187 protein-coding genes and 2 pseudogenes (1 of these 189 cut by a window edge) are annotated in these 230,686 nt (G+C 72.6%); 102 read left to right on the top strand and 87 right to left on the bottom strand.

Going from position 1 to position 230,686, the window contains the following annotated elements; genetic code table 11:
- Window positions 1-706: the 3' portion of a hypothetical protein gene (locus ACZ4Z4_RS11000; RefSeq protein ID WP_468325230.1), read on the top strand. Its footprint begins 71 nt before the window's first position; the window shows 706 of its 777 coding nt (coding positions 72-777); the start codon falls outside the window, past its left edge; it ends in the stop codon at window positions 704-706.
- A 439-nt stretch (window positions 707-1,145) separates the two neighbouring features.
- On the opposite strand, the gene ACZ4Z4_RS10995 is transcribed toward ACZ4Z4_RS11000, so the two are convergent.
- The gene (locus ACZ4Z4_RS10995) at window positions 1,146-1,874 is read right to left on the bottom strand and encodes a GntR family transcriptional regulator (RefSeq protein ID WP_468325227.1); all 729 of its coding nucleotides are present in this window, start codon (window positions 1,872-1,874) and stop codon (window positions 1,146-1,148) included.
- 139 nt (window positions 1,875-2,013) lie between these two features.
- Between ACZ4Z4_RS10995 and ACZ4Z4_RS10990 the strand changes: the two genes are divergently transcribed.
- Window positions 2,014-2,877, top strand: coding sequence for a (2Fe-2S)-binding protein (locus tag ACZ4Z4_RS10990; protein WP_468325224.1), 864 nt, complete (start codon window positions 2,014-2,016; stop codon window positions 2,875-2,877).
- A 205-nt stretch (window positions 2,878-3,082) separates the two neighbouring features.
- A complete protein-coding gene (locus ACZ4Z4_RS10985) occupies window positions 3,083-4,156 on the top strand; it encodes a DUF2637 domain-containing protein (RefSeq protein WP_468325221.1) in 1,074 nt (357 codons plus the stop codon).
- 80 nt (window positions 4,157-4,236) lie between these two features.
- On the opposite strand, the gene ACZ4Z4_RS10980 is transcribed toward ACZ4Z4_RS10985, so the two are convergent.
- Window positions 4,237-4,722, bottom strand: a complete 486-nt coding sequence (locus ACZ4Z4_RS10980) for an ATP-binding protein (RefSeq protein WP_468325218.1) — start codon at window positions 4,720-4,722, stop codon at window positions 4,237-4,239.
- A gap of 179 nt (window positions 4,723-4,901) precedes the next feature.
- On the opposite strand from ACZ4Z4_RS10980, the gene ACZ4Z4_RS10975 reads away from it, so the two are divergent.
- The gene (locus ACZ4Z4_RS10975; RefSeq protein ID WP_468325215.1) at window positions 4,902-7,946 is read left to right on the top strand and encodes an alpha-mannosidase; all 3,045 of its coding nucleotides are present in this window, start codon (window positions 4,902-4,904) and stop codon (window positions 7,944-7,946) included.
- A gap of 39 nt (window positions 7,947-7,985) precedes the next feature.
- Here ACZ4Z4_RS10975 and ACZ4Z4_RS10970 read toward each other — a convergent pair whose 3' ends face one another.
- The gene (locus ACZ4Z4_RS10970) at window positions 7,986-9,728 is read right to left on the bottom strand and encodes a pyruvate dehydrogenase (RefSeq protein ID WP_468325212.1); all 1,743 of its coding nucleotides are present in this window, start codon (window positions 9,726-9,728) and stop codon (window positions 7,986-7,988) included.
- Between the two features lie 87 nt (window positions 9,729-9,815).
- Window positions 9,816-11,048 (bottom strand): protein phosphatase 2C domain-containing protein, encoded by a 1,233-nt coding sequence (locus ACZ4Z4_RS10965; RefSeq protein ID WP_468325210.1) that lies wholly within the window; start codon window positions 11,046-11,048, stop codon window positions 9,816-9,818.
- Window positions 11,049-11,421: 373 nt separating this feature from the next.
- On the opposite strand from ACZ4Z4_RS10965, the gene ACZ4Z4_RS10960 reads away from it, so the two are divergent.
- Together ACZ4Z4_RS10960 and ACZ4Z4_RS10955 are read left to right on the top strand one after the other, a co-directional pair.
- Window positions 11,422-12,453 (top strand): helix-turn-helix domain-containing protein, encoded by a 1,032-nt coding sequence (locus ACZ4Z4_RS10960; protein WP_468325207.1) that lies wholly within the window; start codon window positions 11,422-11,424, stop codon window positions 12,451-12,453.
- A gap of 36 nt (window positions 12,454-12,489) precedes the next feature.
- Window positions 12,490-12,972: a DUF456 domain-containing protein gene (locus ACZ4Z4_RS10955; RefSeq protein WP_468325205.1), complete on the top strand. Its 483-nt coding sequence runs from the start codon at window positions 12,490-12,492 to the stop codon at window positions 12,970-12,972.
- A gap of 7 nt (window positions 12,973-12,979) precedes the next feature.
- Here ACZ4Z4_RS10955 and ACZ4Z4_RS10950 read toward each other — a convergent pair whose 3' ends face one another.
- The 4 genes from ACZ4Z4_RS10950 to ACZ4Z4_RS10935 form a co-directional block, all read right to left on the bottom strand.
- Complete coding sequence (locus ACZ4Z4_RS10950) at window positions 12,980-13,207, bottom strand: hypothetical protein (RefSeq protein ID WP_468325202.1); 228 nt, start codon at window positions 13,205-13,207, stop codon at window positions 12,980-12,982.
- Between the two features lie 62 nt (window positions 13,208-13,269).
- Window positions 13,270-14,682: a DNA-3-methyladenine glycosylase 2 family protein gene (locus tag ACZ4Z4_RS10945; protein WP_468325780.1), complete on the bottom strand. Its 1,413-nt coding sequence runs from the start codon at window positions 14,680-14,682 to the stop codon at window positions 13,270-13,272.
- Window positions 14,683-14,882: 200 nt separating this feature from the next.
- Window positions 14,883-16,004: a ribosome small subunit-dependent GTPase A gene (rsgA, locus tag ACZ4Z4_RS10940; protein ID WP_468325199.1), complete on the bottom strand. Its 1,122-nt coding sequence runs from the start codon at window positions 16,002-16,004 to the stop codon at window positions 14,883-14,885.
- A gap of 209 nt (window positions 16,005-16,213) precedes the next feature.
- Complete coding sequence (locus tag ACZ4Z4_RS10935) at window positions 16,214-17,452, bottom strand: MFS transporter (protein ID WP_468325196.1); 1,239 nt, start codon at window positions 17,450-17,452, stop codon at window positions 16,214-16,216.
- Window positions 17,453-17,563: 111 nt separating this feature from the next.
- Here ACZ4Z4_RS10935 and ACZ4Z4_RS10930 point away from each other — a divergent pair, with 111 nt between their 5' ends.
- The gene (locus tag ACZ4Z4_RS10930) at window positions 17,564-18,025 is read left to right on the top strand and encodes a winged helix-turn-helix transcriptional regulator (RefSeq protein ID WP_468325777.1); all 462 of its coding nucleotides are present in this window, start codon (window positions 17,564-17,566) and stop codon (window positions 18,023-18,025) included.
- Window positions 18,026-18,046: 21 nt separating this feature from the next.
- Here ACZ4Z4_RS10930 and ACZ4Z4_RS10925 read toward each other — a convergent pair whose 3' ends face one another.
- Window positions 18,047-18,838, bottom strand: coding sequence for a class I SAM-dependent methyltransferase (locus ACZ4Z4_RS10925; RefSeq protein ID WP_468325193.1), 792 nt, complete (start codon window positions 18,836-18,838; stop codon window positions 18,047-18,049).
- Between the two features lie 11 nt (window positions 18,839-18,849).
- Complete coding sequence (locus ACZ4Z4_RS10920; protein ID WP_468325191.1) at window positions 18,850-19,458, bottom strand: GNAT family N-acetyltransferase; 609 nt, start codon at window positions 19,456-19,458, stop codon at window positions 18,850-18,852.
- A gap of 356 nt (window positions 19,459-19,814) precedes the next feature.
- Between ACZ4Z4_RS10920 and ACZ4Z4_RS10915 the strand changes: the two genes are divergently transcribed.
- Window positions 19,815-21,032 (top strand): cytochrome P450, encoded by a 1,218-nt coding sequence (locus ACZ4Z4_RS10915; RefSeq protein ID WP_468325188.1) that lies wholly within the window; start codon window positions 19,815-19,817, stop codon window positions 21,030-21,032.
- 24 nt (window positions 21,033-21,056) lie between these two features.
- Window positions 21,057-21,251, top strand: a complete 195-nt coding sequence (locus ACZ4Z4_RS10910; protein ID WP_468325185.1) for a ferredoxin — start codon at window positions 21,057-21,059, stop codon at window positions 21,249-21,251.
- 33 nt (window positions 21,252-21,284) lie between these two features.
- On the opposite strand, the gene ACZ4Z4_RS10905 is transcribed toward ACZ4Z4_RS10910, so the two are convergent.
- From ACZ4Z4_RS10905 to ACZ4Z4_RS10895, 3 genes are all read right to left on the bottom strand, one after another.
- A complete protein-coding gene (locus ACZ4Z4_RS10905) occupies window positions 21,285-23,837 on the bottom strand; it encodes a polysaccharide lyase family 8 super-sandwich domain-containing protein (RefSeq protein WP_468325774.1) in 2,553 nt (850 codons plus the stop codon).
- Between the two features lie 207 nt (window positions 23,838-24,044).
- Window positions 24,045-24,692 carry a pyridoxamine 5'-phosphate oxidase family protein gene (locus ACZ4Z4_RS10900; protein WP_468325182.1) on the bottom strand — a complete coding sequence of 216 codons (648 nt, stop codon included), beginning with the start codon at window positions 24,690-24,692 and terminating at the stop codon, window positions 24,045-24,047.
- Window positions 24,693-24,802: 110 nt separating this feature from the next.
- Window positions 24,803-24,985: a hypothetical protein gene (locus ACZ4Z4_RS10895; RefSeq protein ID WP_468325179.1), complete on the bottom strand. Its 183-nt coding sequence runs from the start codon at window positions 24,983-24,985 to the stop codon at window positions 24,803-24,805.
- Between the two features lie 372 nt (window positions 24,986-25,357).
- On the opposite strand from ACZ4Z4_RS10895, the gene ACZ4Z4_RS10890 reads away from it, so the two are divergent.
- The 3 genes from ACZ4Z4_RS10890 to ACZ4Z4_RS10880 are packed head-to-tail and all read left to right on the top strand — an operon-like array spanning window position 25,358 to window position 30,478.
- Window positions 25,358-28,249: a glycoside hydrolase family 2 TIM barrel-domain containing protein gene (locus ACZ4Z4_RS10890; protein WP_468325177.1), complete on the top strand. Its 2,892-nt coding sequence runs from the start codon at window positions 25,358-25,360 to the stop codon at window positions 28,247-28,249.
- Between the two features lie 16 nt (window positions 28,250-28,265).
- Complete coding sequence (locus tag ACZ4Z4_RS10885) at window positions 28,266-29,708, top strand: hypothetical protein (protein ID WP_468325174.1); 1,443 nt, start codon at window positions 28,266-28,268, stop codon at window positions 29,706-29,708.
- Window positions 29,709-29,743: 35 nt separating this feature from the next.
- Window positions 29,744-30,478 carry a hypothetical protein gene (locus ACZ4Z4_RS10880; protein WP_468325171.1) on the top strand — a complete coding sequence of 245 codons (735 nt, stop codon included), beginning with the start codon at window positions 29,744-29,746 and terminating at the stop codon, window positions 30,476-30,478.
- A gap of 8 nt (window positions 30,479-30,486) precedes the next feature.
- Here the strand turns inward: ACZ4Z4_RS10880 and ACZ4Z4_RS10875 are convergent, their stop codons facing one another.
- Window positions 30,487-30,897 (bottom strand): NUDIX hydrolase, encoded by a 411-nt coding sequence (locus tag ACZ4Z4_RS10875; protein WP_468325168.1) that lies wholly within the window; start codon window positions 30,895-30,897, stop codon window positions 30,487-30,489.
- Between the two features lie 94 nt (window positions 30,898-30,991).
- Here ACZ4Z4_RS10875 and ACZ4Z4_RS10870 point away from each other — a divergent pair, with 94 nt between their 5' ends.
- The gene (locus tag ACZ4Z4_RS10870; RefSeq protein ID WP_468325772.1) at window positions 30,992-31,408 is read left to right on the top strand and encodes a VOC family protein; all 417 of its coding nucleotides are present in this window, start codon (window positions 30,992-30,994) and stop codon (window positions 31,406-31,408) included.
- Here the strand turns inward: ACZ4Z4_RS10870 and ACZ4Z4_RS10865 are convergent.
- Window positions 31,397-32,116 (bottom strand): annotated as a pseudogene (locus tag ACZ4Z4_RS10865) (DUF6597 domain-containing transcriptional factor); the annotation flags it as partial. The gene ACZ4Z4_RS10870 and the pseudogene ACZ4Z4_RS10865 overlap by 12 nt on opposite strands.
- A gap of 10 nt (window positions 32,117-32,126) precedes the next feature.
- A complete protein-coding gene (locus tag ACZ4Z4_RS10860) occupies window positions 32,127-33,065 on the bottom strand; it encodes an AraC family transcriptional regulator (RefSeq protein WP_468325165.1) in 939 nt (312 codons plus the stop codon).
- Between the two features lie 81 nt (window positions 33,066-33,146).
- Between ACZ4Z4_RS10860 and ACZ4Z4_RS10855 the strand changes: the two genes are divergently transcribed.
- Entirely contained in the window at window positions 33,147-34,001 is an 855-nt protein-coding gene (locus ACZ4Z4_RS10855) for an NAD(P)H-binding protein (RefSeq protein ID WP_468325163.1), read from the top strand.
- 37 nt (window positions 34,002-34,038) lie between these two features.
- Here ACZ4Z4_RS10855 and ACZ4Z4_RS10850 read toward each other — a convergent pair whose 3' ends face one another.
- A complete protein-coding gene (locus ACZ4Z4_RS10850) occupies window positions 34,039-35,202 on the bottom strand; it encodes a YihY/virulence factor BrkB family protein (RefSeq protein WP_468325161.1) in 1,164 nt (387 codons plus the stop codon).
- A gap of 17 nt (window positions 35,203-35,219) precedes the next feature.
- On the opposite strand from ACZ4Z4_RS10850, the gene ACZ4Z4_RS10845 reads away from it, so the two are divergent.
- The 16 genes from ACZ4Z4_RS10845 to ACZ4Z4_RS10770 all read left to right on the top strand — a co-directional run bounded on the left by ACZ4Z4_RS10845 (window position 35,220) and on the right by ACZ4Z4_RS10770 (window position 50,165).
- A complete protein-coding gene (locus ACZ4Z4_RS10845) occupies window positions 35,220-36,854 on the top strand; it encodes an acyl-CoA dehydrogenase family protein (protein WP_468325158.1) in 1,635 nt (544 codons plus the stop codon).
- 299 nt (window positions 36,855-37,153) lie between these two features.
- Entirely contained in the window at window positions 37,154-38,452 is a 1,299-nt protein-coding gene (locus tag ACZ4Z4_RS10840) for a GAF domain-containing protein (RefSeq protein WP_468325155.1), read from the top strand.
- A 37-nt stretch (window positions 38,453-38,489) separates the two neighbouring features.
- Window positions 38,490-39,077 (top strand): GNAT family N-acetyltransferase, encoded by a 588-nt coding sequence (locus ACZ4Z4_RS10835; RefSeq protein WP_468325153.1) that lies wholly within the window; start codon window positions 38,490-38,492, stop codon window positions 39,075-39,077.
- Between the two features lie 105 nt (window positions 39,078-39,182).
- Window positions 39,183-39,266 carry a putative leader peptide gene (locus ACZ4Z4_RS10830; protein WP_317850486.1) on the top strand — a complete coding sequence of 28 codons (84 nt, stop codon included), beginning with the start codon at window positions 39,183-39,185 and terminating at the stop codon, window positions 39,264-39,266.
- A gap of 138 nt (window positions 39,267-39,404) precedes the next feature.
- A complete protein-coding gene (locus ACZ4Z4_RS10825; protein WP_468325150.1) occupies window positions 39,405-41,102 on the top strand; it encodes a nitrite/sulfite reductase in 1,698 nt (565 codons plus the stop codon).
- Window positions 41,099-41,278: a hypothetical protein gene (locus ACZ4Z4_RS10820; protein ID WP_362999064.1), complete on the top strand. Its 180-nt coding sequence runs from the start codon at window positions 41,099-41,101 to the stop codon at window positions 41,276-41,278. Before ACZ4Z4_RS10825 ends, ACZ4Z4_RS10820 begins: the two co-directional genes overlap by 4 nt.
- On the top strand, window positions 41,275-41,988 hold the full coding sequence (locus ACZ4Z4_RS10815; RefSeq protein WP_468325147.1) for a phosphoadenylyl-sulfate reductase: 714 nt from the start codon (window positions 41,275-41,277) through the stop codon (window positions 41,986-41,988). The genes ACZ4Z4_RS10820 and ACZ4Z4_RS10815 overlap by 4 nt, the downstream gene beginning before the upstream one ends.
- Window positions 41,988-42,587 carry an adenylyl-sulfate kinase gene (gene cysC, locus ACZ4Z4_RS10810; protein WP_468325145.1) on the top strand — a complete coding sequence of 200 codons (600 nt, stop codon included), beginning with the start codon at window positions 41,988-41,990 and terminating at the stop codon, window positions 42,585-42,587. The genes ACZ4Z4_RS10815 and cysC overlap by 1 nt, the downstream gene beginning before the upstream one ends.
- Complete coding sequence (gene cysD, locus ACZ4Z4_RS10805) at window positions 42,584-43,522, top strand: sulfate adenylyltransferase subunit CysD (protein WP_468325142.1); 939 nt, start codon at window positions 42,584-42,586, stop codon at window positions 43,520-43,522. Before cysC ends, cysD begins: the two co-directional genes overlap by 4 nt.
- A 2-nt stretch (window positions 43,523-43,524) precedes the next feature.
- Window positions 43,525-44,898: a sulfate adenylyltransferase subunit 1 gene (locus tag ACZ4Z4_RS10800; protein WP_468325140.1), complete on the top strand. Its 1,374-nt coding sequence runs from the start codon at window positions 43,525-43,527 to the stop codon at window positions 44,896-44,898.
- A gap of 220 nt (window positions 44,899-45,118) precedes the next feature.
- The gene (locus ACZ4Z4_RS10795) at window positions 45,119-46,222 is read left to right on the top strand and encodes an aliphatic sulfonate ABC transporter substrate-binding protein (RefSeq protein WP_468325137.1); all 1,104 of its coding nucleotides are present in this window, start codon (window positions 45,119-45,121) and stop codon (window positions 46,220-46,222) included.
- A gap of 36 nt (window positions 46,223-46,258) precedes the next feature.
- A complete protein-coding gene (locus tag ACZ4Z4_RS10790) occupies window positions 46,259-47,050 on the top strand; it encodes an ABC transporter ATP-binding protein (RefSeq protein ID WP_468325134.1) in 792 nt (263 codons plus the stop codon).
- A complete protein-coding gene (locus tag ACZ4Z4_RS10785) occupies window positions 47,037-47,945 on the top strand; it encodes an ABC transporter permease (RefSeq protein WP_468325131.1) in 909 nt (302 codons plus the stop codon). Before ACZ4Z4_RS10790 ends, ACZ4Z4_RS10785 begins: the two co-directional genes overlap by 14 nt.
- Before the next feature lie 5 nt (window positions 47,946-47,950).
- Entirely contained in the window at window positions 47,951-48,724 is a 774-nt protein-coding gene (locus tag ACZ4Z4_RS10780) for a sirohydrochlorin chelatase (protein WP_468325128.1), read from the top strand.
- Window positions 48,725-48,735: 11 nt separating this feature from the next.
- On the top strand, window positions 48,736-49,593 hold the full coding sequence (locus tag ACZ4Z4_RS10775) for an SCO6745 family protein (RefSeq protein ID WP_468325125.1): 858 nt from the start codon (window positions 48,736-48,738) through the stop codon (window positions 49,591-49,593).
- 56 nt (window positions 49,594-49,649) lie between these two features.
- Window positions 49,650-50,165, top strand: coding sequence for a GNAT family N-acetyltransferase (locus ACZ4Z4_RS10770; RefSeq protein WP_468325122.1), 516 nt, complete (start codon window positions 49,650-49,652; stop codon window positions 50,163-50,165).
- A 16-nt stretch (window positions 50,166-50,181) separates the two neighbouring features.
- On the opposite strand, the gene ACZ4Z4_RS10765 is transcribed toward ACZ4Z4_RS10770, so the two are convergent.
- From ACZ4Z4_RS10765 to ACZ4Z4_RS10735, 7 genes are all read right to left on the bottom strand, one after another.
- Window positions 50,182-50,838, bottom strand: a complete 657-nt coding sequence (locus ACZ4Z4_RS10765) for a DsbA family protein (protein ID WP_468325119.1) — start codon at window positions 50,836-50,838, stop codon at window positions 50,182-50,184.
- Window positions 50,839-50,904: 66 nt separating this feature from the next.
- Window positions 50,905-51,273 carry a nuclear transport factor 2 family protein gene (locus tag ACZ4Z4_RS10760; protein WP_468325117.1) on the bottom strand — a complete coding sequence of 123 codons (369 nt, stop codon included), beginning with the start codon at window positions 51,271-51,273 and terminating at the stop codon, window positions 50,905-50,907.
- Window positions 51,266-51,817, bottom strand: coding sequence for a DUF1697 domain-containing protein (locus ACZ4Z4_RS10755; RefSeq protein WP_468325114.1), 552 nt, complete (start codon window positions 51,815-51,817; stop codon window positions 51,266-51,268). The genes ACZ4Z4_RS10760 and ACZ4Z4_RS10755 overlap by 8 nt, the downstream gene beginning before the upstream one ends.
- Window positions 51,818-51,890: 73 nt before the next feature.
- Window positions 51,891-53,099 carry a S8 family peptidase gene (locus ACZ4Z4_RS10750; RefSeq protein WP_468325112.1) on the bottom strand — a complete coding sequence of 403 codons (1,209 nt, stop codon included), beginning with the start codon at window positions 53,097-53,099 and terminating at the stop codon, window positions 51,891-51,893.
- A 365-nt stretch (window positions 53,100-53,464) separates the two neighbouring features.
- Window positions 53,465-54,454, bottom strand: coding sequence for a CDP-alcohol phosphatidyltransferase family protein (locus tag ACZ4Z4_RS10745; protein ID WP_468325110.1), 990 nt, complete (start codon window positions 54,452-54,454; stop codon window positions 53,465-53,467).
- 218 nt (window positions 54,455-54,672) lie between these two features.
- The gene (gene mgt / locus ACZ4Z4_RS10740) at window positions 54,673-55,881 is read right to left on the bottom strand and encodes a macrolide-inactivating glycosyltransferase (RefSeq protein ID WP_468325107.1); all 1,209 of its coding nucleotides are present in this window, start codon (window positions 55,879-55,881) and stop codon (window positions 54,673-54,675) included.
- Between the two features lie 59 nt (window positions 55,882-55,940).
- Window positions 55,941-56,342: a MarR family winged helix-turn-helix transcriptional regulator gene (locus ACZ4Z4_RS10735; RefSeq protein WP_468325769.1), complete on the bottom strand. Its 402-nt coding sequence runs from the start codon at window positions 56,340-56,342 to the stop codon at window positions 55,941-55,943.
- 177 nt (window positions 56,343-56,519) lie between these two features.
- On the opposite strand from ACZ4Z4_RS10735, the gene ACZ4Z4_RS10730 reads away from it, so the two are divergent.
- The gene (locus tag ACZ4Z4_RS10730; protein WP_468325105.1) at window positions 56,520-57,599 is read left to right on the top strand and encodes a hypothetical protein; all 1,080 of its coding nucleotides are present in this window, start codon (window positions 56,520-56,522) and stop codon (window positions 57,597-57,599) included.
- 135 nt (window positions 57,600-57,734) lie between these two features.
- Here ACZ4Z4_RS10730 and ACZ4Z4_RS10725 read toward each other — a convergent pair whose 3' ends face one another.
- Entirely contained in the window at window positions 57,735-59,987 is a 2,253-nt protein-coding gene (locus ACZ4Z4_RS10725) for an MMPL family transporter (RefSeq protein WP_468325102.1), read from the bottom strand.
- Between the two features lie 224 nt (window positions 59,988-60,211).
- Here ACZ4Z4_RS10725 and ACZ4Z4_RS10720 point away from each other — a divergent pair, with 224 nt between their 5' ends.
- Together ACZ4Z4_RS10720 and ACZ4Z4_RS10715 are read left to right on the top strand one after the other, a co-directional pair.
- Window positions 60,212-61,525: a sensor histidine kinase gene (locus tag ACZ4Z4_RS10720; RefSeq protein WP_468325100.1), complete on the top strand. Its 1,314-nt coding sequence runs from the start codon at window positions 60,212-60,214 to the stop codon at window positions 61,523-61,525.
- A complete protein-coding gene (locus tag ACZ4Z4_RS10715) occupies window positions 61,522-62,244 on the top strand; it encodes a response regulator (protein ID WP_468325097.1) in 723 nt (240 codons plus the stop codon). The genes ACZ4Z4_RS10720 and ACZ4Z4_RS10715 overlap by 4 nt, the downstream gene beginning before the upstream one ends.
- Window positions 62,245-62,261: 17 nt before the next feature.
- Here the strand turns inward: ACZ4Z4_RS10715 and ACZ4Z4_RS10710 are convergent, their stop codons facing one another.
- Genes ACZ4Z4_RS10710 through ACZ4Z4_RS10700 form a run of 3 tightly spaced genes read right to left on the bottom strand, consistent with a single transcriptional unit; the run spans window position 62,262 to window position 65,313 of the window.
- Window positions 62,262-63,557 carry an ABC transporter substrate-binding protein gene (locus ACZ4Z4_RS10710; RefSeq protein ID WP_468325094.1) on the bottom strand — a complete coding sequence of 432 codons (1,296 nt, stop codon included), beginning with the start codon at window positions 63,555-63,557 and terminating at the stop codon, window positions 62,262-62,264.
- A complete protein-coding gene (locus ACZ4Z4_RS10705; protein ID WP_468325092.1) occupies window positions 63,557-64,393 on the bottom strand; it encodes a carbohydrate ABC transporter permease in 837 nt (278 codons plus the stop codon). The genes ACZ4Z4_RS10710 and ACZ4Z4_RS10705 overlap by 1 nt, the downstream gene beginning before the upstream one ends.
- Complete coding sequence (locus tag ACZ4Z4_RS10700; protein WP_468325089.1) at window positions 64,390-65,313, bottom strand: carbohydrate ABC transporter permease; 924 nt, start codon at window positions 65,311-65,313, stop codon at window positions 64,390-64,392. Before ACZ4Z4_RS10700 ends, ACZ4Z4_RS10705 begins: the two co-directional genes overlap by 4 nt.
- 170 nt (window positions 65,314-65,483) lie before the next feature.
- Here ACZ4Z4_RS10700 and ACZ4Z4_RS10695 point away from each other — a divergent pair, with 170 nt between their 5' ends.
- Window positions 65,484-66,347: a phosphotransferase enzyme family protein gene (locus tag ACZ4Z4_RS10695; RefSeq protein WP_468325087.1), complete on the top strand. Its 864-nt coding sequence runs from the start codon at window positions 65,484-65,486 to the stop codon at window positions 66,345-66,347.
- A 10-nt stretch (window positions 66,348-66,357) separates the two neighbouring features.
- Here the strand turns inward: ACZ4Z4_RS10695 and ACZ4Z4_RS10690 are convergent, their stop codons facing one another.
- From ACZ4Z4_RS10690 to ACZ4Z4_RS10675, 4 genes are all read right to left on the bottom strand, one after another.
- Window positions 66,358-67,086, bottom strand: coding sequence for an exonuclease domain-containing protein (locus tag ACZ4Z4_RS10690; RefSeq protein WP_468325085.1), 729 nt, complete (start codon window positions 67,084-67,086; stop codon window positions 66,358-66,360).
- A gap of 112 nt (window positions 67,087-67,198) precedes the next feature.
- Window positions 67,199-68,440: an SAV2148 family HEPN domain-containing protein gene (locus ACZ4Z4_RS10685; RefSeq protein WP_468325082.1), complete on the bottom strand. Its 1,242-nt coding sequence runs from the start codon at window positions 68,438-68,440 to the stop codon at window positions 67,199-67,201.
- Between the two features lie 101 nt (window positions 68,441-68,541).
- Window positions 68,542-69,852, bottom strand: coding sequence for a copper amine oxidase (locus ACZ4Z4_RS10680; protein WP_468325080.1), 1,311 nt, complete (start codon window positions 69,850-69,852; stop codon window positions 68,542-68,544).
- Between the two features lie 64 nt (window positions 69,853-69,916).
- Window positions 69,917-70,705, bottom strand: a complete 789-nt coding sequence (locus tag ACZ4Z4_RS10675) for a Tat pathway signal sequence domain protein (protein WP_468325077.1) — start codon at window positions 70,703-70,705, stop codon at window positions 69,917-69,919.
- 157 nt (window positions 70,706-70,862) lie between these two features.
- On the opposite strand from ACZ4Z4_RS10675, the gene glgX reads away from it, so the two are divergent.
- On the top strand, window positions 70,863-72,971 hold the full coding sequence (gene glgX / locus ACZ4Z4_RS10670; protein WP_468325075.1) for a glycogen debranching protein GlgX: 2,109 nt from the start codon (window positions 70,863-70,865) through the stop codon (window positions 72,969-72,971).
- On the opposite strand, the gene ACZ4Z4_RS10665 is transcribed toward glgX, so the two are convergent.
- Window positions 72,946-74,235 (bottom strand): MFS transporter, encoded by a 1,290-nt coding sequence (locus ACZ4Z4_RS10665; RefSeq protein WP_468325072.1) that lies wholly within the window; start codon window positions 74,233-74,235, stop codon window positions 72,946-72,948. The two genes, glgX and ACZ4Z4_RS10665, sit on opposite strands and share 26 nt — an antisense overlap.
- 90 nt (window positions 74,236-74,325) lie before the next feature.
- On the opposite strand from ACZ4Z4_RS10665, the gene treY reads away from it, so the two are divergent.
- Window positions 74,326-76,887 carry a malto-oligosyltrehalose synthase gene (treY, locus tag ACZ4Z4_RS10660; protein ID WP_468325766.1) on the top strand — a complete coding sequence of 854 codons (2,562 nt, stop codon included), beginning with the start codon at window positions 74,326-74,328 and terminating at the stop codon, window positions 76,885-76,887.
- On the opposite strand, the gene ACZ4Z4_RS10655 is transcribed toward treY, so the two are convergent.
- Window positions 76,823-77,953, bottom strand: a complete 1,131-nt coding sequence (locus tag ACZ4Z4_RS10655) for a cytochrome P450 (protein ID WP_468325070.1) — start codon at window positions 77,951-77,953, stop codon at window positions 76,823-76,825. The genes treY and ACZ4Z4_RS10655 overlap by 65 nt on opposite strands.
- Window positions 77,954-78,106: 153 nt before the next feature.
- Window positions 78,107-78,667 (bottom strand): FHA domain-containing protein, encoded by a 561-nt coding sequence (locus ACZ4Z4_RS10650; protein WP_468325068.1) that lies wholly within the window; start codon window positions 78,665-78,667, stop codon window positions 78,107-78,109.
- Window positions 78,668-78,811: 144 nt separating this feature from the next.
- Between ACZ4Z4_RS10650 and treZ the strand changes: the two genes are divergently transcribed.
- Window positions 78,812-80,557, top strand: coding sequence for a malto-oligosyltrehalose trehalohydrolase (treZ, locus tag ACZ4Z4_RS10645; protein WP_468325065.1), 1,746 nt, complete (start codon window positions 78,812-78,814; stop codon window positions 80,555-80,557).
- A gap of 70 nt (window positions 80,558-80,627) precedes the next feature.
- Complete coding sequence (locus ACZ4Z4_RS10640) at window positions 80,628-81,641, top strand: aldo/keto reductase (protein ID WP_468325064.1); 1,014 nt, start codon at window positions 80,628-80,630, stop codon at window positions 81,639-81,641.
- A 20-nt stretch (window positions 81,642-81,661) separates the two neighbouring features.
- Here the strand turns inward: ACZ4Z4_RS10640 and ACZ4Z4_RS10635 are convergent, their stop codons facing one another.
- The 3 genes from ACZ4Z4_RS10635 to ACZ4Z4_RS10625 form a co-directional block, all read right to left on the bottom strand.
- Entirely contained in the window at window positions 81,662-82,786 is a 1,125-nt protein-coding gene (locus tag ACZ4Z4_RS10635) for a M24 family metallopeptidase (protein ID WP_468325062.1), read from the bottom strand.
- Window positions 82,787-82,903: 117 nt separating this feature from the next.
- Window positions 82,904-83,584 carry a PDZ domain-containing protein gene (locus tag ACZ4Z4_RS10630; protein ID WP_468325060.1) on the bottom strand — a complete coding sequence of 227 codons (681 nt, stop codon included), beginning with the start codon at window positions 83,582-83,584 and terminating at the stop codon, window positions 82,904-82,906.
- A 49-nt stretch (window positions 83,585-83,633) separates the two neighbouring features.
- Window positions 83,634-84,530: a LysR family transcriptional regulator gene (locus ACZ4Z4_RS10625; protein WP_468325058.1), complete on the bottom strand. Its 897-nt coding sequence runs from the start codon at window positions 84,528-84,530 to the stop codon at window positions 83,634-83,636.
- 109 nt (window positions 84,531-84,639) lie between these two features.
- On the opposite strand from ACZ4Z4_RS10625, the gene ACZ4Z4_RS10620 reads away from it, so the two are divergent.
- The gene (locus ACZ4Z4_RS10620) at window positions 84,640-85,389 is read left to right on the top strand and encodes a CTP synthase C-terminal region-related (seleno)protein (protein WP_468325056.1); all 750 of its coding nucleotides are present in this window, start codon (window positions 84,640-84,642) and stop codon (window positions 85,387-85,389) included.
- Here the strand turns inward: ACZ4Z4_RS10620 and phsA are convergent.
- Window positions 85,386-87,326: an O-aminophenol oxidase PhsA gene (gene phsA / locus ACZ4Z4_RS10615; RefSeq protein ID WP_468325053.1), complete on the bottom strand. Its 1,941-nt coding sequence runs from the start codon at window positions 87,324-87,326 to the stop codon at window positions 85,386-85,388. The genes ACZ4Z4_RS10620 and phsA overlap by 4 nt on opposite strands.
- A 58-nt stretch (window positions 87,327-87,384) precedes the next feature.
- Window positions 87,385-89,640 (bottom strand): germacradienol/geosmin synthase Cyc2, encoded by a 2,256-nt coding sequence (cyc2, locus tag ACZ4Z4_RS10610; protein WP_468325050.1) that lies wholly within the window; start codon window positions 89,638-89,640, stop codon window positions 87,385-87,387.
- A gap of 244 nt (window positions 89,641-89,884) precedes the next feature.
- Between cyc2 and ACZ4Z4_RS10605 the strand changes: the two genes are divergently transcribed.
- From ACZ4Z4_RS10605 to ACZ4Z4_RS10560, 10 genes are all read left to right on the top strand, one after another.
- A complete protein-coding gene (locus tag ACZ4Z4_RS10605) occupies window positions 89,885-90,382 on the top strand; it encodes a hypothetical protein (RefSeq protein ID WP_468325049.1) in 498 nt (165 codons plus the stop codon).
- 844 nt (window positions 90,383-91,226) lie between these two features.
- A complete protein-coding gene (locus tag ACZ4Z4_RS10600; protein WP_468325046.1) occupies window positions 91,227-93,293 on the top strand; it encodes a hypothetical protein in 2,067 nt (688 codons plus the stop codon).
- Window positions 93,290-99,202, top strand: a complete 5,913-nt coding sequence (locus tag ACZ4Z4_RS10595; RefSeq protein ID WP_468325044.1) for a CHAT domain-containing protein — start codon at window positions 93,290-93,292, stop codon at window positions 99,200-99,202. The genes ACZ4Z4_RS10600 and ACZ4Z4_RS10595 overlap by 4 nt, the downstream gene beginning before the upstream one ends.
- A complete protein-coding gene (locus ACZ4Z4_RS10590) occupies window positions 99,199-99,555 on the top strand; it encodes a hypothetical protein (RefSeq protein ID WP_468325042.1) in 357 nt (118 codons plus the stop codon). Before ACZ4Z4_RS10595 ends, ACZ4Z4_RS10590 begins: the two co-directional genes overlap by 4 nt.
- Entirely contained in the window at window positions 99,548-99,979 is a 432-nt protein-coding gene (locus tag ACZ4Z4_RS10585; protein WP_468325039.1) for a nucleotide exchange factor GrpE, read from the top strand. The genes ACZ4Z4_RS10590 and ACZ4Z4_RS10585 overlap by 8 nt, the downstream gene beginning before the upstream one ends.
- A complete protein-coding gene (locus ACZ4Z4_RS10580; RefSeq protein ID WP_468325035.1) occupies window positions 99,976-102,117 on the top strand; it encodes an Hsp70 family protein in 2,142 nt (713 codons plus the stop codon). Before ACZ4Z4_RS10585 ends, ACZ4Z4_RS10580 begins: the two co-directional genes overlap by 4 nt.
- Entirely contained in the window at window positions 102,114-104,237 is a 2,124-nt protein-coding gene (locus ACZ4Z4_RS10575) for an Hsp70 family protein (protein ID WP_468325033.1), read from the top strand. Before ACZ4Z4_RS10580 ends, ACZ4Z4_RS10575 begins: the two co-directional genes overlap by 4 nt.
- A gap of 61 nt (window positions 104,238-104,298) precedes the next feature.
- A complete protein-coding gene (locus ACZ4Z4_RS10570; protein WP_468325031.1) occupies window positions 104,299-105,699 on the top strand; it encodes a hypothetical protein in 1,401 nt (466 codons plus the stop codon).
- Complete coding sequence (locus ACZ4Z4_RS10565; protein WP_468325029.1) at window positions 105,696-106,190, top strand: hypothetical protein; 495 nt, start codon at window positions 105,696-105,698, stop codon at window positions 106,188-106,190. Before ACZ4Z4_RS10570 ends, ACZ4Z4_RS10565 begins: the two co-directional genes overlap by 4 nt.
- 3 nt (window positions 106,191-106,193) lie before the next feature.
- Window positions 106,194-108,320 carry a hypothetical protein gene (locus ACZ4Z4_RS10560; RefSeq protein WP_468325027.1) on the top strand — a complete coding sequence of 709 codons (2,127 nt, stop codon included), beginning with the start codon at window positions 106,194-106,196 and terminating at the stop codon, window positions 108,318-108,320.
- Between the two features lie 37 nt (window positions 108,321-108,357).
- On the opposite strand, the pseudogene ACZ4Z4_RS10555 reads toward ACZ4Z4_RS10560, so the two are convergent.
- Together ACZ4Z4_RS10555 and ACZ4Z4_RS10550 are read right to left on the bottom strand one after the other, a co-directional pair.
- A pseudogene (locus tag ACZ4Z4_RS10555) lies at window positions 108,358-109,553 on the bottom strand (macrolide family glycosyltransferase).
- Window positions 109,554-109,632: 79 nt separating this feature from the next.
- Entirely contained in the window at window positions 109,633-110,286 is a 654-nt protein-coding gene (locus tag ACZ4Z4_RS10550; RefSeq protein ID WP_468325025.1) for a CatB-related O-acetyltransferase, read from the bottom strand.
- A 99-nt stretch (window positions 110,287-110,385) separates the two neighbouring features.
- Here ACZ4Z4_RS10550 and ACZ4Z4_RS10545 point away from each other — a divergent pair, with 99 nt between their 5' ends.
- Complete coding sequence (locus ACZ4Z4_RS10545) at window positions 110,386-111,012, top strand: TetR/AcrR family transcriptional regulator (RefSeq protein ID WP_468325023.1); 627 nt, start codon at window positions 110,386-110,388, stop codon at window positions 111,010-111,012.
- Between the two features lie 110 nt (window positions 111,013-111,122).
- A complete protein-coding gene (locus tag ACZ4Z4_RS10540) occupies window positions 111,123-111,674 on the top strand; it encodes an AAA family ATPase (protein ID WP_468325763.1) in 552 nt (183 codons plus the stop codon).
- A gap of 29 nt (window positions 111,675-111,703) precedes the next feature.
- On the opposite strand, the gene ACZ4Z4_RS10535 is transcribed toward ACZ4Z4_RS10540, so the two are convergent.
- The 4 genes from ACZ4Z4_RS10535 to ACZ4Z4_RS10520 all read right to left on the bottom strand — a co-directional run bounded on the left by ACZ4Z4_RS10535 (window position 111,704) and on the right by ACZ4Z4_RS10520 (window position 117,257).
- Complete coding sequence (locus ACZ4Z4_RS10535; protein ID WP_468325020.1) at window positions 111,704-113,053, bottom strand: protein kinase domain-containing protein; 1,350 nt, start codon at window positions 113,051-113,053, stop codon at window positions 111,704-111,706.
- A gap of 38 nt (window positions 113,054-113,091) precedes the next feature.
- Window positions 113,092-114,021: a protein phosphatase 2C domain-containing protein gene (locus ACZ4Z4_RS10530; protein WP_468325018.1), complete on the bottom strand. Its 930-nt coding sequence runs from the start codon at window positions 114,019-114,021 to the stop codon at window positions 113,092-113,094.
- The gene (locus ACZ4Z4_RS10525; RefSeq protein ID WP_468325760.1) at window positions 114,018-114,677 is read right to left on the bottom strand and encodes a vWA domain-containing protein; all 660 of its coding nucleotides are present in this window, start codon (window positions 114,675-114,677) and stop codon (window positions 114,018-114,020) included. The genes ACZ4Z4_RS10530 and ACZ4Z4_RS10525 overlap by 4 nt, the downstream gene beginning before the upstream one ends.
- A 129-nt stretch (window positions 114,678-114,806) precedes the next feature.
- The gene (locus ACZ4Z4_RS10520; protein ID WP_468325015.1) at window positions 114,807-117,257 is read right to left on the bottom strand and encodes a GTPase-associated protein 1-related protein; all 2,451 of its coding nucleotides are present in this window, start codon (window positions 117,255-117,257) and stop codon (window positions 114,807-114,809) included.
- 201 nt (window positions 117,258-117,458) lie between these two features.
- On the opposite strand from ACZ4Z4_RS10520, the gene ACZ4Z4_RS10515 reads away from it, so the two are divergent.
- From ACZ4Z4_RS10515 to ACZ4Z4_RS10505, 3 genes are read left to right on the top strand one after another with little or no spacing between them, the layout of a single operon-like run.
- Window positions 117,459-118,328, top strand: a complete 870-nt coding sequence (locus ACZ4Z4_RS10515; protein ID WP_468325013.1) for an alpha/beta fold hydrolase — start codon at window positions 117,459-117,461, stop codon at window positions 118,326-118,328.
- Window positions 118,325-119,626 carry a cytochrome P450 gene (locus ACZ4Z4_RS10510; RefSeq protein ID WP_468325011.1) on the top strand — a complete coding sequence of 434 codons (1,302 nt, stop codon included), beginning with the start codon at window positions 118,325-118,327 and terminating at the stop codon, window positions 119,624-119,626. Before ACZ4Z4_RS10515 ends, ACZ4Z4_RS10510 begins: the two co-directional genes overlap by 4 nt.
- Window positions 119,627-119,674: 48 nt before the next feature.
- Window positions 119,675-120,937 carry a DUF1266 domain-containing protein gene (locus ACZ4Z4_RS10505; protein ID WP_468325009.1) on the top strand — a complete coding sequence of 421 codons (1,263 nt, stop codon included), beginning with the start codon at window positions 119,675-119,677 and terminating at the stop codon, window positions 120,935-120,937.
- A gap of 40 nt (window positions 120,938-120,977) precedes the next feature.
- Here ACZ4Z4_RS10505 and ACZ4Z4_RS10500 read toward each other — a convergent pair whose 3' ends face one another.
- Complete coding sequence (locus tag ACZ4Z4_RS10500; RefSeq protein ID WP_468325006.1) at window positions 120,978-121,364, bottom strand: SH3 domain-containing protein; 387 nt, start codon at window positions 121,362-121,364, stop codon at window positions 120,978-120,980.
- 269 nt (window positions 121,365-121,633) lie between these two features.
- Here ACZ4Z4_RS10500 and ACZ4Z4_RS10495 point away from each other — a divergent pair, with 269 nt between their 5' ends.
- From ACZ4Z4_RS10495 to ACZ4Z4_RS10465, 7 genes are all read left to right on the top strand, one after another.
- Window positions 121,634-122,704, top strand: a complete 1,071-nt coding sequence (locus ACZ4Z4_RS10495; protein ID WP_468325004.1) for a LacI family DNA-binding transcriptional regulator — start codon at window positions 121,634-121,636, stop codon at window positions 122,702-122,704.
- Complete coding sequence (locus tag ACZ4Z4_RS10490) at window positions 122,701-124,233, top strand: sugar ABC transporter ATP-binding protein (protein ID WP_468325001.1); 1,533 nt, start codon at window positions 122,701-122,703, stop codon at window positions 124,231-124,233. The genes ACZ4Z4_RS10495 and ACZ4Z4_RS10490 overlap by 4 nt, the downstream gene beginning before the upstream one ends.
- Complete coding sequence (locus ACZ4Z4_RS10485) at window positions 124,223-126,169, top strand: ABC transporter permease/substrate-binding protein (RefSeq protein WP_468324999.1); 1,947 nt, start codon at window positions 124,223-124,225, stop codon at window positions 126,167-126,169. Before ACZ4Z4_RS10490 ends, ACZ4Z4_RS10485 begins: the two co-directional genes overlap by 11 nt.
- An 85-nt stretch (window positions 126,170-126,254) precedes the next feature.
- Window positions 126,255-127,190, top strand: coding sequence for a ribokinase (locus ACZ4Z4_RS10480; protein ID WP_468324996.1), 936 nt, complete (start codon window positions 126,255-126,257; stop codon window positions 127,188-127,190).
- Window positions 127,187-127,576: a D-ribose pyranase gene (rbsD, locus tag ACZ4Z4_RS10475; RefSeq protein WP_468324993.1), complete on the top strand. Its 390-nt coding sequence runs from the start codon at window positions 127,187-127,189 to the stop codon at window positions 127,574-127,576. The genes ACZ4Z4_RS10480 and rbsD overlap by 4 nt, the downstream gene beginning before the upstream one ends.
- Before the next feature lie 198 nt (window positions 127,577-127,774).
- Window positions 127,775-129,085, top strand: coding sequence for a M28 family metallopeptidase (locus ACZ4Z4_RS10470; protein ID WP_468324990.1), 1,311 nt, complete (start codon window positions 127,775-127,777; stop codon window positions 129,083-129,085).
- Between the two features lie 123 nt (window positions 129,086-129,208).
- Complete coding sequence (locus ACZ4Z4_RS10465) at window positions 129,209-130,465, top strand: hypothetical protein (protein ID WP_468324988.1); 1,257 nt, start codon at window positions 129,209-129,211, stop codon at window positions 130,463-130,465.
- A 366-nt stretch (window positions 130,466-130,831) separates the two neighbouring features.
- On the opposite strand, the gene ACZ4Z4_RS10460 is transcribed toward ACZ4Z4_RS10465, so the two are convergent.
- Window positions 130,832-133,363 (bottom strand): tetratricopeptide repeat protein, encoded by a 2,532-nt coding sequence (locus tag ACZ4Z4_RS10460; RefSeq protein ID WP_468324985.1) that lies wholly within the window; start codon window positions 133,361-133,363, stop codon window positions 130,832-130,834.
- A gap of 221 nt (window positions 133,364-133,584) precedes the next feature.
- On the opposite strand from ACZ4Z4_RS10460, the gene ACZ4Z4_RS10455 reads away from it, so the two are divergent.
- Window positions 133,585-136,623, top strand: coding sequence for an AfsR/SARP family transcriptional regulator (locus tag ACZ4Z4_RS10455; RefSeq protein WP_468324982.1), 3,039 nt, complete (start codon window positions 133,585-133,587; stop codon window positions 136,621-136,623).
- Between the two features lie 369 nt (window positions 136,624-136,992).
- Here ACZ4Z4_RS10455 and msrB read toward each other — a convergent pair whose 3' ends face one another.
- The 4 genes from msrB to ACZ4Z4_RS10435 all read right to left on the bottom strand — a co-directional run bounded on the left by msrB (window position 136,993) and on the right by ACZ4Z4_RS10435 (window position 140,339).
- Window positions 136,993-137,400 (bottom strand): peptide-methionine (R)-S-oxide reductase MsrB, encoded by a 408-nt coding sequence (gene msrB / locus ACZ4Z4_RS10450; RefSeq protein ID WP_468324979.1) that lies wholly within the window; start codon window positions 137,398-137,400, stop codon window positions 136,993-136,995.
- A gap of 13 nt (window positions 137,401-137,413) precedes the next feature.
- On the bottom strand, window positions 137,414-138,817 hold the full coding sequence (gene murC / locus ACZ4Z4_RS10445) for a UDP-N-acetylmuramate--L-alanine ligase (RefSeq protein WP_468324976.1): 1,404 nt from the start codon (window positions 138,815-138,817) through the stop codon (window positions 137,414-137,416).
- A 90-nt stretch (window positions 138,818-138,907) separates the two neighbouring features.
- A complete protein-coding gene (locus tag ACZ4Z4_RS10440; protein WP_468324974.1) occupies window positions 138,908-139,390 on the bottom strand; it encodes an indole-3-glycerol phosphate synthase in 483 nt (160 codons plus the stop codon).
- A 136-nt stretch (window positions 139,391-139,526) separates the two neighbouring features.
- Window positions 139,527-140,339, bottom strand: coding sequence for a pyrimidine reductase family protein (locus tag ACZ4Z4_RS10435; RefSeq protein WP_468324972.1), 813 nt, complete (start codon window positions 140,337-140,339; stop codon window positions 139,527-139,529).
- Window positions 140,340-140,375: 36 nt separating this feature from the next.
- On the opposite strand from ACZ4Z4_RS10435, the gene zapE reads away from it, so the two are divergent.
- Both zapE and ACZ4Z4_RS10425 read left to right on the top strand, forming a co-directional pair.
- The gene (gene zapE, locus ACZ4Z4_RS10430) at window positions 140,376-141,467 is read left to right on the top strand and encodes a cell division protein ZapE (protein WP_468324969.1); all 1,092 of its coding nucleotides are present in this window, start codon (window positions 140,376-140,378) and stop codon (window positions 141,465-141,467) included.
- Between the two features lie 148 nt (window positions 141,468-141,615).
- Entirely contained in the window at window positions 141,616-142,977 is a 1,362-nt protein-coding gene (locus ACZ4Z4_RS10425; RefSeq protein ID WP_468324966.1) for an alkaline phosphatase PhoX, read from the top strand.
- 33 nt (window positions 142,978-143,010) lie between these two features.
- On the opposite strand, the gene sph is transcribed toward ACZ4Z4_RS10425, so the two are convergent.
- The gene (gene sph / locus ACZ4Z4_RS10420) at window positions 143,011-143,997 is read right to left on the bottom strand and encodes a sphingomyelin phosphodiesterase (RefSeq protein WP_468324964.1); all 987 of its coding nucleotides are present in this window, start codon (window positions 143,995-143,997) and stop codon (window positions 143,011-143,013) included.
- A 333-nt stretch (window positions 143,998-144,330) separates the two neighbouring features.
- Between sph and ACZ4Z4_RS10415 the strand changes: the two genes are divergently transcribed.
- Entirely contained in the window at window positions 144,331-145,068 is a 738-nt protein-coding gene (locus ACZ4Z4_RS10415; protein WP_468324963.1) for a class I SAM-dependent methyltransferase, read from the top strand.
- Here ACZ4Z4_RS10415 and ACZ4Z4_RS10410 read toward each other — a convergent pair.
- The 7 genes from ACZ4Z4_RS10410 to ACZ4Z4_RS10380 all read right to left on the bottom strand — a co-directional run bounded on the left by ACZ4Z4_RS10410 (window position 145,065) and on the right by ACZ4Z4_RS10380 (window position 150,897).
- Window positions 145,065-146,123, bottom strand: coding sequence for a cytochrome P450 (locus ACZ4Z4_RS10410; protein WP_468324961.1), 1,059 nt, complete (start codon window positions 146,121-146,123; stop codon window positions 145,065-145,067). The two genes, ACZ4Z4_RS10415 and ACZ4Z4_RS10410, sit on opposite strands and share 4 nt — an antisense overlap.
- Window positions 146,124-146,260: 137 nt before the next feature.
- Window positions 146,261-146,341 (bottom strand): tryptorubin family RiPP precursor, encoded by an 81-nt coding sequence (locus tag ACZ4Z4_RS10405; RefSeq protein ID WP_223828759.1) that lies wholly within the window; start codon window positions 146,339-146,341, stop codon window positions 146,261-146,263.
- Window positions 146,342-146,524: 183 nt separating this feature from the next.
- Window positions 146,525-147,103 carry a TetR/AcrR family transcriptional regulator gene (locus ACZ4Z4_RS10400; protein WP_468324958.1) on the bottom strand — a complete coding sequence of 193 codons (579 nt, stop codon included), beginning with the start codon at window positions 147,101-147,103 and terminating at the stop codon, window positions 146,525-146,527.
- 48 nt (window positions 147,104-147,151) lie between these two features.
- Entirely contained in the window at window positions 147,152-147,589 is a 438-nt protein-coding gene (locus ACZ4Z4_RS10395; RefSeq protein WP_468324955.1) for a RidA family protein, read from the bottom strand.
- Window positions 147,586-148,821 (bottom strand): Cmx/CmrA family chloramphenicol efflux MFS transporter, encoded by a 1,236-nt coding sequence (locus ACZ4Z4_RS10390; protein WP_468324953.1) that lies wholly within the window; start codon window positions 148,819-148,821, stop codon window positions 147,586-147,588. Before ACZ4Z4_RS10390 ends, ACZ4Z4_RS10395 begins: the two co-directional genes overlap by 4 nt.
- A gap of 162 nt (window positions 148,822-148,983) precedes the next feature.
- The gene (locus ACZ4Z4_RS10385; RefSeq protein ID WP_468324951.1) at window positions 148,984-150,225 is read right to left on the bottom strand and encodes a methyltransferase; all 1,242 of its coding nucleotides are present in this window, start codon (window positions 150,223-150,225) and stop codon (window positions 148,984-148,986) included.
- Between the two features lie 201 nt (window positions 150,226-150,426).
- Window positions 150,427-150,897 carry a hypothetical protein gene (locus ACZ4Z4_RS10380; RefSeq protein WP_468324949.1) on the bottom strand — a complete coding sequence of 157 codons (471 nt, stop codon included), beginning with the start codon at window positions 150,895-150,897 and terminating at the stop codon, window positions 150,427-150,429.
- Between the two features lie 260 nt (window positions 150,898-151,157).
- Here ACZ4Z4_RS10380 and ACZ4Z4_RS10375 point away from each other — a divergent pair, with 260 nt between their 5' ends.
- The 3 genes from ACZ4Z4_RS10375 to ACZ4Z4_RS10365 all read left to right on the top strand — a co-directional run bounded on the left by ACZ4Z4_RS10375 (window position 151,158) and on the right by ACZ4Z4_RS10365 (window position 153,024).
- Window positions 151,158-151,850: an alpha/beta fold hydrolase gene (locus ACZ4Z4_RS10375; RefSeq protein WP_468324947.1), complete on the top strand. Its 693-nt coding sequence runs from the start codon at window positions 151,158-151,160 to the stop codon at window positions 151,848-151,850.
- A gap of 96 nt (window positions 151,851-151,946) precedes the next feature.
- Window positions 151,947-152,819 carry a polysaccharide deacetylase family protein gene (locus ACZ4Z4_RS10370; RefSeq protein ID WP_468324944.1) on the top strand — a complete coding sequence of 291 codons (873 nt, stop codon included), beginning with the start codon at window positions 151,947-151,949 and terminating at the stop codon, window positions 152,817-152,819.
- A 10-nt stretch (window positions 152,820-152,829) separates the two neighbouring features.
- Complete coding sequence (locus ACZ4Z4_RS10365; RefSeq protein ID WP_468324942.1) at window positions 152,830-153,024, top strand: hypothetical protein; 195 nt, start codon at window positions 152,830-152,832, stop codon at window positions 153,022-153,024.
- 48 nt (window positions 153,025-153,072) lie between these two features.
- Here ACZ4Z4_RS10365 and ACZ4Z4_RS10360 read toward each other — a convergent pair whose 3' ends face one another.
- Both ACZ4Z4_RS10360 and ACZ4Z4_RS10355 read right to left on the bottom strand, forming a co-directional pair.
- Complete coding sequence (locus ACZ4Z4_RS10360; protein WP_468324941.1) at window positions 153,073-153,777, bottom strand: ABC transporter; 705 nt, start codon at window positions 153,775-153,777, stop codon at window positions 153,073-153,075.
- Window positions 153,777-154,778, bottom strand: coding sequence for an ATP-binding cassette domain-containing protein (locus tag ACZ4Z4_RS10355; RefSeq protein ID WP_468324938.1), 1,002 nt, complete (start codon window positions 154,776-154,778; stop codon window positions 153,777-153,779). Before ACZ4Z4_RS10355 ends, ACZ4Z4_RS10360 begins: the two co-directional genes overlap by 1 nt.
- Here ACZ4Z4_RS10355 and ACZ4Z4_RS10350 point away from each other — a divergent pair.
- The 7 genes from ACZ4Z4_RS10350 to ACZ4Z4_RS10320 all read left to right on the top strand — a co-directional run bounded on the left by ACZ4Z4_RS10350 (window position 154,777) and on the right by ACZ4Z4_RS10320 (window position 162,419).
- Window positions 154,777-155,544, top strand: coding sequence for a peptidyl-tRNA hydrolase (locus ACZ4Z4_RS10350; protein WP_468324935.1), 768 nt, complete (start codon window positions 154,777-154,779; stop codon window positions 155,542-155,544). The two genes, ACZ4Z4_RS10355 and ACZ4Z4_RS10350, sit on opposite strands and share 2 nt — an antisense overlap.
- A 117-nt stretch (window positions 155,545-155,661) precedes the next feature.
- Window positions 155,662-156,429 carry a DUF4142 domain-containing protein gene (locus ACZ4Z4_RS10345; RefSeq protein ID WP_468324934.1) on the top strand — a complete coding sequence of 256 codons (768 nt, stop codon included), beginning with the start codon at window positions 155,662-155,664 and terminating at the stop codon, window positions 156,427-156,429.
- An 83-nt stretch (window positions 156,430-156,512) separates the two neighbouring features.
- A complete protein-coding gene (locus tag ACZ4Z4_RS10340; RefSeq protein WP_468324932.1) occupies window positions 156,513-157,847 on the top strand; it encodes an MbnB/TglH/ChrH family RiPP precursor modification enzyme in 1,335 nt (444 codons plus the stop codon).
- Window positions 157,848-157,851: 4 nt separating this feature from the next.
- Window positions 157,852-158,940: a TIGR04222 domain-containing membrane protein gene (locus ACZ4Z4_RS10335; RefSeq protein WP_468324929.1), complete on the top strand. Its 1,089-nt coding sequence runs from the start codon at window positions 157,852-157,854 to the stop codon at window positions 158,938-158,940.
- Window positions 158,941-159,122: 182 nt separating this feature from the next.
- Window positions 159,123-159,827, top strand: coding sequence for a DUF4142 domain-containing protein (locus ACZ4Z4_RS10330; protein WP_468324927.1), 705 nt, complete (start codon window positions 159,123-159,125; stop codon window positions 159,825-159,827).
- A 104-nt stretch (window positions 159,828-159,931) separates the two neighbouring features.
- Window positions 159,932-160,708 carry a TIGR04222 domain-containing membrane protein gene (locus ACZ4Z4_RS10325; RefSeq protein WP_468324926.1) on the top strand — a complete coding sequence of 259 codons (777 nt, stop codon included), beginning with the start codon at window positions 159,932-159,934 and terminating at the stop codon, window positions 160,706-160,708.
- A gap of 109 nt (window positions 160,709-160,817) precedes the next feature.
- On the top strand, window positions 160,818-162,419 hold the full coding sequence (locus ACZ4Z4_RS10320) for an alpha/beta hydrolase (RefSeq protein ID WP_468324924.1): 1,602 nt from the start codon (window positions 160,818-160,820) through the stop codon (window positions 162,417-162,419).
- On the opposite strand, the gene hemQ is transcribed toward ACZ4Z4_RS10320, so the two are convergent.
- Window positions 162,416-163,144 (bottom strand): hydrogen peroxide-dependent heme synthase, encoded by a 729-nt coding sequence (hemQ, locus tag ACZ4Z4_RS10315; protein WP_468324923.1) that lies wholly within the window; start codon window positions 163,142-163,144, stop codon window positions 162,416-162,418. The two genes, ACZ4Z4_RS10320 and hemQ, sit on opposite strands and share 4 nt — an antisense overlap.
- 4 nt (window positions 163,145-163,148) lie before the next feature.
- Window positions 163,149-164,615, bottom strand: a complete 1,467-nt coding sequence (gene hemG / locus ACZ4Z4_RS10310; protein ID WP_468324920.1) for a protoporphyrinogen oxidase — start codon at window positions 164,613-164,615, stop codon at window positions 163,149-163,151.
- Window positions 164,616-164,738: 123 nt separating this feature from the next.
- On the opposite strand from hemG, the gene ACZ4Z4_RS10305 reads away from it, so the two are divergent.
- The 9 genes from ACZ4Z4_RS10305 (at window position 164,739) to ACZ4Z4_RS10265 (ending at window position 176,345) form a co-directional block, all read left to right on the top strand.
- Window positions 164,739-165,710 carry a DUF4349 domain-containing protein gene (locus ACZ4Z4_RS10305; RefSeq protein WP_468324918.1) on the top strand — a complete coding sequence of 324 codons (972 nt, stop codon included), beginning with the start codon at window positions 164,739-164,741 and terminating at the stop codon, window positions 165,708-165,710.
- A 37-nt stretch (window positions 165,711-165,747) separates the two neighbouring features.
- Window positions 165,748-167,142 (top strand): FAD-dependent oxidoreductase, encoded by a 1,395-nt coding sequence (locus ACZ4Z4_RS10300; RefSeq protein WP_468324916.1) that lies wholly within the window; start codon window positions 165,748-165,750, stop codon window positions 167,140-167,142.
- Window positions 167,143-167,534: 392 nt separating this feature from the next.
- Entirely contained in the window at window positions 167,535-169,694 is a 2,160-nt protein-coding gene (locus ACZ4Z4_RS10295; protein WP_468324914.1) for a hypothetical protein, read from the top strand.
- 270 nt (window positions 169,695-169,964) lie between these two features.
- The gene (gene pelF, locus ACZ4Z4_RS10290; protein ID WP_468324911.1) at window positions 169,965-171,482 is read left to right on the top strand and encodes a GT4 family glycosyltransferase PelF; all 1,518 of its coding nucleotides are present in this window, start codon (window positions 169,965-169,967) and stop codon (window positions 171,480-171,482) included.
- Window positions 171,479-172,912: a hypothetical protein gene (locus ACZ4Z4_RS10285; RefSeq protein ID WP_468324908.1), complete on the top strand. Its 1,434-nt coding sequence runs from the start codon at window positions 171,479-171,481 to the stop codon at window positions 172,910-172,912. Before pelF ends, ACZ4Z4_RS10285 begins: the two co-directional genes overlap by 4 nt.
- Before the next feature lie 88 nt (window positions 172,913-173,000).
- Complete coding sequence (locus ACZ4Z4_RS10280; RefSeq protein WP_468324905.1) at window positions 173,001-174,002, top strand: SDR family NAD(P)-dependent oxidoreductase; 1,002 nt, start codon at window positions 173,001-173,003, stop codon at window positions 174,000-174,002.
- Between the two features lie 48 nt (window positions 174,003-174,050).
- Window positions 174,051-174,764 (top strand): nucleotidyltransferase family protein, encoded by a 714-nt coding sequence (locus ACZ4Z4_RS10275; protein ID WP_468324902.1) that lies wholly within the window; start codon window positions 174,051-174,053, stop codon window positions 174,762-174,764.
- Window positions 174,765-174,771: 7 nt separating this feature from the next.
- Window positions 174,772-175,698 (top strand): NAD-dependent epimerase/dehydratase family protein, encoded by a 927-nt coding sequence (locus tag ACZ4Z4_RS10270; RefSeq protein ID WP_468324899.1) that lies wholly within the window; start codon window positions 174,772-174,774, stop codon window positions 175,696-175,698.
- The gene (locus tag ACZ4Z4_RS10265; protein ID WP_468324897.1) at window positions 175,695-176,345 is read left to right on the top strand and encodes a spherulation-specific family 4 protein; all 651 of its coding nucleotides are present in this window, start codon (window positions 175,695-175,697) and stop codon (window positions 176,343-176,345) included. Before ACZ4Z4_RS10270 ends, ACZ4Z4_RS10265 begins: the two co-directional genes overlap by 4 nt.
- Before the next feature lie 43 nt (window positions 176,346-176,388).
- On the opposite strand, the gene hemE is transcribed toward ACZ4Z4_RS10265, so the two are convergent.
- A complete protein-coding gene (gene hemE / locus ACZ4Z4_RS10260; protein WP_468324896.1) occupies window positions 176,389-177,462 on the bottom strand; it encodes a uroporphyrinogen decarboxylase in 1,074 nt (357 codons plus the stop codon).
- A gap of 85 nt (window positions 177,463-177,547) precedes the next feature.
- Here hemE and ACZ4Z4_RS10255 point away from each other — a divergent pair, with 85 nt between their 5' ends.
- From ACZ4Z4_RS10255 to ACZ4Z4_RS10235, 5 genes are all read left to right on the top strand, one after another.
- Entirely contained in the window at window positions 177,548-178,207 is a 660-nt protein-coding gene (locus tag ACZ4Z4_RS10255; protein WP_468324894.1) for a DUF3000 domain-containing protein, read from the top strand.
- A 312-nt stretch (window positions 178,208-178,519) separates the two neighbouring features.
- Entirely contained in the window at window positions 178,520-179,182 is a 663-nt protein-coding gene (locus ACZ4Z4_RS10250) for a response regulator transcription factor (protein WP_016643199.1), read from the top strand.
- Between the two features lie 78 nt (window positions 179,183-179,260).
- Window positions 179,261-180,538, top strand: coding sequence for an HRDC domain-containing protein (locus ACZ4Z4_RS10245; RefSeq protein WP_468324892.1), 1,278 nt, complete (start codon window positions 179,261-179,263; stop codon window positions 180,536-180,538).
- Between the two features lie 1,161 nt (window positions 180,539-181,699).
- The gene (locus ACZ4Z4_RS10240) at window positions 181,700-182,926 is read left to right on the top strand and encodes a thiolase family protein (protein WP_468324890.1); all 1,227 of its coding nucleotides are present in this window, start codon (window positions 181,700-181,702) and stop codon (window positions 182,924-182,926) included.
- Window positions 182,923-185,052 carry a 3-hydroxyacyl-CoA dehydrogenase NAD-binding domain-containing protein gene (locus ACZ4Z4_RS10235; RefSeq protein ID WP_468324887.1) on the top strand — a complete coding sequence of 710 codons (2,130 nt, stop codon included), beginning with the start codon at window positions 182,923-182,925 and terminating at the stop codon, window positions 185,050-185,052. Before ACZ4Z4_RS10240 ends, ACZ4Z4_RS10235 begins: the two co-directional genes overlap by 4 nt.
- A gap of 68 nt (window positions 185,053-185,120) precedes the next feature.
- On the opposite strand, the gene ACZ4Z4_RS10230 is transcribed toward ACZ4Z4_RS10235, so the two are convergent.
- Window positions 185,121-186,191, bottom strand: coding sequence for a PLL family lectin (locus ACZ4Z4_RS10230; RefSeq protein WP_468324885.1), 1,071 nt, complete (start codon window positions 186,189-186,191; stop codon window positions 185,121-185,123).
- Window positions 186,192-186,257: 66 nt separating this feature from the next.
- Here ACZ4Z4_RS10230 and ACZ4Z4_RS10225 point away from each other — a divergent pair, with 66 nt between their 5' ends.
- Window positions 186,258-186,629: an NTP pyrophosphohydrolase gene (locus tag ACZ4Z4_RS10225; RefSeq protein WP_468324883.1), complete on the top strand. Its 372-nt coding sequence runs from the start codon at window positions 186,258-186,260 to the stop codon at window positions 186,627-186,629.
- 65 nt (window positions 186,630-186,694) lie between these two features.
- On the opposite strand, the gene ACZ4Z4_RS10220 is transcribed toward ACZ4Z4_RS10225, so the two are convergent.
- The 5 genes from ACZ4Z4_RS10220 to ACZ4Z4_RS10200 all read right to left on the bottom strand — a co-directional run bounded on the left by ACZ4Z4_RS10220 (window position 186,695) and on the right by ACZ4Z4_RS10200 (window position 193,461).
- A complete protein-coding gene (locus ACZ4Z4_RS10220; RefSeq protein WP_468324881.1) occupies window positions 186,695-187,768 on the bottom strand; it encodes a C40 family peptidase in 1,074 nt (357 codons plus the stop codon).
- A 15-nt stretch (window positions 187,769-187,783) separates the two neighbouring features.
- Complete coding sequence (locus ACZ4Z4_RS10215; protein ID WP_468324879.1) at window positions 187,784-188,266, bottom strand: poly-gamma-glutamate biosynthesis protein PgsC/CapC; 483 nt, start codon at window positions 188,264-188,266, stop codon at window positions 187,784-187,786.
- Window positions 188,263-189,798, bottom strand: coding sequence for a poly-gamma-glutamate synthase PgsB (gene pgsB, locus ACZ4Z4_RS10210; RefSeq protein WP_468324876.1), 1,536 nt, complete (start codon window positions 189,796-189,798; stop codon window positions 188,263-188,265). Before pgsB ends, ACZ4Z4_RS10215 begins: the two co-directional genes overlap by 4 nt.
- A gap of 6 nt (window positions 189,799-189,804) precedes the next feature.
- Entirely contained in the window at window positions 189,805-192,042 is a 2,238-nt protein-coding gene (locus ACZ4Z4_RS10205) for a HAMP domain-containing protein (protein WP_468325758.1), read from the bottom strand.
- A 216-nt stretch (window positions 192,043-192,258) separates the two neighbouring features.
- On the bottom strand, window positions 192,259-193,461 hold the full coding sequence (locus tag ACZ4Z4_RS10200) for a CapA family protein (protein ID WP_468324873.1): 1,203 nt from the start codon (window positions 193,459-193,461) through the stop codon (window positions 192,259-192,261).
- Window positions 193,462-193,544: 83 nt separating this feature from the next.
- Between ACZ4Z4_RS10200 and ACZ4Z4_RS10195 the strand changes: the two genes are divergently transcribed.
- Complete coding sequence (locus tag ACZ4Z4_RS10195) at window positions 193,545-194,471, top strand: hypothetical protein (protein WP_468324870.1); 927 nt, start codon at window positions 193,545-193,547, stop codon at window positions 194,469-194,471.
- Between the two features lie 9 nt (window positions 194,472-194,480).
- On the opposite strand, the gene ACZ4Z4_RS10190 is transcribed toward ACZ4Z4_RS10195, so the two are convergent.
- The 9 genes from ACZ4Z4_RS10190 to ACZ4Z4_RS10150 all read right to left on the bottom strand — a co-directional run bounded on the left by ACZ4Z4_RS10190 (window position 194,481) and on the right by ACZ4Z4_RS10150 (window position 206,468).
- The gene (locus ACZ4Z4_RS10190; protein ID WP_468324867.1) at window positions 194,481-195,974 is read right to left on the bottom strand and encodes an ArnT family glycosyltransferase; all 1,494 of its coding nucleotides are present in this window, start codon (window positions 195,972-195,974) and stop codon (window positions 194,481-194,483) included.
- A gap of 21 nt (window positions 195,975-195,995) precedes the next feature.
- On the bottom strand, window positions 195,996-197,525 hold the full coding sequence (locus ACZ4Z4_RS10185; RefSeq protein WP_468324864.1) for an amino acid permease: 1,530 nt from the start codon (window positions 197,523-197,525) through the stop codon (window positions 195,996-195,998).
- A gap of 129 nt (window positions 197,526-197,654) precedes the next feature.
- Entirely contained in the window at window positions 197,655-199,586 is a 1,932-nt protein-coding gene (gene dxs / locus ACZ4Z4_RS10180) for a 1-deoxy-D-xylulose-5-phosphate synthase (protein ID WP_468324861.1), read from the bottom strand.
- 244 nt (window positions 199,587-199,830) lie between these two features.
- Entirely contained in the window at window positions 199,831-201,150 is a 1,320-nt protein-coding gene (locus ACZ4Z4_RS10175) for a sugar ABC transporter permease (protein WP_468324858.1), read from the bottom strand.
- Window positions 201,147-201,947, bottom strand: coding sequence for an ATP-binding cassette domain-containing protein (locus tag ACZ4Z4_RS10170; protein WP_362991728.1), 801 nt, complete (start codon window positions 201,945-201,947; stop codon window positions 201,147-201,149). Before ACZ4Z4_RS10170 ends, ACZ4Z4_RS10175 begins: the two co-directional genes overlap by 4 nt.
- 219 nt (window positions 201,948-202,166) lie before the next feature.
- Complete coding sequence (locus ACZ4Z4_RS10165) at window positions 202,167-203,267, bottom strand: substrate-binding domain-containing protein (RefSeq protein ID WP_468324857.1); 1,101 nt, start codon at window positions 203,265-203,267, stop codon at window positions 202,167-202,169.
- Between the two features lie 122 nt (window positions 203,268-203,389).
- Complete coding sequence (locus ACZ4Z4_RS10160; protein ID WP_362991726.1) at window positions 203,390-204,589, bottom strand: ROK family transcriptional regulator; 1,200 nt, start codon at window positions 204,587-204,589, stop codon at window positions 203,390-203,392.
- Between the two features lie 140 nt (window positions 204,590-204,729).
- A complete protein-coding gene (locus ACZ4Z4_RS10155; RefSeq protein WP_468325755.1) occupies window positions 204,730-205,608 on the bottom strand; it encodes a DMT family transporter in 879 nt (292 codons plus the stop codon).
- A 143-nt stretch (window positions 205,609-205,751) separates the two neighbouring features.
- Complete coding sequence (locus tag ACZ4Z4_RS10150) at window positions 205,752-206,468, bottom strand: MmyB family transcriptional regulator (RefSeq protein ID WP_468324854.1); 717 nt, start codon at window positions 206,466-206,468, stop codon at window positions 205,752-205,754.
- Between the two features lie 578 nt (window positions 206,469-207,046).
- On the opposite strand from ACZ4Z4_RS10150, the gene ACZ4Z4_RS10145 reads away from it, so the two are divergent.
- The 8 genes from ACZ4Z4_RS10145 (at window position 207,047) to ACZ4Z4_RS10110 (ending at window position 216,574) form a co-directional block, all read left to right on the top strand.
- On the top strand, window positions 207,047-208,897 hold the full coding sequence (locus ACZ4Z4_RS10145) for a non-ribosomal peptide synthetase (RefSeq protein WP_468324852.1): 1,851 nt from the start codon (window positions 207,047-207,049) through the stop codon (window positions 208,895-208,897).
- Between the two features lie 30 nt (window positions 208,898-208,927).
- Window positions 208,928-211,936, top strand: a complete 3,009-nt coding sequence (locus ACZ4Z4_RS10140) for a beta-ketoacyl synthase N-terminal-like domain-containing protein (RefSeq protein WP_468324849.1) — start codon at window positions 208,928-208,930, stop codon at window positions 211,934-211,936.
- Window positions 211,929-213,095, top strand: coding sequence for a MupA/Atu3671 family FMN-dependent luciferase-like monooxygenase (locus ACZ4Z4_RS10135; protein WP_468324848.1), 1,167 nt, complete (start codon window positions 211,929-211,931; stop codon window positions 213,093-213,095). The genes ACZ4Z4_RS10140 and ACZ4Z4_RS10135 overlap by 8 nt, the downstream gene beginning before the upstream one ends.
- 3 nt (window positions 213,096-213,098) lie before the next feature.
- Window positions 213,099-213,653: a gamma carbonic anhydrase family protein gene (locus ACZ4Z4_RS10130; RefSeq protein ID WP_468324845.1), complete on the top strand. Its 555-nt coding sequence runs from the start codon at window positions 213,099-213,101 to the stop codon at window positions 213,651-213,653.
- Window positions 213,643-214,389, top strand: coding sequence for a transporter substrate-binding domain-containing protein (locus ACZ4Z4_RS10125; RefSeq protein WP_468324843.1), 747 nt, complete (start codon window positions 213,643-213,645; stop codon window positions 214,387-214,389). Before ACZ4Z4_RS10130 ends, ACZ4Z4_RS10125 begins: the two co-directional genes overlap by 11 nt.
- Complete coding sequence (locus ACZ4Z4_RS10120) at window positions 214,386-214,916, top strand: flavin reductase family protein (RefSeq protein WP_468324840.1); 531 nt, start codon at window positions 214,386-214,388, stop codon at window positions 214,914-214,916. The genes ACZ4Z4_RS10125 and ACZ4Z4_RS10120 overlap by 4 nt, the downstream gene beginning before the upstream one ends.
- Window positions 214,913-216,196 (top strand): homoserine dehydrogenase, encoded by a 1,284-nt coding sequence (locus tag ACZ4Z4_RS10115; RefSeq protein ID WP_468324837.1) that lies wholly within the window; start codon window positions 214,913-214,915, stop codon window positions 216,194-216,196. The genes ACZ4Z4_RS10120 and ACZ4Z4_RS10115 overlap by 4 nt, the downstream gene beginning before the upstream one ends.
- A gap of 75 nt (window positions 216,197-216,271) precedes the next feature.
- Complete coding sequence (locus ACZ4Z4_RS10110; protein ID WP_362991708.1) at window positions 216,272-216,574, top strand: putative quinol monooxygenase; 303 nt, start codon at window positions 216,272-216,274, stop codon at window positions 216,572-216,574.
- 66 nt (window positions 216,575-216,640) lie between these two features.
- On the opposite strand, the gene ACZ4Z4_RS10105 is transcribed toward ACZ4Z4_RS10110, so the two are convergent.
- From ACZ4Z4_RS10105 to ngcE, 6 genes are all read right to left on the bottom strand, one after another.
- Entirely contained in the window at window positions 216,641-217,522 is an 882-nt protein-coding gene (locus ACZ4Z4_RS10105) for a carbohydrate ABC transporter permease (RefSeq protein WP_468324835.1), read from the bottom strand.
- A complete protein-coding gene (locus ACZ4Z4_RS10100; protein WP_468306361.1) occupies window positions 217,522-218,469 on the bottom strand; it encodes a carbohydrate ABC transporter permease in 948 nt (315 codons plus the stop codon). Before ACZ4Z4_RS10100 ends, ACZ4Z4_RS10105 begins: the two co-directional genes overlap by 1 nt.
- A gap of 27 nt (window positions 218,470-218,496) precedes the next feature.
- A complete protein-coding gene (locus ACZ4Z4_RS10095; protein WP_468324833.1) occupies window positions 218,497-219,759 on the bottom strand; it encodes an extracellular solute-binding protein in 1,263 nt (420 codons plus the stop codon).
- 150 nt (window positions 219,760-219,909) lie between these two features.
- A complete protein-coding gene (locus tag ACZ4Z4_RS10090) occupies window positions 219,910-220,803 on the bottom strand; it encodes a carbohydrate ABC transporter permease (protein ID WP_468324830.1) in 894 nt (297 codons plus the stop codon).
- Between the two features lie 21 nt (window positions 220,804-220,824).
- Window positions 220,825-221,772 (bottom strand): carbohydrate ABC transporter permease, encoded by a 948-nt coding sequence (locus tag ACZ4Z4_RS10085; protein WP_468325752.1) that lies wholly within the window; start codon window positions 221,770-221,772, stop codon window positions 220,825-220,827.
- A gap of 119 nt (window positions 221,773-221,891) precedes the next feature.
- A complete protein-coding gene (ngcE, locus tag ACZ4Z4_RS10080) occupies window positions 221,892-223,325 on the bottom strand; it encodes an N-acetylglucosamine/diacetylchitobiose ABC transporter substrate-binding protein (protein ID WP_468324827.1) in 1,434 nt (477 codons plus the stop codon).
- 437 nt (window positions 223,326-223,762) lie between these two features.
- Here ngcE and ACZ4Z4_RS10075 point away from each other — a divergent pair, with 437 nt between their 5' ends.
- From ACZ4Z4_RS10075 to ACZ4Z4_RS10065, 3 genes are all read left to right on the top strand, one after another.
- The gene (locus ACZ4Z4_RS10075; protein WP_468324825.1) at window positions 223,763-227,656 is read left to right on the top strand and encodes a GH92 family glycosyl hydrolase; all 3,894 of its coding nucleotides are present in this window, start codon (window positions 223,763-223,765) and stop codon (window positions 227,654-227,656) included.
- 231 nt (window positions 227,657-227,887) lie between these two features.
- Window positions 227,888-228,307: an aspartate 1-decarboxylase gene (panD, locus tag ACZ4Z4_RS10070; protein WP_468324823.1), complete on the top strand. Its 420-nt coding sequence runs from the start codon at window positions 227,888-227,890 to the stop codon at window positions 228,305-228,307.
- Complete coding sequence (locus ACZ4Z4_RS10065; protein WP_468324821.1) at window positions 228,304-229,926, top strand: class I adenylate-forming enzyme family protein; 1,623 nt, start codon at window positions 228,304-228,306, stop codon at window positions 229,924-229,926. Before panD ends, ACZ4Z4_RS10065 begins: the two co-directional genes overlap by 4 nt.
- Here ACZ4Z4_RS10065 and ACZ4Z4_RS10060 read toward each other — a convergent pair.
- Window positions 229,902-230,642: a glycoside hydrolase family 26 protein gene (locus ACZ4Z4_RS10060; RefSeq protein ID WP_468324819.1), complete on the bottom strand. Its 741-nt coding sequence runs from the start codon at window positions 230,640-230,642 to the stop codon at window positions 229,902-229,904. The two genes, ACZ4Z4_RS10065 and ACZ4Z4_RS10060, sit on opposite strands and share 25 nt — an antisense overlap.
- Between the last annotated feature and the right edge of the window lie 44 nt (window positions 230,643-230,686).

Here is a 230,686-nt window from a genome sequence, read left to right as displayed (position 1 = left end):
GCTGCGCTCGCGCGGCTGCTGGACCGACGCCGCGGAGCTGCTCGCCGCACGGGCGGGGGCCGCGGCGGCACTTCAGAGGGCGGCCCTCCTCGTCGAGCGGTGCCTGTTCACGGGGGACGGCTGGGGTGAGGCGGAGGACGTCCTGCGGACCGCGGAGGCCCTCGCCGAGAACGACGACGACCGGGGCGCCGCGGCCTGCGAGCGGGGCCAACTCGCCTACGCCTCCACGGTCCTGGGTGTACGCGACCGGGCCGACGAGGCCCGCACGGCGCTCGGCAGGGCGGCCGCGCTGCTCGCCCCGAACGCCTCGGGGCGGCCACTCCTCGACTTCCGCCGCGGGCTGATCGCGGAGCACATCGCGGACTCGCCGCAGTCCGCGAAGGCGGCCTACCGCAGGGCGCACGCGGGCGCCACCGCCCGCTCCGACTCGCTGCTCCTCTCCTTCACCTGGCGCCACCTCGCCGGACTCGCCCTGCGCGACGGCGAGTTGGCGGAGGCGCGGCACGGTTTCGCGGAGTCGCTGCGCATCCGCGAGGAGCTCGGCTACCTCGTGGGCACGGCCCCCGCGCTCGCCGCGCTCGCCGAGGCGGAGCCAGAACCGGAAGCCACCCGCCTCCGCGCCGAGGCCACCCGCCTCTTCCGCCTCCTGGGCGGCGTCCCCTCCTGGCTGGCCCACCACCTACAGCCGCCCGCACCGGCGGTCTAGCACCCTCCGGGCGCCGGCTCCCACCCACGCCGGCGCCCACGGAACCTCACCCCTCCGGCCCCAGGAAGCACCCCGCCCCCGCCACACGCCGCGCGGCAACCGGACAGCATGCGACAGCCGGCACGCGGTGCCGGACCGCAGCGAGCAGCGGGTGGAGCGTCACCCGGTCACGCCCCGGCCCCGCTGGGCCGCCGGGGTCAGGCGGCAGGCGGCACAGCGGCACCCGGGTCACACAACCGGCGAGCCGCCGGGCCGGGCCCGCAGGCCGCCCAGCACCCACCATCCAGCACCCGGCACCCATCCCCCAAGGCCACCGACGACCCGGGCAACCGACGACAAGCGGCAGGCGGCACCGCGCGTGGGCCGGGCGCCCGGTACGGGTCCGGCGAGTCGGCGGCAAGTGGAGAAGCGCCGCATGCGGGGCGCGGGCGCGGATTTCTCAGGCCGCGCCCGCCCCCGTGAAGTGCTCCCGCACCAGGGACGAGACCACGTGGAAGTCCTGGGCGGTGAGGGCGTCGAGGAGGGCCATGTGTTCGGCGGCGTCGGCTATCAGGTCGGCGCGGCGGCCCGCGACGGGACCGCTCGCCAGGGGCCATTGCGAGCGGCGGTGCAGGTCGTCGGCGACCTGCACCAGCTGCTGGTTGCCGGAGAGGGCGAGTACGGCGCCGTGGAAGGAGCGGTCCGACTCGGCGTAGCGCGCGAGGTCGCCGACCGCCGCGGCCGTCACGGTCGCCTCGGCGAGGGGGCGCAGCTCCGCCCAGCGCGCCGCGGGCACCGTGCGGGCGAGCCGCAGCATCACCGGCACCTCGATCAGCGCCCGCACCTCGGCCAGCTCCGCCAGCTCGCGGGTGCTGCGCTCGGTGACCCGGAAGCCGCGGTTGGGGACGACCTCCACGGCGCCCTCGGTGGCGAGCTGCTGCATCGCCTCGCGGACGGGTGTCGCGGAGACGCCGAAGCGCTCGCCGAGGGCCGGCGCGGAGTACACCTCGCCGGGCGTGAGATCGCCGCCGACGAGGGCGGCCCGCAGCGCGGCGAGGACCTGCCCGCGCACGGAGCTGCGCCGGACCGTGCGGCGCGGCCCATGTGCCCCGGGGCCCGCCTGCTCCGGCACCCGGACGCGCGGCGCCCCGGCGAGGGGAACCCCCTCGCGTGCTCCGGTCTGCTCCACGACGTCCGCCCGCCCCGCTTCCCACTGTTCCGAAAGGTACGAGAGGCACCATAGGCGGACAGCACCCGAGTTGAAACCTCGATCACGTCGGGTAAGGTAAGGCTTACCTGCTATCGATCGCGATTCGGTGGTTCCCCGCATGTCCGTTCCCACCTTGGCCGCCCCCCTCCAGGGCGCCTCCAGCGCCGTAGCGGGCTCGTACGCCCGCCTCAACGAGGTGTACTCCGGACTGCGCATCACCGAGGTCGCCCCCGGCGACCAGCTCCCCCAGGGCGCAGGGTGGGTCACCGCCGCCCGGCTCGCGGCGGGCGGGCCCGACCTCGACGCGTTCCTCGCCTGGGACAACGCGCAGATCCTGAAGGACTACGGCACCCAGGCCCGCCCCGACGTGGTCGCCAGCTTCGGCCTGCACCGCTACGCCTGGCCCGCCACCCTCCTCATCACGGTCCCCTGGTTCCTGCACCGCCGCGTGCCCCGCTTCCCGGTCGCCGACGTCTCCTTCCAGCGCACCCTCGGCCACCTGGCCGTCCGCGCGGGCGCCTTCGCCTGCCTGCCCGACGACCCGGCCGCGGCTCTCCCCGGCGCCCGCGTCGTACCCGACGAGGAAGCGCTGCGCGCCGAGGTGCGGGACTCCGTCGCCGAGCACCTGGGCCCGCTCCTCGACGGCTTCGGCCCCCGGATGCGGCGCCGCTCCCGCGCCCTGTGGAGCCTCGCCACCGACGAGATCGTCGAAGGCCTCTGGTACGTCGCCCACCTCCTCGGCGAGGAGCAGCGCGCGATGGACGAGCTGGAGCGGCTGCTGCCCGGCGCCACCAAGCCGTACGTCGGCACGGCCGGCTTCCGGGAGCTGACGGGGCCGAACGGCGAGAAGCTGCCCACCCGTGACCGGGCGAGCTGCTGCATGTTCTACACGCTGCGCCCCGACGACGCCTGCGTCACCTGCCCGCGCACCTGCGACGCCGAGCGCATCGTGCGGCTGAGCGCGGACGCCGCGGCGAGCTGATCCCCCGCCGCCGCCCGAACCACCCTTTCGTACACGGTTAATCGAACTCAACCACCGGCCGTCCGCCGCGAGTTCGAGCAAAAGCAGGCCGTGCGCCCTCCCTTGCACCCCCATGGCGTCCTCTTGCCCCGAAACCCCTTGAGGCCCGGCCGGGTTGGGTCAATATGGCGCCCGTTACGCCCTACCGCGATGCAAGGGACCCCAGATGAGACTGACCGACATATCGCTGGACTGGCTGCTTCCCGGCGGCGTCCTGCTCCTGGGCATGCTGGTGGCGGTGGCGGTGCTCGCGCGCGGCAAGCGAGGCCACGACAGAGCGGCGAAGGGAACCGCGGGCGACGACTCGTGGGAGCGCAGCGAGGAACGCCGCAGGCGCAAGGAGGCCATCTACGGAACCGCCTCCTATGTGCTGCTGTTCTGCTGCGCCGCCGTCGCCGCCGCGCTCTCCTTCCACGGCCTGGTCGGCTTCGGCCGGCAGAACCTCAGCCTCACCGGCGGCTGGGAGTACCTGGTGCCGTTCGGCCTCGACGGCGCGGCGATGTTCTGTTCGGTGCTCGCCGTGCGCGAGGCCAGCCACGGCGACGCGGCGCTCGGCTCGCGTCTCCTCGTGTGGACGTTCGCGGGCGCGGCCGCCTGGTTCAACTGGGTGCACGCCCCACGGGGCCTGGGACACGCGGGCGCCCCGCAGTTCTTCGCCGGGATGTCGCTGTCGGCGGCGGTGCTCTTCGACCGCGCGCTGAAGCAGACCCGCAGGGCGGCGCTGCGCGAGCAGGGCCTGGTGCCGCGGCCGCTGCCGCAGATCCGCATCGTGCGGTGGCTGCGCGCGCCGCGGGAGACCTTCGGCGCCTGGTCGCTGATGCTCCTCGAAGGCGTCCGCACCCTGGACGAGGCCGTCGAGGAGGTCCGGGAGGACCGTCGCGAGAAGGAGCGCACCCGGCTGCACAGGCGCGACCGGGAGAAGCTGGAACGCGCCCGGCTCAAGGCGATCAGCCGGGGCAACCGGGGTTACGCCCGCGGCGGCGGCCGGCAGGTCGAGGTGCAGGCCGTCGCACCGGCCGCGGGGTCCGCGCAGGTCGGCGCGGACCCTGCCATAGCGGCGCAGGAACCGCTGCCGACACGCTCGCGCCCCTCCCTCCAGGCCGTCAGGAACGGCCCTGAGGACACCGGCCACGCCGCCCCCGTCACCGTCGACCTGACGGCGGAGGACGACACGCAGACCCTGCCCCGGCTCGACTCGCTGGAGCAGAAGCTGAAGGACCTGGAGCAGCAGTTCGGCTGAGCCGGCCGCCCCAAGCCCCGGAGCGTGTCGGTGAGTTGACGGCTCCCGGGGCGTCAGGCCCCGGGAGCGCGGCGGCAGGGTCAGGCCGTGCCGCCGCCGTCCAGCTCGAACCACACCGCCTTTCCGACCCCGTGCGGCCGCACGCCCCACGCGTCCGCGAGGGACTGCACGAGGACCAGGCCCCTGCCGCTCGTACCGTCACCGGGGCTCGGAACCCGCGGTTCGGGGCGGCGCCCCACAAAGTCCCGCACCTCGACGCGCAGGCCGCGCGGGCCCACGGTCGCGGTGACGACGGCGTCGTGATCGGTGTGCACCAGTGCGTTCGTGACCAGCTCGCTGGTGAGCAGTTCGGCGATGTCGGACCTGCCCGGCTTCCCCCAGTGCCGCAGGAACTCCCTCAGGGCCTTCCTGACCTCGGACACCGCGCGCAGATCCGCTCTCCCCAGCCTGCGCGTGAGCTGGCCCCGGTGGGGACCGCCCGGCGCTTCACCGGTCCTCTCGTCGCGTACGTTCGATGAAGAGGCCCCGATCGCCCCGGAGCCGCCCCCTCGTGATTGCCTCCTCATGACCCCCGCCCACAAAGCGATGTGTCAGCCTCCCTGCTCGAACAGCCTCACGGGATGCATGCCCCGGGCCCGTGGCAGCAAGCCTGTCGAATCGTCAACCAAACGCGGGGGGTGCGCCCCGGCATCGGGGGGAAGTGAAGCGGTGGACCCCACCGCCGAACGTTCCGAGGAGCCCCCGAGTGCACGACGACAGACTGCTGGTGGAAGGCCGCCTGGAGCGGGCGCTGCGCCAGTTCATCCGCCCCGCCCAGTACGCGCGACGCACCCCGCTGACCCTCTCCGTCTGGCACGCCCCGGGCGAGCCGGTGCCCGTCGCAACGGCGCTCGAAGCGGAGTACGTGCCCTTCGAGACCGGCACCGCGTGGGGAAACCCCTGGTCGACCAGTTGGTTCCGGCTCCAGGGACAGGTGCCCGAGGAGTGGCGGGGCAGCCGGGTGGAAGTGGTGATCGACCCCGGCTTCACCGGGGAGGGTCCCGGCTTCCAGGCGGAGGGTCTGGTCTACGACGCGGCGGGCGTCCCCCTCAAGGGTGTTCACCCGCGCAACCGGCATATTCCGGTGGCCTCCCCCGCCCGGGGCGGCGAACCGGTGCACCTACTCCTCGAAGCGGCGGCCAATCCCGCCGTTCTGCACGACTTCGTGCCGACACCCCTCGGCGACGTACTGACCGCAGGCACTGGTCCGATCTACCGATTCGCGTCTGCCGATCTCGCCGTACTGGACGAGGACGTCTGGCAGCTGACCCTGGACATCGAGGTCCTCTCCGAGCTGATGCGCGAACTGGACGCCGAACGTCCGCGTCGCCACGAGATTCTGCGGGCTCTTGAGGACATGCTCGACGCGCTCGATCTGCATGACGTGTCCGGCACCGCGGCGGCGGCCCGCGCCGAGCTCGCCGGCGTCCTGGCCCGGCCCGCGCACGCGAGCGCACACCGCGTATCGGCAACCGGACACGCGCATATCGACTCGGCGTGGCTGTGGCCGCTGCGCGAGACGGTGCGCAAGGCTTCGCGGACCTTTGCCAATGTGACGGCGCTCGCCGGGGAGTATCCGGAGCTGGTCTTCGCCTGCTCGCAGGCCCAGCAGTACGCCTGGGTCAAGGAGCACCAGCCGCACATCTGGGAGCGGATCAAGAAGGCGGTGGCGGACGGCAACTGGGCGCCGGTGGGCTCGATGTGGGTGGAGTCGGACGCCAACATGCCGGGCGGTGAGGCGCTGGCGCGGCAGATCACGCACGGCATGCGGTTCTTCCGCGAGGAGCTCGGGGTCGAGACGGAGGAGATCTGGCTGCCGGACTCCTTCGGATACACGGCGGCCTTCCCGCAGCTGGCGAAGCTCGCGGGCGTCCGCTGGTTCCTGACGCAGAAGCTGAGCTGGAACCAGTCCAACAAGATGCCGCACCACACCTTCTGGTGGGAGGGCATCGACGGCACCCGCGTCTTCACCCACTTCCCGCCCGTGGACACGTACAACTCGCAGTTCCACGGCGCCGAACTGGCGCACGCGGAGCGGAACTTCGCCGACAAGGGCCGGGCGAGCCGGTCCCTTGTGCCGTTCGGCTGGGGCGACGGCGGGGGCGGGCCCACCCGCGAGATGATGGAGCGGGCGCGCCGCCTGCGCTCCCTGGAGGGGTCGCCGCGCGTCGAGATCGAGAAGCCGTCGGTGTTCTTCGCGGCGGCCGAGGAGGAGTACGGCGCGCAGGCCCCGGTCTGGTCCGGGGAGCTGTATCTGGAGCTGCACCGCGCCACGTACACCACCCAGGCGGCCACCAAGCGCGGCAACCGCCGCAGTGAACACGCCCTGCGCGAGGCGGAGTTGTGGTGCGCCGCCGCCGCGGTGCGCGATCCGGCGTACGTCTATCCGTACGACACGCTCGACCGGCTGTGGAAGACGGTCCTGCTGCACCAGTTCCACGACATCCTGCCCGGCTCGTCGATCGCCTGGGTGCACCGGGAGGCGCGGGACACGTACGAGCGGGTCCTGGCGGAGCTCGACGAGCTCACGGCGTCGGCCGTGCGGTCGCTGGGCGCGGGCGGGCCCACGGTGCTGAACGCCTCGCCGTACGCCCGCAGTGAGGTCGTCGATCCCGGGGACGGCACGCTGGTGCGCGTCGACGTCCCCGCGCTCGGCGCGCGGAGCCTGGACGCGGCACGGGACGCCGGGGCCGGGGCGGTGGCGCACACGACCGGCGACACGATCCTGCTCACCAACGAGCACCTGAGCGTCACGGTCGACGCCGCCGGGCTGCTCGTCTCCGTGATGGACCTGGACGAGGGCCGCGAAGTCCTCGCCGCGCCGGGCAACCTCCTCCAGCTGCACCCCGACCACCCCACGCACTACGACGCCTGGGACCTCGACAAGCACTACCGGCGGCGGCACACCGACCTCACGGACGCCGAGTCCGTCGAGCTCGTCGAGGACGGGCCGCTGCGGGTCGCCGTGCGGGTGGTGCGGGCCTTCGGGGCGTCGCGGATCACGCAGGAGATCCGGCTCGCGGCGGGCAGCCGCCGCGTCGACGTCGTCACGGACGTCGAGTGGCGGGAGTCGGAGAAGGTCCTCAAGGCCGCTTTCCCGCTGGACGTGCACGCCGAACGGTCCGCCGCCGAGATCCAGTTCGGGCATGTGCACCGGCCGACACACGCCAACACCGGCTGGGACGCGGCGCGTTACGAGATCTGCGCGCACCGCTGGCTGCGGGTCGCCGAGGAGGGGTACGGCGTCGCGGTGCTCAACGACTCGACGTACGGCCACGACGTGACGCGCACCGAGTACGACGGCACGCTCGGCACCACCGTGCGCCTCACGCTGCTGCGGGCCCCGCACAGCCCGGACCCGGAGACCGACCAGGGTGCGCACCGGTTCACGTACGCTCTGCTGCCCGGCGCGAGCACCGGTGACGCGGTCGCGGAGGGGCTCGCGCTCAACCTGCCGCTGCGGGTCGCCGACGCGCCCGCCCTGCCGCCGCTGGTGAGCGTCGACCATCCGGCGGTGACCGTCGAGTCGGTGAAGCTCGCCGACGACCGCAGCGGCGACGTGATCGTGCGGCTCTACGAGTCGCGCGGCGGGCGGGCTGCGGCCACCCTCGGCACGTCGTTCCCGGTGGCGCGGGCCGAGGTGACGGATCTCCTGGAGCGGCCGCTGCACGAGGCCGCGACGGGCGAGGCCGGTCTGGCGCTCGCACTGCGGCCGTTCCAGATCGTCACGCTGCGGCTGCGTCCCGCCTGACGCGGCCGCGTGCCGGGGCCGGGGTCGGGGCACGGGCCCTCACGGCCTCGGCACGTTCCGCAGGTTCGAGCGGGCCATCTGGAGCATGCGGCCCACTCCCCCGTCCAGGACGATCTTGCCGGCGGAGAGGGCGAAGCCGGTCACCATGTCCGAGCTGATCTTGGGCGGCATGGAGAGGGCGTTCGGGTCGGTCACGATGTCGACGAGGGCGGGGCCCCGGTGCGCGAAGGCGTCCTTCAGGGCGCCCGCGAGTTCCTTGGGCTTCTCCACACGCACGCCGTAGGCCCCGGCGGCGCGGGCGACGGCGGCGAAGTCGGGGTTGTGGTTGGCCGTGCCGTAGTTGGGCAGGCCGGCCACCATCATCTCCAGCTCGACCATGCCCAGGGAGGAGTTGTTGAACAGGACGACCTTCACCGGCAGGTCGTGCTGGACGAGGCTGAGGAAGTCGCCCATCAGCATCGAGAAGCCGCCGTCGCCCGACATCGAGACGACCTGGCGGCGCCGGTCGACGAACTGGGCGCCGATCGCCTGCGGCAGGGCGTTCGCCATGGAGCCGTGGCTGAAGGACCCGATGATGCGGCGCCGGCCATTGGGGGTGAGATAGCGGGCCGCCCAGACGTTGCACATGCCGGTGTCGACGGTGAACACGGCGTCGTCGGCGGCGACCTCGTCGAGGACCGACGCGACGTACTCGGGGTGGATCGGGACGTGCTTGTCGACCTTGCGGGTGTACGCCTTCACGACGCCTTCGAGAGCGTCCGCGTGCTTCTTGAGCATCTTGTCGAGGAACTTGCGGTTCGTCTTCGGCGAGACGCGCGGGATCAGACAGCGCAGCGTCTCGCGCACGTCGCCCCAGACGGCGAGGTCCAGCTTGGAGCGGCGGCCGAGGTGCTCCGGGCGCACGTCGACCTGGGCGATCTGCACGTCGTCCGGCAGGAACGCGTTGTACGGGAAGTCCGTGCCGAGCAGGATCAGCAGGTCGCACTCGTGGGTGGCCTCGTACGCGGCGCCGTAGCCGAGCAGCCCGCTCATGCCCACGTCGTACGGGTTGTCGTACTGGATGAACTCCTTGCCGCGCAGGGCGTGCCCCACCGGAGCCTTGATCTTCTCGGCGAACTCCATCACCTCGGCGTGCGCGCCCGCCGTGCCGCTGCCGCAGAACAGGGTGACCTTGCCCGCCTTGTCGATCATTTTGGCGAGCTTGTCGATCTCCTCGTCACCTGGGCGCACGGTTGGCCGCGACGTCACCAGGGCGGTCTCCGCGGCCTTCTCCGGGGCGGCCTCGGAGGCGATGTCGCCGGGCAGCGAGACGACGCTGACACCGCTCTGGCCGACGGCGTGCTGGATGGCGGTCTGCAACAGCCGGGGCATCTGCTTGGGGCTGGAGATCAGCTCGCAGTAATGGCTGCACTCCTGGAACAGGCGGTCGGGGTGGGTCTCCTGGAAGAAGCCGAGGCCGATCTCGCTGGAGGGGATCTGGGAGGCGAGGGCGAGGACCGGCGCCATGGAGCGGTGCGCGTCGTACAGGCCGTTGATCAGGTGGAGGTTGCCCGGACCGCAGGAGCCCGCGCAGGCGGCCAGCCTGCCGGTGATCTGGGCCTCGGCGCCGGCCGCGAAGGCGGCGGTCTCCTCGTGCCGCACCTGGACCCAGTCGATCTCCTTCGTGCGGCGGATGGCGTCCACGACCGGGTTGAGGCTGTCGCCGACGACTCCGTACAGACGCTGCACTCCCGCGCGGACGAGGATGTCGACGAACTGCTCGGCGACGTTCTGCTTGGCCATGCTGTACGCACCTCTTTTGGACCGTATGGGCTGTCTTGGTGTCTCTTGCCCGATGTTTCTCGGTCCATGAATTCACAGGTGCGGCGGTCATGCCTCCCAGACCGCGGCGGCCGTCCGGTCGTCGGCGTACCCCTTGACCCTGACCTGGATGTCGGCCAGGAAGGCGGCGAGGCCCGGCGGACCCGCCTTCTCCCATCGGCGGGTGAGGCGTGCGGCCAGCTCGGGCTCGCCGCGCAGCGGCTCGGCGAGGCCGCCGCTGCACAGGACGAGCGTGTCACCCGGGCGGGCGACCGAGGCGCGGAACCGGAAGGGGTCGCGGGGCGGTTCGGGGGCCGGCTCGTACGGACTGGGGGGTGTGGTGATGCCCAGGTCCATGGTGAGCCGGTCCGCGTCCGGGGGCCGCGGGGGCGGCGAGCCGAAGCCCACCACGGGGTCGCCGGCGGCGTCGGCGACGCGGGGCTCGATGTCCTGCCACTCGCCGTCGCGCAGCCGGAAGAGGCCGCCTGTGCCGACGCCGAAGAAGACGCGCGTACGGCACCGCGGATCGGCCGGAAGGAGGAGGCAGCGCAGGGACGCCGCGTACTCCTCCGGCGCGAGGCCCAGGTCGGCGGCGTGCGCGCGGAGCCTGCCGAGGCTGCGGTCGGTGAGGCGGTGCAGGCCCGACTTGAGGTCGCCGCGCCGGGCGGCCCCGATGTCCTCGGCGAGCCGCCGGTGGCTGCGGCCCACGGCACGGCCGATCCACGCGCAGGCCTCCGCGGCGGCGCGGTGCGCTCCCGGCGTCGCGCGGGCGCCGGTGGCCATGGCGACGAGCACGAGGGCGTCCTCGCCGGCGCCGAAGCGGGCGGTGAGCAGGGCGTCGCGGCGCGGCTCGCCCCGGTACCTGGCGGAGTCGCCGCGCACGGAGGCGGCGCGCAGGGTGCTGCCGCCGTACCGCGCGCCTTCGAGCACGGTGTCGGGGACGAGGTCGGCGAGGTCGTCCGGGTCGGCGGCGGGCAGGACGGTGGGCTCGGCCTCATAGGTGGGCGGCCCGTCCCCCACGTAACCGATGCCCGCGTCGCCCGGTGGCCCCTCTTCGGCACCGTCCGCATCCGCAAAGATCCGGCTCGTCCGAGTGGGCGGGGCGGGCTCCGGGACACGCGACGCGGGCTGTGGGGCGCGTGGGGCGGGGAGGTCCGGCTTCAGGGTGCCCGCCGCCGAGGCGAACCGGTCGTCCAGGGTGTCCGGCGCGGGCGCGGGACCCGTGTCCGGCGCGGAGTCGTCGTACAGCTGCCCCCACCAGTCGTCGTCGCGGCCGGTGGGTGTGTCCCCCTGCTGGCTCATGCCCTTATTTTCCACCGCGGAGGCCGTACGAAAACGGTGCATCCGGAAATTCCGGCCATGACGCGGGGGGTTGGGGACCGCCGGGCGGGCCCACCCCCCACAGGAGGACCGCCCGGCGGAGCCGGTGTGGCCGGCGCGCCTCCTGGGCGCGGACCACGGTCTGTGCGACGGAGGCGCTATAGCCATCCGTCAGTTTCCTTCTGTGCCGGGCTGGTTGCCCGGGAGCACGCGGACGCCGGATTCGCTTCTGTGAGCGAACCGTGCTCGTGACCCGCGTTCCCAGCCGAGTTGAGTTCAATCGTCCTCGTCGACGACCGCGCCGTTCCGGAGCCGCGGAGTGCGGGGATGATGTCCCGGGGAGGGAGGTCAGTGCATGCTGGCAGCGATCGGTCTGGACGAGACGCACGAGTCGGCGTACCGGGCGCTGGTGTCGGTGGGCGCCGCCGACGTCGCGGATCTCGCGCGCAGGCTCACGCTCGGCGAGCCGGAGACCGAGCGGACGCTGCGCCGTCTGGAGCGGCACGGCCTGGCCGCGCAGGCGTCGGGCAGGACGGGCCGCTGGGTGGCGGCGCCGCCCGGCGTCGCGCTCGGCGCGCTCCTCACTCAGCGGCGGCACGAGCTGGAGCGGGCCGAGCTCGCGGCGACGCTGCTCGCCGAGGAGTACCGGGCGCAGGCCGCCGAACCGGCCGTCCACGACCTGGTCGAGGTGGTCACCGGGGCGGCCGCCGTCGCGCAGCGCTTCCTCCAGCTGCAACTGGGCGCGGGCGCCGAGGTGTGCGCGCTGGTCACCGGCAGGCCCGTCGCCGTCACCGGCATGCAGAACAGCGCCGAGGAGCAGGCCGCCGGGCGCGGTGTGCGCTACCGCGTGGTGGTCGAGCGCTCCGTCCTCGACCTGCCGACCGGCCTCGTCGAGCTGTCGACGGCGATCGGCCGCGACGAGCGGGTGCGGGTGGTGGACCGCGTCCCGACCAAGCTGGTGATCGCCGACGGCTCGCTCGCGATGGTCCCGCTGACCTCGCGCACGGCGGAGCCCGCCGCGCTCGTCGTGCACGCCAGCGGGCTGCTCGAATCGCTCACGGGCCTCTTCGAGGCGGTGTGGCGGGAGGCGCTGCCGCTGCGCCTCGGCGAGGACGGCAGCACGCTGACCGAGGACGGTCCCGAGGGCCCGGACGGCACCGACCTGGAGATCCTGTCGCTGCTCCTCGCCGGCCTGACGGACGCGAGCGTCGCCAAACAGCTCGATCTGGGGCTGCGCACGGTCCAGCGCCGGGTGAGGCGCCTGATGGGGCTGGCGGGCGTGACGACGCGGCTGCAACTGGGCTGGCACGCGTACGAGCGCGGCTGGGTGGCGCGGCGCCCGCGGCCGCCCCAGAACCGGGCTCCAGGCCCCCCGGGACAAACCTGACCTGCGGTTTCGCCGGATGTCGGGCACTCTGGGCAGATGGGAGCGTGGGAACTCCTGCTGGTCGGCGTGGTGATGCTGCTCGGCCTGTGCGGAGTGCTGGTGCCCGGCGTACCGGGGTCGTGGCTGGTGTGGGCCGCGGTCCTCTGGTGGACGTTGCAGGACCCGAACGCCCTCGCCTGGGGCATCCTCGTCGGCGCGACGGCCGTGCTGCTCGCGTCGCAGGCCGTGCGCTGGCAGCTGCCGCCCCGGCGACTGCGCGAGAGTGGCGCCACACGCCGCATGGGGGTCTTCGCCGGGGCCGGTGCGCTCATCGGGTTCTGCGTGCTGCCGGTGGTCGGGGCGATCCCCGGCTTCATCGGCGGGATCTACACCGGGGAGCGGCTGCGGCTCGGCGGGCACGGCGAGGCGGTGGCGGCGACACGGGCGGCCATGCGGGGCGGCGGCGGCAGCGTGCTGACCGAACTGTTCGCGTGCCTGCTGATCCTGGGGGCGTGGCTGGGTGCGCTCATCTGGGGCTGAGCCGCTCTCATTCCTGCCGGTAGCGCTCCTCCTCGGCCAGGTCGATGTCGATCTGGTCCCTGATGAGCTGGTGGGTACCGCCCTCTGGGTCGTGCGGCGCGGGAGCCTCTCGTACGACAGCGGGGGACTGCCGGTGCTCTCGGTGCTCCGTGGGAAAGGCCGCTCCTGTCGTACCGGCCAGCACGGCCGCGGCGGCCGCGGCGAGCACGGCTCGGCGGATACGCGTGGACGCCATGGGCACCTCCACCGGTCGGGTGACGATGTCCGCAGTCTTTCTCGCCGGGATGAGAGCCCTTCTTAAGAATCGGCGGGGGCCGACAGGGCCAGGTGGCGCAGGGCGTACGAGCGCCAGGGGCGCCAGGAGTCGAGGGGCGGTTCCGGTGCGCCGGGCAGAGCCACGTCGGGGTCGCCGAGCGCTCGCATCCGGATGACCGCGGCCGTCCTCGCGTCCATACCGGGCAGGGCGCGGAGCGCCGCCTCGGCGTCGTCGCGGTCCGCGCCCGCGTCCAGGCGCAGGGAGCCGTCGGCGAGCGCCGCGGCCAGCGCGCCGAGCGGGCCGGGCTCGGCGGCCAGCTCGGCGGGGGCCGGGAAGACGTGGGTGAGCCGCCCGCACGCCGCGTCCAGCACCTTGCCGTGCCGTGCCACGAGCCGCTCCGCGCCCGCCCGTCCCACCAGCGCGCGCACCGCGAACTCGTCGGGGTCGGCCGCGCCCGGCGACCGCAGGCCCGGCCGGGCGGCGACGAGCGGGGCGAGCCGGGGGTCGGCGGCGAGCCGCTCGTCCACGGCGTACGGGTCGGCGTCCAGGTCGAAGAGGCGGCGCAGGCGCTGGACGGCGGTGGTCAGGTCGCGCAGGTCGGTCAGGTGCAGCCGGGCGTCGAGCCAGCCGCCCCTGTGCAGGGCCTCGGTGCCCGACCCGCCACCGGTTCCTGCCGCGGGGCCGTCGCGCGGCTCCTCGACGGCCACGATGCCCGTGCCGTACGGCAACCGGAGCGTACGCCGGTAGGTGCGGGCGCCGGGCTCGCCGGTGACCTCCTCGATCCCGGTGACCGCCTCGTCGGCGAGCAGGTCGAAGACGGCGTCGGCGCGGTAGGGGCCCCGGTGGGCGAGGCGCAGCGGGATGCCGGCGGCGGGGGTGGCGCGGGCGGCGCCGCGGCGCGGGGCGGCGGCGCGCAGGGCGGTCGGTGTCAGCGCGTACACCGCCTTGACGGTGTCGTTGAACTGCCGGACGCTGGCGAATCCGGCGGCGAACGCGATCTCCGTGATCGGCAGGCCGGTGGTCTGGAGCAGCACGCGGGCGGTGTGCGCGCGCTGCGCCCGCGCCAGGGCGACGGGGCCCGCGCCCAGCTCGGCGGTGAGCTGGCGCTGCACCTGCCGGGCGCTGTAGCCGAGACGCACCGCGAGCCCGGGGACGCCCTCGCGGTCGACGACGCCGTCGCCGATCATGCGCATGGCGCGGCCCACCACGTCGGCGCGCACGTTCCAGTCGGCGGAGCCGGGCACGGCGTCCGGCCTGCAACGACGGCAGGCACGGAAGCCGGAGGTCTGGGCGGCGGCCGCGGTGGTGTAGTAGCGGACGTTCTGCCGCTTCGGGGTGACGGCGGGGCAGCTCGGCCGGCAGTAGATCCCGGTCGTCGCGACGGCGAAGAAGAACTCCCCATCAAACCGCGCATCCCGACTACGCACGGCTTCGTACCTGGTCTCTTCATCGATCACGGGTCCATTGTGGGGCGGGTGGGGTGGGGAGGGCTGGCGGATTTCGGACATGGGCTTGGTGCCGGTCCCGCAGTTGGGCGGAGCCCCAGCGGGTCCGGGGCGCAGCCCCAGGGGCGCGGGGAACTGCGCGCCCAGCCACAACGAACCCGCAGCTCCCCAACGACCCAACAGCCCCCCACACGCCACACCGCTCAAGCTCAGCGCAAGCGCCCCCGCTTGATGTCGACCGCCGCCCTCCCCTCCGCCCCCCGCAACCGCCACTGACGCCGCATCTCCGCGCGGGCCCGCGCGTCCGTCTTGGCGACGATGCGCTGGTTCTCGCGGATCAGCTTGCGGTAGCTGTCGAGGCGGCGTTCGGGAAGGGCACCGTCCTCGACGGCGGCGAGCACCGCGCAGCCGGGCTCGGCCGCGTGCGCACAGTCGTGGAACCGGCAGTCGGCCGCCAGTTCCTCGATCTCGGAGAAGACCTGCCCGACGCCGCTCTCGGCGTCCCACAGGCCCACGCCGCGCAGCCCCGGCGTGTCGATGAGGACCCCGCCGCCGGGCAGCAGGATGAGGTTGCGGGTCGTCGTGGTGTGACGGCCCTTGCCGTCGACGTCACGGATGGCCTGGACCGCCATGATGTCGGCCCCGGCCAGCGCGTTGGCCAACGTCGACTTGCCCGCGCCGGACTGCCCGAGCAGCACCGACGTACCGCCGGAGACGACGGCGGACAGGACGTCGATGCCCTCTCCGGTCTCGGAGCTGACCGGCAGCACCTGCACGCCGGGCGCCGAGGTCTGCACGTCCTCGACGAGATGGCCGAGCGTGACGGCGTCCGGCACGAGGTCGGCCTTGGTGAGCACGACCACCGGCTGCCCGCCCGACTCCCAGCCGAGGGCGAGGAAGCGTTCGATCCGCGCGAGGTCGAGCTCCGCGGCGAGCGGCACCGCGATGATCGAGTGGTCGACGTTGGCCGCGAGGACCTGTCCCTCGGACCGCTTGGAGGAAGTGGACCGTACGAAGGAGGTGCGCCGCGGCAGATACGCCTGTACGTAGCGGGGGTCGGTGCCGTCCGGGTCGACGGCGACCCAGTCGCCGGTGCACACGACCTTCATCGGGTCGCGCGGGGTGACGAACTCGGTGTCGGCCCGGACGGTTCCGTCGGCGGTGACGACGTCGCACTGTCCGCGGTCGACCCGGACGACGCGCCCGGCCACGAGGCCTCGCGCCGCGTACGGTGCGAACTCGGTTTCCCAGTGGGTGTCCCAGCCGTAGGCGGAGAGGGGGTTGAGAGCGGACGAACCCTCAGAAGAGGAAGGAAAGAACGAGGAAGACAAGGGGTGACCCTTCACAGGGTGGCCCCGGCACACACGCGCACGTCGGCGCGGAGAGATTCAGGTCAGCCGGAGGCCACGGAGGTGGACTTGATGAACTTCCGGATGCGGGCAGCGCCCATCGCAACGACAGCCATCGGTCTACACCTCCACTTCCTGCACAGCTTCGACGGACCAGCACGGCCGACCGGCCACCTGGCAACACGCAGAGCCTAGCCACATCCCCTCACGGACCACCACTCTTTTTTCCGCCCCCCGGGGTCCGAGGCGCCGTGCCGGGTGAACGCCCACAGTGCGAGGCCGAGAGCGCTGAACCCGGCGCCCAGAGCACATACGGCGGGCCAGCCGGCGGCCGCGTAGAGGGACGTCGCGGCGAGGGCGCCGGTGGCGCTGCCGAGGGAGTAGAAGACCATGTAGCCACCGATCAGGCGGCTGCCCGCCGCCGGGTGCAGCGCGTGGATCAGGGTCTGGTTGGTGACGTGCACCGCCTGCACGGCGAGGTCGAGGAGGACCACCCCGGCGGCCAGGGCCCAGAGCGAGCTGCGGGTGAAGGCCAGGGGCAGCCAGGAGAGGGTGAGCAGCGCCAGGGCGGTGCCGGTGGTGTGCCGGGACAGGCCGCGGTCGTTCAGGCGGCCCGCCACGCTCGCTGCCAGGGCGCCGGCGACACCGATCAGCCCGAACGCCCCGATCTCGCTGTGGGACAGGAAGTACGGCGCTTCACTGAGCGGCAGCGCGACGCTGCTCCACAGGGTGCTGAACGCGGCGAAGACCAGCAGGCCGAACAGGGCCCGCAGGCGCAGCAGTGGCTCCTGGGCGAACAAGGTGACCGTGGAGCGCAGGAGTTGACCGTAGCGCAGGGTCGTCGGCGGGGCGGCGCGGTGCGGAAGGACGCGGTACAGGACCAGCGCGAGCAGGGCGGTGAGCGACGCCGAGGCGGCGTAGACGGAGCGCCAGCCCGCGAGATCGGCCATGAGGCCGGACGCCGTGCGGGCGAGCAGGATGCCGATGACGACGCCGCTCGTGACGAGGCCGACGACCCGGCCGCGCCCGGCGGCGGGCGCCAGGGACGCCGCGAAGGCCACGAGTGTCTGGGTGACGACCGCGAGGAGCCCGGTCGCGGCCACGCCCACGAGCAGCGCCGCCGCCGTGGGGGCGGCGGCCACCACTGCCAACGCCACCACGAGCAGCAGGAGTTGAGCCACCACGAGCCGTCTGCGGTCGGCCATGTCGCCCAGCGGCACGAGGAGGAAAAGTCCGAAGCCGTAGCCGACGTGCGTGAGGGTGACCACGCTGCCGACGAGTGCCGGGCTCATGGCGAGGTCGTGCCCCATGGTGACCAGGAGCGGCTGGGAGAAGTAGACGTTGGCCACCGCGGCACCGCAGGCGACGGCGAACAGGGCGACGAGGCCACGGGACATGGCGTACGCCGAGTCCTCTTGGTTCTCGGGCATGGGGACTCCCTCTCCGCTCATTCGGTTGCAAGTTGCCACCAGTGGGGGACGGTGGCGACGGTAACCGTCCTGGTAGCATGTTGCAACCACGTCATGAGAGTGAGGGACGCCATGGTGAGCAGGACCCGCTTCGACGACAGCGAGTGCCCCGTCGCCCGGTCGGTGGACGCGATCGGCGACTGGTGGTCCCTGCTGATCGTGCGGGACGCCTTCGACGGGAGCCGGCGCTTCGGGGAGTTCCGGCGCAGCCTCGGCGTGGCGAAGAACATCCTCACCGCGCGCCTGCGGACGCTGGTCGCCGGCGGCATCCTGGAATCCGTCCCCGCCTCGGACGGCAGCGCCTACCGCGAGTACGTACTGACCTCGAAGGGCGAGGCGCTCTTTCCCGTCATCGTGGCCCTGCGGCAGTGGGGCGAGGAGAACTTCTTCGCCCCCGGCGAACCGCACTCGGAGCTGGTCGACCGCCGGCAGGGGCAGCCTCTGCGCACGCTCGACGTCCTGGCCGCGGACGGGCGGCGGCTGCGCCCCGCCGACACCGTCGTGCACAAGCTCGCCCCTGACGACGGGAGTTGAGCCCAGACGCCCGCCCGGCCCCTACGGCAGTCGTCGGTCGCGGTCCTCCCCCGGCCGGTGCGCCACGAACACCAGCTCCCGGCCCGGCCGGTCCGGCGCGTCGCGGACGGCGTCCAATACGTACCCGGCGGCGGCCAGTTGCGTCTCGACCTCCGCGCGGCCACGGAAGCGCAGCGTCGAGTCCGAGGTCAGCACCTCGCCGTCCGCGGCGAAGACGTAGGTCCAACGGAACGACACCAGCGGGCCGTCGACCTCCGTCACCTCCACCCAGCTCTCGACCGCGCCCACTCCGGGAACCTCCGTGACGCCGTACGAGGCCTCGCGGTGCCATTTCTCCCAGGCGCGGCGGGCCGGGTCGCGGGTCTCGAAGACGAGGTGCCCGCCCGGGCGCAGCGCCTCACGGGCGCCCCGCAGGGTCTCGTGCCACGCGTCCGGGTCGGTGATCTGCTGGGCGACGTTCGCGGTCATGGTCGCGAGGTCGACGCGCAGCGGTGGCAGCGCGGTCGCGTCGCCGTGCAGCCAGCGCACCCGTTCGCCGCCCGGCTTGGCGCGGGCCACGTCGAGGGAGGCTCCGGCCGGGTCGACGCCGACCACATCGATGCCGCGCGCGGCCAGCAGCAGCGCGAACACGCCGGTGCCGCAGCCGATGTCGAGGACTTCGCGCGCCTTGAACTCCTCGGCCATGCGGAGATACGGGTCGAGGTCGCCGCGGTCGGGGTCGAGCACGTCGTAGAGCGCCGCGAGACGGGGGTGCCCGTACTCCGTAGCGACGGTGCGGTCGTCGCCGTCGTTGCCGTTGCCGCCGTCAGCCATGTGGTGCCTCCTCAGTTCGTGCTCCTTCCGGAAGACCCACGGCCGGCGCGCGCCGCGCGCCACTCGGGTGCCAGTACCGACCAGATCTCGGTGTCCTGCCGTACGCCCCGATAGGGGTCGTTCTCGCGCTGGAGCCCCTCGCGGCTCATGCCGAGCCGCTTGGCCACGTTGACGCTCGGGGTGTTCTCGGGGGCCACCAGCCACTCCACGCGGTGGATGCCGCGCTCCTCGATCGCCCAGTCGATGACGGTGCGTACCGCGCGGGTGACGAGGCCGCGTCCGGCTGCGTCCGGTTCAAGCCAGCAGCCGGCTTCGCAGGTGCCCGCCGCCGCGTCGAAGGCCCGCAGGAGGACACCGCCGACGAGCCGTCCGTCGAGCCGGATGCCGTACAGGCGGCCGGTGTCGGCCGCGGCCTTGTCGGCGTACACCTGGAGCCAGGAGCGCGCGGAGTCCAGGTCGGCGGTGATGTCGGGGAGCCCGACGTACCGGCCGATGAAGTCGCGGCCACGGTCCATGTGCGCGAGGAACTCCTCGGCCTGCCAGGGCTCCAGCGGCCGCAGCTCGGCTCTCCCGGCGCCGTCGGCTCCGTCGGCTCCATCGCTCAGGGGTATCGCGAACATCCTCTTCCTCCACAGTGTCCGGGCGGTCGCTCCGGATCTTCGCACGAGGGTGCGCGCACTCGACCGGAATTTGTCCGTCGCCAGCGTCCGACGGCGTCCGACGGCGGCTGACGACGGTCCCGGGCGGTTGCGGGCGATGCCACGGCCGCGGCCCACCGCTCCGCACTCGCCGCCCCGGAGCCATGGACGACACGGACGACACGGACGACACGGACGCAGACAGGTTGAGCGGAGGGGGGTGTTCCGGACAGATCCGGTGCCCCGGCGATCTGGCCGGTCTTGTCGTGGACGAATTAGTTGCCCAAGCCATCCAATGGGGATGGATCAGGGACGAACTGCGCTTGCGAGGTACCGCCATGACGGAGACAACGAAGCCGACCGAATCCATCGTCTTCCCCCAGGACCGCACGTGTCCGTACCACCCTCCCGCCGCCTACGCACCGCTGCGCGAGGACCCGCCGTTCTCCCGCGTCAGCCTGTTCGACGGCCGCTCCGTCTGGCTGGTCAGCGGCCGGGCGGCGGCGCGTGAGCTGCTCGTCGACCCGCGGCTCTCCGCCGACCGCGGGAACACGGCCTTCCCCATCCCGACCGAACGCTTCGCCCGGCAGCGCGACCGCCGCATCGCGCTGCTCGGCGTCGACGACCCGGAGCACAACACGCAGCGCCGGATGCTGATCCCCAGCTTCTCCGTCAAACGCATCGCGGCCCTCCGCCCGCAGATCCAGGCGACGGTCGACCTGCTCCTCGACGACATGGTCGCGGCGGGGCCGCCCGCCGAGCTGGTGAGCGCGTTCGCGCTGCCCGTCCCCTCGATGGTCATCTGCGCCCTGCTGGGCGTGCCCTACGCCGACCACGAGTTCTTCGAGGAGCAGTCGCGGCGGCTGCTGCGCGGCCCCACCGCCGACGACACGCAGCGGGCGCGGGAGGAACTGGACGCCTACTTCTACGAGTTGATCGACCTCAAGCGCGCCGACCCGGGCGACGGACTGCTCGACGAGCTCATCCAGCAGCAGCTCGCGTCGGGCGCGGTGGACCGGGAGGAACTGGTCAGGCTCGCCACCATCCTGCTGATCGCCGGGCACGAGACCACGGCGAACATGATCTCCCTCGGCACGTTCACGCTGCTCCAGCACCCCGAGCGGTTCGCCGAACTGCGGGCCGGGCTGCGCGCGGACCCGCCGCTGATGCCGGCCGCGGTCGAGGAGCTGCTGCGCTTCCTGTCCATCGCGGACGGTCTGCTGCGGGTGGCGAAGGAGGACATCGAGACCCCCGCCGGCACCATCCGGGAGCACGACGGCGTCATCTTCGCCACGTCCCTCATCAACCGTGACGGCACGGTGTACGAGGGCCCGGAGGAGCTGGACTGGCACCGTACCGACCGGCACCACCTCGCCTTCGGGTTCGGCATCCACCAGTGCCTGGGACAGAACCTCGCCCGCGCCGAGATGGAGATCGCGCTGGGGACCCTCTTCGAACGGCTGCCGGGGCTGCGCCTCGCGGCACCTCCGGAGGACATCCCCTTCAAGCCCGGCGACACGATCCAGGGGATGCTCGAACTCCCCGTCACGTGGTAGGGGTTGGCCATGGAGCTGGAGCACATGACGATTCATGTCGAGAAGGACCGGTGCGTGGGCGCGGGCATGTGCGCGCTCACCGCGCCCGGCGTCTTCACCCAGGACGACGACGGCCTCAGCGAGGTGCTGCCCGGCCGCGAGGACGGTGGTGGGGACCCGCTGGTACGGGAGGCCGTGCGGGCGTGCCCGGTACAGGCCATCAGCGTCAAGCCGAGCTGATACGCCGTCACCACCTGCCGCACAGAGCCGCTTTCACCCTTCGAGTACGGCCGTGAAGCTCCTACCGTACGCGTGGTGAGTGTCCACCTCGACACGGGTGCCGCCAGGAGCCCCGCCCACCCGGACCTGCGGGTCCGCGGTCACCTCGCGCAGGGGGCGGCCGCGGAGCAGGAGCGTCACGGTGCTCCGGTCCGTCGTCGGATCGGACACCGCGACGGAGACGGTCTCGCGCCGCCCCTTCGCGGCTCGGCGGCGCACGATGACCGAGGCGGGGCCGTGCACGCGCAGCCCCGCGGTCTCGTGCCACCCGCGGGTGAAGGCGTTGGCGGCCGTGATGCCGAGCCCCGCGTGCGAGACGGCTTGCAGGTGACAGGAGTTGGCGAGGACCTTGAGCGGCCCATGGCGGTGGGCGCGCAGCCGGTCGTCGTCGGCGTTCGGCACCAACGCGTAGGCCAGGCACGCGGGCCGGGCGCCCGCCGCCCCGTCGACGGTGACGCCGAACACCGAACGCGTCACCTGCGTATCGGGGTTGGCGGTGCGCACCACCCTGCGGCTGCGGGTGACCCGGTCCAGGGAGACCCGCACCCGCGGGGTGTCGAGGAGGAGATAGCCGACCGAGGTGCCCTCCGTGACGTTGGCGTAGCGCAGCCAGCGCAGGTCGGCGGTGCCGGGGCCGGTCCAGGGGCGGCCGTCGCGGAGCGCGCCGGTGAGCGTGATCCGGTCGTCGGCGGTCGCGGTGCGGGCGTCGACGGTGGTGGTGACGGCCCTGCCCGCGGGGTCGCCGACGTCGGCGGCGAGCACCACGATCTCCTCGTCGAGCAGGAACCACGACTTCGTCGCCGTCGCGTTCCGGTGCACCACGAAGTCGTCGGGCAGCAGCGCCCGGTCGCGGTACGCCGCGTCGTCGGACTGCACCATCCCCGCCGCGCCGTACGCCCCGAGGACGGCGCCGCCCGAGTACCGGGCGGTGCCGCGCGGGAAGTAGACGTACTTGTTCTGCGACTCGGAGGAGGAGGTGAAGTGGAGGGGGTGGCCGGGGTTGTCGTAGAAGGGCTTGCCGTACAACTCCGGTACCGTGCGTCGCTGTTCGACCGGGGCGGTGACGCCCGCGAGGCCGTACGGCGGGACGGTGGTGTAGTGGTCGACGCCGTACGCCCGGGTCTGGTCCTGCCCGGAGAGGTAGAGGTAGTACGCGCCCTCGCCCTGGAACCACGGCATGAGGTTCTCGCCGTTCATGTACTCGTACTTGCTGATCCGGTCGGAGCTGCGCGCGAGCGCGAAGGCGTAACCCGGTCTGCGGTGCACGGTCTTGTCCATGGCGTTGAACGCGACGCTGCGCGCGGCGGGGTTGAGGTCGGCGGGCGGGACGGCGGTGTCGGCGAGGATGTCGGCGTAGCGGACGACGCTGACCGGTGAGACGAAGCGGGCCGGATCGAGGGGGGCGCGCGAGGTGGCCCTGACGTGCTTGACGTAGCTCTTGAGGGCGGTGGCAGCGGCGCCCGTCGCGAGTGAGGAGAGGTCGACGACGGCCTCGACGACCACCGCCACGTCGGTGTACCCGGAGTCGGGGCGCGACACCGCCCGGCCCTTGACGATCTCCATCATCCAGCCCTCGAAGATCAGCGGGGCGAAGCCGTCGCGGACCCAGCCGTGCACGGTCGGCACGAGCTCCTCGCCGTGCGCGAACCCGGTGCCGTCGAGGATCTTGAGGGTCTGTACGACACGGGTGAGCAGGCCCTTGCCGTACGAGCCGGTGTACGCGACGGACGCGTGCTGGATGAAGGAGCCGTCGGCGTAGTGGCCGTCCGTCACGCCGTGCCGCAGCCGGTAGGGGTCGACGGTGAGGAAGACCGTCAGCTGGTCGGTGAGGGCCTTGCGGATCCGCGCCTCGCCCGGCTCGCCCAGGAGCGCGCCCTGGAGTATCCGGTTGGTGGTGATGTCGGCGAGGTTGGCCCCGGTGTGGAAGCGCGAGTCGAGGTCCACGTCGCCGTCGGTGCCGTTGCGGAGGTAGGCGTCCATCGAGGCGACGTAGGCGGTCAGCAGCCCGGGGCGGTGTGCGGCCACGTCGTCGGCGAGCAGGACGAGTGTCCGGCTGACGTGCTGCGAGATGCCGATCTCCCAGTGGAACCAGTTGCCGTAGTAGCCCTTGGACTGGTCCCCGTAGTGGTGCTCGTGCAGCCAGGCCAGCCCGTCGATCACCCGGCGCCGCACGGCCCGGCTTTCGTACAGGTCGGCGGGGAGGCCGGGCGTGCGGGTGGCGAGTGCGGTCTCGTACAGCCGGCGGAAGGCGGTGTTCAGGTTGGCCTCGTCGGTGCCGAGGACCAGGCCCGCGAAGAGCTCGCCCTCGCCCGCGTCGTCCATCGCCTTCAGGTTGGCGCGCGCGGTCCGCTCGACGGCGGCGAGCTTCGCGGCCGTCTCGGGGCGCGCGTTCGACGCGGCGGTACCGGCGAAGACCGCCACGGTGTTGGCGAGGAGCCGAGCGCGGCCCGCCTCGCTCGCGGCGGCGGTCAGCCGGCCCACGGGGACCACCGCCAGGAGGCCGGCGGCCGACAGGGCGGACAGCAGGCGTCTGCGGGTGATCTCCATGACGGCCTCCAACGACGGCATACGGCGTAGGGCTTACGGCATAGGGCGTAGGGCATACGTGGCGTTCCGGGGGCGTGCGGCGAGCGGAGTCAAGCAGACGTCCCCACGGCCGACAAGGTCCCGGGCCGCGAGGGTGTCGCGGGTGGTTGCCAGCGTCCACCCGATCATGGTGCCGCGCACGGGGGAGGGGTTCCCGGGCGGCGCCCCTCACCCCTGCCGGGTCCCGGCGCGCCCCGCGATGTGCGGCGGCAGTGCGATCCCCGTCCGCAGCAGCGGATCCGGCACCGGGTCGCCCCAGGCGGCCGTCAGCGGCAGGTTTCCGGCCCAGACGTCGAGATCGGCGTCCGGCCCTTCGCCGTCGTCCGGTGGACCTGCCGCCACCTTGACGGAGGCCTCCGCGAGGGAGAGGGCCAGCAGGGTGGTCGCGGCGAGTTCCTTGCGGCTGGGACGGCGGGCGTACTCCCACTGCCCGGGCGTCGCGTGCTCGGTGAGCAGCCGCAGGCCGCGCAGCTTCTCCTCGGGGTCGGTCACCCGGCGCGGGACGCCGTGGATCATGGCGCTGCGGTAGCTGACGCCGTGTTCGAACACCGAACGGGCGAGTACCAGCCCGTCTATGTGCGTGACGGTGACGCAGACCGGCGCCTCGGGGTCCGCCGCGAGGCTGCGGCTGGCGACGGACACGTGCAGGAAGAGGTGGGTGTCGTCACGGCCGTACACGGTGGGCACGACCATCGGGTGGCCGTCGACGACGACACCGAGGTGACAGACGAAACCCGCGTCGAGGATCGCCTCCAGGTCGCCCCGGTCCAGACTGCCCTGCTCGCGCAGGCGGCGGTGGCGGGTGCGGTCGGTCACGGGGAGGGTTGCGGGGAGACTCGCGGGGTGGGCCGGGGCGGCCCCGACCGTTGGTCGGGGCTGGGGCCGGGGCTGGGGTTGCTCATGGGCGTCGTTCACGACGCGACAAGTTACCGAGCGTCGGGGGCGGCCGACGCGGGCAGGGCAGCGGCGGCTGCGGGCGCGATGGCCGCGGGCGCGGCGATCGCCGCCTCGGGCGCGTCGGGTGCGTCGGGCGCGGGCACGGCGACAGGCGTGGCGATCGCGGCGACGATGGCGAGGGTGGCGACGGCACGAAGGGTCCACTTCAGCACGGTGAGGCTCCGATCTCGGGTGTGACGGCACGTCATGGCGTACATGCGCGGCGCGGCATGCGCGACACGGCATGCGCGGCGCGGCGCGGCGCGACATGGCACGCCACGACATGTGATGCGTATGCGTGCGGTTGCACGCGTCTTGATCGTCGCCTCCCGCCCCGTACCCCGGCATCGTCCGCAAGTCCCGCCCGGCTCCGCCCCACGGGGGAGGCCGCGCCTCGTGGCCCTCCTCCGCGCCTCGTGGCCCTCCTGGACCGGCGATGGAGATCACCCGCGGAGTCAGGAAAGGGTGGCGGGTCCATGCCGGAGGTGAAGAATCCAACGACTTCCGGCCCGGGACGATGGCGGCCCCCGGCCCCGCACGGTCTCATGGAGCCCATGGAGCTTCCCCACCACGAGGACGTGTCCCCCGGCACCGGCGCTCTCCCGCCCCGCGCGTGGTACGCGACGTCGGACGCCGCCCGCCTCTCCCTCAACGGCCGCTGGCGTTTCCGCCTCTCCCCCACGGCCGACGCCGAGGACGACTCGTTCGCCGCCGACGGATACGGCCGCGATCTCGCCCCGGACGCCTGGGGCGAGATCGCCGTGCCCGGCCACTGGGTGCTGCAAGGCCACGGCGCGCCCCACTACACCAATCAGCTCTACCCGTTCCCCCTGGACCCGCCCCGCGTACCCACCGAGAACCCGACCGGCGACCATCTGCGCCTCTTCGACCTGCCCGCCGACTGGCCGGCCGACGGCGGCGCCGTCCTCCGCTTCGACGGCGTCGAGTCCTGTGCCCGCGTCTGGCTCAACGGCACGGAGCTCGGCGACTTCAAGGGCTCGCGCCTGCCCCACGAGTTCGCCGTCGGCGAGTTGCTGCGGCCCGTGGGCAACGTCCTCGCGGTCCGCGTCCACCAGTGGTCCGCCGGTTCCTACCTGGAGGACCAGGACCAGTGGTGGCTGCCGGGGATCTTCCGCGACGTGACGCTGCTGCACCGGCCCGAGGGGTGCGCCCGCGACTTCTTCGTCCACGCCGCGTACGACCACCGCGCGGGGGCGGGCACACTGCGGGTCGACTCGGAGGTCCAAGGGCGCGTCACCGTCACCGAGTTGGGGATCGACGTGGCGACCGGTGAGCAGGTCACCGTGGCCGTCGAGCCGTGGACGGCCGAGACGCCGCGCCTGTACGACGCGACGCTGGCCACGCCCGGCGAGCGGATCCCGCTGCGCGTAGGGTTCCGCACGGTCGCCGTCGAGGACGGCGTCGTCAAGGTCAACGGCCGCCCCGTCCTCTTCCGCGGCGTCAACCGCCACGAGTTCCACCCGCGCACGGGCCGCGCCCTCGACCTCGAAACGGCGCGCGCCGACGTCCTCCTGATGAAGCGTCACAACATCAACGCCGTCCGCACCAGCCACTACCCGCCGCACCCCGCCTTCCTCGACCTCTGCGACGAGTTCGGTTTGTGGGTCATCGACGAGTGCGACCTGGAGACCCACGGCTTCCAGGCGGTGGGCTGGCGCGGCAACCCGGTCGACGACGAGCGCTGGACGCCCGCCCTCCTGGACCGCGCCGCCCGCATGGTCGAGCGCGACAAGAACCACGCCTCGGTGATCCTCTGGTCGCTCGGCAACGAGTGCGGGACGGGCCGCGGCCTGACCGCCATGGCCGAGTGGATCCGCGCCAGGGACGGCAGCCGCCTCCTCCACTACGAGGGCGACGCGTCCTGCGCGGACACCGACGTGTACTCGCGGATGTACGCCGACCACGCCGAGGTCGAGCGCATCGGCCGGGACGACGACGAGGGGCCGAAGGAGCGGCGCAAACTTCCGTTCATCCTCTGCGAGTACGCGCACGCCATGGGCAACGGACCCGGTGGACTCAGCGAGTACCAGCGCCTGTTCGAGACGTACGACCGGCTTCAGGGCGGCTTCGTCTGGGAGTGGATCGACCACGGCATCGCGCACCCCGCGTACGAGTACGCGTACGGCGGCGACTTCGGCGAGGAGCTGCACGACGGCAACTTCGTCTGCGACGGCCTGGTCTTCCCCGACCGGACACCGTCCCCCGGGCTCGTCGAGTACAAGAAGGTGGTCGAGCCGGTCCGCATCGAGGGCGACGGGCGCGCCGGCACGGTCACGGTCACCAACCTCCACGACTTCGCGGACCTCTCCCACCTCGCCTTCACCTGGTCGTACGAGAAGGACGGCACGACCGTCGCGGACGGTGCCCTCACCGTGCCGCCGCTCGGCCCCGGCGAGCGCACGGAGGTGAAGCTGCCGCCCCCGCCGCCCCGGAACCCGGACGCCGAGACGCAGTGGACGGTGCGGGCGGCGCTCGCCGAGGACACGGCGTGGGCGCCGAAGGGGCATGTGGTGGCGTGGGCGCAGCTGCCCGTCGAGTACGGCAAGGCCCTGCCCGTGCCCGGCGGCGCGGCACCCGTGCGGGACGCGGCCGGCCGGCGCATCACCCTCGGCGCCGCGGAGTTCGACGCCCGTACCGGCTCGCTCCTCACCTTCCGCGGCCGCGAGATCAGGGAGCTGCGTCTGGACGTGTGGCGGGCCCCCACCGACAACGACAACGGCATGCCGTGGCGGCCCGAGCCGTCCGTGGCCATGCTCTGGCGCACGCACGGCCTGCACCGGATGCGGCACCGCGTCGACTCCGTCGAGCCGGCCGGGGACGGGCTGACCGTGCGCACCCGGGTGGCGCCCGCGGCGAGCGACCTGGCGCTGCGCACGGAGTACCACTGGGCGTCGGACGGCGAGAAGCTGCTGCTGCGGATGTCCGTGACGCCGGAGGGCGACTGGCCCGTGCCGCTGCCGCGCCTCGGGATCCGCTTCGGGCTGCCCGGCGCGTCCGGGCGGGTGCGGTGGTTCGGCGGCGGGCCCGGCGAGGCCTACCCCGACACCGCGGCCGCCTCGCTGATCGGCGTCTGGGAGTCCGACGTCGACGCGATGCAGACGCCGTACGTGCGTCCGCAGGAGAACGGGGCACGCCCCGCCGTCCGCTGGGCCGAGGTCGGCGGGGTGCGCGTGGAGAGCGACGGCGCCCCCGCGTTCACCGTCCGGCGCTGGACGACCGAGCAGCTGGACGCGGCCCGGCACCGCACGGACCTCACGCCCGGCGACACGGTCTGGGTCAACCTCGACATCGCCCGGCACGGCATCGGCACGCAGTCGTGCGGCCCCGGCGTCCTGCCGCAGTACGAACTCCGCGCGACACCCAGGCCGTCCTCCCTGAGTTGCGTCTTCTCACTCCCTTCCGCCACACGTGCCTGATGGGTAAATGGAGTTCATGCCAACAGCACCCATACGCGGAAACACAGACCCGGCCGGGCGGCCCGCGCCGCCCGGGGCACCGCCCGGACCCGCGCCCGGGCGGCTCGTGGCGTGGCTGGGCAGGCTCGGCCCCGTCGCCGTGGGGTACGCCGTCTTCCAGGCCCTGGTGGGCCTGCTGCCCGACGGGCTCTTCGGGGACACGGCCCGCTATTCGCTGGCCGTGGTCAGCGGCCTCGGGACGGGGATCTCCGCCTGGCTGGCCGGCGCGCTGCTGCGGGCGCGGGGGGCGGCGGACGACGGGGCGGACGAGGGGGCGGTCGGCGGCCTGGACGGGGTTCCCGCGCCGCGCCGCCCCGTGGCGGGAGCGGCCGACGGCGCGGCGGACCCCGTGGCGCCTGGACCGCTGCCGGCGCTCTTCGCCGCCACGTACACCACGCTCGCCGACCGTCTGACGGTCTTCGACGACCCGCTGCGCGGCCGCCTCGTGGGCTGGCCGCACGCCCTCGACGAGCAGTCGGAACCAGTACGGCCGACCCCGACCGGCACCGCGTACGGACTGCACATCGTCCTCGAACTCGGCATGCCCGACGGGCGGTTGCGCGCCTCCGAGCTCGTGCGGACGCTGTGGCGGCTGCGGCTGCCCGAGGGCGGCTGGGCCGCCCGCTCGCAGGGCTCGGTGGGCCGCCCCGAGGTGACGGCGCTCGTGCTCGGCGCACTCGCGCGGGCGGGCGCCGACCCGCACCTCCTCGCCACGGAGGCGGAGCGGTGCACCGAGCGGTTCAGCCACGAACTGGAGCCTGCGGGCGCGGAGTTGACGCACGTCGTGACCACGATGCTGCGCGGACTGCTGCGCGCCGCGCCCGACTCGCCCGCCCTGCCGCTGCTGCGGGACGCGCTCGTCGACGGGGCCGTCACCGATCCGGCGCGCGGGCACCGGCGCTGCTGGGGCTCCCGGCTCACCCCGCCGCGCGGCCGGGCGGTGGCGCCGTCGGCCGTGCACACCGCGCAGGCCGTCGTCGCCCTCGACCGGGCGGCGCGGGTGCTCGGCGAGGACGCGAACGCCCGCGCCACCCGCGAAGAGGGCATCCGCTGGCTGCTCTCCTGCCCCGGGCCCGCGCACGACGGCTGCGACGACCTGGAGAGCGGCCACGAGACGGTGCGCCGCCCGCACCCCGTCGACGCCTCGCGCCACGAGGTGCTCTCCGTACGGCACTTCACGGCGGCCTGGGTGGTGCGGGCGCTGCTCACCCCGGGCGTCCCCACGGTCGCCGCCGACGAGGAGAGCCGAGCGGCCCTGCAAGAGATGCTGTCGGGTTCGGCCGCGTCCGTGTGGCGGCGGCAGGAGAACGGGATCTGGACGTGGGACGGGGTCGATCTCGCCCACCCGCTGTGGATGACCTACCAAGGCCTTTCCGCGCTGCGGGCACATGCCGTATGGATGTATCAGCCGGGTGGCTGAGCGCCGGCCGGCGCGTGGACGAGGGGGAGAGTGCATTGGGTGGTCGGCACGTCCACGGCGCCAAGCGGCTCCTCGCACAGGCGCTGGACCGGACGACGGGGGACGAACTGCTGCGGGCCGCCCGCGCGGTCGTCGCCGAACTGGGCGATCCGCGGCGCCTGGTGCCCCTGATCCGTGAGCTGGCGGACGGCACGGGCGACCCCTCGGGGTGCGCGCTCCTCTCGTACCGCCACATCCTCGGCTTCGACAAGCTGCTCCTGATCGACGGCGGCCCGCGCCACATGCTCCGCGCCCACGTGTGGCATCCGGGCCGGGACGCGCGCGAGGACATCCACAACCACCGCTCCCCGCTGGCCTCCTACGTGGCGCGGGGCGCCCTCGGCGTGGAGCTGTACGAGCGGGCGGGACCCGCCACCGGCGAGGGCGTCGCCACGTCCTGGTACCGGGAGTCCCTCGTGGGCGAGGACGGCGACTGGCTCCTGGAGCCGGCGGGCGGGGCGCGGCTGCGCCTGACGCAGACCGCGCTGTACGCGGCCGGGAGCGGCTACGCGCTGCCGCCGCACGTCCTGCACCGGGCGTGGTGCGCCTCACCGGGGCCCGCGGTCTCGCTGTTCCTGGAGACGGGGGCGGGACGGCAGCGGTACACGGACGTGTACGCGGGGCCGGACGTGGGAGGCCGGGCCGTGGCGAAGAAGCCTCTGGAGGTGAACGACTACCTGGCCGAGCTGTCGACGCTGGCCGACATGGTCTGCGACAGGACCGAGGCCTGACGGCTCGCTCAGGCGAAGGCCTGGCGGACGATCTCGCGGTTGTAGTCGTCGATGCGCACCGTGCCGAGGTCGGCGGGGGCGAGCCAGCGGTGGTCCTGGTCGGGCAGGGGCAGGGTCACGTCGAAGGTGAGGGGGCGGACCAGGAAGTTGTCCTGCCAGTTCTTCACCTCGTGCCCGCGGTAGGTGCTGACGAAGGAGGACTCGCCGACCTTGCGGAGGACCCGGCCGAGCAGGCCCGTCTCCTCCTTGAGCTCTCTCAGGACGCCGTCCCGCGGACTCTCGTCGGGCTCCAGCTTCCCGCACGGGACGCCCCACACGCCGGGCAGGAACCGCTCGGTCCGGCTGCGTCTCACGAGCAGCACACGGCGGCGGTGCACCACGACAGCCGCCGCGAGCCGGTTGTCACCGGGATAGTCCATGCCTTCCAACGTAGCGGGGATTCGGGGGCCGTGACAGTCGGGCTGTCCGATTCCTTCAAGACCCGGCGCGCAGCCGCTGCCTACGCTGCCGGGCATGAACAGCACACCGAAGTCACCCACTCCCCGGTTCGACCTGATCGGTCTCGTCGTCTCCGACCTGCCCGCGTCGCTCGCCTTCTACCGCCGGCTCGGCGTCGAGTTCCCCGCCGGGTCGGAGAGCGCGCCGCACGTCGAGGCGGTGCTCCCCGGCGGTCTGCGCCTCGCCCTCGACACGGAGGACACCATCCGCTCCTTCCATCCGGACTGGCGGCCGCCCGCGGGCGCGGGCCGGATCGGGCTCGCCTTCCACTGCGGCACGCCCACCGGGGTCGACGCGGCGTACGAGGACATGACGGGCGCCGGGTACGCGAGCGAGCTCAAGCCGTTCGACGCGCCCTGGGGCCAGCGGTACGCCGTCGTCCTCGACCCGGACGGCAACGGCGTGGACCTCTTCGCGCCCCTGGGCCAGTAGCCGGCTCAACGGCAGCCCGGTGAACTCCTTGACGTCGCGCGCCAGATGGGCCTGGTCGGCGAAGCCCGCGGCGGCCGCCGTCGCCGCGTACGGCAGGCCCTCGCGGGCCAGCGCCAGCGCCCGCTGGAGGCGCAGCACCCGGGCGAGCGTCTTGGGGCCGTAGCCGAACGCGGGCAGCGCGCGGCGGTGCAGCAGCCGGGCGTTGACGCCCGCTTCCGCCGCGGTCCGCGCGACCGAGTGGCCCGCGCTCAGCGACCTGACGACGTGGGCGATGAGCGGGTCCGGGGGCCCGGTGCCCGCGGCGCGGTCCGCCGCGACCGCCTCCAGGGCGGCCACCGGGTCGCGCGCGGCGTCCACGCGCTCGGTGAGGCGGCGCGCCTCGGCGGCGGTCCACAGGTCGGCGAGCTCGACCCGCCGGTCGCGCAGTTCGTGGGCGGGCACGCCCAGGAAGGCCGGGGCGGCGCCGGGGCGGAAGCGGATGCCGACGTACCGTCCCGGCCCGCCCTCGGGGTCGTACGCATGCGTGTCGGGGCCCGCGACGAACAGTCTGCCCTCGGTCCACAGCAGGTCCATGCAGCCGTCGGGCAGCACCGGACGGGAGTCGCCGGGGACGCCCGTGGCGACCCGGGTCCACACGACCGCGCCGGGCAGCGCGGCCGGCCGCTCCCGGTAGGCCCCAGCGTCTTGGGAGCCGGTCTCCTCGGTCACGTGCAGAAGGCTACGCCGCGCGGGTGCGGTGTTCCTGGGGGCTGATTCCGTGGACCCGTTTGAAGGCGCCGGAGAGCGCGAACGCGCTGCCGTACCCGACCCTGCGGGCTATCGCGCCGATGGTCAGCTCGCTGTCGCGCAGCAGGTCGGCGGCGAGCGCGAGCCGCCAGTTCGTCAGGTACGTCATCGGGGGCTCCCCCACGAGCTCCGCGAACCGCCGGGCCAACGCGGCCCGCGAGACGCCCGCCTCCGCCGCGAGGTCCGCGACCGTCCAGGGGCGTGCGGGGTCGTCCTGGAGCAGACGCAGCGCGCGGCCGACGACCGGGTCGCCCAGCGCCGCGTACCAGGCGGGGGCCGCCGCCTCGGGGCGGGAGAACCAGGCGCGCAGCGCGGCGATGAGGAGCAGGTCGAGAAGCCGGTCGAGGACGACGTCCTGGCCCGGTTCGTCCTTGCGGATCTCGTCGGCGAGCAGCGGCGTGAGCGGGCACTCCCACACCTCGGTGGGCAGCACGAGCAGCGGCGGCAGTGCGTCCAGGAGGCGTCCGGTGAGCTCGCCGCGCAGCTGGTAGGTGCCGATCAGCAGCTCCACGGAGCTGTCGTGCGACTCGCCCCAGGCGCGCGGGCCCAGGTGCCGGTAGCGCGCGACGCGGGCGCCGTCGAGCGGCACGCACTGTTCTCCCGGCCGGATCTCGGCGAACGGCGCGGTGGTGGCGTCGCCGGCGCAGGTGTAGTGGCCGGGGCCGCGGGCGATGGCCAGGTCGCCGGGGCCGAGGCGCTGGGCGGGCGCCCCGTCCGCGGGGACGATCCAGGCGGTGCCGCGCACCATGACCATGACGGAGAGGGGCGCCTCGTCCGCGATGCGGACGGACCAGGGCGGGTCGAAGAGCGCGCGAATCATGAAGGCGCCGCGCGCCCGCGGTCCTTCCAGCAGTCCGGCCAAGACGTCCATGACGGCAGCGTAGACGCACGCGCATGGGGGTGAGCTCCTCGCCGATGGTCCGTCGGGCGAGGGGTCGGTTGACTGACGTACATGACGAACACAGCGGATACGACGGGCATGACGGTTCTGGTGACGGGGGCGAGCGGGCGGGTGGGCCGCCGGGTGGTGGAGTCGGCGGGGGCCGCGGGGCTCGCGGTGCGGGCGGCTTCGCGGTCCGGCGCGGTGCGGTTCGACTGGGCGGACCGGTCGACGTGGGCGGACGCGCTGCGGGGCGCGGACGCCGCGCACCTCACGTATCTGCCGGACGTCGGGGCGCCCGGCGCGGCCGACGCGGTCGGGGCGTTCGCCCGGCAGGCGGTCGCCCTCGGCGTACGGCGGCTCACGCTGCTGTCGGCGCGGGGTGAGGAGCAGGCCCACGCGACGGAGCGGGCGGTGCGGGAGTCGGGGGCGGAGTGGACGGTGGTGCGGGCCAGTTGGTTCGCGCAGAACCTCAGCGAGGGCCCGCTGCTCGACGGCATGCGGGGCGGGGAGCTGGTCTTCCCTGCCGGTGAGGTGCTCGAACCCTTCATCGACGCGCGGGACGTCGCGGACGTGGTGGTGGCCGCGCTGACCGGCGGCGACCGGTTCACGGGCCGGACGCTCGACCTGACCGGGCCCCGGCTGCTTTCGTTCCGGCAGGCGGTGGCGGAGGTCGCGGCGGCGGCCGGGCGTGAGATCACGTACGTGCCGGTGTCGGCCCGTGACTACGGGGCCGCCTTGCTGGAGTTCGGCGTTCCGGCACGGGAGGCGGAGTTCCTGGTCGAGCTGTTCGAGACGAACCTCGACGGGCGCAACGCGCGGCTCTCCGAAGGGGTGCGGGAGGTACTGGGCCGGGAGCCCAGGGACTTCGCCGACTTCGCCCGCGAGTGCGCCGGGGTCTGGGTGTCCAGCCCGTCCGGCGTTTGAGGACGAACCCGGCGAAGCCGGTGATGAACGGCGCCCCCTACTCCGGTGGGGAATCCCCGGAACCGGGCCGCTTCGCGTGCTTCCCCTGTTTCGCCGGCGTCCGCAGCCGCGACGTCACGTCGTCCGGCGGCAGGAAGCGCGACCAGCGTTCGGGGAACTCGGACGGCATCTCGGGGTCGTCGGCGTCGTCGGGGTCCCCCGCCGCCTCGCGCGCGGCCGCGCGGGCCACCACCTCGGCGGCCTGCGCCTCCCTTATGCGGTCGTTGGCGGCGCGGGCCACGGCCGTGGCGACGGACGGCCAGACCCGGTCGATCGCCGCGTTGACCGCGGCGCCGACCAGGACCGCGAACGCCGAGACGCCGATCCACAGCAGCACGGCGACCGGGGCCGCGAGCGAGCCGTAGATGGTGGGGCCCTCCACGGTGCTGGTGAGGTAGATGCGGAGCAGGAAGCTGCCGAGCACCCACATGGCGAGCGCGATGAGCGCGCCCGGCATGTCCTCCACCCAGGGCGAACGCACCGGCACGGAGACGTGGTACAGCGTCGTCAGGAAGATCACGGAGAGGATGACGACGACGGGCCAGTAGAGGATCTGGACCACCGTCGTGGAACCGGGCAGAAGTTTCACCACCGCGTCCGGGCCCGCCACCATCAGCGGCAGCGCGACCGAGCCGATGAGCAGCGCCACCAGGAACAGGCCGAAGGCGAGTATCCGGGTCTTGACGATGCCGCGCACGCCGTCGAGGCCGTACATCACGGTGATGGTGTCGATGAAGACGTTCACGGCGCGCGAGCCGGACCACAGGGCGAACAGGAAGCCGATGGAGATGACGTCGGGTCTGCTGACCCGCATGACGTCGTCCAGTATCGGTTCCGCGATCTGGTGGACGCCCCGGTCGGACAGGATCGTGCGGGACGCCTCCAGGATGTTGTTCTGGACGCTGGCGATGGTGTCCGCGCCGGTCCACCGGTCGACGTAGGCGAGCAGGCCGATCAGGCTCAGCAGCAGCGGTGGAACGGAGAGCAGCGTGAAGAACGCAGCCTCGGCCGCGAGCCCCAGGATGCGGTACTCGATGCACGAGTTGACGGTGTCCTTGAGCAGCAGCCAGGCGGTCCTGCGCTTGGAGACGTTCCGGTAGAGAGCGCGGGCCCGGATCCAGCGGCCCGACGGCCGCCCGGGTGTTTCTTTTGCCTGGTGCACCTCCTTACCGTAGCGGCATGGCAGCCAGCACCCACACAGTGACCAACCAGGCTCCGCCCCTGGTGGGATATGACGTATTCGCGTCCGACCGGGCCCTCGTGGAGGGCGTCGAGCGGCATCTGGACCCGGAGCTCCTCGACACCGCCCGCGACGAACTCTCCCTGCTCGGCCGCACCGCGGGTTCCGCCCAGGCACAGAGGTGGGGAGAGCAGGCGAACGCCCATCCTCCCGTTCTGCACACGCATGACCGTTACGGGAACCGGATCGACGAGGTCGAGTTCCATCCGGCCTGGCACCGGCTGCTCGGCAAGGCCGTCTCCGCGGGGCTGACCACCGCCTGGTCACGGCCCGGCGGGCATGTGCGGCGGGCCGCGGGGTTCCTGGTGTGGACGCAGGCCGAAGGGGGGCACGGGTGTCCCGTCTCCATGACGCACGCCGCGGTGCCCGCGCTGCGCGCCGACCCGGCGCTCGCCGCCGAGTGGGAGCCGCGGCTCTCCTCGACCATCTACGACGAGGGGCTGCGCCCGGCGTCGCAGAAGGCCGGTGTCCTCTTCGGGATGGGCATGACGGAGAAGCAGGGCGGCAGTGACGTGCGGGCCAACACCACGCGCGCGCAGGCGCTCGCGGAGGACGGGACGTATGCGCTGACGGGCCACAAGTGGTTCTGCTCGGCGCCCATGTCGGACGGGTTCCTGGTGCTCGCGCAGGCCGAGCAGGGGCTGACGTGCTTCCTGGTGCCGCGGGTCCTGGAGGACGGCACGCGGAACGCGTTCGCCATCCAGCGGCTCAAGGACAAACTGGGCAACAAGTCCAACGCGTCGAGCGAGGTGGAGTTCGACGGGACGTGGGCGCGGCGGGTCGGGGACGAGGGGCGCGGCGTGCGCACCATCATCGAGATGGTGGCGGCGACCCGGCTGGACTGCGTGATCGGTTCGGCGGCGCTGATGCGGCAGGCCGTGGCGCAGGCGGTGCATCACGCCACGTACCGGGAGGCGTTCGGCGGCAAGCTCGTCGACAAGCCGCTCATGCGCAACGTCCTGGCGGATCTGGCGCTGGAGTCCGAGGCGGCCACCACGCTCGCGCTGCGGCTCGCGGCGGCGTACGACGACGGGGGCGAGCAGGAGCAGGCGTTCCTGCGGCTCGCGGTGCCCGCCGCGAAGTACTGGGTGACCAAGCGGTGCACGCCGATGGTCGGCGAGGCCCTCGAATGCCTGGGCGGCAATGGCTACGTGGAGGAGTCCGGCATGCCGCGGCTGCTGCGCGAGGCGCCGCTCAACTCCATCTGGGAGGGCTCGGGGAACGTGCAGGCTCTGGACGTGCTGCGGGCGCTGCAACGCGAGCCGCGGGCGCTCAACGCGTTCCTCCAGGAGGTCGGCGCGGCGCGCGGCGCCGACCACCGCCTCGACGGGGCGATCAAGGACCTGCTGACCGAACTGGCCGACCTGGACGGCATCGAGGGGCGGGCGCGCCGGCTCGTGGAGCGGATGGCGCTGGTGCTCCAGGGGTCGCTGCTGGTGCGGTACGCGCCTGCGGAGGTGGCCGACGCGTTCTGCGCCTCACGGCTCGGCGGGGACTGGGGGGCGGCGTTCGGCACGCTGCCGCACACACTCGATCTGGCCACGGTGGTGGCACGGTCCGCACCGGGGGTGTAGACGGCTGCTCCGTCAGGGGGCGGAGCCTCGGGCGGTCCGCGGACCGACACGGGGGTGGCGCCGCGCCGACACGGCACCACCCCCGCCTTTCAGGCCCCTTGAGGAGCATGAACACCGCACGGGCGGTGCTGTGTCCAGATTCGGGCACCGGCCAGGCCTTGGCCAGAGTTGCAGGAGGTTGCAACTCACGGTGACCCCCGGCGGATTCGCGCCCCGATGCGGCCCCCGAGGGCCCGCGCAGGGGGCACGATGGGGTCCTGCACCTCCACACTGGTCTGGCCGGAAAGGACCCAGTGGTCATGAACGCCCCGTCGACGATCGACCTCGCGCGGATCTCCGCCATGGACCTCGCGCACGCCGCGCACCTGTTGAAGGGGGTGCGCGACGCCACGCTCTCCGGGCAGCGGCCGAGGGTCCTGCCGCGTCCCGTGATCGGCGACTCGTGGGGGCGGATGCTGCTCGGCGGGGTCGACCCCGACCACGACTTCCGGTCCCGGCTGCTGACCGGCGAGGAGCTGGAGGAGCGGCGCCGCACCTCGCCGCTCCTGGAGGTCCTGCCCGTCCTGCGCAACGCCCTGGTCTCCGTGGCGGACGCCGCGCAGCACATCATGGTCGTCTGCGACGCGGAGGGCCGGGTGCTGTGGCGCGAGGGCAGCGCCGCGGTGCTGCGCCAGGCGGACACGCACGGCCTGGCACCGGGCGCGGACTGGGGGGAGGGCGTCGTCGGCACGAACGGCATCGGGACGCCGCTGGTGGTGCGCCGCCCCGTGCAGGTGTTCTCCGCCGAGCACTTCGTGCAGACCCACCACCCGTGGACGTGCTCGGGCGCGCCGGTGACCGACCCGCGGGACGGCAGGCTGCTCGGCGTGGTCGACGTGAGCGGGCCGCTCCAGACCATCCATCCGGCGACCCTCGCGCTGGTCGACTCGGCGGCCAAGCTCGCCGAGGCCCGGCTGCGCGACCGGCACGTGACGGCGCTCGACCGGCTGCGGGCCGTGGCCGCGCCGGTCCTCGCCCGGCTCGACGGGCGGGCGCTGGCGGTGGACGCGCACGGCTGGACCGCCGCGGTCACCGGCATGCCCCCGGCGGACCGCCTCGCGCTCCCCAAGGCCTTCGGCCCCGGCCGCACCTGGCTGCCCTCCCTCGGCTCCTGCCTGGTGGAGCCGCTGGCCGGCGGCTGGCTGCTGCGCGTCGAGGAGCCCGGCGAGGTGCCAAGGCCCGTCACCGCGACCCGGCTCGTCCTGGACGTGAGCAGCCCGCGCCGCTGGACGCTCTCGGTGCTCGGCGGCGCCCACGACTGGACGCACGAGCTGAGCCCGCGCCACGCCGAGCTCCTCTATCTTCTGTGCACCTACCGCACCGGGCGCACCGCCTCGGGTCTCGCCGAGGACATGTTCGGCGACCCGGCGCGCACGGTGACGGTCCGCGCCGAGCTGTCCCGCGTGCGGCGCTACCTGGGCGGTCTGCTGGCCCACCGGCCCTACCGCTTCCACGAGGACGTCGACGTCGACGTGGTCATGCCGGAGCGTCCGGTGGACCTGCTGCCCCACTCGACGGCGCCGGCGGTCCGCGCGGCGAGACGGGTCGCGGAGCCCTGAGAACCTGTCCTCGGGCGCCCATGATTCTCTGTGCCGTATGAGCATCACAGTCACCACCTGGTCCCTTGAGCAGACCTCTCCCACCGATCTGCTCCCGGCCGCCGCGCCCGACGGCGACGTCCGGATCGTGCGCGCCGAAGTGCCCTCGCCCGAGTTCAGCAGGTTCCTGTACGCGTCCGTCGGCGGGGACATCCACTGGTCCGACCGGCTCTCCCTCACCTACGCGGAGTGGCAGAAGCTGCTGGACCGGCCGGGCGTGGAGACCTGGGTCGCGTACGAGAAGGGGACGCCCGCCGGATATGTGGAGCTGGCGGCGCGCGGGGAGAACGGGGACGCGGCGGAGGGCGTCGTGGAGATCGTCTACTTCGGTCTGCTGCCCGCCTTCCGGGGGCGCCGCATCGGCGGCCACCTCCTGTCGCAGGGCGTCGCGCGCGCCTGGGACCTGGCCGGGCGGTGGCCGGGGCTCGCGCCGACCGAGCGGGTCTGGCTGCACACCTGCTCCAAGGACGGCGAGCACGCCATGGAGAACTACCAGCGGCGCGGCTTCAAGCTCTTCGACACCAAAGTTGAACTGGAGGCGGACGTTCCGACCCCCGGTCCCTGGCCGGGAGCCCACCGCGGCTGAGTCCTACAAGTGATCCACGACACCGTTGTCCACGATGCGGGACAACGGTGTCCGCATTTTGGATAATGCTGGACTGGGCCGAAAGTCCCATGACACGCTTCCGGCATGGATCGCACTGGAAACGCCTTGGTGAGTCGACGTCACGTCGACCTCGGCCGCATGTCCAGCGCCATGTGTCCGGCCTGCTGATCAGTTCAGCACCGCCGCACATCTGATCACCGATCCCTCCTGACTCCCTCCCTGCGCAGCGCCGCGCGCACACGCTTCCGTGTGCCCATCCCCGCAGGTCAGAGCCGCATGTTTCCGCTGCCCGAAGGACGTACTCCGATGCCCACCACGCCAGAGAAGCCCGCCCCAGCCACGCCCCGCCGCAAGGCGAGCCGTCACCGCGGCGAGGGCCAGTGGGCCGCAGGTCACTTCACGCCGCTCAACGGGAACGAGCAGTTCAAGAAGGACGACGACGGTCTCAATGTGCGGACACGTATTGAGACGATCTACTCGAAGCGTGGATTCGACTCCATCGACCCGAACGATCTCCGTGGCCGGATGCGCTGGTGGGGGCTGTACACCCAGCGCAAGCCCGGGATCGACGGCGGCAAGACCGCGATCCTGGAGCCGGAGGAGCTGGACGACGAGTACTTCATGCTCCGGGTGCGCGTCGACGGCGGGCGGCTGACCACCGAGCAGCTGCGCGTCATCGGCGAGATCTCCCAGGAGTTCGCGCGCGGCACCGCCGACCTCACCGACCGGCAGAACATCCAGTACCACTGGATCCGCATCGAGGACGTCCCCGAGATCTGGCGGCGGCTCGAAGCCGTCGGGCTCTCGACCACGGAGGCCTGCGGTGACACGCCCCGCGTGATCCTCGGCTCCCCCGTGGCGGGCGTCGCCGAGAACGAGATCATCGACGGCTCCCCCGCCATCGACGAGATCCAGCGCCGCTTCATCGGCAACCCCGACTTCTCGAACCTGCCCCGCAAGTTCAAGACCGCGATCTCCGGCTCGCCGCAGCTCGACGTGGCGCACGAGATCAACGACGTCGCCTTCGTCGGCGTCCACCACCCCGAGCACGGCCCCGGCTTCGACCTGTGGGTCGGCGGCGGCCTCTCCACCAACCCCAAGCTCGGCGTGCGCCTCGGCGCCTGGGTGCCGCTCGACGAAGTGCCGGACGTGTACGGCGGCGTCATCGGCATCTTCCGCGACTACGGCTACCGCCGGCTGCGCAACCGCGCCCGCCTGAAGTTCCTCGTCGCCGACTGGGGTCCGGAGAAGTTCCGGCAGGTCCTGGAGGACGAGTACCTCCAGCGGAAGCTGGTCGACGGGCCCGCCCCGGAGCAGCCCGCCGGCACCTGGCGCGACCACCTCGGCGTCCACCGGCAGAAGGACGGCCGCTTCTACGTCGGCTTCGCGCCCCGCGTCGGCCGCGTCGACGGCGCCACCCTCACGAAGATCGCCGAGGTCGCCGAGGCGCACGGCTCGGGCCGGCTCCGCACCACCGCCGAACAGAAGATGATCGTGCTCGACGTCGAGCAGGAGCAGGTCGACTCGCTCGTCTCCGCACTCGAAGCGCTCGACCTGCGGGTCAACGCCTCGCCGTTCCGGCGCGGCACGATGGCCTGCACCGGCATCGAGTTCTGCAAGCTCGCCATCGTCGAGACGAAGGCGCGCGGCGCCTCCCTCATCGACGAACTGGAGCGCCGCATCCCGGAGTTCGACGAGCCGATCACCATCAACATCAACGGCTGCCCGAACGCCTGCGCCCGCATCCAGGTCGCCGACATCGGCCTCAAGGGCCAGCTCATGCTCGACGCCGACGGCAACCAGGTCGAGGGCTACCAGGTGCACCTGGGCGGCGCCCTCGGGCTCGACGCCGGCTTCGGCCGCAAGGTCCGCGGCCTGAAGGTCACCGCGGCCGAGCTGCCCGACTACATCGAGCGCGTCCTCGGACACTTCCAGGCGGAGCGCGAGGACGGCGAGCGCTTCGCCGCGTGGACCGCGCGCGCGTCCGAGGAGGCCCTCAAGTGAGCGAGCGTGCCGCCCCGTTCCACTGCCCCTACTGCGGCGACGAGGACCTGCGCCCCCACGAGGCCGGGCACGGCGCGTGGGAATGCGCGGCGTGCAACCGGGCCTTTCAGCTGAAGTTCCTCGGGCTGCTCGCCCGGGGCGTTCAGCACACCAGCAGTGGAGAGAACCAGATATGACGACTGCTCAGGACAAGAAGGCGCGCACCGACGACGAGTTGAAGGCACTCGCCGAGCAGGCCGGGCGCGACCTGGAGGACGCCTCCGCCCTGGAGATCCTCCAATGGGCCGCCGACACCTTCGGGACACGCTTCTGCGTGACCTCCTCGATGGAGGACGCGGTCGTCGCCCACCTCGCCTCGCGGGCCATGCCCGGCGTCGACGTCGTGTTCCTGGACACCGGCTACCACTTCCCGGAGACCATCGGAACCCGTGACGCCGTCGAGGCCGTCATGGACGTCAACGTCATTACGCTGACGCCCCGTCAGTCCGTCGCCGAGCAGGACTCCGTGTACGGCGCGCGGCTGCACGACCGCGACCCGGACCTGTGCTGCAAGCTGCGGAAGGTGCAGCCCTTGGAGGAGGGCCTCGCGAACTACACCGCGTGGGCCACCGGGCTGCGCCGCGACGACTCGCCGAGCCGCGCGAACACCCCGGTCGTCGGCTGGGACGAGAAGCGCCGCAAGGTCAAGATCTCGCCGATCGCCCGCTGGACGCAGGACGACGTCGACGCGTACGTCGCCGAGCACGGCGTCCTCACCAACCCCCTCCTGATGGACGGCTACGGCTCGGTGGGCTGCGCTCCCTGCACCCGCCGCCTCCTGGCGGGCGAGGACGCCCGCGCGGGGCGCTGGGCGGGCAACGCCAAGACCGAGTGCGGGATCCACTGATGACCGCGCCGCAGACGCAGCAGCGGACGCAGACACAGCAGCAACAGACCCGGGAGAACCACGTGACGACCGGAGCCACCGTCTGGCTCACCGGCCTGCCCAGCGCCGGCAAGACCACCATCGCGTACGAACTGGCGGGCCGCCTGCGCGCGGCGGGCCGCCGCGTCGAGGTGCTCGACGGCGACGAGATCCGCGAGTTCCTCTCGGCGGGCCTCGGCTTCAGCCGCGAGGACCGGGACACCAACGTGCAGCGCATCGGCTTCGTCGCCGAACTCCTCGCCCGCAACGGCGTGCTGGCGCTCGTCCCGGTGATCGCGCCGTTCGCGGACAGCCGCGAGGCGGTGCGCAAGCGCCACCAGGCGAACGACACCGCGTACATCGAGGTGCATGTCGCGACGCCCGTCGAGGTGTGCTCCGTACGCGATGTGAAGGGTCTGTACGCCAAGCAGGCGAAGGGCGAGATCTCCGGTCTCACCGGGGTCGACGACCCGTACGAGGCGCCGGACTCGCCCGACCTGCGCATCGAGTCGCAGAACCAGACCGTGCAGGAGTCGGCGGCGGCTCTCCACGCGCTGCTCACCGAGAGGGGTCTGTCATGACCACTGTTGCCACCGTGACCGGCGAGGGCACCGACAGCCCCTACGCGCTCAGCCACCTGGACGCCCTGGAGTCCGAGGCGGTGCACATCTTCCGCGAGGTGGCGGGCGAGTTCGAGCGGCCGGTGATCCTCTTCTCCGGCGGCAAGGACTCCATCGTCATGCTGCATCTGGCGCTGAAGGCGTTCGCCCCCGCGCCGGTCCCCTTCTCGCTGCTGCACGTCGACACGGGACACAACTTCCCCGAGGTCATCGAGTACCGCGACCGCGTGGTCGCCGAGCACGGGCTGCGACTGCACGTCGCCTCGGTGCAGGAGTACATCGACGCGGGCAAGCTGCGCGAGCGGCCCGACGGGACGCGCAACCCGCTCCAGACCGTGCCGCTCACCGAGAAGATCCAGAGCGAGAAGTTCGACGCGGTCTTCGGCGGCGGACGCCGCGACGAGGAGAAGGCGCGCGCCAAGGAGCGGGTGTTCTCGCTGCGCGACGAGTTCTCGCAGTGGGACCCGCGCCGCCAGCGCCCCGAGCTGTGGCAGCTCTACAACGGCCGGCACGCCCCCGGCGAGCACGTCCGCGTCTTCCCGCTCTCCAACTGGACCGAGCTGGACGTGTGGCAGTACATCGCCCGCGAGAAGATCGAGCTCCCGCGGATCTACTTCGCGCACGAGCGGGACGTGTTCCGGCGCTCGGGGATGTGGCTGACCGCCGGCGAGTGGGGCGGCCCCAAGGAGGGCGAGACGGTCGAGAGGCGGCTGATCCGCTACCGCACGGTGGGCGACATGTCCTGCACCGGCGCCGTCGACTCCGACGCCACCACGCTGGACGCCGTCATCACCGAGATCGCCGCGTCGCGGCTGACCGAGCGCGGGGCGACGAGGGCCGACGACAAGCTCTCCGAGGCCGCGATGGAAGACCGCAAGCGCGAGGGGTACTTCTAACCATGAGCAACAACAGCACCACCGAGCCGGTCCTGCCGCTCTCCACCGAGCAGCTGTCGGCCACCACCCTGCTGCGGTTCGCCACCGCCGGCTCCGTCGACGACGGCAAGTCCACCCTGGTCGGGCGCCTTCTGCACGACTCCAAGTCGGTCCTGACCGACCAGCTGGAGGCCGTGGAGCGCGTCTCGGCGAGCCGCGGCGCCGACGCGCCCGACCTGGCGCTGCTCACGGACGGCCTGCGGGCCGAGCGCGAGCAGGGCATCACCATCGACGTCGCCTACCGCTACTTCGCCACCGCCCGGCGCCGGTTCATCCTCGCCGACACCCCCGGGCACGTGCAGTACACCCGGAACATGGTCACCGGCGCGTCCACCGCCGACCTCGCCGTGGTCCTGGTCGACGCCCGCAACGGCGTCATCGAGCAGACCCGCCGGCACGCCGCCGTGGCCGCGCTCCTGCGCGTCCCGCACGTCGTGCTCGCCGTCAACAAGATGGACCTGGTCGCCTACGACGAGACCGTCTTCGCGAAGATCGCCGAGGAGTTCACCGCGTACGCGGGCGAGCTGGGCGTCCCGGAGATCACCGCGATCCCGATCTCGGCGCTGGCCGGTGACAATGTCGTCGAGCCGTCCTCGAACATGGACTGGTACGGCGGCCCCACCGTCCTGGAACACCTGGAGACCGTCCCGGTCAGCCACGACCTGGCCACCTGCCACGCCCGCCTGCCCGTCCAGTACGTGATCCGCCCGCAGACGCCCGAGCACCCCGACTACCGCGGTTACGCGGGACAGATCGCGGCCGGCGCGTTCCGGGTCGGCGAGTCCGTGACGGTGCTGCCCTCCGGGCGGAGCTCGAAGGTCGCCGGGATCGATCTGCTGGGCACCCCGGTGGACGTCGCGTGGACGCCGCAGTCCGTCACCCTCCTCCTGGAGGACGACATCGACATCTCGCGCGGCGATCTGATCGTGCCGAGCGGTGACGCCCCGCCGACCACGCAGGACGTCGAGGCGACGGTCTGCCACGTCGCGGACACCGCGCTCACCGTCGGCCAGCGGGTGCTGCTCAAGCACACCACCCGCACGGTCAAGGCGATCGTGAAGGAGATCCCGTCGCGGCTCACCCTCGACGACCTCTCCCAGCACCCCGAGCCCGGCCGGCTCGTCGCCAACGACATCGGCCGCGTGAAGGTCCGCACCGCCGAGCCGCTCGCCCTCGACTCCTACGCCGACTCGCGCCGCACCGGTTCGTTCCTGCTCATCGACCCGGCGGACGGCACGACGCTCGCGGCGGGCATGGCGGGCGACGCGTTCGCCGCGCCGGCCGACGCCGTGGCGGAGACCGGCTCCGCGGCCGACGACGAGGGCTGGGACTTCTGACCATGACCTGCGTCGACGTGTTCGCGACGTTCGCGAAGGAGGGCGGCCGCATCGGCAGCGGCGCCCTCGGCAGCGGACAGGGCGGGGTCGCGCGATGTGCGTGAAGACGTACGCGCACCGCTCGCGCGCCCACGCACCCTCCTGCGCAAGACGAAGACCTGCCGACCTCCCGGCCACGACCTGACGGCGTGAGACCGGGCCAACGAGAGGACCACCTCCCGTGCCTGCACCACGCACCCGACTCGCCGCCCTCGCGGCACTGCCCCTCCTCGCCCTGGCGCTCGGCGCCTGCGGCTACGGCTCCGAGGCGGCCGACACCGACGAGAAGTCCAAGGTCGCCGAGGGCGCCGAGAAGATCGACGGCCTGGACAGCGTGAAGATCGGCTACTTCCCGAACCTCACCCACGCCACCGCACTCGTCGGCAGCCAGGAGGGCCTGTTCCAGAAGGAGCTCGGCGGCACGGAGGCGAAGTACGCGCAGTTCAACGCGGGCCCCTCCGAGATCGAGGCGCTCAACGCGGGCTCCATCGACATCGGCTGGATCGGCCCGTCGCCCGCCATCAACGGCTACACCAAGTCGCAGGGCAAGAACCTGCGGATCATCGGCGGCTCCGCGTCCGGCGGCGTGAAGCTCGTGGTGAACCCCGAGAAGATCAAGTCCCTGGACGACGTCAAGGGCAAGAAGATAGCGACGCCGCAGCTCGGCAACACCCAGGACGTCGCCTTCCTCAACTGGATCGCCGAGCGGGGCTGGCAGGTCGACGCGGAGAGCGGCAAGGGCGACGTGTCGGTGGTCCGCACCGACAACAAGATCACCCCCGACGCCTACAGGTCCGGCTCCATCGACGGCGCGTGGGTGCCCGAGCCGACCGCGTCCAAGCTGGTCACCGAGGGCGGCAAGGTGCTGCTCGACGAGGCCGACCTGTGGCCGGACAAGAAGTTCGTGATCACGAACATCATCGTGCGGCAGGAGTTCCTCAAGGAGCACCCGAAGGTCGTCGAGGCCGTGCTGCGCGGCGCCGTGAAGACCAACGCGTGGATCGAGAAGAACCCGGAGAAGGCCAAGGCGGCCGCGAACGCACGGCTGAAGGCGGACTCCGGCAAGGCGCTGCCCGCCGAGGTGCTCGACCCGGCGTGGCAGTCGATCGAGACGACCGACGACCCGCTGGCCGCCACCCTCGAAGCGGAGGCGGACCACGCCGTCAAGGCCGGCCTCCTGGAGAAACCCGACCTCAAGGGCATCTACGACCTCCGCCCGCTGAACAAGGTTCTCAAGGCCGCGGGCGAGTCCCCGGTCGACGACGCCGGCCTCGGCGTCAAGTAGCCCAGGACCACGACCCGTTCCCAGGAGGTGACGACCATGGCATCCACCCTCGCCAAGGCCGCGGAGGACACCCGCACCACGGCCGGGCACGCCGCGCGGATCGAGCACGTCTCGAAGTCCTTCGGCGGTCCCGCCGGACCCCAGCTGGTCCTGGACGACATCACGCTCGATGTCGCGCCGGGCGAGTTCGTCACCCTCCTGGGAGCCTCCGGCTGCGGCAAGTCGACGCTGCTCAACCTGGTCGCCGGGCTCGACGAGCCGTCCGCGGGCACCATCGCGACGGACGGCCGCCCGGCCCTGATGTTCCAGGAGCACGCCCTCTTCCCGTGGCTGACCGCGGGCAAGAACATCGAGCTCGCCCTGAAGCTGCGCGGCGTGCCGAAGGCCGAGCGCCGCCCGAAGGCCGAGGAGCTCCTCGAACTCGTCCGGCTCCAGGGCGCGTACGGCAAGCGGGTGCACGAACTGTCCGGCGGCATGCGCCAGCGGGTGGCGCTCGCCCGCGCGCTGGCCCAGGACAGCCGGCTGCTGCTGATGGACGAGCCGTTCGCGGCGCTGGACGCCATCACGCGCGACGTGCTGCACGACGAGCTGACCCGCATCTGGCGCGAGACGAACGTCTCCGTCCTCTTCGTCACGCACAACGTCCGCGAGGCCGTGCGCCTCGCCCAGCGCGTCGTGCTCCTCTCGTCGCGTCCCGGCCGGGTGGCGCACGAGTGGCGGGTCGACATCGAGCACCCGCGCCGTATCGAGGACACCGCCGTGGCGGAACTGTCCGTCGAGATCACCGAACAACTGCGTGGGGAGATCCGCCGCCATGGCCAGCACTGAGACGACAGGACCGGTCAAGGAGGCCGGGGACGGCCAGGACCTCGCCGGCCTGGAGGCGGGCCTCGACGCGCTGGAGACGAAGGCGGGCCCCGCCCGCACACCGGTGCGGCAGGTCCTCGTCCAGAAGGTGGTGCCGCCGCTCACCGCGGTCCTCCTCGTCCTGCTCGTGTGGCAGGCACTGGTCTCCTTCGAGATCGTCGACGATCCGACGAAGCTGCCCTCGCCGTCCGCGGTGTGGGACGAGGTGACCGAGGCGTGGTTGCAGGGCACGCTCCTCGACTACATCTGGACCTCCGTCTCGCGCGGCCTGCTCGGCTTCCTGATGGCCCTCGCGATCGGCACACCGCTCGGCCTGATCGTCGCGCGGGTGCGGTTCATCAGGGCCGCGCTCGGCCCGATCCTCTCCGGACTCCAGTCGCTGCCCTCGGTGGCGTGGGTGCCGCCCGCGGTGCTCTGGCTGGGCCTGGAGAACAAGATGATGTACGCGGTCATCCTGCTCGGCGCGGTCCCCTCCATCGCCAACGGCCTGGTGTCGGGCGTCGACCAGGTGCCGCCGCTGTTCCTGCGCGCGGGCCGCACGCTCGGCGCGACGGGCCTGCGCCACACCTGGCACATCGTGCTCCCTGCCGCGCTGCCCGGCTATCTCGCGGGGCTCAAGCAGGGCTGGGCGTTCTCCTGGCGCTCCCTCATGGCCGCGGAGATCATCGCGTCCTCGCCGGAGCTCGGCGTCGGACTCGGCCAGCTCCTGGAGAACGGCCGCAACGCCAGCTCCATGCCCATGATCTTCCTCGCCATCCTGCTCATCCTGATCGTGGGCATCGCCATCGACCTGCTGATCTTCAGCCCGCTGGAGCGGCGCGTGCTGCGCAGCCGCGGCCTCCTCGTGAGGAGCTGAGTCCCGTGCACCGTCCCGTCCGCCCCGTCCTCCTCGTCGTCGCCCACGGCAGCCGCGACCCGCGGCACGCCGCGACCGTGCACGCGCTGGTGCGCCGGGCGCGGTCGCTGCGCCCCGGGCTGCGGGTGGAGACGGCCTTCCTGGACTTCGACACCCCTTCCGTCCCGGGGGTGTTGGAGCGGCTCGCGGCCGAGGGCGTACGCGACGTCGTGGCGCTGCCCCTCCTCCTGACGCGGGCGTTCCACGCCAAGGCGGACATCCCCGCGGTGCTGCGCGAAGCGCCACCGGCGCTGCGTATCCGGCAGGCGGCGGTGCTCGGCCCGTCCCCGCTGCTCCTGTCCGCCCTGGAGCAGCGGCTGTACGAGGCGGGGCTCGACCCCGCCGACAAGTCCTCGACCGGGGTCGTCCTGGCCTCGGCGGGGTCGTCGGACCCGGAGGCGATCGCAGTGATCGCTGACATCGCGCGGGAGTGGCGGCACACCGGTTGGTGCGCCGTGCGGCCTGCGTTCGCCTCCGCGTCCCTGCCGCGCACGGAGGACGCCGTGCGCGAGCTGCGGGCCGTGGCCGGGGTGCGCCGGGTGGCCGTCGCGCCCTACGTCCTGGCCCCCGGCTTCCTGCCGGACCGCATCACCCGGGGCGCGGCCGGCGCCGACGTCCTCGCGGACGTCCTCGGGCCCGCGCCGGCGCTCGCCCGGCTCCTGGTACGGCGCTACGACGAGGCCTATGCGCCTGGCACCTGCCCCGTTGCTCCCCTGGCGCGGACTCCCGCACTGGCCTAGCTTGTGGGTTCATGACCCCGAGCCGATCCCGCACGCTGTGGCTGCGCACCGAACCCCTGCACGCGGTGGTCTACTTCGAGGACCGTTGCCGCGGCCTCGGCCGGGCCGTGGGCCTCAAGGGCTTCTGGATGGGCTACTTCGCGGTCCGCACCGCGCCGATGGGCCGCGTCGGCCCCGGCGTCGCCGCCGCGGCACTGGGTGTCTTCTCCCCCGGCATGGTCGCGCGGGCCCTGCCGTCCGCGTGGGAGTACGCGTCACCGGACCGCGTCGTCGAGGAGCGCGCCCGCGTCACGGCCGCCGCCCTGCGCGAACTCGTGCCGTCCGTCGGGACCTTGGCGGCCGCGGTCAACGGTCCCTTGATGGCCATGGTGGAGGACGCCCCGTCGCTCGCCCGCCCGCTGTTCGCCGCCAACCGCGACCTGGTGGACCGTGCCGACCCGGTCGAGCGGCTCTGGCAACTGTGCACCTGTGTCCGCGAGTTCCGCGGTGACGCGCATGTCGCCGTCCTCGCCGACCGCGGCCTGGACGCCCGCGAGAGCCTCGTCCTCGCCGCCGCGACCGAGCGGGTGGACGCGGCCGGCATCCGGCAGGACCGGGGCTGGACCGAGGAGGAGTGGGAGGTCTCCGTGGACCGGTTGCGCGGCCTCGGCCTGCTCGACGCGCTGGGCCGGGTCACCGACCACGGCCTCACCGAGCGGGAGCTGATCGAGGACGACACGGACCGCCTCGCGGCACGCATGCTGCGCCCGCTGCACCACAAGGAGACGGAGGCGCTCCTCGCCGCGCTGGAGCCGGCGGCCCGCCACATCCTGGACTCGGACGTCCTGCCGTTCCCGAACCCGATCGGACTGCCGCGGGCGGTCGGCTGAGCGCCGTACGGTAATTGCGTTGGCACCCCCGCACCCCGCCCCCTACCGTCACACGGATGACACCCGAACTGCGGTCCGAACGCCTCGCCCTCTCCCCTTATCTCGCCTCCGACGAGGCCGACTTCGTCGCGCTCTTCCAGGACGAGGCGGTGGGGCGCTGGTTCGGGGACGGGATGCAGAGCGAGGCGGAGGACCGGGCGCTGTTCGGCCGTATCTTCAGCCGTGTCTACGCGGAGGGGCGCTTCCCCGTGTGGGCCGTCCGGTACGAGGGCCGCTACGCCGGCCACGCCGAGGTCAAGCCCTCGCCGGAGAGCTGGCTCGACGGCCACGAGATCGTCTACGGCCTCTCCAGGGAGACCTGGGGGCTCGGGCTCGGCACCGAGCTGGCGCGGCTCCTCACCTCGTACGGGCACGAGACCCTGGGCCTGACCGAGGTGCACGCGACCGTCGACTCGGAGAACGTCCCTTCCCTCTCCGTCCTCGAACGCCTCGGTTACACGCGGCGTCGCGCGGTCCCCGAGGAGGGCGGCTCGCTCACCCTCCAGATGACGTCGCGGCGCGCCGCGGGCTGAGCCCTGCGGCCGGGTCTCAGGAGAAGTCGAGGCCGCCGGTGCGGGTGCGCTTCAACTCGAAGAAGTCCGGGTGGCCCGCGAGGACGCGGAAGCTGTCGAAGAGCCGGGCCGCCTCCTCGCCGCGCGGGATCGCGCGCAGCACGGGCCCGAACCAGACGGTGCCGTCGACGTGGATCGTCGGCGTGCCCACATAGCCGCCGGCCTCGGGGTCCTTGCCCGCGTCGTGGCTGCGGCGCAGCAGGTCGTCGTACGAGGCGTCGTGCGCCGCCGCCGCGAGCCCGGCCGGCAGCCCTAGCTCGGCCAGGGCCTGCGCGGCGACCGCTTCGAAGTCCTCGTTCCCGTCGTCGTGGACGCGGGTCCCGAAGGCGGTGTAGAGGTCGCGAAGGACCTTGTCGCCGTGCCGGTCCGCGGCGGCCGCGGCGATCCTCGTCAGGGTGAGCGAGCGGTCGACCAGGTCCCGGTACCAGTCGGGGAGTTCGTTGCCCTCGTTGTGGAAGAAGAGGCTCATCACGTGGAAGCGGACGTCGAGGGCGCGGTGGGCCTCGACCTCCAGGATCCAGCGCGAGGTGATCCAGGCGAAGGGGCAGGCCGGGTCGAAGTAGAAGTCGACCCGGGTCGGGGCGGAGGGGACGGCGGGAGCGGTGGCGCCGGGTGCGGCGTCGGGGTTCGTCATGCCCCGACACTAACCAGCGAATGGCACAGACTTCTGGGCCATTGCCGCCTCATCCGCGCGGGCCACTTACTCCTCGCTGAACGGTGTCGCCTGGTGGAACCAGAGCCGCCAGGTGCCTTCGGTACGTCGCCACAGTGAACTGCGGTGCGCGCGGCGGCCGTTGGCGTCCGTGTCGAAGGTGAGGTGCACCAGGTCGTCGGCGAGCTGGACGCCCCTCATGCGGGAGGTGGTGAAGGGGCGGGCGCCGGGCGCCGGGCTCGCGGTGAGGACCCGCATGATGGAGGCGCGGTCCCACTGCGTGCCGGAGGCGCCGAACTCGGTGAACTCCGGGTGCAGCAGCGCTCCGAAGAGTTCGGGCGACGCGCGCACCTCGGGGTCGAGGAGGCGCAGCTCGCCCTCGATGGCGGCCTCGACGGCGGCGGTGCGGTCAGCCATGGGTCATCTCCACGAGTCGCGTGACGGTGTTCCAGTTGCGGGTGGTGGCGACGACGCCCTTGGTCGGGGCGGGCCCGGCCAGCTGTTCGGCGAGCTTGGAGCGGCCGAGGCCGTCGGGCGCGTACAGGTAGAGGACGCGGTCGCCGAGGCGGAACTCCTCGGGCAGGAAGTCGGGTTGGCGGATCGCCGCGAAGCGTTCCGGGGTGACCGGCGCGGAGAAGTAGGTGGCGTGCAGCTGCTTGGGCAGCAGGTCGGCGGCGGGGAACGGGCAGGCGTCGGCCACCGCCTTCAGGTAGGCGCCGTCGCGCACGATGACGTCCACGGCGAAGCCGAAGCGCTCCTCGGTCGCCGCCCGCACCTCGGCCGCCAGGGACTCCTCGTCGCCGTGGTCCGCGGTGAAGACGGCGTTGCCGCTCTGTAGATACGTCTGTACGCCGCCGTGGCCGAGCCCCGCAAGGAGCGCCCGCAGGTCGGCCATCGGCACCTTCTTGTGGCCGCCCACGTTGATGCCGCGCAGCAGCGCCGCGTATGTCTTGATCGCCATGCGCACACGATAGAGCGGCCGCCGTGCCCCGTGGGGGTGGGCACGACGGCCGCGGCTCAGCGGGTGGCGAGGGTTACTCGACGACCTTCAGGAGCTTGTTGGGCGTGCCCTCGCTCGGGTTGGAGATCTTGTCGGGGGTGGCGCCGTCGGTCAGCGCCTTGGCGACGTCCGCGGGCTTGGCGTCCGGGTGCGCGGCGAGGTAGACGGCGGCGGCGCCCACGACGTGCGGGGTCGCCATCGACGTACCGGAGATGGTGTTGGTGGCGTCGTCACCGGTGTTCCAGGAGGACGTGATGTCCGAGCCCGGGGCGTAGATGTCCACGGCGGGGCCGTAGTTGGAGAAGTCCGACTGCTCGTCGTCCTTGGTGGAGGAGGCGACCGTGATGGCGTCCTTCACGCGGGCCGGGGAGCCCTGGGAGGCGTCGGTCGACTCGTTGCCCGCGGCCACCGCGTAGGTGACGCCCGCGTCGATGGACTTCTGGACGGCCGCGTCGAGCGCTTCGTCGGCTCCGCCGCCGAGGCTCATGTTGGCGACGGACGGGCCCTGGTGGTTCTTGGTGACCCAGTCGATGCCCGCGACGACCTGCTCGGTGGTGCCGGAGCCCTGGTCGTCGAGGACGCGGACGGCGACGATCTTCGCCTTCTTGGCGACGCCGTGCGCCTCACCGGCGATGGTGCCGGCGACGTGCGTGCCGTGGCCGTTGCCGTCGTCGGCGTTGTCGTCGTTGTCGACGGCGTCGAAGCCGGAGACGGCACGGCCGCCGAAGTCCTTGTGGCTGACGCGGACACCGGTGTCGATGACGTACGCGGTGGCGCCCTCGCCCGCGGCGTCGGGGTAGGTGTACTTCTTGTCGGCCGCGGTGTCGGCCTGGTCGATGCGGTCCAGGCCCCACGACGGCGGGTTGTCCTGGGTCGCGTCGATGGTGAACTTCTTCGACTGGACGACCTTGCCGACGGCCGGGTCGGCGGCCAGGCGCTTGGCCTCGGTCTCGCTGAGGCCCTTGGCGGAGAAGCCGTTGATCGCGGAGGAGTAGTTGCGCTTGAGCTCGCCGCCGTACTCCTCGGCCAGGTCGGACTTGCCGTCCTTGCCGACCTTCTCGTCGAGCATCACGATGTAGCTGCCGGCCACGGCGCCCTTGGCGTTCAGGCCGTACACCTTGCCCTCGGCGGGGGTGGCCGCACCGGCGAAGGAGGTCGCGAAGACGGTGACACCGACCGCGGTGGCGGCGGTGGCTATCGCGGCGGTGAGCTTCATCGTGCGGGCACGCTTGTGAGTTGCCATGAAGAGGGGTCTCCTCAGTGCTGTGTGGGGGGATGTGGGGGGTTTATTCAGCTGTTTCGCCCAGGGCCTGCCGTGGCGACAAGTTCGTCGCGGCATCCCTCTCGGGCCGGAAGATCTCCGGGTGTTGGGACGAAACCCTGTCTGATTGACGCGCGCAGATCAATACCTACATGCAGCTGTGACTTGTTCAACAAGGTTCCGTAATAACAAACCGGAACTGTGCTGCCAGGAGCGGACATCCCGGGCCACAGCACCCCCAACTCCCGGTAACAGAAGGCGTTTCGCGCCACACGCGCGACGACGCCGGACGCACTGGGGGAACCAGCTCGTCCGGCGCCGCAAGGAGGCGTACGGGCACTCGCGCCTCAGGCCGCGGCGGGGACCTTCTGCTCCTCGAAGGAGTCGATCGTCCGCGTGAAGTCACGGGTCGAGAGCAGCAGCTTGTAGATGATGGCGAGCTCGAAGACCAGCAGGAGCGCGCCCGAGACGATCGTCGCGGGAATCACCGCGTCGAAGAGCGGGCCGATCATGAAGACGCCCATCTGGAACTCGATCCCGCTCACCAGGTGCGCGCGGATGCGGTGGCGCAGCAGGAAGGAGCGGGCCCGCAGATACGCGGGGAACTTCCGCCGGAACTCCTGGTGCAGGTCGATCACCTGGGCCTTCGGACGCACCGGCGCCGTCTCCCCCTCGGCGCCGGCGTCCTGGGACGGCTGGGCGTAGGGCGCCTCGCCCGCGGCCCGTTGCAGGTCCTGCTCGATGTCCGCCGACGGGTTGTCCCGCAGCAGGTCCTCCATGAAGGCGAGCTCCGCCTCGTTCTGCGCGCGCCGCGCGGCCCGCATGCGCGACTTGATCTGCTTGCGCATGGTGTGCCGGATCTTGAAGATCTCCAGCGAGTTGATGTAGCGCAGGGTGTCGAGCGCGACGACGGCGAGCGCGAGCCAGATGTAGAGGGTGTCGCCGGTGCGGTCGTACTGGCCCCACATCAGCGCGACGCCGCACACCATGACGCGGATCCGGTCGAAGACGAAGTCCAGCCAGGCGCCGAAGACCGAGCCCTGCCCGGTGAGCCGGGCTACCTTGCCGTCCATGCAGTCGAGGATGAAGCTGAAGTGGTAGATCACCGCACCGAGGGCGAGCCACTTCCAGTCGCCGAACGCGAAACACGCCGCCGAGCCGAGCCCGAGAAGGAACGCGCCCCAGGTGATCTGGTTCGGCGTGATCCGCGTGTACTTGGCGGTGAGCCGCACGAGCGGCGTGGCGACCGGGTCGACAAGCAACACGGTCCACCACGCGTCACGCTTCTTCTCGGTGATGCGGCGCACCTCGGCGAGGGGCGGTATGTCTCGACGCATGGGGGTCAACTTCCTGGCGTTCGGCGAAAGTTCACCCCACGCTAAGAAGTGGTTCGCCCAAGGAACAAGATCTACGCTGTGCAACCTTTGACCGGGGGTAACAGTCAACCTTTCAGGGCGAGTCAATGGGGCTTCCAGCACGGTGACGCGTTATCAGAGCGTTACCGAATATCTGGGCCGCCGAGGGAACCGCGTCACACAGCGTCACGTCGGGGCCGTCAGGGCCGCGCTTTCTCCAACTCCTCCTCGATGAGGTCGGCCGCCCTGCGCGTGCCGCCCTCCGCCGCCATCGACCGCTGGATCTCCCCCAGCCTGCGGGCCACTTCGGGATCGCCCACCAGTGCGAGGACGGCCTCGCGCAGCGTCTCGGCGGTGGCCTCCTCCATCGGCACATGCCGGGCGACGCCGAGGCCCTGGAGCATGTCCGCGTTGCCGAACTGGTCGACGGCCTGCGGCACGGCCACCATCGGGGTCGCGGTGGCCAGCCCCTCCTGGCTGCCGCCCGCGCCGGCGTGGGTGATGAAGGCGTCGGCCTTTTTGAGGACGGCCAGCTGCGGCACCCAGGGGTGCACCTCTACGTTCTCCGGTACGTCCCCGAGATCGCCCGCGTCGACGTGCTTGCCGACCTGGAGCACCACGTGCCAGCCCGGCAGGTCGCCGAAGGCCTTGACGCACTCGCGGTAGAAGCCGGGCTGCTTGGTGAAGGCCGAGCCGAGCGAGACGAGCAGCACCTTCTCGCCGTCCGCGGGCCGCTCCCAGTCGCCCTGCGCCGCCCGGTCGCCCTGGCAGGCGCCGACGAAGGTGTGGACGCCCTCGTCGACCCGGTCGGCGTTCGGCTGAAGCGCCTTCGGGATCAGCACGAGTGAGCGCGGCGGCCTGCCGACGAAGGGGTCGGGGTGCTGGGTGATGCCGTTCTCGGCGAGCCAGCCGATGAAGCGGTCGTAGTACGCCCGGCCGCGCTCGGTCGCCTTCAGCTCCGCGTACATCGGTTCGGCGACCTCCTCCTCGTAACCGTCCCAGGCGACGAGGTTCGGTGAGAGGGAGATCTCCGGGACGCCCCAGCGGCGGGCGAGGACACGCGCCGGATAGGAGGTGATGTCGTACAGGACGAGGTCCGGCTCGTCCCCTTCATAGGCGCGGGCCAGCTCCGGCAGGACGTGGATCGCGTCGGCGAGGAACGGCTCGATGTTGTCGATCAGTTCGGTGCCCCAGGCCTCCGGGTCGTCGTCCGGGGAGGGCAGCGTCGTGGCGTAGGGCCGGGGCTCGGCGCCGGTCTCGGCGACCTTGTCCGCGAAGACGTGCGGGATGGCGTACGTGACGCGGTGGCCCCGCGCGACGAGCTCGCGGATCACTTCGAGGCTCGGGTTGACGTGCCCGTGGGCGGCGATCGAGAACATGGCGATGTGGGCAGGCCCGGATGAGGTCATGCCCAGACCTTAAGCGAGACGATACGTCTCGTGCAAGATCTATGTGATCCGCGCTCGCCCTACGCGGGGTTGTCGTCGGCGGCCGCCGCCTCGTTGTAGCGGAGCAGATACTCGGCGAACCGCGACAGGTCGGCCCCGCTCCACCCCGCGAGCCGCTCCTGGAAGGCGACCCGGCGGGCGGCGCCGACCTGCGCGAGGACCTCGTTGCCCCGGTCGGTCAGGTGCAGCACGTGCACCCGGTGGTCGGCCGGATCGAGCCGCCGCTCGACGAGCCCGGCCTTTTCCAGGGCACCCACCTGCCTGCTGATGGTCGATTTGTCGAGCGTGTAGTGCGCGGCGAGGTCCGTGGCCCGGCAACCCCCCTGATATTCGAGATGGCTGAGCAGCGTGAAGGACACGAGCGAGAGCTCGGGGTGCATCCGGGCGGCGGTGGCGCGCGCCCGGCGGGCGAACGCGGTCATCTCCCGCTGAATGATGTCGATGGACTCGCCCCGGGCGCCGCCCTCGGCCCCGGACCCGTCTCGATCGGTCACGATTTCTCCCTCTCCCGCGAATGGTTGTAGAGTACAACACAACGAGAGTTGTATATGCCAACCATCCCTGCCGTCGATGTCGCCGAGTAACACGGAGTCCCCCCTATGTCCGCCACCCCCGCGGAACCCGCCGCCCGACTGCGTGACGTCCTGCGCCACGTCCTCCTCCACCTGCTCACGCCCCTGCTGATGTGCCTCGGCATGGGCCTCGCCTACATGGGCGCCTTCGTGACGCCCGAGCCGAACGACATGCCGATCGCCGTCGTCGGCTCCGGGCCGCAGACCCAGGCCTTCGCGCAGACCGTCAAGGACAAGGCGGGCGACGCCCTCGACGTACGCACCCTCGGCTCGCGCGCGCAGGCCGTCGACGCGCTCAAGTCACAGGACATAGCGGGTGCCTACGTCCCCGACGCGAAGGCGCCCGAGCTGATCGTGGCGACCGCCGGATCCGACATGAGCGCGACCGCCGCGCAGAAGATCTTCACGCCCGTCGCGGCGGAGCAGGGCAGGCCGCTGAAGGTCACCGACGTGGCCGCCCCGGTCGACGACGACCCCACGGGCCAGGGCCTGTTCTTCCTGCTCGTCGCCGTGAGCATCGGCTCGTACGCGTCGGTGGCAGTGCTCGGCGCGGCGGGCGCGGGGCTGCGGATGCGGGCCCGCGCGGGGCTCGTCGTGGGTGTCTCCTTCGCCGTCAGCCTGATCGGCGCGGCGCTCGCGGGCCCGGTCTTCCACCTGGTGCACCAGGGGCTGTGGGGCGTGTGGGCCATGTGCTGGCTGTACTCGGCGGGCATCCTCTTCATCGGCGTCGGCCTCCACACGTTCCTCAAGCGCTGGACGACGCTGGCGATGATGGTGCTCTTCGTGATGCTCAACTTCACGACGTCCGGCGGGCTCTTCCGCCCCGAGCTTCAGAACGGCTTCTTCGGCTCCCTGCACGCCTTCTGGAACGGCGCGGGCTTCGTCGAGGGCATCCGCAGCCACCTCTACTTCGGCGGCCACGGACTCGGCACCCACGTCTGGACGCTGGCCGGCTGGCTGCTGCTCGGCCTGCTCGTGGTCGCCGTCGCGGCGCTCTGGGAACGGCGCGGGCGCGCCGAGGCGCCCTCGGCGACCGCGCATGCGCGGCACGCACGGGTGGCCCGGGACGCCGAGGAGGAGGAGATGGAGGAGTCGGTGGCGGTGTGACACGGGCTGCTGCGCCCCTTCAGGGGCGCGGGGAACTGCGCGCCCAGCCACGACGCCCCCGCACCCGACATACGACGAACAGGGCCCCGCACCGCCGAAGCGATGCGGGGCCCTCTCGCACGAACCGAGGTCGGACTACCTCCGGCTCGCCTCGTAGGAGTCGGTGTAGTCGGTGTAGCCGGTGTAGTGGCCGGCCGACGATTCGGCCGTCGGCCGGTGGGCGTCGACGGGGTGGTCCGCCGGGGCGTGGCGGCGGCCGTGGGGCCGACCCGACCTGCGGGGCCACCACAGGCTGTGGCCCAAGAGCGCGGCCAGGGCCGGCACCAGGACGAGGGAGAGCACCAGCGAGGAGAGGAGGATACCCAGGCCCGTGGCGAAGCCGATCTCCTGGGTGGCGGGGCTCGCGGCGAGGCTCGCGAAGGACCCCGCGAGCACGATGCCTGCCGTGGCGATGGCGGGCGCGGTGTGCCGTACCGCCTCGGCCACCGCCTGCCGGGCCGGAACCGGCTTCGCCATCTCCTCCCGGATGCGGTCGGTGATCAGGATGTTGTAGTCGGTGCCGAGGGCGACGACGAAGAGGAAGAGGACCAGGGGCAGCGTGAACGAAACCCCCGGCCGGTCGAGGCCGTGCTGGAAGAGCAGCGTGCTGGAGCCGAGCGTGGCCAGGAACCCGAGCCCCACGGCGATCATCAGCACGAGCGGGGCGAGCAGGGAGCGCAGCAGCAGGAAGAGGATGCCCGCGATCAGCAGGGCCGCGACCGGGAAGACGAGGCGCAGGTCCTTCTCGACGGCCGCCGAGATGTCGGCGAAGACGGCGGCCGTTCCCGTGACGTACGCCTCGGTGCCCTGCGGGGCGGTCCGTGCGGCCGTCTCCCTGACGGGTCCCGAGACCAGGTCGCGCGCCTTCTGCGTATCGGACTTGACGCTCAGGAACAGGTCGACCCGCGCGGCCGTGCGGTCCTTGTTGAGGACCGGCTTGCCCACCTCGCCGACACCGTCCGCCTTGGCGAGGGAGCGGGTCATGCCGGTGAGTGAACTCTTGTCGATGGCACCGCCGTCCGTGCTCCGTACGTACACGGTGTGCGGGTCGGACACGCCCGCGGGCAGGCTGCGCGAGATCTGCTCGGCGGTCCTGGTGGCGGCGGTCTCGTGCAGGCCCTGCTGGTCGTAGCTCATCTTGATGCCGAGCGCGCCCGCGCCCAGCGCGCCGAGCAGCACCAGGCTGCCGAGGGCGTACCGCAGCGGCCTGCCGCTCACCGCGTGCCCCAGGCGTGCGGTGAAGCCGTCGGTGCGCTCCTTCTTCCAGGCGCGCGCGGGCCAGAACATGCCGCGCCCGAAGAGGGCGAGGAGCGCCGGCATGAGCGTGAGGCTGGCGAGGAGCATGACGAGTACGGAGAGCGCGATGGCGGGGCCGAGGACGCGGAACTGCCCGAAGCTCGCCAGGCCCAGGGTCGCGAAGGCCGCCACGATCGTCAGCGCCGCGGACGTGATCGCGCTGCCCACCCGCCCGGTCGTCTCCGCCGCGGCCTCCCGGGCGTGCTGCCCGGGGTTGTTCCGCAGCTGTTCCCTGAACCGGAACATCAGGAAGAGGAAGTAGTCGATGCCTATGCCGATGAGGACGACACCGATCAGCGAGGGTGTCGACGCGTCGAGGTCGATGCCGAAGAGCTTCGCCGCGCCGACCACGGTGCCCGAGGCGACCCCGCCGATCAGCGCCACCGCGATCAGCGGCACGAACGCGGCCGCGAGACTGCGGAAGACCAGCACGTTCAGGAGGACGATGAGGCCCATCGTCAGGTTGCCGACGAGCTTCGCCGTGGGCTCCTCGGCCTCCGTGTCGTCCACCGTGGAGGCGATGCCGCCGGTGAAGCCGACCCGCATGTCCGCGTCGGCGAACTCGTCCTTCGCGGTGTCGCGGAACTTCTTGTAGACGTCCTGGAGCCCGGGGTCCTGCGGGTTCCCGTCGAACGACACCGTCAGGAGCCGGAAGGTCTTGTCCGGCGCCACGGCTCCCGGCGAGACGCGCGGGGTCTGGGAGTGGTCCTTCATCAGCGGATCGGGCTTCGGCGCCACGATCCGCTCCCGGCCGAGCTCCGCCGCGGTGTCCGCGATGCGCCGCTGGTCGCCCGCGGTGAGCCTGCCGCCGTCGTCCTTGGCGACGAGCACGGTGAGGGCATTGGGGTCGGGCTTGGTGCCGAACTCGTCCTCCGCGATGCGCAGCGCCACCGCCGAGTCGTACTTCTTGGGCAGGAAGTCCCCGGCCTGGGAGTCGGTGACGTCGTACATCATCGTCTGCCCCACGAACGACAGTGCCGCTCCGAGGACGGTCCAGACGACGATGGTCAGCCATCGGTGCCTGGTGGAGAAAGAGGTCAGCTTGCGGATCATGCCAACAGGTCATCACGCGGAACCCGCCGGGAGCGTCGGCCGCCGGGAGGGGACGCGCCCGTGACCGTGGTCCGGTACGGCGGCGCGGACAGTACTCCAGTACTGGTCCGAAGAACCGCCTCCGCGCGGATCACCGGCCCTCGCGGCCGCGATGTAATGGTGCGGAGAGACGGGACATCGGAGCCCGACGCACTGGTTCGACTGTTCGACTTGGAGGCGCCCGGATGGGCCGCGACTTCTTCCCGCCGGTACCGCCCACGGGCCGGACCCGGCCGACGCCGGGTGATGTGGCGGTCGCCGTCGTCGCGGTGGGGCTCGACGTGCTGGCGTACTGCGCCCCGGGCGAGGAGGGCACGGGGGCGCCCGTCACGGTGGCGGGTCTCCTGCTGGTCGTCGTCTCCCTGGGCCCGCTGCTCTACAGACGCCAGTACCCCGTGCCGGTGCTCGGCGCGGTCCTCGTGGTGCAGCTGGCCGTCAACCTGGGGCTGGTCGTCGACCCGGGCACGCCGATGACGAACAGCTACGGCGGCGCCGTCGCGGTCGGCCTCTACACCGTGGCCAGGTACAGCGGGCGGCGTGCCGTCGCGCTGTCGATCGTGGCCACCGCGCCCGTGCAGATCGCACGGTACTGGCACAACGACGTGCCGTTCCTGGGAGTGGGCCTCACCGACGTACTGGTCACGCCCTGCCTCATCGTCGCCATCAGCCTGGCCGTGCGGCAGTGGAAGCGGCAGCTGGAGATCAACCGGAAGCTGCTCGCCGACCGCGCGGTGACCGAGGAGCGCCGCCGCATCGCGCGGGAGCTCCACGACATCGTGGCCCACCACATCACCACCATGTACCTGATGTCGGGCGGTGCCAGGTCGACCCTGGACCGCGACCCCGAGACGGCCCGCGAGGCGCTGGTGACGCTGGAGGAGTCCGGCCGCACCGCTCTCCAGGAGATGCGGCAGCTCCTCGGGGTGCTGCGCAGCACCGACACGCTGGAGGAGGCGCCGTCGGAGCCCCAGCCCGGGGTGGACGGCATCGAGCGGCTCGTCGCCGATTCGGGCGCCGCGGGCCTGCCGGCCGAACTCCACGTCACCGGGCCGGCCCGCCCGGTGCCGATGACCGTCGGGCTGACCCTCTACCGCGTCGTGCAGGAGGCGTTGACCAACGCCCGCAAGCACGCGGGGCCCGCCCGCGCGACGGTGCGGCTCGCCTACCACCCGGACCGCGTCACCGTGGAGGTGACCGATGACGGCGCCGGGGCCACCGCGGGCAGGGGGCCCGGCGGGGGTGTCACCGGCAGCGGATACGGTCTTCTCGGCATGCGGGAACGCATCGCTCTGCACGACGGTTCCCTGCGCGTCGGCAGCCGGAGGGAAGGCGGGTTCGAGGTGGTCGCGAGCGTGCCGCTGCCCGCCGACGCCCACGCCCACGCGGCCGACAGTGCTCACTCTCCTGTGAGCGCTGGTATCCCTGAGGCCGCTGGTACCTCCGACGCTGCTGGTACCGCCGGCATCTCCGGCACACACGACAAGGACGGGACACGATGACCTCCACCGAGCCCCAAGAGGGTGGCGCGTCCGAGCGGATCACCGTGCTCATCGCGGACGACCAGCCCCTCGTGCGCCGTGGCCTGTCGCTCATCCTGCGCTCCGACCCCGCCGTCGAGGTCGTCGGCGAGGTGGGCGACGGCGAGCAGGCCATCGCGGCGGCGCGCGAACTGCGTCCGGACGTGATCCTGATGGACATCCGCATGCCGGTGCTCGACGGGGTCAGGGCCACCGAGCGCCTGGCCGCCGAGCTGCCCGGGTGCCGGGTCCTCGCGCTCAGCACCTTCGACATGGACGAGCACGTGGTCGGCGCCCTGCGGGCCGGGGCCTCGGGGTTCCTGCCCAAGGACGTCTCCCCGGAGGAGCTGGTCGCCGCGCTGCGCACCGTCCACCGGGGCGAGGCCGTCGTCGCCCCTCGGCTGCTGACCCGGCTGCTGGCCACCTTCGTGACCCCGGCGCCGACCCCGGCCCCGGCCTCGCGCCCGTCGGCCGGGGGCCTCTCCGGGCTGACCCCGCGCGAGGTCGAGGTGCTGCGGCTGATCGCCGCGGGCCTCGACAACGCCGAGATCGCCCGGCAGATGGCGATCGGCGTCCAGACCGTGAAGAACTACGCCACCGGCATCTTCGCCAAGCTGGGCGTCCGCGACCGCGCGCAGGCGGTCATCGTCGCCTACGAGACGGGGCTCGTGCGGGCGGGCCAGGGCAGCGCCTACCGCTGATACCGCCGGGGCAGCGCCTACCGCTGATACCGCGCGAGCACCAGATTGCCGTCCTTCACCAGGCGTTTCCTGAGCTCGTCGAGGTCGATCGCCCCGCTGTAGTACTCCTGGAGCGCGGGCGTCGCGACTTTGTCCTTCCACTCCGGGTAGCCGCGCACCGTCTGCGCGGGGGCCGGGCGCAGGTGCTCGGCGAGGGCGGTGCCCGCGGCCCAGTCGTCCTTCTCGGTGCGCAGGGCGGGGTCCTTCAGCGCCTCCTTGCCGGTCGGCAGCATCCAGTCGCCGCGCGCGAGCTTCACCATGTTGTCCGGCTGGAGGAAGAAGTCGATGAACGCAACCGCCTCCTTCTTGTGCGGGCTGTCCTCGGAGACGGACAGGGTCTGCGGGCTGACGCCCTGCGCGAGCCCCTCCTCGCCCGCCGGCGCGGGCAGCACCTGCCAGTCGAAGCCCTCGGGCGCCTGCTGGACGATCTGCTGGCGGTACGAGAAGCCGAGCGGGACCATCGCGTACTTGCCGCCGAAGAAGCCGGGCAGCGTGTCGGAGCCGCCCATGCCGAGGGTCGTGGCCGACGCGCTCCTGTCCTCGTTGACCTGGTCGTGGACCGTGCGCGGCATGATCGCGTCGGCCGCGCCGAAGCGGACGTCGACCTTGCCGTCCGCGCCCCGGTGGAACATCTTCCCGCCGGTGGACAGCGAGAGGTTGAGCGTCGCGGAGACCGGCTCCTTGAGCGGCCAGGCGACGCCGTACTTCCCGTCCTCGCCGTCGCCGAGCTCCTTGGTGATCCTGCGGAACTCCGGCCAGCTCCACGGCTTCTCGGGCGTCGGGATCCGTACGCCCGAGTTCTTCAGCCACTTCGCGTTGGCGATCAGGACGCGCGGCTCCTGGAGGAACGGCACGCCGTAGACCTTGCCCCGGAAGGTCGTCGTCTCCCAGCTGCGCCGCGGGATGTCGGACTTGAGGCGCTCGGGGAGCAGCTCACCGACGTCCGCGAGATAGCCGCCGTACGCGAAGTCGGCGAGGTCGTCCGACGCGTCATGGATGATGTCCGGCGCCTCGCCGCCCTCGAAGGAGGTGAGCAGCTGGTCGTGGACGCTGTCCCAACTGCCCTGGACGTACTCGACCTCGATGTCCGGATGGGTGGCGTTCCACTCCTCGACGAGCGCCTTGTTGGCGTCGACGGACTCCTTCTGCCAGGCGAGGGACTGGAACTGGAGAGTGATCTTCCCGTCGTCCTCGCCGGAGTCGCCGCTGCACCCGGTGAGCAGCAGCGCGAGCGCGGTCGCGGTGGCCGCGAGGAGCCGTGGTGCCGTACGCATCACGCCTTCACCGCCCCGGCCAGCATGCCGCCCGTGATCCGCTTCTGGATGATCGCGAAGATGACCAGCGAGGGGATGGTCGCGAGGAACGCCGCCGCGGCGAGCGGCCCGAGGTCGGCGACGCCCTCCGAGCCGATGAAGCGGTTGAGGATGACCGGCAAGGTCTGCTTCTCCGGGGTCTTGAGCAGGACGAGTGCGAAGAAGAACTCGTTCCACGCGGTGATGAAGGCGAACATCGCCGTGGCCACGATGCCGGGCGCGAGCAGCGGCGCGACGACCGACACGAACGTCCGCACCCTGCTCGCGCCGTCCACCGCCGCGGCCTCCTCCAGCTCGGCGGGGACCGCGCGGACGTACCCGACGAGCATCCACAGCGCGAACGGCAGCGACCACACCACGTACACCATGATCAGTCCGGTCAGGGAGTTGATCAGGTGCAGGTTCTTCAGGATCAGGAAGAGCGGGATGATGATCAGGACGAACGGGAACGCCTGGCTGACCACCACCCATCCGGTGGCCGCCTTCGCCAGGCGGCTGCGGTGCCTGGCCATGACGTAGGCCATCGGGGTCGCGATGACGACCGCGATCAGGGCCGCGCTGAGCGCCGCGATCAGGGAGTTGCCCGCGGCCCGCAGGAGCGGCTGCTCGTCGAAGGCCTGCCGGAAGTTCTCCAGGGTCGGATCCTTCGGGATCCAGGTGGGGTGCAGGCTGCCGAGCTCCCGGGCGGGCTTGAAGGCCGTGGAGATCAGCCAGAGGAACGGGAAGGCGAGGAAGACCAGATAGGCGGCGAGTGCCACGTACTGCGCGGCGCGCGTCGACTTCTTCGTGCGCATCATGCCTCGTCGCCTCCCTTCAGTCGGCCGACGAGGTAGACGGCGAGGATCACGGAGATCACCGCGACCATCACGCAGCCCATGGCGGCGGCGTAGCCGAACTGGCCGTAGCGGAAGGCCTCTTCGTAGGCGAAGAGCATGGGCAGGCGGGTGCGGCCGCCGGGGCCGCCCTGGGTGAGGACGTAGACCAGGGCGAAGGAGTTGAAGTTCCAGATGAAGTTGAGCGCCGTGATGGCGAGGGCGATCGGCTTGATCGCGGGCCAGGTGACGGTGCGGAACCGGCGCCAGGCGCCCGCACCGTCCATCGCGGCCGCCTCGTGCAGTTCCCGCGGGGTGTTCTGAAGTCCGGCGAGGAGCGCGACGGTGGTCTGCGGCATGCCCGCCCAGATACCGACGACGATCACGGCGAGGAGCGCGGTGGCCGTGCCCGTCAGCCAGTCCTTGCCGTCGCCGAGGCCGAGGTCGGAGAGTGTTTCGTTGAGCACGCCCGCGTCCGGGTGGTAGACGAGCCGCCACATGATGCCGACGACCACCTCGGGCATCGCCCAGGGGATGATCGCGAGCGCCCGCGCCAGCCAGCGCATCCGCAGCGGCTGGTTGAGCAGGAGGGCGAGGCCGAGGGCGAGGAAGAACTGCGGCACCGTGACGCCGAACGCCCAGAGCAGGCCGATCCTGAACGAGTCCCAGAACAGCGTGTCGTGCAGCAGGTCCTGGAAGTTGAGGGCGCCGATCCACTGGGTGGGTTCGGTGCGGCCCGACTGGGAGTCGGTGAAGGCCAGCGCGATGCCGTAGAGGAGCGGGCCGACGCTGAGGACGAGGATCGGGATCAGCGCGGGCAGCACGAGGAACCACGCGCCGTGGTCCGCGACCGTGCGTCCCGGCTTCCCTCTCGCTGACCGCTTCGTCGCGGTCGCCCATGTCACGGAATCGGCTCCTTCGGGCGGCTTGTGCGGGTCCGGCCGCCCCGGCGGCCCCCGTCATCGTGCTGATGTGATCTTGGTACGTCAAGCAGCTGCGCGCCCTCGCACGCCGGTTGGCCTGTGCGAATGCGAGACTGTCGGGCGAACGGGGCAACGGGTGTGGGAGGCACGGAATGGACGAGGCGCGGGCGCGGGACGTACTGGACGCGGCGGAGCTGCCGGTTCCGGTGAGCGGGGCCCGGCTGCTCGCGCTCGGCGAGAACGCGGTGTTCGCCGTCGGCGAGCTGGTCGTCAAGGTCGGCCGCGCCGCCCCCGAACTCCTCGCGCGGGCGCGGCGCGAGCTGGCGGTCGCCGCGTGGCTGGAGAAGGCCGGCGTCCCCGCCGTGCGGGCCGCCGAGACCGAGGCGCGCCTGGTGGACGGCCATCCGGTGACGCTCTGGCACCGGCTCCCGGATGCCGTGCGCCCCGCGGAGCCGCGCGATCTGGCGGCGCTCATCCGTCGCGTGCACGAACTGGACTCCCCCTCCTTCGAGCTCCCGCGCCGCGAACTGCTCGGCGGTGTGGAGCGGTGGCTGCGACTCGCCGGTGACGCGATCGATCCGGCCGACGCGGACTATCTGCGCGAGCGCAGGGACGGGTTCGCCGTCGCCGCGGCGGCGCTGACCCCGCGTCTCACGCCGGGACCCGTCCACGGCGACGCGCTGCCCCGCAACGTCCTGGTCGGCCCCGGCGGGCCGGTGCTCGTGGACCTGGAGACGTTCTCCTCCGATCTGCGGGAGCACGATCTCGTCGTCATGGCGCTCTCCCGCGATCGGTACGGGCTCGCGCCGGAGGCGTACGACGGGTTCGTCTCCGTCTACGGGTGGGACGTGCGGGAGTGGGAGGGCTGCGGGGTGCTGCGTGGCGCCCGGGAGACGGCCAGCTGCGCGTGGGTCGCGCAGCACGCGCCCGCCAATCCGAAGGCGCTCGTCGAGTTCCGTCGGCGCGTGGCGTCGCTCCGGGACGGCGACCCGACCGTCCGCTGGTACCCCTTCTGAAGCCCTATACCTAGGCCTGGCCCTGGTCCTGGTCCTTGACCCGCAAGGGCCACACCCCGTCCACCACCGCGTCCGGATTGCCCTTCTTGCGCAGGAAGTTCTGGAAGTCCGCCGCCCACTCCGCGTACCACTCGATCTGGCGGCGGTGCAGGTCCGCCGGGCCGAGGGACGCGACCTTCGGGTGGCGGTCGGCTATCGCGCAGGCGAGGCGGGCCGCCGCCTGGGCGTCGGCCGCGGCGTCGTGGGCGGCCTCCAGGAGCACGCCGTACTCCGTGCAGACCGCTTCGAGGTTCCGCTTGCCTCTGCGGTAACGGTCCACGGCGCGGTCGATCGTGTACGGATCGATCACCGGGCCCGGGTCGATGCCGCCGAGGCGGTCGCTGAGGGACGGCAGTCCGTACCTCCGGAGTTCGGCGGTCAGGAGGCTCAGGTCGAAGACCGCGTTGTACGCCACGACCGGGACGCCCGATTGCCAGTACGAGGTGAGGACGCCGGCGAGCGCGTCCGCGACCTCGTCGGCGGGCCGGCCCTCGGCCGCCACCCGCTCGTCCGTGATGCCGTGCACGGCCACCGCCCCGGCGGGGATCGGGACCCCCGGGTCCGCGAGCCAGGTGCGACGCCCCAGCGTCTCGCCGGCCTTGACCTCGATGACGGCGCCGGTGACGATGCGCGCCTCGCTCGGGTCCGTCCCCGTCGTCTCCAGGTCGAAACCGATCAGCAGCTCCTGGTGCCAGCCCATGGCCGCCCCCTTCTTCGTGGTGCTTTCCCCCAGTGACCACCACGATCCCATGCGCCACTGACAATCCGAGGATCGCATTCCGCTTCTGCCGGCCGGGCGGCTGCCCCGGCGGTCAGGACACCGGCCGCGAGTCCGCCCAGGCCAGCTCGAACTCCTCGCGGTATGTAGTGAAAAGCCCGCTCTCGCCCGGATCGCCCGACTTCACCACCCGGCTGCCGCCCCGCAGCACCAGGACCGGCGCCTCCATCCCGCGGGTCCTGCGCAGATACGACTGGACGACGGCGATGCCGTCCGCGCCGTCCCCGTCGACCAGGTACGCGGTGAACCGGGGCGTCTCGTCGAAGACCTGGATCTCGAAGGCGCCCGGATCCCGCAGGCGCGCCCTGACCCGGCGCATGTGCAGGATGTTCATCTCGACGGAACGGCTCAACTCGCCCTTCTTTATCCCCAGTTCACGCTCCCGGCGCTTGACCGAGCTGCTCGCCGGGTTGAGGAAGAGCAGCCGCACCCGGCAGCCCGACTCGGCGAGCCGGACCAAGCGGCGCCCGGAGAAGTTCTGCACGAGGAGGTTGAGGCCGATGCCGATCGCGTCGAGGCGGCGGGCGCCGCCGAAGATGTCCTCGGCGGGGAACTGCCGCAGGAGCCGCACCCGGTCCCCGTACACGCCCACCACGTCCGCGTACCGGTCGCCGACCAGGTCCTCGACGGCGTCGACGGGCAGGCGGCGCGCGGAGGGCGTGTCGGTGCCCGAGCCGAGCATGTCCAGGAGCCTGGCCGAGGCGCGCTCCGCCTGGGCGAGGACCGCCTCGGAGAGGGCACGGTTGCGGGAGACGACGTTCCGGGTGACCTCCAGCTCGTCGAGGGCGAGCTCGACGTCACGGCGGTCGTCGAAGTACGGCTCGAAGCAGGGCCAGTGCTGCACCATCAGCTCACGCAGCTGCGGCAGCGTGAGGAAGCTGAGGACGTTGTCGTCGGCCGGGTCCAGCAGGTATCCCTTGCGGCGGCTCACCTCGCGCACGGCGACGGCCCGCTGCACCCACTCCTGCCCGGCGGGGCCCGCCGCGGCGACGACCCAGTCGTCGGCGTGGACGGGTTCGTAGACGGGACGCAGAACAGCGGCCACGACCGCGCGCAGCCGCTGCTCCACCAGATTCAGCCAGATGTAGGCCCGCCCGGCGCGCTGGGCACGCGTACGGACCTCGCGCCAGGCGTCGGCGTCCCAGTCCAGTTCGGGTCCGATCTGGGATCCCATCTCCATCGGCCGGGCCAGCGACACCGCTCCAGCGGGTACGTCCGCGGAGCTCCCCTCGTGACCCTCGTCACCAGGGGGCAGCCCCCGACCACCCGAGCTCACCCGCGCACCGCCTTCCGCTCCCGGACACTCCCCCGGTCAACGATCAAGGAAGGGTACTCCGGGAGCGGCAGGAGGTGCAGCCCGATGGGCAGGGTGGTTCATCAACCGCCCAGCGGGGGCTGGCCGTTCTGGTTCGCCAGATCCTGCGGAGTGAGCGGGCTCATAGCGGTGACGTCGCGTGCGGCCAGCGAGAAGCCCTGCCAGTGGACCGGCATGGGCTGCTGGTCCTCGTCACGCGCGATGTGGTGGTAGCCGATGTGCACCCAGGAGATCGGGTGGTCCATGGTCTGGCCGTTGACCCACTTGTCGACGCTGTCCGGGGTGCCGTTGGGGCAGCCCGGGTTGTTGCTCGCGTACTGCTCGCACTTCTTGTACTGGGTGAAGTACACGTCGTGCTTGGTGAAGGGCCGGCCGGCGTGCTTGCTGCTGGGACCGGGCACGAACTCGTACGACCGCGGGTGGCCGTCCTTGTTCTTGCCGGCCCCGCTGACCACGCGCCACCAGCGCATGTCCTTGCGGTCGCCCGCCAGCTCCTTGGTGACCTCGGTGCGGGTGGTCTTCGTGGTGGGGCTGCCGTCACCGGTGGGCGGGGTGACCTTGGAGTCGTACTGCTCGACCTTGGCCTTCGGGGAGCCGTCCAGGCCGAAGTTGAGCCGCCAGAAGACGTTGTGGGCGTGGCTCTCGGCCTTGGCCTGCTGGCCCTTGCCGATGGGCCAGCCGCGGTCGTCGCCGCCGTCGTAGTCGTACGGCGAGAGGCTGCCGGTGGCGCCCACGTTGGACGTGATGGTGCCGTCCGAGGAGAACCGCCACTCGGTTATGTACTCGTACCAGGAGGCCTTGTTCACGGTGTAGACGAGCAGGTCCTTGCCCTGGGCGGAGTAGACCTTGCCGTTGCCGCCGGTGCTCGCGTCGTCGTTGAGGCGGTACGCGTGCCCACGCGCGCGCGTGGTGGTGCACAGGCCCTTCACGTTGCCGCGGTTCGGGACCTTGACGGTCTTGATGGTGCCGCCGGGGCATTCCCCGGCGTTCAGGTTCTGGAGGGCCTGGCCGAAGTCGGTGCCGGTGACGTCGTCGTACTCGGCCTGGCCGTCGTCGTAGGGGACGTGCACCTGGGCGAGGCGGGCGCTGGTCAGGACGGGGATCGGCTTGGGCTCGCCCTTCGGCTGGTAGCTGATCTTGTCGAGGATCAGGCCGGAGAGCGAGTTGTAGTGCCAGCACATGCGCCAGGTCGTGCCGCCGTCGACGGTCTGCTCGATCTTGTAGGCGTCGCTGCAGTCGGCCGCGACGGCGGGGGCCTTGGCCGGGGCCGCCGACGCGGGGGCGGCGACGGTGACGGCGCCGCCGAGGAGCGCGGAGACCGCGAGGGCCGTCGTGGCCCCCTTGCGGGCGCGCGAAAGTCTGTTGACGTGCATGGTGGAGTGAACTCCCTCGTACGAGGAGAAGTTGGTGTGTGGTGTCGTGCGCGGGCGGCCGGGGTCAGCCGAGGCGGCCCACGGTGCGGGTGCTCAGGTCGACGACGAGGGCCCGGGTGTCGATCCACGGACCGTTCTTGACCTTGGTGACGACCTGGAGGCACCGGTGCTTGCCGCACTCGGTGAGGTCGGACGGCACGCGCTTGACGGTCTCCTTGCGGAAGACCATGCCGCTCAGCTCCAGCTGCTGCGGGCCGGTCAGGGCCTTGCCCGTGGCGTGCTTGAAGTCCTTCTTCAGGCCCTTGCCGAGCTGGTCGGCGATGAGCAGCCGGGCGCCCTCGGCGAGCTCTTCCTGGCTGGGCGGCGGCTGGACGTTCCGCGTGGTGGTCGTCTCTTCGACCTTGCCGTTCTCCACGTTGACCGTCTTGGTGATGACGGTGTCGTTCTTGTAGTCGTAGTAGACGACCTCGGCGCGGCGCGGCGCGGTGCCGGTGTCGGCCGGGTCCGGCTCGCTGAGGTTGGTGGACAGCAGCTGCGGGCCGCGGTCCCCCTCGACGTCCCGGGCGCTGGAGCGCAGCCGGCCGGAGACCGACGCCTTCTCGGCGCGCTCCATCTCCTCGTCGGTCAGCGGGTCGCTGCCGATGCCCTTCGCGCCCTCCTCGGGCGCGGCCTCCACCACGCCGTCCTTGGCGATGGCGTCCTGCTTCGCCGCTGCCGCGTTGGCCTGGCGGTCCCCCGACCCACCCGCCTCCGCGCCCGGCATGTTGACGCCCACCAGCACGGCGGTGGCGGTCGCCGCGACCGCCGCTCCCGCCACCACCTTCCCGAGGTGGCGTCTGACTATCTCTCGCACTACTCCCCCTACTCCCCTGGCGCCCCATTCGTGGGCAAACCGAGTATGTGGTCAGACGGTTAGACGGGTACAACTCCTGGGTGGTTGCCCCACTTTCCGGGCGACTGTGGCCGAAGTGGCCCCCTCCAGCGGGGGCGTGAGTGGAAGAGTCGTATTCATGCAGGTCTGGCCTGGGCAGGCGTATCCCTTAGGTGCCACGTACGACGGAGCCGGCACGAATTTCGCGGTCTTCTCCGAGGCCGCAGAGCGCGTGGAGCTGTGCCTTCTGCACGACGACGGCTCGGAGACAGCCGTCGAGCTGCGCGAGACCGACGCGTTCGTGCGCCACGCGTACCTGCCCGGCGTCATGCCGGGCCAGCGGTACGGCTTCCGGGCGCACGGACCCTACGCACCGGAGCAGGGGCACCGCTGCAACTCCGCGAAGCTGCTGCTCGACCCCTACGCGCGCGCGGTGAGCGGGCGCGTCGAGTGGGGCGAGGAGGTGTACGGCTACCACTTCGACGAACCGGACGAGCGCAACGACCTCGACTCGGCGCCGCACATGATGACGTCGGTCGTGGTGAACCCGTACTTCGACTGGGGCGACGACCGCCCGCCGCGCACGCCGTACCACGAGACGGTGCTCTACGAGGCCCATGTGAAGGGCCTGACGATGCTGCACCCGGACCTTCCGGAGGAGCTGAGGGGGTCGTACGCGGCGCTCGGGCACCCGGCGGTCATCGAGCACCTCACCGGTCTCGGCGTCACCGCCCTGGAGCTGATGCCGGTCCACCAGTTCGTGAACGACCACCGTCTGGTGGACATGGGCCTGAACAACTACTGGGGCTACAACACCATCGGCTTCTTCGCCCCGCACAACGCGTACGCCTCCTGGGGCGACCGCGGCGAGCAGGTGTTGGAGTTCAAGCAGGCCGTGAAGGCGCTGCACGAGGCGGGCATCGAGGTGATCCTCGACGTCGTCTACAACCACACGGCCGAGGGCAACCACCTGGGCCCGACGCTCTCGTACAAGGGGCTCGACAACGCCTCGTACTACCGCCTCACGGACGATCCCCGCTACTACATGGACACCACGGGGACCGGCAACTCCCTCCTGATGCGGTCGCCGCACGTCCTCCAGATGATCATGGATTCGCTGCGGCACTGGGTCCAGGACATGCACGTGGACGGGTTCCGCTTCGATCTCGCGGCGACGCTCGCGCGCCAGTTCCACGAGGTGGACCGGCTCTCGTCCTTCTTCGACCTCGTGCAGCAGGACCCGGTGGTCAGCCAGGTCAAGCTGATCGCCGAGCCCTGGGACGTCGGCGAGGGCGGCTATCAGGTGGGCAACTTCCCGCCCCTGTGGACCGAGTGGAACGGCATGTACCGCGACACGGTGCGCGACCTGTGGCGCGGCGAGCAGCGCACCCTCGCGGAATTCGCATCCCGGCTCACCGGCTCGTCCGACCTCTACCAGGACGACGGCCGGCGCCCGCTCGCCTCCATCAACTTCACCACCTGCCACGACGGCTTCACCCTGCACGACCTCGTCTCGTACAACGAGAAGCACAACCACGCCAACGGCGAGGACAACCAGGACGGCGAGAGCCACAACCGCTCCTGGAACTGCGGCGCCGAGGGCGAGACGGACGACCCGGACGTGCTTGCGCTGCGCGCCCGGCAGATGCGGAACTTCACCGCCACCCTGATGCTCTCCCAGGGCGTGCCGATGCTCAGCCACGGCGACGAGTTCGCGCGCACGCAGGGCGGCAACAACAACGCGTACTGCCAGGACAACGAAGTGGCGTGGGTGCACTGGCCGGACGGCGAGAACTCGCTGCTCGCCTTCACCCGCACGATGGCGATGCTCCGGCGCGACCACCCGGTCTTCCGCAGGCGCCGGTTCTTCCACGGCCGGCCGGTCCAGGGCACGCACGACGAACTGTCGGACATCGCCTGGTTCACCCCGGAGGGCGAGGAGATGCAGGAGCAGGACTGGGAGGCCTCGCACGCCAGGGCGCTGACCGTCTTCCTGAACGGCAACGCCATCTCGGAGCCGGGGCCGCGCGGCGAGCGGATCTCCGACGACTCGTTCCTGCTGATGTTCAACGCGTCCCCCGGGCCGATCGAGTTCGTGGTGCCGGTCAACCACGGCCGTCAGTGGCAGCTCGTGATCGACACGGCGCACGAGGACGGGGTGCCGCCGGAGCCGGGGCCGAAGGTGCGGGCCGGGGACCGGGTCACGCTGGCCGACCGGAGCCTCACGGTGTTGCAGCGTCCGGCGTGACGGCGGTGGTGCGGGGCGTCTTCTGAGCGTGGAGTGACGGATCGGTGGGGTGGGGGTCGTGGCGGGGCGGGTCGTGGCGGGCGATCAGGGCGGTCACGAACGCCGCCGCGGCGGCCGCGCTGCCGAGGGTGAACGCGGCCCCCGCGCCGTGCGACTCCGCGAGCCGCCCGGCCACCGCGAGCGTCACCGCCTGGCCGCCGACGAAGGCGCTCGCCGCGAAGGTCATGCCCTCGGCGAGCCGCTGCGGCGGCACGGCGCGCTCGGTGAGCGCGAAGCCCGTGATGAGGTTCGGGGCATAGATCGCGCCGAAGAAAGTGACCACTACGTAGAGCCCCGTCAGACTGTCGGTCCACACCAGGGGCAGCGACAGGAGCGCCGCGGCCGCCGTCGCCACGCGCCACCGGGCGATCAGCCCGAACCGCTCGGGCAGCGCGGCCATGGAGAGCCCCACCACGGCGCTCATCACGCCCATCGCCGCGTACACGAGCCCGGCCTGCCCCGGCCGGCCCAGCTCCTCGGTGAGCGCGGTGATCCCCGCGCCGCAGGCGCCGAGCAGCACGCCGAGGAAGAGGAGCCCGACCCGCACCACGTACACGGAGCGCGGCAGCGGCGGGCGCTCGCCACGCGCGCGTGCCGGTCCCCCGGCCGCCTTGGGGGTACGTCCCGTGGGATGCAGCGCGAAGGCCGTGCCGCAGACGGCGACCAGCAGGGCGGCGGCCCCGAAGGCGTACGCCGGGTGGCCCGCCACGGCGGCGAGGCCCACGAAGGCGGGGCCGAGCACGAAGGAGAGCTCGTCCATGGTGCTCTCCAGGGACAGCACGGTGCTCGCCAGCCGGTCGTCGCCGCCCTTGGCGCGCACCAGCGGGACGACGCGGGCCCTGGCCAGCGGGCCGATCCCCGGGATCGTGGCGCCCGCCAGGGCGCCGAGTGCGACGAGGCCCGGCGTCGGCAGGTCCGCGAGTGCGCCGAGGGTGTACGCGGCGATCGCCACGGCGTTGACGAGCGAGAGGACGAGCACCACGGCGCGCTGGCCGTGCCGGTCCGCGAGCCGCCCGACGAACGGCCCCAGGGACACCTGGCCGAGCGCGAGCGCGCAGGCGACGATCCCGCCGGTGGCCAGCGACCCACTGGTCTCCGTCACCAGCAGCACGCTGCCGAACTGGATCATCGCCACGGGGAGCCTGCCGAGGAACGAGACGACGGGGAGCGCCGCCCCCGTCATCCGGATCACCGTGCGGTACGCGTCCCGTGTGTTCTGAGCCATCGTCCGACGCTAACGACGGCGTAGGGCGGACACGCATGAGTCGATGACACGAAAGCCTTCAGACCGGGTACGTACGTTCGCATGACGCGCATGACACCGGAGCGCCCAGGCTCCGCGGTACCACCGCCGCCCACCGCCACCTACCGGCTCCAGCTTCAGCCGGACTTCCCCTTCGCGGCCGCCGAGGCGGCCGTCCCCCATCTGGCCTCGCTCGGTGTCTCGCATCTGCACCTGTCACCGGTCCTTGAGGCGGTCCCCGGTTCGACGCACGGCTACGACGTGGTGGACCACGCGCGCGTGCGGGACGAGCTGGGCGGCGAGGAGGGGCTGCGGTCCCTGTCCCGCACCGTCCGGCAGTCCGGGCTCGGCCTGGTCGTGGACATCGTGCCGAACCACATGGCGGCGGTCCCGCGCCACAACCACGCGCTGTGGGAGGTGCTGCGGGAGGGCCCGGGGTCGCCGTACGCGCGCTGGTTCGACATCGACTGGGACGCGGGCGGCGGGCGCGTCCTGCTGCCCTTCCTCGGCGGCCGGCTCGGCGACGAGCTCGGGCAGTTGCGGGTCGACGGCGCCGTGCTGCGCTATCACGAACACGCGTTCCCCATCAGGGAGGGCACCGAGGAGCTGCCGCTGCCGGAGCTCCTGGACGCGCAGTGGTACCGCCTGTCCTGGTGGCGGCTCGCCCGCACGGAGCTCAACTACCGGCGCTTCTTCACCATCTCCGACCTCATCGGCGTGCGCGTCGAGGACCCGGACGTGTTCGACGCGACGCACGGGAAGATCCTCCAGCTGCTCCACGAGGGCGTCGTCGAAGGCCTGCGGATCGACCACCCGGACGGTCTCGCCGACCCGGGGGCGTACCTCCAGAGGCTGCACGAGGCGACGGGCGGGCGCTGGACGGTCGTCGAGAAGATCCTCGCCGACGGCGAGCGCCTGCCCGCCGCCTGGCCGGTGGCGGGCACCACCGGCTACGACGCGCTGCGGCACGTCGACGGCGTCCTCACCGACCCGGCGGGCGCCGGCGAACTCCTCGGCCAGTACCGCCGCTTCGCCGCGCCGCCCGCCGACCGGGGCGGCGACTGGGACGCGACGGTGCGCAGAGCCGCGTACAAGGTCGTCACACGCGAGCTGGCGGCCGAGGTCGACCGGCTCACGCGCGCGGCGGGCGCCATCTGCGCGGCCGTCCCCGCGCTGCGCGACCACGCGCCGTGGATGCTGCGCACCGCGCTGCGGGAACTGCTGGTGCGGCTGCCCGTCTACCGGCCGTACGCCTCCGGGGGCGACGCGCCCGAGACGGTGCTCACCACCCGCGCCGCCGAGGAGGCCAGGGCGGCCTTCAGCGTGCCCGAGGAGGGCCGGACGGTCGACGTCGTGCGGGACCTGGCGCTGGGGCGGCTGCGGGCGGGCGAGGGGCACTCGGCGGAGCAGGGCCCTGCTCCCGGGGTCCTGTCGGCCGTGGAGGAGTTCCGGGCGCGGTTCGCGCAGACCGCGTCGGCGCTGCGCGCCAAGGCCGTCGAGGACACCGCCTTCTACCGGCACGCGCCGCTCCTCTCGGCGGCGGAGGTGGGCGGGGCGCCCGAGCGTCCGGCGGTGCCGGTGGAGGAGTTCCATGCGTACTGCGCGCGCGTGCAGCGCGACTGGCCCTACTCGGGCACCGTCCTGACGACCCACGACACCAAGCGGAGCGCCGACGTCCGGGCCGGCATCTCCGTCCTGACGCAGTGTCCGGGCCGGTGGGCCGACCTGCTCGTCGAGGTCACCGAGCAGACCTCGCGCGTGGGCGGCACCTGCGCACCCGATCCGCAACTGGCGTGGGCCGCCTGGCAGACGGCGGTCGGTTTCGGCTTCCCCTACGACATGCGGTTGCAGAACGCCCTCCTGAAGCACGTGCGCGAGGCGGGGCTGCACACCAGCTGGACCGAGCCCAACGAGGCGTACGAGAAGGCGGTGGGCGCGTTCGTGGAGGCGGGCCCGTGCGGGCCGCCGCTGTACGCGGTGGCGGCCTTCGCGCGCGACCTCGGCGCCCACGTGCGGGCCAACGTCCTGGGCGCGGCGCTGCTGCATCTGACGATGCCCGGGGTGCCCGACCTCTACCAGGGCACCGAGGGCGAGTACCGCGCCCTGGTCGACCCGGACAACCGGCAGCCCGCCCGCTTCCAGCCGCACGTCCTGGAGCGGCTCGACGCCCAGCGGGAGCGGTGGGACCTCTCGGAGGAGAAGCTGGCCCTCACCGCGACGGCGCTGCGGCTGCGCGGGCGGCGGCCGGAGCTGTTCGGGGGCACGGGCACGTACGAGCCGCTGGCCGCCGAGGGGCCGGGCGCCGCGCACTGCCTGGCGTTCGTCCGCTCCGGAGAGGTCGTGGTGGCGGCGACCCGGCTCTCCCTGCGGCTCGCGGACGCGGGCGGCTGGCGGGAGACGGAGCTGGCGCTGCCTGCGGGCCGGTGGGCCGACCTGCTCGCTCCGGAGCGGGAGTTCGAGGGCCACGCGCGCGTGGCGGAGCTCTTCGCCGTGTCGCCGGTGGCGCTCCTGGAGCGGATCGCCGACGCGGGCGTCACCGAGGACGTGACTGAGGGCGTGGCCGAAGGCGTCACCGAGGGCGTACGAGAAGAGTCCGCGGGCCGCGCGTCAGCAGCCCCCGGGGCTCCGGCCTGAACCCCGGCGCCCAGCGCAGCCCCGGCAGGGCGTCCAGCAGGGCGTGCAGGCCGTACCCGGCGGTGCGGGCCGCGAGCTCGGCGCCCGGGCAGGCGTGGCGGCCCGCGCCGAACGCGAGGCGGCCCGGGTCGGCGCGGCGGATGTCGTAGCGGTCGGGGTCGGCGAACCGCGCGGGGTCCCGGTTGGCGGCGCCGACCAGGCACGCCACGACGGCTCCGGCGGGCAGCGTGGTGCCGGCCACGGCGACCGGGCGGACCGCACGGCGCAGCACGACGGGGGCGGGCGGGTCGCGGCGCAGGGACTCCGCCCAGGCGGCGGGGATCAGCTCGGGCCGCTCACGGACCAGGGCCGCCTGTGCCGGGTCGTCGAGGAGGTTGGCGAGGAACGAGGCGAGCGCGAGGGCGGTCGCCTCGCCTCCGCCGCCGAGGAGCGAGCCGACGAGACCGGCCACGGTTCCGTCCGAGAGGGGCCGCCCGTCGACCTCGGCGGCGCAGAGCACGGAGAGCAGGTCGTCGCCGGGCCTGGACCGGCGCCGCGCCAGGTGGGGGCGGAGCCGGGCGTCCAGTTCGTGGTGGCCGCCGCCGAGGTGGCCGAGGCCGTCCCGGCACCACCGCTGGACGCGTGCGGTGTCCTCGGGAGGCAGGCCCAGCGCGGCCACGACCGCGGCGGTCGGGAGCCACCGGCAGAACTCGGTGACGAGGTCGGTCTCCGGGCGTGCGGCGATCCGGCGGGCCAGTACGTGGGCGGTGCGCGAGGCGCCCGCGGCCAGGGCGGCGACGGCGCGCCCGCGCAGCGCCGGTTCGACCAAGGCGCGGTGCGCGTGGTGCGTGGCGCCCTCCATGTGCGCGAGGGTCCGCCCCGGCGGCAGCGCGACGAGCTCGTCCCGCGCGAGGGCCGCGCACACGTCCGCGTACCGGCTCACCAGCCACGCGCCCATGAACTCGTCGCGGGCCAGCGGATATCTCTCCCGCAGCACGCGGAACACGGGGTACGGGTCACGCGCGACCGCGGGCGACAGGAGACCGGGCGGCGGCGGGACGTCCGGTGGGACGCGGAGGCAGCGCACCTCGGGGCTCCCCCTGTGCGTCGGCGCGGCGAGCGGCCGCGCGGGTGTCTCCAGGGCACCACCGCGGGGCGGCCACCGCAGCCCGCGTACGACCGTGCGGGTGACGTGGGTGAGCCGTCAGTTCACCGTGAGCCTTCAGTGCACCGCGAACCGTCAGTTCACCGCGAGCCGGAACGCCATCCGGCCGAAGCTCACCGAGTCGCCGTCCCGGACGATGGCCGCCCCGGTCACCCTGCGTCCGTTCACCGAGGTGCCGTTGGTCGAGCCGAGGTCGCGCAGCACCCACATGCCGCCCTGCCACCGGAGCTCGGCGTGGACCCGGGAGACCGTGTCGTGGCTGAGCCGCAGGCCGTTGGCCGGGTCGCGGCCGATCCGCAGCGGGTGGTGGCTGTCGGGTGACGGCAGCAGCAGCTTCGGCAGACGCTCGGCCTCCCAGGCCCTGCGCAGCTTCATCGTGAACCCGGAGACGGCTTCCACGCCGCCGAGCACCATGCGCGACCAGCGGCCCTCGGTCCGCAGGTCGTCGGTGAGTGCGGCCAGTTCGTCGGGCCTGCGGGCGGCGAGCACGAGCTCCATGCGCCGCAGGAACGTGTCGTGCGAGAGCCTGCCGACGGCCGCGCCCTCCTTGAGTGCGTCCAGCGCCCGGTCGCGCTCGGCGTCCGTCACCCGCGCGGGGGGCGCCGGGTACGTGGAGAACTCGAAAGAGGATGTCACCGGGCAATTGTCGGGCACCCGCGCCCCAGGTGTCCAGAACGGGCGGACCGAGGACCGATCGACCGCTTCCTCCCACGGCGCGACGGCTTCTGACGCACCATGGGACGCACGGTGTGACGGACAGCGGACGAGGGAGAACCGTCGGTGAGGTTCGAAGTGTGGGCGCCGGAGGCCGAGCGGGTCGTACTGGAGTGTGCGGGCACCACGCGCGCGATGGAGCGCGACGCGGACCGCGAGGGGTGGTGGACGGCACAGGCGGCGGCCGACGACGGCACGCGGTACGGCTTCTCAGTGGACGGGGGCCCTGTCCTGCCCGACCCGCGCTCGCGGCGCCAGCCGGACGGACCGGACGGACCGAGCGCCGTCGTCGACCACGACCGGTACGCGTGGCGCACGCCCTGGGCGGGGCGCGGCGTGCGGGACGCCGTCCTCTACGAGCTGCACGTCGGGACGTACACTCCCGAGGGCACGCTGGACGCGGCGGCGGGCCGGCTGGAGCACCTGGCGGGGCTCGGCGTCACCCACGTGGAGCTCATGCCGCTCTGCCCCTTCCCCGGGCGGCACGGCTGGGGGTACGAGGGCGTGTCGCTGTGGGCGGTCCACGAGCCGTACGGCGGCCCGGAGGCGCTGAAACGGTTCGTCGACGCGGCGCACGCGCACGGCCTCGGCGTCGTCCTCGACGTCGTCCACAACCACCTCGGCCCGTCCGGCAACTACCTGCCCGCGTTCGGGCCCTACTTCACGGAGACGCACCAGACTCCCTGGGGCGCCGCGGTCAACCTGGACGCGCCCGGCTCGGACGAGGTGCGCGCGTATCTGATCGGCAGCGCCCTCGCCTGGCTGCGCGACTACCGGATCGACGGGCTGCGGCTCGACGCCGTGCACGCGCTGCGGGACACGCGCGCGTGCCACTTCCTGGAGGAGCTCTCCGCGGCCGTCGACTCCCTGGCCGCCGAGCTCGGCAGGCCGCTGTCCCTGATCGCCGAGTCCGACCTGAACGATCCGCGTGTCGTCACCCCACGCGCGAGCGGCGGCCTCGGCCTGCACGCGCAGTGGAACGACGACTTCCATCACGCGCTGCACACCGCGCTCACCGGTGAGGCGCAGGGCTACTACGAAGACTTCGCGCGGGCCCCGCTGGCCGCGCTCGGCAAGACGCTGACGCGCGGGTTCTTCCACGACGGCACGTACTCGACGTTCCGTGGCCGCGCCCACGGCCGCCCCGTGGACCGCACGCGGACGCCCGCGTACCGCTTCCTGGCGTACGCGCAGACCCACGACCAGATCGGCAACCGCGCGCAGGGGGACCGCCTCTCGGCCTCCCTCTCCCCCGGCCTGCTCGCCTGCGCGGCCGCGATCACCCTGACGAGCCCGTTCACCCCGATGCTGTTCATGGGCGAGGAGTGGGGCGCCACGACGCCCTGGCAGTTCTTCACCGACCACACGGACCCCGAGCTCGCCGAGGCCGTGCGCCGGGGCAGGCGCCGGGAGTTCGCGGCGCACGGCTGGGCCGCGGAGGACATCCCGGACCCGCAGGACCACGGGACCCGCGACCGGTCCTGTCTCGACTGGTCGGAGCCCGCGCAGGGCGACCACGCCCGGCTGCTCGCCTGGCACCGGGAGCTGATCGCCCTGCGGCGCTCCCGGGGCGATCTGACCGACCCCGATCTGGCTGCGGTGCGGGTCGCGTACGACGAGGAGGCCCACTGGTTCGCGTTCCGCCGCGGTGATCTGCGGATCGCCGTGAACCTCGGCGCGGAGCCCGTCGTCGTGCCGCTGGACGGGCGCCACGCGCGCGTGGTCACCGCGTGGGAGCCGGTCGAGGCGCCGGGGCCGGACGGGATGGTGCGGCTGCCCGCCGAGTCGTGCGTGATCCTGGCCACCGCGTGACGCGCCGCGCGGTCGCCCCGGCGTGCGGCGCCTCGCCTATCTTGGGGGGCCTCACCAGGGGAGGCGAACCATGAAGCAACGTTTTCTGGGCCGGACCGGGCTGCGCGTCAGCGAGGTGTGCCTGGGCACGATGATGTTCGGCAGCGCCGCGGACGAGGCGACGTCGCACCGCATGCTGGACGCGTTCGTGGAGGCCGGCGGCACGTTCATCGACACGGCCGACATGTACGGGCGCGGGGTGTCGGAGGAGATCCTCGGCCGCTGGCTCAAGGGCCGCCGCAGGGACGAACTCGTCGTCGCCACCAAGGTGTTCGCGACGATGAGCGACGCGCCGAACGCCGGCGGGCTGAGCCGCAAGCACATCCTGTCGGCGGTCGACGCGAGCCTGCGGCGCCTCGGCACCGACTACATCGACCTCTACCAGACCCACGTCTGGGACGCGACGACGCCCGTCGAGGAGACCCTCTCCACCCTGGACACCCTCGTGAAGGCGGGCAAGGTCCGCTACCTGGGAGCGAGCAACCACTCCGGGGCGCAGCTTCAGAAGGCCCTCGACGTGGCGCGGGCGCACGGCTGGGAGCCGTACTCCTGTCTCCAGCCCTTCTACAACCTCCTCGGGCGCGAGGTCGAGTGGGAGCTGCTGCCCCTCAGCGCGGCGGAGGGCGTCGGTGTCATCCCGTACAGCCCGCTGCACGGCGGCTGGCTCTCGGGGAAGTTCCGGCGCGGCATGGCGGCACCGCCCGAGGGCACACGGGGAGCGGCGTCCTGGAAGGAGCGCGCCACCGAGGAGACCTGGCGGGTCGTCGACGCCGTCCTCGAGGTCGCCGAGGAGGCCGGGCGCACTCCGGCCCAGGTGGCGCTGTGCTGGCTCCTCCAGCAGCCCGGGGTGACCGCGCCGATCGTCGGGGCGCGGTCCGTGGAGCAGCTGGCCGACAACCTCGGCTGCGTGGGCTGGGAGTTGACGCCCGATCAGCACGAGCGGCTCACGACGGCGAGCGCGCGGCCGCTGCCCCATCCGTACGACGTCCTCGCGTACTACCCGGGCCGCGAGCCGCGCACGGGCCCCCGCACGGACTTCGGCTGACAGCCCTCGGCTGGCGTCCCTCAGTTGACGATCGCCATCTCGCGGGCGGTGGCGTTCAGCCGCCGCCCGCCCTCCTCGGTGACCGTCACGATGTCCTCGATACGGACTCCGAAGCGGCCCGGCAGATAGATTCCGGGCTCTACGGAGAAGCACATCCCCGGCACCAGCGGCTGCTCCTCGCCCTCGATCATGTAGGGCGGTTCGTGGGTGGTGACGCCGATGCCGTGTCCCGTGCGGTGGATGAAGTACTCGCCGTAGCCGAACTCGGTGATCACGTCGCGGGCCGCGCGGTCGATGTCCTGGCAGGCGGCGCCGGGCCGCACCGCCGCGCAGCCCGCCGCCTGCGCCTCGCGCACCACGTCGTGGACGCGCTGCTCCTCGGGGGTGGGCTCGCCGACGTGGACCGTGCGGGAGGTGTCGGAGCCGTAGCCGTCCAGCAGGCCGCCGAAGTCGAGGACGACCATGTCGCCGTGTTCGATGACGCGGTCGCCCGCCTCGTGGTGGGGGTTGGCGCCGTTGGGGCCCGAGCCGACGACGGTGAAGTCCACCTGGGAGTGGCCGAACCGCCGCAGCAGCTCCGCCAGGTCGGCGGCGACGTCCGTCTCCCTGCGGCCCGCGAAGGGCACCTTCTGGATCTCCTCGTACGCCGCGTCGGCCGCCGCGCCCGCCGCCGCGAGGCGCTCCAGCTCCGCGGCGTCCTTGACGGCGCGGAGCATCGGGAGCGCCTGGGTGAGCGAGACGTAGGACGTGCCGGGCAGCGCCTGCTGGAAGCCGAGGAGGTGCATCGCCCAGGCGTTGTCGCTCACGCCGAAGCGGCCCGACACGTCCAGGAGGGGCGCGGTGACGGCGTACGGGTCCTTGCCGTCGGTCCAGTCGCGCAGGGTGAGGGCGGGCGCGCCCGCGGCCCGTGCGGCGTCGGGGGCCTCCAGCGTCGGCACGACGAGGACGGGGTCCTGTCCGGCGGCGAGCACGAGGAGCGTCAGGCGTTCGGTGGCCGCGGTCGGGCGGTAGCCGGTGAGCCACACGAGATCGGGGCCCGGGGCGACGAGGACGCCCGCGAGGCCCGCGGCCGCGGCCGCCGCGGCGGCGCGGTCCATGCGTGCTCGGTAGTCGTCGGCGGTGAAGGGCGCGGGCGCGCTGCTCATGAGGACCTCCTGTTGTCTACGTCAGGAATCCTGCCCCCGGCGGCGCACGACCGCGAACCCGGGGCCCGGTTCGGGCACATGTCTTCCCCACGGGCTCCGGGCTCGTCCCACCGCGGCTCACGTCACGACGCCCGGCCTGACCGACAGGACCTGCCGGCCGCCGCCCGCGTGGCGCACCGTCAAGGTGACCTGCCTGCCGGGGTGTGCGGCGCCGACGACCGCGGCGAGCCCGGCCGCCGAGTCGATACGGGTCCTGCCGAACGCCAGCAAGGTGTCGCCGCGCACCAGCCCGGCCGTGTGGCCGGGTCCCGGGATGTGGACGCCGACCAGCAGGGCGCCGGGGCCGCGCAGGGCGTCGACGGCCTCGATGCCGAGGGTGGCGGGCGGGCGGGTGATGTGCTGCGGGGAGACGGGGAGCTTCGCGGAGGCGGCGGCCGAACCGGGGGCGGCCCCGGCGCCGGGGCCGGCACTGGCGCCGGGAGCGGCGGGCCCGGGTGGCGTCGACCCGGGTGGCGTCTTTCCGCTCTCGCTCCGCAGCTCCGCGAGCTTGCTCATGCCGACGACGGTGGCGCCCACCGTGCCGAGGCCGATGCCCGTGAGCACCAGGACCGCCGCGCACAGCGGCCCGAACAGCAGGGCCGTCAGACGCCCGCCGCGGCGCCTCGCGGCGTGCGGCCGGTGGCTGTTCCCGGGCCGGGACAGTTTCCCGAAGCGCCTCCCGGGTGCCGGGGCGGGGCCCTGGCTGGGGCCGGGGTGCCGGCCCGGCATCGGCTTGGGCCGCAACGTGGTCTGATCCATGGCTCGCCTCCGGCCACAGCTCTACCCGGCGCGCCCCCATGGTGACGCCTCACGAACGAGTGATGTCCGGCGCGGCCCCGATCGGCTGGGCGGTCAGTTGGGCGGCCAGTGCCGCCGCGGGCCCGCGCAGGGTGCCCGCGTGGAGCAGCTCCGTGCGGTGGACGACACGGGGCGCCGTCAGCGGCACGGCGACCGTGCCCGGCGCCTCGTCGGCCACCGGCCGCGGCAGCAGGGCGAGGCCGTGGCCCGCGGCGACCAGCTCGGCGAGGGTGCGCAGGTCCGTGCCGTCGTAACGCAGCGCGGGCCGGAAGCCCGACGTGCCGCAGGCGTCGCGGAGCCGGGCCAGCGGCAGGCCGGTGCCGGGGGCGTCGAGCCAGCGGGCGTCGACGAGGTCGGCGAGGCGCAGCCCGGCGCGGTGGGCCAGCGGATGTCCCTCGGGGAGCAGCACGGCGACGGGCTCCTGGGCGATGCCGCGCGCGGTCAGTGGCGCCACGTCCGGGAGGCGCAGGGGGTCGTTCGGGGCGGCAAGCCCGTCGACGAGGCCGAGGTCGGCGGCGCCGGTCGCGACGGCCGCGGGTATCTCTTCGCGGGGCAGTACGGACAGGGTGACCCCCGCGAGGGGCAGGGCCCGCACGGTACGCCGGGTCAGCGCGGTCGACGTGGCCGCGAGCGCCAGACCCTGCTCGGGGGCGGCCGCCATGCGGACCACCTCGGCGCGGGCCGCGTCCAGCCGCAGCAGCAGCGGGTCGGCGTGCTCCAGGAGGCGGGCGCCCGCCGGGGTGGGGGCCACCGGGCGGCGGGTCAACAGGGCCGCGCCGAGGTCCTGCTCCAGGGCGGCGATGTGCTGGGAGACGGCGGACTGCGTATAGCCGAGCAAACGGGCCGCCTCGGAGAACGAGGCGAGCCGGGCCACTGTCACGTAGGTGCGCAGGAGGTGCGGATCCATGCCCCAAGGATCGTGCAGGGCACCTCGTGCGAAGGCATCAGTAACGCTTATGGCGCGTGCAGATTTCGTCGTTGGACGTGGGGTGCGGGGCGCGCCCAGGATGCTGGGCATGACCACAGCAACGTACGCCTCAGCTCTCGGCGTCCCCGCGTCCCGGGCCGCCCGCATCGCGCTCGTCGGTGACCGCTCGCCCCATGTCACCGCCCACACCCGGGTCCCGCTCCTCCTTGACTCCCTCGCGGCCACGGACCGCCTCGCGCTCGACCCGTACTGGATACCGACCGAGGACGCCGAGGACCCGGACGCCGTGCGCGGCTTCGACGCGGTGTGGGTGCTGCCGGGCAGCCCCTACCGCAGCGAGGCGGGCGCGCTCACCGCGATCCGCACGGCGCGCGAGAGCGGCATCCCCTTCCTCGGCACCTGCGGCGGCTTCCAGCACGCGCTCCTCGAATACGCGCGGAACGTGTGCGGCCTGACCGGCGTCGCGCACGCCGAGAACGACCCCGAGGCGGACGACTTCCTCATCGCCCCGCTCGCCTGCTCACTGGTCGGCCACGAGGGCACGGTGACGATCGCCCCCGGCTCGCTCGCCGAGTCCGTCGTCGGTGCCCGCACGTCGATCGAGCGCTACCACTGCTCCTACGGCCCCGCGGCCCACCTCGACACGCTCCGCGAGCACGGGCTGCGCTTCACGGGCGAGGACGAGGAGGGCCGGCCCCGGATCGCCGAACTCCCCGGCCACCCCTTCTTCCTCATCACCCTCTTCCAGCCGGAACTCGGCGGCGACGGCTCGCGGCCGCACCCGATCGTGCGAGCGCTGGCGCGAGCCGCCGTCCGGCACGCGGGGGTGCCCGCCTAGCCGGAGTGGCCTCCGTGGCCGCCGCCGTGACCGGTGCCGTGGTCGAACTTCAGGGCCTCCTTCGGCATGACGACGAAGGGCCGCATCATGCCCATGTCCTCGTGCTCCAGGAAGTGGCAGTGGTACATGAACCGGCCGTACGCCCCGTCGAACTTGCCCATGACGCGCAGCATCTGCCCGCCGGGGACCCGGAAGACGTCCTTCCAGCCGCGCTCGTTCGGCGCCAGGGGGATCGGCCGCGCCGGGTCGGCGGCGACCGGGGTGCGGGTGCCGCCGATGGTGACGTCGAAGCCCGAGACGTCGTACGTGTCACGGCCGAGGAGCTGGAAGTCCGCCAGGTGTATGTGCATCGGGTGGAGCACCGGCGGGTTCGCGGCGAGGTTCAGGAAGCTCCACTGCTCGTGGCTGCCCTCGGCGATGGTGATGCCGAGGCCGTCGTTGAACGTGCGGGCGATGCGGCGGTACGTCTTGACCTTGCCGTCCTCGCCGCGCACCTGGATGATCCCCTCGGTCGGGACCTGGATGTCGCCCGGCTCCTTGACCTCGACCATCTCCCAGATCTCGGGGTGGCCGCCGCCGCCCTTGGTGGCGGGCGGGGTCAGCACGATCAGCCGGTGGCCGTGCTGGATGTCGTGCGTGAGCGGGCGGAACGAGCCCGAGAGGACCTCCGGCAGCTCGAAGGTGTCCGGCTCCGCGCACTCGCCGACGCGGAACTCCATGACCTGCGGATAGCGCACGTCGTTCGCCACGTCGGGCACGCCGGGCGCCTGGCCGCGCCCCTTGTTGACCAGGCGCAGCCGCTGTCCGGCCAGTCCCCTGAAGTCGACGAGGAGGTCCATGCGCTCGGCCGGCGCGACGGTGAGCGTGGGCAGCGCCCCTTCGAAGTCGACCGGCACGGGGCGCGGCAGGAGCCCGCCGTCGCTGCCGATCTGGTGGAGGACGCCCTGCACGGGGTTGTCGTCCTCGTCTATCAGGACCAGGTCGTAGATACGGGCGTTCGACGCGTTGACCAGGCGGAAGCGGTACCAGGCCGCTTCCACGTCCGCGTAGGGCCAGATGCGGCCGTTGACCGTGGTGTACGGGCCGGTGAAGGGCAGGGAGACCGGCTTGCCCGTCTCCGCGTTCTTCGGGTCGACGATGGTGGTCTTGTGCAGGAGGCGGCCGTTCAGCCGGTTGTCGCCCTCGTCCGTGTCGAGGTTCCTGTCGGCGATGAGGAGGGGGATCTCCCGCTCTCCGCGCGGGAGTTGGAGCGCGTCCTCCTCGTCGTCCCGGACGAGATAGGTGCCGTACAGGCCCGCCATGACGTTCCACCGGGTGATGTTCATGGCGTGGTCGTGGTACCACCACTGGACCGCCTGGTGGTCGTTCGGATATTCGGAGAGCTGGGCGTCGCCGTAACCCACGGCGTTGTCCGCCCAGCCGTCGTTGCCGCCGCCCGTCTGGGCGCCGTGCAGGTGCGTCACCGACCAGGCGGGCAGCGCCGCCACGTCCTTGTTCGGCTCGACGCCCGCGCGGCCGGGCAGCGTGCTGGGCGGCGGGTCGGCGCGCGGGACCTCGACGGCCGTGACGGGATACTCGCCCTGCGGAATGCGGTTGGTCCAGGCGATGCGGATCCGCTGCCCGCGCCGCACCTCGATGGTGGGGCCCGGCACCGAGCCGTCATACCCCCACATCAGGGTCGGCGGCAGCTGCGGGTGCAGGCGAACCCAGGTCGGCCGCAGCGCGATCTCGGTCTCCTCCCGCACGTCCACCGAGTCGGGCCGCAGGACCGGCGGGACGGTCAACGGCGCGACGAACGGCGCCAGTTCGCCGTCGACGGGCGCCTTGGTCGCCGCTTCGGCCTCGGTCTGTGCACGGTCCCCCGTCAGCCGGTCCGTGATGGGCTCGTGGTGCGTGTTGCTCTCGTCGTCCGTGACGCGCTCGATGATGTCGGTCATGGTGGAACACCCCCGTGTTCATCCCCCGTTGCGCGGCCGCTCGAAGGCCGCCTTCACTTCAGAAGACTCCCGGCGTCCCAGTGAAGTTCCAAGAACCCTCCATTCCGGATGAAACCATTCGAAGGGGACCGCTCGGCGCCCGGTCGGGCACGAAGCCGTGCGCGCGCCTGGCCAGGTCCTCCGCGCCGTAGCGCCGGCAGTCGCGGTGCCAGTTCACGATGCCCGCGAGCCAGTTCCGCAGATCCGCCACATAGCCGTCCATGGCCGCCCGCGCCGTCCGCGACAGCGCGAAGTCGTCGTACAGGACGGGGAACTCGTGCGCGGCGACGTGCTCGAACTGCCGCATGCGCTGGGTCGTCAGATCGTGGACGACGCGCAGCGCGGTCGGGTAGTCGCAGCCGAAGAAGTTCTGCACGACCAGGATGCCGTTGTGGATCTCACCCTCGTACTCGATCTCCTTCTGGTACGAGAAGATGTCGTTCACCAACATGGCGTAGTCCATGGCGGCGTTCTCCAGGGAGCGGACGGGGCCGCTCCGGTAGATCTCCGGCGGCACGGACGGGCCGTGGCCCATGCGGCACAGGTTCATGGTGAGCTCGGAGCCGAAGGTGGCGCGGCGCATCTCCAGGTAGTCGACGGGGTCGGGGATGCGGTCGTACAGCTGGTTGAAGACCTCCCACACCCAGCTCTCGGTCATCACTCCCACGGCGTCCCGCAGCCCCTTGCGCTGCGCGCCGTTCATGTCGCGGGTCGTGCGCCGCCACAGGTCGGCGAGGCCGCGCTCCATGGCGTTCGCGGGCGCCGGCGCGGGGTCGCCCGCGAGGGGCATGCAGGCGGTGAGGCGCTCCGTGCAGAGCTTGGCGGCGGCGAGGTCGCGGCGGTGGCCGAAGACCAGGGGGTAGTAGTCGTCTCCGTAGGTGCCCCAGGCCAGCCACTGCGAGCTGAGGTCGAGGGCCTCCGGTGAGCCGTCGGGGTCGAGCCCCGCGGCGCACAGCGGCAGGTCGTACGCGTCGAGCTTGTCCTCGTCCCAGACGCCCTCCGCCAGGATGCCCGTCGCGTGCGCCCACCCCGTGAGCCGCTGCCGCGCGGTGGCCAGGCCGGGGTTGAGCCGCAGCGGGAACGGCATGTAGAGGTCGGGCACTTGGGAGGGGCCCACCTTCTGGAAGGGAACGTGGGTGAAGGACCGAAGCCGTTCCGCCCCGGCGGCCGCGAGCAGTGCGCCCACGTCGGTGGCCGAGGTCCCGAGGCCGGTGGGACGGGTAAGTGCGGTCGGTCCGGTGAGCGCGGTCGGTCCGGTGCGACCGGTGAGCCGTGCGCCGTCGAGCGCACCCTCGTTCATGTACCGGCTGGAGCGCAGGTGCCATTCGTGGCCGCCCGACTGCCAGTCCTGGAGTCCGCGCGTGTAGGCGGCGACCGCGGCGAGTTCGGGCGGGGTGAGGCCCTTCTCCAGGGCGAGGGCGGGCACTTCGGTGACGGCCGTGTGCTCGAACTGGTGCAGCCGTGAGGTGAGGATGTCGTTGACGATGTCGGCGGCTTCCTGGGTGGTGCAGTCGAAGAAGGTCTCCAGGACCAGCACTCCGTTGCTGAGCTCGCCCTCGTCCTGGACCTCCCGCTGGTACGAGAAGAGGTCGTTCCGCAGGTGGACGCCGTCGCTGAAGGTCTCCATGAGCACACGCAGCGGCCTCGACCGGGCGACCGCGGCGGGCACTTCGGCGGTCGCGTACTCGATGAGGCCCGCCGACCAGGGGGCGCCGCCCACCTTGCGGCGCATCTCGATGTACTCGACGGGGTTGGCGACGCGCCCTTCGTTGATGTTGGAAAGCTCCCACATCGACTCGTTCAGGAGGTGTTCCGTCGATTCCGCGAAGCGGCGGCGCCAGTCCTTGGACATCGCGGGCACCGTGCGCGCCCACAGGTCGGCCAGGCCCGCCTCGACGGGGTTCTTCGGCTCGGGCACCGGGATCGACAGGTCCATCGGCATGAAGAGGGGCAGCCGGTCCAGGTGGGCCTTGCCGGCCGTGCGGTCCTGGGTGCGTTTGTACATGTCCAGGAAGTGGTCGTCGAAGAAGAAGACCCACACGTACCAGTCGGTGATCAGCGAGAGTGCGGGCCCGTCGCACTCCGGGTGGGTGTAGGCGCACAACAGGCCGTAGTCGTGCGCGTCGAGGTCGCTCTGCTCCCAGATGCCGGAACCTTCCAGCATGCCCATCTCTCGCGCCCACTCCGTGGAGTGCGCGCGCGCCTCCTCCAGGTGGGGGTTGAGCCGTGCGGTGTACGGCATGTAGAAGTGCGGCAGTTCGAACGGCTGCGTCATGGCCCCCGCCCTACCCGAGCTCTCTGGCCGACATCCGCGTGAGGGCAGATGATCGCACCATCGCGTGAATCGGGGGCGCCGGGGGGCGTGTTGGGGGCGCGCGGAGGTGTGAGGGGGTGGGGGGTGGCGATGGCGTGCGGCGGGAACGCCCCGGGGGCGGGGCTTACTGAATCATCGGTTTCGCCGCGTGCGGACGGCTCACGCCTCTAGGCTGCCGTCCACGCCCCCGGAAGGAATCACCTCCATGACTGATGCGCCGCCGCGAGCGGAGCTGCTCCTGGACCGTGAGGTCCCCGACGACCTGCGCCAGGAGCTGGTCGCCGCGTTCGACCGGCTCGGCGTCCCTCCGGCCCGGGTGCGGCGCACCCTCGACCATCGCGGGGCCGCCGACATCCCGTGGCTCGTCCTGGCGTCGCTGCCCCTCCAGGCGTTCCTCAGCGGCCTCGGCGCCGAGGCGGTCAAGGACGCGTACGAGGCGTTCAAGGGTGTCGTACGGCGGACGGCGCGTCCCGCGTCACCCGCCCCCGGCACCTCTGACGCCCTGGGCGACGCCCGCGAGGCGCGGCCGATGGTGCTGCGGGACGCGGTCACCGGGCTCGACGTCGTCCTGGAGCCCGATCTTCCCGCCGAGGCGTACGAGACGCTCACCGCGCTGGACCTGACGGAGTTCGCGGTCGGGCCGCTGCACTACGACCGCGCCCAGGGTCGCTGGCGTTCGGTCCTTGACGAGGCCGCCGGCTGACCCGCCGGCCGGAGGACGCGGCGGTCCGGCCGCCGCGGATCGGGGGCTGACTGTGACTGCGCGGATCGCGTGTACGGACCTGACCCGGGCCGAACAGGCCTGCGTCGACGGCGAGTCGGCGCTGGCGGAGGGCGACACGACGGCCGCCGAACACCACTTCCGGAGCGCGCTGACGCTGGTGCTGGCCGGGGCGGAGGCGGCGGGCGACGCGTATGGAGAGGGTGGCGCGGACGGGGGGTGCGTTCACGGAGACGGCGCCGGCGGGGGGTACGCCTACGGAGGCGGTGCCGTTGGGGTCGGCGCCCCTGGGGGCAGCGCCACCGAGGTCAGCGCCACCGGGGGTGACGCGGTCGGGGGTGACGCGGTCGGGCGTGAGGCGGTTTGGGATGACGCCGTTGGGGGTGACGACAACAGGGGTGACACCGCCGGAGGTGCAGCCCCTGGAGGTGCCGCCGCCAAGGGTGAGGCCGGCGGGGACGTCGCCGTCAGAGGTGACGGGGCCGGGGGTGCAGTCGCCAGAGGTGACACCGCTGCCGAGAACACCGTCGGGGACGTCGCCGCCAGGGATGGCGCCGCCAGCGGCGACAGGGCCGGAGGCTCAGCCGCCAGACGTGAGGCCACTGCCGCGGACACCGTCGGGGACGAGGCCGCCAGGGGTCCCGCCAGCGGCGACAGGGCCGCAGGTACAGCCGCCGCAGGTGACGCCACTGCCGAGGACACCGTCGGGGACGGCGCCGCCAGGGATGGTGCCGTCCGAGGTGGCAGGGTCGGAGGTGACGCCGCCGAAGGTGACGTCGTCGGGCGTGCTCGGCTTGCTGCGCGGGCGTGGACCGGGGCGGGGCGGGTGCGGCTCGCGCGTGGGGAGGTCGAGGGCGCGGAGGCGGAGTTCGAGCGGGCGCACGGCCTGCGCCCCGCGGCCGCGGGGCCGCTGCACTGGCTGGGCTGCGCGGCCGCGCACCGCGGGGACCTCGTCGCGGCGGAGCGCCACCTCACCGCGTCCCTCGCCTGCGCCGTCCCGCACAGCCGCAGCCTCGTCCAGCGCGCCTACGTCCACGCCCGCGCGGGCCGCCCGGACGCCGCGCTGAGCGACCTGCGTACCGCCGCCCTGGCCGGGCCGCTCGACGACGAGGCCCGCTGGGTCATGGCGGCCCTCTCCGGCCGCTCCGCCCGCGAGGTCTCGCTGCGGCTGCGCAGGGCAGCCCTCACCTCGCTGGCGGGGCCCGACGACGGAGACCCCGGGGATGGAGACGGGCAGCGACAGGCGGGGCGGGACGGAGCGGGGTGGCGGCGGGACCCGGAGCGGTGGCGGCGGGCCGGTGCGCTCATCGATGCCGCGCGCGTGATTGACCCGGGGCCCTGGCCCTTCGCCCCGCTGTACGCCGTGACCTTGGTGCGGGGCGGGCGGCGCGCCTCCGCCGTCGCGCTGCTCGGTGACGCGGTGCGGCACGATCCGGCCGATCACCGGGTCACCCATACGCTGGCCGTGGCCCTGCTCAACTCGCCCCCTGGCGAGGGCACTTCCGTCTGGGAGCGGTGCGTCGCCGCCTGGGCCGCCCTGCTGCACGACGCCGGGTTCTGGGAGCACGTCCGGACCGCGGCCGCCCGCCGGTACGGCGTTCCGGTCGAGCCCGCCCTCGTGCCCGCCCTGCGCGCCGGGCTGCGCGAGGTGCTCGAACAGCGCGTGCCCGACGACGACACCGCCGCCCGTATCGCGCCCGGCCCGCTGCTCCAGCGCGAGGCCGACGCCGCGAAGCTGCTCGCGGCCGTCGGCGGCTTTCCTCCCGCGGGCGGCGGGGCTCCACTGGTCTGCGGGCCCCTGCGGATCGCCGAGCTCGGCATGTCGGCGGAGTTCGGCGCGTTCGCCGCGGCGCGGGAGGCGATGGTCGGGGGCACCGGGGCGCCCGGGGGGTCCGCCTCGCCGCTCGGGGCACCTGCGGCTCCCTTGCCGCCCGGAGCGCCGGGGACGGCCGCAGCACCTCCACCGTCCGGTACGGCCACGAAGCCCTCGCCCGCCGCGGCACGGGAGGCGACGGCCCCGGGCGCCGGGGGGCCCGCGGGATCCGCCCCATCCCTCACCTACGCCTTCTCCGAACTCGGATTCGCCCAGCTCCTGCTGGGGCAGGGCAAGGCCCCCGACGCCCTGGCCGCGCTGGCGGAGTTGCGTTGTTCCGGATGTCGGGCGGCGCGGGGCGGGACCACAGCCGCCGCCGTGTGTGAGCCGGGGTGTGCGCGGTTCGACGAGTTGAATCCCGGTTACGCGGGGCTTCCGGACAAGCACCGCAGGCTCGCCCTCGACGCACGCGGGCTGGCTCTGGAGGCGCGGTTGAGCATGGGGAGAAATGAACTGCGCCTCGCCAGGCCCGACTTCGGGGCCGTCGCCGCTTCCTGGCGGCGGGCGCTGGTGCACAGCCGGGAGCTGGACCGGTACCGCGAGACGCAGACCGCCATCGTCGACATGGCGCTCGGCGCGGCGCGCGAGGCACACCGCGCGGGGCGGCTGAGCCTCGCCGTGGACACGCTCGACGTGACGCGGTCGGTGATCGGGGCGAACGAGCGGGCCCGCCTTGAGGGGCAGTTGGCGCGTGTGCTGGCCGACCGGGGGATCTCCATGGCCAACGACGAGGAGGCGCTGCTCGACCAGCCCGCCGCCGACCTGCGCCGCTCCGTCGCCTTCAACCCGCACCTGCTGCGGGCGCAGGTCAGCCTCGGTGTCGTGCTGCGCGGGCTGGCCCTGGCCCGCTGGAGCTCGGGCAGCCTGTCGGGCGCGCGGGCGACCCTGCGCGAGGCCATCGACCAACTCACCGCCGCTCTCGCGTACTTCCCGGACGACCCCTACCTCGAAGAGCAGCGGGAAGCCGCGGTCGCCGACCTCAACCACGTCATGTGGCAGTCCGACGAGAGTGAGCAGTGACGGCCGTGCTCACCTACGAGGAACTCCGCATCCGGGTCCGTCGCGTCGGCGCGGCCCGCTATCTCGTGACCGCCAACGGACCGGCGTGCGCCGCCGAGGTCATCGCGGTCGGCGGGGAACCCGCGGCGTTCCGTGAGCAGTGGGACCGGCTGATCTCGGCGGAGCTCGGCCTCGCGCCGATGGGCGAGCAGCACACCGTGGCCCAGCTGCGGGCGCTCGGCCGGGGCGTCTACCGGCTGCTGTTCGGCGACGCGGGCCCGGCGGAGGAGGAGGACGCGGACGAGGCCTGTGAAGGGGTTGGGGCGCATGTCGGGGTGTGCGTCGTCGCGGCGCTCGACCGCGCCCAGCGGATGCGTCCGGCGCGCGGCCTTCGCCTCCGCTTCGATCTGCCGCCCGAGCTGCGCGACCTCCCCCTGGAGTCGCTCTGCGCGCCGCCCGGCAGCCCCCAGCAGTCGCTCGCCCTCAGCCACGGCTACTCGTTGGTGCGTTCGCTGGCGGGCGGCCCGCTGGGGCAGCGGCTGCCCGAACCCGCGGACGAGCCGAGCCTGATCCGGCTCCTGGTCGCCTGCGCCTCGCCCCGCGGGCTCGCCCCGCTGCGGGCCGCCGCGGAGGTGGCCGCGCTCCGCCAGGACCTGCCCGAAGTGGCCGTACAGACCACGGTGTTGGAACGGGCGACGCGCGCGAACCTGGAGTCGGCCCTGGGTGCGCACCCCGAACTCCCCACGGCCGTCCTGCTGATCGCGCACGGCTCGTACGACCAGGAGATCGGTCAGGGCGTGGTGGCCCTGGAGACGGAGACCGGTGGCGTCGACCGGGTGCCCGCGGACCTGCTCAGCGCGATGCTGCTCAAGGCGCGGCGGCTCAGGCTCGTCGCCCTCAATCTCTGTTCCGGGGCGGACAGTTCGCACCTCGAACCGTTCTCCGGGCTCGCCCAGGCCCTGATCGGCGGGGGCGTGCCCGCCGTGGTGGCGATGCGGGGGCGGGTCAGCGACGTGTCGGCGGGCGTGTTCAGCCCCGAGCTGCTGAAGGGCATCGCGGCCAACAAGACCGTCGACGAGGCCGTGGCCGCCGCACGGCTGCGCATCTCCCACCAGCCGGAGCACACGGCGGTGGAGTGGGCGACGCCCGCGCTGTTCCTGCACGAGGGGTGCCGGCAGGGCTGGCTGTTCAAGGCGCGCGAGGTGCGGGACGACGAGTTCGGTGCCGGGGCGGCCGCGGATCCGCTGCGCGAGGGCGAGGACGCGCTGCGGACCTTCCAGAGCCCCGTCGGCCACGTCGGCTCGGCGGTCCTGATCGGTGCCGCCCGCTTCCAGCGCGACCTCGGGCACTGGGGGCAGGTCCTCGGCATCCTGCGGACGGCGACGCGGAGTTACGCCGACGAGCAGCGCCGGATGCGGGCCGAGGCCGCCTTCGAGCTGGCCTGGCCCGAGTTGGAGAAGCTGTGCGCGCTGCTCGCCGGGGAGCGGGACGCGGCGGCCGCGGAGGCGCAGCTCGACGTGGTGCGCGAGCTGCTGCCGGGGCCGGTGCCGGGCGCGCTCGCCGCGGAGGTCGCCGGGCTGCGGCGGCTCACCTCCCTCGTCGACGAGGCGCGCGCCGCGGAGCGGGCCGGGGACTGGACCACGGCGATCGAACGGTACGAGGAGGTGCTCGCCGCGCGGCCCGGCGGGCTGCGGGACGTGCCGGAGCGGCTCGCGGCGGCACGGGACGAGTTGCACGTGGTCCGTACCTGCGAGGCCGCCGAGCGGGCACGGCAGGCGGGCGACTGGGCCGCCGCGGCCCACGGCTACGCGGCCGTCCTCGCGCTCCGCCCGGCGCACGACGTCGCCACGGCGTGGTCCTCCTACGTGGCCGGCCGCGCCGCCGAGGAACGCGCCGACTGGCGTACGGCCGAGTCCGCGTACGCGGTGTGCGCGGGGGTCGACGACGCGGCGCCGCGGGCGGCGTACGCGCGGGGGCGGGCGGCGGCGGAGTCCGGGGACTGGTCCGCGGCGCGGGAGGCGTTCGCGCAGGCGGGGCCCGGCCGCGGCCCGTGGGAGGCCTATTGCGCGGGCAGGGCGGCGGAGGTGACCGGCTCGTGGGCGGCGGCGGCCGAGAGCTTCGCGGCCGCGGACGGTTTCCTGGACGGTGGCGTGCGGCTGCTGTATGCGCGCGGCTGCGACGCGGCGGAACGGGGCCGGTTCGCCGCGGCCCTGGCGGACCTGGAGGCGGCGGCCGCGCAGGGGTGGCGTGCCGCGGAGCCGTTCCTCGGGGATCTGCGCGCGCATGTGTACGAGGCGGCTTTGGCCTGCGTGGACGCCGCGGACTGGCCGGGCGTGCTCTCCCACCTCGTCGTCCTGCCGGATGACTTCCGCGCCACCCGCCCGCTGCGGCAGTACGCGCAGGGCAGGTCGGCGGCGGCCGCGAGCGACTGGGCCGCCGCGGCGGAGGCCTTCGCGGAGTGTGTGGGCGCCGGGGCGGCGGAACACATCCCTCCCGACGCTCAGGATCTCTGTGCCTACGCCCGGGGGCGCCTCCGTCAGGCGGAGGGGCGGTGGGACGAGGCGCTCGCTCTGTTCGGCGGGCTGCCGTCCGAGATGGGGGACGTACCGGACCGGCTGTTGTACGCGCGGGGGCGGGCCGCCGACGCGCGGGGAGAGTGGAACGGCGTCATCGACGGGTTCGGGCGGCTGCCCGACGGTTACGCGGACGGCGAGGTGGGTGTCCGGCGGCTCTACGCACGCGCGCGCGTGGCCGCCGACCTGCGCGGCGACTGGACGGCCGTGCTCAGCCTCCTCACCGGCGTACCGGACGCGGCGCGGGAGGGCGCGGTGGGCGCCCTGCGCCGGAAAGCCGAGGGCCGCCGGGCGGAGGAGAACGGTGACTGGGCGTCGGCCTGCGAGATCCACGGCCGAGCGTTCCCGGACGGCGCCCCGAAACCCCGGGGCGGGACACACAGCCCGCCACCCGCAGCAGGGACCGGCTCCACACCCGGGCAGAGCACCCGCCCCACACCCGGAGACGGGACCGACTCCACCCTCGGGCGGAAGGTCGGCCCGCCCCCCGGAGACGAGACCAACCCCACGCCCGGGAGAGAAGCCGACCGCACACCCCGCTCCGGGGCGGGGGTCGCGGCCAGCGCCGAGGCCGGGGTCGGGGTCGCGGCCGGGGCCGAGGTCGGGGCCGAAGCCTGGACCGCAACCGAGACCGGGACCGGGACCGGCGTTACCCCCGACCCCGAAGCCCTCCACCTCTACCTCTACGCCCTCGCCCGTACCCACGAGCTGGGCGAGCGGTGGCAGGAAGCGCTTGATGTCTATCGGGAGATGGATGAGGGGTGGGCCGATGTCGGGGTGCGGCGGCGGTATGTGTGGGTGCGGGGGGAGGAGGCGGGGGCCGAAGGGGGCGAGGACTGGCGGCGGGTCGTCGAGGCGTACGCGGCGTTGGAGCGGGAGGGCGTGCGGGGCGTGGACGTCGCCGCGCGGGGACGGTACGCGCGCGTGCGGGCCGCCGAGGCCGAGGGGGACTGGGCCGGTGTGGCCGCCGAGGCCGACGCGCTGGGGACCCACCGGGACGCGCCCGCCGTCGCCGCCTACGCCCGCGGCCGCCTCGCCGACGCGCACCAGGAGTGGCAGCGGGCCGCCGACGCCTTCCGGCAGTGCCGGGGGTACCGGGACGCCGACGCCCATCTGGCGTACGCGGAGGGCCGGTTGCTGGAGGCGGCGGGGCGGTGGAGCGCCGCCGTCGCCGCGTACGAGCGGGCGGGCGGCGCCCTGGACCGGGCGGATGTGCGGTGCCGCAGGCTGCGGCGGCTCGTCGGGCTGCTGCCCTGGGCGGACGGGCTGACCGGCGCTCCCCTGGTCGCCGACCCGTTCGCGGTGCGGGACCAGGCGTTCCCGTACCTGGCGCTGCGCGACGCGGGCGTCGACCCCGGCGCCTCCATGGACGTCGTCAAGAACGCCTCGTACGCCCTCCTGGAGCGCGGCTCCATGTCGTGGCACGAGCGGGTGGCCCTGGAGCGGCTGCGGCTCCCTGGCCGGCGTCTGCAACTCGACGCGCTGCTCTACCGGTGGCACTCCCCCGCCGCCCTGCGGGACGCGCTGGCGGGGCTCTCGCCGGACGACGGGCCCGGCCTCCTCGACGCGCTGTGCGAGCGGTCCCCGCAGGACGCCCCGCTGCTGCTCCTGCTGGCGCGGGACCGGGAGGCGGCCGTCGCCGAGTGGGAGCGGCGGCTGACGGCGGCGCCCGGCGACATGGCCGTACTGCACGGGCTGGCCGCCGCCCGGCTGTGGCAGGCGCAGGAGCTGGAGCAGAGCGGGGCGTGGGAGCACGCGGTGCGGGCCTGGGAGTCGGCGCTGGCGTACTGGGCGACGCTGCTCAGCGACGACGAGTACTGGGACGGCTGGCGCGCCGAGCGTGCCGCCGCCTACGAACGCGACGTGACGCACGACGACATGGCGTCGCTGCGCTGGGAGCTCAGCCAGCACCTCTTCGGGCAGCTGTCGGCGTACGAACAGCGGCACAGCGAGCAGGATCGTCCCCAACAGGCGGACTCCTATAGGGCCTTGGCCGCCCTCTTGGAGTCCGAGCTGGGTGGTGCGCGCGTCCTCAAGGACGTGGGGGGTCTGCCGTCCGTGCCGGGCGCGGGCGCCACGCTGGCCTGCGGGCCGCGCTATCTGCGGCTGCTGCGTCTCCAGGAGCCGCTCGCGGAGCTCGCCGCGGGCCTCGACGCGGCCGCCCAGCAGGGCAAGGACCCCGGCGAGTACGCGGTCCGTGAACTGCGTTGGGCCTTCTCGGAGTTGGCGCCGGGCTTCGCGCTGTCGGAGGTGCGGAAGTTCGAGGCGGCGCTGCGCTCGCTGCCCGCCTTCCGCACCCTGACCACTCTGCCCGAGGACTGCGCCGGCCCCGCGTCGCAGGCGGCGCACACCGACGCGTGCGAACACTGCCAGGACTTCCTGCGGCGCAACCCCGCGTACGTACGGCTGCCGCGCCGGCACGCCCGGCTCCTCCAGGACGGCGTCGAACTCGCCGTGCACGTCCGGCTCGCCCTCGCGATCACGGCCCTGACGCGCGGCGACGGCGGTCTCGACGAGGCGTTGGCGCACTGGGCCGAGCTGGTGAAGGTGTCCCGCAACGCGGGCATGCAGGCCCGCTCCAAGAAGGCCGTGATCCGTACGGTGCTCGGCCGCGTCGAGGCGCTCACCGACGAGGACGGCGTGCAGCTCGGCAGCTGCCTCGACGAGGCCGTCACGCTCGTCGAGTCGGCCCTCACCGTCCTGCACCCGCTCGACCGGGAGCTGCTCAGCCAACTGCACGCGAAACTCTCCGCGTTGCTGTCCATGCGCGGCGTGTGGCGCGGCTACACCCGCACCAAGCACGGCATGCGCTCCGACATGCACGGCGCGGAGGCCGATCTGCGCCGCGCGCTCGCCCTCAACCCGGAGTCGAGCCACGCCCGCGACAACCTCGCGCGGGCCTTCGTCTTCACCCTCGACGAGCGGACGTACGAGGTGCCCTCCCGTCTGAAGCTGCTGCACGAGGCGCTCGGCCTCCTCGACGTGGGCCTCGGCCAGGCGCTGACGCACCGGTACCGCGAGACGCTCGGCGAGGCCCTCGACGAGCTGGAGAAGCTGCTCACCCGGCACCTCGGCGTCGCCGGCATGGGCGCCCTGATCCGCAGCGACGGCCAGGAGGCGCCGCCCGACGACAACGACCTGGCGTCGTGGGCGGCCGAGCTGACCGACCGGGCGGAGCGGGCGCTGCGCCGCGGCGACATCCTGTGGGCCCTGCACCATCTGATCCGCGCCACGCGCGCGGAGCCCACCGACAGCCGGATCAGACGGGCCCTGCTCGACGCCGTGCACCGCTGGCTCGCCGAACTCGTCCCGGACACCAAGCCACTCGATGACGGAGAAGGAGGCAGCGTCGCGTGATCGAGGACCCTTCCGCCGACGGGGGCGGACCCTCGCCCTACGAAGTGCTCGCCCCGGTGGGTGTGACTCCCTGGACGTCCCACAAGGACATGCAGGACGTCTCCTTCGAGCTGCTGGCCCGGCATCTGATGACGCCGGTCACCCAGCAGGCGTGGGACGAGCTGCGCGGTGTACGCCGCAGACTGCTCGTCGACCTGTTCCTGTACGACGTGGACCCGGCCGCCGAAGTCCCCCTGGCGGTGGCCGGGATCGACCGGGCGATCGCCGCCGGGCCGGAACCGGCCCCGCAGGGCGCGGCGCACGCCACGGACGACCTGAGCGAGCTGTTCGACCTGATCCGGTTCGATGTCTGACCCCACGGCCCGGCTCGCCTACGAGCACGCCCGCGACCTGGCCGCCCGTGACGCCGCGCACCGCGCGCTCACCGAGCGGCTGCTGCTGCGCTGCGCCGACGCCCTCGACTCCTTCGACCGGCTCCTCGCCGACGGCGCGGCGAGCGATGTGGAGACGTACCGCGGAAGCCTGGCGCTGATCGCCGGACAGCTGGAGAGGGACCTGGCGGAGGAGGGGTTCGAACGCGTCGGGCACGTCGGTGAGCCGGCCGAACCGGCCACGCACCACATCGTCGAGGTGCGCGCCGCGCCGCCCGGAGCGGCCGGCGACGAGGTCCTGGAAGTGGTGCGGCGCGGATACCGGTACCGGGGGCAAGTGCTGCGCGCCGCCCGGGTGGTGGTCGCCGCCGACGGCGGCACGGAGCAAGGGACGGAGCGGGAATGAAAGCCATCGGTATCGATCTCGGCACCACGAACAGCGCGGTCGCCGCCCACGATCCGCACCGCGCGGACATCGCGGTGCTCACCAACAGCAAGGGCGAGCGGCTCACGCCGTCCGTGGTCGGCGTCATGCACCGTGACGGCAAGGACCAGCCGCTGGTCGGCGAGGACGCGCTGAACTGGGCGGTCAGGCAGCCCAAGGAGACCATCGTCTCCGTCAAGCGCCTGATGGGCAGGGACTTCGCCGACGCGTCGGTGGCGCGGGCGCGCGACCGGATGAGCTACGAGATCGTGGAGGGCCCCGACGACGACCCGCGGGCGTACGTGCTGCTCGGCGGGCGCGCCCGCACCCCCGCGGAGATCTCCAGCGTGATCCTGGACAAGCTGGTCAGGGACGCCTCGCGGGTCCTCGGCGAGCCCGTGACGCACGCCGTGATCACGGTGCCCGCCTACTTCCGGGACGCGCAGCGGGCCGCGACGCGCGAGGCCGCCGAGAAGGCGGGCCTGGTGGTGAAGAAGATTGTCGACGAGCCGACGGCGGCCGCGGTCGCCTTCGGCCTGCACAAGCCGGGCGGGGCGCGCAGCCGGGTCCTCGTCTACGACCTGGGCGGCGGCACCTTCGACATCTCGATCCTCAACACGGTCAAGGACCAGGAGGGCCACAGCCAGTTCCAGGTCCTGCGGGCGGCCGGTGACATCTGGCTGGGCGGCGACGACTTCGACCTGGCGATCGTGGAGCGGATCATCGCGTGGATGCGGGAGGAGCACCACGTGGACCCGGCCGGGGACAAGGGCTTCCTGTTCCAGGCGAAGAAGGCCGCCGAGCGCGCCAAGCGGGAGCTGAACGACATGCCCGAGGCGTACATCGTGATCCCGGCGGCGTACCGCAGCGAGAACGGTGTCCTCGACGTCGAGATGAAGCTGACGCGCGGCGAGTTCCAGGGGATGATCGCGCCGCTGGTGGCCCGCACCATGGATCTGGTCCAGGAGTCCCTGGCCCGCTACGAACTCTCCACCGACGACATCTCCGACGTCCTCCTCGTGGGCGGCGGCACGCTCACCCGCCCGGTGTACGAGGCGGTCGAGGCGTTCTTCGGCGCCGACAAGGTCCGCAGGAACATCAACCCCATGGAGTGCGTCGCCTTCGGCGCGGGCGTGCTCGCCGAGACGCTGCGCGGCGTCGAGTGCTCGGACGCGGAGTGCGCCAAGGTCAACGAGTACGGGGCGGACGCGTGCGGGGCCTGCGGCCGCAGCCTCGCCGACGGGCGCTCCAAGGGCGACACGGGGCTGTACGAGTCGACGCCGATGGCGATGGGCATCGCCGCGATCAAGGGCAGTCAGCGCGACGTGTTCGTCGAGATCATCGAGGCCGGCTCGCCCTATCCGCTCTCCGAGCCGCGCCGGCGCACCTTCCACGCCACCGACAGCCGCCGCATCCGCGTGCCGGTCTACGAGGGCGACAGCAAGGTGGCCAGCGAGAACCACGAGCAGGGCGTCGTCGAGTTCGAGCTGCCGCAGGAGATCGAGGTCAACCGGCAGGTGGACGTCTCCTTCAACTACTCGGCGGACCGCATCATCACGGTGCGGATCTCGGTGCGCGGCACGGACATGGTCCACGAGGCCACTCCGAGCAGGGAGAAGCCGCGCACCCCGCCGCCCGAGCCCGTCGAGGAGCTGGACAGCGCGGTGCTGCGCGAGCAGCTGGGCTTCGCCGAGCGGGAGGCCGACCACTTCCTGAAGCGGTACGGGCCCTACATCGAGCCGGTGCAGGCGATGAAGGTGCGCCGCGACATCGAGCAGGCGCAGCGGGCGGTCGCGATGGGCGACAGCGGCGAGTACAAGCGCCTCACCGAGCTGCTGCTCGACGACATGTACCGGCAGTGCGGTCTGGCCAGCCAGTTCCGGCAGGCCGAGCTCGCCTCCGAGGGCGCGCCTCCGGAGACGGTCCGGCAGATCAACGAAGCGGTCGAGTACGTCAAACAGGCCCACCGCCAGGGCAACAGCGTGGGGACCGCCCAGCAGGCCCGCAACCTCGTGAACCTGGTCGCGCTCGCCCAGTCCGAGCGTGCCGTGCCGACCCTGCCCGACAAGCCGGACTACGAGGGCATCCTGCGGTTCGCCGAAGAGACGGCGGGCGGATGACACAGGCGCGGCCCGCGGCGGGCACGGCGGCGCCCGTCAGCCTCGGCATCGACTTCGGCGCCACGGGCATCCGCGCGCTGTACGCCCTGCCGAACGGGCCGGGGCGGCGGCTCGACGCGGAGTGGGGCGACGGGCCGTGGCTGCTGTGCGAGCCGGCCGACATGGGCGAACTCCCGGTGACCTTCCCGAGCCTCAAGAGCCGCCTGGGCAGCGGGCGTCCGGTGCACATCGGGGGCAAGCCGGTCGACGCGGACCGGGTCGTGGTGCGGCTGCTGCGGTCCGTACGGGAGCGCGTGGAGGCGGCGGCGCCGGGGCGCGTGGCACAGACCGTGATCAGTGTGCCCGCGCGGTTCGGCTCGGCGCAGCGGGCGGCGCTGCGGGACGCGGCGCGCGAGGCGGGCCTCGACCCGGCGCGGCTCGTCAGCGACTCCATGGCCGCGGTGATCGGCCGCATGACGGACCGGGACAGCGGGACGTGCCTGGTCTACGGCATGGGGTACGAGGGGTACGAGCTCGGTCTGATCCGCAGTGTCCGCGGCCACTTCCGCTCCCTCGGCTACGAGGGCGGTGCGACGTCGGGCGGGCGCGCCTTCGACGCGGAGACGCTGTCGTCGGCGGTGCGGCTGCTGCGCAGGCACCGTGGCGCGGCCTCGGTCACCGGGGTCGACGCGGCCGTCTGGCAGGGGCTTCGCGCGCGCGGGCAGGAGGCGCGGGAGGCGCTCGGCGCACCGGGCGGCCCCGAGGCGGCCGTGCTCGACCTGGAGCTCGGCCACGGGCCCGCGCTCTGGGTGCGGTTCGCGCGGCCGGACCTCGACGCGTATCTGGACCGGCACGTGGGGCGCACCCTCGACCGGGCCCAGGCGCTGCTCGACCAGTCAGGGATGACGTCGTCGGACGTGGACACGCTGCTGCTCGTGGGCGGAAACACCCGGATGGAACAGGTGCGTTCACGGGTCGCGGGGCTCGGCGGACAGAGCGTGCAGGCGCCGCCGGAACTCCTCGCGCTGGGCGCCCTGAAGCACGCGGTGCGCCTCGCGGGCGGCGCGGCGTCGACCGGCCCCGCCGCCCTGGAGGAGGGCCCCCTGGAACCCTCCGGCTCCACCCACGACACCCTCTCCGACGCACCACCCCTCACGGCGACGCTGGTGGGGCTGGAGGGGCGGGGGCCGGAGTCGGGGGGTGCGCGCGGGGGTGCCGCTTCGGCTGACGCGCGGGGCGGGGGCGGGAGTGGGGTGGGTGACGCGGGGGGTGTGGGTGCCGGAGGGGGTGCGGGTGCCGGGCGGAGTGTGGATGGCGGGCGGGAGCCGGATGTCGTACAGGTCGCGGACACCGCCGGGCGTGAGGAGCGCGCCGGGCGGGAGCTGCGGCAGGCGCGGATGCTGGTCCGGCAGGGGCGGGAGGGGGATGCGGCCGCGCTGCTGCGGGAGATCATCGCGGAGGCGCGGGAGCTGCTCGACGAGCTGGACCGCCGTCCCCCGCCGTCAGCCGCACCCGGACCACCCGCACATGAACCCCGCGTACACGAACCACCCTCACACGCACCACCTGTACACGAACCGCCCGCCCCCGACACCGCCCCGCCCCCCATGACGGCCGAGGCCGCGCCGCCGCCCGCCGGGCCCGCCTCCGGTTCCGTCTCCGGGGCGGCCCTCGACCAGGGCTCCCGGCGTCGGCTCGCCCGCGCGCGGGCCCTCCTGTCGCTCGGCCGGTACGACCACGCCGTACAGGCCGCGCACCTCGCGTGGCAGGACGCGGCGACGCGGCCGACCGGCGCCGACATGCTGGACGCGATGATCGACGTGCACTGCGCGGCCGCGATGGCGGACATGGCGCCCGAGCACTTCGCCGACGCCGAGCGGTGGCTCAACTGCGCGTACAACCACGATCCGACGAACGTGCGCGTACGCGGCCTGCTCGCCGAGCGCACCTTCCGGCACGCCGTGGAACTGGACCGGCGCGGTGCGCGGGATGAGGCGATAGAGGCCCTGGGGAAGTGTCTTACATGGGACCCTGAACACGCCGAGGCGGACGCGCTGTTGCGGCGGTTGAACCGTGACGGCAGGAACCGGCGGGGCAGGGGGGACGTCCTCGGGCAGAGGCCCCTCGATCCGCCCACGTGAGGCACTTCGCAGCAAACCGTAGGCAGAGCACCAGCACGCCGTAAGCCAGGGAGGGTTCCGTTTGACGCCCGCACAACTGCTCGACAAAGCCTTGATCGTCAAGGAGTTGCGGCGGCTGGCGGGCCTGCCAGCGCTCACGCCGCGATCGGCCGAACTGGCCGTGCTGCACGAGGACTTGAGCTCCGACAACCGGCTCGACCGGTGGGCTGAGATCGACCTCGTCCAGACGTACGTACGTCCGGAGAGCGTCCGCGTCGCCCCCGACCTGCGGCCGGGGCGGCACGACCGCCTCCTGGAGGCGGCCCTCGGAGTCCTCGTCTTCGTACCGCTGCTGATCACCTGGTTCGGCCTGCGGGAGGCCGTGCGCGCGTACGGGGAACTCGCCGACGAGGACTCCGAGCAGTCCACGCGCCCCTTCCTCCAGCTGTGGCAGTCCGGCTTCGGCGGGCACCTCTCGTCGCTCGGCCGCTTCGAGAACGTGGCGCTGATGGCGGTCCTCCTGATCGCCCTGCTCGTGGGGCTCTCCGTGTGGCACGCGCGCGTGCGGGTGCGCTCCGAGCGCGCCGACGACGCGCGGGAGGCGGAGCAGGACCGGCTGCTCGCGGAGCTGGCGTCGGTGCTCACGCGCACGCAGATGCTGCTCGCGTCGCACCGCAGCGCGTCGCCCCAGCAGTTCACCGCGGAGCTCACGAAGGCCGCCCTGAAGATGCAGCAGCTGACGAACAGGGCGGAGCGGAGCCACAACGCGCTCACCGGCGCCACGACCTCGGTCGGCCAGGCCACCGACGCGCTCAAGCAGGCGGCGCAGTCCCTCACGAAGGAGGTGCCGAAGCTCGGCGACGCGGCGGACCGCATCAACACCACGCTGCGCACCGGCACGGAGGAGACCGCCAAGGCGGGGCGCGCCAACGCGCTCGCGGCCCGCGGGATCGCCGACCACGTCAAGGCGGCGGGCGACACGGTCGAGGCGTCCCTCAAGGCCCTCGTCGCGGCCCAGCAGTCGCTCGTCGCGAAGTCCGAGTCGGTGGCGAAGGCGACCGAGCTGGCCTCGCGGGCCCTGGTGACGAGCACCGGGCGCACGGGCGACGCGGTGGACGGCATGCGTGAGGCCACGGAGCGCTGGGACGCGGCGGCGGCCCACTGGCAGGACGCGGCCGCCCGCCTCGACGCCCGTATCGACACGCTGGCGGGCGCACTGCCCGCGCTGTCGCCGCGGGGCGGGGCGTACGGAGGGGGCGACGGGGCGTACGGCAGCAATGGCGGATCCGTGAACGGCGGCAGTCGCTCGCCCGACGCGGCGTACGGCAACCACAGCCCCGCTCCCGGGAGTTCCGTGCCCGTGCAGAGCCCGCCCCTCGACACGCCACTGGATCCGTCGCCGGACGTACCGCTCGACGCGCCGCTCGATCCCCCGACCACGCGCCTGCCGCCGCCGGGCCCGCGGGACGGAGGCGCCGCGTGAGCCGAGGCGGCCGCACCCCGCGGCGGCGCGGTGGCCGGCCCGGGGTCGTCGTGCTCGCGGGGTGGCTCTTCGCCGACCTGCTGCTCGTGCTCGCGCTGGTGTCGATGGCCGACCGGCCCGACCCGCAGGCCGACGACCGGCCCGAGCCCCGCCCGTCGAAGAGCGGTTCGGCCACACCCACGCCGACGGGGCCGCGCGCCGTGGACCGGCGTCCGCGGGAGTTCGAGGTGGCGGGCCGGGACAAGGGCGACCTCGTCGAGCAGATCAGGAAGGACACCCGCACGTGGGCGGGGCGCGAGGCCGCGCTCGTCCTCACCTTCGGCGGCAGTTCGAACGGTACGGCCTACGCCCACCGCGTCAACGGCCTGCTGGGCAAGGCCCGTCCGGAGATGTTCACCGGGAAGACGGCGACGGACGACTACCACAGCCTCGGCAAACGCGCGGAGACCGCGGTGGTCCGCGTCTACTTCTACACGGCGCCGGGCGGCTGAGCCATGGCGGTCCTGCGTCCCGGCGAGCACCCGAAGGCGAGCGGCGCGCGCCCGCCGCTGCCCGTCCTGCCCCGCTGCCCCGGCCTGCGCGGCTACGTGCAACTCCGCGACGCCATGCTCCAGTTGAACTTCCGGCACGCGGCGGACGCCCTGCGCGCACCCACCCCCGCCCCCGCGCACGACACCGTGTTCGGCACGCTCCCCAAGGCCCGTACGGACGACGGCTTCCGCGTCCTCGACGGGCTCTGGTTCCCGGGCCGCGGCGGCCTCTGGCACCGCGTCGACCTGCCCTTCGTCCGGCGGGCGCGCGGCCGGTGGCTCTCCTCGTCGGATCCGCGGGCCGACACCGCCGCGGCCGTGGTGGACACGCTGGAGACCCTGGTGCGGGACGACGCGATGGGGCTGCGGCGCCTGGTCCTGTGGGAGCTGTGCTGCCTTCTCAGGGACGGCGGCGAGCGGCCCGGCGAGGCCGACGCCGTCGCCCTCGGTGTGCACCGCAGCGAGGCGGGGGCGCTCGCCGCGGCCGTCGCCGCCGGGTTTCCCGCGACCGGCCCCGCCCGGCATGCCGCCGAGACCCTCAACGACGTGTGGCCCGGCGTGCGGCTGCGCGCGGCGGAGCGGCTCGTGGCGCGGCTTCCGCGCGCGTCCGAGTACCCCGACGGGCCGGCCGACCACCGCCTCGCCGCACTCGTCGACGGGGTCCGCGCGCGGGCCGACGAGGTCGGGCGGCTCGCGGCGGACGCCGCGGCGGCGGAGGCCGGCGGCGCGTTGCGCACGGCCGCGGACGCCTGGCTCGGCGCGCTGCGCCTGGCCCGGGACGACCCGGAGGCCCAGGTGGGGCTGCTGCGCGTGGCCGCGCTCCTCGCCGACGACGCCTTCGCCCCGGCGGGCACGCGGGTGACGGCCGTGCCCGACGACCGCGCCGTACGCCTGTCCTGGTGCGCGCCCGAGCGCGGCGGCCGACTCGACGACGTCTCGTACCGCGTCCTGCGTTTCCCCGACGGCGCCCCGCACCTGGCCGTCGAGACGGCGGCGGGCGAGAGGGGCCTCGGCTCCGTCGACGCGGACGCGCCCGTCGGCAGGACCCTCCGGTACGCCGTCGTCCCGCTGCGCGGGGACCGCCTCGCCGGTGTGCCGCGCGTGACCGCCCCGGTGCTGCTCACCCCGGTGGTGACGGAGCCGCGCGCCGCCGTCGTGCCGGGCGGGCTGCTCCTGCGGTGGCGGCCCGACCCGGCGGCGGCCGAGGTGCGGGTGACGCGGTCGGGGGCCGGGGCGGACACCGGCGGCTGGGGAGCGGCGTCCCTGGTGCGGGTGCCGTGCGAGCACGACCGGGTGCTCGACGTGCCGCTCGCCCCGGGGACGTACACGTACGAAGTGCGCTGCGGCTACCGCGATCCGGACGGCGACCTCGTCTGGTCCCGCGGTGTGACCGTCACCGCCCGCGCCGAGCAGTGGCCCTCGCCGGTGGAGGAGCTCACCGTGCGGCGGCATCCGGACGGCGAGCGGGTGACCATCGCCTGGCGGCCGCCCGCCCTCGGCGACGGCCTGCTCCTGCCGTGGTCGGCGGGGCCCGTCGAGCCGGGCACGGACGTCTCCGACGTCGTGGGCCTCGTGGACCGGATCCCGGCGACGGCGGTGGGCGCCGAGTCGTACGTCGAGCTGACGCCGGCGCCCGAGCAGCGGGTCAGGGTCACGGCGGTGAGCGTCCTGGGCGAGCGGGCGGTGTCGGGTCCCAGCGTCGTCATCGAATACCCGGCCCAGGTACGGCAGTTGACGGCCCGCCGCATCGCCGCCGACCGCGCCGAGCTGCACTTCGACTGGCCGGAGCCCGCGGTCCTCGTGCGCGCGGCGTGGACCGACGGGCAGCGGGGCGGAGAGCGGCGCGTCGCGCGCAGCACGCACCGCGCCGGACATCCCGTCGTCGTCCCCGTCCCGGCGACGGAGTGCACCATCACGGTGACCCCGCTCCCCCGCCCCGACGCGGTGGCGATCCCTACTGCCCCGACCAGCACCGTCCTGCCCTCGGCGCCCCCGCCCCCGCCGCCACCCCCACCACCGCCCGCCCTGTCCCGCTGGACGACGTGGTGGCGTCGGCACTGGCGCCGCCGACGCCGGCCGGCAGGCCCTTGAGAGGGCCGGGCGTGTGCGCCGGGACAGCGGCAGCGCTTCAGAGTGCGGGGCCCTCGGCGGCGGCCAGCATGTCCTCGATGAGGTAGGCGGCGCGCGGGGTGCCGCCCTCGGCCCGTGCGGCGGCCTGCAACTCCTTGGAACGGTCGGCGCGTTCCGGGTCGGTGAGCAGGTCGTGCAGCGCCGCGCGCAGGGTCTCGGCGGTGGCGTCAGCGGTGTCCACGCGGCGGGCGACGCCGAGTTCCACGAGGCGGTCGGCGTTCATGAACTGCTCGGCTCCCTGCGGCACGGCGATCATGGGAACGCCGGCGAGGAGCCCTTCGCCGCAGCCACCCATGCCGGCGTGGGTGACGAAGGCGTCGGCCTGCGCCAGGATCGCCCGTTGCGGGACCCAGGAGTGCACTTCGACGCCGGGCGGGATGGTGCCGAGCTCCTCGGGGTCGGTGTACTTGCCGATCTGGAGTACGACGTGCCAGCCGGGCAGGTCACCGAAGGCCGCGATGCACTGGCGGTAGAACGCGGGCTGACGCGTGTATGCCGAGCCGAGCGAGATCAGCAGCACGTTGTCCGCGGTCGCCGGGCGGGTCCAGCCGTCCGGGTCCGCCCGGGTGTCGAAGCAGGGGCCGACGAAGGTCACCGTCTCGGTGTCGACTCGATCGGCGTGCGGCTGCATCGCTCGCGGGATCAGGGCGAGGGCCCGGGCGGGCGGCCCGGAGAACGTGTCCACGTCCGTGGTGGTCGCCCCGCAGTCGGCGAGCCACCGTGCGAACCTGTCCCGGTACGCGTCGGCGCCGGGCAGCTTCCGCAGGTGCGCCGCCACTTCCTCCTGGTAGCCGTCCCAGCCGACGAACGTCGGGGACAGCTGCACGAGGGACGGCCCTGCGCTTCGGCGAGGGCGCGCGCGGCATAGGCACCGATGTCGTAGAGGTACAGGTCGGCGGGATCGTCGTCGTAGGCGGCGTGCAGTTGCGGGAGCGCCTGGACGGCGTCGTCGAGGAAGAGGCTCGCCGCGGCGATGGGATCGGCGGGCCAGGCGTTGTCCTCGACGGGCAGCGTGGAGGTGCAGGGCACCAGCTCCGCCCCGGCGGACTCGATCCGGTCGGCCACGAACGGGTCGTTGGCGTAGGTGACCCGGTGCCCGCGGGCCACCAGCTCACGGATGAGCGCGAGGCTGGGCAGGACGTGGCTGACGACGGGGACGCCGACCATCGCGACATGGGCGCGGCGACGGGACATGGTCGATCACTCGTTTCTGGCGCGGGACGGAGCGGACGGTGTGCGGGACGGGAGCGGGTGGTGTGGCGCGGCCACGCCGTCAGTCCTTGTCGATCTGCGCGGCGGCCTCCTCCAGGTCGTCGACGCTGCCCGACATGATCGTCCGTACGTGCCTGGTGATGTGCCGCACGGGCCAGTCCCACCACGCCACGGCGAGGAGCCGGTCGACGTCGGCGGCGTCGTAGCGGGTGCGGATGAGCCGGGCGGGGTTGCCGCCGACGATGCCGTAGTCCGGGACGTCGCCGGTGACCACGGCGCCGGCGGCGATGACCGCGCCGTGGCCGATGCGTACGCCGGGCATGACCGTGGCGCCGTGGCCGAACCACACGTCGTTGCCGACGACCGTGTCGCCCCGGCCGGGCAGGTCGGTGATCAGGTCGAAGTGGTCCGCCCAGGAGCCCCCCATGGTGGGGAACGGGAAGGTGGAAGGGCCGTCCATGCGGTGGTTGGCGCCGTTCATGATGAACCGGGTGCCCGTCCCCAGCGCGCAGTACTTGCCGATGACGAGCCGCTCGGGGCCGTAGTGGTACAGGACGTTGCGCGTCTCGAACGCGGTCGGGGCGTCCGGATCGTCGTAGTAGGTGAAGTCACCGACCTCGATCAGCGGTGACGTCACCAGCGGCTTGAGCAGGACCACGCGTGGATGCTCGGGCATCGGGTGGAGCACGGTGGGGTCGGCGGGAACGGTTGGCATCGCGGAGGCAGCCCCTCTCTCACGGAGACAAAGCGACATCTGTCGCGTTAAGATGCTGACACAGCCCTGCCGCCTTGATCAACCGGATACTGATTGCCGATGACAGACCCACTGGACACGACGCCGGACCGCCGTCCGGGCGGTCGCACCGCCCGCGTCCGCGCCCAGGTGCTCGACGCGGTGCGCGCCGAGCTCGCCGAAGGCGGTCACGAAGGGCTCACGATGGAGGGCGTCGCGACGCGCGCCGGAGTGCACCGCGCCACGGTCTACCGGCGGTGGCGCGATGTCGGCGGCCTGCTCGCCGACGTCATCGACGCCGCCGGCGAAATCGACTGGCAGCCACCGGACACCGGCTCCCTCCGCACCGACCTGACGGCCCTCAACCAGGAGATCCAGGAATCCCTGCTCGTACGGCCCTCGCTCGCCGTCGCCCTGATGGCCGCCTCGTTCCACTCCGAACAGGCCGCGAGCGCCCAGACGCAGCTGTGGGCGGACCGGTACGCCCAGTGCGAGATCCTCGTCGAGCGCGCCATCGCCCGTGGCGAACTCCCCGCACAGCCCACGGACGCCCGGAGCCTCCTGATCGCCGCCACGGCACCGCTCTACCACCATCTGGTACTCCTGCGCGCCGCCCCGGACCCGCAACTCCCGCAACGGGCCGCGGAGACGGCGGTGCTGGCGGCTGCTGCGGGGGCCTTCTCCGTCGGTCGGGGAGAGAGCGTCTGATCGAGGGGGCATCGGGCCTTGAGGACTGGCTTCGCCCGAGCCCCCGGAGGCATGCTGATCCGATGCGTCGGCCCGACACGCGGGCACGACGACAGGGCGGGGAGGTCGTGTTGCTCGTCTGGGTGAACGGTGCGTTCGGCAGCGGGAAGACCACACTGGTGGACGAGTTGCGCGGGCGCTGGCCCGAGGCGCTGGTCTATGACCCGGAGATGGTCGGCTTCGTGCTGCGGGGGATCGTGGAGGTGCCGACCGGCGACTTCCAGGACCTCAAGCTGTGGCGACGGCAGGTCGCCGACCTGGCGGTGGGCCTGGTCCAGGAGTACCGCCGCCCTGTTCTGGTGCCCATGACCTTGGTGAACTCCGGGTACGTCCGGGAGATCTTCGACGCGTTGAAGGACGCGGGCATCCCCCTCCACCACTTCTTCCTCAAGGTCTCCCGAGAGGTCCTGGAGCAGCGGATCGACGGCCGGAGCTTCACGCCGGACGACCCCGAACAGGACGAGCGGACTCGACGCTGGTGCAAGGGCAGGATCGAGGCGTGCATGGCCGCCGCCGACACCCTGCCCGGCGACACGGTGTTCCTGGACGGTGAGCTGAGTCCGCAGAGGCTGGCTGACCAGGTGTTGTCCCGTATCAGCCAGCCCTCACCCGGGAGGCGGTGACAAGGCCCCAGCCGGGGAACGGCGTCGTCTCACTCCTTCACCACCGCCTCCGTCCCGCCGCCGAACTCGATGAGGAGGCCCGAGCGGAGGGCGATGGTTTTGCCGGGGTCGACGTCGCGTACCGTGCCGTCGTCCTTGCGGGCCGTCCAGACGGTCTTTGTGCGGTTGGTGAGGCCGAAGCGGCCGCGCTGCTGGGGGTGTTCGGTGACCTCGCCGACCACGGCGGAGAAGTCGTGGCGGTCGGGGTCGTCGCGCAGGTGGTGGGCGTAGACGCGGGCGCTCGGCGCGAGGCGGATGCCGCGCCTGGTGCGGAGCGAACCCGTGCCGGTGACCAGTTCGAGGCGGGGCGGCAGCGTCAGGGTGGTGCGGCACTTCCAGCAGTTGGGGGGCGCGCCGTCGGGCTGGGTGAGGTTCTGCTTGCCGCAGGCGCCGCACTGCGTGATGGCGTCGAGGACCTGGCTGAGCGCGTCGCGCCACACCGTCTCGCGCACCCGCTGCGTGGGGTTGCTCAGACCCGTGGTGAACGTGTGGACGAACAGGTCGCGCAGGATCTTCGGCAGCGCGCCCCACGTCGCCACGACGGTCGGCTGCTCGCCGGGCACCGGGCGGTTGCGGGTGTCGTTCGGGTCGTAGACGAAGACCGGGTCGGTGCCGTACAGCCGGCGTTTGGCGGCCTCGTCCATGCAGCGGATGTTCAGGGCGAGGGCGCCGTTGAACGGGTGGTCGTTCATCAGGAGCAGGAAGAGCAGCACGGCCAGGGAGTGCAGGTCGGTCTGGGTGCCGGGCTCCTTGCCCTTGTCGCCGCGGACCAGCTCGGGCGCCATGAAGTCCATGGTGCCCGCGACGGCGGCCTCGGCGCCCTCCACGACGGCGTTGTCGTTGTCGCAGATCAGGACGTCACCGGTGCGCGGGTCGAAGAAGATGTTGCCCCAGTTGATGTCGCGGTAGGCGATGCCGCGGGAGTGCAGGGCGCGGTAGGCCTCGACGGTGTGCAGCGCCACCGTGACCAGGGTGCGCATCGTCGCGGACGCCACCGACGGGTCGCGGCGGAACAGTGCGGGCAGGTCGCAGAAGCGTGCGGGGCGTACGTCCATGAGGTAGCCGAAGCCCGGCTGCTTGCCCTCGGGGTCCATGACGATGGAGCGGGGCCACAGGAAGCGCGGGTCGTCCCAGCCCTTGGCGATGAGCCCTTCGAGGATCTCCCGCTGGCGGGCGTCCGCCAGCTGGGGGTAGTACCACTTGACCGCCCGGTCCCCGGTGGCCGTCTGGACGCGGTAGACCTCGCCCTGGCCGCCCGAGCCGAAGAGGTCGGCGACCTTGAGCTTCTCCCCCGACTCGGCCACCAGGGTCTTTCCGGCGGCGAGCATGCCGTTCACCATGCTGTTTCTGTTCCTCTCTGCCGAAGGTGCCGCTGCCTTCAAGGCTGCTGCCCTTGCGGTTCGTCGGTGCGCTGTGGGGGCACCGCTATGGCGCCCACGAGGGTCGTGTCGTCCCCGGAGTACTTGGCGGCCCGCCCGAGCCAGGCCGGGAGCTGGGCCTGCACCGCCGCCACGCCCTGGCCGGCGGCGCGGTCGCCGAGGCCGGTGGCGAAGTCCAGGAACCCCTGGTGGTCGGCGAAGCTCTTGGAGAGCCCGTCGGTGGAGAGCAGCACGCACGGCGGCGCGCCGCCCGTGAAGGGCTGCCAGTGCGACCGCATCTTGCGCCAGGGCTCCGGCTCGCAGAGCGAGTCGGTCTCGTCGCCCATGTCGGGTCCGGTGGAGAGCGGGGTGTGCGGGACACCGCGGTCGTCGACGAGCACGATGTCACCATCGCCCAACTGCCAGCAGAACAAGGTGTGTTCGGTCAGTACGGCACCGATGAGGGTGCTGCCGTACACGGCGAGGTCCGGGGTCCGCGGTCGCTCGCCGCGGCCGGCCAGGGCCCTCGCCGCGAGCGGCCGCGCGCCGTGGGCGGGCGAGTTGCTGTCGTACAGGGCGGCGCGCTCGCGCCAGCGGTGCCCGACCTGCTGCGGCAGCCGCCTCGCCTCCTCGCGCAGCGCGGGCCACCCCGCCGCGTCACCGCCGACGCGTGCGGCCTCGCGCGCGAAGGGCTCCGCGCACCGGGTGAACTCCTCGACCGCCCAGGAGGCGCCGAGGTCGCTGCGGAAGTGCGCGGCGCTGCCGTGCCCGTCGGCGACCGCGAGGACGGCCGCGCGGCCCCCGGCCACGGGCAGGGCGGCGCCGCGGTCCTGGCTGTACTTCTTCGCCACTCCCTTGACCGCGCCGCTGAGCAGCGCCCAGGGCCCGGCCGCCGCGGGCCCCGGGCCCGGCCCCGTCCCCGGCTCGGTCGTCGTCTCCGCTCCGGTCACCAGATGTCGTCTTCGCCCTTGGTCATCGACGGCACGTCGAGTGGCGTCGCGGGCTTCGCGCCGTCGTCGACCTTGGGGGTGGAGGCGTCCTTGACGACCGCGGTGGACATCCAGCGGATGGCGGCGGCGAGCTGGCGCGGGTTCTTCGCCTGGAGGGGCTCCAGCTCGGGGTTGCCGAGGAACTCCTTGAGCATGCTCTTGTCGGCGTCGTCACCGATGGCCACCGCGACGCGGACGGCCCGCTTGCCCCACGGTGTGGCGTCGATGGCGCGCAGCCCGGCGCGCCAGTCGTCGGTGGGCTGCCCGTCGGAGGCGAGCGCGAGCACGGGTGGCAGGGCGCGCTGGGGCATCGGCGGGGTCTGGAGCGCGCCGGCCGCCAGCTTGAACGCGGCGCCCATGTCCGTGCCGCCGTAGATGTGCACGTCCTCCCAGGTGAAGCGGTCGACGGGGGTGGCGTCACCGACGTGCCAGCTGGCGCCGCTGGCGAAGGTGATGGCGCGGACGAGGAGGGACGCGGCGGGGTTGGACTGGGCGGCCTGCTGCATTTCGGGGATGGCCTCACGGATGGCGAAGTTCAGCTCGCCGATCTTGCCGTTCACCCCCATGGAGCCCGAGCAGTCGAGCATCCAGATGAAGTGCACGGGGCGGCTCGCCATGCTGCCGCCGGGGAAGTTGTCGACGACGGTCTCGCTGGTGTCGCTCACACTGGTCCTTTCGTGGGGTGTCGGTACTCGATCGATCGGCTCTGTTTCTCGAGCGACGGTCAGCTCTGCCGCCGGCGAGGGTCAGCTCTGCTTCTGGGCGACCCGGTGACGCCATGCCGTCCATTCCTGTACGTCCTGCCCCTCCCGCTGGAGGACGGTGGCCACCTGCCCGAGGTGGTGGTGGTCGAGGTGCGCGAGGACGGGTGCGAGGGCCCGGTCGAGCAGTTCGGCGGCGACCTCGCGCCAGTCCGCGCTGACGCCGTGCCGCCGCCGGGGCCGCCAGAGGTGGTAGTACGCCGCCAACTCCGCGGGCCTGCCGGGCAGTTCGCGTACGAGACGGTCGCGGTTCCGCTCGTCGAGGAAGTGCGCGCGGTAGGACCGCAGCAGGTCGGGCCCGGCGGCGACGAGGATCGTCAGTCCGTGCTCGCACACGTCGAGCGGGTTGGCGCCGGCGAGGGCGCGGCCCACCCGCTCGTCGACCCCCTGCCGCAGGACCGTGCCGAGCGGCGGCACCTTCCGGCCGAGCTCGCGCAGGCGTCCGACAGAGCTCCTGGTCACGGCGAGCCGCCCGTCGGCGAGGTCCTGGGCGGTCACGAGCAGGTCGGCGGTGTCGCGGTCCTGGGCGCCCAGCTTGCCGTCGTGGCGCATCTCCCGCGCGAACTCCACCAGTTCGAGGTCGCAGCGGTCGGGTTCCTTGAGCCAGCCCATGACGCGGCGGCCGAGGTCCGCCTCGATGATCAGCCGGGGGGTGCAGACGCGGGCCACCCGGGGCTGTTCGGCGCGGTCCGGCGGGTCGTTGCGCCACACGATGCGCCAGAGCAGGCGCAGGGTCCTGATGTCCTCGACCCGCTGCCCCGCGAGGAGTTCGGTGAGCCGCTCGAAGAGTTCGGCGCCGCGCAGCCGGTCCGGAGGGCCGCTCCAGTGGGCGGCGGCCGCGGCGAGGCGGACGGTGAGCGGCGCGTCGTCGATGTTGCGCCGCAGCCAGTCGCCCTGGGGGGAGTCGGCGAGGGCCCGCAGGCGGTCCAGTTTGCGCTCGGTGAAGTCGGCGATGAGCAGCCGCAGCACGCGGCGGGTGAAGGCGACGCTGTCGAGTTCGGTCAGGACCTGGACGGCCTGTGCGCAGTCGCGCCGCTCGGGGTGGAGCAGGGCGTCGGCGAGGCGCTCCATGGCCCTGGCGAGTCCGGCGCCGCCGTCGGCCCCCACGGCGAGGGCGAGCCGCAGCGGCTCCGTCCAGGTGGAGATGGGGTCGCGGAGCCTGGCGCGCAGGGCGTCGTCGGCGCGGTCGCCGTACGCCTCGCGCAGTTCCCGCCAGGCCTCCTGGCCGAGCGGCAGCCCTTCGAAGGCGGCCAGATCGGGCAGGGTGCCGCGGCCGCGGGACGCGTCGAGGCGGTGTCTGACGAGGGCGAGGGCGAGGGGCCGGGCGGCGAGGGCGTGGTCGCCGTCGAGTCCCCGGCAGAGCCTGTCGAGTTCGTCGAGGGTGCGGGGGCCGGCCTCTCCCCTGGTCACGCTCTGAGTGAGGGCGTCGATGACGGCGCGCAGCGAGTCGCCGCCGAGCCCGGCGAGTTCGGCGCCGGAGAGGGTGCCGCAGGAGGTGTCCGTCCCGTCGGCGCCCGTCGCCGCGGCGTTCCCTCCGGAGATCAGCGGGATGAGCGCGAAGGGGCCCTCCGGCCGTGCGGCCGCTCCGGGGGCGGGGCGCGGCGGGTTGCCCGCGAGCCAGCGCTCGGCGGTCAGGCGGGCCCAGGCGTCGGGTTCGGCGGGCGGGCTCTGCGGTCCGCCCGTGCCGTCGTGCACGCGGTAGAGGTAGGTGACCGTGGCGTCGTCGGAGCGGTCGAACGCCGTGTCGGGTCCGGTGCCGATGATCTGCTGCGGGGCCCGGCGCGGGTCGGTGGTCCAGGTGGTGAACGTGAGCGCGGCGACGTACTCCTCGGGCAGTGACGCGCAGGCCAGCGCGATCCAGCGGGCGACGGTCTCGGAGTCCTCCTCCACGAGGACGATCTGCCGTCCTGCGGGGTCCTCGAAGAGCCGGCGCACGTCGGTGAGGAAGGGCGCGACGCGGTCGGCGCGCTCACGGGCGAAGGCGACGAGCAGCTCCCGGTCGAAGTGCGCCTCGGGAACGGGCAGTTCGGACTCGACGAACCCGGCGCCGAGGGTGTCGCCGGCGTCCGTCTCCCAGCCCGCGGAGCGCCAGGTGTCGATCGGCCACACGGGCCCGGGCCCGGGGGTGTCGGCGCTCAGGTGCAGCGCTTCCACGCGGCGGCCGGGGAGCGCGGCGCACAGCAGCCGGCCGCCGTCCGGGAGCAGGCTGTAGCTCAGCTCGGTCCCGGCGCCCATGACGCGCGTGACGACGGCACGCAACGCGCTCGCGTCGTCGTGCCTGTCCTCCTGGGCGTCCCCGCCCGAAGACGCGTACGACGTGTCCCGCGCCTCCGCGTGCGGTCGCAGCCCACGCCCGTCGGGGTCCGCGGGGACCAGGAGGAGGGTTCCGGTGTCCGGCTCGTGACCGAGCCGGTAGCTGAGGCGACGGATGGCCATGCCACATTCTGACCAACCGCGGCACCGGCCCGCAGGCCGTCCGCCAAGTTCACCCCCGCCCCACGGACGGGCTCCTCGCGCCCGCTCGAACACCGGCGCACCCGGCGCGTGCCCTTGCGCGGCATCGCGGTTGGGGACACCGTGGTCACGGTCCCGCACCGACCGGTGCCGCCCGGGACCTCCCCGGCGATCGGAGTCGCTGTGCCTCCTTTCCTGCTCCCCCACACCCTGCTCGGCGAAGGCCCGCACAAGGTGATCGCGGTCCACGGCTGGTTCGCCGACCGCTCGGCGTACGGGCCGGTGCTCGCGGACCTGGACGGCGCGGCGTTCCAGTACGCGGTGGTGGATCTGCGCGGGTACGGTGAGGCGAAGGACGCCGTCGGCGCGTACACCACGAGCGAGGGCGCCGCCGATGTCCTCGACCTGGCCGACGGGCTCGGCTGGGAGCGGTTCTCGCTGATCGGGCACTCCATGGGCGGCAGCGTCGCCCAGCGCGTCCTGGCCGCGGCCCCGCACCGGGTGCGCCGCCTCGTCGGGGTGTCGCCCGTGCCCGCGCACGGGCTGCAACTCCCACCCGAGCAGTGGGAGTTGTTCGCCTCCGCCGCGCACACCCCGGAGCACCGCCGCGCCATCCTCGACATCACCACGGGTGGCGTACGTCCGCGGGCCTGGCTCGACCGGATGGTGCGGCGCTCCCTGGAGGTCAGCGACGCGAAGGCGTTCCGCGCCTGGCTGGACTCGTGGGCGAACGACGACTTCCACAGCGAGGTCGAGGGTTCACCCGTGGCCGCGCTCGCCGTCACCGGGGCGCTCGACCCCGCCCTGTCGGCGGAGCTCATGCGCCGCACGTGGCTGCGCTCGTACCCGCACGGCGAGCTCGCGGAGCTGCCGGGCGCCGGGCACTACGCGATGGACGAGGTGCCCCTCGAACTGATCCGCACGGTGGAGGACTTCCTGCGCGCGGAGGGCGACACCGGCGCGGACTACGACGCCGGTGCGGGCGGTAGCGCGGGCCTGGGCGGCTCCCGGGGCGGCGGCGACGGCAGCAGCGCCGACGGCGTCGGCGCGTGAGCGTGCGCGACGCTCCCGCGACGACGCCGCCCGTGCCCGACGTCTTCGACCCCCGCCTGTACGCGGAAGGTGTCCCCCACGACCGCTACCGCATCCTGCGCGACCACCATCCCGTGGCCCGGCAGGCGGAGCCCGCGGTGCTCGGCTGGCCCGCGGGCCCGGGGTTCTGGGCGGTCACCCGGCACGCGGACGTGGTACGCGTCCTGAAGGACCCGGCGACGTACTCCTCGTATCTGGGCGCCACCCAGATCCGCGACCCGGCCCCGGACGACCTGCCGTTCATCCGGCGCATGATGCTCAACCAGGATCCCGCCGCGCCGGGCGGCGCGGGCCCGGGCGACCACGGGCGGCTGCGGCGGCTGGTCAGCCGCGCGTTCACCCCGCGCCGCGTCGAGCGCTTCGAGGCGCGGGTGCGCGAGCGGGCCGGGACGCTCCTCGCGGCCGCCGTCGCCGAGGCCCGCGCCGGTGACGGCACCTTCGACGTCGTCACCGCCGTCACCGACGAGTTCGCCCTGCTCAACCTCGCCGACCTGCTCGGCGTCCCGGCGTCCGACCGCGGCCTGCTGCTGCGCTGGACCCAGCGCGTCATCGGCTACCAGGACCCGGACGAGGCGGCGCCGCCCGTGCCCGGCCCGGACGGCGAGCCGGTCAATCCCCGCTCGCCCGCGATGCTGCGCGACATGTTCGCGTACGCCGGGACGCTGGCAGCGCACAAGCGCGCACACCCCGGCGACGACGTGCTGACGACGCTCGCCCACGACCCCGAACTCACCGCTGCCGAGCTGGAGATGTTCTTCTTCCTCCTCACCGTCGCGGGCAACGACACCGTGCGCAGCGCGGCGCCCGGCGGTCTCCTGGCGCTCGCAGAGAGCCCCGGCGAGTACGCGCGTCTGCGGGCCGGCACGGTCGCCACCGCCACCGCCGTGGACGAACTGCTGCGCAGGCACCCGCCGGTGCTGAGCTTCCGGCGGACGGCGGCCCGCGACACCGAGCTGGCGGGCACGCGCATCGCGGCCGGGGACAAGGTCGTCGTCTTCCACGCGTCCGCCCACCACGACGAGCGCGTCTTCACCGACCCGCACCGCCTGGACCTGTCGCGCGCGCCCAACCCGCACGTGGCCTTCGGTGACGGCCCGCACGTCTGTCTGGGCGCGCACTTCGCGCGGCTGCAACTGCGCGTGTTCTACGAGGAGTTGGCGCGCACCCTGCCGTCCCTGCGGCTCGCGGCACCGCCGCGCCGGCTGGTCTCGCACTTCATCAACGGCCTGAAGTCGCTGCGTCTGGCGGCGCCCGCGTAAGGTTCAAGATCGCAGAACCAGCGCAGCGCCGAGCGGAGAAGCACGCCCATGCACGACGACGAGCTCCACGACGAGGTCTTCCCCGACTTCCCCGCACCGGAGGACGGCAGCCTCTGGCAGGCGCCCGCCGATCTGGAGCAGCACCTGTACGAGTTGTGCCAGGAGGACGACGCGTACGGCTACTTGCGGGCGATAGCCGTCGAGGGCCTGTACCGCCCGGTGTCGGCCACCGGCACGGAACGGGGCGCCACCGAGAGCCCGTTGCTCACCGTCGACCTGCCGGACGGCAGGAAGGTCGCGCAGGTGTACACGGCGGGTGTGCTGCCCCGCCCGCACCCCGCGGTCGTCTACGAGTACGTCACGCTGGACTCGCTCGCCGCCGGCTGCCCGGACGATGTCGACTTCCTCGTCGTGAACGCGGCGACGCCGTGCCAGCAGTTCTATCCGACCACCGACGACGAGCGGGACGTCTGGTCGGACCTGCACGACAGGCACCACCGCTCCGACGGCCTCGCCAACCGCATCGACACCCGCCGCACGAGGACGCCCGAGCCCGGCAGCGCACTCCTGCACGGCCTCGCGTGCGGCGCGCACCTCTGCTTCACCAACGGCGACGCGTGGAACACCGTCGACTGGCACGGCGCGGGGTACCACAACGAACTCGACCGGCTGGCGGAGTGGTGGGGCGTCCACGACCGCGACGACTGGCTGTCCCTCCAGGAGCGGCTGCTCACCCGTGACGTCAGCCCCTGGTACTGGGACTTCGTCCTCGACGCCCGCACCGCCCTGATCCGGCGGCACGGGCCCCGCGTCGACCCGGAGCTCTGGCGCGACGGGGTGGAGGCGGCGCTGCGCCACCGCGTGGTGGAGACCGGCGGCCCCGAGGAACCGCACCGCCCCGGCGAGGACGCCGAACTGGACCAGTTCGTCGCGCACTTGCGCGGCCTGGTCGGCAAGGTGCTCCGCTACGAGGCCCGCTTCCGCGCCGACGGACTCCTGCCGCCCGACGGGCACGTCGCCACCGTCGCGGCCTGGGACGTCGGCCGCGCCTCGAAGATGGCGCGCTGGGGCCGCGGCGCCCGGTACGCCACCCACGCGGAGCTGATCAGGGCCCTGGAACGGGCCTCGGACGCCGCGCGCGCCGCGTACCCCTCCTGGGAGACGTTCTCCGCGGGCTACGTCCTGGGCCGCTGCCTCCACTTCGACGAGGAGTCGTTCGGCTCCTGGTACACGGACGTGCTGCGCGCCCACCGCGCCCTGACGACGGACCCGGACAGCCCGTGGCTCACGGTGCCGTTCCGGCGGGCCTGAACCACAGCGCCCGGCCTCGCCCCGCGCCGCGGCCGCCGCGTCAGAAGCCGCAGTGCACGTTGCTGCCGAAGTCACTCATGGTGTCCGTACGCAGCCAGCCCTGGACGCCCGTACGGGTGTTGCGCGCGTACGTCCACGCGGTCCGTGTGTCGCCGATCCAGGGGCCCCAGGTGTAGCAGTGGTAGTCCAGCTTGTCGCCGCGCGCGGCCAGGCCGTTGGACCGGCACCCCGTGCTGGAGCCCGAGCGCATGTTGGCTCCGTTGGCGGTGGCGCGCCAGGTGCTGTTGTCCCGGTCGGGGGCCGTCTTGCCGCACGGAGCGGTGGCGTGGGCGGGCGCCGCGGTGACGACGGGCGTGAGCACGGCCGCCGCGACGGCGAGTGTGGTGGCGAACGTGGTGGCACATATGCGTGGCCTGGAAACGCGCATGACTGATTCCCCCGGTTCATGGACTCGTCGACGGCCCGGCACGGCAGACCGCCGACGAGCCGTCGATTCGACTGGGCAGGACTCTACGGACGCCTCGTCGGGCGTACGTCAACCCAGCGGTGCAAGTCCGCGTAAACCTCTGCGGTACGCAGGCACACCCCCGGCAACCATCACGATCAGGTCTCGCCGCCCTCCAGCCCCTTGTCACGGCCTCGTGTAATCGTTTCCAATCCTCCGTGTAATCGATTCCACAAGGAGGTGGACCGACGATGACCCCGAGTTCGGTGAGCATCAAGGACGTCGCGGCCGAGGCCGGCGTGTCCGTCGCCACCGTGTCGCGCGTCCTGAACAGTCACCCCTCCGTCAGCCCCGCGTCCCGCGCCCGGGTGGTCGCCGCCGTCGAGGCGCTCGGATACCGGCCGAACGCCGTCGCCCGGTCCCTGCGCACCGACCAGACCAGCACCCTCGGGCTTGTCATCAGCGACGTGCTCAACCCGTACTTCACCGAGCTGGCCCGGTCCGTCGAGGAGGCCGCCCGCGCGCTCGGCTACAGCGTGATCATCGGCAACGCCGACGAACGGCCCGAGCTCCAGGACCACCACGTGCGGACCCTGCTCGACCGGCGCATCGACGGGCTGCTCGTGTCGCCCACCGACGGCGGCTCGCCGCTGATGCTCGACGCGGTGCGGGCCGGCACCCCGATGGTCTTCGTGGACCGGTGGATCCCCGGCGTGGGCGCCGACGTGCCCGTCGTCCGCTCCGACGGGCGGCAGGCCGTCCGCGACCTCGTCGCCCACCTGCACGGGCTCGGCCACCGCAGGCTCGCCATCATCGCGGGCCCGGCCGCCACCACCACCGGCAGCGAGCGCGTCGAGGCCTTCCGGGACGCGCTGCGCGAGCACGGCACCGCGCTGCCCGACGCGTACATCGGGCAGGGCGACTTCCAGGCCGACAGCGGGCGGCGTGCCACCGAGCGCTTCCTCGCCCTGCCCGAGCCGCCCGACGTCGTCTTCGCTGCCGACAACCTGATGGCGCTCGGCGCCCTCGACGCGATCCGCGCGCACGGCCTGCGGGTCCCGCACGACATCGGGCTAGCGGCCTTCGACGACATCCCGTGGTTCGTGCACACCGACCCGCCGGTCACCGCGATCGCCCAGCCGACCGCCGACCTCGGCCGGGCCGCCGTGCGCGCGCTGGTCGACCGGATCGAGGGCAGGAGCCCGCAGTCCGTGACCCTGCCCGCCCGCCTCGTCGTCCGCCGGTCCTGCGGTGAGGCCACCGGCGCGGAGGCCGCTGCCGGTGAGGACACTTCCGTACGAATCCGAAGGAGCAACCCGTGAGTGACCAGAGCGAGTTGCTGCGCATCGAAGGCATCCGCAAGACGTTCCCCGGCGTCGTCGCCCTGGACTCCGTCGACTTCGATCTGCGCCGCGGCGAGGTGCACGTCCTGCTCGGCGAGAACGGCGCGGGCAAGAGCACCCTCATCAAGATGCTCTCCGGCGCCTACCGGCCCGACAGCGGACGCGTCTTCGTCGAGGGGCGCGAGGTGCGCATCAACGGCGCGCAGGACGCCGAACGGCTCGGCATCGCCACCATCTACCAGGAGTTCAACCTCGTCCCCGACCTGACCGTCGCCGAGAACATCTTCCTCGGGCGGCAGCCGCGCCGCTTCGGCCTCGTCGACCGGAAGAAGATGGAGTCCGACGCCGAGGAGCTGCTGCGGCGGGTCGGTGTGCAGGTGTCGCCGCGCGCCAAGGTGCGCGAACTGGGCATCGCCCGGCTCCAGATGGTCGAGATCGCCAAGGCGCTGAGCCTGGACGCGCGGGTGCTCATCATGGACGAGCCGACCGCCGTCCTCACCTCCGAGGAGGTCGACAAGCTCTTCCGGATCGTGCGCACGCTGCGCGAGGACGGTGTCGGCATCGTCTTCATCACCCACCACCTGGAGGAGATCGCGGCGCTCGGCGACCGCGTCACCGTCCTGCGCGACGGCCGCAGCGTCGACCAGGTGCCCGCGTCGACCGACGAGGACGAGCTCGTACGCCTCATGGTGGGCCGCAGCATCGAGCAGCAGTATCCGCGCGAACGCCCGGACCGGGGCGAGCCGTTGCTGCGCGTGGAGGGTCTCACCCGGGACGGCGTCTTCCACGACGTCGGCTTCGAGGTGCGGGCCGGTGAGGTCGTCGGCCTCGCGGGTCTGGTGGGCGCGGGCCGCACCGAGGTGGCACGGGCCGTGTTCGGCGCCGATCCGTACGACGCGGGGACCGTCGACGTGTGCGGCGAGCGGCTGCCCCGGCACGACGTGAACGCGGCGATGGGCGCGGGCGTCGGCCTGGTCCCCGAGGACCGCAAGGGGCAGGGGCTGCTCCTCGACGCGTCGGTGCGGGAGAACCTCGGTCTGGTGACGCTGCGCTCGGCGACGCGCACCGGGCTCGTGGACCTCAAGGGGCAGCAGCGGGCGGCCGCGCGGATCGCCGAGCAGCTGGGGGTGCGCATGGCCGGGCTCGGCCAGCACGTCCGCACGCTGTCCGGCGGCAACCAGCAGAAGGTCGTCATCGGCAAGTGGCTGCTCGCCGACATCAAGGTGCTCATCCTCGACGAGCCGACGCGCGGCATCGACGTCGGCGCGAAGGTCGAGATCTACCAGCTCATCAACGAACTCACGGCCGCCGGGCACGCGGTGCTGATGATCTCCAGCGATCTGCCCGAGGTGCTCGGCATGAGCGACCGGGTCCTCGTCATGGCGCAGGGCCGGGTCGCGGGTGAGCTCACGGCCGAAGAGGCCACCCAGGACGCGGTGATGGCGCTCGCCGTCACCGCCCCGGCGGTACGGAACGAAGAAGAAGCGGAGGGCTCCCGTGGCCACTGAAACCCTGAAGCGCGACACGGGTGGCGCGGCCTCGCTCCGCCGTGTCCTGCTCGACAACGGCGCGCTGAGCGCACTGATCGTCCTGGTCGTGGCGATGTCGCTGCTGTCCGGCGACTTCCTCACCACCCAGAACCTGCTGAACGTGGGCGTGCAGGCCGCGGTGACCGCGATCCTCGCGTTCGGCGTCACGTTCGTGATCGTCTCGGCGGGCATCGACCTGTCGGTCGGCTCGGTGGCCGCGCTGTCGGCCACCGTCCTCGCCTGGACGGCGACCTCGGAGGGGCTGCCGGTCTGGCTCGCGGTGGTCTTCGCCGTGGCGACCGGCATGGCCTGCGGCTTCGTCAACGGCCTGCTCGTCTCGTACGGGAAACTCCCGCCGTTCATCGCGACGCTCGCGATGCTGTCGGTGGCCCGCGGCCTCTCCCTGGTGATCTCGCAGGGCAGCCCGATCGCGTTCCCCGACTCGGTCTCGCACCTCGGGGACACGGTGGGCGGCCGGCTGCCGGTCCCGGTGATCGTGATGGTCGTGATGGGGCTCGTGACGGCCGTCGTCCTCGGGCGTACGTTCATCGGCCGCTCCATGTACGCGATCGGCGGCAACGAAGAGGCGGCCCGCCTGTCCGGCCTGCGCGTCAAGCGGCAGAAGCTCGTCATCTACGCGCTCTCCGGCCTGTTCGCGGCCGTCGCGGGCATCGTCCTCGCGTCCCGCCTCGTCTCCGCGCAGCCGCAGGCCGCGCAGGGTTACGAGCTCGACGCCATCGCCGCCGTCGTCATCGGCGGCGCGAGTCTCGCGGGCGGCGTCGGCAAGGCGTCCGGGACGCTCATCGGCGCGCTGATCCTCGCGGTGCTGCGCAACGGCCTCAACCTCCTCTCCGTGTCGGCCTTCTGGCAGCAGGTCGTGATCGGTGTCGTCATCGCGCTGGCGGTCCTCCTGGACACGCTGCGGCGGCGGGCCGGGGCGACGCCGGGCGCCTCGTCGGGTGCGTCCGGAGGGGTACGGGGCAAGGGGCCGCAGGCGGTGAAGTACGCGGTCGCCGCCGTGGTCGTGGCCGCCGTCGTCGGCGCGGTCTCCCTCTTCAATTCGGGCTCCTCGGGCACGAGCACGAAGATCGGCATGTCGCTCTCCACCCTCAACAACCCCTTCTTCGTCCAGATGAAGGAGGGCGCGCAGGCCGAGGCCGAGAAGGCGGGCGTCGACCTGACGGTCACCGACGCGCAGAACGACGCCTCCCAGCAGACCAACCAGTTGCAGAACTTCACCGGCGAGGGCGTGAAGTCGATCATCGTCAACCCGGTGGACTCCGACGCTGCGGGCCCCGCCGTGCGCGGCGCCAACAAGCAGGACATCCCGGTGGTCGCGGCCGACCGCGGCGTGAACAAGGCCAAGACCGCGACGCTGGTCGCCTCCGACAACGTCGCGGGCGGCAGGCTCGCGGCGAAGACGCTCGCCGAGAAGCTGGGCGGCAAGGGCAAGGTCGTCGTCCTCCAGGGCACGCCCGGAACCTCCGCCAGCCGCGAGCGCGGGCAGGGCTTCGCCGAGGGCATCAAGGCGTACCCCGGCATCGACGTCGTCGCCAAGCAGCCCGCGGACTTCGATCGCACCAAGGGCCTGGACGTCATGACGAACCTCATGCAGTCCAACAAGGGCGTGAGCGGCGTCTTCGCCGAGAACGACGAGATGGCGCTCGGCGCGGTCAAGGCGCTCGGCGACAAGGCGGGCAAGTCCGTCCCCGTCGTCGGCTTCGACGGCACGCCGGACGGGCTCAAGGCGGTCGAGGCGGGCACGCTGTACGCGTCCGTGGCGCAGCAGCCCAAGGAGCTCGGGAAGATCGCGGTGCGCAACGCGGTGCGGGCCTCGCAGGGCAAGAAGGTGCGGGGGACGGTGAAGGTTCCGGTGAAGGTCGTCACGGCGAGGAACGTGAAGGACTTCTCCTGACCGACGGCCGCCGACCACGCACCGGCGGCCGCACCGAGTACCGTCAGATCTGCACCTCATCGTACGAAAGCAGGAACAAGCACCCATGAACGACGACTACGAGCTGCTGGTCGTGGGCTCCGCCAACGCCGATCTGGTGATCGGCGTGGAGCGCCGCCCCGCGCCCGGTGAGACGGTCCTCGGCTCCGACCTGGCCGTGCACCCCGGCGGCAAGGGCGGCAACCAGGCGGTCGCCGCGGCCCGCCTCGGCGCCCGCACCGCCCTGCTCGCCCGGGTCGGCGACGACGCCCACGGCACGCTCCTCCTGGACGCGCAGCGGGCGGCCGGCGTGGACACCGTCGGCGTCCTGGTCGGCGGCGCGCCCACCGGCGTCGCGCTGATCACGGTCGACCCGTCGGGCGACAACAGCATCGTGGTCTCCCCCGGCGCCAACGGCCGCCTCACCCCCGAGGACATCCGCGCGGCGGGCAGCCTGGTGTCCGCGGCGCGGGTGGTCTCCAGCCAGCTGGAGATCCCGCTGGAGACGGTCGCCGAGGTGGTGCGCGCCCTGCGCCCCGGCTCCCGCTTCGTCCTCAACCCGTCGCCGCCCGCCCCGCTGCCCGACGAGGTCCTCGCGGCCTGCGACCCGCTGGTGGTGAACGAGCACGAGGCCCGCGTCATCCTCGGCGACGACGCGGGCGACTCGCCCGAGGAATGGGCGCGCGGGCTGCTCGCGCTCGGCCCCCGCTCGGTCGTGATCACTCTGGGCGCCGAGGGCGCGCTCACGGCGGAGGGCTCCGCCGAAAGCCCCGTGCGGGTGCCGAGCCCGAAGGTCGACGCGGTGGACACGACCGGCGCGGGCGACGCCTTCACGGCGGCGCTCGGCTGGCGCCTCGGCCTCGGTGAGGATCTGCCGACGGCGGCCGCGTACGCGGTGCGGGTGGGTTCGGCGGCGGTCACGCGCAAGGGTGCGCAGGACTCCTACCCGACGGCGGCGGAGCTCGCCGAGACCGTTCCGGAGGAGGAGGTCCCGTCCCCGTGAAGAGGTCGGGCATCCTGAACCGTCATCTCGCGGGCGCGCTGGCCGAGTTGGGCCACGGTGACACCGTGCTCGTCTGCGACGCGGGCATGCCGATCCCGGCGGGCCCGCGCGTGGTGGACCTGGCCTTTCGCGCCGGGGTGCCGTCGTTCGCGGAGGTCCTCGACGGGCTCCTCGACGAGCTGGTGGTGGAGGGCGGGACGGCGGCGGACGAGGTGCGGGCGGCGAATCCGGCGGCGGCGCGGCTGCTGCGGGAGTGCCTGCCGGCGCTCGACCTCGTCCCGCACGAGGAACTCAAGCTTCGCTCGGCCGCGGCTCGCCTGGTGGTCCGCACCGGTGAGGCGCGGCCGTACGCGAATGTACTGCTGAGGTGCGGGGTGTTCTTCTGACGGCTCCGGCCGACGAAGGCGAGCTGTCCGGTATCCGAACGCGGCTGACCGTAATGTGACCGGTTTCCGCTCTTGACGGTAGGTCGTCCCACCCTCAACATCAGGCAACGCACAGCTCCAAAGGCGCCCCGCGGCACCCGCGTCGCAGGGCGCCTCGCACGTTCCGTCCCTCTCGCTGTTCGGAATACGGAGCCCCACATGAACCTCTTCAGACGTGCGGCCGTCGGTGCCGCCGCCCTGGCCATCGGCGGCCTGCTCGCCACCGCCGCCCCCGCCGTCGCCGCCCCCGCGGCCCCTTCGCCCACGCTCGCGGCGCCCGACATACCGCTCGCCAACGTCAAGGCGCACCTCTCCCAGTTCCAGTCCATAGCCTCGGCCAACGGCGGCAACCGCGCCCACGGACGCCCCGGCTACAAGGCCTCCCTCGACTACGTGAAGGCGAAGCTGGACGCGGCCGGATTCACCACCCGCATCCAGCAGTTCACCGCAAGCGGCGGCACCGGCTACAACCTGATCGCCGACTGGCCGGGCGGCGACGCGAACCAGGTCCTGATGGCGGGCGCGCACCTCGACAGCGTCTCGTCGGGCCCCGGCGTCAACGACAACGGCTCCGGCTCGGCCGGCGTCCTGGAGACCGCGCTCGCCGTCTCCCGCGCGCAGCTCAAACCGGCGAAGCACCTGCGGTTCGCCTGGTGGGGCGCCGAGGAGCTGGGCATGGTCGGCTCGCGGTACTACGTCAACAACCTGCCCGCCACGGACCGTTCGAAGGTCAGCGGCTATCTGAACTTCGACATGATCGGTTCGCCGAACCCGGGCTACTTCGTCTACGACGACGACCCCACGATCGAGAAGACGTTCAAGGACTTCTACGCGGGCCTGAACGTCCCCACGGAGATCGAGACCGACGGCGACGGCCGCTCCGACCACGCCCCGTTCAAGAACGTCGGCATCCCGGTCGGCGGTCTCTTCACCGGCGCCGAACGCGCCAAGTCCAGCGCGCAGGCGCAGAAGTGGGGCGGCACGGCGGGCCAGGCCTTCGACCGCTGCTACCACTCGTCCTGCGACACCACGTCGAACATCAGCGACACCGCCCTGGACCGCAACAGCGACGCCATCGCCCACGCGGTCTGGGCACTCGGCGCCGGCACGACGGTCCCGCCCGGTGACGCGTACGAGAACACCACGGACGTCGCCGTCCCGGACAACGGACCCGCGGTGACGTCCACGGTGGACGTGACCGGCCGCACCGGCAACGCCCCCGCCACGCTCAAGGTCGACGTCGACATCCGGCACACCTGGCGCGGCGACGTGGTCGTCGACCTGCTCGCACCCGACGGGACGGCGTACCGCCTGAAGAACTCCAGCGGCAACGACTCGGCGGACAACGTCATCGCGACGTACACGGTCGACGCGTCCAGCGAGCCGGCCAACGGCGCGTGGAAACTGCGCGTCCAGGACGTCGCCGCGCAGGACACGGGCTACATCAACAGCTGGAAGCTGACGTTCTGAGGCCCTGACCGCCCCTGTCTGCAAGGATCCCGCAAGCGTCGCGCAAGCTTTCCGCCCGCGCTCCGGGGCACCCCCGACCCGAAGCGTCCTGTCCATCAGGAGAACACCACACCGGGGGGCACCATGACGGTTGAGAGCAGAGCCATCGCGACGAAGCCGTTACCCGGATCCGGGGTCCGCCCCGGATCCGGGCACGACACGCAGTGGCTCACCCTGACCGACTGCAAGCGCGTCCTGTTCGTCGTGCACACCGAGGTGTACGGCGGCCGGCTGCGGGACCTGCTCCCGCTCCTGGAGTCGGACCTGCGGATCCAGACCCACTTCACGATCGCGCCCCACGCCTTCAACGCGGGGGCGGAGCGCGTGCTGCGCGCCCTGGGCGGCACGGTGCTGCCGTGGGAGGCGGCGCTGCGCACGGAGTTCGACCTCGTCCTCGCGGCCGGCTCCCAGGACGTCCACCGGCTGCGGGGCCCGCTGCTGCGGTTGCCGCACGGCGCGGGACACATCAAGCTCTCCCGCCTCACGGACGACCGCGACCCGGGCGCGCCCCGGACCGTCGGCGAGCTGGGGCGGCAGTATCTGACGCGGCACGGGAAGGTGGTGCCGAGGGCGCTGGCGCTCGCCCACCGCGAGGAGCTGGAAACCCTCGCCCGCACCTGCCCGGAGGCCCTGCCCGTCAGCGAGGTCGTGGGGGACGCCTGCCACGACCGGCTGGTGGCGAGCCTGCCGCTGCGCAGGCGGTACCGGGCGGCACTGGGGCTGCGCCGCGGACAGCGCCTGGTCCTCGTCTCCTCGACCTGGGGCCTCGGGTCGTCGTTCAACCGCCTGGACGCCCTGCTGCCCCGGCTCCTCACCGAGCTCGACCCCGCCCGCCACCTGGTCGCGGTCCTGGTGCACCCCAACGTCTGGTCGGGGCACGGCGACTGGCAGGTGCGGTCCTGGCTGGCCGCCGCCCGGCGCCGGGGCATCGTCGTCCTGCCGCCGGACACCGACTGGCGCGTGCCGCTGATCGCCGCCGACTGGGTGATCGGCGACCACGGCTCCGTCACGCTGTACGCCACGCTCACCCGCGCGGCCGTCCTGCTGGCCCGCTTCCCCGCCGCGGACGTCAACCCCGACTCACCCGCGGCCGAACTCGCCCGGGTCGCGCCCGCCCTCTCGCCCGCGCACCCGCTCGGCGAGCAGCTCGCCTACGCGCGGGCCGAGTACCCCGCCGCGGAGTACGCGCGGATCGGGCGGCGCATCTCGTCCGAGCCGGGCCGGTTCGCCCGCAACACACGGAAGTTGATGTACCGGCTCCTCGGGCTCGGCGAGCCCGCCTACGAGGCGTCGCTCCCGCCGCTGCCGGTCCCGGCGCCGCCCGGCGAGCTCCCGTCGTGACCGCGCTCACCGACCCCTACGACCCGGACGCACCGGACGGTCCGGTGGTCGTCTGCCTGGATTGCCGGGACAGCTGTGGTTGCTGCCGCGGGCGCTGCTGCCGCTGCCGTACGGGCGAGACGTGGCGGCAGTGCGCCGACGTGCTGTACGCGAGCCGTCCGCGTCCGTGCCGGGCGGCGGCGGCACTGGCCTCGCGCGCCCTGCGGCGCTACCCGGGGTGCGCGCTGGTGGTGGTGTGCCGGACGGAGGGCGGCTGGAGCCGTCACGCCCGCCGCCCGTTCCGCCCACCCGTAATCCGCCTGCATACACCGCCCATGACACACCGTGAGGTCACGCGGCTGCTGTGCGAGTGGTACGCGGAACTCATCACCCCGAGCCGGGACCTTGCAGCCGCTCCCGCACCCTCCGCACGTCAGGAGCGCTGACGGATGCGTAGCGGGCCAGGGACTGCTCGTACCAGTGCCTGGCCCGCTCCGGTTCTCCTCGCTCCTCGGCCGCCTCACCGAGCATCTCCAGTGCGCGCGCCTGCCAGTGCACGGAGCCCGTCGCCTCGAACTCGCCAACTGCCTGCGACAGTTGGGCCTCGGCCGACTCGACGGCGGACGCGTCGTCGCCCGCGCACCGCAGGGCGGCCTGCCCGAGGAAGGCCAGGGCGCGGGCGGCGTCGTACGGATCGTCCTCGGCCAGCAACTCCGCCCGCGCGGCGGCCAGCTGGGGCAGCGCCTCCTGGGGGCGCCCGTCGGCCAGTGCCACGTCTCCCAGGCAGATCCTGGTCAGGGCGGCACCGCGCCGGTAGCCGATCTCCTCGCGCAACGGCAGAGCGAGCCGGAAGTACCGGGTGGCCTCGGCGAGCCGTCCGGCCAGCCGGTGCGACTGCCCGAGGCCGTGCAGAGCCTGGGCCTCGGCCCGCCGGGCGGCCGTCCACGCGTCCTGGCGCGCGGGGTCCGCGCCCGGTGTCCGGGCACCCTCCAGTACGGCCAGCCTCTCCCGCGCCACCTCCAGCGCCCGGCCGAACCAGGCCACCGCTTCGTCGTGCCGGCCCGCGTTGCGCAGGCCGGTGCCGCCGGAGGTGAGCATCTGGCTCTCGGCCGCCCTGTCGCCGGCGCGGCGGGCCGCCGCGAGGCCGATCTCGTGGGCCTCGATCCACAGGTCGTACGGCCGCAAACGCAGGAAGAGCGGGAACATGGCGTCGGCGAGCATCCAGGCCGTGTCGTCCCAGCCGCGCTCCGCCGCGGTGCGCAGCGCCGCCATGAGGTGGGTGCGTTCGGCGTCGAGCCAGCGCAGGGCGCCGGGCGGGTCAGTGAACGGCGGTGGCTGCGCCGGGCATTGTGCGTAGCGGCGGGGCAGGATGCGGTGGCTGGGGGTCAGGAGGGATTCGGCCCCGGTCGCGGCGTACAGGTAGAAGTCGACGACGCGCCGCACCGCCGCGTCCGCATCGGCGGGCTCGTCGTGGTCGGCGGCCAGCTGGCCCGCGTGGGTCCTCACCAGGTCGTGGAAGCGGTACCGTCCGGCGCCGGTGCGCGGGTCGGGGCCGAGGTCCTCCAGGAGGTTCACCTCGGCCAGCTCGTCGAGGAGGTGGTCCGCCTCGTCGACGCGCAGGGCGCAGGCCGCCGCCGCGACCTCGGCGCTGAGCAGCGGCACGGGGGCGAGGCCCAGCGTGCGGTAGCCGCGGGCCTGTTCGGGCGGCAGGAGGCGGTACGACGTGTCGAGGGCGCCGCGCACCGCGTACTCCCCTTCCACGCGCAGCGCGTCGAGGGCGCCGCCTTGCCTGCCGTCCAGCGCTCCCGCCATCGCGGCCAGCGGCTGCCGGGGCCGGGCCGCCACGCGTGCCGCCGCGACACACACGGCGAGGGGCAGTCCCGCGCAGGCCCGGGCGACGGACAGCGCGGCCTCGGGCTCGCGGGAGACGCGGTCCGCGCCGATCCGGCGCCGGAGCAGCTCCACCGCCTCGTGGGTGGCGAGGACGTCCAGCGGATGGAAGGCGGCGCCGTCCATGCCGAGGCCGCTCAGGCGCCCGCGGCTCGTCACCGCCGTCAGCGCCAGCGCGCCGCCGGGCAGCAGGGGGCGGACCTGGGCCGCGCTCACCGCGTTGTCAAGCAGCACGGCGATGCGCGCCCCGGCGGTGGCCGACCGCCACAGCGCGGACTGCTCCCCGAGGTCCGCGGGGACCCGGTCCTCGCCGACGGCCCGCAGGAGCTGCCCGAGGAGTTCGCCGGGGCGCGCGGGGTCGCCGTCGGAGTGGCCGCGCAGGTCGGCGTAGAACTGTCCGTCAGGGAAGGCGTCGGTGAGGCCGAGCAGCCAGCGGCGTGCCAGCGTGGTCTTGCCGACGCCCGCGGGGCCGCTGATGACCGCGAGCACCGGCCCGTCCGGTGACGTCGCGGCCGTCCTGTCGAGCGCGGCCAGCTCCCGCTCGCGGTTGGTGAAGTGGGCGGGTACGGCGGGGATCTGGCGGGGCACGGCACGCGCCCGTGCCGTGTCGGGGGCCGCCGCGGAGTGGATGTGGACTCCGCCGTGGACGCCGTGGGCCTGGACGACCGTTCCGTGCACGCGGGCGTCCCCGCCTACGGTGTTGGCGACGTCCGTCGGGGCGTTGGTGACGTGCGTCGGGGCGGTGGCGGCGTCCGTCGGGGTGGCGGCCAGTGCGGCGCCGAGCCAGGACCGGAGCTCCCCGGCCAGTCCGGGCCGGTGCGCGGCCTGTTCGGCCAGGGCGAGAGCGAGGGCCCGGATCAGCTCTCCGCTGTCGGCGCCGGCCCGCGGGGACGCCCACGCGCGGGCGAGTTCGGCCGTCGCGGCGTCCGCCCGGGCGCGCACGGTGTCCAGGAGGGCGCGGGCCACGGCGGGCCGGGCGGCAGCCAGCGCCAGGGCGGCCCGCACTTCCGAGGCCGTCACTGGATCCATCGCCCGCCCTTTCCCCGTATCTCTCCCGTCGCGCCTGCGTCCTACCCGTCCGCCGTTCCCGTCAGACCGAACTCCGCGCATAGAAGAGTGTTTGGGGAGTGTTCACGTCAAAACAAGCCAATGAAGTGAACCATCTAGCGCCACTATTTGAACGATATTGACATCATGCGATTCTTTGACGCCTATTCAGAACACAGGCCGACCGGCGGACGGAGGCACTGGTGGAGATCGGAATTCGCGTCCTCGGAAACGTCGCGCTGGAACACGACGGCCGTCTCGATCTTCTCGGCTCCGCGAAAGAACGCCTGGTCCTCGCGGCCCTCGCCCTCGACGCGGGCCGGCCGGTCCCCCTGGACACCCTGATCCACCGCCTGTGGGAGGACACCCCGCCCGCCAAGCCACGAGCGGGCCTGCACACCTACGCCGCCCGGATCCGCCGCCGCCTCCGCGCCACCGGCGGCGACGGACCGCTCGTGCAGCGGGCCCACACATATCTGCTCGACATCCGCCCCGAGCAGGTCGACTGCCACCGCTTCGAGCAGCTCGCCGCCCGTGCCCGCACCCTGGCCGACGACGCCGACGACGGCGCCGCCCTCGACCTGCTGCGGGAAGCGGCCGCCCTCTGGCACGGCGAGCCGCTGGCCGGGCTGAGCGGCCTCTGGGCGGAGAGCGTCCGCGCGACCCTGGTGCAGAAGCAGCTGGCCGCCCACCTGACCCGGTTCGGGATCGAACTCCGCAGGGGCCGTTTCGCCGAGCTCGTGCCCGACGTGGCCGCGCTCCTCGACCGGCACCCCGGCGACGAGACACTGGCCGCCCAGCTCATGACCGCGACGTACGGCTGCGGCCGGCAGGCCGACGCCCTCCAGGTGTACGAGACCGTCCGCCGCCACCTCCGCGAACACCTCGGCGCCGACCCCGGCGAAGCGCTCGTACGCCTGCACCGCGCCGTCCTGACCAGGGCCCCACTGAGTGAGCTGCTCCCCCGTGAGGAACCGCGCGTCGCCACCCCGCACACCCTGCCGCGACACGCCGAACTCGTCGGCCGGCAGGCGGAGCTGACGGCCATCACCCGGGCGGCGGGCAGGGCGGCGGACCGCTCGTCCGGCACCGTGATCGCCTTGCAGGCCATCTCCGGCATGGCCGGCGTCGGCAAGACGCTGCTGGCCCTGCACGCGGCCCGCGGCCTCGAACCGCTCTTCCCCGACGGCCAGCTCCACCTCGACCTGCGCGCCCACTCACCCGGCCAGGAACCCCTCTCCACCCGGGCCGCCCTCACGGCGCTGCTGCGGATGCTGGGCATCGCGCCCGGCGACCTGCCCGACGACCTCGACGACCTCGGCGGCCTGTGGCGCACCCTGCTCAGCCGCCGCCGCGCCGTCATCGTCCTGGACGACGTGGCCGACCCCGACCACCTGCGGCCGCTGCTGCCCGGCCCTTCGCCCTCACTGATGATCGTCACCAGCCGGCGCAGGCTCTCCGGGCTCCCCGGTGTCCGCCCTGTCCTGCTCGACGTACTCCCCGAGGACGACGCCGTCGCCCTGTTCCGCGAGCTGGCCGACGACCCCCGCGCCACCCCGGACCGCGAGGTCACCGCCATCGTGCGGCTCTGCGGGCGCCTGCCCCTCGCGATCGAGCTCGCCGCCCGGCGCCTGGCCTCCCGCCCCTCCTGGACGGCCGGCCATCTGCTGCACCGGCTCACCCACGGCCACGGCAGACTGCGGGAAATCCGGGACGGTACGCAGGAGATGGCGCGCGCATTCGAGGTCTCGTACCACACACTCGGCGCCGAAGAGAGAGCGGTTTTCCGCATTCTCGGCCTGCAACTCGGCCCGGATTATGACGCATTCACGACGGCCGCCCTTGCGGATCTCCCGCTCGACCGTACGGAGCGTGTTCTCGAAGGCCTCCTCGACGCCCACCTCATCCAGGAACCGGTGCCCGAGCGATACACGACTCACGATCTTCTCGGCGAATACTCGCGCATGCTGGCGTCCTCCGAACTGGCAGCCGTCGAACGGGAACAGGCACTCCACCGACTGATCGATTTCTACGTACAGGCATCCGACGCGGCGGACCGGCTGATCGCCCCGCGCCGCCCGCGCCCCACCCTTTCCCGGCACGCTTCCGCCCACCGGAAACCCGTGTGGCACAGCCCGGCCGACGCCCGGCGCTGGCTGGCGGCGGAGTGCTCGGCGCTCATCGCGGCCGAGCGCCACTGCCGGGCCAACGGCCGGCCGCACGAGGCGGCGCTGCTCGCCGACTCGCTGGCGGGCTTCCTCCACGAGGAGAGGTACTCGGCCCGCACCCAGGACATGCACCTGGCGGCCGCGGCCCACTGGCGCGCCGCGGGCGAGCCGGCGGCCGAGGTGTACGCGCTGATCAACCAGGCCGCCGCGCTGTCCCGCAGCGGCCACTACGACCGGGCCCTCGTCGCCCTCGGGCGGGCCCTCGGCACGGCCCGGGGCATCGACGACACCACGGTGGCCGAGGTGCGGCACGCCCGGGGCGTCCTGCGGTGGAACCTCGGCCGCCTGCCGGAGGCGCTCGCCGACCAGCAGGAGGCCCTGGCGCTGCGCACCCGCGCGGGCGACCCCTGGCAGATCGCCCGCTCGGAGAACAACCTCGGCATCACCCACCTCTACCTCGGCGATTTCAAGGTCGCCGACGAGCACTTCCACTCCGCGCTCATGAGATTCCGTTCGGTGGGCGACACCCACGAAGAGGCACACGTACTCAACAATTTGTCGGATCTCAGCCTCCGCATCGGAAAGAGAGAATCCGCACGGCACCTTCTGCAACAGGCCCGCAATATACTCGCGACATCGGGGACGACCGCGGAACACGCCATGGCACAGGTCAATCTGGCGAACACCATGGATGCGTCGGAAGAACTCGATGAAATGCTCAGCCTCTACCAGGATTCATTGACCTCGTTCCGCCGCCTCGGCGACCGGCGCAATGCGTCGATAACGCTGCACGGAATGGGCGACGCACTGTATTCGGCGGGCCGCTTCCGCGAGGCGGCCGAGCAGCACACGCGCGCCCTCGAACTGGCCAGGTCCATCGGCGCCACCCACGAGGAGGCCCAGGCCCTGCACGGGCTGGGAGCGGCGGAGCACCGCCTTGGCCGGGCGGCTTCGGCGGCCGCCCACCTCGCCGCGGCCGTGGCCGCCGCGGAGCGCTCGGGCGCGGCGGCGGAGGCGGCCCAGGCGCGGGCCGCTCTCGCCGAGGTCGAGGCGGAATTCTCCGTTCCGGATTAACCCCGGAAAAGCGGATGGGAAAGTTCAACATTTGCCTTGCGCCACGCGCCGCCGCTGCGGAAAGATCCCGGCGGGGCAGCGAAATTCTCCTGCCCCGTCCTACCCTTCAGTAATGGAGAACGTCGACGCATGGCACGAAAGCACTTCGCGGGACGCGTGACGACCCCGCGTTCCCGGGCGGTTCCGGTTATCACCCTAGCCGTGGGAGCACTAATCTGCATGCCCTCTGCATTTAAACTCGCCGGGGAAGCCGCCAAGGGCCCCGCCCAGACCGCGACCGCGACTCCCCACCCGGGAGACCTTCGCGCCTGACGGCGATCCGGCACGGCGACGGAGACCCCGCCGCCGTGCCCCCTCCCGAAGAGAGGCTCAGCTCTCGTCCGGCGTCAGCCGGAGCGAGATGCTGTTGATGCAGTACCGCTGGTCCGTCGGGGTCGGATACCCCTCACCCTCGAACACGTGCCCGAGATGCGACCCGCACCGGGCGCACCGCACCTCCGTGCGGACCATCCCGTGCGAGGTGTCCTGGAGCAGTTCGACCGCGTCCGTGTCCTTGGGGTCGAAGAAACTCGGCCAGCCGCAGTGCGACTCGAACTTCTCCGACGAGGTGAACAGCTCCGCGCCGCAGGCGCGACAGGAGTAGACGCCCTTCGTCTTGGTGTCCGTGTACTCACCGACGAAGGCGGGTTCCGTGCCGGCCTGGCGCAGCACCGCGTACTCCGACGGGGTCAGCTCCGCCCGCCACTGCTCGTCCGGCTTCTCGACGTCGTACGCCATGGGTGGCTTCCCCTTACTTCGACAGCTCGGCCAGGATCTGCGGGCCGAGGTCCGTGACGTCGCCCGCTCCCATGGTGAGAACGAGATCACCGGGCTTCGCCATTCCCGCGATCATCCGCACGGCCTCCGCCTTGTCCGGCGCGGCCACGACCTCGGCGCCCGCCTCACGGGCGGCGTCGATGATCAGGGCGCTGGTGACGCCGGGGATCGGGTCCTCGCGCGCCGGGTAGATGTCGAGGACCACCGAGGAGTCGGCGAGGGCGAGGGCCTGGCCCATCTCCGTGCCCAGCTCCTGGGTGCGGGAGAAGAGGTGGGGCTGGAAGAGGACGAGGATGCGGGAGTCGCCCGCGGCGGAGCGCATCGCCTCCAGGTCGGCCGTCATCTCCGTCGGGTGGTGTGCGTAGGAGTCGATGACCTGGACGCCCGCCGCCTCGCCCTTGAGCTGGAGGCGGCGCTTGACGCCGGTGTACGACTTCAGGGCGCCCGCGAGGTTCCGGGACGGGATGCCGAGCGCGATGCCCGCCGCGAGGGCGGCGACCGCGTTGTTCGCGTAGTGACGGCCGGGCACCGAGACCGTGAAGGTCAGCAGCTTGCCGTCGAGGAGGACGGTGACCTCGCTGGTCAGGCCGCGCGCGGTGATCTTGTGGATGCGCAGGTCGGCGCCCTCGGACTCGCCGTACGTGACGACCTTGAGCTGTCCGAGGTCCCGGACGCGCTGGGTCAGCTCCACCGCGCCCGGCTGATCCGCCGAGATCACCAGCGTGCCGCCGGGGACGATCCGGCCGGCGAAGATCTCGAAGGATTCGTAGATCTCGTCCATCGACGCGTAGTTGGCGTGGTGGTCGAGCTCCACGTTGAGGACGATGGCGACCTCGGGCGCGTACTTGTGGAAGCTGCGGTCGCTTTCGTCGGCCTCGGCGACGAAGATGTCGCCCTCGCCGTGCAGCGCGTTCGACCCCGGCACGTCCAGGTCGCCGCCGATCGCGTACGACGGGGCGAGGCCGAGGGTGGCGAGGGTGACGGCCAGCATCGACGTCGTGGTCGTCTTGCCGTGCGTACCCGCCACCGCGATCGGGCGGCGGCCGTCCATCAGCGCCGCCAGGGCGTCCGAGCGGTGCACGACCGGGATGTCCAGCTCGGCGGCGCGGGCCAGCTCGGGGTTGTCCGCGCGGATGGCGGAGGAGACGACGACGCAGGTCGCGTCGGACGCGAGGTGCGCGGCGTCGTGCCCGATGTGGACGGTGACGCCGAGCGCGCGCAGGGCCTCGGCGGTGGCGGACTCGCGGGCGTCGCTGCCCGCGACCTTGGCGCCGCGCTGGGCCAGGATCTTCGCGATGCCCGACATGCCGGCGCCGCCGATGCCGATGAAGTGCGGTCGGTCCATGTCGGCCATGGACTGGGGCAGGCCGGGTGCCATGCGTGTGTCTCCCCTGGTGTTACGACGACTGAGCAGGCCCCAGCCTATGGCCTCGCGCGGCCAGCGACGCCCGAGGCACCCGGCTGCCGGCTACGCCTCGTCGGCCGGGCTGTGCGAGAACAGCTTCAGGACCGGCACGCCCACCTTGTGGCGCGCCCGTGAGGCCCAGTCACGGTGGAAGAACTCCTCCACGTAGTGCGGGTCGGTCAGGACGATCACCTCGTCGGCGTCGGCGTCCTCGACCAGGGTCTTGAGCGCGTCCAGCGGGTGGTCCTCGATGAGCCGCCCCTGGGCCGCGCAGCCCGCCGCGCGCAGCGCGGTCAGCGAGACCCGCAGCGCCTGCTCGCCGGGGCCCGTCGCGTCCTCGCCCTCCGGGGTCTCGCCCTCGCGCGCCGCCTCGTCCAGCTCGCCGAGGGCGACGTCGTCGATGGCCCGCAGCAGACGGTCCGCCTGATCGCCCCTGGGCTGGAGCAGTACGTGGAAGGCGACCGGCTCGTCCCCGTGCAGGGTGGTGACGAACTCCACGTCGGCGGAGGTCAGGGCCTTCTCGATCATCAATACGCTTGTGAACACGCCAGGCGCCCTTCTCATCCGTGGGCCTCGCACCGTGAGGCCCTTGCGGAAACCATCCTGCCCCGTGGCCGCACGGGGTCTGCGAGATCTAGTGTGCCCAGCCGAAGCCAAACGGAACGGCTGATTCCGCTGATTGTCAGGTTCGACGGTATCGAGTGAAGAGGAACCCGGCCTCCTCCAGCACGGACGCCAGCGCGAAGCGCGCCGGCACCTGGAGAGCGGACCCGCCGGCGATCCGCTGGGCGTCCCCCGCCGTGAGCATCGGGGACACCGTCAGACAGAGCTCGTCCAGCACCCCGGCGGCCACGAACTGCCCGAGGAGGCGGGGCCCGCCCTCCGTGAGCAGCCTGGTCAGCCCCCGCTCGGCCAGCGCGGGCGCCACCCGCTCCGGCTCCACGGTCGCGCCCGCACCGGCGATCACCACGACGGCGCCCGCCTTCTCCGCCGCGGCGATCCGGTCGGCGGGCGCGGAGGCGCCGGTCAGCAGGAGCGTGGGCGTCACCGGGGCGGTGAAGAGCGGAAGCGAGAAGTCCAGGTCGAGACCGGCGCTGACGACCGCGATGGCGGGCGCCGCCGACTGCCCGGCCGCCGCCCTGTGCCGCTCGAAGACCGCACGTGCTTTCGCCGGGCGATATCCCTCCTTGCGGACGGTCTCGGCGCCGACGACCACGGCGTCGGCGAGGCTGCGCAGGGTGCCGAAGATCCGCATGTCGGTGGCGCCGGAGATGGGGTGGGCGCGGCCGTCGTGGTGGGCCGCGCCGTCGAGGGTGGACACCATGTTGGCGCGCAGCCAGGTCGTCTCCCCCTCGGGGTAGGCGTAGGCGTCGGCCAGCTCGTCGAGGCTCCACTCCCGGTCGGCCGTCTCGTCGGCCGCGGTGGACCCCCGGCCCGCCGTCCGGTCTGCCGTCTGGTCTGCTGTCTGGTCGGTCACAGGGAACAGGCGTCGCATGTCCGCAGTCTTGCACGCCCCTTAAGCTGGGGAACCGTGTCGTCCTCCTCCGCCGCCTCCGGGCACCGCCCCATGGCCGAAGTGGCTCCGCTGTCCCTGTGCGCCCGTGAGCCCCACGTCCCGGCAGACCGTCTGGTCGCCGAGATGGTGCCGCCGCCGCGCTTCGACTCGGTCCGCTTCGATACGTACATTCCGGACCCGAACCAGCCGAGCCAGACCGAGGCCGTCCGCGTCCTCAGCGGCTTCGCGGCGGGGCTCGGCGGGGCGCACGCCTCCGGCTCCGGCCGCAGGCGCTGGTTCCAGAAGAAGGCCGCCGCCCCCGCGGGCCCGCGCGGCATCTACCTCGACGGTGGCTACGGCGTCGGCAAGACCCACCTCCTCGCCTCCCTCTGGCACGCGGCGCCCGCCGCGCCCGAGCAGAAGGCGTTCGGCACCTTCGTCGAGCTCACGAACCTGGTCGGCGCGCTCGGCTTCCAGCAGACCGTGCGCACCCTCAGCGGTCACCGGCTGCTCTGCATCGACGAGTTCGAGCTCGACGACCCGGGCGACACGGTCCTGGTCTCCTCGCTGCTCTCCAAGCTCGTCGAGCAGGGCGTGGCGCTCGCCGCGACCTCGAACACGCTGCCGGGCAAGCTCGGCGAGGGCCGGTTCGCGGCCACGGACTTCATGCGGGAGATCCAGGGCCTGTCGTCCCACTTCAAGGCGTTGCGGATCGACGGCGAGGACTACCGCCACCGGGGCCTTCCGGAGGCCCCCGCTCCGTACTCGGAGGAGGAGGTCACCAAGGCGGCGTACGCGACCGACGGTGCCTCGCTCGACGACTTCCCGCACCTGCTCGCGCACCTGGCCAAGGTCCACCCGAGCCGGTACGGCGCGCTGACGGACGGCCTCGCCGCCGTCTGCCTCACCGACGTGACGCCGGTGCCGGACCAGTCGACCGCGCTGCGTCTTGTGGTGCTCGCCGACCGGCTGTACGACCGAGAGGTACCGGTGCTCGCCTCCGGTGTGCCCTTCGACCGGCTCTTCAGCGAGGACATGCTGAACGGCGGATACCGGAAGAAGTACTTCCGGGCCATCTCGCGGCTCACGGCGCTCGCACGGGACGCGAAGGGACTCGTGGGCGAGTAGCCCCTCCCCCGGTCTCTCCGGCGGGGACGCGGGACGGCGCGCGCAGTCGGCACGTGAAACGGAAGCTACGCGCGTGGTTCCCGTGCACCAGGGCGCGTGGTACACACATCCGGTCATATTCCTGTCCGCCAGCAGGAGGTCGCCCAGCATGTCTGCCACTCGACGTCAGGTTCTCGCCCGTACCGGTGCCCTGGGCGCCGGGATCGCCTTCACCGGCGCTCTGTCGGAACTCTTCGCGGGCACCGCGGCCGCGCACGGGAAGACCGGCTACGGCCCGCTCGTCCCCGACCCCAAGGGTCTGCTCGATCTGCCGAAAGGTTTCCGCTACCAGGTCCTCTCGCGCGAGGGCGAGCCCCTGCGGTCGGGTGAGGGCAGAGTGCCCAGCAACCACGACGGCATGGCCGCCTTCCGGGGCAGGAATGGCGGCGTCCATCTCGTGCGCAACCACGAGAACCGCGTCACCGGCAGGATCGGCGTGCCGACCGTCGAGGGGCTGACCTACGACCCGGCGGCCAAGGGCGGCTGTACGGCGCTCGCGCTCGACCGGAGGGACAAGGTCCTGGACGAGCGCGTCGCGATCGCCGGGACCGCCGTCAACTGCGCGGGCGGGCCCACCCCTTGGGGCACCTGGCTCACCTGCGAGGAGACCGAGGACAAGGCCGGCACGAACGGCTACACCAAGGACCACGGCTTCGTCTTCGAGGTCGACCCGGTGGACCCGCGGCGCACCGGCGCGGTGCCGCTGACCGCGATGGGCCGCTTCCAGCACGAGGCCGTCGCCGTCGACCCGAAGCGCGGCGTCATCTATGAGACCGAGGACGCCTTCGAGAAGCCCTTCGGCCTGTTCTACCGCTTCCTGCCCGAGAAGCCGGGGGGCGGCCGCGGTTCGCTGCGCGCGGGCGGCAGGCTCCAGGCCATGCGGGTGCCCGGCGTGGCCGACCTGTCCTCGATCCAGGAGACGGGCGCGGCCTTCCACGGCATCGAGTGGGTCGACGTGCCGGACCCGCTGGCCGCCCGGACCCCCATCCGCCACCAGGACTTCGGCAAGAAGGGCATCACCCACGCGCAGAAGCTGGAGGGCTGCTACTGGGGCGGCTCGTCCGTCTACTTCGTGTCGTCCTTCGCGCGCAGCGGCGACGGCTCGGCGGCCGACCACTTCGGGCAGATCTGGCGGTACGACCCGTCAGGCCGACGCCTCACCCTCGTCGTCGTCTTCGGCCCGCGCACCGACATCCAGCTGCCGGGCGAGTCACCCGACAACATCTGCCTCGCGCCCAGCGGCGGCCTGTTGGTGTGCGAGGACGGCGACGGCGCCCAGCACGTGTACGGCGTCACCCGGAGCGGCGAGGTCTACGCGGTGGCCCGCAACCGCCAGACCATCGGCACGCCCGAGGAGCCCGCGTGGGGCGAGTTCGCGGGCGTCACCTTCTCCCCCGACCACCAGACGATGTACGTGAACTGCTACACGCCCGGCACGACGTTCGCGGTGAGGGGCCCCTGGCACAAGTGACGGGCCCCTGGCGCAAGTAGCGGGCCCTTTCCCTTAGTACGCCGTCACGGGGTAGTGGTCCGACAGGTTCGTGTACGTGTACTCCTTGCCCCAGCTGGTGACCTTCCAGGGCGCGCTCTGCTCCTTGATCACCTCGTTGTGCCACGTGGCGGGCCGGGCGTGGCCCTTGCGGTGGAGGACGTGATCCAGGTCCTCGCGCGGGTCGGTGGGGTAACGCTCGGCGGCGATCGAGTTGTCGCGGGTGTCGAAGGAGTACGGGTGGCCGGTGCGGTCGTCGGCGGGGGCGAGGCCCCCGTCGGCGAGCATCGAGGCGTACTCGGAGCTGTGCGAGTCGACGTTGAAGTCGCCCGCCACGATGACCTGTTCGCCGGCGGGGATGTTCTTGGCGTCCAGGAAGGCGTCCATCTCCTTGAACTGCTTCGCGCGGGTGGCCGCCGCCTCGCCGCTGCCGCAGCCGGGGTCGGTGGACTGGGCGTGCGTGCCGACGACGTGCGCCTTGGTGCCGTTCACGTCCAGTACGGCGTAGACGAAGCCCTTGTTGGAGTAGGAGTCGGAGCCGCACGCGTCCTTGTAGACGTACTGCTCCTTGCGTACGACGGGCCACTTGCTCAGGACCGTCACTCCGCCGTCCTCCGGCGTCACCGAGGAGTAGGCACCTCCGGTGGCGTCCCAGCCGCTCCTGCTCCGGCCCATCACGGGGGTCTGGTGCGGATAGCGGGCGGCCGCGTTGGCCTTCAGCGCGTCGGACGACGAGTTGTCGAACGCCTCTTGCAGCACGACGACGTCCTGGCCCCGGAAGAACTCGGCGGCGGGTATCGCCTTGGCGCGGTGGTCCTGGCCCCAGTTCGGGTAGAGCGACTTGCTGAACAGGAAGGCGTTGTACGTGAGCACCTTGAGCGAGGGAGGAGCGGCGGAGGCGTCGGCGGCGGTCGCGGACGGGGCGACGGCGGCGAGCGTGGTGGCGGCGAGCACGGAGGTGATTGCGGCGGCCCGGGTCCTGCGCGGCGCTGTGTGCGGCACGGTGACTCCTGTGAGTGTGGGGGTGGTTGCCGGGGTGACGGGTGGTGCGGGTGCTGCCCTTGTTCGGGAGCTCGAACATCCAAGCAGCTGGGATTACTTCTGGGGATACGTCGCGTGAACAAGTGACCCCGCCGTGGCGCCGAAAGGCCCCTGGAGGACCTCCCGAGGGTGCGCGGACGCCTTTTGGGACGCCGGGCGGGGGACGCGCCAACCATCCGCGCACCGACTCCGCAAACCCCCGCGCACGCCCGCCGCGAGACACCTTCCACTCCCCACTGACCTGCGGTTTCGTCAGGCCGACGCCTACAATTGCCCTCTCGGGAAGGGGACTTGATGGACCGCGGCATCCGCACGATCGACGACGTGATGAGACTCCTGGACGGCCTGTTCGAGCCGGCGGCCGACCGCTGGACGGCCGACGGGGCGAGCTGGTGGGACGGCTTCTACGCGGACCGCGCCAAGCCGGTGCCGTTCTTCGCGGCCGAGCCGGACGAAAACCTCGTCTCGTACGCCGAGCGGGGCCTCATCGCCCCGGGCCGCGCCCTCGACCTGGGCTGCGGCCCCGGGCGCAACGCGCTGCGCCTCGCCGCCCTCGGCCACGAGGTGGACGCCGTCGACCTGTCGCCCGCCGCGCTCGACTGGGCCGCGGAGCGGGCCCGCGAGGCGGGCGCCGACATCCGCTTCCACCGCGGTGACGCCTTCGCGCTCGCGGAGACCGAACTGGCGGGCCCGTACGACCTGATCTACGACTCGGGGTGCTTCCACCACCTGCCGCCGCACCGCCGCGTCAGCTACCTCGCCCTCCTGGACCGCGCCCTGGCGCCCGGCGGCCACTTCGCCCTCACCTGCTTCGCGGCCGGCGCCGGGGGCATGGGGTCCGAGCTGTCCGACGCGGACTTCTACCGGCAGGCCCGGCTGCACGGCGGCCTCGCGTACACACCGGATTCGCTCCGCGCGATCTTCTCCGGCCTGACGGAGGTCGAGCTGCGCAGGATGCGGGACGAGCCGTCGGATTCGGGGCTCTTCGGTGAGCCCTTCCTCTGGACGGCCCTGTTCCGGCGCGAGGGCTAGTCCTGGCGTCCCGGCCGGACGAGCCGCACCTTGTCGACGCCGAGCAGCCCCGCGAGCGGCACCTTGGCGGTGGTCTGCCGGGGGTCGACCGTCGCCCCGTCGGCGCGCAGGACGTCGAGCAGCATCCCGGCCAGCGGCATCACCATGTGCCGCCCCCAGCAGCGTTCGGAGGCGTGGCCGAAGGGCAGGTAGCCGGGGTGGTCGTCGGGGTCGAGGGCGGCCCAGCGCTCGGGGCGGAACTCCTCCGGGTCGTCCCAGAGCTCCGGGTCCCGGTGGCTGAGCAGCGGCAGCAGCAGGACGTCGTCGCCGGCGCCGATGCGGTCGTCGAGGGCGGGGTACTCGGGGGACGCGTTCCGCAGGATGTTCCAGGACGGCGGGAGCAGCCGCATGGACTCGTACAGGATGTGCTCGTTCGGCGTCTCGTCGTCGAAGGGCGCCCCCAGCCAGTACGCGTTGGCGACGAGCGTGGAGACGGTGAAGCAGACGGGCGCGGCGGCACGCCGGTACAGGCCCATGGCGTAGCGGCGGTCGCCGTAGGTGGTGGCGTCCGCGGTCAGGCCCGCGATGCTCGTGACGGGTGCGCCCGGCCGGAGGCGGCGCGGCAGGGCGGCGCCGGTGGCGATGACCGTCCAGGTCAGCTTGGGCGTCAGCTCCAGGGTGCGGTCCATGAGGATGCGCAGCCGGTACGGGTCGGCGCCGAGTATCAGCTCGCGCAGGTGGACGTGGCCGACGTGCGGCCACTCCCCGGTGAGGTCGATGGTGCCCGGCAGCGGCTTCTTCAGCGCCGCCCGCACGTCGCGGCCGATGGCCCGCATGACGGTGGACGCCTCGGTGCGCGGGATGGAGCGCCCGTGGAGCGGCTTGAAGGTGGGGCGTTCGCGTTCGGTGGCGGGTCGCGCGGCGAGGATCTGGTCGGTGAGTGCGGCCCCGGCGACGCCGACCGTGTCGGCGTCGAGGCGGAACACGTCCTGGCCGAGGTGGTCGCGCAGCAGGGCGTGGAGTCGCGGGGTGAAGACGGTGGTCCGCGCGAGCCGGTCGGTACCGGATGTGGACATCGGAGATCTCCAGGAGCGGGAGGCCCGCGCCCGGTGGCCGCGTCGGGGTGCGGCACACCGGGCACGGGTCTCAACGGCGCATTACGTCCCTACGGGATGCGCATCCGCGCGGGATGCGCGCGGGTGACCGGCTCGGTCTAGTACCAGTGGTACCAGGCGTAGGCCTTGAGGCTCTTCTCGCCGGTGATCTTCTTCTTGAGGGAGCGGACAACCTTCATGTGCGTACCTCCGGTCGATTCCGTCGGGCGCAGGCCCGAACAGGGGCGACATGGACTCGTGGAGCGTCGCCGCACCCGATCAACATCCGGTAAACGGACGGGTGGTGCGCGTGAGCGGGACGTGAGTGCGCCGCGAGATCACCTGCCGTGAGGTCGTCTGCCGCGGAGTCGCCCGCCGTGCGGTCAGAGGTCGGCCAGCGCCCCGTCCACCGTGGCGAGCAGCGTCTCGCGGTCGTCCTGCACGCGGCTGAGGACGCGCAGGCCGTAGTACGTGCTCTGCACGCGGCGCGCCACGGTCCTCGCGTCGCCGGTGGACCGGATCTCGCCCGCGCGCCGCCCCTCCTCCACGACGGCGCACAGCTCGTCCTCGACCCGGTCGAAGCTGCGCCGCACCGCCTCCCTGACCTCCGGGTCGAGCCCGGCGGCCTCGACGGCCGCGTTGATGGCGAAGCAGCCGCGCGCGCCCGCCTCGTCGAGGTCGGCGTCGACGGCGTGGACCATCATGGCGCGCAGCCGCGCCTTGGCCGGACCTGCCCCGCGCAGGATCTCGACCTGCTCGGCGGTGGCGGTGTCGTGGTAGCGCCGGAGGGCGCGGAGATAGAGCTGCCGCTTGCCGCCGAAGGTGTTGTAGAGGCTCGAAGGGCCCAGACCCGTGCTGTCGCACAGATCGCGCGTCGAGGTGCCCTCGTACCCGTGGCGCCAGAACGTCTCCATGGCCGCGGTGACGACCCGGTCCTCGTTGAACTCTCGTGGTCTGGCCATGCGCCCACGGTAGACGTTTTGGAACGTGCTTACAAAACAGGGGCTATGTCACTTGCCGTCGGTGCCCACGACACCCACGGCCTCGATCTCGATCAGCCACGCGGGGTCGGCGAGCGCGGCGACCTGCACGAAGCTCTCCGCGGGAGGCGGCGTGCCGTAGAACTCCGCGCGGAGCGGGGCGAAGGCGTCCTGGTGCGCGACGTCCGTGACGAAGACCGTCACCTTGACCATGCGGTCGGGGCCGGAGCCCGCGTGGGCCAGGACGGTGGACAGGTTGGCGAGCGCGCGCCGCGCCTGCGCCTCGAAGTCGCCGGCGCCCACGGTGCGTCCGTGCTCGTCCACGGGGGCCTGCCCCGAGGTGAAGACGAGGTCGCCGACGCGGACGCCGAGCGAGATGCCCGCCGACTCGTACCAGTCGGGGTCCGCGGTGACGCGGATGCGGGCGGGGGCGTGCGGGGTGTGGTCCTGGTGTTCGGTGGTGGTCATGCCTCTGCCTTCGCGGTGTCGTGAGCGGTCGTGGTCGTACGGTGTCCCGGCGGCGGCAGCTCTGCCCGCGCCGCCCTCTGCGGGTGCGCGGCCCTCTGGAGGCGCGCCGCCCACAGCACGCCCGCCGCCCCCATGGCGGCCAGCGCGGCGCCGACCCAGGCCACCGAGGCGTAGCCGTGCCCAGCGTCGATGGCCAGGCCGCCGAGCAGCGGGGCGACGGTGTTGCCGACGTTGAACGCGGCCGTGTTGGTGGCGCCGACCAGCGTCGGCGCGCCCGGCGCGAGGGTGAACACCCGTGACTGCAAGGCCGGGTTGGTGACGTAGCCGACGAGGCCGAGCAGGAAGACCAGGGCGATCACCATGGCCGTCACGTGCGCCGTCAGCGCGAGCAGCGCGGAGAAGACGGCGAGCGCGCCGAGCCCGAGGCCGAGCGTGCCGAGGGGACGCGCCTGGCCGGTGCGTCCGCCGATCGCGATGCCCGCCATGCCGCCGACGCCGAACAGCGCGAGGACCACGGGCACCCACCCCTCGGAGACCCCGCTCACCTCGGTGAGCAGCGCCCCCAGATAGCTGAAGGTGACGATGACCGCGCCGAAGGCGAAGGCGGTGACGGCGTACGAGAGCCACAGCTGCGGCCGCGCCATGGCCCGCAGTTCGGCGCGGACCGAGGGGCGGGCGTCCGTGCCGCGGCCGCCGGGGACGGCGAGCAGCGTGCCGACCAGGCTCACCACGGTGGCCGCGGCCACCGCCCAGAACGCGGCGCGCCAGCCGGCGAACTGGCTCAGGACCGTGCCCGCGGGCACACCCACGACGGTGGCGAGCGTGAGTCCGCCCGCGAGAACGGCGACTGCCCGCGCCTTGGCGTCCGCGGGCACGAGCGCCACCGCGGTGGCCACGGCGACGCCCCAGTACCCGGCGTAGGCGAGGGCGCTGACCACGCGTGTCACGAACAGGACGGCGTAGCCGGGCGCGAGGGCGCCGACGACGTGGGCCACGACGAAGGCCGCCTGGAGGCAGACGAGAGCCGTGCGGCGCGGCCAGTGGAGCGTGGCGACGGCGAGCAGGGGCGCGCCGACGACCATGCCGACCGCGAAGGCCGAGATGAGCAGCCCGGCGTCGGGGACGGAGACGCCCAGGTCCTCGGCCATGCCCGGCAGCAGGCCGGAGAGCATGAACTCCGAGGTGCCCTGGGTGAAGATGCCCAGCCCGACGATGTACACCGCAAGCGGCATGGCAGCGGCCCTCCCGGTCGCAGGCAGCCGCCCCCCGCTTTTGGAGCGACCGCTTCAGAACTGACGAGTGGTGACGCTAGCACGTTCTGAAGCAGTTGCTTCAAAAGGGTTGCTTCGAGGGTCGGCCCACTCAGCCGGCCGACCCGGCGAGGTCGGGTCAGGTCACGCCGGAGTCAGCCGCCACAGCGAGGTCACCTCGGCCGCGCGGGCGGCGTGCAGGGGGTCGCCGGCGTCCGCGGCGCGCGGATGGCGCGGCGCGATGTCATGGCGGTCGACCACCCGCAGCCCGGCCGCGTCGAAGGCCGCCAACAGGTCGTCGCGCGTGCGGAGTCCGAGGTGTTCGGCCAGGTCGGAGAGGATGAGCCAGCCCTCCCCCGCGGGCTCCAGATGCTCGGTGAGCCCGTCCAGGAAGCCGCGCAGCATCGCGCCGCCCGGGTCGTACACGCCCTGCTCGACGGCGGAGGTCGGCCGGGCGGGCAGCCACGGCGGGTTGCAGACCACGAGCGTGGCGCGGCCCGCCGGGAAGAGGCCCGTGTCGACGACCTCCACCCGCCCCGCGAGCCCGAGCCGTTCGACGTTGTCCCGTGCGCAGGCGAGGGCGCGCGGGTTGATGTCGGTGGCCACCACGCGGTCGACGCCCCGGCGGGCGAGGACGGCCGCGAGCACGCCGGTGCCGGTGCCGATGTCGAACGCCGTACGCCGCGGGGGCGCACCCCGCCCGTCCGCACCCTGCTCGGCCGCGCCGGGCAGCGGAGCCTGCGCCACCAGGTCGACGTACTCGCCCCTGACCGGGGAGAACACGCCGTAGTGCGGGTGGATCCGGTCGTCGAGAGCGGGCACGTGCACCCCCTTGGTCCGCCACTCGTGGGCGCCGATCACGCCCAGGAGTTCGCGCAGGGAGACCACCATCGGCCCGTCGGGCGGTCCGTACGCCTCGTGGCAGGCGGCACGCACGTCGGGCGCCCGGCGCAGTGCCAGGCCGTGGTCGTCCTCCAGGCGTACGAGCAGCATGCCGAGCACGCGGGCGCGGTGGCCGCGGGCGCGGCGGTGCAGGTGGAAGGAGTCGGCGACCGAGGCGCCGGACGCGGCCGCCCCGCCCTGGGCCGCCGCCTTGCCCCGAGCGGCCCCCTTGCCCCGCCCGGCCGCCTTCCGGTCCACGCGGCGGCCCAGGGCGCTCAGTAGCTGCCGGGCACCGTGGAAGTCGCCGCGCCACAGCAGAGCGGTGCCCTCGCAGACGAGCCGGTAGGCCACGTCGGCCTTGGTCCGGTCGTCGGCGACGACGACCCGGCGGGGCGCCGGGGCACCGCTCTCGGAGTGCCAGCGGGCATCCTGAACGGGAGCGTCCGGGTCGGCGCCCGTGCCGGGGCCGGTGGGGTCGTTCTCGGTCCACTCGATGCGGGGCATCAAGGACTCCTTGTGGTCGCGGGGCGCTGGGGCACGTAGAGCGCTGCGACGCGGGAGACCTTCAGGGTCTACCGGGCGTACCGACGTACCGGTCGAACTGGTCGTACCGAAGACGAGGATATCCCGGGCCAGGGCTTTCACCGGGCCCTGGACCGGACCGGACGGACCGGACCGGGCGGGCGCACGGGCGGACGGACGGACCTAGACCAGGCAGAGGCCCGCGAAGTTGTTCCACCCCTCGGGCACCCAGTCGTCGACCGTGCGCGAGGGGTCGTAGTCGAGGAGCCTCGCCAGCAGCATCAGCTCGTGCCAGGCCGCGTCGGTCTCGCGGGCCCAGGCCGTACCGGCGTTCTCCACCAGGTCGAGCGCCATGGCCACGCGCAGCTCCAGGGTGGCGAGCTGCTCGCGGGCGCCCGCGGGCAGGAGTTCGCCGCGCCGGTCCATCATCGAGCGCAGCTGCCCGGCGCAGTCCGCGAGGTGCCTGCGCATGGCGCGGATGTTCGCCTCGGAGGGGCGGGGCGGCACGGACTGCTCCAGGAAGAGGCCGGACGCGAGCGTGTGCCAGTAGTGCGCCTCGCGGAACAGGGCCCCGCGCTGGTCGTCGGGCACGCTGCGGAACTCGGGGGGCGGCTCCTCGCCGTTCTTCAGCGCGTCGGCCCGCGCCTGGTCCACCCATCTCTTCGCTAACCGCCGTACGTCGTCGCGGAGTACCGGACGCATAGTGCTTCCTTCCGTCGCCTCGGACCCCTCCCCGGGGTCGCCTGCGGGGCCGCTCCGAGACTGCCTCGGTCCGTGCCCCGGTGCTGCATTGTGCGTGGCCGGAGCCCGTTGCGTGCGTCACATCGGGCAGCCCGCCGCCGGAGCGGGCGGGTCCGCCCCGGAAGATCCAGGTGTATTGCTCGCCTCCCCCGCACCGGAAAGGCACCACCACGATGAAGCTGCACACCCACGAGTGGGGCACCGGCGACCGCGTCGCCCTCCTGGTCCACGGGATCATGTCGGACCACCGGACGTGGCGCCGCGTGGGCCCCGCCCTCGCCGGCAAGGGCTACCGCGTGATCGCCGTGGACCTGCGCGGGCACGGGGCGAGCGGGCGCGGCGCTTACGGCGCGGAGATCTTCGCGGACGACCTGGTCGACACCCTGCCGACCGGTGCGGAACTCGCGCTCGGGCACTCGCTCGGCGGTCTCGCGCTGGCCCTCGCGGCCGAGCGGCTCGCGCCCGCGCAGGCCGTGTACGCCGACCCCGCGTGGGCGCTCGGCGGCGAGGGCGCGGTCGACCCCGCGGTGTTCGTGGAGTTCAAGCGGGTCCCCCGCGACGTCATAGCGAAGTTCAACCCGCGCTGGGAGGCGGTCGACGTGGACATCGAGGCCGCCACCCTCGCCGTGTGGGATCCGGACACCGCGCTGTCGCTCTCCGGCGCGGGCGCGGTCGACCGCACTCCGGCGGCGCCCGTCGTGCCCTCGCTCGTGCAGGTCGCCGACCCCAGCCCCGTCGTCGGGGACCCGCTCAAGGAGGAGCTGGCGCGGCGCGGCTTCGAGGTGCGCACGGTCCGGGGCGCCGGGCACACCATGCACCGGGACGACTTCGAGGCGTTCATGGCGTCGCTGGACGGCTGGATCTGACGGGGTGGACGCCGGACGGGTGGCGGCGCGGAGCATTCGGCGCACCTGACGCCCAATTTTCCCTACTTACCGCTTTTACCCCCATATCTTCATCGGGTGATCACTCTCGTACGGAGATGCGCCGCGCTCTGCGCCCTCTCCACCCTGACCACCACCGTCCTCGCCGGCTGCGGCGGCACCGGCGCGGCCGGTGGGCCGGAGCGCCCCGCCCGGCCCCCGGTGACCGCCGCGCCCACGCTCGCGCCGGGGCCCTCCGGCCTCACCCCCGTCTTCTCGCACGGGTCCCGGACGCGCGGCCGCACCGTCGCCCTCACCTTCGACGCCGACATGACCGCGAACCAGGGGCCCCGCGCGGCGGCCGGCGAACGGTTCGACAACCCGAAGCTGGTCGCCACGCTGCGGCGGCTGAAGGTGCCCGCGACGTTCTTCATGACGGGGCGGTGGGCCGAGCAGTACCCGGACCAGGCCAAGGGCATCGGCCGCGACCCCCTCTTCGAGGTCGCCAACCACTCGTACAGCCACCACGCCTTCACCCGCGACTGCTACGGCCTGCCCGCGGTCCCCGCGGCCCGGATGCGCGCCGACATGGAGCGCGCCTTCACCGCCTTCCGTGCGGCGGGCGTCGAGCACCCGGTGCCGTACTTCCGCTTCCCGGGCGGCTGTTACGACCGACGGGCCCTGCGCGCGCTCGCGCCCGGCGGCGTCACCGCGGTCCAGTGGGACGTGGTCAGCGGCGACGCCTTCGCGACGGACGCCTCCGCGGTGGCCCGGCAGGTGCTCGACGGGGTGCGGCCCGGCTCGGTGGTCGTCATGCACTGCACGCGCAGCGCGGCGCCCGTGACGGAGCGCGCCCTGCGCACGATCGTCCCGGAACTGCGTGAGCGCGGGTTCCGGTTCGTCCGGGTGTCGGAGCAGATCGGGAGGGCCGGGGCTGCGGCGGCCACGGGGGCGGCGAGGGCGCGGAGCTAGGCTGGTCCGTATGGCGGATGAGGACTACTGCGGTACGGAGGGTCCGGCTCCGGCTCCGGACGGCGAGGTCCCGGCGCCGGACGAGCCCCGCGCGGAGTGCGTGCTGTGCCGCGAGCCCACCGAGCATCCCGAGTCCCGCAAGGGCGTCACGCTCTGCCCGGCGTGCGAGTGGCTGGAGGCGCAGCGGTCGGCCTGCTCCGGCTGAAAGGTCGAGGCGGCCGGGGGCGGCCGGGGGTGCGGTGTCCCCTCCCCGTCAGCCCCGTCGCGAACAGAGGGCGCACGCCGCCCACACCGCCCCCGCCGCCACGGCGAGCGCCCCCGCCGTCGCGCCCAGCGGCAGCGGTACTGTGCCCTCCCGCGAACCCGTCGTCAGGTCGGTGAGGGCCGACTTCGCCGGGGAGCCCGTGGTGACGAGGAGGAGCAGCGAACCGACCAGCATCGTCGGCACGGCCCGCCCGGCGGAACGCAGCAGCGGCCAGTTGGCGAGCGCTCCGAGCGCGGTGCCGAGCGCCGCGCAGACCAGCATCGCGAGCAGGCCCGCCGCGCCCGCGGCCAGCCGTGGCACCGGCACCCGCGCGTTGGTGCTGACCGCGTCGCTGATGCCCGTCACGACGAGGGCCGCCGCGCCGCCGAGCGCGGCCGACGCGAGGAACGCGGCGAGCAGCGAGGCGAGGTGGGCGCGGAATGGGCCGGCGGCCGCCGCGGCGCAACTGCGGGCCGCGGGCGGCTCGTTGGTCACACAGATCCGGGTCAGCCACGCCGCCACGGGCAGCAGGGCCCCGGCCGCGTACGCGAGCGAGTCGAGGACGGGCTGCCCGCCCTGCACGCCGACGGCGAGGAACACGGCGTACAGGATGACGGGCGGCAACCACCGCTGGGAGCGCACGAGCAGGGCGGTCTGATAGCGCAGCAGGGCGGGAAGCGGGGACAGCGCGGAGCGCGTGCGCGCCGAGGACATCACAAATCACTCCCGCCCCGCGCCGTGGTCTCCCCGCCCCGCACCATCGTCTCCCCGCCCCGTGCCGTGGCCTCTCCGCCTCGCGCCGTCGCCTCCCCGCCTCCCGCCGTCATCTCCTCACCCCGCACCGTCGCCTCCCCACCCCGCACCGACACCACGTGCCACGGCGGCCGTGCCGTCAGGAGTTCCCGCAGGACCCGGTCCGAGTGCGGTTGCGGGACCACGAGGCGTGTGATGCCGTCGGGGGTCCCCGGGCCGGCCACCGCGTCCCCCACGACCGCCTGCGCCACGACCGCCGGGAGTTCCGCGCCCCGAGCTCCCTGTGCCTCGATGAGGACCGTCGGTCCCCGCCAGCCCGCCGAAGTCGCTTCGGGCGTACGGCGGTTGAGGCCGGAACCGGACACCGCGTACGTCTCGTCGGCCGCCCCCGGCAGCCGGCGCGGATCGTGGTCGACGAAGACCACGGCACTGCCTGCCGCCGTGCGCTCGGCCACCGCCCGGTCGAGTTCGGCGCGGGCCGGAACGTCCAGGCCGGTCCACGCCTCGTCGAGGACCAGCAGGGCGGGCTCGGCCAGCAGGGCCTGTGCCACGGCGACCTTCTGGCTGCTGCCCTTGGACAGCTCCGCGAGCGGGGTGCGCGCGTACCCGGCGGCGCCGAAGCGCTCCAGCCACTCCGTGGCGCGCCGCTGCGCCGTGCCGCGCGCGAGGCCGTGGACGCGGCCCATGTGCGTGAGGTAGCCCACCGCGGTGAACGGCAGGGCGGCCGGGAAGCGTTCGGGCACGAACGCCGTGCGCGGCCGCCCCGCCACCCGCCCCTCGGAGGGCGCGTCGATGCCCGCGACCAGCCTCAACAGGGTTGATTTCCCGGTGCCGTTGGCGCCTTCGATCCGCACCAGGGACCCGGCCCGTATGCCGAGGTCGACACCGCGCAGCACCCACGCGCCGCCCACGCCGTAGCGGCGGCCCACCCCTTGGAGGCGTACCGCGAGATCTTGTTCCATGCGGGCCATCCTCGCGCACGCTGGCAGACTGGTGGCTGTGAGCAGCGACGAGACGACCACGCCCGACGTGCGGGACAGCCCCTTCCGGCACGAGAGCACCTCGCGCGACGAGGCCCCGCAGTACGTGCTGCCCCTCGTCGCCCGCATCGAGCGTGCCGCTCCCCCGGCCCGCACGGACGCCCTGGAGACCGCGGCCCGCGCCGTCCTGGTGATGCTGAGCGACGAGCGGTCCCTCGGCGAAGGGGAGTGGGCACAGGCGATGCGCGACTGGCAGGACGCCCGCATCCGCAAGGTGGTGCGCAGGGCGCGCGGCGCCGAGTGGCGCAGGGCGGAGGCGCTGCCCGGCATCACCGTCACCGGCAAGGCGGCGGAGGTCCGCGTCTTCCCGCCGGTCCCCCTGGACGGCTGGCCCAAGGAGCTGGCGCGCCTCCAGGTGTCGGGCACGGACCTGGACGACCCGGAACCCCCGGCCGGCGCCGACCCGACGCACCCGGTCCTGTGGATGAGCCCCGAGGTCGACATGTCGGCGGGCAAGGCGATGGCCCAGGCCGGCCACGGCGCGCAGCTGGCCTGGTGGGAGCTGCCGGCCGAGGAGCGCACGGCCTGGCGCGAGGCGGGCTTCCCCCTCTCCGTCCGCACGCCCGGGGCCGGCCAGTGGCGCGCCCTCACGACGAGCGGCCTCCCGGTGGTGCGCGACGCGGGCTTCACCGAGATCGCGCCCGGCTCCTGCACGGTGGTGGCCGACCACCCGGCCCTGCGCCGCTGACGCCCGCACCCGAGGGCGACTCGGCACCGTCCGACATCTCGCGCCGTTGAACACCCCGCCCGTATCTTCCGTACTCCCCGGTACCACCGGCGACACGGGAGCACCTCGGGAGGCACCTTGCGGCGCGTCAACGGCACGGCTCTGATCATCGCGGCACTCGTCGCCACACTGGGCGCGATCGCGTTCCCCGTGTGGTCGTACGCCGACCGCTCCGGTACCGGGCCCGCCAATCTGGCCGCCGGGTCCGTGGCGACCCAGTGGGGGCCGCTCTCCGCGGCCGACCGGGATCTGCTCGTCAAGGTGCGGCTCGCCGGGCTGTGGGAGATACCCGCGGGGCAGCAGGCCGTCGAGCGCGCGCCGACCGAGGCGATCAAGGAGGCGGGCGACCACCTCATCGTCGGGCACACCGACCTCGACCAGCGGGTCAGAACCGTCGCCGCGCAGCTCGGCGTGGAGCTGCCCAACCAGCCGACCGAGCAGCAGCAGGGGTGGCTCGAGGAGCTGTCCGCGGCGAGCGGCGAGACGTATCAGCGGAAGTTCGCGAACCTGCTGCGCGTCGCGCACGGGAAGGTCTTCGCCGTCATCGCGCAGGTCCGCGACGGCACCCGCAACTCCCTGATCCGGCAGCTCGCCACGGACGCCAACCAGACCGTCCTCGACCACATCACGATGCTGGAGGCCACCGGGCTCGTCGACTTCGACGGGATCGCGAACGGCGCCGCGTCGACCGCGACCGCCAGCCCCACCGGGCCTCCCCCGCCCTCCGGGGCCGCGCCCCCCGAGCCCACGCCCGCCAGGCCGAGCGGCGACGTCTCCACCACGTCCCGCCCCTCGCCCGCGCCGCCCGGCCAGGTCAACACCGAGCGGCCGGAACCTCAAATGTAGCTCTGAACGTCTTCACCCGAGGGTTCGCCCGCTCCCGGCAGGGTCATGACCTGGGGACGCAGGGGGACGAAGGGGGAAGAGACATGGAGCGTGTGGACGAGCGGCGGCTGCCCGCCGGGCGGGGGTGGCTGGGGACGGGGATCGGCTGGCGGCCCGAGATCGCGGACGCCGTGGAGGCGATGCCCGGCATCGACTGGGTCGAGGCCGTCGCCGAGAACGTCTGCCCGGGGCATCTGCCGGACTCCCTGGTGCGGCTGCGCGAGCGCGGCGTGACGGTCGTGCCGCACGGCGTCTCGCTCGGCCTCGGCGGCGCGGACCGCCCCGACGAGGCGCGGCTCACCGCGCTCGCCGAGCGGGCCGTCGCGCTCGGCTCGCCGCTGGTCACCGAGCACATCGCGTACGTGCGGGCGGGTGGCGCCCTCACCGCCACGCAACCGCTGGAGGCCGGGCACCTGCTGCCGGTGCCGCGCACCCGCGACGCGCTCGACGTGCTCTGTGAGAACGTCCGCGTGGCGCAGGACGCGCTGCCCGTGCCGCTCGCCGTGGAGAACATCGCGGCGCTCGTCTCCTGGCCCGGCGAGGAGATGACGGAGGGCCAGTTCCTGTACGAGCTGGTGGAGCGCACGGGCGTACGGCTCCTCATCGACGTCGCCAACCTGCACACGAACCACGTCAACCGCGGCGAGGACCCGGCCAAGGCCCTCGACGAACTGCCCGTCGAGGCCATCGCGTACGTCCATGTGGCGGGCGGTTTCGAGCGGGACGGCGTCTGGCACGACAGCCACGCGCACCCGGTGCCCGAGCCGGTGCTCGCGATCCTCGCCGACCTCGCCTCCCGCGTCTGTCCGCCCGGTGTCCTCCTGGAGCGGGACGAGAACTTCCCCGAACCGGTCGAGCTGGAGCGGGAGTTGGACGCCATCCGGGCGACCGTGAAGGCGTCCGGCGAGCTGCCCGCCGACGACACGGACGGCCGCCGCGCGGTGCCGCCCGCCTCCGCGGCCGCCCGGCAGCGCACCGCCGTCGCCCAGGCCGCCCTGCTCTCCGCGCTCGTCGCGGGCACCCCGGCGCCCGAGGGCTTCGACCGGGCGCGCCTGAAGGTGCAGAGCCACGCGCTGGCCGCCAAGCGGGCCGACGTCGTCGCGAAGGTCGCGCCGGAGCTGCCGGAGATCCTCGGCGCGGCGTACCGCGCGGAGTTCCTCGCGTACGCCAGGCTCCGGCCCATGACCGGCGGCTACCGGCACGACGCGCTGAACTTCGCCGAGCACCTGCTGCTGACCGGGCGCCCCGACGACGCGGACGCGGCCGTCCGGCGGCGGCTGAGCGACTGGTGGCTGGAGCGGTCGGGTCCCGCGCCACGGTCGCGGCGGTCCGCCGCCAGACTGCTGGACGCCACCCGCCGCGTCCTGCTGAGGCGGTGACGGCATGAGCATCATCGTCACGGTGTACACGGTCGTCGTCGTGCTCGCCGCCGCCGAGCTGATCCGGGGCGTGGCGGCGGCCCGCCGCACCAGGTCCCCGCACGCGGCGCGGCAGCCGCTCGACGCCGAGCACGGCGTGTTCGTCCGGGGCACCCTGGAGGCCGCGTTCCTCTCCGGCGGACCCGCCCGCGCCGCCGACTCGCTGATCGCGGGCCTGCACGAGGACGGCCGCCTCGTCGTCGCGGGACCCGGCGTCGTCGGCATCACCCGCCCGACGGCCGGGAACGCGGGCGAACAGGCCGTCATCGACGCCCACACCGCGGCACCCAGCGGTGCGCTGCACTGGCTGCGGGTGGCGGTGATGCGGAGCGCGCCGGTGCAGGAGACCGGCGAAGCGCTCGCCCGGCGCGGCCTCCTCGTGCGGCCGGGGCGGCAGCGCAAGTGGCGGATCTGGGCCGGGGCGCAGACCTTCCTGACCCTCTTCGGGTTCATCGTGTGCGCCTTCCTGACCGTGCTGCGGCACGCCGGCGACTACCTGGAGCCGGGCTACGACGACTCGCCGCTCGTCGACGTCATGGCGCTGCTGCCCGCCGCCGTCCTCGGTATCGGCAGCGGCATCATCTGCCTGTCGGTCACGTCGAAGCAGCTCACCGTCGCCGGGCGGTACGCGCTGCGGGAATACGTCGCCTCGTCGGGCCACCTGACGGGCGCGGCGCACCTGGTGGCGACGCGCGGCCTCGCGGCGGCCCACCCGGAGCTGCGGGCCCAGCTGATCGCCGCCGCCCGCGTCCGGGTTCCGGCGATGTCTCCCGCAGGTCCCTACCCCACCCCGTACACGAACTCGAACGCGTGGAACGCGGGGAGCAGTGGCACGCCCGTGTGGTGCGGGTCGGGCAGCAGCGGCGGAGGGGGCGGCTTCTGCTGCTCGGGCGGCGGGGGCGGGGGCGGGTCCTCGTGTTCCGGCGGCGGGGGCTCGTCCTGCTCCGGCGGCGGAGGCGGAGGCGGGTCGTCCTGCGGCGGCGGTGGTTCGTCCTGCGGCGGTGGGGGCGGCGGCTCCTCCTGCGGCGGGGGCGGGGGCGGCGGGTCGTGTTGAGGGGCGGCGGGCCGTGTTGAGGGATGGCGGGCCGTGTTGAGCAGACCGCACTCCTCCTTCTGAGGGCGCACGCCGCGACGGCCGGCCCATGGCTCCGGTACGGCAGGTGACGTACTCCCGGCCGTATCGGACCGTGCCCCGCCCGTGGCGCACTAACGTGCGGTGCCGCAACAGGAGGCGCCATGCGACTGCGAACCGTCAACGGCACCGGCCTCATCGTCGCGGGCCTCGTCGCGACCCTGGCCGCGCTGATCTTCCCCCTCTGGTCCTACGAGGACCGCTCGGGCACCGCCCTCGACAGACTCCACGCGGACTCCGTCTCCACCGACTTCGGGCCGCTCTCCGCGCTGGATCGGGACTTCGTCACCAAGGTGCGCCTCGCGGGCCTGTGGGAGCTGCCCGCGGGACAGCAGGCCGAACAGCGCGGCACCACCGCGGCCGTGCGGACCGCGGGCGAGCACCTCGTCGAGGGGCACACCTTCCTGGACGCGCGGGTCCGCGAGGTCGCGGCCCGGCTCGGCCTCGAACTGCCCAGCCGGCCGAACCGGCAGCAGCGCGACTGGCTCGGGGAGCTGAGCGGCGCGCACGGCGGGACGTACGACGAGAAGTTCGCGAACATCCTGCGCCGGGCCCACGGCAAGGTCTTCTCCGTGGTGGCCGAGGTGCGCGCGAACACCCGCAACTCCCTGGTGCGCACCCTGGCCGACGACGCGAACACGACCGTCCTCGACCACATCAAGGTCCTGGAGGCCACCGGCCTCGTCGACTTCGACGGCCTCGCCCGCGACGCGGCGACGGCCGTCCCGGCGGACCCGGCCGGGCCGGTCACGCCGTCGCCCACGTACCCGCTGCCGCCGGCGGCCTCCCGGCCACGCCCCGGCGGATAGAGCCGGACGGCGCCAGGTAAACGGAACGTTATCCACCCGTCACCGAGTGTCCACATAGTGAATAGGGCGTAGCGCCATGCGGCGCCTTCGCATAGAAAACCGCCATGTTCTGGGTACCCCTGCTCCTCCTCGCCTGGGCCGCGGCCGGTCTCTCCTGCGGTCGGCTCTGTCTCGCCGCGAGCCGCGCCGCCGCGCAGGAGAAGGCCGTGGCGCGCGGGCACGAACTCACCCTCTACGAGACGGCGTTCCTGTCCGGCGGGCCCTCGCGCGTCGCCGACGTGACGCTGGTCGCGATGGCCAGGGCGCGGCGGCTGCTGATCGCGCACACCGGCTGGGCGACGGTCGTCGACCCGGTCGGCCGTGACGACATGGAGCGTTCGGTGCTCGGCGCGATCGGCCCCGCGGGGCAGTCGCGGATAGCGCCGGTACGCCGGGGAGCGGCCGCCGCCGACCCCGTGCGGGCCCTCGCGGACCGGCTCGTCGCTGCGGGTCTCGCCGTCCCGGACGGCGTGGGTTCGGGGGTCGCGGCCGCGGTGCGCCAGGTGCGGGCCGCGACCGCGGTGGTCCTCGGCCTCGGCACCGTCGCGGTGCTGATGCCCGCGCAGGAGCGGGGGGCCGCCGGGCAGGGGGTGCCGGTCGCGGTCTGGTTCGCGCTGCCGCTGCTGCTGTGCATGGCCTGTCTGCTCATCGCCCGCGTGGAGATCCACCCGTACACGCGCTGGGCGTCCCCCGCGGGCCAGCGGCTCCTCGGCGCGCTGCCCGCGCGCGACGAGGAGCTCGTCGCCGTCGCCGTGCGCGGGGTGCGCGCGGCGGGCGATCCGGGGCTGCGGGCCGCCTTCTCCGAGCGGCCGCACCGCGGGACGACGCAACGGAGTCATTGAACCGACACCGGCAGGCCGGTGCTTTACTTCGCAAATCACCGGACGAATCATCACTTTTGTTCGAGCAGTACCCGGAACGCACGGCCGGACAAAAGAGGTACAGAGCGCGATGAGAGCAGCAGCCGCCCGCTACGGAACCGCCGGATCCCTGGTCCTGACCGCCCTCGTCGCCACCCCCGCGGGCAGCGCGAGCGGCAGCCCGCCCTCCCTCGAGATGTCCGGCACCGCCGTCGCGGCGCAGCGCGCCGCGGCCGCCGGCATCCGCTGGGGCGCCTGCGCCAAGGCCGAGGGCCTCCCCCCGTCCGTCCGGTGCGGCACGGTCTCCGTCCCGCTCGACTACGCCCGCCCCGACGGCAAGCAGATCAAGCTGACCGTCAGCCGCGCCGAGGCCACCGGGAAGGCGGCGAGGAAGGCGGTCGGCAGGCAGGGCGCGCTGGTCTACAACCCGGGCGGCCCCGGCGGGTCCGGCATGCACTTCCCCCTCGTGGGCGCCGCGCCCGAGTGGAAGCGCATCGCGGCGGCGTACGACCTGGTCGGCTACGCCCCGCGCGGGGTCGGCCGCTCGGCGCCACTGTCCTGCCAGGACCCGAAGCGGTTCGGCAAGGGGCCCTCGCAGGCGCCGACGCACCCCGACGCCTCGTACAAGCGGGAGCGCGTCGCGCGGGCCAAGGCGTACGCGCGCGGGTGCGCGGAGCGCAACCCCGGGCTGCGCCACTACACGACGCTGAACAACGCGCGTGACCTGGATGTGCTGCGCGCGGCGCTCGGCGAGCGGAAGCTGACGTTCATGGGCGCCTCGTACGGCACCTACTTCGGCGCCGTCTACGCGACGCTGTTCCCCTCGCACGTGCGCCGCATGGTCTTCGACTCGGCGGTCAACCCCGATCCGGCGCGGGTCTGGTACGGCAACAACCTCGCACAGTCGCTGGCGTTCGAGCGGCGGTGGGCCGACTTCCGGACCTGGGTGGCCAAGCACCACAGGACGTACCGCCTCGGCAAGACGCCCGAGGCGGTCCGGCGCAGCTACGAGAGGGTGCGCGCCGAGCTGGCCCACGAGCCCGCGGGCGGCAAGGTCGGCCCCGGGCAGCTGCACGGCGCGTTCCTCCAGGTCGGCTACTACGACGACTACTGGCCGACGCGTGCGTCGGCGCTCTCCGCGTACCTGAAGGGCGACCCGAAGCCGCTGATCGAGCAGGCCGCTCCGGAACCGAAGGCGGCCACCGAGAACGAGAACGGCCACGCCGTCTACACCGCCGTCGAGTGCAACGACGCCCCCTGGCCCACCGACTTCGCGACCTGGGACCGCGACAACTCACGGCTCGCGCGCGTGGCCCCCTTCGAGACCTGGGACAACGCCTGGATGAACCTGCCGTGCGCCTACTGGACGGCGCCGCGGCAGCGGCCCGTCGACGTGCGCACGGCGCCGGGCGCGCTGCCCCCGACGCTGATCCTGGCCGCCGAGCGGGACGCGGCGACGCCGTACGAGGGCGCTGTGGAACTGAACCGCCGGCTCGCCGGCTCCGCCCTGGTGACCGAGGAGAACGCGGGGACCCACGGCATCGGCGCCGGCCCCAACAAGTGCGTCAACGGACACTTCGAGGCGTATCTCCTGAAGGGCAGGCTCCCCGGGCGGCACGCGTCGTGCGCGCCGCGCGAGGAGCCCGAGCCGTCATCCGCGGCACGGTCCGCGGAGCCGCCCCGCGGGCGTTAGGCGAGGCCCGCCACGAGGTCCGCCACGGACTTGCGGCGGCCGGTGAAGAACGGCACCTCTTCGCGGACGTGCATGCGGGCCTCGGAGGCGCGCAGGTGACGCATGAGGTCGACGATGCGGTACAGCTCGTCGGCCTCGAAGGCGAGCAGCCATTCGTAGTCCCCGAGGGAGAACGAGGCGACCGTGTTGGCGCGCACGTCGGGGTAGCCGCGGGCCATCTTGCCGTGGTCGGCGAGCATGCGGCGGCGGTCCTCGTCGGGCAGCAGGTACCAGTCGTAGGAGCGCACGAAGGGGTAGACCGAGACGTAGTTGCGGGGCGTCTCGTCGGCGAGGAACGCCGGGATGTGCGACTTGTTGAACTCGGCGGGGCGGTGCAGCGCCATGTTCGACCAGACCGGCTCCAGGGAGCGGCCCAGCTGGGTGCGGCGGAAGAGGTTGTACGCCTCCTGAAGCTCGTCGGCGGTCTCGGCGTGCCACCAGATCATGACGTCGGCGTCGGCGCGCAGGCCCGAGACGTCGTAGGTGCCGCGGACGGTGATGTCCTTGGCGGCGAGCTGGTCGAACAGGTCCTGGACCTCTTCGGCGTAGCCCGCGCGGTTCTCGGGGAGCACGTCGCGCAGCTTGAAGACGGACCACAGCGTGTAGCGGATGACCTCGTTGAGGTCCTTCGCCTTCTTGCCGGCGTTCGGGGTCTTGCCGATGACTTCGGCGGGAGCGTCACTCATGCGGCTATTCTCCTCCGCCGCCGTGCAGGCTCTGCACCGGGGCGCGGGTGAGCTCCTGCACACCCGCGAGGTCGCCGGCCAGCTGGTCGACGGCGGCGTTGGCGCTCGCGACGCAGGCCGGGATGCCCACGCCGTCGTAGGCCGCCCCGCAGACCGCGAGGCCCGGCAGCGCCGCGACGTGGGAGCGGATGCGGGCCACGCGCGCGTGGTGGCCCACCGGGTACTGCGGGAGGCCGTCGTCCCAGCGGGTGACGCGGGTCGCGACGGGGGTGGCGGTCAGGCCGGTGGCCTCGCGCAGGTCGTGCCGGGAGACCTCGACGAGGTCGGCGTCGTCCCGCCGCAGGATCTCCGTCTCGCCGTACCGCCCGACGGAGGTGCGGAGCACCAGCAGGTCCGGGTCCTGGCGGTCGATCCAGCCCCATTTGCGGCTGGCGAAGGTGGACGCCTTGATGGTGTGCCCGTCGACGGGCGGCACGAGGAAACCGCTGCCTTCGGGGAGGTCGGTCTCGCTCCGGCGGTACACGAGGGTCGTCAGGGCCATGGAGGCGTACTCGACGGTGCGCAGCTCGGCGGCGGCCGCGGGCGACTCGGTGTCCAGGAGCTTCGCGGCGGCGGGCGCGGGGAGCGCGAGGACGACGGCGTCGGCTTCGTAGTGCCCGCTCGCGGTGGTCACGCGCCAGCCGTCGGCTGTCCGCCGGACCTCCGTGACCGGCGTGTCCGTGAGGATCCGGCCGCCACGCGCGCGTACCGAGTCGGCGACGGCGAGCGGCAGAGCGCCGACGCCGCCGTCGATGCCCATGAAGACGGGCCCGGTCTGCGGGCCCTTCGCGGCGGCGCGCGCCTGAATGGCGCGGACGCCCTCGGTGAGGGAGGCGTGGGTGCGGGCCGCCTCGAAGAGCTGCGGGACGGCCGAGCGCATCGAGATGCGGTACGCGTCCCCCGCGTACACCCCGCCGAGCAGCGGTTCCACGAGGCGGTCGACGACCTCGCGGCCCAGGCGCGCGGCGACGTACTCACCGACCGCGACGTCGTCGCCGACCTCGGTCGGCGGCAGCTCGCGGTCCTGCCCGATGCGGCGCAGGCCCTCTTCGGAGAGGACGCCCGCCAGGGCGGACGCGTCGCCGGGCACGCCCATGACGTGGCCCTTGGGCATGGGGCGCAGGGCGCCGCGGGTCCAGATGGCGGCCGTCGCGGTGGCGGGCGGCTGGAGCCGGTCGGCGAGGCCGACCTCGCGGGCGAGGGCGACGGCCTCGGGGCGGCGGGCGAGCATCGACTCGGCGCCGAGGTCGACGCGGACCCCGGCGATCTCGGCGGCGTGCAGCTTGCCGCCGACCCTGCCGGACGCCTCCAGGACGGTCACCCGCCGGTCCGGGTCGGTGGTGAGCAAGCGGTGCGCGGCGGCCAGCCCCGCGATACCGCCCCCGATGACGACGGCATGGCCGTTCCCCGCACGTGTGTCCGTTTCGCGCATGCCTCCACTCTCTCAGACCGGCGAGTCCCGACCGTGACCGCATCGGAACCGGTCGGCAACCATCGTTTTGCCCTTCCCCGGCGTCGAAGGAGCATCAGGTCACCGTCCCCGGGGAGTACGCCGATGCACGCGTCGAGGAAGTCCGCTCACCGCACCGTCCGGGCCCTCGCGGGCCTCCTGCTCGCGATGGCGCTCGCGCTCACGGGGTGCACCTCGGGCAGTGGCGGCGACAGTGACAGCGGCGGCGACGGAAAGGCCGCGGGTCTCGCGCCCGAAGGGGAGGAGAAGGGCGTCGGCGGCGGGCAGGCCGATCAGTCCGGGAATGCCGAATCCGGCGCCGGGGACGCCGGCAGGCGCAAGCCGCCGAAGGTGACCGGCACCCACGTCATCCGCACCGCGAAGCTCACCGTGCGCGTCACCGACGTGCCCGAAGCGCTCGACGAGGCCCGGCGGATCGCCGAGGACGCCGGCGGCATCGTGGGGGACGAGAACACGACCCGCGACGGCGAGGGGCGCGAGCGCTCCCGTGTCGTCCTGCGCGTGCCGCAGGACGAGTACGGGGACGTCCTCGCCGCCCTCGAAGGCACCGGCAGGCTCGTCGGCCGGGAGGCGAAGGCGCGGGACGTCACCGACGAGGTCGTCGACGTGGAGAGCCGCATCAAGTCGCAGCGCGCCAGCGTGGCACGGGTGCGGGAGCTGATGGACAGGGCCACGAAGCTGAGCGACGTGGTCACCCTGGAAGGGGAGTTGAGCACGCGTCAGTCCGACCTGGAGGCGCTGCTCGCCCAGCAGGCCTCGCTGAAGGACCGTACGAGCATGGCCACGATCACCCTCTCGCTCACCGAGAGCCGCGCGAAGGCCGAGGCCAAGGACGACGACACCTCGTTCGTGGACGCGCTCTCGGGCGGCTGGGACGCGTTCGTGACGGCGCTGCGCTGGGTCGCGATCGTCCTCGCCGCGGTGCTGCCGTTCGCGGCGGTGGCCGCGCTGCTGCTCGCCCTGTGGCTGCGGGTCCTGCGTCCGCTGCGCTCCCGCCGCCCGGCCGCGGCTCCCGCGGGCCCCGGCGTCCCGGTGCGTGAGGGGGACGCTGACTAGAAGGCTGCGCAGGGCCCGCGCGTCGTAGCGTGTCCGTATGAGCAGCACACGAGAGCGACTTGTGGTCATCGGGGGCGACGCGGCCGGCATGTCGGCGGCGTCGCAGGCGCGCAGGCTCAAGGGCCCCGACGAGCTGGAGATCGTCGCGTTCGAGCGCGGGCACTTCACGTCGTACTCCGCCTGCGGCATCCCCTACTGGGTGGGCGGTGCCGTCGGGGAGCGGGACGAGCTGATCGCGCGGACGCCCGAGCAGCACCGGGAGCGCGCCATCGATCTGCGGATGCGCACGGAGGTGGTGCGGCTCGACGTCCCGGGCCGCCGCGTCCTCGCCCGGGACCTGGCGGCGGGCGAGGAGTACTGGACGCCGTACGACAAGCTCGTCATCGCCACCGGCGCCCGGCCCGTCCGCCCGCCGCTGCCCGGCATCGACGCGCCGGGGGTGCACGGCGTGCAGACCCTCGACGACGGCCAGGCCCTGCTCGACACGCTGACCGGGACGCCGGGCCGCCGCGCCGTCGTCATCGGCGCGGGCTACATCGGCGTGGAGATGGCCGAGGCGCTGGTCGACCGCGGGTACGAGGTGACGGTCGTCAACCGCGGCAAGGAGCCCATGTCGACGCTCGACCCGGACATGGGCCGCCTCGTGCACGACGCGATGACCGGCATGGGCATCGTCATGGTGAACGACGCCGAGGTCACCAAGGTCCTGACGGGTGAGGACGGGCGGGTCAGGGCGGTGGCGACGGAGGACGCCGAGTATCCGGCGGACGTGGTGGTGCTCGGTCTCGGTGTCCGTCCGGAGACGACGCTCGCCCGCGAGGCCGGGCTGCCGCTGGGCGAGCACGGCGGGCTCCTTACCGACCTGGCGATGCGGGTGCGCGGAACCGAGGCCGGCGGGGTCATCTGGGCGGGCGGGGACTGCGTGGAGGTCCTCGACCTGGTGTCGGGGCGCGAGCGGCACATCCCGCTCGGCACGCACGCCAACAAGCACGGGCAGGTCATCGGCTCCAACGTGGGTGGTGGTTACGCGACGTTCCCCGGTGTCGTCGGCACGGCCGTCAGCAAGGTCTGCGACCTGGAGATCGCCCGTACCGGCCTGCGCGAGAGGGACGCGCGGGCCGCCGGGTTCGGGTTCGTGACGGTGACGATCGAGTCGACGAGCAGGGCCGGTTACTACCCGGGCGCGGCGCCGATGACGGTGAAGATGCTCGCCGAGCGGCGCACCGGGCGGCTCCTCGGTGTGCAGATCGTCGGCCGGGAGGGCGCGGGCAAGCGTGTCGACGTGGCGGCCGTCGCGCTGACGGCGCAGCTGACGGTGGAGCAGATGACGGCGCTCGACCTGGGGTACGCGCCGCCGTTCTCCCCGGTGTGGGACCCGGTCCTCGTCGCGGCGCGCAAGGCGGTGGCGGCGGTACGGGCGGACCGCAGCTGAGCGTCCCCTACGCGCCCCTATGGCTGATTCAGGAGGTTCGGGCCGTTCGGAATTCATGTTCCACGGGAGCGCGCCCACAGCCACCACATGCAACCAGCACCCAACGGCCCTCCGGACGCCCGCACCCCTTCTGAGCGGCCACAGCTTCCCGAAACGACCACTTCCGGCGGACGCGACCCACCCACTCCCTCCCCCCACACCCCGGTAACGGAACGCCGTCTCTTTCACGCCAGCTTTCACAGAACCGGCACAGACCTCACAGGTGAGCCGCACTATGTGACGCGTCAGAGCGGCACGGACACACACGGCGACGTGTGGACCTGCCGTTGGGGGGGCGGGCCTTGGGGTGGACACACCCCCGCGGCCCGACCGTGGAGGGGACCACACACCGCATGAACCACACCGCACGAGCGACGGCTCTCGGCGCCGGCGCTCTGCTTCTCGCGCTCGCGCTGCCCGGCGCCTCACCGGCCGCGGCGGCAGGGGCGCCCCGCGTGGACCTACGCGTCCTCGTGGTGACCGACGGTGGCCCCGCCACCACCGCGATCGCCGCCGAACTGGACGGCCAGGGCACGCCGTACACCACGGTCGACCTGCGCCGCGACGAGCGCCCGACGATCGACGGGGCCTTTCTCGCGGACACGGTGAACGGCCGGGCGCGGGCCAGATTCCAAGCCGTCGTCCTGCCCAACGACAATCCGTTCGGGGCGGGTTCGGCGGAGATGGCGGCCCTGGCCTCGTACGAGCGGACGTACGCCATCCCGCAGGTGGACGCGTACACCTACGCCCGGCCCGAAGCGGGCCTGAAGGCCCCCGCGTTCAGCGGGCCGCTCGACGGCGTGAAGGCGCAGGTGACCGAGGCGGGCAGGGGAGGCCCGTTCGGCTACCTCGCAGGCCAGATCCCCTTCGAGAACAACTCACCGACTCTCGACGAGAGTTACGGCTTCCTGGCCGACCCGGCACCCGGCGCGGACTTCACCAGTTACGTGGACGCGCCGGTGCCCGGCGGCTCCGGGCGCGGCTCGCTCGTCGGCGAGTACCGCCACGACGGCCGCCGCGAACTGGTGGTCACCTTCGTCTACAACGAGCACCAGCAGCAGTTCCGGCTGCTCGCCCGCGGCATCGTCGACTGGCTGACCCAGGGCGTCCACCTCGGCTCGTCCCGCAACTACTTCGCCGTCCACGTCGACGACGTCTTCGGCGCCGACGACCGTTGGGACAGCGACCTGAACTGCACGCCGGGCGACGTGGACTGCCCGCAGGGCCAGGGCACGCCCGACCCGATCCGCATGACGGCGGACGACGCGGCGCACGCAGCCCAGTGGTCCAAGGAGCGCGGCTTCCCGCTCGACATGGCCTTCAACGGCGGCGGCAGCGAGCTCCACCGCGAGCAGAACGGCGGCAAGGACCCGCTCACCGACCGGCTGATCGCCGACCGGACCGACCACCGCTGGATCAACCACACGTACAACCACCCGTTCCTCGGCTGCGTCCAGGACGTCGCCACCGTGCCGTGGACGTGCGCGAAGAACACGGACGGCAGCACCCGCTACGTCTCGCGCGCCGACATCGCCCAGCAGATCTCCGACAACCGCGCCTGGGGCAGACGAGCCGGACTCCCCTTGGACGACACCGAGTTGGTCACCGGCGAGCACTCGGGCCTCAAGGTGCTGCCCCAGCAGCCCGACGACAACCCGAACCTGGGCCCGGCGCTGCGGGACAACGGCATCGACCGGCTCGGCGCCGACAACTCCCGGGACAGGGACCAGCGCCAGGTCGGCCCCGCCCTGACCGTGCCGCGCTTCCCCATGAACGTTTTCTACAACGCGGGCCGCACCGCCGAGCAGGTCGACGAGTACAACTGGATCTACACCGGCAAGGCCGATGGCGGCAGCGGCGCCTGCGCGAACTCCCCCGTCGCCACCTGCCTGGACGAGCCCCTCGACCTCACGACCGGCTACGAGGACCACATCGTGCCGGTGGAGTCGACGATCGCCCTCGGTCACACCCTGGCGAACGACCCGCGCCCGCACTTCATCCACCAGTCGAACCTCGCCGAGGACCGCATCGCGTACCCCGTCCTGAACCGTGTCCTCGACACGTACGACGCGCTGTACGCGGAGAACACCCCCGTGGTCAACCTGCGGATGTCCGCCATCGGCGACGAGCTGCGCTCCCGCGCCGCCTGGGACACGGCGGTCCGGGCGGGCCGCGTGACCGCGTACCGGATCGGCGACACCGTGACGGTCCAGGCCCCCGCGGGCGTCGCCACCCGCGCCACCATGCCGACAGGCACGGTGCAGCAACAGCTGGTCGGCACAGCCGAGTTCGGCACGCCCTACGCGGGCAGAACCTCCGGCTGGACCACACCGTCCCTGCTCCAGGACAGGGTCACCCTCACCCTGCCGACAGCCCCGGTGGCACCCATGCAGGACGGAGACCTCGACCGCACCACACCCACGCGGCAGCTCCCGGTGCCGTCCGGCACGACGCACCACGTGAAACCGGGCACGGCGGGCCACACCCCGAAGGCCGTCCCAACACAAGGCTGACAGCAGCCCGCGCGAAATACACCCCACCGGCGGCGAGAGGCCGACGAGACCGGAGGGGACGTGGGGGTATGTGCCAACGGAGCACCGAGCACACATCGGCGTCTTTGTCCGTGTGCCGCGGCGCAGGGATGGCGAGTACGCACATACCCCCGCGGCCCCGCCCCACCACGCGCCTCGCGCCCCGCCCCACCACGCGCCTCGCGCCCCGCCCCACCACGCGCCTCGCGCTCAAGCCACCTGCCGCAAGCATCCCACCCGCGGAGCCCACCGATGCTCGACTCAGCCATACCCCACCCCTATATTCACCCCCGCCCCCGCGTCACCCTCCTGACAGAAGGCACCTACCCCCACAACCACGGAGGCGTCAGCGTCTGGTGCGACCAGCTCGTCCACGGCATGCCCGACGTGGACTTCGGCGTGCTCGCCGTCACGGGCACCGGCGCCGAAAGCCTCACCTGGAAGCTCCCGCCGCACGTCGACGAGCCCGTCTGCCTGCCCATGTGGGGCCCGCCCCCGCCGGGAGCCGTCCCGCACGGCCGCCGCAGACGCCAACTCCTCGCCTCCTACGAGCGGTTCCTCACCGCACTGCTCGACCCGGCCGCCGAGGACGGGTTCGCGCCCGCCCTGCACGAACTCGCCCGGCACGCCCGCGACGGCGCCCTGAGCCCGACCCTGCGTACGGACCGCGCGGTGCGGGTGCTCTCCGCCGTGTGGAGCGCGCCGGGCCGCGCCACCGCGGGGGCCCGGCCGACGATGCACGACGCCGTCACCGCGACGGCCCTGCTCGAACACGCGCTGCGCCCGCTCGCCGCCCGGCCGCCCGAGCACGGCGTGTGCCACGCGGTCAGCGGCGGCATCGCGGCACTCCCGGGCCTGGTCGCCCGCGAACTCCACGGCGTACCGCTCCTGTTGACGGAGCACGGCGTCTACCTGCGCGAGCGCTACCTCGGCTACCGCACCGGCCCGTACAGCTGGCCGGTCAAGGCCGTGCTGCTCGGCTTCTTCCGGCTGCTCGCCGAGGAGACGTACCGCCGCGCCGCCCTGATCACCCCCGGCAACCGCTACAACCGCCTCTGGGAGGAGCGCGGCGGCGCCGACCCCGCCCTCATCCGCACCGTCTACAACGGCGTGGACCCCGCCGCGTTCCCGCCCGCGGGCCCGGGGCCGCGGACCCCGACCCTCAGCTGGGCGGGCCGGGTCGACCCGATCAAGGACCTGGAGACGCTGATACGTTGCTTCGCCCTGGTCAGACAGGAGGTGCCGACGGCAAGGCTGCGCCTCTTCGGCGGCACACCGCGCGGCGGCGAGGCCTACCGGGAGCGCTGCGAGGCGCTGGCCGCCGAGCTCGGGCACGGCGACGCGGTGGTCTTCGAGGGCCGCGTCGAGCACATCAAGGACGCCTACGCGGCGGGCAGCGTCGTCATGCTCTCCAGCATCAGCGAGGGCTTCCCCTTCACGCTGATCGAGGCGATGTCCTGCGGCCGGGCCACGGTCTCCACCGACGTCGGCGGGGTCCGGGAGGCGGTGGGGCCGACCGGACTCGTCGTGCCGCCGCGCGCGCCGGACGCCATGGCGCGGGCGGTGCTCGAACTGCTCCGCGACCCGGCGCGCCGCGCGGCGATGGGTGAGGCGGCACGGCTCCGCGTGATCGAACAGTTCACGCTCCGCCAGACCGTGGACACCTTCCGCGCGATATACGAGGAACTCACCACCGCACAGCACCGGCCCCTCCCCCGCACCTCGGCATGGCCCGCGCACGGCGGCCTCCACAGCGAGGTGGCGGGATGAGCGGCCCCCTCCCCCTGAGACCCCGCGCGCACGAGCCCCGGAACGCCGACGACACCCTCACCCTGCGCCTGGCCCGCCCGCCGCGCCCCGCCCCGGGCGACGGCGCCCGCTCAAGGCCGCGTCCGCGCGCCTCGCTGCGCCCCGCCAGGGCGGACGATCCCGTCGACCGGCTCGCCGCCGAGCTCGCGGAGGACGCCGGGGCGGCCGTGCACCCCTATGAGGTGGCGGCGCTCCTGGAGTCCCAGGGCATGACCGGCGACCGCATCCGGCAGACGTACGGGCACCCCGATCTGTTCTCGCTGGCCGAAGCCGTCTTCCAGCGGGTGCCGCGCAGCCACCCGAAGCCGCCCGCGCCGCCGGACGTGTGGCGGCCCGACCACCTGCGCTGCGCGCTGCGGGGCCTGCTCTTCGCGCTGCCCGGCCTGGCGTACCTGCTGGTGGCGGACGCCCAGCAGCCGGGCGCCTGGCAGTCGGGCGCCGGACTGCGCGGCCTCGTCGCGGCGGCCCTGGTGTCCTGGGCCTGGTCCCAGGCGCTGAGCCACCGGGCGTACGTACGGCTCGCCACCGGCCCGCACGGGGCCGGGCGCGCGCTGCTGCTCGGCGCGCCGGCGGGCGCCGTGGCCGCTTCGGGGGCGGGGCTGCTGGCCGCGGGCCCCGGGGCCGCCGCGCTCTTCGCCGTGGGGCAGTCCTGCTATCTGGCGGCGGCCGGGGTGCTGCTGGTGCTCGGCCGCGAGAAGGTGCTGGCCGCGACGCTGCTGCCGGTGGCGGCGGGCGCCGCGGCGCTGCCCTGGTGGGCGCCCCCGGGGCCCCTGCGCACCGGCCTGCCGCTGCTCACCGTCCTGCTCGCGGTGGCCGCCGCGGGGCACGCGCTGCGCTCGGCGCTGCGGGCCGCCCCGGCACCGGGACCCGTGCAAGGCCTGGCGGGTTCGGTCCCGTACGGCCTGTTCGGAGTCGCCGCCGGACTGCTGACCCTGATGGCGGGACGTCAGGACCCGTACGGCGTCGTGGTGTTGACGCTGAGCATGGGTCCCGCCGAATGGCTGCTCTACCGCTTCCGCGGGCTCGCCGTGACCGCTCTGCACGCCTCGACGACGCCACGCGGGTTCCGGCTGCGCGTCTCCCGCGCGCTCGCCGTGTGCGGTACGGCCTATCTCGTCCCACTTGCTCTGGGCGCCATCATCGTCGGTGCCGACGTGGCGCAACTCGTCGCGCTGGGCGCGGTGTTGTGGCCCGCGCTGCTGCTTCAGGCGTTCGGCACGGGCTGGCCGTCCGCGGCGCCCTGTCTGGCCGCCGCGGCCGCCGCCACGGCGCTCCCCGCGACCGGCACCCTGCCCGCGCCCACCGCACTGCTCATCGGCTGCGCGGCCGCCGCCGTCGTGCTCGCGGCCGTCACCGTCCACCACCTGGGCAGGCCGACGGCGCACGCCTGAGCCGCCCGCCCCTGCCCCTGCCCCTGCCCTGCTGCGCCGCGCACCACCGAACCGGCGCACCACGCCGTCCCAAGCACCAGGAGAAACCATGACATCCGCACCGCTCGTCGCCGTCACCGGAGCCGAGGGCTTCATCGGCTCGCACCTCACCGAGGCGCTGGTCGCCGCCGGCCACCGGGTCCGCGCGATGGCGCAGTACAACTCCTTCTCGTCCTACGGCTGGCTGGAGACCCTGAGCCCGGACGTGCTCGCCGAGGTCGACGTCGTCCTCGGCGACGTCCGCGACCCCGGCTCGGTGCGCGGGCTCGTCGAAGGCGCCGAGGCGGTCTACCACCTGGCCGCCCTCATCGCGATCCCGTACTCCTACCAGGCCCCGCACAGCTACGTGGACACGAACGTGACCGGCACGCTCAACGTCCTCGAAGCCGTCCGCCACCTGGAGACCCCCCGCCTGGTGCACACCTCCACCAGCGAGACGTACGGCACCGCGCAGACCGTGCCGATCACCGAGGACCATCCGATCAACACCCAGTCGCCGTACGCCGCTTCGAAGGCGGGCGGCGACCGGCTCGCCGACAGCTACCACGCGAGTTTCGAGACGCCCGTGGTCACCCTGCGCCCCTTCAACACCTTCGGGCCGCGCCAGTCCATGCGCGCCGTCATCCCGACCGTCATCGGCCAAGTCGCCGCCGGATCACGGGAGATCACCCTCGGCGACCTGCGGCCCACCCGGGACTTCACGTTCGTCGCGGACACCGCGCAGGCCTTCCTCGCCGTGGGCACCGCGCCCGCCGGGGCCGTCGTGGGCCGCACCTTCAACGCGGGCACCGGTGGCGAGATCTCGGTGGGCGACCTGGTGCGGCTCATCGGCAAGGTGATGGAGACCGACGTCGACGTGCGCGAGGACGAGCGGCGCATCCGGCCGCCGGCCTCCGAGGTGATGCGCCTGGTCGCCGACGCGACACGGCTGCGTACGGCCACCGGCTGGGCCCCCGCCCACGACCTGGAGCAGGGCCTGGCCCGCACCGTCGAGTTCTTCCGCGACCCGGCCAACCTGGCCCGCTACAAGACCGACATCTACAACATCTGACGCCCCGACACCCACGCCACCCCCCGCATGACACAAGGGAGTTATGCCATGCACGCAGTCATCCTCGCCGGCGGCAAGGGCGTCCGGCTCCGCCCGTACACCACCGCGCTGCCCAAGCCCCTCGTCCCGATCGGCGACCAGCACGCCATCCTGGAGATCGTCCTGCGCCAGCTGGCGAGCGCCGGCTTCACCAGCTGCACCATCGCCATCGGGCACCTCGGCCACATCATCCGCGCCTACGTCGGCAACGGCTCCCGCTGGGGCCTGCGCGTCGGCTACTCCACGGAGGACAGCCCGCTCGGCACCATGGGCCCGCTCCTGACGATGATGGACCGGCTGCCCGAGCACTTCCTCGTGATGAACGGCGACATCCTCACCGACCTCGACTACGCGGACGTCCTCACCACCCACAGCGGCTCCGGGGCGCCGCTGACCATAGCGACGTACGCGCGCGAGGTGCGCATCGACTTCGGCGTGCTCACCACCGACTCGCAGCGCGTGGTCGCCTTCACGGAGAAGCCGAGCATCGACTACCGCGTCTCGATGGGCGTGTACGGAGTGTCGCGCGACACCCTCGCCTCCTACACGCCCGGCCTGCCGCTCGGCTTCGACGAGCTCGTCCTCGACCTCCTGAAGTCGCAGACGCCGCCGCACGCCTACGAGTTCGACGGCTACTGGCTCGACATCGGGCGCCCCGACGACTACGACCGCGCGAACGCGGAGTTCACCACGCACCGCTCGCTGCTCCTCAAGGGAGCGTGACGGGGCCGTGCGCATTCTCGTCCTGGGCTCCACCGGATACCTGGGCGGCGCCGTCACGGAGCGGCTGCGCGCCATGTCGGGCGTCCGGCTGCTCCGCGGCGGGCGCGCCCCCGTGGACGACCTCCGGATCGACCTCGCCACCGTCACCCGGGGCGCGCTCGCCGAGCAGCTGACGCGGGCCGCGCCCGACGCCGTGGTCAACTGCGCGGGCGCGGTCGGCGGCAGCGCCCTGACCCTCGCCGAGGTCAACGCCCGCGGCCCCGCGGTGCTCTGCGAGGCCCTGTGCGCGGCGGTGCCGACCGCGCGCCTCGTGCACCTCGGCTCGGCGGCCGAGTACGGCCCGGCCGATGTCGGCGAGCGGTCCCGGGAGGACTCGCCCGCCCGCCCGGTCGCGCCGTACGGCGCCACGAAGCTGGCGGGCACGCTCGCCGTCGTCGACTCCGGGCTCGACGCGACCGTGCTGCGGGTCACCAACCCGGTGGGCCCCGGGGCGCCCCCGGCCGGGCTGCCGGGCCGTCTCACCGCCGAGCTGAGCCGGGCGGTCGCCCGGACCCCGCACGGCACGGTGCGGGTCGGCGACCTGTCCGCGCACCGGGACTTCGTCGACACGCGCGATGTGGCGCAGGCCGTGGCGCAGGCGCTCACCCTGCCGGGCCCGCTGCCGCGCCTGATCAACATCGGCAGCGGCCGGGCGGTTCCGGTACGCAACCTGGCGCACGGCCTCGTCATGGAGGCGGGCTTCACCGGGCACGTCGAGGAGTCCCTCGGCGGCGTGGGGCGTTCGGCGGCGGTGCCCTGGCAGTGCGCCGACATCGGCGCCGCGGAGTGGGAGCTCGGCTGGCGGCCGCGGTTCACCCTGCGGGAGTCGCTCGCCGCGCTCTGGGCGTCGGACGGCGCCCCGCACCCCGCGCGGGCCGCCGGGGAGCCCCGATGACCCTGCTGGTGCCGCTGTACGTCCACCCGGCCGTGGACCCCGCGGCCTGGCGGGCGCTCGTGGCGGCCGCGCCCCGACTGTACGGCGTCGTCCTGAACGCCGCCGACGGTCCGGGCGCGGCCCCCGACCCGGCCTTCGCCGACGCCGCGCGGGCCCTGCGCGATGCGGGGGTGCGGGTCCTCGGATACGTCGACACGGCGTACGGGAAGCGGTCACCGGACGCCGTCACCGAGGACGTGGAGCGGCATCGCGCCTGGTACGACGTGGAAGGCTGCTTCTTCGACCGGGTGGCAGCGGGCCGGCGCGAGCTGCGGCGGTGCCGGCGCCTGGTCCGCTCGGCGCGGGGCAGGGGCGCGCGGACGGTGGTGCTCAACCCGGGCGTGCACCCGGCGCCCGGGTACGCCCGCGTCGCCGACCTGCTCGTCACCTTCGAGGGGCACTGGTCGACGTATCTCCAGTCGTTCGAAGCCCCGCCGTGGACGGCCCGGCACTCCCCCGAGCGCTTCTGCCACCTCGTCTACGGCGTACCGCCCGCGCTGGCGCGCCTGGCCGGGCGCACCGCCGTGCGGCGCGGCGCGGGGGTGCACTGCGCGGTGCCGGGCGCGGGGCCCAACCCCTGGTTGCTGCCCCCGCTGCCACTGCCGTAGAACAGTCCCTGTCCGGGCAGGGAGGGACCGTTTTCGGACTTTCTCAGCGGGCGGTGCGCGTGTGCACGTACTCCACGAGGCGGGTCAGCGCCTCGGGGTCCGTGGTCGGCAGGACGCCGTGGCCGAGGTTGAAGATGTGGCCCTCCAGGCCGCTCGCGGCGGCGAGGACCTCGTCCGTCTTCTGCTCGACGGCCTCGCGCGTGGAGAAGAGGACGGCCGGGTCGAGGTTGCCCTGGATCGCCTTGCCGGGGCCGACGCGGCGCGCGGCCTCGTCCAGCGGCACCCGCCAGTCGGCGCCCACGACATCGGCGCCGGCCTCGCCCATGAGCCCGAGCAGCTCGCCCGTGCCCACGCCGAAGTGGATGCGGGGCACGCCGTACGCCGCGACGGCGTCGAAGACCTTCGCGGACGCGGGCATCACCGAGCGCCGGTAGTCGGCGGGCGACAGCGCGCCCACCCACGAGTCGAAGAGCTGCACGGCGCTGGCGCCGGCCTCGATCTGCACCTTCAGGAAGGCGCTCGTGATCTCCGCGAGCCGGTCGAGGAGGTCCGCCCAGAGCTGCGGGTCGCCGTACATGAGCGCCTTGGTGTGCTCGTGGTTGCGGCTCGGGCCGCCCTCCACGAGGTAACTCGCGAGAGTGAAAGGCGCGCCCGCGAATCCGATGAGCGGCGTCTGTCCGAGCTCGGCGGTGAGCATCCCGATCGCCTCGGTGACGTAGTGGACGTCCTCGGGCGTCAGGTCCCGCAGCTGCGCGAGGTCGGCGCGCGAGCGGATGGGGTTCTCGACGACGGGTCCGACGCCCGGCTTGATGTCGAGGTCGACGCCGATGGCCTTGAGGGGGACGACGATGTCGCTGAAGTAGATGGCCGCGTCGACGCGGTGGCGGCGGACCGGCTGAAGCGTGATCTCGGTGACGAGGTCGGGGCGCATGCAGGACTCCAGCATGGCCGTGCCCTCGCGCACCTTGCGGTACTCGGGAAGTGAGCGCCCCGCCTGCCGCATGAACCAGACCGGCGTGTGCGGCACGGCCTCGCGCCTGCACGCCTTCATGAAGGGGGAGTCGTACGTCGCTGCGTTCTGCCGGCCCTCGGGGCGACGGCTGTCATTGGCACTCACGCGGAAAGTCTCGCACGTTGACCGGGGACCCCCTCACGGGTGTCTCTCCCTGCGCGAAGCCGCCGTTCCCCTTAACCTTCCCCGCATGGCTGCGGCTCAGGGACAACGGTCGGACGGCGCTGGCGGGATGGACGGTTCGGAGGGGAAGGTGGCGGATTCGGCTCCGTTGCCCTTCCGCGCGGCGGTCGAGGCGCTGCGGGGGGCACGGCTGCGGCCGGAGATCGAGATCGATCCGACGCGGCCACCGCAGCGGCTCGCGCCGTACGCGTACGCGGTGGAGGCGGCGGTCGTGGACGGCGAGGAGGACCTCGCCGACGGGCGGCTCGTCCTGCTCCACGATCCGTCCGGGCACGACGCGTGGCAGGGCACCTTCCGGCTCGTCACGCTGGTGCGGGCGGAGCTGGAGCCCGAGATGGCGGCGGATCCGCTGCTGCCGGAGGTGTGCTGGTCGTGGCTGACCGGGGCGCTGCACGCGCGAGGGCTCACCGCGGGCGAGGCGAGCGGCACGGTGACGCGGGCCGGCTCGCACTACTTCGGGGGCCTCGCGGAGCGCCCGCCCGCCTCGCAGATCGAGATCCGGGCCTCGTGGACCCCTCGGGAGGGCAGCGGCGGGGTGCCGGACACGGGGGCGCATCTGGCGGCCTGGTGCGATCTGCTCTGCCAGGTCGCGGGGCTGCCGCCCGCGGGGGCCGGTGACGGGTCCGTGGTCTCACTGCCGCAGCGACGGGGGCCGCTCTCTCCGTGACCGTGACCGTGACCGGCCGGAAACCCCTCGTACTGTCGAATATCCGCTGAACCGTCGAACGCCTCTTCCCCCCGCGGCCGCACGCCGTGGGGGTTTGTGCTGCCGGGGTCACCCAGAAGGGGGCGCGTTCGGTTTGATCTTCGGATGATCGAGCGCGTGTCCGAATTGCCCGAATTATTGCTCACCAAATCGTGATCATCCCCTAAAGGCCGCAGGGATTGGTGCCGAAGAGGTTTGTGACCTTGAAAGCACGGTTCGTCCCGGCTTCCTCCCCGAGCCGGTCCCCTCCCGTCCCCCCATCCAGGAGGCCTGGTGTCCGTTCTCCTCGAGCAGCCCGCAAGCCTGGTCGCCTACCGCCCGAACAAGCCGACCGCCATGGTCGTCGTGGCCGACCCCCGCGTCCGTTCCACCGTCACCCGCCACCTGTGGGCTCTCGGGGTACGCGACGTCATCGAGGCCTCGTCCATCGCGGAGGCTCGTCCCCGCATCGGCAACCCCCGGGACATCTGCGTCGCAGACGTCCACCTCCCCGACGGCTCCGGCCTGACGCTCCTCTCCGAAACCCGTGCCGCGGGCTGGCCCAACGGCCTCGCCCTCTCCGCCGCGGACGACATCGGCGCCGTGCGCAACGCCCTCGCGGGCGGCGTCAAGGGCTACGTCGTCACCGGCACCCGTACGAACGTCGGACTCCCCACCCGCCCCGGCGCGGCCCCCATCGGCTCCGCCGCCGCCCGCATGCACCGCCGCCCTCCGGGCACCCCGAGCCACCCCGGCGGCTACCGCGAGCTGTCGGGCCGTGAGGTCGAGGTGCTGCGCCTGGTCGCGGAGGGCCAGTCCAACAAGGCCATCGGCGTCTCGATGGGCCTGTCCGCCCTCACCGTGAAGAGCCACCTCGCCCGCATCGCCCGCAAGCTCGGCACGGGCGACCGGGCCGGGATGGTGGCGGTCGCCCTGCGCACCGGCATCATCCACTGACTCATTTACACCCCTCACGCGCCCGTCGACGGAACGTTCCGTCGACGGGCGCTCTCCATACACAGATACCCTTGACAGGTGACCGACGCCCAAGAGACCGCAGCAGACAGCTCACTGCGAACCACCGGAGGCGGCCCTCCGGACGACGACGGCCTCGCACCCGAAGGGCTGCCGATCCCCCTGCTCGAACCGCGCGACGGCATTCCGCCGGTGGTCGAGGACGAGGAATCCCTCGCCGCGACCGTCGCCGCCTTCGCCGCGGGCACCGGACCCGTCGCCGTCGACGCCGAGCGCGCCTCCGGCTACCGGTACGGCCAGCGGGCCTATCTCGTCCAGCTCCGCCGCGAGGGCGCGGGCACCGCGCTCGTCGACCCCGTCGCCTGCCCCGACCTCTCCGCCCTCGGCGAGGCGCTCGGCGACACCGAGTGGGTCCTGCACGCCGCCACCCAGGACCTGCCGTGCCTGCGGGAAATAGGCATGGTCCCGTCGAGCCTCTTCGACACCGAGCTCGCGGGCCGGCTCGCCGGATTCCCGCGGGTGGGGCTCGGCGCGATGGTCGAGAGCGTCCTCGGATACGTCCTGGAGAAGGGGCACTCCGCCGTCGACTGGTCGACGCGGCCGCTCCCCGAGCCCTGGCTGCGGTACGCGGCGCTCGACGTGGAGCTCCTCGTCGACCTCCGCGACGCCCTGGAGAAGGAGCTCGACCGGCAGGGCAAGCTGGGGTGGGCCCGCGAGGAGTTCGACGCCATCGCCTCCGCGCCGCCCGCGCCGCCCCGCAAGGACCCCTGGCGCCGCACGTCCGGCATGCACAAGGTGCGCCGGCGCCGGCAGATGGCGGTCGTACGGGAGCTGTGGACCGCCCGCGACCGGATCGCCCAGCGGCGCGACGTGTCGCCGGGCAAGGTGCTCAGCGACGGGGCGATCGTCGAGGCGGCGCTCGGCCTGCCGCCCAACGTGCACGCGCTCGCGGGGCTGACCGGGTTCGGGCACCGCATGGGGCGGCGTCAGCTGGAGCAGTGGCAGGCGGCGGTGGACCGCGCCAAGGCGCTCCCCGACTCCGAGCTGCCCCAGCCGGGGCAGACGGTGAGCGGGCCTCCCCCGCCCCGGTCCTGGGCGGACCGCGACCCGGCGGCGGCGGCGCGCCTCTCCGCGGCGCGCGCGGCGATCTCCTCCCTCGCCGAGCAGCTGAACATGCCCCAGGAGAACCTGATCACTCCGGACACGGTCCGGCGCGTGTGCTGGGAGCCTCCGGCCCAGGTGACCGAGGACACCGTGGCATCGGCCCTCGCCGCCCACGGCGCCCGCCCCTGGCAAATCACCCAGGTAACCCCATCCCTGGTCGCAGCCCTCTCCTGACACCTCGGCCCCCTCACCCGTCCGCGGCACCACACAGCGGACGGGGCGGGCGGCCGCCCCGCCCACCCCCCACGGGCCACCTGCCCTCCCCTGCCCCGCCGCTCCCGTGCATCCCGCACCACACAGCGGACGGGACAGGTGGGCGTACGCGCTCACCTGCGGCAGGTCCGCCCTCCCCTGCCCCGCCGCTCCGCGGCGGCTACTCCCCACCCACCCACCCGTGCACCCCGCACCACACAGCGGACGGGACGGGTGGACGTGCGCACTCACCCGCAGGACGTTCGCCCTCCCCCACCGCTCCGCGACGCACACTTCCCACCCACCCGTGCACCCCGCACCGCACAGCGGACGGGACGGGAGGGCGTACGCGCTCACCTGCGGCAGGTTCGCCCTGCCTTACCCCGCCGCTTCGCGGCGGATACTTCCCACCCACCCACCCGTGCACCCCGCACCGCCCAGCAGACGCGACAGGAGGGCGTACGCGCTCACCTGCGGGACGTCTGCCCTCCCCTGCCCCGCCGGCTCCGCGGCGGATATTCCCCACCCACCCACCCGTGCGCCCCGCACCGCCCAGCAGACAAGCGGCGACCATCCGCCGCGCAGCGGCGGGCCTGCTCCTACCCGAGCCATGCGGTGCGGGGCAAACGGGTGGGTGGGAGGGAGGTGACCGCCGCGGAGCGGCGGGTCTGCTTCTAGCTGGGCTTTGCGGTGCGGGGTGAACGGGTGGGTGGGTGGGAGGGATCCGCCGCGCAGCGGCGGGGCTGTTCCTACGCGGGCTTTGCGATGCAGGGTGGATGGCAGGGCGCCGTCGCGGAGCGGTGGGGGTGGTTCTGTCTGGGGTTTGTGGGTGGGGCCGCTCCTGCTCGGCCCTGCGTGCAGGGTGGAGGCGTGCCACGCGGGGCACGCCCGGTCCTGCGTGCAGGGGGCAGAGGCGTGCCGCGCGGGGCAGCCGGGGCAGGGCACCCCGCCCGTGCGGGGCAGCCGGGGCAGGGCCCCCCGCCCGTGCGGGGAGCGGGCCGCGGGTAGCTGCGGGAGAGTGTGACCTTCGCCTCGCCGAGGCTGCACCGACCAGCCCTTGGCCACATAGTTACCGACAAGTAGGGTGAGGAGAAGGAAGCGCGCCGCAGGCGTGGCGCAACCGCACCCTGGAGGAGAGCCATCGTGCCTCGTACCGTCAGGGACGTCGTCTTCGTGGACGGCGTCCGCACCCCGTTCGGCAAGGCGGGCCCGAAGGGCATCTACCACGAGACCCGTGCCGATGACCTCGTCGTGAAGGCCATCCGGGAGCTGCTGCGCCGCAACCCGGACCTCGACCCCGCCAAGATCGACGAGGTCGCCATCGCCGCGACCACGCAGATCGGCGACCAGGGCCTGACGATCGGCCGCACCGCCGGCATCCTCGCCGGGCTCCCGCAGTCCGTGCCGGGCTACTCCATCGACCGCATGTGCGCCGGCGCCCTGACCGCCGTGACCTCGGTCGCGGGCAGCGTCGCCTTCGGTGCGTACGACATCGCCGTCGCCGGCGGCGTGGAGCACATGGGCCGCCACCCCATGGGCGAGGGCGTCGACCCGAACCCGCGGTTCGTGAGCGAGAAGCTCGTCGACGAGTCCGCCCTGTTCATGGGCATGACCGCCGAGAACCTCCACGACCGCTACCCGAGCATCACCAAGCTGCGCGCCGACGAATACGCCGTGCGCTCGCAGGAGAAGGCCGCCAAGGCGTACGCCGACGGCAAGATCCAGGCCGACCTGGTGCCGATCTCCGTACGGCGGACGAACGCGGAGGCCGGTGAGACCGGCTGGGGTCTCGCCACCGCCGACGAGCCGATGCGGCCGGGGACCACCCTGGAGAACCTCGCGGGCCTGAAGACGCCGTTCCGTACGCACGGCCGCGTCACGGCCGGCAACGCCGCGGGTCTCAACGACGGCGCCACCGCCTCCCTCATCGCCTCGGAGGAGTTCGCGCGGGCCAACAACCTGCCCGTGAAGATGCGCCTCGTCTCGTACTCCTTCGCGGGCGTCGAGCCCGAGGTCATGGGCTACGGCCCGATCCCGGCGACCGAGAAGGCCCTCGCCCAGGCGGGGCTCTCCATCTCCGACATCGGTCTCTTCGAGATCAACGAGGCCTTCGCCGTGCAGGTGCTCGCCTTCCTGGAGCACTACGGCATCGCGGACGACGACGCCCGCGTCAACCAGTACGGCGGCGCCATCGCGTTCGGCCACCCGCTCGCCTCCTCCGGCGTACGCCTGATGACGCAGCTGGCGCGGCAGTTCGAGGAGCAGCCCGAGGTCCGCTACGGCCTCACGACCATGTGCGTCGGCTTCGGCATGGGCGCGACGGTCATCTGGGAGAACCCCCACCACAAGGACGCCGGAGGCGAGAAGTGAGCACCACCACCGAGCTCCTCAAGGGGGCCGCCGAGCTGTTCCCCGACGAGGTCGTCACGCAGGCGCACGTACGCCACCTCGACCTCCCCCACGGTGCCGGGCGCTTCGCGCTCATCACCCTCGACAACGGCTTCGACCACACCAAGCCGACCACCTTCGGGCCGCAGTCCCTCGCCAACCTGAACACGGCGATCGACCAGGTCGAGAAGGAGGCCTCCGAGGGCTCCATCGTCGGCGTCGGCATCACCGGCAAGCCGTTCATCTTCGCCGTCGGCGCCGACCTCAAGGGCGTCGAGCTGCTGAAGAAGCACGACGACGCGCTCGCCATCGGCAAGGGCGGGCATGAAGTCTTCAAGAGGCTTTCCGGCCTCGCCGTGCCGACCTTTGCCTACTACAACGGCGCCGCGATGGGCGGTGGCGTCGAGGTCGGTCTGCACTGCTCCTACCGCACCGTCTCCAAGGCGCTGCCCGCCTTCTCGCTGCCCGAGGTCTTCCTCGGCCTGGTCCCGGGCTGGGGCGGCTGCGCGCTGCTGCCGAACCTGATCGGCGCCGACAAGGCCGTCTCGGTCATCATCGAGAACTCGCTGAACCAGAACCGTCAGCTCAAGGGCAAGCAGGTCTTCGAGCTCGGTATCGCCGACGCCATCTTCGAGGGCGCGGACTTCCTGGAGCAGTCGCTGCTCTGGACGGCGTCCGTCCTGAACGGCAAGACCGAGGTCGTGCGGCCCGAGATCGACCGCGGCGAGGGCTGGGACGCCGCCGTCGCGCGCGGCCGTGCCATCGCCGACTCGAAGGTGCACGGCGCCGCCCCGGCCGCGTACCGCGCCCTGGAGATCATCGCCGCCGCCAAGGACGGCGACCTCCAGAAGGGCTTCGACGCCGAGGACGCCGCGCTCGCCGACCTCATCATGGGCGGTGAACTGCGCGCGGGCATCTACTCGTTCAACCTCGTGCAGAAGCGCGGGAAGCGGCCTGCCGGGGCGCCCGACAAGAACCTCGCCCGCCCGGTCACCAAGGTCGGCGTCGTCGGCGCGGGTCTGATGGCCTCGCAGCTCGCGCTGCTCTTCCTGCGCCGCCTGGAGGTGCCGGTCGTCCTGACCGACATCGACCAGGAGCGCATCGACAAGGGCGTCGGCTACGTCCACGCCGAGATCGACAAGCTGCTCGGCAAGGGCCGCATCAATCAGGACAAGGCCAACCGCCTCAAGGCCCTGGTCACCGGTGTCCTGGACAAGGCCGAGGGCTTCTCCGACGCCGACTTCGTCATCGAGGCCGTCTTCGAGGAGATCGGCGTCAAGCAGCAGGTGTTCGCCGAGGTCGAGGCGGTCGCCCCGGCGCACGCGATCCTCGCCACCAACACCTCCTCGCTGTCGGTCACCGAGATGGCGTCGAAGCTGAAGCACCCCGAGCGGGTCGTCGGCTTCCACTTCTTCAACCCGGTCGCGATCCTGCCGCTCCTGGAGATCGTGCGCGGCGAGCGGACGGACGACGCGTCGCTGGCCACGGCCTTCGGTGTCGCCAAGAAGCTGAAGAAGACCGCGGTGCTCGTGAAGGACGCCCCGGCGTTCGTCGTGAACCGCATCCTCACCCGCTTCATGGGCGAGATCCAGAACGTCATCGACGAGGGCACCCCGGTCGCCGTCGCCGAGAAGGCCGTCGAACCGCTCGGCCTGCCGATGTCGCCGCTGGTACTCCTGGAGCTCGTCGGTCCCGCCATCGGCCTGCACGTCTCCGAGACCCTGAACCGCGCCTTCCCGGAGCGCTTCACCGTCTCGCCGAACCTCGCGGCCGTCGTCAAGGCGGGCAAGCGCGGCTTCTACGTGTACGACAGCGGGAAGCCGGAGCTCGACCCCGAGGTCGCCGCGCTCCTGAAGCAGGGCGACAAGGTCCTGACCGAGGAGCAGGTGCGGGACCGCGTGCTCGACGCGGTGGCGCAGGAGATCGGGCTCATGCTCGACGAGGGCGTCGTCGCCGAGGCGCAGGACATCGACCTCTGCCTGATCACCGGTGCGGGCTGGCCCTTCCACCTGGGCGGCATCACGCCGTACCTGGACCGTGAGGGCGTCAGCGAGCGCGTGAACGGGAAGCGGTTCCTGGCGCAGGGCGTGGCGAGCGTCCCGGCGTAACGCCGCAACGGAAGCGGGCCGTACGGGAATCGTCCCGTACGGCCCGCTTCCGTCTGTGCACGCCCGGCTCACACCCGCGTCCACGCCTCCAGCGCAAGCCCCGCCTCCGCCTTCTGGCGTGCGAGCCGCAGCGTGCCGTCGAGGCCGATCGCCGCCATGACCACACGGCCGCGCGCGTCGAGCGCCAACGCCGGGGCGCCCAGGCAGGGTTCGCCGGTCTCGGCCCACCACAGGCCCGCCCCCTCGTCCTCCGTGGGGAACGCGGCGAGGGCGGGGCGGCCCGTGCCCGCGCGGTGGGCGAGCACGGTGCAGTCGTGGCCGTCTATGGTCGTCCGCAGGGCCGCCGTGGGGCCGGGGCCGGGGGCGCCGCCGAGGGGCAGCGCGGGGCCGCCGTCCGCCGGGCGGTGGGCGAGGACGCCGTCGCCGAGCGCGTCGGCCGCGTAGTACGTGAGGCGGTCGGGCGCGGTCTCCAGGGCCGTGCCGGAGCCGGGGGCGGCGACGAGCGGCACGTCCTCGGCGCGCTCCAGTTCACCGCCCCGCTTCTCCTGGGCCCAGCGCAGGGTGGCCTTGCCCGAGGGGGCGAGGACCTCCACGCGGCCCGTGGACGTGGCGACCGCGGCCATGCCGTCCAGGGTGTCGCGGACCTTGAAGTCCTTCCACCCCTCCCACTTGCCGCCCTTGCCCTCGCGGCGCATCCGTACGCTGCCCACGGCGTCCCGCACGAAGACGTGGACGGTGCCCGCGGTGTCCACGGCGGCGGCGGGCGCGCCGAGGTGCGGGGCGCGCTCGACGAGCTTGGTGTGCGGGTTGCCGAGCGAGCGCCAGTCCATGAGCGGCCGGCCCGACTGGTACTGGATGGAGTGCACGAGGTCGACGACGGCCTTCCCGTCGTCCCCCGGCCGCTCGCGCCGGCCCACGAAGTGCACGTATCCGTCGGTGCCCTGGGCGAGCGTGAGGTAGGTGAGGCCGGGCGCGTCGAAGAAGTCGGGGCCGCTCCACTCCGGTCCGCCGGGCCGTGTCTCCGTCCAGCGCAGGAGGCCGCCCTCGGCGCGGGCGTAGGCGGTGAGGCGGCCGTCGTGACCGCGCAGCAGCCAGCGGGCGGTCTCCGGGGCACCGGTGCTGGTGGACCTCGACGGCATGCTCGGCGCCAACCCTTCCACGTTCACGGACGCACAGCGTTTTGCCTATTAGTTTACGTTTGCCGCATGAGAACTCTCGTCGTCGTCGATGCCGCGAACGTCGTCGGATCCGTGCCCGACGGGTGGTGGAAGGACCGCCGCGGGGCCGCGGAACGGCTGCGGGACGCGCTCGTGGCGTACGCGGAAAAGGGCCTGCCCGGGCATCCGGGACCGCTGGAGCTCGTGCTCGTCGTGGAGGGCGCCGCACGGGGCATCACGTCCGTGCCGGGAGTACGCGTCGAGTCCGCGCCCGGCAGCGGCGACGACCGCATCGTGGAGGTGGCCGCGGAGGCGGCGGGCCGGCCGTGCCTGGTGATCACGGCCGACCGCGAACTGCGCCGCAGGGTGGGCGAGACAGGCGCGGAATGCGCAGGCCCAAGGGCGGTCCGCGCCCCTTAAGGGGCGCGGGGAACTGCGCGACAAGCCCCCACCGGCCCGCAGGTCGAATAGCCGACCCAGCGAAGCTAAAGCCGCTTCGCGCTGCGCAGCGTGGACGCGTAGTACCCGTTGCCGTCGAGCCGCGACGTCCCGCCCTTGTCGCCGATCGTCGGGCCGTTGACCTCTTCGCGGCTGGAGATGAAGATCTTGTGGCCGTCGGCGTCGTGGCCGAGGAAGATGCCGACGTGGTCCAGGCGCTGCTTGGTGCGGGCGTCGAGCTTGAAGAAGACCAGGTCGCCCGGTTGGACGACGTCGATGGACTTGGGCCGGTCGGCCGCGCCGACGCCCTTGAGCTCGATGACGTCCGTGCCGACCTTGCCGCGTGCCATGCCGTTGGCGGTGCGGGGCAGGCCGTCGCCGACGCCGTCGCGGGCCATCAGGGGGTAGCGGGCGCGGTAGCCGAAGACGGTGCGGATGAAGCCGGAGCAGTCCATGGAGCGGGCGCGCGCCTTCTCCGGCTGGAGGGTGGTGCCGTTGCGGAACGTGTACGGGATGCCGAGGTAGTCGAAGAAGTCGGACTGTTCGAGGCGCAGGTCGTTGCCGGCGCTGCCCTCCGGGTTGAGCGGGCCGAAGTTGGCGTCGCCGGCGTAGGCGATGCCCTCGTCGTCCTTCTTGACCGGGGCGCCCTCCACGTACTGGAAGGCCATCGCGAAGATGTCGTCCTCCTCGCTGCCGGAGAACTCCTTGTACCAGTCCTTGAACCACTTCTCCTTCTCCGCGCCCTCGCGCCAGGTCTCCGGCATCAGCCGCACCCAGTCGTTGGTCACGACCCGCGACTTGGTGTTGGCGGGCTCGGTGAAGGTGCGGCTCGGGCCGGTCAGGGTCGCGGTGCGGGCGCCGTCCGTGAAGGTGGCGAGGACCTTGCCGCCGTCGGTGCGCAGGACGGAGCGCTCGGGGTTCTTCAGGCGCTCCCACTTCTGCTTGCCGCCCGACTCCTGGCCGGTGCTGCTGTGCAGCCCCGGCGTGTCGGTGACGGCCTGCACCTTGGGCGCCTTGGCCTCTTCGTCCTTGCGCAGCTCGACGGTGAGGTACGCGCTGCCCGCGAGCAGGGCGAGCACGGTCGCCGCGTGCAGGACGGGGCGCTTCTTCTTGGGCGGCATGAATGGCTCCTGGAATCAGGCGGACGGCATGAAGCCGAGGAGGATCCCGGCGGTGAGGACGACGTAGGCCATGAGCGTCACCGAGCCCGTGGCGAGGAGGGTGGGGCCCTTGGGCTGGCGCACCAGCTGGTAGGCGATCAGGCCCGGCACGATGAAGCCGAGGGTCTGGTTCGCGTACATGAGCGGGAACTCGATCGAGAGAATGATCATCACGGTCGCCTGCAACGTCACGCCGAGCAGCACGACGGCGGCGAAGAGCCGCTTGCCGTAGAGGATCACGAACTTCTGCATGAGGAGCGTGCCGACGTACGTCAGCACGGTCACGCCGACCACCATGGCGGCGCGCTGAAGGTCCTCGACGAGGGTCAGGGCCAGCCAGCCCGGTGTGATCATGCCGCCGGGCGAGAGGTTGGTCGTCAGATAGCAGACCAGCGAGAAGAGCAGCCCGAGTGCGATGCCGACCGCGGCGATCTCGGGGGTGAGGACGGAGGGAATCAACGGTGCTCTCCTGGGCTGTGCCACTGCTGGTTGTCGTCTGCGGCGGGTTGTACGGGCGGCACCCGCGGCTCGAACATGCCGCGGGGGGCGTACGTCTGCTGGGGGATGTACGGCTGCTGGGGCTGCTGGGGCGCGTAGGTCTCCTGCGGCGCGTACGACCCGTACGTCTCCTGGGGTACGTACTCCTGGTGGGGCACGTACGCCTCGTACTGCTGGGCCGGGGCCTGCTGGACGGGGACGTGGTGGGCCGGGGCCGCGTACCGCGTCTCGTACGCCTCCGGGTAGTGCTGGTACGGGTCGACGTGCGGCTCGTAGAACGGCGCGGGCTCCTCGGGGGCCTGCTCCTCGCTCTCGTCGGGCGGGAGCTCCGCGAGGTGTTCGAGGAGCAGCTCGCCCTGGCCGTGGATGTTGCCGATCGCGACGAGCGAGGAGTCGGGGCCGAGCTGCCCGAGCATCGCGCGCATGAACTCCTCGGGGTCGCGCCGGTCGCCGCCGAGGTCGACGGCGCGGGAGCGCCACTCGGCGGGGATCGCGTCGATGGCGGACTTCGCGGGGTGTCCGATGACGAAGACCTTGTCCGGCCGGAGGTCGGGGATGATCTCGCCCATCTGGCCGTTGCGCTCGACGCGGTCGGGGCGGCAGTTGATGACGACGTTGAGCGGCCGGTGGATGGCGCCGAGGTCGAGCAGCTGGTTGATGTTCATCAGCGTCGACTCGGGGTCGTTGGCCGCGAAGACGTTGGCGAAGCGGAGCTTCTTGCCGTCCTCGGTGGCGTACCGCTCGACGGAGAGGACACCGGGGTCCGGCGGTGCGTCGTACATGCCCTGGAGGGCGACCTCGCGGCCGACGCCGAGGAGCTCGGCGACCTTCAGCGCGATCGCCACGTTCTCCTTGAAGGTGAACCAGCTGAAGCCGCGCAGCTCGTCGTCGGTCACCGTCTCGGGGTCGGCGTAGATCAGCCGGCAGTTCCGCGCGTCGGCCTCCTCCTTGAGGATGTCGAAGCGGTCCTTCTCGGCGGTGACGCAGATGCCGCCCTCCGGCATGGAGCGCGACAGCGAGCGCGCCACGTCGTCGAGGGTCGGGCCCATCTCGGCGAGGTGGTCCTCACGGACGTTGCAGAGCACGCCGATGGTGGAGCGGATCAGCTTGGACTGGTTGATCTCCTGGAGCGCGGGCATGACCGCCATGCACTCGATGACCAGGGCGTCCGGGTCGTAGGCGGCGGCGCGCCTGACGATGCCGATCTGCTCGACGACGTTGGCGATGCCGAACTTGCGGTAGACGGGCTCCTCGGTGGCGTCCGGGTGGATGAAGCGGGCCGCGGTGCCGGTGGTCTTGGCGACCGTGGTGAGGCCGCCGCCGCGCAGCGCGCCCGCGCACAGGCGGGTGATGGAGGACTTGCCGCGGATGCCGTTGACGAGGACCCGCGAGGGGATGTGCTCCAGGCTGGCGAAGTGCCGCCGCTGTTCGACGACGCCGGCCGCCAGCAGGATGGCACCGCACACCACGAGCACGGTGTAGAGGAAGAGCACGGGGGTTCAGTTCCTTCCGGCGAGGCCGGCCGTGACGCCGTCCCGCTTGCGCTGTGTGCCCGTCGGCAGCTGCTGCCTGATGAGTTCCAGGCTGCGGGTGACGGCGCCGACCTCGTCGTGGTGGCGCGGGTAGAGGACGGTCCTGCGGTCCCCGTCGGCGAGCGCCTCGGCCTGGTCGGCGAGGTGCCGCAGCGGTCGTACGACGACGATGTGCAGCCAGCCGAGGCAGGCGGCGGCCGCCGTGATGCCGAGCAGGCCCGCGAGGACCGTGCGGTTCTGGTACGTGTACTCGGGGATGGCGAGGCCCGAGGCGGGCTGCCAGCTGAGCACGGACCAGCCAAGCGATCCGGCGGCGCCGCCGCCGACGAACGGTGCCGCCGCGGCGATCTGGATGTCGTCGCCGTCGCGGTAGAGGACGCCGCTGGGGCGCGGGCTGAGGCCGACCTTCTGTCCGGTGCCCTCGGCGAGCGCGTCGAGCCGGCTGCTGGGCAGCCCCTCGAACTCGCGGTAGCCGGTGTTGGCGCCGATCACCTCGCGCTTGTCGTCGACGACGCGGACCTCGCCGAGGCCGGGGCGCTTGAGCAGCGAGTTGAGGAAGTCGATGCGGAATTCGCCGACCACGGCGGCGCCCTCGCGTCCCGGCACCTCGGCGGTGCCGAGGATGACGGGCTCCTTGCCGCCCTCGTCCAGGACGCGGATGGGCTTGGCGGAGGGGCCCTTGCCGGACGGGCTGCGGGGGTCGCCGCCCGCCTTGGCGACGATCTCGCCCTTGGCGTCGAGGACGTACAGGGACTGGTAGCGGGCGTGCTGGTTGAGGGTGCTTTCGAGGACCTTGGCCATGTCCGACGCCTCGGTGCGGTCGCCCATGAGGGACGCGACGGAGGTGAGGTCGGCGTGGCCCTCGTTGAGGGCGCGGCGGACCCGGTCGGTGAGGGTGTCGGTGCGCTCACGCTGGTCGTTGACCATCTGCTGCGGTACGACGACGGTGTCACCGGCGCGGTTGAGCAGCAGCAGGAGCGGCGCGGACCAGGCGAGCAGCAGGACGGCGCAGACCGCGACGAGGGTGCGGCTGCCGAACCTGCGGCGGCGGGCGGGGGCCGGCGCCGGGTCCGCGGGGGCGCCGAGCAGCTGGCGGCGCAGCCGTTCGAGGGCGGCGCCGATGCGGGCGGCCTCGCCGGACTTCGGCACGGACACCGGCCGTTCGAGGTCGCCGCGGCTCAGCCTGCGGCCCTCCAGGAAGAGTCGGAGCAGCGGGCGCTGCACGGTCCGCAGGAGCAGGAAGACCGTGATGCCGCCGATGCCGAGCAGGGCGGCCGCGGCGAGCAGTCCGAACGCGGAGCTGCTGGTGGCCGTGGGGTCCTCGGCGACCGGGACCATGGCGACGACGGTCAGGCCGAGCCGGGTGGCGACGGTGGCCTCGCCCGCCTCGGGTCCGGCGAGACCCGCGTAGCCGGCGACGGCGCGCTCGCCGAGGTAGCGCTCGCCGGTGAGGTGGCCGCTGACGCCGAGGAAGCCGCCGGAGCCCGGCTCCTTGGACATGAGGGGGTGGGTGCGGGCCTTCTTCGCCGCGGATTCGGCGAAGGACTTGAGCTGCTTGTTGGACTGCTTGACCTCCTCGCGCTGGAGGTCGGTGAGGACCTGCTCGGGCTCGGGGATGCCGTCGGTGCTCAGGACGTGTCCGTCCTGCCCGACGACGGCGATGGAGCGGAACTTGCCGAGGCTGATGCCGGGGAAGCGCAGGCTGCTGGAGGCGACCAGGAGCTGCTGCGGCTGCCCCTTCCAGGTGAGCAGGGCGAAGGAGAGCAGCCGGGTCTCGCCATTCTCCAGGCGGACCATGCGGGGCGCGAGGCCGTCCTTGTCCGCGAGCTTGCCGCGGTCGATGGCGGTGAGCGGCAGGTTCTCGCCCCGGGCGGCGAGGAGTTTGCCCGAGGAGATCTCGACGACGGCGGTGCCCATCCACTTCTGGTAGACGCTGCCGATCTTGTCGAGGACGGCGTCGGCGGGCACCGGGTCGCCCGCGCTGAAGAGCTCGGCTGTCCGGTTCAGGTCGGTGACGGACTCGTCGATGGAGGCGCGCAGCGCGATGGCGCCGTCCTCGGCGAAGTGCTGCTGGGACAGTTTGACCGCTTTGGGGACGGCTTCCTGTCCCGCGCGGCCCAAGGTGAGGGCGGTGACGCCCGCGAGGGCGAGGAGCAGGACCGACAGCACGGCGATGGGGGGACGTATGCCACCCAGCAGGGACATGTCGGTCCTTCGGCGGACCTTGTGCCGCCGCTTCGAACGCGAAGCGGCCAAGGGGTGCTCCTCTCATGGAGTGACGCGGGGGGTCGGATACGCACAGTGATGCGTTCCGGAATGCTTTGACCCGCACTACCCCAGGAGGGATGTACGAAGTAAGCCGAATGTGAGCCAGATCGCGTTGATCCGGGGTGTGGCGCCCGTTCAGGCAGCCGGAGGGACTCAGTCCGCGGGCAGTTCCTCCAGCGGTTCGAGGCCGTCCTGGCTCGCGCCCCGGTTGAGGAGCGTGCCCTGGGTGCGCTCGAAGGCGAGGCGGTAGCGGGAGCGCTGCTGCTCGCTGAGGTTCTCGCCGTCCCGCAGCGTGGCGGCGACGTCGAGGAGCCGGTGGTCCTTGACCGCGCCCTTGGGCAGGGCGCCGGTCTCGTCCGGGTCCGGCGGGATATCCACGAAGGTGGGCACGTACTTGGCGTCGACGTCCCACTTCCCGTCGCGCTTGTGGAACTCGAACCAGCCGATGACGCCCTCCTCGGTCAGTCCGCTCGGCACGTCGTGCCGGGCGATCTGGTTGCCGAGGCCGTACGCGATCCAGGTGCCGTCGACCTTCTCCATCGGCTGGACGACGTGCGCGTGGTGGCCGAGGACGAGGTCGATCCCGGTCTCCCTGGCGATCCTGCGGGCCAGCTCGAGCTGCGAGGCGCTGGCGTTGGGCTGGTTCTCACGTCCCCAGTGGATGCTGAGGATCACGACCTCCGCGCCCGCCGCGCGCGCCTTCTTCTCGGCGGCGGCGATCGCGTCGAAGCGGTTCTGGTTGACGATCCACGGCTTGTCCTTGGGGACCTCGCGGCCGTTGAAGCCGAAGGCGAAGGATATCTGCCCGACCTTGACACCCTTCACCTCGGTGATGAGTGGTTTGTCCGCCTCTGCCTTGCTCCGTGCCGAACCGGTGTGCCGCAGGCCCGCCTTGTCCAGCGTGTTCAGGGTGCGGGTGACGCCGGCCGGGCCGTGGTCGAGGGTGTGGTTGGACGCGGACGAGCACTGGTCGTAGCCGACGTCCTTGATCGCCGTGGCGATCTGCGGCGGCACGAGGAAGTCCGGGTAGCTCTGGAAGGGGCCGCCGGGCTTGCCGACCACCGGCTCGAAGTGGCAGATGCCCAGGTCGGCCTTGCTGATGACCGGCTTGACCCCGGCCATCATCGGCCGGAAGTCGATGCCCTTCTCGCCCTTGCCCGTGACCTTGGCGTCCTTGCGGGCCTGGTCGGTGAGCTGGGGGTGGATCAGGATGTCGCCCGCGGCGGCGACGGTGAACGCGGGACCGCCGTCGGCGGCTTTTTCGTCGTCGCCGAAGGGGCCGCAGGCGGCAGTGGCGAGCAGCATGAGCGCGGAGGCCGCACAGGGCACGAGATGCCTGCGGGAGGGACGTGTCATCACAGGGCTATCTTTATACAACCATGATGAATTCCCGCATTCGGCCGGTAGCAGTAGCAAAGAAGCTCGGGGCTGTCGCCGTCGTGACCGCCTGCGTCCTCCTGCTCGCCCAGTGCGGGTCCGGCTCCTCCGGGGAGGACGACAAGCGCTCGGGAGATCCCTCCGCCACCGCGCCGGGCGACCACCCCGGCGACGGCCTGGAGCGGGCCATCACCGACTACACCGCCGCCTTCAGCGAGGACACCGGCTACCGCCCGCCCTCACGCACCGACCGGCGGACGGTCGCCGAAGGCGTCGAACTGCTCCTGGACGGCCGCCGCGAGGAAGCCGCACACCGCCTGGCCGACGTGGACTTCGCGGTCCGCACGGTCACCGACGCGGCCACCGGGCGACGGTACGCGGAGATCGCCGACCGCTCCGAGGGCGGCGCGGCCCCGCGCGGCTGGGGGCGCGTCTACCTCGACCTCGACTCCCCCGCCCGCTGGTCGGTCCAGGTCCCGCACCCCGTCGCCGACCGGTACACCGAACGGCTCGGCGCCGAGCTCATGACCCGCGCCCCCGGCGGCGTACTCGTCATCGCAGGCGCACACCGCAAAGCCGGACGCGGCGACGAGGCGGACGTGGCGCACCGCAGGGACACCGTCTTCCACGCCGTCTGCGAGGCGCTGGTGCGGCGCGGGCTGCCCGGTGTGCAACTGCACGGCATGGCGGACGACTCGGCTCCGGACCACGACGTGGTCGCCTCCACGGGCAAGGGCAGGGAGGCGCTCACCGAGGGCCGGGACCTCGCCGACGCCCTCCGGGAACTGGGTTACGACGTCTGCCGCGCCTGGACCAGGGACTGCCCCCTCGCAGGCCGCACCAACATCCAGGGCCGCACCGCCACCGCCCACGACGTCCCGTTCCTGCACATCGAGTTCGGCCCGAAGATCCGCGAGGACCGCGAGCACGCACGGGAGGCGGTGGAGGCCCTGTCGGACCTCACGCGCACGTGGCGGCGGCGCTCCTAGGCGGCGCTCCTAGGCCCTCACCCGCACATACACCACCGCGCCCCCCACCCTCCCCGCCGGCTCGTACCCGTCCGCGAGGAGTCGGCGCAGGGACGGGACGCGTGCGGGGGCGTACGGCTTGCCTCGGGAGTCGTCGATCACGAGGGTCGGCGGGTGGGTGCGGAGTTCCTTGCGGAAGGTGCGCCAGGCGCCCTCGACCGCGTATTTCTCGCCCACTTGGGGGCCATTCCTGCCGCCGCTGTAGTTGGTGAGGAGGCCGGCCGTGAGGTAGCGGCTGGCGGGGGCGCGGTCGGCCAGCCAGTACGCCTCCGGGTGCATGCCCCAGAACAGCACCCGGTCGTCCGGGGCGGTGCGCGCCCTGACCGTGTCCGCGAGGCGGGTGGCGTGGGCCAGTTCGGGGCGGGGCGCGAGCAGGCCCCACGCCAGGAAGACCGCGCACGCGCAGCCGGAGACGGCGATCGCCCGCACGGTCCGCTCGCGCGGCAGGATGTGCAGGGCCGCCGCGCCCAACAGGGCGAGCGGCGGCATGAGTTGCAGGTAGTAGTGGCCGAAGAAGTGGAAGCCGAGCAGGACCGCGGCGGCCGACGAGGCGAGCCAGAGCCAGAGCTCCGCCGCCCCGGTGCGGGCGATGCGCAGGACGCGGATGACAGGGGGAACGATCCCGGCGCAGGCCGTCCCGAGAACCGCCGCGTTGGTCAACCCCCGCCCCAGGACGTGGAGTTCGGAACCGGTGAAGGAGGCGTAGGCCCCCGAGCCCGTCACCGTCCAGAAGACGAAGCCGGTGGGGGTGGTGAGGAGGGCCGCGGCGAGGACGGGGACGCCGAGTCCGGCCGCGAGCCGCCCCACGTCCCGCCGGGCCGCGCCGCCGCGGCACACCAGCCAGACGACCGGGAGCAGCACCGCTCCCCCGGTCTGCTTGGCGAGGAAGGCGCAGGCCACCGCCGCGCCCGCGGCGCCCCAGCTGCGGCGGTCGGCGCACCACATGGCGGCCGCGGTGCACGGCAGCATGAAGACCTCGAAGGCGGCCGCCTGGGTGTCCTCCGGATGCAGGCCGATGGAGATCAGGAGGTACAGGACGCCCGCGGTGCGGCCCGCGCCGTCACCCCAGCGGCGCCGGGCCAGCGAGACCAGGAGCACCGCCGTCATCAGCTGCGCGGCCACCGCGAGGAGCTTCAGCGGCAGGAGGGTGCCGTCGCCGAAGAGCGCGAAGGATCCGGCGTAGAGCCAGGGGACGAGCGGCGGCTTGCGGTCGACGACGGTTTCGTAGAGCGCGCCGCCGTCCGCCAGCATCCGGGCCTGGACGGCGAGATAGCCCTCGTCGGGGTTCCACAGCGGCCACCGGAAGGACGGCAGCCGGGTCACGCAGGCCAGGGCGGCGAGCAGCGGGAGCAGCCGGGCCCAGTAGGCGCCGTGGGCGCCGCGCTCGGGGACGTACTCCTTGCGCGGGCCCGGCACCCGGAGGCCGCGTACGGAGCCCGGTGACGCGGCGGGCGGCGCGAGCATGCGGTGCACGGAGAGGGGTGACTACCGTGCGTCGCCGCCGGCGTGCGGGTCACGCACGTGCAGACGGCTGTGCGCCCGCCCGTACGCGAAGTAGATGACGACACCGAGCACCATCCACACGCCGAACCGGATCCAGGTCTCCGCCGGCAGGTTCAGCATCAGCCACAGCGACGCGAGCACCGAGAGGACCGGGACGAGCGGCACCAGCGGGGTGCGGAAGGCGCGCGGCAGGTCGGGGCGCTGCCTGCGGAGCAGGATGACGCCGAGGGCGACGACGACGAAGGCGAACAGCGTGCCGATGTTGACCAGTTCGGCGAGCTCGTCGATGGAGGTGAAGCCCGCGACGACCGCCACGACCACGCCGAGCAGGACCGTCGAGCGGTACGGCGTGCCGTACTTGGGGTGGACCTTGGAGAACGTCAGGGGCAGCAGTCCGTCGCGGCTCATCGCGAAGAACACCCGGGTCTGGCCGAGCAGCAGGATCATGCAGACGGAGGTGAGGCCGACGGCCGCGCCGAAGCTGATCAGGCCCGCCCAGAAGGGGTGCCCGACGGCCTTGAAGGCGTCGGCGAGCGGGGCGTCCGTGGAGAGCTCGCTGTACTTCTGCATGCCGGTGACGACCACCGACACGGCGACGTACAGGACCGTGCAGATGAGGAGCGAGCCGAGGATGCCGCGGGGCACGTCGCGCTGCGGGTTGCGGGTCTCCTCCGCGGCGGTCGCGACGATGTCGAAGCCGATGAACGCGAAGAAGACGACGGCCGCCGCGGTGAAGACGCCCATCACGCCGAAGTTCGACGGCGTGAACCCGAAGATGAGCTGGACCAGCGGCGCGGCGACGCCGCCCGCGCCCTCGGTGTGCTCGCTCGGCGGGATGAACGGGTCGTAGTTGGAGCCGGTGATGAAGAACGCGCCGACGACGATGACGAGGAGCACCACGGTCACCTTGACGGCGACGACGACGCTGGTGACGCGCGAGGACAGCTTCATGCCGAGGACCAGGATGCAGGTCAGTGCGAGCACAAGGAGGCAGGCCAGCAGGTCGAAGCCGAAGGACCCCTCGTGCGTCCCGCTGAGCCACTGCGGCAGATGCAGCCCCGCGGTGTCGAGCAGCGACCGCAGATAGCCGGACCAGCCGACCGCGACCACCGCGCAGCCGAGCGCCAGCTCCAGGATCAGGTCCCAGCCGATGATCCAGGCGGGGAACTCCCCGAGGGAGGCGTACGAGAAGGTGTACGCCGACCCGGCCACCGGCACCGTCGACGCGAACTCGGCGTAGCAGAGCGCGGCGAGCCCGCACACCAGTCCGGCGACGACGAAGGCCAGCGCCACCGAGGGGCCCGCCGTCTCCTTGGCGATCTTGCCGGTCAGCACGAAGATGCCGGTGCCGATGATGACGCCGACGCCGAAGACCGTGAGGTCGAGGGCGGACAGCGACTTCTTGAGCGCGTGCTCCGGTTCCTCGGTGTCCTTGATGGACTGCTCGACGCTCTTCGTCCTGAAGAGGGTGCTGCTCACGGGCGTACCTCCCACGCTTGTCGTCCCCGACATGATCGAGAGCGCGGGTTCCCGGTACGCCCCGGCGCGGGCCCATTCACGCGAATGGGCCGGTCCCACCACCCGTACAGGGTGCTGGGACCGGCCCTTCGGCGGCGCGCGTTGACGCCGGAGATCCGGCCGTCAGTCGCGGGCGGGCTCCACGGACTCCACCGCGCCGGCGGTGGAGCGCTCGAACCTGCCGTCGAGCTTGGCGACCAGGCCGGTGACCTGACGGGCGATGTCCGGGGCGGTCAGACCGATCTCGGCCATGATCTCCTTGCGGGACGCGTGGTCGAGGAAGCGCGGCGGGATGCCGAAGTCGCGCAGCGGCACGTCGACGCCCGCGTCGCGCAGGGCCTGGGCGATCGCCGAGCCGACGCCGCCCGCGCGCGAGTTGTCCTCGACGGTGACGACGACGCGGTGCTGCTCGGCGAGGGGCGCCATGGCCTCGTCGACCGGCTTGACCCAGCGCGGGTCGACGACGGTCGTGGTGATGCCCTGCTTGTTCAGCAGGTCGGCGATCTCCAGGCACATGGGCGCGAGCGCGCCGACGGAGACGAGCAGCACGTCCGGGCGGTCGGCGTCCGGCTTGCGCAGCACGTCCATGCCGCCGACCGTGCCGACGGCCTTGACCGCGGGACCGACGGCGCCCTTCGAGTAGCGCACGACGGTCGGCGCGTCGTCGACCTCGACGGCCTCGCGCAGCTGGAGGCGGACCTGGTCGGCGTCGCGCGGCGCGGCGATCCGCACGGTGGGCACGCATTGCAGGATCGACATGTCCCACATGCCGTTGTGCGAGGCGCCGTCCGTGCCGGTGACGCCCGCGCGGTCGAGGACGAAGGTGACGCCGCACCTGTGCAGGGCCACGTCCATCAGGAGCTGGTCGAAGGCGCGGTTGAGGAACGTCGCGTAGACCGCGAAGACGGGGTGCAGGCCGCCGGTGGCGAGGCCGGCCGCCGAGACGGCCGCGTGCTGCTCGGCGATGCCCACGTCGTAGACGCGGTCGGGGAACGCCTTGGAGAACTTCTCCAGGCCGACCGGCTGGAGCATGGCGGCCGTGATGGCGACGATGTCCTCGCGCTCGTGCCCGAGCTTGACCATCTCCTCGCCGAAGACGGACGTCCAGTCCATGCCGCCCGCGGCGATGGGCAGGCCGGTGTCGGGGTGGATCGGGCCGATGCCGTGGAAGTGGTCGGCCTCGTCGTCCTCGGCGGGCTTGTAGCCGCGGCCCTTCTCGGTGAGGCAGTGCACGATGACCGGGCCGCCGAAGCGCTTGGCGCGCTGGAGCGCGGACTCCAGGGCCTCGATGTCGTGGCCGTCGATCGGGCCGACGTACTTCAGGCCGAGGTCCTCGAACATGCCCTGCGGGGCGATGAAGTCCTTCAGGCCCTTCTTGGCGCCGTGCAGGGTGTCGTAGAGCGGCCTGCCCACGACGGGCGTGCGCTCCAGGATGTCCTTGCCGCGGGCCAGGAACCGCTCGTAGCCGTCGGTGGTGCGCAGCGTCGCCAGGTGGTTGGCGAGGCCGCCGATCGTCGGCGCGTACGACCGTTCGTTGTCGTTGACGACGATGACGAGGGGGCGGTCCTTGGCGGCGGCGATGTTGTTCAGCGCCTCCCAGGCCATACCGCCGGTGAGCGCGCCGTCACCGATGACGGCGACCACGTGGTCGTCCTTGCCGCGCACCTCGTTGGCCTTCGCCAGGCCGTCGGCCCAGCCGAGGACCGTGGAGGCGTGGCTGTTCTCGATGACGTCGTGGTCGGACTCGGCGCGCGAGGGGTAGCCGGAGAGGCCGCCCTTGGCGCGCAGCTTGCCGAAGTCCTGGCGGCCGGTGAGCAGCTTGTGCACATAGCTCTGGTGGCCGGTGTCGAAGAGGACCTTGTCCTTGGGGGACTCGAAGACGCGGTGCAGGGCGATGGTCAGCTCGACCACGCCGAGGTTGGGGCCGAGGTGGCCGCCGGTCTTGGAGACTGCTTCGACGAGGAAGCCGCGGATCTCTCCGGCCAGCTGGTTCAGCTCCTCCGGGCTGAGACGGTCCAGATCGCGCGGTCCCGTGATGCGGGTCAGCAGCGGCACCCGTGCCTCCTTGCAGTAGAGCTGAGATGTGCGGTTCGAGCTTTGCCGGGTCTGCCGAGTCTAATGTTCCGCGCCTGGCGCATGCGTCCGGGAGGCGAGTTTCTCCAGCCAAACGGAAGACCCCGCGCCCCGTCAGGGGCGCGGGGCCGGGGGGAGGCGCCGGGCTGCGCGCCTTCAAGGGGCGCGGGGAACTGCGCGACCAGCCACGACGGGCCCGCAGCCAAAGAATCCGCCCAGGGAACCGCTACGCGCGCCCCGCAGACTTCTGCGTACGCCGCGACACGGAGTCGATGACCACCGCCGCGAGAAGAACCGCTCCCGTGATCATGAACTGGATCTCACTCGCCATGCCCAGCATGTTCAGACCCTGCTGGATCGACTGGATCACGAGCATGCCGAGCAGCGCGGACCAGACCTTGCCGCGCCCGCCGAACAGGCTCGTGCCGCCGATGACGGCCGCCGCGATCACCATCATCAGCGTGTTGCCGCCGCCGAGGCTCTTCGTCGCGCCGCCGGAGAGGCTGGCGATGAAGAGGCCGCCGAACGCGGCGAGCATGCCGGAGATGGCGAAGACGGTGATCCGGATCCGGTCGACGTTGATGCCGGCCCGGCGCGCCGCCTCCGCGTTGCCGCCGACCGCGAAGACCTGGCGGCCGAAGGTGGTGCGGCGCGCCACGAAGTCCGCGATCACCAGGACGGCGAGGAAGAGCACCAGGGCCAGCGGCAGGCCGCGGGCGCCGGCCGGCTCGTTCAGCTCGTACGCGGCGCCGCCCGCGAGGACGGCGACGACCGCCGTGCGCAGCACGATCTCGCTGACCGGCCGCGACGGGAGCCCGGCGGCCTTGCGGCGACGGCTGTCGAGGAGCAGGGAGCCCGCGTACGCGATGATCGCGACGCCCGCGAGACCGTACGCGGCGATCTTCTCCGCGAAGAAGTGCCCGGTCAGGTCCTCGACGACGCTGCCCTCGGGCGTGTTGATGCTGCCCTCGCCGCCCATCAGCCAGATCTGGAGACCGCTCCAGCCGAGGAAGCCCGCGAGGGTGACCACGAAGGCGGGCACGCCGATCTTGGCGAAGAAGAAGCCGTGCAGGGCGCCGATGACCAGGCCGGACAGGACGGCGATGAGCACCGAGAGCCAGTCGTTCAGCTCGTGGGTGACGCTCAGCACGGCCCAGACCGCCGCGCCCATGCCGGCCACCGAGCCGACCGAGAGGTCGATCTCGCCGAGCAGCAGGACGAAGACGATGCCGACGGCCATGATGCCGAGGCCGGAGGTGAAGACCGCGATGTTGGCGAGGCTGCTCGCGTCCAGGAAGTGGTCGTTCTTCAGCTGGAAGACGACCGCGATGATGATCAGGCCGATGACGACGGGCAGCGAGCCGAGCTCACCGCCGCGCATCTTGCGCTTGAACTCGGTCCAGTAGCCGGCCAGGCCCTCCTCGCGGACGAGCAGGCGCGGGTCGACGGCGGCGCCGGGCGCGGCGGAGGCCGGCGCGTCGGTCGCGGTGCCGGAGGGGGCCCCGGGGGTCGTGGAGGCCTTGGGGGTCTTGGCGAGGTCGCTCACTTCGCGTCCTCCTTCGTCGCCGTGGCCGTGCGCGCCCTGCGGCGGGTGACGGCGTTGTCCGTCGCGCCGGTGATGGCGGCGATGATCTCTTCGTTGGTGGTGTCGGCGACGGAGAAGGTGCCGTTGTTGCGGCCGAGCCGCAGCACGGCGACGCGGTCCGCGACCGCCTTCACGTCGGCCATGTTGTGGCTGATGAGGATCACTCCGTGGCCGCGTTCGCGCAGCCGCTCGACGAGGTCGAGGACCTGGGCGGTCTGCTCGACGCCGAGGGCCGCGGTGGGCTCGTCGAGGATGACGACCTTGGGGTCGCCGACGAGGGCGCGGGCGATGGCGACGACCTGGCGCTGGCCGCCGGAGAGCGCCGCGACCGGGATGCGGACGCTGGGGATGCGGATGGAGAGCGTGTCGAGGAGCTCCTTGGCCCGCTTCTCCATCTTGATCTCGTCGAGGACGGAGGCCGTCTTCAGCTCGCTGCCGAGGAACAGGTTGGCGACGACGTCGAGGTTGTCGCAGAGGGCGAGGTCCTGGTAGACGGTGGCCACGCCGAGGTTCTGGGCGTCGTGCGGGCGCCCGATGCGGACCGGCCTGCCCTCCCACTCGATGGTGCCGTCGTCGATCGGGTGGACGCCCGAGATCGTCTTGACGAGGGTGGACTTGCCGGCGCCGTTGTCGCCGACCAGGGCGACCACCTCACCGGTGTGGATTTCGAGGTCTACGTCCGTGAGCGCCTGGACGGCGCCGAACCGCTTGGAGACCCCGCGCAACGCCAGCACGGGCGTAGCGGACACGTGAATCATCTCCTTCGCCGCCTGACCGGCGGGGAATGGTGGTGCAGCAAGGGCAGGTACGGTGCCCGCCCCCCGTCTGCGGGGCGGTGTGATCGGGGCGAGCACCGGACCGGTACTGGAATGCCGTCCCGTACAGGGGCCCGGGAGCGCTCTCGCGCGCCCGCGGGCCGCATCTCGTACGGCCTCGGGGGCCGTGTCCCGTAGAGACGGATTTACCGCAAGCGGGCGCTACTTGATACCCGCGGCGTCGCACGCCTTCTTGTACTGGGCGGTGCAGATCTCGCTGACCTTGTACACCTTGTCCTTGACGATCGTGTCCGCGACCTCGTCCTTGGTGATCGCCTGCGCGTCGTACAGCTTGGCCGGGATGCCCTTGAAGTCGCCGCTCAGCGAGTCGACCTTGCGGTCGGTGAGGGTGTCGATGCTCTTGCCCTTGAGCAGGTTCACGGCGATCTCGGCGGTGGTCTCGGCCTCCGGCCGGATCTGCTTGTAGATCGTGTAGTCCTGGTCGCCGCTCAACAGGCGCTGCACGCCCGCGAGTTCGGCGTCCTGGCCGCCGACCGGGACGTCGATGCCGCGCTGCTTGAGGGCGGTGATCACGCCGCCCGCCATGCCGTCGTTGGCGGCGTAGACGCCCTGGATGCCGTCCTTGCCGAGCTTGTCGATCGCGGAGGACATCTTCTTGTTCGCCTCGTCGGGCGACCAGTCCGGGATGTCCTGCTCGTACGCGATCTTCTTGACCTTCTTGTCGAGCACCGAGTGGGCGCCCTTCTTGAAGAAGGGGGCGTTCGGGTCGGTCGGCGAGCCGTTGATCATGACGACGTTGGCGTCCTTGGCCTCGGAGCCGAGCGCCTTGACCATGGCCCCGCCCTGGAGGCGGCCGATCTTCTCGTTGTCGTAACTGACGTAGGCGGCGAGCGGGCCCTCGGCGAGGCGGTCGTACGCGACGACCTTCACGCCCTGCTTGTCGGCCTGCTTGACCCAGGACTTGGTCGACTTGTAGTCGACGGCGTCCAGGATGATCACCTTGACGCCCTGGGTGACGAGGGCGTCGAACTGCTTCTTCTGGTTCTCGATGTCCTGAGCGGCGTTGTTGTACTTGACCTTGCAGTCCGAGCAAAGTTCCTTGATCTTCGCCTCCATGATGGGGCGGTCGAAGGTCTCGTAGCGCGTGGTCTTGTTCTCGGGGAGCAGCAGACCGATGGTCTTGCCGTCGCCGCCGCTGCCCTTGTCTTCGTCGCCGTCTCCGGCCTTGCCGCAGGCGGTCATGGCGAGTGCCATCGAAACCGCGGCCGTGCCTATGACGACGCGACGCGTCATTGCGTTCATGGTGGGGTGCCTCCCTGACGAGGCCGCGTCGTTGCGGCCGAGGTGGCTCGAAGTCAACTCGGCCGCCACACCAGCGTCAAGGAGTAAATCCTTAACGAGATGACAACGGTGCCATGCGTTATCTAAGTGAAGGCAGGGGCGCCCGCAGGCAGCGTTCCGTCCAAAAGGGTCGAATCCCCCATCTCGCTGAGTGCGAGCGCCAGCGCGCCGAGCACCTCGGCGCGGCCGCCGAGCGCCCCGGGCAGGACGGAGAGCTGACGCGCCGCGCTCGGGATCGCGTACCGCCCGACGGACTCCCTGATCGGCCCGAGCACCAGCTCACCGGCCTCGGCGAGGTCGCCGCCGAGCACCACACGGGAGGGGTTGAGGAGGTTGCACAGGTTCGCGACGCCGCTGCCGATGTGCCGTCCGACGTCGGCGATGACGCGCCGGCAGCCGGGGTCGCCGTCCCGGGCGAGGCCGACCACCCGCTCCATGGTCAGGTCGGTGCCGTGGCTCGACTGGAGGAGCGGCAGGACATAGCGGGCGGCGGTGAAGGTCTCCAGGCAGCCGCGGTTGCCGCAGCGGCAGACCGGACCCGACTCGTCGAGCGTGATGTGCCCGATCTCGCCCGCCGTGCCGCCGGGGCCCCGGTAGATCCGCCCGCTGATCACGAGCCCGGCGCCGACACCGCTCGCGACCTTGATGTACGCGAGGTCCCTGACCCCCCGGCCGCTCCCCCAGACCAGCTCGCCGAGCGCGCCGAGGTTGGCGTCGTTGTCGACGTGCACCGGCACGCCGAGGCGGCCGCCCAGCTCCTCGGCGGGCTTGGTGCCGGTCCAGCCCGGCAGGATCGACGTGGAGCCGAGGGTCCCGGACTCCACGTCGATGGGTCCCGGCACGCCGAGCCCCACTCCGGCGATCTTCGTACGGTCCACTCCGGTGGCCGCGATCAACCTGCTGACCAGCTGCTCGGCCCGGTCGAAGCCCTGCGCGGCGGACGCGTCGACGTCGAGCGGCTCGGACTCCTCGGCGAGCACCTGGTGGGCGAGGTTGCCGACCGCCACGCGCAGGTGCGTATGGCCGAAGTCGACGCCGATGACGATGCCGGCGTCACCGCTGAGCGAGACGCTGCGGGCCCGCCTGCCGCCCGCCGAGGTGGGCGTGACCTCGACCGTCCCGCCGTCCTTCAGCTCCCGGACGATGTTGGAGACCGTCGCGGCCGACAGGCCCGTCGTCCTCGCGATCTCCGCCTGCGTGAGCGATCCCGCGAGCCGCACCGCGCGCACGACCCGCTCGAGATTGGCCCGGTGCAGAGACGACTGCGACCCCGGAGTCTCCATTGACTCTCACCCTTTGCCCTCATTCGGGCGACCTGTGGTCTCCCGTGACACCGGCCTCTGGAACGGGTACCGGGCCATGTACAAGTTGTGAACTCCAAACTCCGCTGAAGGAGCTGCCGCAGTCAAGTCGTTGACGGAAATCAGGAGTCGGTCGAGCTCCGCTCCCGCGGCTTGCCCCGCATGCGCGACACCGCGACCCCGGAGAGACAGAGGAGACCACCGAGGAGCGCGAGCCAGCCGGGCACCTCACCGAGGAACAGCCACGACATGAGGATGACGAGCACCGGCACCGCGTAGGTCGTCGTGCCCATCTTCCCCGCGGTGCTGTGGGAGATCGCGTAGGCCCAAGTACTGAACGCGAGGGCGGTCGGGAAGACGCCGAGATACACCACCTGGAGCGTCGCCGACGCCGGGGCGCGGCCCACCTCCGACACGAACTGCCCGACGAACGGCAGGCACGCCACCGCGCCGACGAGCGCGCCGAACGTCGTCACCTGAAGCGGTGTGGCGTGCTTCAGCGTCGGCTTCTGGAGCACCACGCCCACCGCGTACACCACCGCAGCGAGCAGGCACAGCAGCACGCCGAGGACCGAGGAACCGCTGCTGCCCGACGACGTGGCGAGCCCGACCACCACGGCCCCGGCGAACGAGACCGTCATGCCGGCCATCAGTCTGGGCGGGAAGCCCTCCTTGAGCAGCCAGCCGCCGAGGAGCGCCATCAGGATCGGCCCGACGTTGACGATCATCGAGGCCGTCCCGGCGTCCACCTCGCGCTCGCCCCAGTTCAGCGCGACCATGTACGCGCCGAACCAGAGGGCGCCCGACGCGGCGATGCCGAGCCAGGCCTCGCGCGGCGGGAACCCCTCACGCCGGACCAGCAGGATGGCGCCCAGCACGAGGGACGCCACCGCCAGCCGGCCGAAGGCGAGCGCGCCGGGTCCGAAGTGCTCGCCGGAGCTGCGGATCGAGATGAACGACGACGCCCACAGGACCACCGTGACGGAGGCCGCCGCGAGCACGCGGGCGTCGTTCTTCTTCGGCTGCGCCGGCTTCTGGGGCTGCTCCGACTTCTGGGACTGCTCCGGCTTACGGGGCTCGGACTGCCCCGGCGACGACGTGGTCCCTTGTGCCTGTGCCGCCCGTGTCGTTCCCGACTCTCGGCTCACGTGTGTGTCCTCCTGGAAGTCACCGGGTCCGGGCCCGCGGTGGATATGGGGGTCGGGGTCGCGGGCTCGGGCAGCAGCAGGACGTAACGGATCTCCTGCCGGTACGCGGGCAGCAGCACCTGCGACGTGACGGTGATCTCGTCCGGCGAGACGTGCGGGAGGCGCAGGCGGAAGCGGTGCCCCTGCCGGTAGGCGACGACGTTGAGGTCCTGGCTCCATCTGCTCCGGCACTCGGGGTCGTCGAGCACTTCGTCGAGGAGCGCGCCGAGCCGACGGTCGCCGCGGCTCGTCACCAGGGCGAAGCGCAGCTGGGCGAGGTAGACGGCGGCGTGGCCCGGCCAGTCGGTGATCTGCTCGCGCGCCTCGGCCGAGAGGAGGACCCAGCGCAGGAGATTGGCGCCGGGCTCCAGGACCCAGGGGAACCAGGTGGCCATGGTCCCCGTGTGGCCGATGATGTTCCAGGCCTGGTCGACGAGGTAGGCGGGGAACTGCTCCTGTGTGGCGAGGAGTTGGGAGAGGGCGCAGCGGGGCGCCCCGTCGTCTCCGCGGCCGGGCGTGACCGGGTCGGCGTCGGCGTGCACGTTGCCGTAGAGGGCCAGGCGTTCGTCCGGGCCGAGCGCCAGCGCCGTGGAGAGCCGCATGAGCGCGTCGGGGGTGAGCGGCACGCCCGCGTCGCTCTCCAGATTGCGGTACCAGCGTTCGCTCACGGCCATGCGCCGGGCGACTTCTTTCTGCGGCAGCGGCTTGCCGCGCTGCATTCTCTTTCCGGCCGTGGCCCGCCACGCACGCAACAAGTCCGGGAGCCTCGCGGTGTGCTGAACCACCTGGAATTACCTCTCAGTTGCGCCATACACGCGCCATACACGCGTCGTGCAAGGACCCGAATAGGAAACGGGCCCGCCGAAACAAGATCATCACGACCGAGCCCGCATACTACCGTCACTCCGAGAGCACGCAGTGTGATCTCCGGCACCCGCGCCCGGAGCCTCGCCGTTGTCCGGCGCGGCAGCACGGGCCGCCCAACGACCGGCAAATATTTGCCGGTTACCGAACCCGCGGGTGGAGAGCGGCAGATAATTGCCGCTTGACGGTGATCGTTTTTGACTGGAAGCATCGTCGCCAGATGTCACGGAGAGCTTTTCTGTTGCCCTTTCCGTCTCCGTTCGAGTTCCCTTCACGTTCCCCTTCACACTTCCCTTCACTTTTTCTACGCTTTTTTCTGCGCTTTCCCTGAGCGCCCCCCTTTACGTTTCCGTTTCAGGCCGAAACCCCACCCCATGGAGAGTTACCCGTGCAGGCGGTCGACACCCTTTTGAAGCGGGCGTGCGAGAAATTCGCTGACGCGACCGCGATCACCTCCTCTGCCGATTCGATGACGTACTCCGAGCTGTCGACGCGCGCCGCGCGGCTGGCGGACGAGCTGCGGGAGCAGGGCATCGGCAGGGGCGATGTCGTCGGCATTCTCGGGCGGCGCGGCGCTGCGGCCGTCGTCGCCGTCCTCGGCGTGTGGATGTCCGGGGCGATCGTCATGCTCGTCGACGACTCGCTGCCCGAAGTGCGGCGCGAGACGATGCTGGATTCCGGGCCGGTCCGGGCGACCGTCGACTGCGCGGACGGCCACCGTGTCGCGCTGCGGCTCCCCGTTCCCGGGGACGAGGGCGCCACGCCCGCGGACCTGGCCGACGAGGACTACGCGTACATCGCCTTCACCTCGGGCTCCACCGGGCGGCCCAAGGCGATCGTCGGCAGCCACACGGGTCTCTCCCATTTCCTCCAATGGCAGTCGCGCGAATTCGGCATCGGCCCGCACGACCGTTTCGCCCACCTCACCAACCTGTCCTTCGACGTCTGGTTCCGCGACGCCCTGACGCCCCTGATATCCGGTGCCACGCTGTGCGTCCCCGATGAGCGGCACCTCGACGCCGACGGCGTCCTCGCATTCCTGCGGCACCACGAGATCACGGCATTCCACCTGGTCCCTTCGCTCGGCAAGGTGTGGCTGTCCGCCGCCGCGCAGACCGAGCCGCTGCCCGGCGTCCGCCTCTCCTTCTTCGCGGGCGAGCCGCTGGACGGCGCCCTGGTGAGCAGCTGGCAGGGACTCTTCCCCGAGTGCCAGGTGGTGAACCTCTACGGCCCCACCGAGACGACGCTGGCCCAGCACTTCCACCGGGTGCCGCGTGACCCGGCCCCCGGCATCCAGCCCGTGGGCCGCAACCTTCCCGGCTCGCACAGCCATGTCCTGGACGAGAAGCGGGAGTTGTGCCCGGACGGCACCGCCGGTGACATTTACATCGCCGCCGAGCACCCCTCGCACGGATATCTGGTCGACGGGCGGATGGTCTCGCCCTTCGTCGAGCTCCGGATCGACGGGGAGCGGGGCGTCGCCTATCCGACGGGCGATCTCGGCCGGCGCGGCGCGGACGGCGGCCTGGAGGTCCTCGGCCGGGCCGACGACCAGATCAAGATCGCCGGTGTCCGGATCGAGCTCCAGGAGGTCCGCTCCGCGATCCAGTCGCACCCGAGCGTGCGCGACGTGTTCGTCTGCGCGCAGGAGGACCGCTTCACGAAGGTCATCGTGGCCGTCGTGGAGGGCGACCCAGCGGCCGAGCGGGAGCTCCGCGACCATCTGGCCGGGCGCCTGATGAGCGCCATGCTCCCGTCCGCCTACCTCTTCCTGCCCGAGCTGCCGAAGCTGCCCAACGGAAAGGCCGACCGGAAGGCGCTCTCGGAGGCCGCCCGGGTCCACATTCAGGAGCGGGCGGCGCGCACCGCCGAGGAGCGGGCCGCCGCCGCGCGGGAACCGGGTGCGCGGGGCCGCTCGGTGGCCGACCGGCTCGAACGCATCTGGCTCGACGTGGCCGGCGGCGGCACGGGGCCGCTGGCCGACCGCGAGGCGAACTTCTTCGACGTCGGCGGGACCTCCCTGACCATCGTGCTCCTCCACTCCGAGCTCCAGCGCGAGTTCGGCGTCCGCTTCCCGCTGGTCCGCCTCTTCGAGCACGCGTCCTTCAACGCCCAGCGGCGCTTCCTCACCTCCCTGACCGACGGGCCGCGCGACCGCGTGCCGAGCGCCGCGGCCGCCGCCGGCCGTGCCACGCGCAGCCGTGTGCTGTCGGCCCGGGGCGCCCGTCGGCGCCGGTGACCCACTCCCTTTACCCGAGCAAGGATGAACATGGAAAGTGACGACGAGCTGATCGCCATCGTGTCGATGGAGTGCCGGCTGCCGCAGGCCGACGGCGTCGAGGAGTTCTGGCGGAAGCTGGTGGCCGGCGAGAGCGCCCTCAGCGACCTCACGGACGCGGAGGTCGCCTCGGCCGGTGTCCCGGCGGACCAGCGCTCGCGCCCGGACTACGTGAAGCGGGCCGGAGTCCTCGACGGTCTCGCCGAGTTCGACTCCACGTACTTCGGCTACTCGCCGCGCGAGGCGGACATCCTCGACGTGCAGCAGCGCCTCATGCTGGAGTCGTCGGTCTCGCTCCTGGAGCGGGCCAACATCGATCCGCACCGCACCCCCATGCGCGTCGGCGTCTTCGCCGGCTCCGGGATGAGCACGTACCTCTTCGGTGCCCTGCGCCGCCGCGACCTGGTCGAGTCCCTCGGCGAGATGGTCATCCGGCACGGCAACGACAAGGACTTCCTCGCGACGCGGACCTCGTACAAGCTGAATCTGCGCGGCCCCAGCGTCAATGTGCAGACGGCGTGCTCGACCGGTCTCGTGGCCGTCCACTCCGCCGTGCAGAGCCTGCTCCTGAACGAGTGCGACGCGGCCATCGCCGGTGCCGTGCACGTGCGCCTGCCACAGCACGCCGGATACCGCTACCAGGTCGGCGGCGTCCTCTCGCCCGACGGGGTCTGCCGCCCCTTCGACGCGGGCGCCAACGGCACCGTCTTCACCAACGGCATCGGGCTCGTCCTGCTGAAGCGGCTGCGCGACGCGGTGGCCGACGGCGACGAGGTGCACGCCGTGATCGCCGCCTCCGCGGTCAACAACGACGGGGCGGAGAAGGTGAGTTTCACCGCCCCCAGCGTCTCCGGCCAGGTCGACGTGTTGAGCGACGCCCTCCAGATCTCGGGCGCCAAGCAGACGGACATCGCGTACATCGAGGCGCACGGCACGGGGACCGCGCTGGGGGACCCCATCGAGATCGAGGCGATCAAGCAGGCGTACGGCCTCGACGGCGACCCCTGCGGCATCGGCTCGCTCAAGGGCAACTTCGGGCACCTCAACATCGCCGCGGGCATCATCGGCCTGATCAAGGCGGCGCTGGTCCTCAAGCACAAGTACGTGCCGCCGACGGTCAACGTCGACGAGGTCAACCCGGCCCTGGAGCTCGACGGATCGCGTTACTTCGTCACCACCGAGGGCCTGTCCCTCGACCGCGGGACGGACACCTGGGTCGGGGTGAGCGCCTTCGGCATGGGCGGTACGAACGGCCACGTCATCCTCAAGAGCTTCGATCCCGCCCCGGCCGAGCCCGCCGCCGCGCCCGCCGTCCCCGGCACCGCCGAAGGGCCGAGCATCCTCACCTTCTCGGCACGCTCCGAGGCCGCCCTGCGCAACCAGGCCGCCGCGCTCGCCGACCACCTCGCCGCGCATCCGGACACCTCCCTCGCCGCGGCCGCGTACACGCTGCGCGAGGGCAGGACGCTGCACCCCTACCGCGCGTCGCTGGCCGCCGTCGACCGGGCCGAGGCGATCACCCGGCTGCGCACCGGGCGCTACCACCGGGGCGCCGAGGCGGACACCGCCGGCATCGCGTTCGTCTTCGCCGGGCAGGGCACGCAGCGCCCGGCGATGGGCGCCGCGCTCACCGCGACGAACGAGCACTTCGCCCGGCGGCTCGACGAGGCCGTCGACGCGGTGAACGAGCACACCGACTTCGACGTGCGGGCCCACCTCGGCCCCGACGGCGAGGTCGACGGCATCGACACCTCGGTGGCCCAGCCGCTCCTGTTCGCCGTCGAGTACGCCCTCGCGGCCTCGCTCATCGACGCGGGCGTCCGGCCCGGGCACGTCCTCGGCCACAGCCTCGGCGAGATCGTCGCCGCGACCGTCGCGGGCGTCTTCGACCTGCGGACGGCGGCGGCGCTCGTCGCGACGCGGGCACGGCTCATGGGCCGGTGCCCGGCCGGGGCGATGCTCGCCGTGGACCGCCTCGACGCGTTCGCGGACCTGCTGGCCGACGGCGACCTCGTGGTCGCGGCGAGCAACTCCCCCGCGCAGCACGTGCTGTCCGGCACCCACGAGGCCGTCGACGCGGCCGCCGCACGAGCCGCCGACGCCGGGGTCCGGCACCAGCGCCTCGCGACGTCGCACGCCTTCCACTCGCCGCTCATGCGGGACGCCGCCGACGCGTTCCGCGCATTCCTCGGAACCGTCACCCTGCGCGCGCCGCACACCCCGCTGGTCTCGAACATCACCGGCCGCCTCCTCACGGAGTACGAGGCGAGGAGCCCGCACTACTGGGCGGACCACCTGCTGCGCCCCGTCGACTTCGCCGGGTCGATGCGGACGCTGCGGGAGGCGGGCGTGCGCAGGTTCATCGAGATCGGCGCCGGCCGCTCGATGAGCAACCTGGTGCGGGCCAACCTGGCGTCCGAGTCCGGGGCGGAGCTCGAACTCGCGCAGACACTGGGTGAGTCGGAGCACGAGGAGGAGTCGTTCGCGGACGCGGTCGCGCTCGGCTGGGCCGCCGACCCCGAGGTGCCCATCGAGGAGTACGCGCGCGCCCCGCGGATGGTGTCCCTGCCGACGTACGCGTTCGAACGGCACGTGCACTGGGTGGAGCCGGCGCTCGGGTACGTCAGTGCCGCCCCCGAGGCCGCTGCCACCGAGGCCGCTGCGCCAGCGACCGCTCCCCCGCCCGTCTCCGCACCCGCGCCTGCGGCACCCGCTGCCGCCGCCGACGCCGACCCCGACGCCCTCGACGGGCCGACCGAAGAGATCCGCAAGGTCGTCGCGAAGATCTTCGAGACCTTCCTCGGCGGCCCGGCCGCCGACCACGACCGCGAGTTCTTCGAGCTCGGCGGCAACTCGCTCATGGCCATCCAGCTGATCAACAAGCTGCGCGAGACGTTCGAACTGGACTTCTCCGTCCGGGACTTCTACGAGAACAGCTCGGTCACGGCCACCACGAACGTCATCAAGTCACTGCTGCTCCAGGAGCCCGCCCGTGTCTGACAGTTCCTTCCTCGACGCCGGACAGCTGGCGAGCCTCAAGGCGAAGCTCAGGTCCGGGCCCGGACACGAGACCGAGCCCGGGCCCGGCCCCGACGCCCCGCCGCCGCCGTCCCTCCCCGACCTGGGCGTCATCTTCTTCTCGGGCCTGAGCGGCGACAGCGATCCCTACGATCTGCTGCTCGAAGTCTCCCGCTATGTCGACGGGGCCGGGTTCAGCGCCGTCTGGACCCCGGAGCGGCACTTCACCGACGCCGGCGGCGCCTACCCCAACCCGGCCGTCCTAGGCGCCGCCCTCGCGATGATCACCGAGAACGTACGGATCCGGGCGGGCAGCATCAACCTCCCGCTCCACAACGTCCTGCGCGCCGCCGAGGAGTGGGCGCTCGTGGACAACCTCTCCGGCGGGCGCGTGGATCTCGCGGTGGCGCCCGGCTGGCACGCGCGGGACTTCGTCCTCAACCCCGACGCGTTCGAGGACCGCGCCCAGGTGCTCAACCGGTCGCGCGAGCAGTTGCAGGACCTGTGGCGCGGGAACACCGTCCGGCGCACCGACGCCCTGGGCGAGAGCCACGACATCCTGACGTTCCCGCGGCCCGTCCAGCCCGAGCTGCCCGTCTGGCTGACCTCGTCCAAGAGCGAGGACGCGTGGCGGTTCGCGGGCGAGAACGGCTTCAACGTCCTGTCGGCGCTCATCAACTTCGGCCCTCCCGAGCTGAAGAAGCGGATCGACATCTACCGCGAGGCGCGGGCCCGCGTCGGGCTCGACCCGGCGGCCGGCGTCGTGTCGCTGATGCTCCACACCTATGTGGGCGCCGACATGGACGAGGCCGTGGAGACGGTCAGGCCGGCCATGATCGAGTACCTGAGCTCCTTCGTCACCCAGCACGCGACATCCGGCCAGAGCGAGTCGCGCGACAAGTCGGAGACACTGCGCAGTCTCGACCGGGACCGGCAGGAATTCCTGGAGATGGTGTTCCAGCGGTACGTCACGTCGAGCTCGCTCATCGGTGACGCGAAGCAGGCCCGCGCGACCCTTGAGGGCTTCCACGAGATGGGCGTGGACGAGGTCGCCTGCCTCGTCGACTTCGGCCTCTCCAAGGACGAGGTGCTCGCGAGCCTCGCCCGCCTCACCCCGCTGCTCCGGACGAAGGGGGCCTGAGCCGTGAAGACGTACAGCTTCGAGGGCATCGAGCCACGCATCCACCCCAGCGTCTACGCCTTCGACGACGTCGTGGTGATCGGGGACGTCGAGATCGAGGAGGGCGTCAGCCTCTGGCCCGGCGTGACCGTGCGCGGCGACAAGGGCAGCGTGCGGATCGGCCGCGGGTCGAACGTCCAGGACCACGCGATGCTGCACTCGGACCCCGGGCAGCCGCTGACCGTCGGGCCCGACGTGACCATCGCCCACAGCGCGGTGCTGCACGGCTGCTCGGTCGGCGCAGGAACGGTCGTCGGGATCGGTGCGGTCCTGCTGAACGGCGTCTCGGTCGGGGCGAGTTCACGGATCTCCGCGGGTGTGGTGCTCAGCGCCGGACCCGCCCGACCGCCCAGGAGCCTCATCGCGGGCAACCCCGCGACCGTCCTGATGACGCTGAGCGACAGCGACGTGGCCGTGCTCGACGAGACGGCCGCCGAGTACCGGGAGCTGGCCGCGCGGTACCGCGCGGGCCTGCGCCCCCTCGGCCCCCGCCCCGAGGCGGCCGGCGTTGTCGACTAGCGCACGCGACCGCGGGACCCTCCGCGTCGGGTTCCAGCGGCACACTCCACCGTTCTCCTTCACGCACGCGCCGGGCCCGGCGTTCGAACCCGTCGGCTACTCCGTGGACCTGGCCCGCCTCGTCTTCGCGAAGGTCTTCGACGGTACGCGGGCCGCCCCGGCCGTCGAAGCCGTCGAGGTCACGTCCACCACGCGGGAAGGGCTCCTCACCGAGGGCCGCATCGACATCGAGTGCGGGTCGACGACCATCACGGAGGAGCGGCTGCGGCGCTGCGCGTTCAGCCGGCCGATCTTCCGCACCTCGCACCGGATCGCCGTGAAACCCGGCGCGCCGGGATCGGGCCCGCTGCGCGTGATCGGCATCCGGGGCTCGACGAGCCAGGCAGCGCTGGAGAACGCACCGGATCCGGGCTTCGCCTACACCTTCACCGGTGTGCCGTCCATCGGGGCGGCCCTGGACGCCTTCCTCGACGACCCGCTCATCGACGCGATGGTGGCCGACGAGGTGATCCTGCGGACCCTGCTGCGCGGCGACCGGGTCCGGGACGACATCGGCCTGCTCGACGTGCGGCTCGGCGAGGAGTCCTACGGGTTCATGATGCGCAAGGACGACCAGGAGTTCGTCCGCGCCGTCGACGCCGCGCTGGCCGACGTGTTCGCGTCCGACGCGTACCCGAAGCTCCTCGACACGTGGTTCGCCGACGAACTCCCCGACCGGAACAGGCACCTGCGATGAACACCACTCAGACCGTCCCGCCCACACTTCAGGAGACGTTCAAGGACGTCATGGCCTGCGTGGCCACGCCCGTGTCGATCGTGACGGCCCTGGCCCACAACGGCGCGCCGTGCGGTGCGACCGTCAGCGCCTTCTCCTCCCTGTCGGTCTCCCCGCCGATGGTCCTCATCAGCCTGGACAGGCGGTCGCGGACCCTTGAGGTGATCCGTGAGTCGGGGCGCTTCGGGCTCAATGTGCTCGGCGCCGACCAGGACGACCTGGCGCTGGCGTTCGCGTCCAAGGGCGGCGCCGACAAGTTCCGCGGGGCGTCCTGGAGCGTCGAGCACGGCCTGCCCCGCCTCTCCCGCTCCTCGGCGTGGATCGCCTCGACCGTGGCCGACTTCGCGGACGGCGGCGACCACGTCATCGTCCTCGGCCGCGTCGACGCCGCGGAGGCCGCGGCGGGCAGGGCGCCGCTGGTCTACCACCGGCGCCGCTTCGGGACCCACCAGCCGCACCACGACCCCGCCCGGGGGGTGCCGGCATGACGCACCGGGTCAGGGTCGGGCTCCTCGGCTGCGGCACGGTGGGGGCGGACTTCGCCGGGCTGCTGGTCGAGCGGCGGGCGGCGATCGAGTCCGTCACGGGCCTGTCCCTGGAGCTCGTACGGATAGCGGTGCGCGACCCGGCCAAGCCGCGGCCGCCCGCGCTGGACGCGGAACTGTTCACCGGCGACGCCCACGACGTGGTCAAGGCCGACGACGTCGACCTCGTGGTCGAGCTGATCGGCGGCACGTCGGCCGCGGCCGAGCTGGTCATGGCGGCACTGGACGCCGGAAAACCCGTCGTGACCGCCAACAAGGAGCTCATCGCGAGCGCGGGCCCCGCCCTGTTCGCCGCGGCCGACCGGGCGGGCGTCGACCTCTTCTTCGAGGCCGCCGCAGTGGCCGCGGTGCCCATCCTGCGCCCCCTGCGGGAGTCCTTGCAGGCGGAGGACGTCACACGGGTCGTCGGCATCGTCAACGGCACCACCAACTACATGCTGACCCGCATGACCGCCGACGGCCTCGACTTCGGCGAGGCGCTGGCGCAGGCGCAGGAGCTGGGGTACGCGGAGCCCGACGCGACCGCCGACGTCGAGGGCGCCGACGCGGCGTCCAAGATCGCCATCCTCGCCTCGCTGGCCTTCAACCGGTCGGTGGTGGCGGACGACGTCAGCAGGGAGGGCATCGCCGGTCTGGAGCGGGAGGACTTCGAGCTGGCCGACCGGTTCGGGTTCGACATCAAGCTCCTCGCCGTGGCGGAGCGCTTCCCCGGGGGCGGGGCGGTGGGCGCCCAGGTCTTCCCCGCCCTGATCGGGCGCGAGCACCCGCTGGCCAGCGTCCGTGACAGCTACAACGCGGTGTTCCTCACCACCTCCGCCGCCGGAGAGCTCATGTTCTACGGGCACGGGGCGGGCCCCCGCCCGTCCGCGTCGGCGATCCTCGGTGACGTGGCGGGCGCGGCGGACCAGCTGGTGCGCGGCACGCACCGGCGCGTCCCGGTCGGCCCGCCCGCGGTCATGCGGCCGACGCGGGAGCTGGTGCACTCGTACTACGTCCGCGCGGACGTCGATGAGGCGCCGGGCGTCCTGTCCGAGGTGACGGGGGTGTTCGCGCGGCACGGCGTGTCGATCCGCACGGTGGACCAGCACGGTTCGGAGTCGCGGGCCCGCATCGTGTTCCTCACGTTCCCCGCGCCCGAGCACGCGCTGCACGCGGCGCTGGACGAGCTGCGGGGTCTTGACCAGGTGCGGCGGGTGGGCCGGGTGCTGCGCATCTACAAGTAGCCACCCACGGCGCCCCGTTGACGCCGCACCGACACCAACAGCACAGCACAGCACAGCACCAGAGGAGTCTCCCCCATGTCCCAGCCGATCCAGCTCGTCATCCACATCACCACCCAGCCGGGCCGCGGCAAGGAGCAGATCGCCGCCTTCGAGCGCCTCGCGCCGCTCGTCCGGGCCGAGGACGGCTGCCTCCAGTACGACCTGCACCAGGTGAGCGGCGAGCCCGACCGGTTCGTCCTCATCGAGCGGTGGGCGTCGCAGGAGGCGCTCGACGCGCACGACGCCACCCCGCACATGGTCGAGGCCGACGCGGCGAGCCCCGCGTTCCGTGCCGGTCCCGCCCAGGTCGTACGACTCGACGCCGAGCCGCTCGCCTGACGCGCGCCCGCAGCCGAAGAACGGCCGCCCGGATGCCTCCGGACGGCCGTTCCGCGTATCCGTCCGCTACTTGACGGATCCCGCCGTGAGGCCCGACACCACATGCCTCTCGATGAACGCGAACAACACGATGACCGGCACGATCGCCACGACGGACGCGGCGAAGAGGTAGTTCCACTGCACCGTGTAGTTGCCGATGAAGTTGTTGATGCCGACCGTCAGCGGCTGTTTGTCCGGTTCGGTGGTGAGGGTGAGGCCCATCACGAACTCGTTCCAGGACGTGATGAAGGTGAAGATCACGGCCGTGACGACGCCGGGCAGGGCGAGCGGCAGGGTCACCTTGATCATGGCGCCGAAGCGGCTGGTGCCGTCCACCATGGCGGCCTCCTCCAGCTCCGGCGGGATCGAGCTGATGTAGGCCGTCAGGATCCACACCGCGAACGCGAGGTTGAACGCCGCGTTGGTGAGGATCAGCGTCCACACCGAGTTGAGCATGTCCAGCTGGTGGAACTGGCGGTAGAGGCCGACCAGGAGCGCCGTGGGCTGGAACATCTGGGTGACGAGGACGAGGAGCAGGAAGAGCTTGCGGCCGCGGTAGCGCATGCGTGCCGTGTAGTAGGCGGCGGGCAGCGAGACGAGCAGGACCAGCAGGGTGGCGCCGCCGGCGACGAGCAGCGTCACCTGGAGGTTCTGGCCGAGCTCGGACTCCTTCCACACGTCGACGAAGTTGGCCCACTCCAGGTTCTGGGGCAGGTAGGTGCGGTCGCGGAGCTCCTCCTTGGGGCGGAGCGCGGTGACGATCATCTCCAGGTACGGCGCGAGGAAGATCGCGGCGATGAGCCACGCGCAGGCCGTGATGACCAGGGTGCGGGGCCGGAAGGCGCGCTTCGCCGGCTTCGGCGCGTCGTCCTTCCGGGGCGCGGGGCGGGTCGCCGTCGCGGTGGCCATCAGTCCTCCTCGTTCCACCGGCTGACCTTCAGGAAGATCAGCACGAGCACCACGACCATCAGGAAGTTGACGACCGACATGGCCGCGGACTCACCGATGTCGGTCTCCTTCAGCTTGTACATGAACACCATCGACGTGGAGGTGTCGTAGCCCGGGCCGCCCTGGGTCATGGCCCAGATGATCGGGAAGGAGTTGAAGACGTTGATGAGGTTGATGACGACACCGACGAGGAAGGCGGGCCGCAGCATCGGCAGGGTGATGTGGCGGTACGTCTGCCAGGTGCCCGCGCCGTCGATGCGCGACGCCTCGTAGACGTCCTGCGGGATGGTCTGGAGACCCGCCAGGAGCGTGTACGTGGTGAAGGGCAGCGACACGAAGACGGCGACGGCCATCATCCACGGCCAGGCGGTCTCCGGCTTGCCGAGCCAGTCCTTGGAGCTGTCGATGAGGCCGAGGTCGAGCATCAGGGTGTTGAGCACGCCCGCGGTCTGGTTGAGCATCCACTTGAAGCCGATGGCGGTCATCAGGACGGATGCCGCCCAGGGGGCGATGAGCGCCCAGCGGGTGATGCGGCGGCCGGGGAACTTCTGGTTGAACAGCTGGGCGAGGGCGAGCGAGAGCAGCATCGTCGCGGTGACGACGACGATCGTCCAGATCACGGTCCAGGTGAGGACGGCGCCGAAGTCGCTCTCCTCGAAGAGCTTCTTGAACTTGTCGGTCCCGGCGCTGCCGCGCACCTTGCCGGAGATGGAGATGTTGAGGAACGAGGTGCGGATCAGCTCGACGACGGGCCAGACGACCACGGCGAGGATCAGCAGGATGACGGGCGCTATCCAGGGCAGCGGGCCGAGCCGGGCCAGGCCGCTGCGGCGGCTCACCGGCCTGGGTGCGCGCCCGCCCCGTCCCCGGCCGGACCCGGCCGGGGACGGAGGGGCCTTCAGCGACACGGAAACTCCTTCGTTCGGCGTCGGCCGCTACTTGGCGTCGGCCGCCGCCGACTCCGCCTTCTTCTGGAGGTCGCCGAGGACCTGCTTCGGGTCGTCGGAGACGGCCTTGCCGCCGGTCTTCTTCATCTCCGCGGAGACGAGGTCCCAGGAGGTGTCGCCGAGGGGGTAGAACTTGGCGTTCGGCAGGACCTCGAAGAACGGCTCCAGGTCCTTGTGCTTGCCGTTGGTCTGCATCTCCTTGAGCGCGTCCTGGGTGACGGGCATCAGGTTGTACATCTCGTCGAACGCCAGCATCTTCTTGGAGTACGTGAAGTCCAGGAACTTCTTCACGCCCTCCTTCTCCGCGCCGCCGTCCTTGAACGCCATCATCCAGTCGGCCACGCCGAGGGTGGACTCCAGCGGGCCCTCCTTGCCGGGGATGGGCGTGACGCCGTAGTCGACCTTGCCCTCCTTGGCCATCTGGATGAGGCTCGGGTGGCCGTTGAGCATGCCGACCTTGCCGGCCGCGAAGTCCGCGAAGGCCGTCTTGCGGTCGGTGGAGGCGGGGTTGGCGTAGGTGAGGCCGGGCTTGACCAGGTTGGTCTTCAGCCACTCGAAGGTCTCGATGTTCTGCGGGCTGTCGATCGTGTACTTGCCGTCCGCGTCGGTGTATCCGCCGCCGTTGCCGAGCTCCCACATCATCGTCTCGCCCTGGGTCTCCTCGGGGCCGAGCGGCAGGGCGTAGGGGGTCTCGGCGGCCTTCTTGGCCTTGATCTTCTTCGCGGCGTCGGCGAGCTCGGCCCACGTCTTCGGCGGGGACTTGATGCCGGCCTTCTTGAAGACGGACTTGTTGTAGAACATGACGCGGGCGGAGGAGACCCACGGGATGCCGTACTGCGTGCCGTCGACCTCGCCGGCCTTGGCGAAGGAGGGGATGAGGTTGTCGCGCGTCTTGGCGGACAGCACCTCGTCGGCCTTGTAGAGCAGGTCGTCGGCGACCTTGTCGGCGTAGCCGCCGGTCTGGAGCAGGTCGGGCTCGTTGCCCGCCTGGATCATGTTCTTGACGGACTTGTCGATCTCGTTCCAGTTGATGACCTGGACGTCGACCTTGTAGCCCTTGTTGGCCGCCTCGAACTCCTTCTTGACCTCGGCCCAGTAGACCTTGGAGGCGTTGGAGGCCTTGTCGCCGTAGTCGGCGGCGACAAGCTTGATCGTCTTGCTGTCGCCGCTGTCGCTGTCGCCGCCGCAGGCGGTGAGTCCCAGCGCCATGGCGAGTGTTGCCGCGCCGGTGGCGACTATTCGGTTCCTCATGCTGTTTTCAACCCTTCGACATCGGTGTCGACTTGAGCGCTTCCAGTCGCCCCCCGCGGCGCCGTGGCGCAGACACTACTCACGGCCCGATTCGCCTCGACAGGCCTAGACCACTTTCGTGGCCAAGCTGAAATCACCTGCCTCACCTGGTCACTTGAGGGCTCCCGCCGTCAGACCGGCCTGTACCTGTCGCTGGAAGACGGTGTAGACCACGAGCACCGGGAGCATGGCGATGGTGAGGCCCGCGAAGAGCGCTCCCCAGTCGCCCCGGTAGCCCTGCGAGACGGCGAGCGAGGCGAGCCCCTGCGGCAGCACGTAGCTCTTCTCGTCCTCGTTGTTGAGCAGCAGCGGCAGCAGGTACTGGTTCCACTGGCCGAGGAAGTTGAAGATGCCGATGCTGACGAGGCCGGGCTTGGCCATCGGCAGCATGATCTGGAAGAAGGTGCGGGTGTGCGAGGCTCCGTCGACCATCGCCGCCTCCTGCACGCCGGTCGGCAGCGTGCGGAAGAAGGAGGTGAGGAAGAAGGTGGTGAAGGGCAGTGAGTACGCGATGTACGCGATCATCAGCCCCGGCCGGGTGTCGAGGAGGCCGAAGTTCTCCATGACCGCGAAGAGCGGGACGAGCGCCAGGATGACGGGGAACATCATGCCGCCCGCGAACAGCATGAAGACGACGCGGTTGCCGGGGAAGGTGAAGCGGGCGATGACGTAGGCCGCCATCGAGCCGAGCAGCATGGTGCCGGTCAGCGAACCGGCCAGGATGATCAGTGAGTTGACGGTGTACTGGCCGATGTTGGCCTTGTTCCACGCGTTGGTGAAGTTCTCCCAGTGGAAGGAGGCGGGCCAGCCCATCGGATCGCTGAGGATCTCGGCCGAGGGGCGGAACGCGGTGAGGGCGACCCAGATCAGGGGCCCGGCGGCGAGGATCACCCACAGGACGAGGAAGGCGTGCGAGAAGACGTTGAGGGTGGTGCCCGTCTCCTTCTCGCGGCCGGGCGCGTCGGTGGTGGCGGGGCGGGGCGCGGTGGTGGTCGTGGTGGTCATGATGCAGTGGCTCCCGCGGTCTCAGTATTCGATCCGGTCGCGGTTCCCGACCCGCATGACGATCAGGGAGAACGCCATGCTCAGGACGAGAAGGACCACGCCGATGGAGGTGGCGTAGCCGTACTGGCCGTCCCGGAACCGTTCGTAGAGGAAGACCGGGGTCACCTTCAGGACGTGCGGCGGCACCATGACCAGGCAGATGGCGAACGTGTCGAGTGCCTGGATGCCCATGTAGATCCAGCCGGTGCGCACGGTGTCCCAGATCAGCGGGAGCGTGACGTTGAAGAAGGTGCGGGCGCGGCCCGCGCCGTCGAGCAGCGCCGCCTCGTAGATCTCCTTGGGGACGGCGCCCATCGCCGCGGAGAACAGCACGACGTAGAAGCCGACGAAGCTCCAGCTGATCACGGTGAGCAGCGCGATGAGGGCGAGCCCCTGGTCGCCGCCGAGCCAGGCGGGCCCGTCGATGCCGAGCTTGTCGAGGCCGCCGTTGATCAGGCCGCTGTTGGTGTTGAAGACGCGGCCCCAGACCACGGCGATGATGGCGACGGAGAGGACCTGCGGGAAGAAGTAGACGACCTTGTAGACCGAGGAGCCCGCGACGCCCGCGATGGCCTGTCCCCTGCGGTGCCGGCCACCCGAGGTGATCATGAAGGCGAAGAACATGCCGAGCACGAGCGTGACGACCGGGGCGATGACCAGCAGCAGGGCGCTGACCTGGAGCGAGTCCCAGAAGCGGTCGTCGTTCCACATCTTCTCGTAGTTGTCGAACCCGATGAAGTTCGCGACCGGGCCGCCGGACCAGTCGGTGAACGAGTAGTAGATCGCCTGGAGGAACGGCGAGATGACGAAGAGCGCGTAGAACGCCAGCGGCACGGCGAGGAAGCCCACGATGAAGCGGTACTTGTCGAGCGTGCGGTAGCGCCGGTCGTAGCGGACGCGGCGGGGGGTGAAGCGGGGCGGCAGCAGCATCGAGACGCCGAGCAGCAGGCGATGTGCCGGACGGGGCGGAGCCGTGGGCCCCGCCCCCTTCTTCCGCGCGGGTTCCGGGGGTGGCGGGCTCTCCACCCGGGTGTCGGTCTTCACGCCGCTCAGGCCTTCTTGACCTTGGTGATGTCGGGGTCCTTCAGGATCCGCTCGGCGGCCTTCTCCATGGTGTCCATCGCCTGCTTGGCCCCGATCTGGCCCTGCATGAACTTGTGGATCATGTTGTTGAAGTCCTCGCGGAACAGTTCGTTGTACCAGTCCATGAACTGGGGGATGACGATGTTCTCGCCGGCGGCCTTGATCGCGGCCTGCGCGCTCGCCGTGCCCGAGGGCAGCTTCTGGCCGTCGATGGCGCCCTTGACGACCGGCATCGACCCGATCTCCTTGAAGAGGTTGAGCGCGGCCTCCTTGCTGTACATCATCCGCAGCCACTCCAGGCCGCCCTGCCGGTTCTTGGCCTTGGCGGGCACGATGAAGGGCTCACCGGCGGGGGCGTAGAGCGTGCCGAAGGGCAGCTTGTCGCCGGAGTCCAGCGACGGGGTGGCGCCCACCGTCATCGCGAAGTCCTTCGGCGTGGTGTCCTTCGCCTCGTTCTCCACCCAGGAACCGTTGGGCACGAAGAGGCACTTGCCCTCCTTCGTCCAGGCGGTCTGCATCTCGGTGTGCGCCTCGGTGCCGTCGAACCCGGTCAGCACGTACTTCTTGGCGACCAGCTCCTCCCAGGCCTCGAAGACGTCCTTGACCGCGTCGTGCTTCCAGGCGCCCGGCTCCAGGTAGTCCATGGCGGTGGTGACCTCGCGGCCGCCGCGCTGGGCGAACATGGCGTACATGCTGAAGAACATGTAGCGCGGGTGGCCGCCCGGGTAGCTCCAGCCGTGGATGCCCTTGGCCTTGGCCTTCTTGCAGACGGCGAGCATCTCGTCCCAGGTCTTGGGATACGAGGAGTCGAGCCCGTCCTCCAGGAGCTTCTTCGAGTACCAGTTGCCGTACACGGTGAGCGCGATGTTGAGCTGGTAGCACTCGCGGCCGCCGAAGCGGCCCATCTGCTCCACGACCGGTACGAGGGTCTCGCGCACGGTGACGTTCGGGTCGTCCCAGGAGGGCGCGTCCAGCACCTCGCTGAGGTCGGCGACCTGCTTGTTGTGCACCAGCTTGCCGGGGTTCATCTGGTCGGCGCCGGAGTTGTTGACGACGTCCGCTGTGGGCTTGCCGCGGACGATCTTCGGCTGGACCTGGGTGGCGATCTTCTCGGTGGGCTTCTGCTCGGGGTCGGACTTCGGGTACTTCTTGGCGTACATGTCCGTGACGTACTGGGCGTACTTGTCGCCGTACCCGCCGTTGAAGATGTAGACGGTGAGCCCGGCGTCCGCCTTCACGCCGAGCGGGTTCTTCTTGCTCTTCTCGCCCTTCTCGGCCTTGTTCTCCCCGCCGCCGCCGCTGGCGCAGGAGCTCAGCGCCCCCACGGCGGGCACCGCGAGCAGACCGGCGGCCGCCGCCCTCTTCATGACATCACGACGGTTGACGCTGGTGGATCCCATGCTCAAGTCCTCGCCTTCTCCAGGACTCAGGCGGTGAACCGGACCCTCCCCGGCACCGCGGTGGTGTGAAGCTGGGGTCGTGCGCCGGGTTCTCCCACCGGCCGGGGCAGTTGACGTCGGACGCGACAGGTATAGTCCACTCGCCGCCGGGTGGGCAAGATCGAATACGACTTTGCCCGGCAGCCTTGTCCGAGTTGAGACCTGCGGCGATCCCCGGTCGGGACCGGCGACGATCCCCGCCCGAAACCTCTCGCACATCACCCCCGGAACCCGTGGACTTTCGCGCCGGTTTCCATGGACTTTCCCTCGGGTCACCCGAGTGGCGGGCGATCGTACGCCCCGTCAGCAGCCTTGACACCACTCGTCACTTGCCGCCCTACTAGAGCTTGCGCAGCGACCGTGACAACGTTGTCCAACTCGCAAGGAGGGGCTCGGGGATGCCGCACTCGGCACGCAACACCGCACGCAGATCCCGCTACAGACACCACCGTCCGGCCGTCGTCATCGGCGCGCCGGCGCTCGCGCTGGCGGTCGTCGTGGCCGCTCAGGGCGGTGCCGTCGCCAAGCCCGAGCGGCCGCCCCGCGCGGAGCGGGAGTTCGCCTCGTCCTTCGAGGCGGGCGAGGCCCTGCCGGACTGGCTGAGCACCGTCGAGACGGGTCCCGACGGCAGGAAGAAGGCGTCCGGCGTCAACGGAGAGTTCAGCTCCGGCCTCCCCGGGAGCGTGAACGACCACGTCACCGAGGTCCGCGCGAGCGGCGAGAACACCGGCTCCGGCGAGGTCGCCGCGAACCTCGTCGACGGTGAGGCGACCAGCAAGTGGCTGACGTTCGCCAAGGACGGCTGGGCCGAGTTCGAGCTGGACCGGCCCGCCAAGGTCGTGACGTACGCGCTCACCTCCGCCAACGACCACGCCCCGCGCGACCCGAAGGACTGGACCCTGAAGGGTTCGACGGACGGCAAGGAGTGGAAGGTCCTCGACGAGCGCAAGGGCGAGACCTTCGAGGGCCGGCACAAGACGAAGAAGTACGACTTCGAGAACACCGAGGCGTACACGCACTACCGGCTCGACGTCACCGCGAACAACGGCGCGAGCGACATCCTGCAACTCGCCGACCTGCACCTGTCCGTGGGCGGCGGCGAGGCGCCCGCGCCCGAGGACATGCTGAGCCTGGTGGACCGCGGGCCGAGCGGCTCCCCCACCGCCAAGTCACGCGCGGGGTTCACGGGCAAGCAGGCGCTGCGGTACGCGGGCAGCCACAAGGTGGACGGGCGCGGCTACTCGTACAACAAGGTCTTCGACGTCAACGTCGAGGTGCGCAGGGACACCGAGCTGGGCTACCGCGTCTTCCCCTCGATGGCCGAGGGCGACCTCGACTACCAGGCGACCAACGTCTCCGTGGACCTCGCCTTCACCGACGGCACCTACCTCAGCGACCTGCGCGCCGTCGACCAGCACGGCTTCCCGCTGACCCCGCAGGGGCAGGGCGCGTCCAAGGTGCTCTACGTGAACCAGTGGAACAACGTCGAGGCGCGCATCGGGCAGGTCGCGCGCGGCAAGACGGTCGACCGGATCCTGCTGGCGTACGACGCCCCGAAGGGGCCCGCCAAGTTCCGCGGCTGGCTCGATGACGTGTCCTTGACGGAGAAGGCCCCGGCGAAGCCGAAGGCGCACCTCTCCGACTACGCGGACACGACGCGCGGCACCAACTCCAGCGGCGGCTTCTCGCGCGGCAACACCTTCCCGGCCACCGCGGTCCCGCACGGCTTCAACTTCTGGACGCCGGTGACCAACGCGGGCTCCCTGAGCTGGCTCTACGACTACGCGCGCGGCAACAACGACGACAACCTGCCGACGATCCAGGCGTTCAGCGCGAGCCACGAGCCGAGCCCGTGGATGGGTGACCGGCAGACGTTCCAGATGATGCCGTCCGTCGACAAGGACACCCCGAGCGCGTCCCGCACCAAGCGGGCGCTGCCCTTCAAGCACGAGAAGGAGACGGCGCGCCCGCACTACTACGGCGTGACGTTCGAGAACGGCCTGAAGGCCGAGATGGCGCCGACCGACCACGCGGCGATGATGCGGTTCACCTATCCCGGTGACGACGCGAGCGTCATCTTCGACAACGTCTCGGAGAAGGGCGGCCTCACCCTCGACAAGGAGAAGGGGATCGTCTCCGGCTTCTCCGACGTAAAGTCCGGCCTGTCCACGGGCGCGACGCGGCTCTTCGTGTACGGCGTCTTCGACTCCCCCGTCACCGCGGGCGGCAAGCTGGAGGGTGGCGGTGGCGGCGACGTCACGGGCTATCTGCGCTTCAGGGCCGGCAAGGACCGCACGGTGAACCTGCGGCTGGCGACGTCCCTCATCAGCCTGGACCAGGCGAAGGACAACCTCGCCCAGGAGATCCCGGCCGGCACCTCCTTCGGCCGCGTCAAGGACCGGGCCCAGAAGCAGTGGGACGACATCCTCGGCAAGGTGGAGGTGGAGGGCGCGAGCGAGGGCCAGCGCACGAGCCTGTACTCCAGTCTGTACCGCCTGTACCTCTACCCCAACTCCGGCTTCGAGAAGGTGAGGTCGGCGGGCGGCAAGGCGACGTACAAGTACGCCTCCCCCTTCTCGCCGCAGACCGGCCCCGACACCCCGACCCACACGGGCGCGAAGATCGTCGAGGGCAAGCCGTACGTCAACAACGGCTTCTGGGACACCTACCGCACGACGTGGCCCGCCTACTCCCTGCTCACCCCGAAGAAGGCGGGTGAACTGGTCGACGGCTTCGTGCAGCAGTACAAGGACGGCGGCTGGACGTCGCGCTGGTCCTCGCCCGGCTACGCGGACCTGATGACGGGCACGTCGTCGGACGTCGCGTTCGCCGACGCGTACGTGAAGGGCGTGAAGTTCGACGCCGAGGCCGCGTACGAGGCCGCGCTGAAGAACGCGACGGTGGTCCCGCCGAGTTCGGGTGTCGGCCGCAAGGGCATGAAGACGTCGCCGTTCCTCGGCTACACGCCCAGCGAGACCCACGAGGGCCTGTCGTGGGCGCTTGAGGGTTACCTCAACGACTACGGCATCTCCCGCATGGGAGCCGCCCTCTACAAGAAGACGGGCGACAAGCGCTACAAGGACGAGTCCGAGTACTTCCTCAACCGCGCCCGCGACTACGTGCACCTCTTCGACGACAAGGCGGCCGGGGCGGGCACGCCGCCCGGCTTCTTCCAGGGCAAGGACGCGAAGGGCGTCTGGCGGGTGCCTTCGGAGAAGTTCGACCCGCGCGTGTGGGGCCACGACTACACGGAGACCAACGCCTGGGGGTACGCCTTCACCGCCCCGCAGGACTCGCGCGGCCTGGCGAACCTGTACGGCGGCCGCAAGGGGCTCGGCAAGAAGCTCGACACGTACTTCGCCACTCCGGAGACCGGCTCCGCCGAGTTCGCGGGCTCCTACGGAGGCGTCATCCACGAGATGACCGAGGCACGCGACGTACGCATGGGCATGTACGGCCACTCCAACCAGGTCGCCCACCACGCCGCGTACATGTACGACGCGGCCGGGCAGCCCTGGAAGACGCAGGACAAGGTCCGCGAGGTCCTGCGCCGCCTCTACACCGGCAGTGAGATAGGGCAGGGTTACCACGGCGACGAGGACAACGGCGAGCAGTCGGCCTGGTACCTCTTCTCGTCGCTCGGCTTCTATCCGCTGGTCATGGGCAGCGGTGAGTACGCCATCGGCTCACCGCAGTTCACGAAGATGACCGTGCACCTGGACAACGGCCGCGACCTCGTCGTGAAGGCGCCGAGGAACAGCACGAAGAACGTGTACGTGCAGGGGCTCAAGGTCAACGGCAAGGCGTGGAGGTCGACGGCGCTCCCCCACGCGGTCGTCGCGCGCGGCGGGGTCCTGGAGTTCGACATGGGTCCGAAGCCGTCGGCGTGGGGCAGCGGCAAGAACGCGCAGCCCACCTCGATCACGCGGGACGACAAGGTTCCGTCGCCGCGGAAGGACGCACTCAAGGGCGAGGGCGCGCTCTTCGACGACACGTCGGCCACGGAGGCCACGACGGGTTCGGTGGTGGAGCTGCCGGCGGCCAAGGGGACGAAGGCGGTCCAGTACACGCTGACGTCGTCCGCGGACCGATCGAAGGCGCCGCGGGGCTGGGTCCTTGAGGGTTCGAAGGACGGCAGGACCTGGCAGCGGCTGGACAAGCGGTCCGGTGAGTCCTTCGCCTGGGACCAGCAGACCCGGGTCTTCACGGTCGCCCGTCCGGGCACGTACGACCACTACCGGCTGGTACCGGACGGCTCCGCGACGCTGGCGGAGGTGGAGCTGCTCAGCTGATCCGGTGATCCGGTGATCCGGCGGGCTCTGCCGGCGCGGGGACGGGTGTGGACGCTCATGGTCCACCCCCGTCCCCGCGCCCGTTGCACGCCTCACTCGCAGCAACCGACTCATCCGTCTTGCAGGAGGTGCGGGGCCCCACGGTGCTCGCTTCGACACTCCTGGCCTGCGCTCTGCCCGCGCCGGGCAGGGCCGCGCGAACATCATCGGTGACCCCACCGAAGGAGCGCGATGTTCCGCACCATGCTGAAGTCCAAGATCCATCGGGCGCGCGTCACGCAGGCGGACCTTCATTACGTGGGTTCGCTGGCGCTGTCCCGGGATCTCATGGAGGCTGCCGACCTGCTGCCGGGAGAGCGTGTCGACATCGCCAACCTCAGCAACGGCAGCCGCATGTCGACGTACCTCATCGAGGCGCCGCCCGGATCCGGGGTGGTGGGGGTCAATGGCGCCAGCGCCAGGATCATCGCCGTGGGCGACCTCGTCATCATCCTCGGCTACGGCAGCTACTCGATGGACGAGCTCAGCGGGCTGCGGCCCCGGGTGGTCCATGTCGACGGCGGGAACCGGATCGTCGGCCGGAGTACGGACGCCGCCGAACCGGTCCCCGGGTCGGACACGGTCAGCGGAGGCGAGGTGCACCCGGGGTGAACCGGAGCAGTGAGGTACCTGCACGTAGGTACGTCGAGCGAATCGTCTCCCACTGGGAACAGGACGAGGAGAAAGAAGCCGTCGTCTGCGGCACCGTACGGCTCACGCGCGGGCAGGCCAGGCGCCGGCTCTTCCAACTCGGCCACGCACTGCGCCGTCACGGGCTGGCCCCGGGGGACGGCGTCGGGCTGTTCCTGAGCAACCGGGCGGAGACGGTGCTGATGGTGCTGGCGGTGCACATGATCGGCTGCCGGGCGGTGATGATGCGTGTGCAGCCCGGCCCACGGGAACTCGCCGCGTCCATCGACCGGTCGGGCGCCCGGGTCGTCGTCGTCGACCCGGCCTACGAGCAACAGGCCCAGGAGGCTGTCGGGCGCTGCACGAGCGAGCCGGTCCTGTTGAGCCTCGGCGAGACGGAGACCCGCGCCTTCACGAATGTGCTGGCCCTCGCGGCACAGTGCCCGCAGGAGCGGCCCGAGGCGCCTCCGGCGCCGGAGGCGAGCGACGTCGTCACCATGCTCTACACCGGCGGCACCCTGGGCCGGCCGAAGCTGGCGGCATACGGACCGGCGGCCTACGCCGTGCTGACGGCGGACGCCGATGCGGAACGTCTCCAACAGCCGCCGGGCGGCCACCGGGCTCTCCTCGTACCCCCGCTGACCCACATCGGCGGCCACCTGGTCATGCTGTACGCCTTGCTCAGGGGCGCCGTACTGGTGGTGCTCCCGCAGTGGGAGGTGGACTCCGCCCACGCCACACTGCGCGACGAGAAAATCACCATCACGGCTCTGTCACCGCCCATGATCTACCAGCTCCTCGACCATCCGCACTGCGGCCCCGACACCCTGCCGAACCTGCGGCGGATCCACACCGGCGGCACGGCGATCGCGCCGAGCCGGCTGCGGCAGGTGGTCGCGGCGTTCGGACCGATCATCTTCCAGGGGTACGGCCAGACCGAGTGCATGGCCATCACCGCCCTGCCGCCCGCCGCCCTGCCCCCGCTCGACGACGTCGACTCCCCGCTGTGGCGCAGTTGCGGGCGTCCCGTTCCCGGCACGCGGCTGGAGATCCGGGGCGACGACGGCACGCCGCTGCCGCGGGGACAGGCCGGCGAGGTCTGCGTCCGCAGTCCGGTGATGATGCTGGGCTACTGGCAGGACCCGGTGCGTTCCGCGGAGGCGCTCGATCCGGCCGGGTGGCTGCGCACCGGCGACATCGGATACCTGGACGAGGACGGCTGCCTGTATCTGGTCGACCGGGCGAAGGACGTCATCGTGACCGGCCCGACCAGCAACAACGTCTACAGCCGGGTGCTGGAGGACTTCCTTCAGACGCTGCCGGGCGTGCACCACGCCGCGGCCGTCGGCGTACCGGACGACACCTTCGGCGAGCGGGTGACGGTCTTCCTCACCCCCGCCGAGGGGATCGACACCGCCGCCGTGGCCGCGGCGGTCACCGCCGAACTCGGGCCGCTCTACACGCCGCACGAGACGGTGCTGCTGCCGTCACTGCCCCTGACCCAGGTCGGGAAGGTCGACAAGAAGGCGCTGCGCCGGAGCCAGGTGCCCCCGGCAGACCGCCCAGTCGAGTCGGATCAGGGCAGCCTCACCTCGCCCTGATTGAGGACGCGCGGGAGGAAGTAGGCCGTCTGGATCTCGGCGTTGGTGTTGTTGCCGCGCAGCTGCTCCGACCAGATCATGAAGTACGACCAGTTCGGCTGGGTGGCGAGCAGGGACGCCGTGGGGACCTTGCCCATCTCCGCCAGGGCGATCGGCTTGCCGCCCGCTATGCCGCGGAGCTGGTTGTAGTCGGCGGAGCTCGGGTGGTTCTTGTACCAGACGTCGAGGGACGCGACGTCGACGTAGTTGTCACCCGGGTAGTACTCCGCCCAGCCGCCCGCGGGGTTGTCCTGCACGTTCCACACCCAGATGAGGTTGTCCAGGCCCTTGCCCGCGAGGTGGTCGCGGGTGATCTGGTACAGCTTCCTGCTGCCGTTCGCACCCGGGCGGTTGCCCCACCAGTTCCACGACTCGTTCATCTCGTGCAGCGGGCGGAACAGCACGGGGACGCCCGCCGACTTGAGCTGCTGGAGGTAGGGGACCGCCTCGTCGAGGCGGCGCTTCCAGGCGTTGTTCAGCGCGGTGCCGTCGGTGACGGTCTGCGCGAACTGCGCGTCGGTGATCCGCGACTTGACGCCGCCCTCGAAGGCGCAGGAACTGCCCGTCGTCGGCGGACACACGTGCCAGGTCAGCGTCACCAGCGAGCCGTTCCGCCACTCCGTCCTGGCCTGGTCGATGACCCGCTGCCGGTTGGCGACGTCGACGGCGTCGAACATCAGGTCGCCGCCCCACAGCCCCGGATACTGCCCGGTGACGTCCT

The sequence above is a fragment of the Streptomyces sp. NPDC030245 genome, from assembly GCF_055572995.1.
The sequence above is the reverse complement of the archived record's forward strand: the minus strand, read 5'-3'. Positions and strand labels throughout refer to the sequence as shown.

Coding starts and splice junctions, on each gene's coding strand:
- cyc2 (WP_468325050.1), bottom strand. CDS start 89,640: ATGACGCAGCCGTTCGAACTGCCGCACTTCTACATGCCGTACACCGCA.
- ACZ4Z4_RS10495 (WP_468325004.1), top strand. CDS start 121,634: ATGACCCCGAGTTCGGTGAGCATCAAGGACGTCGCGGCCGAGGCCGGC.
- ACZ4Z4_RS10950 (WP_468325202.1), bottom strand. CDS start 13,207: ATGGCGTCCACGCGTATCCGCCGAGCCGTGCTCGCCGCGGCCGCCGCG.
- ACZ4Z4_RS10075 (WP_468324825.1), top strand. CDS start 223,763: ATGCCGCACTCGGCACGCAACACCGCACGCAGATCCCGCTACAGACAC.
- ACZ4Z4_RS10755 (WP_468325114.1), bottom strand. CDS start 51,817: ATGGCGATCAAGACATACGCGGCGCTGCTGCGCGGCATCAACGTGGGC.
- ACZ4Z4_RS10500 (WP_468325006.1), bottom strand. CDS start 121,364: ATGCGCGTTTCCAGGCCACGCATATGTGCCACCACGTTCGCCACCACA.
- ACZ4Z4_RS10295 (WP_468324914.1), top strand. CDS start 167,535: ATGAACCACACCGCACGAGCGACGGCTCTCGGCGCCGGCGCTCTGCTT.
- ACZ4Z4_RS10845 (WP_468325158.1), top strand. CDS start 35,220: ATGGCAGCCAGCACCCACACAGTGACCAACCAGGCTCCGCCCCTGGTG.
- ACZ4Z4_RS10150 (WP_468324854.1), bottom strand. CDS start 206,468: ATGGCCGTGAGCGAACGCTGGTACCGCAATCTGGAGAGCGACGCGGGC.
- ACZ4Z4_RS10200 (WP_468324873.1), bottom strand. CDS start 193,461: ATGACACGTCCCTCCCGCAGGCATCTCGTGCCCTGTGCGGCCTCCGCG.
- cysD (WP_468325142.1), top strand. CDS start 42,584: ATGACCACTGTTGCCACCGTGACCGGCGAGGGCACCGACAGCCCCTAC.
- ACZ4Z4_RS10395 (WP_468324955.1), bottom strand. CDS start 147,589: ATGACCACCACCGAACACCAGGACCACACCCCGCACGCCCCCGCCCGC.
- ACZ4Z4_RS10465 (WP_468324988.1), top strand. CDS start 129,209: ATGACGGTTGAGAGCAGAGCCATCGCGACGAAGCCGTTACCCGGATCC.
- ACZ4Z4_RS10165 (WP_468324857.1), bottom strand. CDS start 203,267: ATGAACGCAATGACGCGTCGCGTCGTCATAGGCACGGCCGCGGTTTCG.
- ACZ4Z4_RS10340 (WP_468324932.1), top strand. CDS start 156,513: ATGGAGCGTGTGGACGAGCGGCGGCTGCCCGCCGGGCGGGGGTGGCTG.
- ACZ4Z4_RS10480 (WP_468324996.1), top strand. CDS start 126,255: ATGAACGACGACTACGAGCTGCTGGTCGTGGGCTCCGCCAACGCCGAT.
- phsA (WP_468325053.1), bottom strand. CDS start 87,326: ATGACCGACATCATCGAGCGCGTCACGGACGACGAGAGCAACACGCAC.
- ACZ4Z4_RS10730 (WP_468325105.1), top strand. CDS start 56,520: ATGTCCGCCACCCCCGCGGAACCCGCCGCCCGACTGCGTGACGTCCTG.
- ACZ4Z4_RS10300 (WP_468324916.1), top strand. CDS start 165,748: ATGAGCAGCACACGAGAGCGACTTGTGGTCATCGGGGGCGACGCGGCC.
- ACZ4Z4_RS10425 (WP_468324966.1), top strand. CDS start 141,616: ATGTCTGCCACTCGACGTCAGGTTCTCGCCCGTACCGGTGCCCTGGGC.
- msrB (WP_468324979.1), bottom strand. CDS start 137,400: ATGGCGTACGACGTCGAGAAGCCGGACGAGCAGTGGCGGGCGGAGCTG.
- ACZ4Z4_RS10105 (WP_468324835.1), bottom strand. CDS start 217,522: ATGGCCACCGCGACGGCGACCCGCCCCGCGCCCCGGAAGGACGACGCG.
- ACZ4Z4_RS10385 (WP_468324951.1), bottom strand. CDS start 150,225: ATGCCCCGCATCGAGTGGACCGAGAACGACCCCACCGGCCCCGGCACG.
- ACZ4Z4_RS10910 (WP_468325185.1), top strand. CDS start 21,057: ATGACGATTCATGTCGAGAAGGACCGGTGCGTGGGCGCGGGCATGTGC.
- ACZ4Z4_RS10505 (WP_468325009.1), top strand. CDS start 119,675: ATGCACGACGACGAGCTCCACGACGAGGTCTTCCCCGACTTCCCCGCA.
- ACZ4Z4_RS10930 (WP_468325777.1), top strand. CDS start 17,564: ATGGTGAGCAGGACCCGCTTCGACGACAGCGAGTGCCCCGTCGCCCGG.
- ACZ4Z4_RS10970 (WP_468325212.1), bottom strand. CDS start 9,728: ATGGCCAAGCAGAACGTCGCCGAGCAGTTCGTCGACATCCTCGTCCGC.
- ACZ4Z4_RS10230 (WP_468324885.1), bottom strand. CDS start 186,191: ATGCCGTCGAGGTCCACCAGCACCGGTGCCCCGGAGACCGCCCGCTGG.
- ACZ4Z4_RS10835 (WP_468325153.1), top strand. CDS start 38,490: ATGAGCATCACAGTCACCACCTGGTCCCTTGAGCAGACCTCTCCCACC.
- ACZ4Z4_RS10760 (WP_468325117.1), bottom strand. CDS start 51,273: ATGGCTGACCGCACCGCCGCCGTCGAGGCCGCCATCGAGGGCGAGCTG.
- ACZ4Z4_RS10325 (WP_468324926.1), top strand. CDS start 159,932: ATGTTCTGGGTACCCCTGCTCCTCCTCGCCTGGGCCGCGGCCGGTCTC.
- ACZ4Z4_RS10985 (WP_468325221.1), top strand. CDS start 3,083: ATGAGACTGACCGACATATCGCTGGACTGGCTGCTTCCCGGCGGCGTC.
- ACZ4Z4_RS10220 (WP_468324881.1), bottom strand. CDS start 187,768: ATGCCGCCCAAGAAGAAGCGCCCCGTCCTGCACGCGGCGACCGTGCTC.
- ACZ4Z4_RS10120 (WP_468324840.1), top strand. CDS start 214,386: ATGAACACCACTCAGACCGTCCCGCCCACACTTCAGGAGACGTTCAAG.
- ACZ4Z4_RS10705 (WP_468325092.1), bottom strand. CDS start 64,393: ATGATGCGCACGAAGAAGTCGACGCGCGCCGCGCAGTACGTGGCACTC.
- ngcE (WP_468324827.1), bottom strand. CDS start 223,325: ATGGGATCCACCAGCGTCAACCGTCGTGATGTCATGAAGAGGGCGGCG.
- ACZ4Z4_RS10915 (WP_468325188.1), top strand. CDS start 19,815: ATGACGGAGACAACGAAGCCGACCGAATCCATCGTCTTCCCCCAGGAC.
- ACZ4Z4_RS10860 (WP_468325165.1), bottom strand. CDS start 33,065: ATGGACGTCTTGGCCGGACTGCTGGAAGGACCGCGGGCGCGCGGCGCC.
- ACZ4Z4_RS10725 (WP_468325102.1), bottom strand. CDS start 59,987: ATGATCCGCAAGCTGACCTCTTTCTCCACCAGGCACCGATGGCTGACC.
- ACZ4Z4_RS10745 (WP_468325110.1), bottom strand. CDS start 54,454: ATGCGTCGAGACATACCGCCCCTCGCCGAGGTGCGCCGCATCACCGAG.
- ACZ4Z4_RS10680 (WP_468325080.1), bottom strand. CDS start 69,852: ATGCACGTCAACAGACTTTCGCGCGCCCGCAAGGGGGCCACGACGGCC.
- ACZ4Z4_RS10525 (WP_468325760.1), bottom strand. CDS start 114,677: ATGGCGAGCCGCCCCGTGCACTTCATCTGGATGCTCGACTGCTCGGGC.
- ACZ4Z4_RS10695 (WP_468325087.1), top strand. CDS start 65,484: ATGGACGAGGCGCGGGCGCGGGACGTACTGGACGCGGCGGAGCTGCCG.
- ACZ4Z4_RS10355 (WP_468324938.1), bottom strand. CDS start 154,778: ATGGAACAAGATCTCGCGGTACGCCTCCAAGGGGTGGGCCGCCGCTAC.
- ACZ4Z4_RS10350 (WP_468324935.1), top strand. CDS start 154,777: ATGCGGGCCATCCTCGCGCACGCTGGCAGACTGGTGGCTGTGAGCAGC.
- ACZ4Z4_RS10090 (WP_468324830.1), bottom strand. CDS start 220,803: ATGACCACCACGACCACCACCGCGCCCCGCCCCGCCACCACCGACGCG.
- ACZ4Z4_RS10580 (WP_468325035.1), top strand. CDS start 99,976: ATGAAAGCCATCGGTATCGATCTCGGCACCACGAACAGCGCGGTCGCC.
- glgX (WP_468325075.1), top strand. CDS start 70,863: ATGCAGGTCTGGCCTGGGCAGGCGTATCCCTTAGGTGCCACGTACGAC.
- ACZ4Z4_RS10710 (WP_468325094.1), bottom strand. CDS start 63,557: ATGCGTACGGCACCACGGCTCCTCGCGGCCACCGCGACCGCGCTCGCG.
- ACZ4Z4_RS10225 (WP_468324883.1), top strand. CDS start 186,258: ATGAGAACTCTCGTCGTCGTCGATGCCGCGAACGTCGTCGGATCCGTG.
- ACZ4Z4_RS10955 (WP_468325205.1), top strand. CDS start 12,490: ATGGGAGCGTGGGAACTCCTGCTGGTCGGCGTGGTGATGCTGCTCGGC.
- ACZ4Z4_RS10980 (WP_468325218.1), bottom strand. CDS start 4,722: ATGAGGAGGCAATCACGAGGGGGCGGCTCCGGGGCGATCGGGGCCTCT.
- hemG (WP_468324920.1), bottom strand. CDS start 164,615: ATGCGCGAAACGGACACACGTGCGGGGAACGGCCATGCCGTCGTCATC.
- ACZ4Z4_RS10630 (WP_468325060.1), bottom strand. CDS start 83,584: ATGGATCAGACCACGTTGCGGCCCAAGCCGATGCCGGGCCGGCACCCC.
- ACZ4Z4_RS10435 (WP_468324972.1), bottom strand. CDS start 140,339: ATGCGACGCCTGTTCCCTGTGACCGACCAGACAGCAGACCAGACGGCA.
- ACZ4Z4_RS10535 (WP_468325020.1), bottom strand. CDS start 113,053: ATGGTGAACGGCATGCTCGCCGCCGGAAAGACCCTGGTGGCCGAGTCG.
- ACZ4Z4_RS10410 (WP_468324961.1), bottom strand. CDS start 146,123: ATGTCCACATCCGGTACCGACCGGCTCGCGCGGACCACCGTCTTCACC.
- ACZ4Z4_RS10405 (WP_223828759.1), bottom strand. CDS start 146,341: ATGAAGGTTGTCCGCTCCCTCAAGAAGAAGATCACCGGCGAGAAGAGC.
- ACZ4Z4_RS10115 (WP_468324837.1), top strand. CDS start 214,913: ATGACGCACCGGGTCAGGGTCGGGCTCCTCGGCTGCGGCACGGTGGGG.
- ACZ4Z4_RS10140 (WP_468324849.1), top strand. CDS start 208,928: ATGGAAAGTGACGACGAGCTGATCGCCATCGTGTCGATGGAGTGCCGG.
- ACZ4Z4_RS10790 (WP_468325134.1), top strand. CDS start 46,259: ATGGCATCCACCCTCGCCAAGGCCGCGGAGGACACCCGCACCACGGCC.
- ACZ4Z4_RS10715 (WP_468325097.1), top strand. CDS start 61,522: ATGACCTCCACCGAGCCCCAAGAGGGTGGCGCGTCCGAGCGGATCACC.
- ACZ4Z4_RS10095 (WP_468324833.1), bottom strand. CDS start 219,759: ATGAGGAACCGAATAGTCGCCACCGGCGCGGCAACACTCGCCATGGCG.
- ACZ4Z4_RS10330 (WP_468324927.1), top strand. CDS start 159,123: ATGCGACTGCGAACCGTCAACGGCACCGGCCTCATCGTCGCGGGCCTC.
- ACZ4Z4_RS10185 (WP_468324864.1), bottom strand. CDS start 197,525: ATGTCGGGGACGACAAGCGTGGGAGGTACGCCCGTGAGCAGCACCCTC.
- ACZ4Z4_RS10375 (WP_468324947.1), top strand. CDS start 151,158: ATGAAGCTGCACACCCACGAGTGGGGCACCGGCGACCGCGTCGCCCTC.
- ACZ4Z4_RS10890 (WP_468325177.1), top strand. CDS start 25,358: ATGGAGCCCATGGAGCTTCCCCACCACGAGGACGTGTCCCCCGGCACC.
- ACZ4Z4_RS10415 (WP_468324963.1), top strand. CDS start 144,331: ATGGACCGCGGCATCCGCACGATCGACGACGTGATGAGACTCCTGGAC.
- ACZ4Z4_RS10825 (WP_468325150.1), top strand. CDS start 39,405: ATGCCCACCACGCCAGAGAAGCCCGCCCCAGCCACGCCCCGCCGCAAG.
- ACZ4Z4_RS10640 (WP_468325064.1), top strand. CDS start 80,628: ATGAAGCAACGTTTTCTGGGCCGGACCGGGCTGCGCGTCAGCGAGGTG.
- ACZ4Z4_RS10960 (WP_468325207.1), top strand. CDS start 11,422: ATGCTGGCAGCGATCGGTCTGGACGAGACGCACGAGTCGGCGTACCGG.
- ACZ4Z4_RS10365 (WP_468324942.1), top strand. CDS start 152,830: ATGGCGGATGAGGACTACTGCGGTACGGAGGGTCCGGCTCCGGCTCCG.
- ACZ4Z4_RS10255 (WP_468324894.1), top strand. CDS start 177,548: ATGGCTGCGGCTCAGGGACAACGGTCGGACGGCGCTGGCGGGATGGAC.
- ACZ4Z4_RS10635 (WP_468325062.1), bottom strand. CDS start 82,786: ATGAGCAGCGCGCCCGCGCCCTTCACCGCCGACGACTACCGAGCACGC.
- ACZ4Z4_RS10830 (WP_317850486.1), top strand. CDS start 39,183: ATGGATCGCACTGGAAACGCCTTGGTGAGTCGACGTCACGTCGACCTC.
- ACZ4Z4_RS10335 (WP_468324929.1), top strand. CDS start 157,852: ATGAGCATCATCGTCACGGTGTACACGGTCGTCGTCGTGCTCGCCGCC.
- cysC (WP_468325145.1), top strand. CDS start 41,988: ATGACCGCGCCGCAGACGCAGCAGCGGACGCAGACACAGCAGCAACAG.
- hemQ (WP_468324923.1), bottom strand. CDS start 163,144: ATGAGTGACGCTCCCGCCGAAGTCATCGGCAAGACCCCGAACGCCGGC.
- ACZ4Z4_RS10935 (WP_468325196.1), bottom strand. CDS start 17,452: ATGCCCGAGAACCAAGAGGACTCGGCGTACGCCATGTCCCGTGGCCTC.
- panD (WP_468324823.1), top strand. CDS start 227,888: ATGTTCCGCACCATGCTGAAGTCCAAGATCCATCGGGCGCGCGTCACG.
- ACZ4Z4_RS10305 (WP_468324918.1), top strand. CDS start 164,739: ATGCACGCGTCGAGGAAGTCCGCTCACCGCACCGTCCGGGCCCTCGCG.
- ACZ4Z4_RS10625 (WP_468325058.1), bottom strand. CDS start 84,530: ATGGATCCGCACCTCCTGCGCACCTACGTGACAGTGGCCCGGCTCGCC.
- ACZ4Z4_RS10800 (WP_468325140.1), top strand. CDS start 43,525: ATGAGCAACAACAGCACCACCGAGCCGGTCCTGCCGCTCTCCACCGAG.
- ACZ4Z4_RS10585 (WP_468325039.1), top strand. CDS start 99,548: ATGTCTGACCCCACGGCCCGGCTCGCCTACGAGCACGCCCGCGACCTG.
- ACZ4Z4_RS10190 (WP_468324867.1), bottom strand. CDS start 195,974: ATGCTCGCGCCGCCCGCCGCGTCACCGGGCTCCGTACGCGGCCTCCGG.
- ACZ4Z4_RS10265 (WP_468324897.1), top strand. CDS start 175,695: ATGACCCTGCTGGTGCCGCTGTACGTCCACCCGGCCGTGGACCCCGCG.
- ACZ4Z4_RS10735 (WP_468325769.1), bottom strand. CDS start 56,342: ATGACCGCGTTCGCCCGCCGGGCGCGCGCCACCGCCGCCCGGATGCAC.
- ACZ4Z4_RS10870 (WP_468325772.1), top strand. CDS start 30,992: ATGAACAGCACACCGAAGTCACCCACTCCCCGGTTCGACCTGATCGGT.
- ACZ4Z4_RS10920 (WP_468325191.1), bottom strand. CDS start 19,458: ATGTTCGCGATACCCCTGAGCGATGGAGCCGACGGAGCCGACGGCGCC.
- ACZ4Z4_RS10925 (WP_468325193.1), bottom strand. CDS start 18,838: ATGGCTGACGGCGGCAACGGCAACGACGGCGACGACCGCACCGTCGCT.
- ACZ4Z4_RS10750 (WP_468325112.1), bottom strand. CDS start 53,099: ATGGCAACTCACAAGCGTGCCCGCACGATGAAGCTCACCGCCGCGATA.
- pelF (WP_468324911.1), top strand. CDS start 169,965: ATGCTCGACTCAGCCATACCCCACCCCTATATTCACCCCCGCCCCCGC.
- ACZ4Z4_RS10560 (WP_468325027.1), top strand. CDS start 106,194: ATGGCGGTCCTGCGTCCCGGCGAGCACCCGAAGGCGAGCGGCGCGCGC.
- ACZ4Z4_RS10775 (WP_468325125.1), top strand. CDS start 48,736: ATGACCCCGAGCCGATCCCGCACGCTGTGGCTGCGCACCGAACCCCTG.
- murC (WP_468324976.1), bottom strand. CDS start 138,817: ATGGCACCCGGCCTGCCCCAGTCCATGGCCGACATGGACCGACCGCAC.
- ACZ4Z4_RS10690 (WP_468325085.1), bottom strand. CDS start 67,086: ATGGGCTGGCACCAGGAGCTGCTGATCGGTTTCGACCTGGAGACGACG.
- ACZ4Z4_RS10390 (WP_468324953.1), bottom strand. CDS start 148,821: ATGCCGCTTGCGGTGTACATCGTCGGGCTGGGCATCTTCACCCAGGGC.
- ACZ4Z4_RS10765 (WP_468325119.1), bottom strand. CDS start 50,838: ATGACGAACCCCGACGCCGCACCCGGCGCCACCGCTCCCGCCGTCCCC.
- ACZ4Z4_RS10905 (WP_468325774.1), bottom strand. CDS start 23,837: ATGGAGATCACCCGCAGACGCCTGCTGTCCGCCCTGTCGGCCGCCGGC.
- ACZ4Z4_RS10060 (WP_468324819.1), bottom strand. CDS start 230,642: ATGTTCGACGCCGTCGACGTCGCCAACCGGCAGCGGGTCATCGACCAG.
- ACZ4Z4_RS10605 (WP_468325049.1), top strand. CDS start 89,885: ATGACTGATGCGCCGCCGCGAGCGGAGCTGCTCCTGGACCGTGAGGTC.
- ACZ4Z4_RS10620 (WP_468325056.1), top strand. CDS start 84,640: ATGACCACAGCAACGTACGCCTCAGCTCTCGGCGTCCCCGCGTCCCGG.
- ACZ4Z4_RS10520 (WP_468325015.1), bottom strand. CDS start 117,257: ATGGCCATCCGTCGCCTCAGCTACCGGCTCGGTCACGAGCCGGACACC.
- ACZ4Z4_RS10285 (WP_468324908.1), top strand. CDS start 171,479: ATGAGCGGCCCCCTCCCCCTGAGACCCCGCGCGCACGAGCCCCGGAAC.
- ACZ4Z4_RS10550 (WP_468325025.1), bottom strand. CDS start 110,286: ATGCCAACCGTTCCCGCCGACCCCACCGTGCTCCACCCGATGCCCGAG.
- ACZ4Z4_RS10545 (WP_468325023.1), top strand. CDS start 110,386: ATGACAGACCCACTGGACACGACGCCGGACCGCCGTCCGGGCGGTCGC.
- ACZ4Z4_RS10770 (WP_468325122.1), top strand. CDS start 49,650: ATGACACCCGAACTGCGGTCCGAACGCCTCGCCCTCTCCCCTTATCTC.
- ACZ4Z4_RS10815 (WP_468325147.1), top strand. CDS start 41,275: ATGACGACTGCTCAGGACAAGAAGGCGCGCACCGACGACGAGTTGAAG.
- ACZ4Z4_RS10575 (WP_468325033.1), top strand. CDS start 102,114: ATGACACAGGCGCGGCCCGCGGCGGGCACGGCGGCGCCCGTCAGCCTC.
- ACZ4Z4_RS10085 (WP_468325752.1), bottom strand. CDS start 221,772: ATGCTGCTGCCGCCCCGCTTCACCCCCCGCCGCGTCCGCTACGACCGG.
- ACZ4Z4_RS10875 (WP_468325168.1), bottom strand. CDS start 30,897: ATGGACTATCCCGGTGACAACCGGCTCGCGGCGGCTGTCGTGGTGCAC.
- ACZ4Z4_RS10400 (WP_468324958.1), bottom strand. CDS start 147,103: ATGGCCAGACCACGAGAGTTCAACGAGGACCGGGTCGTCACCGCGGCC.
- ACZ4Z4_RS10360 (WP_468324941.1), bottom strand. CDS start 153,777: ATGTCCTCGGCGCGCACGCGCTCCGCGCTGTCCCCGCTTCCCGCCCTG.
- ACZ4Z4_RS10785 (WP_468325131.1), top strand. CDS start 47,037: ATGGCCAGCACTGAGACGACAGGACCGGTCAAGGAGGCCGGGGACGGC.
- ACZ4Z4_RS10275 (WP_468324902.1), top strand. CDS start 174,051: ATGCACGCAGTCATCCTCGCCGGCGGCAAGGGCGTCCGGCTCCGCCCG.
- ACZ4Z4_RS10470 (WP_468324990.1), top strand. CDS start 127,775: ATGAACCTCTTCAGACGTGCGGCCGTCGGTGCCGCCGCCCTGGCCATC.
- ACZ4Z4_RS10205 (WP_468325758.1), bottom strand. CDS start 192,042: ATGTCCCTGCTGGGTGGCATACGTCCCCCCATCGCCGTGCTGTCGGTC.
- ACZ4Z4_RS10170 (WP_362991728.1), bottom strand. CDS start 201,947: ATGATTCACGTGTCCGCTACGCCCGTGCTGGCGTTGCGCGGGGTCTCC.
- ACZ4Z4_RS10460 (WP_468324985.1), bottom strand. CDS start 133,363: ATGGATCCAGTGACGGCCTCGGAAGTGCGGGCCGCCCTGGCGCTGGCT.
- mgt (WP_468325107.1), bottom strand. CDS start 55,881: ATGACCTCATCCGGGCCTGCCCACATCGCCATGTTCTCGATCGCCGCC.
- treY (WP_468325766.1), top strand. CDS start 74,326: ATGACACCGGAGCGCCCAGGCTCCGCGGTACCACCGCCGCCCACCGCC.
- ACZ4Z4_RS10720 (WP_468325100.1), top strand. CDS start 60,212: ATGGGCCGCGACTTCTTCCCGCCGGTACCGCCCACGGGCCGGACCCGG.
- ACZ4Z4_RS10855 (WP_468325163.1), top strand. CDS start 33,147: ATGACGAACACAGCGGATACGACGGGCATGACGGTTCTGGTGACGGGG.
- ACZ4Z4_RS10885 (WP_468325174.1), top strand. CDS start 28,266: ATGCCAACAGCACCCATACGCGGAAACACAGACCCGGCCGGGCGGCCC.
- ACZ4Z4_RS10160 (WP_362991726.1), bottom strand. CDS start 204,589: ATGGAGACTCCGGGGTCGCAGTCGTCTCTGCACCGGGCCAATCTCGAG.
- ACZ4Z4_RS10280 (WP_468324905.1), top strand. CDS start 173,001: ATGACATCCGCACCGCTCGTCGCCGTCACCGGAGCCGAGGGCTTCATC.
- ACZ4Z4_RS10990 (WP_468325224.1), top strand. CDS start 2,014: ATGTCCGTTCCCACCTTGGCCGCCCCCCTCCAGGGCGCCTCCAGCGCC.
- ACZ4Z4_RS10665 (WP_468325072.1), bottom strand. CDS start 74,235: ATGGCTCAGAACACACGGGACGCGTACCGCACGGTGATCCGGATGACG.
- ACZ4Z4_RS10840 (WP_468325155.1), top strand. CDS start 37,154: ATGAACGCCCCGTCGACGATCGACCTCGCGCGGATCTCCGCCATGGAC.
- ACZ4Z4_RS10110 (WP_362991708.1), top strand. CDS start 216,272: ATGTCCCAGCCGATCCAGCTCGTCATCCACATCACCACCCAGCCGGGC.
- ACZ4Z4_RS10965 (WP_468325210.1), bottom strand. CDS start 11,048: ATGAGCCAGCAGGGGGACACACCCACCGGCCGCGACGACGACTGGTGG.
- ACZ4Z4_RS10320 (WP_468324924.1), top strand. CDS start 160,818: ATGAGAGCAGCAGCCGCCCGCTACGGAACCGCCGGATCCCTGGTCCTG.